The 229,298-nt window shown below is 70.6% G+C and carries 216 protein-coding genes, 8 tRNA genes, 1 other RNA gene and 1 pseudogene (1 of these 226 running past the window's edge); 117 read left to right on the forward strand and 109 right to left on the reverse strand.

Going from position 1 to position 229,298, the window contains the following annotated elements:
- The 3 genes from J7E22_RS10140 to J7E22_RS10150 form a co-directional block, all read left to right on the forward strand.
- Positions 1-871, forward strand: an 871-nt coding sequence (locus J7E22_RS10140; protein WP_214981622.1) for a M23 family metallopeptidase, incomplete at its 5' end; no start/stop codon positions are given.
- Between the two features lie 93 nt (positions 872-964).
- Positions 965-1,036: transfer RNA gene (locus J7E22_RS10145), tRNA-Thr, on the forward strand.
- Between the two features lie 32 nt (positions 1,037-1,068).
- Positions 1,069-1,142 (forward strand) — tRNA-Met (locus J7E22_RS10150).
- Between the two features lie 190 nt (positions 1,143-1,332).
- Here the strand turns inward: J7E22_RS10150 and J7E22_RS10155 are convergent.
- Entirely contained in the window at positions 1,333-1,722 is a 390-nt protein-coding gene (locus J7E22_RS10155; RefSeq protein WP_214981623.1) for a hypothetical protein, read from the reverse strand.
- 116 nt (positions 1,723-1,838) lie between these two features.
- Here J7E22_RS10155 and J7E22_RS10160 point away from each other — a divergent pair, with 116 nt between their 5' ends.
- Genes J7E22_RS10160 through J7E22_RS10170 form a run of 3 tightly spaced genes read left to right on the forward strand, consistent with a single transcriptional unit; the run spans position 1,839 to position 3,741 of the window.
- Positions 1,839-2,288 (forward strand): MaoC family dehydratase N-terminal domain-containing protein, encoded by a 450-nt coding sequence (locus J7E22_RS10160; protein WP_214981624.1) that lies wholly within the window; start codon positions 1,839-1,841, stop codon positions 2,286-2,288.
- Positions 2,285-2,710: a MaoC/PaaZ C-terminal domain-containing protein gene (locus J7E22_RS10165; RefSeq protein WP_214981625.1), complete on the forward strand. Its 426-nt coding sequence runs from the start codon at positions 2,285-2,287 to the stop codon at positions 2,708-2,710. Before J7E22_RS10160 ends, J7E22_RS10165 begins: the two co-directional genes overlap by 4 nt.
- The gene (locus J7E22_RS10170) at positions 2,707-3,741 is read left to right on the forward strand and encodes a UDP-N-acetylmuramate dehydrogenase (RefSeq protein WP_251008992.1); all 1,035 of its coding nucleotides are present in this window, start codon (positions 2,707-2,709) and stop codon (positions 3,739-3,741) included. The genes J7E22_RS10165 and J7E22_RS10170 overlap by 4 nt, the downstream gene beginning before the upstream one ends.
- Before the next feature lie 135 nt (positions 3,742-3,876).
- Here J7E22_RS10170 and J7E22_RS10175 read toward each other — a convergent pair whose 3' ends face one another.
- The gene (locus tag J7E22_RS10175; protein ID WP_214981852.1) at positions 3,877-5,058 is read right to left on the reverse strand and encodes a pyridoxal phosphate-dependent aminotransferase; all 1,182 of its coding nucleotides are present in this window, start codon (positions 5,056-5,058) and stop codon (positions 3,877-3,879) included.
- A gap of 197 nt (positions 5,059-5,255) precedes the next feature.
- Here J7E22_RS10175 and J7E22_RS10180 point away from each other — a divergent pair.
- From J7E22_RS10180 to J7E22_RS10205, 6 genes are all read left to right on the forward strand, one after another.
- A tRNA-Trp gene (locus J7E22_RS10180) sits at positions 5,256-5,328 on the forward strand.
- A 35-nt stretch (positions 5,329-5,363) separates the two neighbouring features.
- On the forward strand, positions 5,364-5,627 hold the full coding sequence (gene secE, locus J7E22_RS10185) for a preprotein translocase subunit SecE (protein ID WP_374193271.1): 264 nt from the start codon (positions 5,364-5,366) through the stop codon (positions 5,625-5,627).
- A gap of 119 nt (positions 5,628-5,746) precedes the next feature.
- Positions 5,747-6,835 (forward strand): transcription termination/antitermination protein NusG, encoded by a 1,089-nt coding sequence (gene nusG / locus J7E22_RS10190; RefSeq protein ID WP_214981628.1) that lies wholly within the window; start codon positions 5,747-5,749, stop codon positions 6,833-6,835.
- 153 nt (positions 6,836-6,988) lie between these two features.
- Positions 6,989-7,420 (forward strand): 50S ribosomal protein L11, encoded by a 432-nt coding sequence (gene rplK / locus J7E22_RS10195; protein WP_214981629.1) that lies wholly within the window; start codon positions 6,989-6,991, stop codon positions 7,418-7,420.
- 97 nt (positions 7,421-7,517) lie between these two features.
- On the forward strand, positions 7,518-8,207 hold the full coding sequence (gene rplA / locus J7E22_RS10200; RefSeq protein ID WP_214981630.1) for a 50S ribosomal protein L1: 690 nt from the start codon (positions 7,518-7,520) through the stop codon (positions 8,205-8,207).
- An 87-nt stretch (positions 8,208-8,294) separates the two neighbouring features.
- Positions 8,295-8,903 carry a Pr6Pr family membrane protein gene (locus J7E22_RS10205; RefSeq protein ID WP_214981631.1) on the forward strand — a complete coding sequence of 203 codons (609 nt, stop codon included), beginning with the start codon at positions 8,295-8,297 and terminating at the stop codon, positions 8,901-8,903.
- 18 nt (positions 8,904-8,921) lie between these two features.
- Here the strand turns inward: J7E22_RS10205 and J7E22_RS10210 are convergent, their stop codons facing one another.
- On the reverse strand, positions 8,922-9,638 hold the full coding sequence (locus J7E22_RS10210; RefSeq protein ID WP_308159219.1) for a YqaJ viral recombinase family protein: 717 nt from the start codon (positions 9,636-9,638) through the stop codon (positions 8,922-8,924).
- Between the two features lie 97 nt (positions 9,639-9,735).
- Complete coding sequence (locus tag J7E22_RS10215) at positions 9,736-10,947, reverse strand: ROK family transcriptional regulator (protein WP_214981632.1); 1,212 nt, start codon at positions 10,945-10,947, stop codon at positions 9,736-9,738.
- 145 nt (positions 10,948-11,092) lie between these two features.
- Here J7E22_RS10215 and J7E22_RS10220 point away from each other — a divergent pair, with 145 nt between their 5' ends.
- The 6 genes from J7E22_RS10220 (at position 11,093) to J7E22_RS10245 (ending at position 17,659) form a co-directional block, all read left to right on the forward strand.
- Positions 11,093-11,839, forward strand: coding sequence for a sugar phosphate isomerase/epimerase (locus tag J7E22_RS10220; protein ID WP_214981633.1), 747 nt, complete (start codon positions 11,093-11,095; stop codon positions 11,837-11,839).
- Positions 11,836-12,981 (forward strand): Gfo/Idh/MocA family protein, encoded by a 1,146-nt coding sequence (locus J7E22_RS10225; RefSeq protein WP_214981634.1) that lies wholly within the window; start codon positions 11,836-11,838, stop codon positions 12,979-12,981. Before J7E22_RS10220 ends, J7E22_RS10225 begins: the two co-directional genes overlap by 4 nt.
- Before the next feature lie 97 nt (positions 12,982-13,078).
- Positions 13,079-14,383, forward strand: coding sequence for a sugar ABC transporter substrate-binding protein (locus J7E22_RS10230; RefSeq protein ID WP_214981635.1), 1,305 nt, complete (start codon positions 13,079-13,081; stop codon positions 14,381-14,383).
- Between the two features lie 194 nt (positions 14,384-14,577).
- Positions 14,578-15,573 (forward strand): carbohydrate ABC transporter permease, encoded by a 996-nt coding sequence (locus tag J7E22_RS10235; RefSeq protein ID WP_214981636.1) that lies wholly within the window; start codon positions 14,578-14,580, stop codon positions 15,571-15,573.
- Positions 15,566-16,405, forward strand: coding sequence for a carbohydrate ABC transporter permease (locus tag J7E22_RS10240; protein WP_214981637.1), 840 nt, complete (start codon positions 15,566-15,568; stop codon positions 16,403-16,405). Before J7E22_RS10235 ends, J7E22_RS10240 begins: the two co-directional genes overlap by 8 nt.
- A 222-nt stretch (positions 16,406-16,627) precedes the next feature.
- Positions 16,628-17,659: a biopolymer transporter Tol gene (locus J7E22_RS10245; protein ID WP_214981638.1), complete on the forward strand. Its 1,032-nt coding sequence runs from the start codon at positions 16,628-16,630 to the stop codon at positions 17,657-17,659.
- Positions 17,660-17,871: 212 nt separating this feature from the next.
- Here J7E22_RS10245 and J7E22_RS10250 read toward each other — a convergent pair whose 3' ends face one another.
- Together J7E22_RS10250 and J7E22_RS10255 are read right to left on the reverse strand one after the other, a co-directional pair.
- Positions 17,872-18,546 (reverse strand): ABC transporter ATP-binding protein, encoded by a 675-nt coding sequence (locus J7E22_RS10250; RefSeq protein ID WP_214981854.1) that lies wholly within the window; start codon positions 18,544-18,546, stop codon positions 17,872-17,874.
- 98 nt (positions 18,547-18,644) lie between these two features.
- Complete coding sequence (locus J7E22_RS10255) at positions 18,645-20,159, reverse strand: ABC transporter permease (protein WP_214981639.1); 1,515 nt, start codon at positions 20,157-20,159, stop codon at positions 18,645-18,647.
- Positions 20,160-20,304: 145 nt separating this feature from the next.
- Between J7E22_RS10255 and J7E22_RS10260 the strand changes: the two genes are divergently transcribed.
- The 4 genes from J7E22_RS10260 (at position 20,305) to rplL (ending at position 23,981) form a co-directional block, all read left to right on the forward strand.
- Positions 20,305-21,093 carry a response regulator transcription factor gene (locus J7E22_RS10260; protein ID WP_285439893.1) on the forward strand — a complete coding sequence of 263 codons (789 nt, stop codon included), beginning with the start codon at positions 20,305-20,307 and terminating at the stop codon, positions 21,091-21,093.
- A 19-nt stretch (positions 21,094-21,112) separates the two neighbouring features.
- On the forward strand, positions 21,113-22,687 hold the full coding sequence (locus J7E22_RS10265) for a cell wall metabolism sensor histidine kinase WalK (RefSeq protein ID WP_214981640.1): 1,575 nt from the start codon (positions 21,113-21,115) through the stop codon (positions 22,685-22,687).
- A 340-nt stretch (positions 22,688-23,027) separates the two neighbouring features.
- Complete coding sequence (gene rplJ, locus J7E22_RS10270) at positions 23,028-23,543, forward strand: 50S ribosomal protein L10 (RefSeq protein WP_214981641.1); 516 nt, start codon at positions 23,028-23,030, stop codon at positions 23,541-23,543.
- 54 nt (positions 23,544-23,597) lie between these two features.
- Positions 23,598-23,981, forward strand: a complete 384-nt coding sequence (gene rplL, locus J7E22_RS10275; protein WP_214981642.1) for a 50S ribosomal protein L7/L12 — start codon at positions 23,598-23,600, stop codon at positions 23,979-23,981.
- 200 nt (positions 23,982-24,181) lie between these two features.
- Here the strand turns inward: rplL and J7E22_RS10280 are convergent, their stop codons facing one another.
- Entirely contained in the window at positions 24,182-25,606 is a 1,425-nt protein-coding gene (locus J7E22_RS10280; protein WP_214981643.1) for an APC family permease, read from the reverse strand.
- Positions 25,607-25,778: 172 nt separating this feature from the next.
- Here J7E22_RS10280 and J7E22_RS10285 point away from each other — a divergent pair, with 172 nt between their 5' ends.
- From J7E22_RS10285 to J7E22_RS10310, 6 genes are all read left to right on the forward strand, one after another.
- Positions 25,779-27,647: an ABC transporter ATP-binding protein gene (locus tag J7E22_RS10285; RefSeq protein ID WP_214981856.1), complete on the forward strand. Its 1,869-nt coding sequence runs from the start codon at positions 25,779-25,781 to the stop codon at positions 27,645-27,647.
- Between the two features lie 20 nt (positions 27,648-27,667).
- Entirely contained in the window at positions 27,668-29,032 is a 1,365-nt protein-coding gene (locus J7E22_RS10290) for a cystathionine beta-synthase (protein ID WP_214981644.1), read from the forward strand.
- 157 nt (positions 29,033-29,189) lie between these two features.
- Positions 29,190-30,335, forward strand: coding sequence for a cystathionine gamma-synthase (locus J7E22_RS10295; protein WP_214981645.1), 1,146 nt, complete (start codon positions 29,190-29,192; stop codon positions 30,333-30,335).
- A 131-nt stretch (positions 30,336-30,466) separates the two neighbouring features.
- Entirely contained in the window at positions 30,467-31,858 is a 1,392-nt protein-coding gene (locus J7E22_RS10300) for an MFS transporter (protein ID WP_214981646.1), read from the forward strand.
- A 105-nt stretch (positions 31,859-31,963) separates the two neighbouring features.
- On the forward strand, positions 31,964-32,533 hold the full coding sequence (locus J7E22_RS10305; RefSeq protein ID WP_214981647.1) for a substrate-binding domain-containing protein: 570 nt from the start codon (positions 31,964-31,966) through the stop codon (positions 32,531-32,533).
- 331 nt (positions 32,534-32,864) lie between these two features.
- On the forward strand, positions 32,865-34,877 hold the full coding sequence (locus tag J7E22_RS10310) for a S53 family peptidase (protein ID WP_308159220.1): 2,013 nt from the start codon (positions 32,865-32,867) through the stop codon (positions 34,875-34,877).
- Positions 34,878-35,263: 386 nt separating this feature from the next.
- On the opposite strand, the gene J7E22_RS10315 is transcribed toward J7E22_RS10310, so the two are convergent.
- A complete protein-coding gene (locus tag J7E22_RS10315; protein ID WP_214981648.1) occupies positions 35,264-35,845 on the reverse strand; it encodes a TetR/AcrR family transcriptional regulator in 582 nt (193 codons plus the stop codon).
- Between the two features lie 178 nt (positions 35,846-36,023).
- Here J7E22_RS10315 and J7E22_RS10320 point away from each other — a divergent pair, with 178 nt between their 5' ends.
- On the forward strand, positions 36,024-37,280 hold the full coding sequence (locus J7E22_RS10320) for a multidrug effflux MFS transporter (protein ID WP_214981649.1): 1,257 nt from the start codon (positions 36,024-36,026) through the stop codon (positions 37,278-37,280).
- Positions 37,281-37,324: 44 nt separating this feature from the next.
- Here J7E22_RS10320 and J7E22_RS10325 read toward each other — a convergent pair whose 3' ends face one another.
- Together J7E22_RS10325 and J7E22_RS10330 are read right to left on the reverse strand one after the other, a co-directional pair.
- The gene (locus J7E22_RS10325) at positions 37,325-37,969 is read right to left on the reverse strand and encodes a hypothetical protein (RefSeq protein WP_214981650.1); all 645 of its coding nucleotides are present in this window, start codon (positions 37,967-37,969) and stop codon (positions 37,325-37,327) included.
- 369 nt (positions 37,970-38,338) lie between these two features.
- Positions 38,339-38,426: transfer RNA gene (locus tag J7E22_RS10330), tRNA-Ser, on the reverse strand.
- Between the two features lie 122 nt (positions 38,427-38,548).
- Between J7E22_RS10330 and pta the strand changes: the two genes are divergently transcribed.
- Both pta and J7E22_RS10340 read left to right on the forward strand, forming a co-directional pair.
- The gene (gene pta, locus J7E22_RS10335; protein ID WP_214981651.1) at positions 38,549-40,657 is read left to right on the forward strand and encodes a phosphate acetyltransferase; all 2,109 of its coding nucleotides are present in this window, start codon (positions 38,549-38,551) and stop codon (positions 40,655-40,657) included.
- Positions 40,658-40,749: 92 nt separating this feature from the next.
- A complete protein-coding gene (locus J7E22_RS10340) occupies positions 40,750-41,946 on the forward strand; it encodes an acetate/propionate family kinase (protein WP_214981652.1) in 1,197 nt (398 codons plus the stop codon).
- A 135-nt stretch (positions 41,947-42,081) separates the two neighbouring features.
- Here J7E22_RS10340 and J7E22_RS10345 read toward each other — a convergent pair whose 3' ends face one another.
- Complete coding sequence (locus tag J7E22_RS10345) at positions 42,082-42,756, reverse strand: SDR family oxidoreductase (RefSeq protein WP_214981653.1); 675 nt, start codon at positions 42,754-42,756, stop codon at positions 42,082-42,084.
- 37 nt (positions 42,757-42,793) lie between these two features.
- Here J7E22_RS10345 and ffs point away from each other — a divergent pair.
- The 12 genes from ffs to J7E22_RS10405 all read left to right on the forward strand — a co-directional run bounded on the left by ffs (position 42,794) and on the right by J7E22_RS10405 (position 57,142).
- Positions 42,794-42,890, forward strand: an RNA gene (gene ffs / locus J7E22_RS10350) — signal recognition particle sRNA small type.
- A 115-nt stretch (positions 42,891-43,005) separates the two neighbouring features.
- Positions 43,006-45,969 (forward strand): DNA polymerase III subunit gamma and tau, encoded by a 2,964-nt coding sequence (locus J7E22_RS10355; RefSeq protein WP_214981654.1) that lies wholly within the window; start codon positions 43,006-43,008, stop codon positions 45,967-45,969.
- A complete protein-coding gene (gene recR, locus J7E22_RS10360) occupies positions 45,969-46,568 on the forward strand; it encodes a recombination mediator RecR (RefSeq protein WP_214981655.1) in 600 nt (199 codons plus the stop codon). The genes J7E22_RS10355 and recR overlap by 1 nt, the downstream gene beginning before the upstream one ends.
- 185 nt (positions 46,569-46,753) lie before the next feature.
- The gene (locus J7E22_RS10365) at positions 46,754-48,019 is read left to right on the forward strand and encodes an aspartate kinase (protein WP_214981656.1); all 1,266 of its coding nucleotides are present in this window, start codon (positions 46,754-46,756) and stop codon (positions 48,017-48,019) included.
- 10 nt (positions 48,020-48,029) lie between these two features.
- Positions 48,030-49,088 carry an aspartate-semialdehyde dehydrogenase gene (locus J7E22_RS10370; RefSeq protein WP_214981657.1) on the forward strand — a complete coding sequence of 353 codons (1,059 nt, stop codon included), beginning with the start codon at positions 48,030-48,032 and terminating at the stop codon, positions 49,086-49,088.
- Between the two features lie 49 nt (positions 49,089-49,137).
- Positions 49,138-50,625, forward strand: coding sequence for a malate:quinone oxidoreductase (locus tag J7E22_RS10375; RefSeq protein ID WP_214981658.1), 1,488 nt, complete (start codon positions 49,138-49,140; stop codon positions 50,623-50,625).
- 58 nt (positions 50,626-50,683) lie between these two features.
- Positions 50,684-51,793, forward strand: a complete 1,110-nt coding sequence (locus J7E22_RS10380; RefSeq protein ID WP_214981659.1) for an Rv2578c family radical SAM protein — start codon at positions 50,684-50,686, stop codon at positions 51,791-51,793.
- A gap of 172 nt (positions 51,794-51,965) precedes the next feature.
- On the forward strand, positions 51,966-53,336 hold the full coding sequence (locus J7E22_RS10385; RefSeq protein WP_214981660.1) for a sensor histidine kinase: 1,371 nt from the start codon (positions 51,966-51,968) through the stop codon (positions 53,334-53,336).
- Positions 53,333-54,547 (forward strand): hypothetical protein, encoded by a 1,215-nt coding sequence (locus J7E22_RS10390; RefSeq protein WP_214981661.1) that lies wholly within the window; start codon positions 53,333-53,335, stop codon positions 54,545-54,547. The genes J7E22_RS10385 and J7E22_RS10390 overlap by 4 nt, the downstream gene beginning before the upstream one ends.
- Positions 54,534-55,235 carry a response regulator transcription factor gene (locus tag J7E22_RS10395; protein ID WP_251008979.1) on the forward strand — a complete coding sequence of 234 codons (702 nt, stop codon included), beginning with the start codon at positions 54,534-54,536 and terminating at the stop codon, positions 55,233-55,235. Before J7E22_RS10390 ends, J7E22_RS10395 begins: the two co-directional genes overlap by 14 nt.
- Positions 55,235-55,861 (forward strand): thymidine kinase, encoded by a 627-nt coding sequence (locus tag J7E22_RS10400; protein ID WP_214981662.1) that lies wholly within the window; start codon positions 55,235-55,237, stop codon positions 55,859-55,861. Before J7E22_RS10395 ends, J7E22_RS10400 begins: the two co-directional genes overlap by 1 nt.
- A gap of 243 nt (positions 55,862-56,104) precedes the next feature.
- Positions 56,105-57,142, forward strand: a complete 1,038-nt coding sequence (locus tag J7E22_RS10405) for an LLM class flavin-dependent oxidoreductase (protein ID WP_214981663.1) — start codon at positions 56,105-56,107, stop codon at positions 57,140-57,142.
- A gap of 172 nt (positions 57,143-57,314) precedes the next feature.
- Here J7E22_RS10405 and J7E22_RS17960 read toward each other — a convergent pair whose 3' ends face one another.
- From J7E22_RS17960 to J7E22_RS10430, 5 genes are all read right to left on the reverse strand, one after another.
- Positions 57,315-57,938: a response regulator transcription factor gene (locus tag J7E22_RS17960; RefSeq protein WP_214981664.1), complete on the reverse strand. Its 624-nt coding sequence runs from the start codon at positions 57,936-57,938 to the stop codon at positions 57,315-57,317.
- Positions 57,935-58,960 (reverse strand): sensor histidine kinase, encoded by a 1,026-nt coding sequence (locus J7E22_RS10415; protein WP_214981665.1) that lies wholly within the window; start codon positions 58,958-58,960, stop codon positions 57,935-57,937. The genes J7E22_RS17960 and J7E22_RS10415 overlap by 4 nt, the downstream gene beginning before the upstream one ends.
- A 172-nt stretch (positions 58,961-59,132) precedes the next feature.
- Positions 59,133-59,206: transfer RNA gene (locus tag J7E22_RS10420), tRNA-Pro, on the reverse strand.
- 102 nt (positions 59,207-59,308) lie between these two features.
- A complete protein-coding gene (locus J7E22_RS10425) occupies positions 59,309-60,265 on the reverse strand; it encodes a metallophosphoesterase (RefSeq protein ID WP_214981666.1) in 957 nt (318 codons plus the stop codon).
- Positions 60,262-62,820 (reverse strand): transglycosylase domain-containing protein, encoded by a 2,559-nt coding sequence (locus J7E22_RS10430; protein WP_214981667.1) that lies wholly within the window; start codon positions 62,818-62,820, stop codon positions 60,262-60,264. Before J7E22_RS10430 ends, J7E22_RS10425 begins: the two co-directional genes overlap by 4 nt.
- Before the next feature lie 50 nt (positions 62,821-62,870).
- Between J7E22_RS10430 and J7E22_RS10435 the strand changes: the two genes are divergently transcribed.
- Both J7E22_RS10435 and J7E22_RS10440 read left to right on the forward strand, forming a co-directional pair.
- On the forward strand, positions 62,871-63,029 hold the full coding sequence (locus J7E22_RS10435) for a DUF4177 domain-containing protein (RefSeq protein ID WP_214981668.1): 159 nt from the start codon (positions 62,871-62,873) through the stop codon (positions 63,027-63,029).
- On the forward strand, positions 63,026-63,487 hold the full coding sequence (locus tag J7E22_RS10440; protein WP_214981669.1) for a RidA family protein: 462 nt from the start codon (positions 63,026-63,028) through the stop codon (positions 63,485-63,487). Before J7E22_RS10435 ends, J7E22_RS10440 begins: the two co-directional genes overlap by 4 nt.
- 85 nt (positions 63,488-63,572) lie before the next feature.
- Here J7E22_RS10440 and acs read toward each other — a convergent pair whose 3' ends face one another.
- A complete protein-coding gene (acs, locus tag J7E22_RS10445; protein WP_214981670.1) occupies positions 63,573-65,525 on the reverse strand; it encodes an acetate--CoA ligase in 1,953 nt (650 codons plus the stop codon).
- 550 nt (positions 65,526-66,075) lie between these two features.
- Here acs and J7E22_RS10450 point away from each other — a divergent pair.
- From J7E22_RS10450 to J7E22_RS10510, 13 genes are all read left to right on the forward strand, one after another.
- Positions 66,076-67,074 carry a CpaF family protein gene (locus J7E22_RS10450; RefSeq protein WP_214981671.1) on the forward strand — a complete coding sequence of 333 codons (999 nt, stop codon included), beginning with the start codon at positions 66,076-66,078 and terminating at the stop codon, positions 67,072-67,074.
- A 411-nt stretch (positions 67,075-67,485) separates the two neighbouring features.
- A complete protein-coding gene (locus tag J7E22_RS10455) occupies positions 67,486-68,229 on the forward strand; it encodes a type II secretion system F family protein (RefSeq protein ID WP_214981672.1) in 744 nt (247 codons plus the stop codon).
- Between the two features lie 98 nt (positions 68,230-68,327).
- Entirely contained in the window at positions 68,328-68,609 is a 282-nt protein-coding gene (locus J7E22_RS17625) for a DUF4244 domain-containing protein (protein WP_251008980.1), read from the forward strand.
- Between the two features lie 35 nt (positions 68,610-68,644).
- Entirely contained in the window at positions 68,645-68,947 is a 303-nt protein-coding gene (locus J7E22_RS10465; protein WP_214981673.1) for a TadE family type IV pilus minor pilin, read from the forward strand.
- A 536-nt stretch (positions 68,948-69,483) separates the two neighbouring features.
- Positions 69,484-72,342: a type I DNA topoisomerase gene (topA, locus tag J7E22_RS10470; RefSeq protein ID WP_214981859.1), complete on the forward strand. Its 2,859-nt coding sequence runs from the start codon at positions 69,484-69,486 to the stop codon at positions 72,340-72,342.
- Entirely contained in the window at positions 72,339-72,974 is a 636-nt protein-coding gene (gene tmk, locus J7E22_RS10475; protein WP_214981674.1) for a dTMP kinase, read from the forward strand. Before topA ends, tmk begins: the two co-directional genes overlap by 4 nt.
- A 25-nt stretch (positions 72,975-72,999) precedes the next feature.
- On the forward strand, positions 73,000-74,142 hold the full coding sequence (locus J7E22_RS10480; protein ID WP_214981675.1) for a DNA polymerase III subunit delta': 1,143 nt from the start codon (positions 73,000-73,002) through the stop codon (positions 74,140-74,142).
- Positions 74,143-74,206: 64 nt separating this feature from the next.
- A complete protein-coding gene (locus J7E22_RS10485; protein ID WP_214981676.1) occupies positions 74,207-74,851 on the forward strand; it encodes a TetR/AcrR family transcriptional regulator in 645 nt (214 codons plus the stop codon).
- 44 nt (positions 74,852-74,895) lie between these two features.
- Positions 74,896-74,968: transfer RNA gene (locus J7E22_RS10490), tRNA-Thr, on the forward strand.
- Positions 74,969-75,086: 118 nt separating this feature from the next.
- Positions 75,087-75,356 (forward strand): helix-turn-helix domain-containing protein, encoded by a 270-nt coding sequence (locus J7E22_RS18250; protein WP_308159221.1) that lies wholly within the window; start codon positions 75,087-75,089, stop codon positions 75,354-75,356.
- A gap of 74 nt (positions 75,357-75,430) precedes the next feature.
- Positions 75,431-75,625: a hypothetical protein gene (locus tag J7E22_RS10500; RefSeq protein WP_214981677.1), complete on the forward strand. Its 195-nt coding sequence runs from the start codon at positions 75,431-75,433 to the stop codon at positions 75,623-75,625.
- Positions 75,626-75,716: 91 nt separating this feature from the next.
- Positions 75,717-76,136, forward strand: a complete 420-nt coding sequence (locus J7E22_RS10505) for a hypothetical protein (RefSeq protein ID WP_214981678.1) — start codon at positions 75,717-75,719, stop codon at positions 76,134-76,136.
- A 345-nt stretch (positions 76,137-76,481) separates the two neighbouring features.
- On the forward strand, positions 76,482-76,868 hold the full coding sequence (locus J7E22_RS10510) for a hypothetical protein (protein WP_214981679.1): 387 nt from the start codon (positions 76,482-76,484) through the stop codon (positions 76,866-76,868).
- Positions 76,869-76,931: 63 nt separating this feature from the next.
- Here the strand turns inward: J7E22_RS10510 and J7E22_RS10515 are convergent, their stop codons facing one another.
- From J7E22_RS10515 to J7E22_RS10560, 10 genes are all read right to left on the reverse strand, one after another.
- Entirely contained in the window at positions 76,932-77,300 is a 369-nt protein-coding gene (locus J7E22_RS10515) for a hypothetical protein (RefSeq protein ID WP_214981680.1), read from the reverse strand.
- A 181-nt stretch (positions 77,301-77,481) separates the two neighbouring features.
- Positions 77,482-77,910: a hypothetical protein gene (locus J7E22_RS10520; RefSeq protein ID WP_214981681.1), complete on the reverse strand. Its 429-nt coding sequence runs from the start codon at positions 77,908-77,910 to the stop codon at positions 77,482-77,484.
- Positions 77,911-77,940: 30 nt separating this feature from the next.
- The gene (locus J7E22_RS10525; RefSeq protein ID WP_214981682.1) at positions 77,941-78,441 is read right to left on the reverse strand and encodes a hypothetical protein; all 501 of its coding nucleotides are present in this window, start codon (positions 78,439-78,441) and stop codon (positions 77,941-77,943) included.
- Positions 78,442-78,444: 3 nt separating this feature from the next.
- A complete protein-coding gene (locus J7E22_RS10530) occupies positions 78,445-79,224 on the reverse strand; it encodes a hypothetical protein (RefSeq protein ID WP_214981683.1) in 780 nt (259 codons plus the stop codon).
- 73 nt (positions 79,225-79,297) lie between these two features.
- Positions 79,298-79,543: a hypothetical protein gene (locus J7E22_RS10535; protein WP_214981684.1), complete on the reverse strand. Its 246-nt coding sequence runs from the start codon at positions 79,541-79,543 to the stop codon at positions 79,298-79,300.
- Between the two features lie 20 nt (positions 79,544-79,563).
- Positions 79,564-82,737 carry a hypothetical protein gene (locus tag J7E22_RS10540; RefSeq protein ID WP_214981685.1) on the reverse strand — a complete coding sequence of 1,058 codons (3,174 nt, stop codon included), beginning with the start codon at positions 82,735-82,737 and terminating at the stop codon, positions 79,564-79,566.
- Entirely contained in the window at positions 82,734-84,200 is a 1,467-nt protein-coding gene (locus J7E22_RS10545) for a hypothetical protein (protein WP_214981686.1), read from the reverse strand. Before J7E22_RS10545 ends, J7E22_RS10540 begins: the two co-directional genes overlap by 4 nt.
- A gap of 12 nt (positions 84,201-84,212) precedes the next feature.
- Positions 84,213-85,205, reverse strand: a complete 993-nt coding sequence (locus tag J7E22_RS10550; RefSeq protein ID WP_214981687.1) for a hypothetical protein — start codon at positions 85,203-85,205, stop codon at positions 84,213-84,215.
- Between the two features lie 13 nt (positions 85,206-85,218).
- Positions 85,219-86,079, reverse strand: coding sequence for a phage tail family protein (locus J7E22_RS10555; RefSeq protein WP_214981688.1), 861 nt, complete (start codon positions 86,077-86,079; stop codon positions 85,219-85,221).
- Complete coding sequence (locus tag J7E22_RS10560) at positions 86,079-88,859, reverse strand: phage tail tape measure protein (protein ID WP_214981689.1); 2,781 nt, start codon at positions 88,857-88,859, stop codon at positions 86,079-86,081. Before J7E22_RS10560 ends, J7E22_RS10555 begins: the two co-directional genes overlap by 1 nt.
- Positions 88,860-88,908: 49 nt before the next feature.
- Between J7E22_RS10560 and J7E22_RS10565 the strand changes: the two genes are divergently transcribed.
- Positions 88,909-89,106 (forward strand): hypothetical protein, encoded by a 198-nt coding sequence (locus J7E22_RS10565; protein ID WP_214981690.1) that lies wholly within the window; start codon positions 88,909-88,911, stop codon positions 89,104-89,106.
- On the opposite strand, the gene J7E22_RS10570 is transcribed toward J7E22_RS10565, so the two are convergent.
- From J7E22_RS10570 to J7E22_RS10740, 35 genes are all read right to left on the reverse strand, one after another.
- Positions 89,103-89,303, reverse strand: a complete 201-nt coding sequence (locus J7E22_RS10570) for a hypothetical protein (RefSeq protein WP_214981691.1) — start codon at positions 89,301-89,303, stop codon at positions 89,103-89,105. The two genes, J7E22_RS10565 and J7E22_RS10570, sit on opposite strands and share 4 nt — an antisense overlap.
- A 194-nt stretch (positions 89,304-89,497) precedes the next feature.
- A complete protein-coding gene (locus J7E22_RS10575; protein WP_214981692.1) occupies positions 89,498-89,962 on the reverse strand; it encodes a hypothetical protein in 465 nt (154 codons plus the stop codon).
- Between the two features lie 91 nt (positions 89,963-90,053).
- Complete coding sequence (locus J7E22_RS10580; RefSeq protein WP_214981693.1) at positions 90,054-90,554, reverse strand: hypothetical protein; 501 nt, start codon at positions 90,552-90,554, stop codon at positions 90,054-90,056.
- Between the two features lie 76 nt (positions 90,555-90,630).
- Positions 90,631-91,062, reverse strand: a complete 432-nt coding sequence (locus J7E22_RS10585; RefSeq protein WP_214981694.1) for a hypothetical protein — start codon at positions 91,060-91,062, stop codon at positions 90,631-90,633.
- The gene (locus tag J7E22_RS10590; RefSeq protein ID WP_214981695.1) at positions 91,059-91,517 is read right to left on the reverse strand and encodes a hypothetical protein; all 459 of its coding nucleotides are present in this window, start codon (positions 91,515-91,517) and stop codon (positions 91,059-91,061) included. Before J7E22_RS10590 ends, J7E22_RS10585 begins: the two co-directional genes overlap by 4 nt.
- Positions 91,517-91,903, reverse strand: coding sequence for a DUF6093 family protein (locus J7E22_RS10595; protein ID WP_308159228.1), 387 nt, complete (start codon positions 91,901-91,903; stop codon positions 91,517-91,519). The genes J7E22_RS10590 and J7E22_RS10595 overlap by 1 nt, the downstream gene beginning before the upstream one ends.
- A 21-nt stretch (positions 91,904-91,924) precedes the next feature.
- Positions 91,925-92,389 (reverse strand): hypothetical protein, encoded by a 465-nt coding sequence (locus J7E22_RS10600; protein ID WP_214981697.1) that lies wholly within the window; start codon positions 92,387-92,389, stop codon positions 91,925-91,927.
- Positions 92,389-93,273 carry a P22 phage major capsid protein family protein gene (locus J7E22_RS10605; RefSeq protein WP_214981698.1) on the reverse strand — a complete coding sequence of 295 codons (885 nt, stop codon included), beginning with the start codon at positions 93,271-93,273 and terminating at the stop codon, positions 92,389-92,391. Before J7E22_RS10605 ends, J7E22_RS10600 begins: the two co-directional genes overlap by 1 nt.
- A gap of 51 nt (positions 93,274-93,324) precedes the next feature.
- On the reverse strand, positions 93,325-93,933 hold the full coding sequence (locus tag J7E22_RS10610) for a hypothetical protein (RefSeq protein ID WP_214981699.1): 609 nt from the start codon (positions 93,931-93,933) through the stop codon (positions 93,325-93,327).
- A gap of 43 nt (positions 93,934-93,976) precedes the next feature.
- Complete coding sequence (locus tag J7E22_RS10615; protein ID WP_214981700.1) at positions 93,977-94,795, reverse strand: hypothetical protein; 819 nt, start codon at positions 94,793-94,795, stop codon at positions 93,977-93,979.
- On the reverse strand, positions 94,761-96,119 hold the full coding sequence (locus J7E22_RS10620) for a phage portal protein (protein ID WP_214981701.1): 1,359 nt from the start codon (positions 96,117-96,119) through the stop codon (positions 94,761-94,763). Before J7E22_RS10620 ends, J7E22_RS10615 begins: the two co-directional genes overlap by 35 nt.
- A complete protein-coding gene (locus tag J7E22_RS10625) occupies positions 96,119-97,897 on the reverse strand; it encodes a terminase (protein WP_251008982.1) in 1,779 nt (592 codons plus the stop codon). Before J7E22_RS10625 ends, J7E22_RS10620 begins: the two co-directional genes overlap by 1 nt.
- Positions 97,881-98,249, reverse strand: a complete 369-nt coding sequence (locus J7E22_RS10630) for a P27 family phage terminase small subunit (protein ID WP_214981702.1) — start codon at positions 98,247-98,249, stop codon at positions 97,881-97,883. The genes J7E22_RS10625 and J7E22_RS10630 overlap by 17 nt, the downstream gene beginning before the upstream one ends.
- A 41-nt stretch (positions 98,250-98,290) precedes the next feature.
- Positions 98,291-98,863, reverse strand: coding sequence for a hypothetical protein (locus J7E22_RS10635; RefSeq protein ID WP_214981703.1), 573 nt, complete (start codon positions 98,861-98,863; stop codon positions 98,291-98,293).
- 273 nt (positions 98,864-99,136) lie between these two features.
- Positions 99,137-99,343, reverse strand: coding sequence for a hypothetical protein (locus J7E22_RS10640; RefSeq protein WP_214981704.1), 207 nt, complete (start codon positions 99,341-99,343; stop codon positions 99,137-99,139).
- 977 nt (positions 99,344-100,320) lie between these two features.
- Positions 100,321-100,485 (reverse strand): hypothetical protein, encoded by a 165-nt coding sequence (locus tag J7E22_RS10645; RefSeq protein WP_214981705.1) that lies wholly within the window; start codon positions 100,483-100,485, stop codon positions 100,321-100,323.
- A 664-nt stretch (positions 100,486-101,149) separates the two neighbouring features.
- A tRNA-Arg gene (locus tag J7E22_RS10650) sits at positions 101,150-101,221 on the reverse strand.
- Between the two features lie 327 nt (positions 101,222-101,548).
- Positions 101,549-102,496 (reverse strand): hypothetical protein, encoded by a 948-nt coding sequence (locus tag J7E22_RS10655; protein ID WP_214981706.1) that lies wholly within the window; start codon positions 102,494-102,496, stop codon positions 101,549-101,551.
- A gap of 145 nt (positions 102,497-102,641) precedes the next feature.
- Positions 102,642-102,941, reverse strand: coding sequence for a hypothetical protein (locus J7E22_RS10660; protein ID WP_214981707.1), 300 nt, complete (start codon positions 102,939-102,941; stop codon positions 102,642-102,644).
- Complete coding sequence (locus J7E22_RS10665) at positions 102,938-103,312, reverse strand: hypothetical protein (protein WP_214981708.1); 375 nt, start codon at positions 103,310-103,312, stop codon at positions 102,938-102,940. The genes J7E22_RS10660 and J7E22_RS10665 overlap by 4 nt, the downstream gene beginning before the upstream one ends.
- Positions 103,293-103,613, reverse strand: a complete 321-nt coding sequence (locus J7E22_RS10670) for a hypothetical protein (RefSeq protein WP_214981709.1) — start codon at positions 103,611-103,613, stop codon at positions 103,293-103,295. The genes J7E22_RS10665 and J7E22_RS10670 overlap by 20 nt, the downstream gene beginning before the upstream one ends.
- Positions 103,613-104,017, reverse strand: a complete 405-nt coding sequence (locus tag J7E22_RS10675) for a hypothetical protein (protein WP_214981710.1) — start codon at positions 104,015-104,017, stop codon at positions 103,613-103,615. Before J7E22_RS10675 ends, J7E22_RS10670 begins: the two co-directional genes overlap by 1 nt.
- A 59-nt stretch (positions 104,018-104,076) precedes the next feature.
- Positions 104,077-105,606 (reverse strand): AAA family ATPase, encoded by a 1,530-nt coding sequence (locus J7E22_RS10680; RefSeq protein ID WP_214981711.1) that lies wholly within the window; start codon positions 105,604-105,606, stop codon positions 104,077-104,079.
- Positions 105,593-105,760, reverse strand: a complete 168-nt coding sequence (locus J7E22_RS10685) for a hypothetical protein (protein WP_214981712.1) — start codon at positions 105,758-105,760, stop codon at positions 105,593-105,595. Before J7E22_RS10685 ends, J7E22_RS10680 begins: the two co-directional genes overlap by 14 nt.
- On the reverse strand, positions 105,744-105,986 hold the full coding sequence (locus J7E22_RS10690) for a hypothetical protein (RefSeq protein WP_214981713.1): 243 nt from the start codon (positions 105,984-105,986) through the stop codon (positions 105,744-105,746). The genes J7E22_RS10685 and J7E22_RS10690 overlap by 17 nt, the downstream gene beginning before the upstream one ends.
- A 52-nt stretch (positions 105,987-106,038) precedes the next feature.
- Positions 106,039-106,905 carry a hypothetical protein gene (locus J7E22_RS10695; RefSeq protein WP_214981714.1) on the reverse strand — a complete coding sequence of 289 codons (867 nt, stop codon included), beginning with the start codon at positions 106,903-106,905 and terminating at the stop codon, positions 106,039-106,041.
- 207 nt (positions 106,906-107,112) lie between these two features.
- Positions 107,113-107,610: a hypothetical protein gene (locus tag J7E22_RS10700; protein ID WP_214981715.1), complete on the reverse strand. Its 498-nt coding sequence runs from the start codon at positions 107,608-107,610 to the stop codon at positions 107,113-107,115.
- Positions 107,607-108,023: a hypothetical protein gene (locus tag J7E22_RS10705; protein WP_214981716.1), complete on the reverse strand. Its 417-nt coding sequence runs from the start codon at positions 108,021-108,023 to the stop codon at positions 107,607-107,609. Before J7E22_RS10705 ends, J7E22_RS10700 begins: the two co-directional genes overlap by 4 nt.
- Positions 108,020-108,526, reverse strand: coding sequence for a hypothetical protein (locus J7E22_RS10710; RefSeq protein WP_214981717.1), 507 nt, complete (start codon positions 108,524-108,526; stop codon positions 108,020-108,022). The genes J7E22_RS10705 and J7E22_RS10710 overlap by 4 nt, the downstream gene beginning before the upstream one ends.
- Positions 108,526-109,005: a helix-turn-helix domain-containing protein gene (locus J7E22_RS10715; RefSeq protein WP_214981718.1), complete on the reverse strand. Its 480-nt coding sequence runs from the start codon at positions 109,003-109,005 to the stop codon at positions 108,526-108,528. Before J7E22_RS10715 ends, J7E22_RS10710 begins: the two co-directional genes overlap by 1 nt.
- Positions 109,002-109,388 carry a hypothetical protein gene (locus tag J7E22_RS10720; RefSeq protein ID WP_214981719.1) on the reverse strand — a complete coding sequence of 129 codons (387 nt, stop codon included), beginning with the start codon at positions 109,386-109,388 and terminating at the stop codon, positions 109,002-109,004. Before J7E22_RS10720 ends, J7E22_RS10715 begins: the two co-directional genes overlap by 4 nt.
- The gene (locus tag J7E22_RS10725) at positions 109,385-109,675 is read right to left on the reverse strand and encodes a hypothetical protein (protein WP_214981720.1); all 291 of its coding nucleotides are present in this window, start codon (positions 109,673-109,675) and stop codon (positions 109,385-109,387) included. Before J7E22_RS10725 ends, J7E22_RS10720 begins: the two co-directional genes overlap by 4 nt.
- Positions 109,676-109,832: 157 nt before the next feature.
- Complete coding sequence (locus J7E22_RS10730; protein ID WP_214981721.1) at positions 109,833-110,150, reverse strand: hypothetical protein; 318 nt, start codon at positions 110,148-110,150, stop codon at positions 109,833-109,835.
- A gap of 377 nt (positions 110,151-110,527) precedes the next feature.
- On the reverse strand, positions 110,528-110,734 hold the full coding sequence (locus J7E22_RS10735) for a hypothetical protein (RefSeq protein WP_214981722.1): 207 nt from the start codon (positions 110,732-110,734) through the stop codon (positions 110,528-110,530).
- A complete protein-coding gene (locus J7E22_RS10740) occupies positions 110,731-110,973 on the reverse strand; it encodes a helix-turn-helix domain-containing protein (RefSeq protein WP_214981723.1) in 243 nt (80 codons plus the stop codon). The genes J7E22_RS10735 and J7E22_RS10740 overlap by 4 nt, the downstream gene beginning before the upstream one ends.
- A 122-nt stretch (positions 110,974-111,095) precedes the next feature.
- On the opposite strand from J7E22_RS10740, the gene J7E22_RS10745 reads away from it, so the two are divergent.
- Both J7E22_RS10745 and J7E22_RS10750 read left to right on the forward strand, forming a co-directional pair.
- A complete protein-coding gene (locus tag J7E22_RS10745) occupies positions 111,096-111,809 on the forward strand; it encodes a helix-turn-helix transcriptional regulator (protein ID WP_285439895.1) in 714 nt (237 codons plus the stop codon).
- Between the two features lie 10 nt (positions 111,810-111,819).
- Positions 111,820-112,257: an ImmA/IrrE family metallo-endopeptidase gene (locus J7E22_RS10750; protein ID WP_214981725.1), complete on the forward strand. Its 438-nt coding sequence runs from the start codon at positions 111,820-111,822 to the stop codon at positions 112,255-112,257.
- A 48-nt stretch (positions 112,258-112,305) separates the two neighbouring features.
- Here J7E22_RS10750 and J7E22_RS10755 read toward each other — a convergent pair whose 3' ends face one another.
- Positions 112,306-113,580 (reverse strand): site-specific integrase, encoded by a 1,275-nt coding sequence (locus tag J7E22_RS10755; protein ID WP_214981726.1) that lies wholly within the window; start codon positions 113,578-113,580, stop codon positions 112,306-112,308.
- Positions 113,581-113,702: 122 nt separating this feature from the next.
- Between J7E22_RS10755 and J7E22_RS10760 the strand changes: the two genes are divergently transcribed.
- Positions 113,703-113,779 (forward strand) — tRNA-Thr (locus J7E22_RS10760).
- Positions 113,780-113,973: 194 nt separating this feature from the next.
- On the opposite strand, the gene J7E22_RS10765 is transcribed toward J7E22_RS10760, so the two are convergent.
- Both J7E22_RS10765 and J7E22_RS10770 read right to left on the reverse strand, forming a co-directional pair.
- Entirely contained in the window at positions 113,974-114,576 is a 603-nt protein-coding gene (locus J7E22_RS10765; RefSeq protein WP_214981727.1) for a glycoside hydrolase family 16 protein, read from the reverse strand.
- 118 nt (positions 114,577-114,694) lie between these two features.
- Entirely contained in the window at positions 114,695-114,865 is a 171-nt protein-coding gene (locus J7E22_RS10770) for a hypothetical protein (protein WP_214981728.1), read from the reverse strand.
- A 323-nt stretch (positions 114,866-115,188) separates the two neighbouring features.
- Here J7E22_RS10770 and J7E22_RS10775 point away from each other — a divergent pair, with 323 nt between their 5' ends.
- The 3 genes from J7E22_RS10775 (at position 115,189) to J7E22_RS10785 (ending at position 118,401) form a co-directional block, all read left to right on the forward strand.
- On the forward strand, positions 115,189-116,196 hold the full coding sequence (locus J7E22_RS10775) for a Gfo/Idh/MocA family protein (RefSeq protein ID WP_214981729.1): 1,008 nt from the start codon (positions 115,189-115,191) through the stop codon (positions 116,194-116,196).
- A 61-nt stretch (positions 116,197-116,257) separates the two neighbouring features.
- A complete protein-coding gene (gene dacB / locus J7E22_RS10780; RefSeq protein ID WP_214981730.1) occupies positions 116,258-117,760 on the forward strand; it encodes a D-alanyl-D-alanine carboxypeptidase/D-alanyl-D-alanine-endopeptidase in 1,503 nt (500 codons plus the stop codon).
- A 20-nt stretch (positions 117,761-117,780) separates the two neighbouring features.
- Positions 117,781-118,401, forward strand: coding sequence for an isochorismatase family protein (locus J7E22_RS10785; protein ID WP_214981731.1), 621 nt, complete (start codon positions 117,781-117,783; stop codon positions 118,399-118,401).
- Between the two features lie 31 nt (positions 118,402-118,432).
- Here J7E22_RS10785 and J7E22_RS10790 read toward each other — a convergent pair whose 3' ends face one another.
- The 8 genes and pseudogenes from J7E22_RS10790 to J7E22_RS10825 all read right to left on the reverse strand — a co-directional run bounded on the left by J7E22_RS10790 (position 118,433) and on the right by J7E22_RS10825 (position 126,708).
- Positions 118,433-120,301 (reverse strand): ABC transporter ATP-binding protein, encoded by a 1,869-nt coding sequence (locus J7E22_RS10790; RefSeq protein WP_214981732.1) that lies wholly within the window; start codon positions 120,299-120,301, stop codon positions 118,433-118,435.
- 7 nt (positions 120,302-120,308) lie between these two features.
- Positions 120,309-120,524, reverse strand: coding sequence for a helix-turn-helix domain-containing protein (locus J7E22_RS10795; protein WP_214981733.1), 216 nt, complete (start codon positions 120,522-120,524; stop codon positions 120,309-120,311).
- A gap of 321 nt (positions 120,525-120,845) precedes the next feature.
- Entirely contained in the window at positions 120,846-122,228 is a 1,383-nt protein-coding gene (locus J7E22_RS10800) for an MFS transporter (RefSeq protein ID WP_214981734.1), read from the reverse strand.
- A gap of 242 nt (positions 122,229-122,470) precedes the next feature.
- A pseudogene (ribA, locus tag J7E22_RS10805) lies at positions 122,471-123,094 on the reverse strand (GTP cyclohydrolase II); the annotation flags it as partial.
- A 29-nt stretch (positions 123,095-123,123) separates the two neighbouring features.
- Complete coding sequence (gene ribD, locus J7E22_RS10810; protein WP_214981862.1) at positions 123,124-124,155, reverse strand: bifunctional diaminohydroxyphosphoribosylaminopyrimidine deaminase/5-amino-6-(5-phosphoribosylamino)uracil reductase RibD; 1,032 nt, start codon at positions 124,153-124,155, stop codon at positions 123,124-123,126.
- Positions 124,156-124,212: 57 nt separating this feature from the next.
- Complete coding sequence (locus J7E22_RS10815) at positions 124,213-124,818, reverse strand: GNAT family N-acetyltransferase (protein WP_214981736.1); 606 nt, start codon at positions 124,816-124,818, stop codon at positions 124,213-124,215.
- 2 nt (positions 124,819-124,820) lie between these two features.
- Complete coding sequence (gene trpS, locus J7E22_RS10820) at positions 124,821-125,831, reverse strand: tryptophan--tRNA ligase (protein ID WP_214981737.1); 1,011 nt, start codon at positions 125,829-125,831, stop codon at positions 124,821-124,823.
- A 34-nt stretch (positions 125,832-125,865) separates the two neighbouring features.
- Positions 125,866-126,708, reverse strand: coding sequence for an exodeoxyribonuclease III (locus J7E22_RS10825; protein ID WP_214981738.1), 843 nt, complete (start codon positions 126,706-126,708; stop codon positions 125,866-125,868).
- A 100-nt stretch (positions 126,709-126,808) separates the two neighbouring features.
- Here J7E22_RS10825 and J7E22_RS10830 point away from each other — a divergent pair, with 100 nt between their 5' ends.
- Both J7E22_RS10830 and J7E22_RS10835 read left to right on the forward strand, forming a co-directional pair.
- A complete protein-coding gene (locus J7E22_RS10830) occupies positions 126,809-127,906 on the forward strand; it encodes a hypothetical protein (RefSeq protein WP_214981739.1) in 1,098 nt (365 codons plus the stop codon).
- A gap of 34 nt (positions 127,907-127,940) precedes the next feature.
- Positions 127,941-128,270 carry a hypothetical protein gene (locus J7E22_RS10835; RefSeq protein WP_214981740.1) on the forward strand — a complete coding sequence of 110 codons (330 nt, stop codon included), beginning with the start codon at positions 127,941-127,943 and terminating at the stop codon, positions 128,268-128,270.
- A gap of 80 nt (positions 128,271-128,350) precedes the next feature.
- On the opposite strand, the gene J7E22_RS10840 is transcribed toward J7E22_RS10835, so the two are convergent.
- Together J7E22_RS10840 and J7E22_RS10845 are read right to left on the reverse strand one after the other, a co-directional pair.
- Positions 128,351-128,623 (reverse strand): HPr family phosphocarrier protein, encoded by a 273-nt coding sequence (locus J7E22_RS10840; protein ID WP_214981741.1) that lies wholly within the window; start codon positions 128,621-128,623, stop codon positions 128,351-128,353.
- Between the two features lie 73 nt (positions 128,624-128,696).
- Positions 128,697-129,467: a DeoR/GlpR family DNA-binding transcription regulator gene (locus tag J7E22_RS10845; protein ID WP_214981742.1), complete on the reverse strand. Its 771-nt coding sequence runs from the start codon at positions 129,465-129,467 to the stop codon at positions 128,697-128,699.
- 244 nt (positions 129,468-129,711) lie between these two features.
- Between J7E22_RS10845 and ptsP the strand changes: the two genes are divergently transcribed.
- The 7 genes from ptsP to J7E22_RS17965 all read left to right on the forward strand — a co-directional run bounded on the left by ptsP (position 129,712) and on the right by J7E22_RS17965 (position 137,213).
- Positions 129,712-131,367, forward strand: a complete 1,656-nt coding sequence (gene ptsP / locus J7E22_RS10850) for a phosphoenolpyruvate--protein phosphotransferase (RefSeq protein ID WP_214981743.1) — start codon at positions 129,712-129,714, stop codon at positions 131,365-131,367.
- A 62-nt stretch (positions 131,368-131,429) separates the two neighbouring features.
- Positions 131,430-132,995: a PTS mannitol transporter subunit IICB gene (locus J7E22_RS10855; RefSeq protein WP_214981744.1), complete on the forward strand. Its 1,566-nt coding sequence runs from the start codon at positions 131,430-131,432 to the stop codon at positions 132,993-132,995.
- An 88-nt stretch (positions 132,996-133,083) separates the two neighbouring features.
- The gene (locus J7E22_RS10860) at positions 133,084-133,521 is read left to right on the forward strand and encodes a PTS sugar transporter subunit IIA (protein WP_214981745.1); all 438 of its coding nucleotides are present in this window, start codon (positions 133,084-133,086) and stop codon (positions 133,519-133,521) included.
- Complete coding sequence (locus J7E22_RS10865) at positions 133,518-134,681, forward strand: mannitol-1-phosphate 5-dehydrogenase (RefSeq protein WP_214981746.1); 1,164 nt, start codon at positions 133,518-133,520, stop codon at positions 134,679-134,681. Before J7E22_RS10860 ends, J7E22_RS10865 begins: the two co-directional genes overlap by 4 nt.
- A gap of 160 nt (positions 134,682-134,841) precedes the next feature.
- Complete coding sequence (locus J7E22_RS10870; protein ID WP_214981747.1) at positions 134,842-135,774, forward strand: NADP-dependent oxidoreductase; 933 nt, start codon at positions 134,842-134,844, stop codon at positions 135,772-135,774.
- A 102-nt stretch (positions 135,775-135,876) separates the two neighbouring features.
- Complete coding sequence (locus J7E22_RS10875; RefSeq protein WP_308159222.1) at positions 135,877-136,464, forward strand: DUF805 domain-containing protein; 588 nt, start codon at positions 135,877-135,879, stop codon at positions 136,462-136,464.
- Complete coding sequence (locus tag J7E22_RS17965) at positions 136,461-137,213, forward strand: DUF805 domain-containing protein (protein ID WP_214981749.1); 753 nt, start codon at positions 136,461-136,463, stop codon at positions 137,211-137,213. The genes J7E22_RS10875 and J7E22_RS17965 overlap by 4 nt, the downstream gene beginning before the upstream one ends.
- Before the next feature lie 81 nt (positions 137,214-137,294).
- Here the strand turns inward: J7E22_RS17965 and J7E22_RS10885 are convergent, their stop codons facing one another.
- The 6 genes from J7E22_RS10885 to J7E22_RS10910 all read right to left on the reverse strand — a co-directional run bounded on the left by J7E22_RS10885 (position 137,295) and on the right by J7E22_RS10910 (position 142,864).
- The gene (locus J7E22_RS10885) at positions 137,295-137,936 is read right to left on the reverse strand and encodes a TNT domain-containing protein (RefSeq protein WP_214981750.1); all 642 of its coding nucleotides are present in this window, start codon (positions 137,934-137,936) and stop codon (positions 137,295-137,297) included.
- Positions 137,937-137,988: 52 nt separating this feature from the next.
- Entirely contained in the window at positions 137,989-138,762 is a 774-nt protein-coding gene (locus J7E22_RS10890; RefSeq protein WP_214981751.1) for a succinate dehydrogenase iron-sulfur subunit, read from the reverse strand.
- Positions 138,762-140,555: a succinate dehydrogenase flavoprotein subunit gene (sdhA, locus tag J7E22_RS10895; protein ID WP_214981752.1), complete on the reverse strand. Its 1,794-nt coding sequence runs from the start codon at positions 140,553-140,555 to the stop codon at positions 138,762-138,764. Before sdhA ends, J7E22_RS10890 begins: the two co-directional genes overlap by 1 nt.
- 79 nt (positions 140,556-140,634) lie before the next feature.
- A complete protein-coding gene (gene sdhD, locus J7E22_RS10900; RefSeq protein WP_214981753.1) occupies positions 140,635-141,081 on the reverse strand; it encodes a succinate dehydrogenase, hydrophobic membrane anchor protein in 447 nt (148 codons plus the stop codon).
- An 18-nt stretch (positions 141,082-141,099) separates the two neighbouring features.
- Positions 141,100-141,549, reverse strand: a complete 450-nt coding sequence (gene sdhC, locus J7E22_RS10905) for a succinate dehydrogenase, cytochrome b556 subunit (RefSeq protein ID WP_214981863.1) — start codon at positions 141,547-141,549, stop codon at positions 141,100-141,102.
- Between the two features lie 76 nt (positions 141,550-141,625).
- A complete protein-coding gene (locus J7E22_RS10910; protein ID WP_251008984.1) occupies positions 141,626-142,864 on the reverse strand; it encodes a glycosyltransferase family 1 protein in 1,239 nt (412 codons plus the stop codon).
- 155 nt (positions 142,865-143,019) lie between these two features.
- Here J7E22_RS10910 and J7E22_RS10915 point away from each other — a divergent pair, with 155 nt between their 5' ends.
- From J7E22_RS10915 to J7E22_RS10975, 13 genes are all read left to right on the forward strand, one after another.
- Entirely contained in the window at positions 143,020-144,135 is a 1,116-nt protein-coding gene (locus J7E22_RS10915; RefSeq protein ID WP_214981755.1) for a mannose-1-phosphate guanylyltransferase, read from the forward strand.
- 206 nt (positions 144,136-144,341) lie between these two features.
- Entirely contained in the window at positions 144,342-145,415 is a 1,074-nt protein-coding gene (locus J7E22_RS10920) for a BMP family protein (RefSeq protein ID WP_214981756.1), read from the forward strand.
- Between the two features lie 94 nt (positions 145,416-145,509).
- The gene (locus J7E22_RS10925; protein ID WP_214981757.1) at positions 145,510-147,030 is read left to right on the forward strand and encodes an ABC transporter ATP-binding protein; all 1,521 of its coding nucleotides are present in this window, start codon (positions 145,510-145,512) and stop codon (positions 147,028-147,030) included.
- Positions 147,027-148,454 (forward strand): ABC transporter permease, encoded by a 1,428-nt coding sequence (locus J7E22_RS10930; RefSeq protein WP_374193269.1) that lies wholly within the window; start codon positions 147,027-147,029, stop codon positions 148,452-148,454. Before J7E22_RS10925 ends, J7E22_RS10930 begins: the two co-directional genes overlap by 4 nt.
- Before the next feature lie 5 nt (positions 148,455-148,459).
- Positions 148,460-149,740, forward strand: a complete 1,281-nt coding sequence (locus tag J7E22_RS10935; RefSeq protein WP_214981864.1) for an ABC transporter permease — start codon at positions 148,460-148,462, stop codon at positions 149,738-149,740.
- 16 nt (positions 149,741-149,756) lie between these two features.
- Positions 149,757-150,272: a cytidine deaminase gene (locus J7E22_RS10940; protein ID WP_308159223.1), complete on the forward strand. Its 516-nt coding sequence runs from the start codon at positions 149,757-149,759 to the stop codon at positions 150,270-150,272.
- A gap of 3 nt (positions 150,273-150,275) precedes the next feature.
- Positions 150,276-151,562 carry a thymidine phosphorylase gene (locus J7E22_RS10945; protein ID WP_214981758.1) on the forward strand — a complete coding sequence of 429 codons (1,287 nt, stop codon included), beginning with the start codon at positions 150,276-150,278 and terminating at the stop codon, positions 151,560-151,562.
- 73 nt (positions 151,563-151,635) lie between these two features.
- Entirely contained in the window at positions 151,636-152,748 is a 1,113-nt protein-coding gene (locus J7E22_RS10950) for an adenosine deaminase (RefSeq protein ID WP_214981759.1), read from the forward strand.
- A gap of 3 nt (positions 152,749-152,751) precedes the next feature.
- Complete coding sequence (locus J7E22_RS10955) at positions 152,752-153,198, forward strand: PTS sugar transporter subunit IIA (protein ID WP_214981760.1); 447 nt, start codon at positions 152,752-152,754, stop codon at positions 153,196-153,198.
- The gene (locus tag J7E22_RS10960) at positions 153,195-153,473 is read left to right on the forward strand and encodes a PTS sugar transporter subunit IIB (RefSeq protein WP_214981761.1); all 279 of its coding nucleotides are present in this window, start codon (positions 153,195-153,197) and stop codon (positions 153,471-153,473) included. The genes J7E22_RS10955 and J7E22_RS10960 overlap by 4 nt, the downstream gene beginning before the upstream one ends.
- 29 nt (positions 153,474-153,502) lie before the next feature.
- Complete coding sequence (locus J7E22_RS10965) at positions 153,503-154,330, forward strand: purine-nucleoside phosphorylase (protein ID WP_214981762.1); 828 nt, start codon at positions 153,503-153,505, stop codon at positions 154,328-154,330.
- 5 nt (positions 154,331-154,335) lie between these two features.
- On the forward strand, positions 154,336-156,000 hold the full coding sequence (locus J7E22_RS10970) for a phospho-sugar mutase (protein WP_214981763.1): 1,665 nt from the start codon (positions 154,336-154,338) through the stop codon (positions 155,998-156,000).
- 539 nt (positions 156,001-156,539) lie between these two features.
- Positions 156,540-157,112: a hypothetical protein gene (locus tag J7E22_RS10975; RefSeq protein WP_214981764.1), complete on the forward strand. Its 573-nt coding sequence runs from the start codon at positions 156,540-156,542 to the stop codon at positions 157,110-157,112.
- A gap of 71 nt (positions 157,113-157,183) precedes the next feature.
- Here the strand turns inward: J7E22_RS10975 and J7E22_RS10980 are convergent, their stop codons facing one another.
- The gene (locus J7E22_RS10980; RefSeq protein ID WP_214981765.1) at positions 157,184-158,962 is read right to left on the reverse strand and encodes a biotin carboxylase N-terminal domain-containing protein; all 1,779 of its coding nucleotides are present in this window, start codon (positions 158,960-158,962) and stop codon (positions 157,184-157,186) included.
- 79 nt (positions 158,963-159,041) lie between these two features.
- Entirely contained in the window at positions 159,042-159,815 is a 774-nt protein-coding gene (locus tag J7E22_RS10985; RefSeq protein ID WP_214981766.1) for a nucleoside triphosphate pyrophosphatase, read from the reverse strand.
- 14 nt (positions 159,816-159,829) lie between these two features.
- Here J7E22_RS10985 and J7E22_RS10990 point away from each other — a divergent pair, with 14 nt between their 5' ends.
- The 4 genes from J7E22_RS10990 to J7E22_RS11005 all read left to right on the forward strand — a co-directional run bounded on the left by J7E22_RS10990 (position 159,830) and on the right by J7E22_RS11005 (position 164,277).
- Entirely contained in the window at positions 159,830-161,089 is a 1,260-nt protein-coding gene (locus J7E22_RS10990; RefSeq protein WP_214981767.1) for a class I SAM-dependent RNA methyltransferase, read from the forward strand.
- Between the two features lie 166 nt (positions 161,090-161,255).
- Positions 161,256-161,972: a response regulator transcription factor gene (locus J7E22_RS10995; protein ID WP_214981768.1), complete on the forward strand. Its 717-nt coding sequence runs from the start codon at positions 161,256-161,258 to the stop codon at positions 161,970-161,972.
- A 5-nt stretch (positions 161,973-161,977) separates the two neighbouring features.
- Positions 161,978-163,231 (forward strand): sensor histidine kinase, encoded by a 1,254-nt coding sequence (locus J7E22_RS11000; RefSeq protein ID WP_214981769.1) that lies wholly within the window; start codon positions 161,978-161,980, stop codon positions 163,229-163,231.
- Complete coding sequence (locus J7E22_RS11005) at positions 163,228-164,277, forward strand: hypothetical protein (protein ID WP_214981770.1); 1,050 nt, start codon at positions 163,228-163,230, stop codon at positions 164,275-164,277. Before J7E22_RS11000 ends, J7E22_RS11005 begins: the two co-directional genes overlap by 4 nt.
- A gap of 885 nt (positions 164,278-165,162) precedes the next feature.
- On the opposite strand, the gene J7E22_RS11010 is transcribed toward J7E22_RS11005, so the two are convergent.
- Positions 165,163-165,474 carry an acyl-CoA carboxylase subunit epsilon gene (locus J7E22_RS11010; RefSeq protein ID WP_308159224.1) on the reverse strand — a complete coding sequence of 104 codons (312 nt, stop codon included), beginning with the start codon at positions 165,472-165,474 and terminating at the stop codon, positions 165,163-165,165.
- The gene (locus J7E22_RS11015) at positions 165,471-167,066 is read right to left on the reverse strand and encodes an acyl-CoA carboxylase subunit beta (protein WP_214981771.1); all 1,596 of its coding nucleotides are present in this window, start codon (positions 167,064-167,066) and stop codon (positions 165,471-165,473) included. The genes J7E22_RS11010 and J7E22_RS11015 overlap by 4 nt, the downstream gene beginning before the upstream one ends.
- A 74-nt stretch (positions 167,067-167,140) precedes the next feature.
- Between J7E22_RS11015 and J7E22_RS11020 the strand changes: the two genes are divergently transcribed.
- The 3 genes from J7E22_RS11020 (at position 167,141) to J7E22_RS11030 (ending at position 169,908) form a co-directional block, all read left to right on the forward strand.
- Positions 167,141-167,968, forward strand: a complete 828-nt coding sequence (locus tag J7E22_RS11020) for a biotin--[acetyl-CoA-carboxylase] ligase (protein WP_214981772.1) — start codon at positions 167,141-167,143, stop codon at positions 167,966-167,968.
- 4 nt (positions 167,969-167,972) lie between these two features.
- Complete coding sequence (locus J7E22_RS11025; RefSeq protein WP_214981773.1) at positions 167,973-168,521, forward strand: PH domain-containing protein; 549 nt, start codon at positions 167,973-167,975, stop codon at positions 168,519-168,521.
- 79 nt (positions 168,522-168,600) lie between these two features.
- Complete coding sequence (locus J7E22_RS11030; RefSeq protein WP_214981774.1) at positions 168,601-169,908, forward strand: UDP-glucose/GDP-mannose dehydrogenase family protein; 1,308 nt, start codon at positions 168,601-168,603, stop codon at positions 169,906-169,908.
- On the opposite strand, the gene J7E22_RS11035 is transcribed toward J7E22_RS11030, so the two are convergent.
- Positions 169,905-171,479: a DUF2142 domain-containing protein gene (locus tag J7E22_RS11035; RefSeq protein ID WP_214981775.1), complete on the reverse strand. Its 1,575-nt coding sequence runs from the start codon at positions 171,477-171,479 to the stop codon at positions 169,905-169,907. The genes J7E22_RS11030 and J7E22_RS11035 overlap by 4 nt on opposite strands.
- 107 nt (positions 171,480-171,586) lie before the next feature.
- Positions 171,587-172,087, reverse strand: coding sequence for a GtrA family protein (locus J7E22_RS11040; protein WP_214981776.1), 501 nt, complete (start codon positions 172,085-172,087; stop codon positions 171,587-171,589).
- Positions 172,088-172,231: 144 nt separating this feature from the next.
- On the opposite strand from J7E22_RS11040, the gene J7E22_RS11045 reads away from it, so the two are divergent.
- The 4 genes from J7E22_RS11045 to purE all read left to right on the forward strand — a co-directional run bounded on the left by J7E22_RS11045 (position 172,232) and on the right by purE (position 176,757).
- A complete protein-coding gene (locus tag J7E22_RS11045) occupies positions 172,232-173,368 on the forward strand; it encodes a 5-(carboxyamino)imidazole ribonucleotide synthase (RefSeq protein WP_214981777.1) in 1,137 nt (378 codons plus the stop codon).
- Between the two features lie 200 nt (positions 173,369-173,568).
- Positions 173,569-175,008, forward strand: coding sequence for a glycoside hydrolase family 6 protein (locus tag J7E22_RS11050; protein WP_214981778.1), 1,440 nt, complete (start codon positions 173,569-173,571; stop codon positions 175,006-175,008).
- 51 nt (positions 175,009-175,059) lie between these two features.
- Positions 175,060-176,235, forward strand: coding sequence for a glycosyltransferase (locus J7E22_RS11055; RefSeq protein ID WP_214981779.1), 1,176 nt, complete (start codon positions 175,060-175,062; stop codon positions 176,233-176,235).
- Between the two features lie 9 nt (positions 176,236-176,244).
- A complete protein-coding gene (purE, locus tag J7E22_RS11060) occupies positions 176,245-176,757 on the forward strand; it encodes a 5-(carboxyamino)imidazole ribonucleotide mutase (protein ID WP_308159225.1) in 513 nt (170 codons plus the stop codon).
- Positions 176,758-176,829: 72 nt separating this feature from the next.
- Here purE and J7E22_RS11065 read toward each other — a convergent pair whose 3' ends face one another.
- Positions 176,830-177,972, reverse strand: a complete 1,143-nt coding sequence (locus tag J7E22_RS11065; protein ID WP_214981780.1) for a glycosyltransferase family 1 protein — start codon at positions 177,970-177,972, stop codon at positions 176,830-176,832.
- Between the two features lie 122 nt (positions 177,973-178,094).
- Between J7E22_RS11065 and J7E22_RS11070 the strand changes: the two genes are divergently transcribed.
- A complete protein-coding gene (locus J7E22_RS11070) occupies positions 178,095-179,240 on the forward strand; it encodes a glycosyltransferase family 4 protein (RefSeq protein ID WP_214981781.1) in 1,146 nt (381 codons plus the stop codon).
- 77 nt (positions 179,241-179,317) lie between these two features.
- Here the strand turns inward: J7E22_RS11070 and J7E22_RS11075 are convergent, their stop codons facing one another.
- From J7E22_RS11075 to J7E22_RS11095, 5 genes are all read right to left on the reverse strand, one after another.
- Positions 179,318-180,280 (reverse strand): YbhN family protein, encoded by a 963-nt coding sequence (locus tag J7E22_RS11075; RefSeq protein ID WP_214981782.1) that lies wholly within the window; start codon positions 180,278-180,280, stop codon positions 179,318-179,320.
- On the reverse strand, positions 180,277-181,128 hold the full coding sequence (gene rfbD / locus J7E22_RS11080) for a dTDP-4-dehydrorhamnose reductase (RefSeq protein WP_214981783.1): 852 nt from the start codon (positions 181,126-181,128) through the stop codon (positions 180,277-180,279). The genes J7E22_RS11075 and rfbD overlap by 4 nt, the downstream gene beginning before the upstream one ends.
- 14 nt (positions 181,129-181,142) lie before the next feature.
- The gene (gene rfbB, locus J7E22_RS11085; protein WP_214981784.1) at positions 181,143-182,129 is read right to left on the reverse strand and encodes a dTDP-glucose 4,6-dehydratase; all 987 of its coding nucleotides are present in this window, start codon (positions 182,127-182,129) and stop codon (positions 181,143-181,145) included.
- A 100-nt stretch (positions 182,130-182,229) separates the two neighbouring features.
- Complete coding sequence (locus J7E22_RS11090; protein WP_214981785.1) at positions 182,230-185,127, reverse strand: YfhO family protein; 2,898 nt, start codon at positions 185,125-185,127, stop codon at positions 182,230-182,232.
- On the reverse strand, positions 185,117-186,058 hold the full coding sequence (locus J7E22_RS11095) for a glycosyltransferase family 2 protein (protein WP_214981786.1): 942 nt from the start codon (positions 186,056-186,058) through the stop codon (positions 185,117-185,119). Before J7E22_RS11095 ends, J7E22_RS11090 begins: the two co-directional genes overlap by 11 nt.
- 138 nt (positions 186,059-186,196) lie before the next feature.
- Between J7E22_RS11095 and J7E22_RS11100 the strand changes: the two genes are divergently transcribed.
- The 3 genes from J7E22_RS11100 to J7E22_RS11110 all read left to right on the forward strand — a co-directional run bounded on the left by J7E22_RS11100 (position 186,197) and on the right by J7E22_RS11110 (position 189,547).
- On the forward strand, positions 186,197-186,805 hold the full coding sequence (locus tag J7E22_RS11100) for a dTDP-4-dehydrorhamnose 3,5-epimerase family protein (RefSeq protein WP_214981787.1): 609 nt from the start codon (positions 186,197-186,199) through the stop codon (positions 186,803-186,805).
- A 15-nt stretch (positions 186,806-186,820) separates the two neighbouring features.
- Positions 186,821-187,684 carry a glucose-1-phosphate thymidylyltransferase RfbA gene (gene rfbA, locus J7E22_RS11105; RefSeq protein ID WP_214981788.1) on the forward strand — a complete coding sequence of 288 codons (864 nt, stop codon included), beginning with the start codon at positions 186,821-186,823 and terminating at the stop codon, positions 187,682-187,684.
- Between the two features lie 84 nt (positions 187,685-187,768).
- Entirely contained in the window at positions 187,769-189,547 is a 1,779-nt protein-coding gene (locus J7E22_RS11110; RefSeq protein ID WP_214981789.1) for a glycosyltransferase, read from the forward strand.
- A 41-nt stretch (positions 189,548-189,588) separates the two neighbouring features.
- Here J7E22_RS11110 and J7E22_RS11115 read toward each other — a convergent pair whose 3' ends face one another.
- From J7E22_RS11115 to J7E22_RS11135, 5 genes are read right to left on the reverse strand one after another with little or no spacing between them, the layout of a single operon-like run.
- On the reverse strand, positions 189,589-190,443 hold the full coding sequence (locus J7E22_RS11115) for a glycosyltransferase family 2 protein (RefSeq protein WP_214981790.1): 855 nt from the start codon (positions 190,441-190,443) through the stop codon (positions 189,589-189,591).
- Entirely contained in the window at positions 190,440-191,636 is a 1,197-nt protein-coding gene (locus J7E22_RS11120) for a glycosyltransferase family 1 protein (RefSeq protein WP_308159226.1), read from the reverse strand. Before J7E22_RS11120 ends, J7E22_RS11115 begins: the two co-directional genes overlap by 4 nt.
- Positions 191,637-191,695: 59 nt before the next feature.
- The gene (locus J7E22_RS11125; RefSeq protein ID WP_214981869.1) at positions 191,696-192,805 is read right to left on the reverse strand and encodes a glycosyltransferase family 2 protein; all 1,110 of its coding nucleotides are present in this window, start codon (positions 192,803-192,805) and stop codon (positions 191,696-191,698) included.
- Positions 192,802-194,031, reverse strand: coding sequence for an ABC transporter ATP-binding protein (locus tag J7E22_RS11130; protein WP_214981792.1), 1,230 nt, complete (start codon positions 194,029-194,031; stop codon positions 192,802-192,804). Before J7E22_RS11130 ends, J7E22_RS11125 begins: the two co-directional genes overlap by 4 nt.
- Before the next feature lie 3 nt (positions 194,032-194,034).
- Positions 194,035-194,937, reverse strand: a complete 903-nt coding sequence (locus J7E22_RS11135) for an ABC transporter permease (RefSeq protein ID WP_214981793.1) — start codon at positions 194,935-194,937, stop codon at positions 194,035-194,037.
- Positions 194,938-195,137: 200 nt separating this feature from the next.
- Here J7E22_RS11135 and J7E22_RS11140 point away from each other — a divergent pair, with 200 nt between their 5' ends.
- Complete coding sequence (locus J7E22_RS11140; protein ID WP_214981794.1) at positions 195,138-195,758, forward strand: hypothetical protein; 621 nt, start codon at positions 195,138-195,140, stop codon at positions 195,756-195,758.
- Positions 195,758-198,253, forward strand: coding sequence for a hypothetical protein (locus J7E22_RS11145; RefSeq protein WP_214981795.1), 2,496 nt, complete (start codon positions 195,758-195,760; stop codon positions 198,251-198,253). The genes J7E22_RS11140 and J7E22_RS11145 overlap by 1 nt, the downstream gene beginning before the upstream one ends.
- Before the next feature lie 99 nt (positions 198,254-198,352).
- On the opposite strand, the gene J7E22_RS11150 is transcribed toward J7E22_RS11145, so the two are convergent.
- Entirely contained in the window at positions 198,353-199,669 is a 1,317-nt protein-coding gene (locus tag J7E22_RS11150; RefSeq protein WP_214981796.1) for a glycosyltransferase, read from the reverse strand.
- A 281-nt stretch (positions 199,670-199,950) separates the two neighbouring features.
- Here J7E22_RS11150 and J7E22_RS11155 point away from each other — a divergent pair, with 281 nt between their 5' ends.
- The gene (locus J7E22_RS11155) at positions 199,951-202,440 is read left to right on the forward strand and encodes a glycosyltransferase (RefSeq protein WP_214981797.1); all 2,490 of its coding nucleotides are present in this window, start codon (positions 199,951-199,953) and stop codon (positions 202,438-202,440) included.
- Positions 202,437-203,180 carry a polyprenol monophosphomannose synthase gene (locus J7E22_RS11160; protein WP_214981798.1) on the forward strand — a complete coding sequence of 248 codons (744 nt, stop codon included), beginning with the start codon at positions 202,437-202,439 and terminating at the stop codon, positions 203,178-203,180. Before J7E22_RS11155 ends, J7E22_RS11160 begins: the two co-directional genes overlap by 4 nt.
- A 135-nt stretch (positions 203,181-203,315) precedes the next feature.
- Here the strand turns inward: J7E22_RS11160 and J7E22_RS18255 are convergent, their stop codons facing one another.
- Positions 203,316-204,617, reverse strand: coding sequence for an O-antigen ligase (locus J7E22_RS18255; RefSeq protein ID WP_214981799.1), 1,302 nt, complete (start codon positions 204,615-204,617; stop codon positions 203,316-203,318).
- 91 nt (positions 204,618-204,708) lie between these two features.
- On the opposite strand from J7E22_RS18255, the gene J7E22_RS11170 reads away from it, so the two are divergent.
- Positions 204,709-206,085 (forward strand): hypothetical protein, encoded by a 1,377-nt coding sequence (locus tag J7E22_RS11170; protein ID WP_214981800.1) that lies wholly within the window; start codon positions 204,709-204,711, stop codon positions 206,083-206,085.
- 65 nt (positions 206,086-206,150) lie between these two features.
- Here the strand turns inward: J7E22_RS11170 and J7E22_RS18260 are convergent, their stop codons facing one another.
- Together J7E22_RS18260 and J7E22_RS11180 are read right to left on the reverse strand one after the other, a co-directional pair.
- Positions 206,151-207,530 (reverse strand): O-antigen ligase, encoded by a 1,380-nt coding sequence (locus J7E22_RS18260; RefSeq protein WP_214981801.1) that lies wholly within the window; start codon positions 207,528-207,530, stop codon positions 206,151-206,153.
- A 28-nt stretch (positions 207,531-207,558) separates the two neighbouring features.
- Positions 207,559-209,715, reverse strand: coding sequence for an acyltransferase family protein (locus tag J7E22_RS11180; protein ID WP_214981802.1), 2,157 nt, complete (start codon positions 209,713-209,715; stop codon positions 207,559-207,561).
- A 39-nt stretch (positions 209,716-209,754) separates the two neighbouring features.
- On the opposite strand from J7E22_RS11180, the gene manA reads away from it, so the two are divergent.
- The 5 genes from manA (at position 209,755) to J7E22_RS11205 (ending at position 216,873) form a co-directional block, all read left to right on the forward strand.
- Positions 209,755-210,963: a mannose-6-phosphate isomerase, class I gene (manA, locus tag J7E22_RS11185; protein WP_214981803.1), complete on the forward strand. Its 1,209-nt coding sequence runs from the start codon at positions 209,755-209,757 to the stop codon at positions 210,961-210,963.
- 53 nt (positions 210,964-211,016) lie between these two features.
- Positions 211,017-211,979 (forward strand): UDP-glucose 4-epimerase GalE, encoded by a 963-nt coding sequence (gene galE, locus J7E22_RS11190; RefSeq protein WP_214981804.1) that lies wholly within the window; start codon positions 211,017-211,019, stop codon positions 211,977-211,979.
- 188 nt (positions 211,980-212,167) lie between these two features.
- A complete protein-coding gene (locus J7E22_RS17970) occupies positions 212,168-212,500 on the forward strand; it encodes a WhiB family transcriptional regulator (RefSeq protein WP_374193270.1) in 333 nt (110 codons plus the stop codon).
- Positions 212,501-212,635: 135 nt separating this feature from the next.
- On the forward strand, positions 212,636-215,476 hold the full coding sequence (locus J7E22_RS11200; RefSeq protein ID WP_214981805.1) for a glycosyltransferase family 2 protein: 2,841 nt from the start codon (positions 212,636-212,638) through the stop codon (positions 215,474-215,476).
- Positions 215,473-216,873 carry a DUF5719 family protein gene (locus J7E22_RS11205; RefSeq protein ID WP_214981806.1) on the forward strand — a complete coding sequence of 467 codons (1,401 nt, stop codon included), beginning with the start codon at positions 215,473-215,475 and terminating at the stop codon, positions 216,871-216,873. Before J7E22_RS11200 ends, J7E22_RS11205 begins: the two co-directional genes overlap by 4 nt.
- Positions 216,874-216,955: 82 nt before the next feature.
- On the opposite strand, the gene J7E22_RS11210 is transcribed toward J7E22_RS11205, so the two are convergent.
- Positions 216,956-217,396: a metallopeptidase family protein gene (locus J7E22_RS11210; protein ID WP_214981807.1), complete on the reverse strand. Its 441-nt coding sequence runs from the start codon at positions 217,394-217,396 to the stop codon at positions 216,956-216,958.
- Between the two features lie 58 nt (positions 217,397-217,454).
- Between J7E22_RS11210 and J7E22_RS11215 the strand changes: the two genes are divergently transcribed.
- Complete coding sequence (locus tag J7E22_RS11215) at positions 217,455-217,670, forward strand: DUF3499 family protein (RefSeq protein ID WP_214981808.1); 216 nt, start codon at positions 217,455-217,457, stop codon at positions 217,668-217,670.
- A gap of 301 nt (positions 217,671-217,971) precedes the next feature.
- Positions 217,972-219,450 carry an adenosylhomocysteinase gene (gene ahcY / locus J7E22_RS11220; RefSeq protein ID WP_214981809.1) on the forward strand — a complete coding sequence of 493 codons (1,479 nt, stop codon included), beginning with the start codon at positions 217,972-217,974 and terminating at the stop codon, positions 219,448-219,450.
- Positions 219,451-219,599: 149 nt separating this feature from the next.
- Here the strand turns inward: ahcY and J7E22_RS11225 are convergent, their stop codons facing one another.
- On the reverse strand, positions 219,600-220,469 hold the full coding sequence (locus tag J7E22_RS11225; protein ID WP_214981810.1) for an RDD family protein: 870 nt from the start codon (positions 220,467-220,469) through the stop codon (positions 219,600-219,602).
- A gap of 37 nt (positions 220,470-220,506) precedes the next feature.
- On the opposite strand from J7E22_RS11225, the gene J7E22_RS11230 reads away from it, so the two are divergent.
- Positions 220,507-221,502 carry a stage II sporulation protein M gene (locus tag J7E22_RS11230; RefSeq protein WP_214981811.1) on the forward strand — a complete coding sequence of 332 codons (996 nt, stop codon included), beginning with the start codon at positions 220,507-220,509 and terminating at the stop codon, positions 221,500-221,502.
- 30 nt (positions 221,503-221,532) lie between these two features.
- Here J7E22_RS11230 and J7E22_RS11235 read toward each other — a convergent pair whose 3' ends face one another.
- Genes J7E22_RS11235 through J7E22_RS11255 form a run of 5 tightly spaced genes read right to left on the reverse strand, consistent with a single transcriptional unit; the run spans position 221,533 to position 227,048 of the window.
- Positions 221,533-222,939 (reverse strand): DUF58 domain-containing protein, encoded by a 1,407-nt coding sequence (locus tag J7E22_RS11235; protein WP_214981812.1) that lies wholly within the window; start codon positions 222,937-222,939, stop codon positions 221,533-221,535.
- Entirely contained in the window at positions 222,939-223,985 is a 1,047-nt protein-coding gene (locus tag J7E22_RS11240) for a MoxR family ATPase (protein ID WP_214981813.1), read from the reverse strand. The genes J7E22_RS11235 and J7E22_RS11240 overlap by 1 nt, the downstream gene beginning before the upstream one ends.
- Positions 223,982-225,229 carry a DUF4350 domain-containing protein gene (locus J7E22_RS11245; protein WP_214981814.1) on the reverse strand — a complete coding sequence of 416 codons (1,248 nt, stop codon included), beginning with the start codon at positions 225,227-225,229 and terminating at the stop codon, positions 223,982-223,984. The genes J7E22_RS11240 and J7E22_RS11245 overlap by 4 nt, the downstream gene beginning before the upstream one ends.
- Complete coding sequence (locus tag J7E22_RS11250; RefSeq protein ID WP_214981815.1) at positions 225,226-225,873, reverse strand: DUF4129 domain-containing protein; 648 nt, start codon at positions 225,871-225,873, stop codon at positions 225,226-225,228. The genes J7E22_RS11245 and J7E22_RS11250 overlap by 4 nt, the downstream gene beginning before the upstream one ends.
- Positions 225,864-227,048 carry a glycerophosphoryl diester phosphodiesterase membrane domain-containing protein gene (locus tag J7E22_RS11255; protein WP_214981816.1) on the reverse strand — a complete coding sequence of 395 codons (1,185 nt, stop codon included), beginning with the start codon at positions 227,046-227,048 and terminating at the stop codon, positions 225,864-225,866. The genes J7E22_RS11250 and J7E22_RS11255 overlap by 10 nt, the downstream gene beginning before the upstream one ends.
- Before the next feature lie 317 nt (positions 227,049-227,365).
- Here J7E22_RS11255 and mtrA point away from each other — a divergent pair, with 317 nt between their 5' ends.
- Complete coding sequence (gene mtrA / locus J7E22_RS11260; RefSeq protein ID WP_214981817.1) at positions 227,366-228,040, forward strand: MtrAB system response regulator MtrA; 675 nt, start codon at positions 227,366-227,368, stop codon at positions 228,038-228,040.
- A 5-nt stretch (positions 228,041-228,045) separates the two neighbouring features.
- Positions 228,046-229,298: the 5' portion of an MtrAB system histidine kinase MtrB gene (mtrB, locus tag J7E22_RS11265; protein ID WP_251008989.1), read on the forward strand. It continues 394 nt past the right edge of the window; only the first 1,253 of its 1,647 coding nucleotides appear in the window; the start codon lies at positions 228,046-228,048; its stop codon lies off the right edge, out of view.

Below are 229,298 nucleotides of genomic sequence, written 5' to 3' on the forward strand. Positions count from 1 at the left end.
GCGGACAGCCGGCGCACCGGCCCCGCGCCGGACCGCAGGCTCCGCGGCTCCGCGCCGGTCGACTGCTCGCACGACGCCCGTACGTGCGACCGCGACGACCTCCCCGTACGCCGACCGTGCCACCCGCCACCTCGGCGCGCGGACCGTGACGGTGCAGCCCGCCGCACCGCGGCAGGGAGCGGCCCTCCGCCGGAACGCCTCCCGGGCCACCGCGGTCGGCGCGCTCCTCTTCGCCGCCGGTCTCGTGGTCTCCACCTCGCTGCCGGCGCAGGCGTTCTACACGCCGGAGCCCGGCTCCACCGCGGCCCGGACGACCGCGTCCGGCGCGACGCAGTCCCTCAGCGTGGGCGACGCCGACGGGGCCGCGATCACCCGCGACCAGTACACGGTGTCGTCGGCAGCGCAGTACAAGCCCGTCACCGGTTCGAACTTCTCGACCGACCCGACCGGGTCCATCCAGTGGCCGTTCCCGACCGCAGTGCCCATCACGTCCGGCTTCGGTGCGCGTGAGGTCGCGGGGTGCTCGTTCTGCTCCACGAACCACATGGGCGTCGACTTCGCTCCGGGGGCCGGTACCCCGATCCACGTGGTCGCGAGCGGCACGGTCATCAAGGTGCAGCCGAACGACGGCGGCTACGGCAACGACGTCTGGGTCCAGCACGACGTCGACGGCAAGCAGTTCGTCAGCGTCTACGGCCACATTCTCGACAACTCGTTCAAGGTCGTCAACGGGCAGCACGTCACGGTGGGCGACGAACTCGGGCTCGTCGGCAGCAGCGGCAACTCGACCGGGCCGCACCTGCACCTCGAGATCCACGTCAACGGGGTGCCCATCGACCCGCTCGCGTGGCTCCGCGCGAACGTGAACTAGCGGTGCTCCGGACGGCGCGCCCGGGCGTCCCGGCGGGTTCCTGAGCACTGTCCGGGTTCTGCTATCCTCGTGTGGTGCCGCTCGCGGTACAGCGCCCCGATAGCTCAGTGGTAGAGCACTTCCATGGTAAGGAAGGGGTCGTCAGTTCAATCCTGACTCGGGGCTCCGACCCGGTCCGTACGTCGGACCGGATCTCTGGCGGGGTAGCTCAGTTGGTTAGAGCACACGACTCATAATCGTGGGGTCGCGGGTTCAAGTCCCGCCCTCGCTACCGGAAGCCCGGCGCTGTTGCGCCGGGCTTCAGTCGTTCCCGGGCCGCGTCGCCGGGTGAGCGCCGCCGCGCCGTGCCGCCGGGCCGCTTCGCCTCGTGCGCGCTTGATCGCCCCGTGCGAGGTTCTTTCCGCGCACGGGGCGATCAACCTCGCACCGAGGGCTCGGGCCGCGGGCCGCGCGCGCTCGCGTCAGCGCGAACGGCGCTCCGTGCGCGACACCAGCACCCCGGCAGCCCGCAGTGCCCCCTCGAGGTTCGCGTTCACCGCGTGCCACGCCGCCCGCCGACGCTCCGCCCCGATGCCCCCGCCGGACACCGCGGTGCCGTGCCCGGACGGCCGGACGGTGATCGTCGTGGAGGCGCCGGTGACGGTGCTCGACAGCTCCCACCGCCGGAACTCCCGCTCGGGGTGCACGAGCGCGCCGAACAGGATCGTGAGCACCCGGTTGCCCGCGGTCGCGGTGAGCGTCCCCCCGGTCGACTCGACGTGGTGCCCGGACTGTCGGAGCGCAGCCCCGGCGACCTCCATGGCCGTGCGCCGGTCCCCGGTGTGCACCGCGTACTCGGTCGTGGTCTCCATCGTGTTTCCCCGTCCCCGGAATCGACCCGGCATCCCCCGACGCCGGCCCGGCCAGCATATCCGATGCAAACTCATCAAAGGCAAGGCCTCGGGTGGCCCTCGGTAGACTCCCCGACGTGTCTGTGAACCCCGAGCTCGTCGGCAGGACCTTCCCGCCGGCCCAGCCCTACCTGGTCGGTCGCGAGAAGGTGCGCGAGTTCTCCCGCGCGGTGTTCGCGACGAACCCGATCCACCTCGATCCCGAGGCCGCCCGCGCCGCCGGCTACGCCGACGTCGTCGCGCCGCCGACCTTCGCCGTCGTCGTGCAGGAGGCCACGCTCGCCCAGCTCCTTGCGGAGCCGGACGCCGGCATCGACTTCTCCCGCGTCGTGCACGGCGAGCAGGCCTTCGCGTACGACCGGCCGATCGTGGCGGGCGACGAACTGACCGCGACCCTCACGGTCACGAGCGTGAAGACCCTCGGCGGCAACGCGATGGTCACCGCCCGGTCGGCCGTCGTCGACGCGACCGGCGCCGACGTGGTCACCGCGACCTCCACCCTGGTCGTCCGAGGAGCAGACGCATGACCGCCGCACCCGTCCCCGCGCTCGAGGTCGGCACGGTCGTCGCAGAACGCGACGTCCACCTGACGCGCGACGCCCTGGTCCGCTACGCCGGCGCCTCGGGTGACTTCAACCCCATCCACTACCGCGACGACGTCGCCCGGTCGGTCGGGCTCCCCGGGGTCCTCGCACACGGGATGCTCACGATGGGCCTCGCCGTGCAGCCCGTGTCCGAGTGGCTCGGCGACCGAGGCTGGGTCGCCGGTTACAGCGTCCGCTTCACGCGCCCCGTCATCGTCGACCCCGAGCAGGGAGCGACCGTCGGGGTCGTCGCCAAGGTCGGCACCGTCGACGACGACGGCCGTCCGGTCCGCATCGACCTCACCGTGACCGCCGCCGGGCAGACCGTGCTCGGCAAGGCGCAGGTCACGGTGACGTTCCGCTGACCGTGTCGACCCCGGTGCTCGCGGACCTCACGACCTTCCGGGTGGGTGGTCCCGCCACGCGGCTCCTGACGGCCGAGACGACCGACGACCTGGTCGCGCACGCGTTCGCCGCGTGGGACGACGAGGACTGGCTCGTCGTCGGTGGTGGCAGCAACCTCCTGGCCGCCGATGCGGGCTTCGACGGCACGGTGGTCCTGGTCCGCACGCGCGGTGTCAGCGCCGTCGCCGACGCCGACGGCGTCACGGTCCGGGTCGCCGCCGGCGAACCCTGGGACGCGTTCGTCGCCGAGACCGTCGACAACGGGTGGACCGGTCTGGAGGCCCTCAGCGGCATCCCGGGCACGGTCGGTGCCGCCCCCGTGCAGAACATCGGCGCCTACGGGGTCGAACTGTCCGACGTGCTCACCGCCGTCGAGTTCCTGGACGCGGCGACGGGGGAGCGCGCGTGGCTCCCCGCGGCCGAGCTGGCGCTCGGCTACCGCACCTCGACGCTGAAGCACGGGCGGCGCGGCGTGGTGCTCACGGTCGAGTTCCGGTTGGGCCGTGCGGCGCAGACCGGCGTGCCGGTCCGGTACGCACAGCTCGCCGGGTCCCTCGACGTCGAGCTCGGCACCCTCGTCCCTCCGACGACGGTCCGCACCGAGGTCCTGCGGCTCCGCGCCTCGAAGGGCATGGTGCTGGACGCCGACGACCCCGACACGTGGAGCGCCGGGTCGTTCTTCACGAACCCGATCGTCTCCGCCGGGTTCGCCGAGACCCTGCCGCCCGAAGCGCCCCGGTGGGCCGCCGGGGACGGGGTGAAGCTGAGCGCCGCGTGGCTCATCGAGCACGCGGGCATCCATCGCGGGTACGCCGTTCCGGGTTCGCGCGCCGCGGTGTCCTCGAAGCACACCCTGGCGCTGACGAACCGCGGGGGAGCGACCGCGGCCCAGGTCGCCGAACTGGCCCGCTACGTCCAGGTGACGGTGCTGAACCGCTTCGGGGTGTCGCTCGTGCCGGAACCCGTCGTGGTCGGCGAGCTGCTGGACTGACCCGGCCACGCGCCTCCAGTCCCGTAGTGCCGGTGGACCGGACGGTGTCGCACCCCCGGAACGACATCGCGCCCCGCGGGAACGGGGCGCGATGTGCGGAGCGGGGTGCGGCCGGGTACCGGCCGCGCCGCCGACCTAGCTGAAGAACGCCGCCAGGCGCGCGACGCCCTCGGCGATGTCGTCGTCGCCCAGCGCGTACGACAGCCGGAGGTAGCCGGAGGGCCCGAACGCCTCGCCGGGGACCACCGCGACCTCGGCGTGTTCGAGGATCAGGTCCGCGAGCTCGAGGGACGTGGTCGGTGTGGTGCCGGCCCACTCGCGGCCGAGCAACCCGGTGACATCGGGGTAGACGTAGAAGGCGCCCTGCGGGGTCGGCGTGAGGACGCCGGGGATCGCGTTCAGACCGTCGACGATGGCCTTCCGGCGACGATCGAAGGCCTCGCGCATGGCGGTCACGGGCTCCTGCGGCCCGGTGAGTGCCGCGATCGCCGCACGCTGGGAGACGTTGGCGACGTTGGACGACAGGTGCGACTGCAGGTTCGACGCGGCCTTGACGGCGTCGGCCGGACCGATGAACCACCCGACACGCCACCCGGTCATCGCGTACGTCTTCGCGACGCCGTTCACCAGGATCGTCGTGTCCGCGAGCGCGGGGACGGCGTCGAGGATGCCCGTGAAGCGGACGCCGTCGTACACGAGGTCCTGGTAGATCTCGTCGCTGATGACCCAGATGCCGTGCTCGAGCGCCCACTCGCCGATGGCCCGGGTCTGCTCGGCGGTGTAGACGGCGCCGGTCGGGTTCGAGGGGGAGCAGAACAGGAGCGCCTTGGTCCGCGGGGTGCGCGCGGCCTCGAGCTGCTCGACCGTGACGAGGTACCCCTGGTCGCTGCCGGCGAAGACCTCGACCGGGACGCCGCCCGCCAACCGGATGGCCTCCGGGTAGGTGGTCCAGTACGGGGCCGGCAGCAGGACCTCGTCACCGTCGTCGACGATCGTCTGGAAGGCCTGGTAGACGGCCTGCTTGCCGCCGTTGGTGATGATGACCCGGGAGGGGTCGACCGTGATGCCGGACTCCCGCGCGGTCTTCTCCGCGACCGCCTGCTTCAGTTCCGGCAGGCCGGTGGCGGGCGTGTACCGGTGGTTCTTCGGGTCCTGCGCGGCCTGCACGGCGGCGTCGACCACGTGCTGGGGGGTGGCGAAGTCGGGCTCGCCCGCCGCGAAGGAGATGACGGGACGCCCGGCGGCCTTCAGGGCCTTGGCCTTGGCGTCGACCTTGAGCGTCGCGGACTCGGCGATCGCCGCGATGCGGGACGCGATGCGCGCTCGGTCGGTGTGCGCGCGGGCGGGGGTGCCGACGGGCGCGTTGGCGGTGGACTCGGGGCCGGGGGCTTCGGTGCTCACGGGTCCCAGCCTATCGGCGCGGCACGCCGGGGCCGCGGCCAAGTGGACACCGTGTGACGGTCTCCCGTAGACTCGTCCACCGGAACGCGGAACGGTGACGAACTGTGTTCTGAAGGGCGGTGGCTCAATTGGTAGAGCAGCGGTCTCCAAAACCGCAGGTTGCAGGTTCGAGTCCTGTCCGCCCTGCAGATCTGGAAGGGTAGAAGTTGGCGAGCAAAGACATGGAGACGACGGCGGACGACGTCGTCGCCCAGGCGAAGCACGACCGAGCGGCACGCCGCGGTCCCATCGCTGCCATCGCCCTGTTCATCCGTCAGGTCATCGCCGAACTCCGCAAGGTCGTCACGCCGACCCGCAAGGAACTCTTCAGCTACACGGGCGTCGTGCTGGTGTTCGTCGTCGTGATGATGGTGCTCGTGTCGATCCTGGACTTCGTCTTCGGCCTCGGCGTCGGGTACGTCTTCGGCAACGGGCCCACGGCCTGACCCGGACGTGCACCATCCTGGGCCGACCGGCGCAGGAGTACGGTCGCCGGAGACGGCTCCGGTCCTGATCCGGACCACCCGCCAACCCGACCAGCACCACCGAACGGAAAGAATCGACTGTGTCTGACTACTCCCGCGACGACATCGACCTCGCGACGGCTGCCGAGCAGTCCTCCGAGGTCGAGGAGAACCAGGAAGGCGACGTCGAGACCGCTGAGGGGCGTTCGGTCGAGTCCGCTGAAGAGCGTGCGATCTCGATCGAGGACGAAGACGACCCCTCGCTGGGCCTGAGCGACGAGCCGGACGACGGCACCGTCGACGTCGGTCTCGACGAGGCGCTCGACGCCCTGGCCGAGGCCCGCGACCCCGAAGCGGACGCCGTCGTCGACGACGCGCTCGAGATCGACACCGCTGACGAGGCCGAGGCCGCCGTCGAAGCGGTCGAGGACGAAGAAGAGCTCGAGCTCGAAGCGGAGACCGCAGCCGAGGCGAACGCCACGCTCGCCGCCGACGAAGCCCTCGACGCGGACACCGCCGACGCGGACACCGCCGACGCGGACGCCGAGGACGAGGACGAGGACGCCGAGCCCGCCGAGGTCGACCCGTACGAAGCCTTCAAGGCCGAGCTGCGGATGAAGCCCGGCAAGTGGTACGTCATCCACTCCTACGCGGGCTTCGAGCGCCGCGTGAAGTCGAACATCGAGAACCGCATGGTGTCGATGTCGATGGAGGACTACATCTACCAGGTCGAGGTCCCGATGGAGGACGTCGTCGAGATCAAGAACGGGCAGCGCAAGCTGGTCACCCGCGTCCGGATCCCCTCGTACGTGCTCGTCCGCATGGACCTCAACGAGGACTCGTGGTCGGTCGTCCGGCACACCCCGGGCGTCACCGGCTTCGTCGGCAACGCGCACAACCCGACGCCGCTCCGCTTCGACGAGGCGTTCGGCATGCTGAAGTCGCTGGTCCAGGTGGCCGAGGCCGCTCCGACCAAGGGCGGCAAGGGCGGCGGACTCCAGTCGCAGCCCGCGGCGGAGGTCGACTTCGAGGTCGGCGAGACGATCACCATCAAGGAAGGCTCGTTCGCGGGTCTGCCGGGGTCGATCTCGGAGATCAAGCCGGAGAGCGGCAAGCTCACGGTGCTCGTCTCGCTCTTCGAGCGCGAGACGCCGGTCGAGCTCAGCTTCGACCAGGTCACGAAGCTCTAGTCCGAACACCGCGTGCTCAGCGACATCCGCTAAGCTCATCAAGTTTGGTCCCGCGCGCTCGCGTGTGTGGGGCGTCACCGCGGTCCGGAACGGCCGGGCCAGCGGGAGAGTGCACGGGTCCCCGTGCGTTCGATTCCAGGAGGAAGACAAGTCATGGCACCGAAGAAGAAGGTCACGGGCCTGATCAAGCTGCAGATCAACGCGGGAGCCGCCAACCCGGCCCCCCCGATCGGTCCAGCGCTCGGTCAGCACGGCGTGAACATCATGGAGTTCTGCAAGGCGTACAACGCCGCGACCGAGTCGCAGCGCGGGAACGTCGTGCCGGTCGAGATCACCGTCTACGAGGACCGTTCGTTCACGTTCGTCCTCAAGACCCCGCCGGCCGCGGAGCTCATCAAGAAGGCAGCGGGTGTGCAGAAGGGGTCCTCGACCCCGCACACGGTCAAGGTCGCGACGATCTCGATGGACCAGGTCCGTCAGATCGCCGAGACCAAGCAGGCCGACCTGAACGCGAACGACATCGAGCAGGCCGCGAAGATCATCGCTGGCACCGCGCGCTCGATGGGCATCACGGTCGAGGCCTAGTCCGACCCCGGGGCACCTCGCCCCACACCCTCGCACGAACCCTTCCGTGGGAGAGCCTCGCCGGCTCGTCAACCACGTAGCTCCCAAGGAGATCACCATGGCGAAGAAGTCAAAGGCCTACCAGGCCGCGGCCGCGAAGATCGAGGCCGACAAGTTCTACACCCCGTCCGAGGCAGTCGCCCTGGCGAAGGAGACCGGTTCCTCCAAGACCGACTCCACCGTCGAGGTCGCCCTCAAGCTCGGTGTCGACCCGCGCAAGGCGGACCAGATGGTCCGTGGCACGGTCATCCTGCCGCACGGCACGGGCAAGACCGCCCGCGTCATCGTCTTCGCGACCGGCGCTGCGGCTGAGGCCGCCATCGCTGCCGGCGCTGACGAGGTCGGTGGCGACGAGCTCATCGCGAAGGTCGCCGAGGGCTACACGTCCTTCGACTCCGCCGTCGCGACGCCCGAACTCATGGGCAAGGTCGGTCGTCTCGGCAAGGTGCTCGGCCCGCGTGGCCTCATGCCCAACCCGAAGACCGGCACCGTGACGCCGAACGTGGCACAGGCCGTGAACGACATCAAGGGCGGCAAGATCGAGTTCCGCGTCGACAAGCACGCGAACGTGCACTTCGTCGTCGGCAAGGCCTCGTTCACGTCCGAGCAGCTCGACGAGAACATCTCGACCGCGCTCGAGGAGATCAACCGCCTCAAGCCGAGCTCCTCGAAGGGCCGCTACGTCATGAAGGGCGCCGTCTCGACGACCTTCGGGCCGGGCATCCCGCTGGACGTCAACAGCATCTGATCGACCTGATCACACAGAAGGGCCCGCACCGGGAACGGTGCGGGCCCTTCTCGTCGTGGACGGTCGTCGGCCCGGTACGGTTGCACCGTGCGGACCCTCGCGAACTCCCTCCGTCTCCTCGCCGTCATCGCCGTGGTCGCTGCGATCGTCACGCAGTGGCTGGTGAGCTCGCGGCTGCCGAGCTACTCGCCGTGGAACTTCTTCGGCTACTTCACGATCCAGTCGAACATCATGATCGCGCTGGCGTTCGCCCTGACGCTCGTTGCGGCGGCCCGCCGCAAGCGTGAGGGAACAGGCGCGTCGCTGTTCCGCGGGGCGGCGACGGTGTACATGGCGACGACGGGGATCGTCTACACGACGCTGCTGACCGGCGTCGACGTGTCCACGTCCGTGTGGTGGCCGAACGACGTGTTGCACAAGATCATGCCGGTGTACGCCGTGCTCGACTGGCTGCTCTTCTCGGACCGGTCACGGCTGCTCCTTCGGCAGGTGTGGTGGTTCCTGCTGTACCCGGCCGTGTGGCTCGTCGTCGTGCTCATCCGCGGCGCGACGGACGGATGGGTGCCGTACCCGTTCCTCAGCCCCGGGCTCGGGTACGGCGTCGTCGGGCTCTACTGCCTCGGCGTGGCCGTGTTCATCGCGCTGATGGGCGTGCTCGTGATCGGGATGAGCCGACTCCGGCTGGTCAAGGTCTAGTCGGACCGGAACGGCCCGCTAGTCGCGGAACCCGCGCAGCCGATCGAGCACCAGGTCGGCGAGTTGGATCAACCCGCGGATCTGGTCGTCGTCGCGGTCCACCCACCGGCACTCGGGTTCGTCGGCGACGGGCACGAACTCGTCGTGCCGCTCCCACACGAACAGGGTGCGGTCGGCTCCGAGGACGTACTGCTGCCACCAGATCTGCCGCAGGTAGTGCCGCGGGATGCTCCGCCAGCCCTTGCCGGTCGTCTTGATCTCGGCGAGCACCAGCCGCGACGAGGCATCGAGCCCGACGCCGTCCGGGGTGGCCAGGTGCGCGCGGTTGGTCGACGCGTGGAACAGGTGCGCCGACGGCTGGATCCCGTGCGTCGCTGCCACCCAGGCAGCGATCACGGGTTCGCGGTCCTTGCCGTGCTCCGTGTAGACGTTGCCCGAGAACCGGGAGCCCCAGCGCTTGTCCGCGACGACCGCCTCGACGGCTCGCAGCGAGGCGAGGCGTGCGACGTCGGTCGCCGTGATGCCGGCAGCACGAGCGCGCAACCACGCGACGCGGTCCGAGGAGTGCGCGACGATCCGTTCGGTGTGCCCCCGGAGGACGGTGAAGGTGTCGTGCACCGGTGGCGCGGCGCGGTCGGTCGGCCGCTCCTGGAACGTGACCGGCGCGGCGGACGCGGGGTGGTCCTCCCACCCGGGGTCCAGGTCGCCCCACAGGGTGGGCTGCACGATCGTCACCCGACGATTCTCCCCCCGCACGCCGACGGCGACGAATCCGACGCGCGGACTCGCGGCCCGAGGAGCCGGCCCGGTGCCCGAGCGGGCTCGGCCGGGCTCAGGAGACGAGCTGCGGGCCCTCGGCGAAGGCGACGAGCTCGTCGACGCCGGCGGGGGAGAGGGCGTACCCGATCGCGAGGGCCGCGGCCCCCTGCAGTGCGGCGACGGAACCGGCACGCGACTGCGCGATCACGAGGTGTTCGGTGGCCAGGGGCATCGAGCGGGAGTACACGACCTCGCGGACGCCGGCGAGCAGGTGCTCACCGGCCTGCGTGATCGAGCCGCCGAGCACGATCACCGACGGGTTCATGAGGGACACGCAGGTGGCGAGGACCTCGCCGATGTCCCGGCCGGCCTGTCGCACGGCGTAGATGGCGTCGAGGTCGGAGCGGTTGACGAGGTCGATCACGTCCGCGCTGGAGTGCACGTCGTGGCCCTTCGCCCGCAGGGACCGGGCGATGGCGGGACCGGACGCCACGGCCTCCAGGCACCCGGTGTTGCCGCAGTGACACGGCACGTCGCCGGCGCGGGACACCCGGACGTGGCCGATGTCGCCCGCGGTGCCCTGTGCGCCGCGCTGGAGCTGGCCGTCCGAGACGATGCCCGACCCGATGCCGGTGGCGACCTTCACGAAGAGCAGGTGGTCGACGGCGGGCCACCCGTGCTCCCGTTCGCCGAGCGCGGCGATGTTCACGTCGTTGTCGAGCAGGACGTGCGCCGCGATGTGCTGTCGGAGCCAGGCGGGCACGTCGAAGCCGTCCCAGCCCGGCATGATCGGCGGGTTCGCGGGTCGTCCGGTGGAGAACTCGACCGGGCCCGGGACACCGATGCCGATGGCGACGACGTCGTGGCGGGACCGGCCGATCTCGTCGAGGAGGGCGTCGATCGTCTCGACGAGCCAGGAGAGCGTGGGGACGGGGCCGGCCGCGATGTCGATCCGGGCCTCCCGCGTGGCGAGCGGTGCGGCCGCGAGGTCCGTCACTGCGACACGACCGTGCGAGGCACCGAGGTCCGCGGCGATCACCAGACGCGCCCGGGGCATGAGGGCGACCTGGGCCGGCGGACGCCCGCCGGTGGACGCAGCGGTGTCCACAGGACCGACGAGTCCGACGTCGATGAGGGCATCGAGGCGCACGCCGATCGTCGAGCGTGCGAGTCCTGTCAGCGCGGCGAGCTCGGCCCGGGTCCGCGGCACACCGTCGCGCAGGATCTGGAACAGCTCGCTCGTCCCGACCGGCGGCGACGCTGCCATCCGTGTCAAGTCGACCATGGGGCGAGTGAAGCACAGTTCCAACGCGCCACGCAACGAAGTGCGTCGACATTCGTGCAACTTCTGCTTGACCGCCGACAAAAGTGGTCATAGTGTGGCGAGCGGTCAGAGACGACCGCAACATCTCGACGAGGAGACATCCCTGGTGACACAACCGCTCTCGGTTCAGCTCTACACCGTCCGTGACGCGCTCTCGGCCGATCTGCCCGGCACGCTCAAGCGCATCGCCGGCATCGGCTACACGAACGTCGAGCTCTTCGGCTACGTCGATCGTGCCGACGAGTACGTGACGGCCCTCGCCGACGCCGGCCTGGTCGCCCCGAGCGGCCACGCGCGGCTGCTCGACGCCGGCGAGCAGGACCTCGAGCGCATCTTCCACGCGAGTGCCACCGTCGGACTCGGCACCCTGATCGACCCGCACATCGACGAGACCCGCTGGACCACCCGTGAGGACGTCGAGGCGATCGCCCGCGAACTCAGCGCCCTCGCACCCCGCGCCGCCGATCACGGCCTGACGCTCGGTTACCACAACCACGCGTTCGAGTTCTCGAACCGCATCGACGGCGTCAGCGCCTACGAGGTCTTCGCCGACGCGCTCTCCGACGACGTCGTGCTCGAGCTCGACACCTACTGGGTGACGGTCGGCGGCGACGACCCGGTCGCGATCATCGGCAAGTACGGCGACAAGGTCCAGTTCCTGCACGTCAAGGACGGCGACGGATCGCACGACGACAAGAAGCAGGTCGCGGTCGGCAACGGCATCATGCCCGTCCGCGACATCATCGGCGCCGCACCGGACGCCCAGTGGGTCGTCGAACTCGACGACCACGAGGGCGACGTGTTCCAGGCCGTCACCGACTCCTACACGTTCCTCGAAGGGGCCACCGCATGACCGACACCGCAGTGCACGACCAGCACTCCACCACCACGAAGACCGGCCCGGTCGGCGTCGGCGTCATCGGCGCCGGGGTCATCTCGGACCAGTACCTGTCGAACCTGACGGTCTTCCCGGACGTCACCGTCCGCTTCATCGCCGACATCGACCTCGAGCGTGCCGCGTCGCAGGCCGAGAAGTGGGGCGTTCCCGGCTCCGGTACCGTCGCCGAGCTCCTCGCCGACGACGACATCGAGATCGTCGTCAACCTGACCATCCCGGCCGCCCACGTCGAGGTCGCACTGCAGGCCCTCGCCGCCGGCAAGCACGTGTGGGGCGAGAAGCCCTACGCCCTCGACCGCGAGAGCGCCGCGCAGCTGCGCGACGCCGCCGCTGCCGCCGGCAAGACCGTCAGCGTCGCACCCGACACCTTCCTCGGTGCCGGACTGCAGACCGCGCTCCGCACCATCCGCGACGGCCGCATCGGCGCACCGCTCAACGGCCTGACGCTCTTCCAGAGCCCCGGCCCCGAGTCGTGGCACCCGAGCCCCGAGTTCCTCTTCGCCTACGGCGCGGGCCCCCTGTTCGACATCGGCCCGTACTACATCACGACCCTCGTGCAGGTGTTCGGCCCGGTGAAGAAGGTCACGGCGACCGCCTCGAAGTCGCGTGCGACCCGGACGATCGGATCCGGCCCGAAGGCCGGCACCGAGTTCCCGGTCGAGGTCCCCACGAACCACTCCGCACTCATCGAGTTCGAGAACGGCGGGAGCGCACAGAGCGTCTTCTCGTTCGAGTCGGACCGCGGGCGTACCGGGTTCGTCGAGATCGCGGGCGAGACCGGCACGGTCGTGTTCCCCGACCCGAACAACTTCGACGGCGACACCGAGCTGTACGCGCTCGGCGCCGACGAGCCCGAGGTCGTTCCGGCCGTCGGGTCCACCTACTCGCGCGGCACCGGCGTGGTCGACCTCGCCCGGTCCCTCCGCGCAGGTGAGGAGAACCGGGTCCCCGGTGCCCTCGCCTTCCACGCCCTCGACGTGATGGTCTCCATCGCCGAGTCGGCAGAGCGTGGCGAGGCGGTGCTCGTCGAGAGCACCGTCACGCCGTCCCAGATCCTCCCCGAGGGCTGGGATCCCGCGGAGCAGACCCTGGTCTGACCCGCACCGCCGGGCGGCACCGATGTCGTCCGGCAGCACACAGCAGCACCCGAAGATCCACCCTCAGCACCATCTCAACGACGAGAAAGAGAGAGTCATGCGCACTGTCATCCGCGCACTGGCCATCACCGCGGCCGCGGCACTCACCGTGACCGGCCTCGCAGCCTGTTCCTCCGGTTCGTCCGGATCCGGTTCCTCCGGCAGCAAGACGCTCACCTACTGGGCGTCCAACCAGGGCACGTCCCTCCAGAACGACAAGGAGGTGCTCACCCCCGTCCTCGCCAAGTTCACCAAGGAGACCGGGATCAAGGTCAACCTCCAGGTCATCGGCTGGAACGACCTGCAGACGAAGATCCAGACCGCCGTCACCTCGGGCCAGGGCCCGGACGTCGTCAACATCGGCAACACCTGGGCGACCTCGCTCCAGGCGACCGGTGCGTTCCAGGAGTTCGGCTCCTCCGAGATGAAGTCGATCGGCGGTGCCGACAAGTTCGGCAAGGTCGCGCTCTCCACCGGTGGCGCCCCCGGCAAGACCGTCACGAGCGTCCCGCTCTACGGCCTCGCCTACGGCCTGTACTACAACAAGGCCATGCTCCAGGCTGCCGGCATCACCCCGCCCACCACGTGGGAGGAGCTGACCGCTGACGCCAAGAAGCTCACCACCGGTGGCAAGTACGGCTTCAGCATCGCCGGTGGTTCGTACACCGAGAACGCGCACTTCGCGTTCATCAACGCCGCGCAGAACGGCGGCGAGTGGTTCGACAAGAGCGGCAAGCCGACCTTCACCTCGTCGGCGAACGTCAACGGCATCAAGCGGTACCTCGACCTGATGCAGAGCGACAAGGTCGCGAACCCGTCGAACGCGCAGTACGACAACGCGACGCAGTCGGTGACGGACTTCGCGAACAAGAAGGCCGCGTTCATCCTGAACCAGAACAACGCCAACGCGACGATCGAGTCCCTCGGGATGAAGTCGTCCGAGTACGGTGTGGTCGCCCTGCCCGCCCCCAAGGGTGGCCAGGACATCGCCAGCTTCCCGGCCGGCATCAACCTGTCGATCTTCAAGAACACGAAGAACAAGGACGGCGCGCTGAAGTTCGTCAAGTACATGACGAGCGAAAGCACGCAGGCCACGCTCGACAAGCCGTACTCGGCCCTGCCGGTGCTCGCCTCCGCTGTGAGCTCCGTCTCGGACCCGCAGACGAAGACGTTCCTCGACATCTACAACAACAAGGCGAAGCCGCTCCCGCTCGTGCCCGCCGAGGACCAGTTCGAGTCCACGGTCGGCAAGGCGATGAACGAGATGTTCGCCAAGATCGCAACCGGCGGCACGGTGTCCACCAGTGACATCAAGACCGCGCTGCAGACCGCCCAGGACCAGGTGTCCCAGGCGAACGGCTGATCCACACCCAGCCTGGAGGCCCGGGGCGCGTCCGCAGGACCGCCCCGGGCTTCCGCCCCCTCTCTCTTCGAGACCCGGCCACGCGCCGGACGTGAGCCGTCTCGGCCCACGCGCCCCGAGCCTCCCGGCCTCACCGCCACCACGGTGAGTGCTCGTGCACCCGAACTCCGTTCCGAAGCCGAAAGGCCTTGCACATGTCCACGACGGTCCTGCCTGAATCCGAGGCCATCGACCTGACCCACACGCATGCGCCGACGCTGTCGACGCCTCCGGGTGGGAAGAAGCGTCGACTCCAGTGGCTGCCGTACGCCCTGGTCGGTCCCGCGGTCCTCTTCGAGCTCCTGATCCACATCGTGCCGATGCTCGTCGGCATCTGGATCAGCTTCGTGCAGCTCACCAAGTACTTCATCGCGAACTGGGGCTCCGCGCCCTGGGCCGGGCTGCACAACTACTCGGTCGCCGTGGACTTCAACCAGGCGATCGGCAAGGGGCTGCTCAACTCGTTCCTGATCACGGCCGGCTTCACGGTGCTCGTGGTCGGGCTCTCCTGGGCCTTCGGCATGGCGGCTGCGGTCGCGCTGCAGAAGGAGTTCCGCGGTCGCGGGCTCTTCCGCACGCTGTTCCTGGTGCCGTACGCGCTGCCGATGTACGCCGGCGTGATCACCTGGAAGTTCATGTTCCAGCGTGACTCCGGTGCCATCAACCACCTGCTCGTGGACCAGCTGCACCTGTTCGCCGGGCACGCCCCGTTCTGGCTCATCGGCAACAACGCCTTCGTGGCCGTCGTGGTGGTCGCGATCTGGAAGACCTGGCCGTTCGCCTTCCTGATGCTGATGGCCGGCCTGCAGTCGGTCCCGGCCGACGTGTACGAGGCCGCCTCGGTCGACGGTGCGAAGCCGTTCCGCCAGTGGCGCTCGATCACCCTGCCGATGGTGCGACCGGTCAACGTGACGCTCGTGCTCGTGATGTTCCTCTGGACCTTCAACGACTTCAACACGCCGTTCGTGCTCTTCGGCTCGACCGCGCAGCCCCCGGCCGCGGACCTGCTCAGCTTCCACATCTACAACGCGTCGTTCATCACCTGGAACTTCGGTTCCGGGGCCGCGATGAGCGTCCTGCTCCTCATCTTCCTGCTCATCGTGACCGGCATCTACCTCGCCGTGACCAACCGGAGGTCCGTCCGTGCGTGAAACAGTCGGCGCCAAGTCCTTCAAGATCGTCGTCCTGACGCTCCTCACGATCTTCACGGTCGTCCCGCTCTACGTGATGATCACCACGGCCATGAAGCCGCTCGGTGACGTCCAGAACACCTTCACGTGGATCCCGACCCGGATCACCTTCCAGCCGTTCATCGACATGTGGTCGACGGTGCCACTGGGGCAGTACTTCATCAACTCGCTAGTGGTCTGCACGGTCGCGACGGTGTTCTCGCTCGTCATCGCCACGTTCGCCGCCTACGCGGTGTCGCGGTGGAACTTCAAGGGCAAGAGCGCCTTCACCACGACGGTGCTCTCGACCCAGATGTTCCCGGGCGTGCTGTTCCTGCTCCCGCTGTTCCTGATCTTCACGAACCTCGGGAACTCGCTCGGCATCCAGCTCGTCGGGTCCTGGACCGGCCTGATCATCACCTACCTGACGTTCACGCTGCCGTTCTCGATCTGGATGCTCGCGGGCTACTTCGAGACCATCCCGCGCGAGCTCGACGAGGCCGCGATGGTGGACGGCTCGGGCCCGATGGGTGCGTTGTTCCGGATCATCCTGCCGTCGGCCCGTCCGGGTCTGGTCGCAGTGGGCATCTACTCGTTCATGACGGCCTGGGGTGAGGTCCTGTTCGCCTCGGTCATGACGAACGGCAACGGGCAGACGCTCGCCGTCGGTCTGCAGCAGTACTCGACGCAGACGAACGTGTACTGGAACCAGATCATGGCGGCGTCGCTCGTCGTGTCGATCCCGGTCGTCATCGCGTTCCTCATCGTGCAGCGCCAGTTCGTGGCCGGCCTCACCGCCGGTGCGGTGAAGTAGCCGCAGGCACCACCCCGTCGGGAGGCGCGGTGCGGGTCCGACCCGCACCGCGCCTCCCGTCCGTGTGCGGCGGCAGCCGCGTGCCCCGAGTCTCGCGTTGGGCGACCGACCTCGCGCTGGGGGACCGATCTCGCGGCGTCCGGTCCGCGAACGGTCGCCGCACCCGAGACCCGCCCTCCGACGACCGAGCCCCGAGACCACCAGACACGACAGGATGACCCCATGACCGAGCCCCGAGGGCGGCAACTGCTGCCCGGACAGACCAGCCGCGTGCACGTGTACGACGTCGCGTCGCGGACGAGCCGCCTGGTGTTCGAGTCGCGTTCCGTGCTCGTCGAGGCACCGAACGTCCTGGACGACCAGACCCTCGTCCTGAACGGCAACGGTGACCTGTGGCTGTTGCCGCTGCCCGCGCGCGAGGTCGACGTCGTGCTCGACGAGACCGCGCTCGTGCCCGTGCCGATGGACGGCGTCGACGAGATCAACAACGACCACGTGCTCGACCCCTCGGGCACCTCGGTCGTGGTGAGTGCACGCAACGGGGAGCTCTACCGCGTGCCGTTGCCCGCGGGCGGAGCGGTCGAGCAGCTGACCGACACCGCGGCGGTGCTGCCGACCAAGCGGAAGTTCTACCTGCACGGCATCGCGCCGGACGGCTCGAGCCTGGCAGCGATCGTCGGGGACCTGTCCGTCGACGGCGTCTGGACCACCGACGTCGCGCTCGTCGACCCGGCATCGGGCGAGCCGACCTTCGTCACACGCGACGGGTTCCCGGACGACGGGTGTGCGTTCAGCCCGGACGGGGCGTTCCTGCTCTTCAACACCGAGCGATTCAGCCCGGGGACGGCGCAGCTCGCGACCGTCCGGATCGGAACGTCCGACGACGGTGTGCAGGACGCCGACGGTGCGCAGGACGGCGACGGTGCGCAGGACGGCGGCGGTGCGCAGGAGGGCGACCGGGCCTTCGCCGACCCGGTGCAGCTCACCGGCGACGAGCGCGTGAACTGGTTCCCGCACGTCTCACCGGACGGCGAGCACCTGCTGTACCTGTCGTACGAGCCCGGTGTGCAGGGACACCCGGCGGACCAGCGGGTGGAGCTCCGGCTGCTGCCGGGCGTCCTCGCACGCGGTGCGCGGATGGCCGTGGTGCCCGAGACGCTGGTGGCGCTCAACGGTGGGCAGGGGACGGTCAACGTGCCGCCGTGGGCACCGGACTCCGCCTGGTTCGCGTACTGCGACTACCCGATCTCGTAGCGGCGGGCCGGACGCCGGCTCCGGCCCCGCGTGCGTGCCGAGCGGCCGGGCGCCTGCCCACGTGCGTGGCGAGTGTCCGGGCGCGGGCCCGCTCGCCCCGTCGTGCGTGACGAGCGGGCGGAACCCGCACCGGCCGTCGAGGCCGAGCATCTGGTTCCGCCCGCTCGCGTGCCGGGCGCGGGACGTGCCTCCCGGATCGCTGGCCAGGGCCGCTACAGGTCGCGCACCTGGCCCTGCTTGATGTGCAACCGTCGCTCGGCCCGCTGCGCCACCCACGAGTCGTGCGTGACGATCACGACCGTCAGTCCGCGGTCGCGCCACTGCGTCTCGATCAGCCCCATGATCTCGTCGCGGGTGCCCTCGTCGAGGGCGCCGGTCGGCTCGTCCGCGAGCAGGACGCTCGGGTTCTTCACGAGCGCCCGCGCGATCGCCACGCGCTGCTGCTGCCCGCCCGACAGCTCGGCGGGCAGGTGGTCGAGTCGTTCGGCGAGCCCGACCTCCTGCAACGCGTCCGTCGCGCGCTGCCGCACCTCGGCGCGGGAGCGGTTCGCCAGGGAGCCGGCGAACGCCGTCTCGACGTTCTCCAGGGCGGAGAGCGTCGGGATGAGGTTGAAGCTCTGGAACACGAAGCCGATCTCGGTGGCCCGGAGGTCCGTCAGCGCGCGGTCGCCGAGCCTCGCGACGTCGCGATCCCCGAGCAGTACCGAGCCGGCCGTCGGGCGGTCGAGTGCGCCGAGCATCTGCAGCAGCGTCGACTTGCCGCCGCCGGTCGGGCCCTGGATCGCGACGAGCTGTCCCTGGGGGATCACCAGGTCGACGTTCGTGAGCGCCGTCACCACGCGGTTCTTCTGCTTGTACGTCTTGCTCACGTTCTGCAGGTGGTAGATCGGACGGGAGGCGCGGCTCGCCTCGCCCGCGGACGGTGCGGTCTCGGTGCTGGTCACGATGGCTCCTTCGGGTGCTGGGTGCTGTGGGTGGGCGGACATCAGGCGACGCTCCGCAGGGCCTCGGCCGGACGCAGGCGGCTCGCCCGCCATCCGCCGAGCGCTCCGGCGAGGAGGCCGCCGAGGATCGCGAGGCCGATCGCGAGCGCGATCACCTCGACGGTGACGGGCGCGTGCAACACGACGTCCGTGGTCGTGGCCGCCCGGGCCGCACCGCCGCCGAACCCCCCTGCGGGCACGCCGCCCGCGGAGCCGCCGCCGGCCGCGGCGGTCGCGGCACCGCCCGGGAACCCGCCCGTGCCGCCGCGGTTCGTCGTGGTCGAGGCGCTCGCCGAGATCGTCGGCGCGATGACGTTCACCACGAGGATCCCGATCAGGCCGACCGCCGCGCCGATCACGCCGCCGATCAGCCCCTGCACCAACGACTCACCGGCGACCTGCCGGGTGATGCGACCGTTCGACCAGCCGATGGCCTTCAGGGTGCCGAACTCGCGGGTGCGCCGGGTGACGCCGGAGATCGTGAAGAGGATCGCGATGAGGAACGCCGCCGCCAGGACGATGATCGACAGCCAGGTGCCGAGGTTCGAGACGAGGCTCGAGGCGGTGGCCAGCGAGCCGGACACGCTCGAGGCAAGGTCGGCCTCCGTGGAGACGGTCGCGCTCGTGAGCTCCTTCTGCAGCGCCGACTTGACCGATCCGACGTCGGACGAGGACGTCGCCGAGACGTAGATCGACGTGACCTTGCCACTGAGACTCGCCAGCGTCTGTGCGGTGTCGAGCGGGATGTAGGTGTTCGATCCGGTCGTGCTCGACGAGCCGGTGGGTGCCACGATCCCGATGACGGTGAAGGTCTTCCCGCCGATGGAGACGGTGCTGCCGACGGCCTTCGACTCGCTCTTCGCGTACGAGGAGTCGAGCACGACCACGTCCTTGCCGGCGTCCGACGACGTGAAGGTCCGACCCGTCGAGAGCTCGGTGCTCGTCAGCGGACCGACGGTGTCGCCGGAGACCGGGATCCCGGTCACGGTGAACGAGTCGACGGAGAACGAACCGCCGCCGAAGCCGCCGGGGCTGCGTTGCGCGCTGCCGGTGCCAGCGCCGCGGCCCGTGCCGCTTCCGGTTGCGCTGCCGCTCGTGCCGCTGTCGTTCTGCTGCACCTGCCCCGAGAACGTGGTGTCCTCGAGCGTGAGGACGCCGGTCGCGGTCTTCACACCGCTCGTCCCCGCCACCGTCGTCACGTCGGCGGTGCTGAGGGTGCTCGCGCCCCGGGCGACCGCGAGCCGTGACTGCGACAGGTTCGTCGACCCCGTCCCGCTCTGCTTGCCGAAGTCGAAGGCCGGACGCCCCGTACTCGACGGCGTCTCGGTCTTCGTGACGGTGATGTCGGTACCGACGCCGTAGACGGACTGCAGCACACTCGACTGGGCGGACTGCACCCCGCTCGCGATGGACGACACGATGACGACGAGGGCGATCGCGAGCGCCATGCCGACGGCGATGATCACCGTCTGCTTCGTGCGGTTCGTGAGTTCTCGCCTGAGGTAGGTCAGGAACATGGTTCTCCTCGGTGGTGGCCGGCGGGGGTCACCGGCCGTGCGGAGCGCACGGCGGGGCCGACGGGGGAGAACGTAGGGAGCCGACCCAAGCGTGGGCACGCGAGCAGCTATGAAGGGGCGATGGAGGACGATCCACAGTCGGCAGATGGCCGCCGCACAGAGCGCTCATAGGAATCTCTCGATACTCGAAGACGTGACCATCTCCCAGCCAGCAGCAGCCCCGCGCCTCACGCGTGCCGACGGAACCCCGTTGCGCATCCTCGTCGTCGACGACGAGGCCAGCCTCACCGACCTCCTGTCCATGGCACTGCGGTACGAGGGCTGGGACGTGAAGAGCGCCAACGGCGGTCAGGACGCCCTGAGTGCTGCACGCGAGTGGAAGCCGGACGCGATGGTGCTGGACGTCATGATGCCGGACCTCGACGGGCTGCAGGTGCTCAGCCGGCTGCGGCAGAACAACGACGACACCCCGGTGCTGTTCCTCACCGCGAAGGACAGTGTCGAGGACCGCGTCACCGGGCTCACCGCCGGTGGCGACGACTACGTCACGAAGCCGTTCTCCCTCGAGGAGGTCGTGGCGCGGCTCCGCGGGTTGATCCGCCGGTCGCAGATCTCCGTGTCCGAGGCGGGGGACTCCCGCATCATCGTGGGGGACCTGCTGCTCGACGAGGAGTCGTACGAGGTCTCCCGTGCCGGCCGGCCGATCGAGCTCACCGCCACCGAGTTCGAACTCCTCCGCTTCCTGATGCGCAACCCCCGCCGTGTCCTGAGCAAGGCGCAGATCCTCGACCGCGTCTGGTCCTACGACTTCGGTGGCAAGTCCAGCGTCGTGGAGATCTACATCTCGTACCTCCGCAAGAAGATCGACGCCGGCGAACAGCCGATGATCCACACCGTCCGTGGCGTCGGGTACGTCATCAAGCCCACCTCCTGAACGGACGCCGTCCCTCCCCATGACCCTCCGCCGTCGGCTCGTCCTGAGCATCGTCGCCCTCGTGGTCGCCGTCAGCGCGGTGATCGGCGCGGGCAGCATCCTCGCGCTCTCGGGCCTCCAGACCGCCGCGATCGACGCCCAGCTCTCGAAGGCCACCACCCGGGCGTCGACGAAGTTCGGTCAGGGACAGGGCGACGAGCCGCAGGGTGGGCAGCGCCCGAACGACGAGCTGCTGCAGCCGCTCGGCCAGGCGGCCGGCACGCTCACGGCGTACTACGTCTCCGGTGGCGGTGCGGGTGGCATCGTCCTGCAGGAGGACAGCTCGCGCGCCCAGCTGACCAGCACCCAGCTGCAGCGCCTCGGCAACGTCAAGGTCGGCGTGGCCCCGGCGACGATGGACCTCGGCGGCACCCTCGGGCGCTACCGGGTCGCCGCGGTGCAGGTGGACAACCCCGTGCTCGGCAACGCCGTCCTGGTGGTCGGACTCCCGATGGCCCCGGTCTACCAGAGCGTGTGGTCACTGCTCTGGGTCGTCATCGCCGTCGTCGCGGCCGCCCTGCTCGTGGCCTCCCTGGTCGCAGCCGTCGTCGTCCGACGGTCCCTCCGGCCGCTCGAACGTGTGGCCGAGACCGCGTCGACGGTCGCCAGGATGCCCCTCGACCGCAGTGACGCCCTCGACGACGTCCGCGTGCCGGACGCCGACCCCCGCACCGAGGTCGGTCGGGTCGGGGCGGCGTTCAACCGGATGCTCGGACACATCGGGAGCGCGATGCAGGCGCGGGAGCGGTCGGAACAGAAGGTCCGGCAGTTCGTCGCCGACGCCTCGCACGAGCTCCGCACGCCGCTGGCATCCGTGCGCGGGTACGCCGAGCTCACCCGGCGGATGGGCAGGGACCTGCCGCCGGACGTCGTCTACGCCATGAGTCGCATCGAGTCGGAGTCCATCCGGATGACGACGATGGTCGAGGACCTGCTGCTCCTCGCCCGGCTCGACGAGGGCCGCGAGATCCAGTTCGACGACGTCGACCTGACCGGGCTCGTGTTCGACGCGGTGAACGACGCCCACGCGGCCTCGCCCGAGCACCCCATCGAGGTCGACGTACCGGACGAGCCCGTCGTGGTCGTCGGGGACGCGGCCCGCCTGCACCAGGTCATCGTGAACCTCGTCACGAACGCCAGGACCCACACACCGGACGGCACCCGGATCACCGTCGGCATCACTCCGGTCGACGGGGGAGTGGACCTGACCGTGCGGGACACCGGGCAGGGCATCGACCCCGAGTTCCTCCCGAAGCTGTTCGAGCGCTTCGCCCGGGCGGACAGCTCACGCTCGCGCACCGCCGGCTCGACGGGCCTCGGGCTCGCGATCGTCGACGCTGTCGTGCAGGCGCACGGCGGGACGGTCACGGTCACGAGCGAGCCGGGCGACACCGTGTTCACGGTGCACCTGCCGGTGGACGGGCCGCGCGAGCGTCCAGCGGACCGCACGGAGGAACGTCCCGTCGCGTCGACGAGGGCGACCGAGACCGGCGCTCCAGTGCCGGAGGCGTCCGACTGGTCGGAGACGCCGGCGGTCGCCGACGCGACCCCCTGACGGGCTGGGCGCGCGCCGTCGGTCGCGGACCGACGCGTCTGCAGCCCGCTGGCCGTGCCGGTGACGGGAGGCGCGGAGCCGGCCCGCACCGTCCCTCCAGACCGTTTGGTGTCGGCCCTGGGTGTCTGCTACTGTTCTCGAAGCCAAAGACCGCCGGTTCTTGCTGCGCTCGCGCAGCAAGCGAAGGTCCTCTCTCATGAGGCAACCCGCGCAGGTGTTCAGAACCACTCCGGTTTCATCCGGAGCAGCTCCGAGCCTCTGCGCCGGAGCTTTTTTCATGTGCGCCTGTGTTCGTCACAGTCGGGACCTGGGGCTACCGGCAAGAACCCCAAGGAGAACCATGGCGAACAAGGAAGCTGCGGTCGCCGAGCTCACGGAGTCCTTCCGTAGCTCGAACGCCGTTCTGCTCACCGAGTACCGCGGTCTCACGGTCGCGCAGCTCAAGGAGCTCCGCAACTCGATCCGTGAGCACGCCACGTACGCCGTGGTGAAGAACACGCTGACCAAGATCGCGGCGAACAACGCCGGCATCTCCTCGTTCGACGAGGAACTCGCCGGTCCGTCCGCTCTCGCCTTCGTCCACGGTGACACCGTCGCCGTCGCGAAGTCGCTGCGTGCATTCGCCAAGGCGAACCCCCAGCTCGTGGTGAAGGGTGGTTACTTCGACGGTAACCCGCTCTCCGCGACCGAGGTGGACAAGCTCGCTGACCTCGAGTCCCGCGAAGTGTTGCTCGGCAAGCTCGCCGGCGCCTTCAAGGCCTCGCTGTTCGGTGCTGCGTACCTGTTCCAGGCACCCCTCTCGCAGGCCGTCCGCACCGTGGACGCTCTGCGCGAGAAGCAGGAGTCCGCAGCCTGACCAGGCCTGCGTTCCACAACCACCACACGTACTAGCTAGTAGTAGGAGAAAATCATGGCGAAGCTTTCGCAGGACGAGCTCATCGAGGCCTTCAAGGAGCTCACGCTCATCGAGCTCTCGGACTTCGTGAAGAAGTTCGAAGAGGTCTTCGAGGTCACCGCTGCTGCCCCCGTCGCGGTCGCCGCGGCCGGTGGCGCTGCTGCCCCCGCCGAGGAGGTCGAGGAGAAGACCGAGTTCGACGTCGTGCTCAAGTCGGCCGGTGACAAGAAGATCCAGGTCATCAAGGAGGTCCGTAGCCTCACGTCGCTCGGCCTCGGCGAGGCCAAGTCCCTCGTTGAGACCCCCGACGCCAAGGTGCTCGAGGGCGTCAACAAGGAGACGGCTGACAAGGCGAAGGAGGCCCTCGAGGCCGCCGGCGCCACGGTCGAGCTCGCGTAAGTACCCTTCGGTACTGACGAAGGCCGTCACCCCTCGGGGTGGCGGCCTTCGTCGTGCGCGGGGCGGCCGCGTGCGCGGGCGCGGCGCGGGGTGGCTCGGTGCGAGGTTGTTCGGCCGGTGCGGGGAAACGACCGCGCACCATGCGATCAACCTCGCACCGAGCGGCAGCGCGGCGCGCGGGGGCGCGGGGGCCGCGCGCGTCAGCGCAGCGTGCTGTGGCGGCGGCCGTAGGCCAGGTAGAGCACCGCGCCGACGACCATCCACAGGCCGAAGGCGATCCACGTGCCGGCGCCGAGGAACACCGCGAGCAGGACGCAGCACAGCGTGCCGAGGACCGGGACGACCGGGAAGAACGGCACACGGTAGGACCGTTCCAGCTCGGGCTGGGTGCGCCGGAGCACGATGACCGACACGTTGACGAGCGCGAACGCCACGAGCGTGCCGATGCTGGTGGCGTCCGCGAGCTCGCCGAGGGGCAGGAGCGCCGACACCACGGTGACGACGAGACCGACGATGAGGGTGTTCGCCACCGGGGTGCCCGTGCGGCGCGAGACCCGGCCGAAGACCTTCGGCACGAGGCCGTCCCGCGCCATCGTCAGGAGGATGCGCGTCTGTCCGTACAGCACGGTCAGGACGACGCTCGCGATCGCGATCACCGCGCCGACGGAGAACACGAGGGCGACGACCGGCTGACCGGTGACGTCGACGACGATGCGGACGAGCGAGGCCTCGTCGGACGAGAACGCTGTCCACGGGCGGGCTCCGATCGCGGCGATCGCGACGAGGATGTACAGCGCGGTGATGAGCGCGATGGAGCCGATGATCGCGCGGGGGAGGTCGCGGCGGGGGTCCTTGGCCTCCTCCCCGGCGGTGGAGGCGGCGTCGAACCCGATGTACGAGAAGAACAGCCGGGAGGCCGCGGCCGTCACACCAGCGGCACCCATCGGTGCGAGCGGTTCGAAGTGCTGGGTCTGGAACGCCGTGAACGCCACCGCGACGAAGAACACCAGCAGTGCGATCTTCACGAGCACCATCACCGTGTTCACCCAGGCGCTCTCCCGGGCCCCGGGCAGCAGGATCGCCGTCGCGAGCAGCACGAGCAGCGCGGCCGGCAGGTTGACCACCCCGCCGTCGCCGGGCGGAGCGGAGAGGGCCGTCGGCAGGTGCAGGCCGAACACGCGGAGGGTCTCGTCGACGTACTCGCTGGCACCGACCGCGACCGCCGCGACGGAGACCGCGTACTCGAGCACGAGACACCACCCGCAGACCCAGGCGATGCCCTCGCCCATCGTCGCGTACGTGTACGAGTAGCTCGACCCCGAGGTGGGGACGGCACCGGCCATCTCGGCGTACGACAGTGCGGACAGCAGCGCGGCGACCCCGGCGAGCACGAACGAGATCCAGACCGCGGGCCCGGCGAGCGGGACGGCCGTCCCGAGCACCACGAGGATGCCGGTCCCGAGGGTCGCACCGACGCTGATCATCGTCAGGTGCCACACCCCGAGGGAGCGACGGAGCGGTTCGCCGTCGACTCCCGCGGACGCCTCCGACTGGAGCTGCTCGATCGGCTTGCGGCGTGCGAGCTGGTGTCGGAGGGACGAGGGACGGGGTGGTGCGGACGTCATGGGACCTCGGTGGTGCGGGAACGGGGGACCGGCTGATGGTGGCATGCCCCCCGGACGGGGTCAAACCGTGCCTCCAGGGTCCGCGCCCACGATCAGGGAGATGTCCCCGGGCGGGTCTAGATTCGTTCCGGGTCGTCGGCTGCCGGCGCCCGGCAGGAGGATGCGCATGACGATGGGCGGGATGCACGGCGGTGGGCCGCGCGGTGGCGGACGGCTCTCCAGCGGGGACGTCGACGCCCAGAAGGCGGCGAACGCGGACGCCCCCGAGATCCCGCACCTGCTCCGCCGCACGGCCGCGCTCTTCGTGCCGCACCGCCGGTCGATCATCCTGACGATCGTCCTGGTGCTGATCGGTGCCGCGATCTCCGTCGTCCCGCCGCTGTTGACCCAGCAGGCGTTCGACCGCGGGCTGTTCCCACGGGCCGGCCGACCGGACCTGCCCGTCCTGGCCGGACTCGTCGGTGCGATGGTCGGCCTGTGGATCGCCAGCGCCGGTGTGGGCGTCTGGCAGACCTACCTCACCGCGACGGTCGGCAACAAGGTGATGGGCTCGCTGCGCATGCGCCTGTTCGGGCACCTGCAGCGCATGGAACTGGCGTTCTTCACGCGCACCAAGACCGGCGTGATCCAGTCCCGCCTCCAGAACGACGTCGGCGGTGTCGCCAGCGTGCTGAACAACACGATCTCGTCGGTGCTCGGCAACACCGTCACGGTCATCGCCGCGGTCGTGGCGATGCTCCTGCTCAGCTGGCAGATGACGATCGTCGCCGTGGTCCTCCTGCCGCTGCTCGTGATCGCCCAGCGTCGGGTCGGGCAGGTGCGGGCGCGGATCGCCGGGCAGACGCAGGAGTCACTGTCCGACATGACGGCGATCACCCAGGAGGCACTGAGCGTCTCCGGCATCCTGCTCGCCAAGAGCTTCAACCAGCAGCGCAGCGAGACCCAGCGCTACGGCGCCGAGAACCGGAACCAGATCCGCCTGCAGGTGCGCCAGCAGATGTCCGGACAGTGGTTCTTCGCCATCGTCCAGATCTTCCTGTCGATCATCCCGGCGATCATCTACCTGGTGGCGGCGTACCTGATCCTCGGCGGCATCCCGATCACCGCGGGCACCATCGTGGCGTTCACCACCGTGCAGTCGCGCCTGCTCTTCCCGACCGTGGGGCTCCTCCGGGTCGTGCTCGACCTGCAGACCTCCGGCGCGTTGTTCGCCCGCATCTTCGAGTACCTCGACCTGCGGCCCGCGATCACGGACTCGCCGACCGCGAAGCCGGTCGACGAACGACTCGTGGGCCAGGTGGCGTTCGAGGACGTGACCTTCACCTACCCGGACGGCGAGCCGGACAAGCCGACGCTCCGGGGGATCTCGTTCGACCTGCAGCCCGGGCAGTTCGCCGCCTTCGTCGGCCCGTCCGGCGCGGGGAAGACGACGGTCTCGTACCTCGTGCCGCGGCTCTACGAGGCGACGAGCGGGTCGGTCCGCTTCGCCGGGCAGGACGTCCGGGACCTCGAGCACGAGGACCTCATGCGGCACATCGGCATCGTGTCCCAGGAGACGTACCTGTTCCACGCCACGATCGGCGACAACCTGCGGTACGCGAAGCCCGACGCCACCGCCGAGGAACTCGAGCGTGCCGCCCGCGCCGCGAACATCCACGACACGATCGCGTCCTTCCCCGACGGCTACGACACCGTGGTGGGGGAGCGCGGGTACCGGCTGTCCGGCGGCGAGAAGCAGCGCATCGCGATCGCGCGCGTGCTGCTGAAGGACCCGCCCGTGCTCGTGCTCGACGAGGCCACGAGCGCGCTCGACTCGATCTCCGAGCGGGTCGTGCAGACGGCCCTCGACAACGCCGCGGCCGGGCGTACCACGATCTCGATCGCGCACCGGCTGTCCACGGTGCGCGACGCCGACGTCGTCTTCGTGCTCGACCACGGCCGCATCGTCGAGCAGGGCACGCACGAGGAACTGCTCGCCCTGGGCGGTACCTACGCGGAGCTGCACCGACAGCAGAACGCACCCGCCGACGCACTCGGATGAGCGCGCCCTAGAATCGGCCCGTGCGATACGCGAACTCCGTCCTCGACCTCGTCGGGAACACCCCGCTCGTCAAGCTCAACCGGGTCACCGAGGGGATCCGCGCGACCGTCCTGGTGAAGGTCGAGTACCTGAACCCCGGCGGATCGTCGAAGGACCGCATCGCGACCAGGATCATCGACGCCGCCGAGGCCTCGGGTGACCTGGGACCCGGCGGCACCATCGTCGAGCCGACCTCCGGCAACACCGGCGTCGGGCTCGCGCTCGTCGCCCAGCAGCGCGGGTACCGCTGCGTCTTCGTCCTGCCCGACAAGGTCGGCGAGGACAAGCGGAACGTCCTGACCGCCTACGGAGCCGAGATCGTCGTGACGCCGACCGCGGTCGCGCCGGACGACCCGGAGTCGTACTACTCGGTGTCCGACCGGCTCGTGCGGGAGATCCCGGGCGCCTACAAGCCGAACCAGTACGCGAACCCGAACGGGCCGCGCAGCCACTACGAGACCACCGGTCCGGAGATCTGGCGCGACACCGAGGAACGCATCACGCACTTCGTGGCGGGCGTCGGGACGGGCGGCACCATCTCGGGCACCGGCCGGTTCCTGAAGGAAGCGTCGGACGGGCGCGTCCGCATCATCGGCGCCGACCCCGAGGGCTCCGTCTACTCCGGCGGCACCGGGCGGCCCTACCTGGTGGAGGGCGTTGGCGAGGACTTCTGGCCGGCCGCCTACGACGCCGGCATCCCGGACGAGATCATCGCGGTCACCGACGCCGAGTCGTTCGCGATGACCCGTCGCCTGGCGCGCGAGGAGGGCCTGCTCGTCGGTGGCTCGAGCGGCATGGCGGTCGTCGCCGCACTGCGGGCCGCGGCGGACCTCACCGAGGACGACGTGGTCGTCGTGCTGCTGCCCGACGGCGGACGCGGCTACCTGGGCAAGATCTTCAACGACCGCTGGATGCGCTCGTACGGCTTCGCCGAGACGGACGAGGAGCGCACCGTCGGCTCGCTCATCGCGGGCAAGGACGGTCGACTGCCCGACCTCGTGCACGCCCACCCGTCGGACACCGTCCGCGACGTCGTCGACATCATGACGAAGTACGGGGTGTCCCAGATGCCCGTCCTGAGCGCCGAGCCACCCGTCGTCATCGGCGAGGTCGTCGGCGCCGTGGAGGAGAAGGCGTTGCTCGAGCAGGTCTTCACCGGCGCGGCCGCCATGGCCGACGCGCTCTCCCCGTTCGTCGGCGAGCCGCTGCCGCTCATCGGCGTGGGGGAGTCGGTGTCCGCCGCCCGGCGGGCGCTCGAGTCCGCCGACGCCCTCCTGGTCGTGGACGACGGCAAGCCCGCCACGGTGCTCACCCGTCACGACCTGCTCACCTACCTGTCGGAGTAGCGGGCTGCGTCCTGGAGGCACGGTGTGCGCCGGACGCGCACCGTGCCTCCCAGACCCGCACCTTCCAGACCCGCACCGCCTCCAGGATCCGCACCGCGTCGCGCGACGCGCGCCGCGCCTCCCGACCGACCAGAAGCGACCACCCGGAGAACCCACCATGACCGAGTTCAGCACCCGCGCCGTCCACGCCGGCCAGGAGCCCGACGGCCCCACCGGCGCCGTCATCCCACCGATCCACCTGACGTCGACCTACTTGCAGGACGGCATCGGCGGCATGCGGAACGGGTACGAGTACTCGCGCGCCGGCAACCCGACGCGCGATGCGCTGCAGACGATGCTCGCGGACCTCGACGGTGGCGTGGCCGCCTACTCGTTCGCGTCCGGGCTCGCTGCCGAGGACGCCCTGCTCCGGGCGTACCTGACGCCGGGATCGCGCGTGGTGATGGGGAACGACGTGTACGGCGGGACGCACCGGCTCGTCAGCCGCCTGCACGTCCCGTGGGGCGTCGAGCTCGTGGTCGTCGACATGAGCACCGTGGACGACGTCCGTGCCGCACTCGAGGGTGCGCCCGCCAAGACCGTCCTCTGGGTGGAGACGCCGACGAACCCGCTCATGAAGATCGCCGACATCGCCCTGCTCGCCGAGGTCGGCCACGCAGCCGGCGCGCTCGTCGTGGTGGACAACACCTTCGCGTCGCCGTACCTGCAGCAGCCGCTCGCGCTCGGCGCGGACGTCGTGTCGTACTCGACCACCAAGTACCTCGGCGGCCACTCCGACGTGGTCGGCGGGGCGATCGTCCTCGCCGACGAGGAGCTCGCCGCCCAGGTGCAGTTCCTGCAGTTCGGCGCCGGCGCGATCTCGTCGCCGTTCGACGCCTTCCTGACCACGCGCGGCATCAAGACCCTCGCCGTCCGGATGGAGCGGCACTCTGCCAACGCGCAGGCCGTGGCCGAGGCGCTCGTCGCGGAGCCCGGCATCGAGCGGGTCTACTACCCGGGCCTCGCCGACCACCCCGGCCACGAGGTCGCGGCGAAGCAGATGCGCGGGTTCGGCGGCATGCTGTCCGTGGCGCTCGCCGGGGGTGCGGACGCGGCTCGTCGCTTCGCGGAGTCGACGGAGCTGTTCGCGCTCGCCGAGTCGCTCGGCGGTGTCGAGTCCCTCATCGGGTACCCGAGCGAGATGACGCACGCCTCGGTCAAGGGCACGGAGCTGGCGGTGCCGGAGAACGTCGTGCGGCTGTCGGTCGGCATCGAGGACGCCGGGGACCTGGTCGCCGACCTGCGGGAGGCGCTCGCGCGCTGAGTCATGCCGGCCCGCGGTGCCGGTCGGTGCGCTGCGTCGTGCCGGCCCACGGTGGCTGGCGACGGCGAGTGCGCTGCGTGGCGCTGGTCCGCGCGCACTCGCGCGCCGAGTGACACCCCTACGATCGTGGGGTGGGCACGACGGCATCGCGGGTGAGCCTGTTCAGCGGGCGGTACGCGCTCGCGACGGTCGGCATGGTCGCCATCGTCGCGGTGGCCGCGTTCCAGAACCTGGCGATGACGACGATCATGCCGGAGATCAGCCGCGACCTGGACGGCGAGACCCTCTACGCGCTGGCGTTCGCCGCGCCCCTGGCGGCGGGGGTGCCGGGCATGGTGCTCGCCGGCAACTGGACCGACCGGGCCGGGGGACGGATCGTCGCGTGGGTGTCCGCGGCGCTGTTCGCGGTGGGCACGGCGGTGGTCATGCTCGCGCCGACGATGGAGGTCTTCCTGGCCGGGCGGCTCGTCGAGGGCTTCGGTGCGGGCGCCATCGACGTCGTGCTGTACGTCCTGGTCGCCCGGATCTTCCCGCCGGAGCTGCACGGCCCGGTGTTCGCCGGGTTCGCAGCCGCCTGGGTGGTCCCCGCGCTGGTCGGCCCTGCGATCGCCGGCGTGGTCACGGACGTGTGGAACTGGCACTGGGTGTTCGCGGGCGCCCTGGCGATTGCACTCGGTGCCTTCGCCCTGCTCGTCCCGACGCTCGGTCGTGTGCACGCGCCGGCGCTCGCACTGCGGCCGGCCTGGCAGGGTGCCCGCATCGGGTGGTCGTTCGGGGCGGCGATCGCGATCCTGCTGTTGAACGTCGCGCCGGACCTCGGTGCGTGGGCCCGGGTCGCCGCGGTGGTCGTCGGGCTGGTCGGGACCTGGGCCGCGCTCCGACCGCTGCTGCCGACGGGGACCTTCCGCGCGGCCCCCGGGCTGCCGTCGGTGATCCTGCTGCGTGGCCTGGTCGCCGCGTCGTTCTTCGGGAGCGAGGCGTACGTGCCGTACCTGCTGCAGGCGAAGCACGGTCTGTCGCCGTCTGCGGCAGGGCTGGCACTGACGGTGGCGGCGCTGAGCTGGGCGGCTTCGAGCTGGTTGCACGGTCGACTCGGAGAGGACCGACTCACGGCGACCCGTACGTTCGGCGCCGGTCTCGCGCTCGTGCTCGTGAGCCTGCTCACCGCGCTGACCGTCGCGACCTTCGGCCTGCCGTGGTGGGTGCTCGTGGTCGGTTGGTTCGTCGGCGGGGCCGGGATGGGCGCGATCTACCCGCGCACGTCGATGCTCACGCTGCGCTTCTCGGGCGAGGGCGATGACGGGTTCGCGAGCTCGGCCCTCACGATCGCCGATGCCTCGGGCAGCGTGATCGGCCTGGCGGTCACCGGACTGCTGTTCATCGGCACGGGCGGTGCGACGGGATCGGTGTCGTTCCCGCTGGTGTTCGCGGGGATGACGCTCATCGCCGTGCTCGCGATCGCCGCCGTGCGTCGGCTCGGGCCGGTCCCGGGTCCGGTGCCGCGTCCGGTGCCGACCGCGTGAGGCTGCGGTAGGCGGCACCACCGGCAGCCAGCCAGCGCGCCGGTTCCCGATGCGGTCGGCGCACGACGGGTACCGTGACACTCCCGATCGAGGGGGAGGACCATCGTGCCGCGCATCGCCGTCGCAGCCGTCGCGTTGACCGCGGCGCTCGCACTGACCGGGTGCCAGGGGGCGACCACCGCTGCGCCGACCCCGGTCTCGAGCAGCACGGGGACGCAGTCCGACGGCGGGTTCGCCCGCCACGCCGAGGTCGGCGTCGTGCTGCTGGCCGCGGCGGCCACACCGGGTCCGAGCTCGGGTGGTGTCGCGCTGCCCGACCGGTTCCGGAAGGACCTGACGTCGGCGGGGTTCCGCCCGGACGTCCGTGTCGCGAGCGCGAGCGACCCCGCTGCTGACCAGCGATCGGCCGTCCGGGCCCTCGTCCGCAGTGGAGCGAAGGTCCTGCTCGTCGAGGCGGCGGACCCGGCTGCCCTGACCGGAGCGCTGCAGACTGCGCGCGACGCGGGCGTGGTCGTGGTCGCGATCGGTGATCCCTTGCCGGGGTCCGGGTCGGGGGGCACCGGGGTCGGACCGGACTACCGGGTGCAGGGCACCGACTCCGACGCCGCACTGGTCGGGCGAGCGGTCGCGGTGGTCGCGTCGCTGCAGCGGGGCGAGCAGCCCGAGCGCGGCTGACGACCGCGCCAGTGCCAGCGCGGGCGCCAACGCCGCAGCCGGTTCCCGCACCGCCGCCCCGCGACGGACCGCGACACGGATTTCCCGGGTTCAGGGCCAGCACCCAGCCGATCCACCCGGAGTCCCGGAACCACGGCGATCGGTGGCTGTGCGCCCGAACAGGTTCGCCCCTCGAACGGGTGACACCGTTCGTCGGTGGAACGACCGACTGTCCGGCCGGTCGCCACGCTCACTACAGTCAGCTCACCGCAGCCCACGAAGCCGCTGGGAATCCAGGACCGTCACGGCGGTCCGCCTCCCGGTGGTGGGCGCCCCGTTGAGAGGACCCGAAGTGCATCGACGCCCACCGACTCCCCGCCGGACCACCCCGCCCACGACCACCACCCGCACCGCTGCCCTGGCGCTGACCGCCGCGGCCTGCACGATCGGCGCGGTGGTGTTCGCCGCCGGACCCGCCGACGCCGCGACCCGCCACGCACTGCCCGACTCCGTCCCGGCCTGGGCCACCGCGTCCAACGACACGGGCGCCGTCGCCGCGGACACCGACGTGGAGGGCGAGGTCTACCTCCCCCTCAAGAACCAGGCGGGTGCCGAGGCGCTCGCCACCGCCGTCTCGACGCCCGGCACGGCTCGCTACCGGAAGCCGCTCACCCCCGCCGCGTGGATCGCGAAGTTCGCGCCGACGAAGGCCGACGCCGACCAGGTGACCGGGTTCCTCCGGGCCCAGGGCCTGTCGATCACCGCCGTCCCCGCGAGCCACGAGTTCGTCGTGTTCCGCGGACCGGCCTCGGTCGTCAACTCGGTGCTCGGCACCTCGCTCCACACGTACCGGCACGCCCAGCGGACGCTGGTCGCCCCGTCAGCCGCACCGAGCCTCCCGGCCTCCATCGCGGGTCTCGTGAGCGGCGTCAGCGTCGACCAGGGTCGTCTCCTGACCCACCCGGAGCTCGTCCAGCAGGGCGAGCTGCCGGCGTCCTCGGTGCCGACCCACGGGCTGCGTCAGCAGGCCACGACCCCGACCGGCATCCAGGCGCAGTGCTCGAAGTACGACGGCGAGCACACCGCGACCGTGCCCGCGGCCTACGGGAAGACGAGCGTGCACACGTTCGCCTGTGGCTACGTGCCGTCCCAGATCCGCTCCGCGTACGGCGTCGACACGCTCGCGAAGCAGGGCGTGCGGGGCCAGGGACAGACCGTCGCGATCATCGACGCGTACGCGTCGCCGACGATCGTGCACGACACGAACACGTACTCCGCGCAGAACGGTGAACCGCAGCTCACGAGCGCGACGTTCGAACAGCGGATCCCGTCGCCGTCGGAGTTCACCGACCAGGTGCTCTGCCAGCAGCCGAGCGGATGGCAGGGCGAGGAGACGCTCGACGTGCAGTCCGTGCACGCCGTCGCCCCGTCCGCGAAGATCCTCTACGTCGGTGGCACGAACTGTGGTGGTGGCCTCGACGTCGCGATGTCGAAGATCCTCGACCAGGGCCTCGCGAACCTCATCAGCAACAGCTACGGCGACGTCGGCGAGAACGTCCCGCTCTCGAGCATCCGCGGGCAGGTCAACCTGCACATCCAGGCTGCCGGTGAGGGCATCGGCCTCTACTTCTCGAGCGGTGACAACGGCGACGAGTCCGCGTCCCTCGGGAGCGCTCAGCCCGACTTCCCCGCCTCGAGCCCGTGGGTGACCGCGGTCGGTGGGACCAGCCTGGGGATCGGCAAGACCGGCAAGAAGACCTTCGAGACCGGCTGGGGTGACGTCCTCGACCAGATCGTGGCGAGCCCGCGCGGCAACGTCTACTCGACCCCGCTCCCCGGTGGCATCGTCGCCGGTGGTGCCGGTGGCGGCCAGAGCACGCTGTTCGACCAGCCCGCCTACCAGAAGGGTGTCGTCCCGGCGTCCCTCGCGAACGGCAAGCGCGTCTCGCCGGACCTCGCGGCACTGGCCGACCCGTACACCGGCTTCGCGATCGGCATCCGCCCGATCACGGACGACACGACCCTGGCCACGGGTGACTTCCAGAACGAGACGTACGGCGGCACCTCGCTGGCGTCGCCGCTGACCGCAGCGCTGTCCGCGCTCGTGCAGGAGTCGACGCACACCCGGCTCGGGTTCGCGAACCCGACGCTGTACGCCACGTACCGTGCCGCGCCGAGTGCGTTCAACGACGTCCGTCCGCCGTCGTCGCCGATCGCCCTGGCGTACACCAGTGCGACATCGGGCAAGGACTACCTGGTCACGCTCGACCACGACACGTCGCTCACCACCGCCAAGGGGTACGACGACGTCACAGGGCTGGGCGCGGTGTCCTTCGCCGGCCTGACCCAGGTGGCGCGCCGGTAGGCGACGCGACCGTCTGACGGACTGGAGGCACGGTGCCGGTTGGCACCGTGCCTCCAGTCCGTTGCGGTGCGGGCGGGAGACGCGTCGTGGGACGCGCCTGTCGCTGATGGAGACGGGATGCTGTCTACAAGACGGGCCCGTGTCTACAAGACGGGCCCGTCTCCGCGAGACGGGCCCGTCTCCGCGAGACGGGCCCGTGTCTGCGAGACGGGCCCGTGTCCGCGAGACGGGCCCGTGTCTGCGAGACGGGCCCGTCCCCGCGGGACGCCGCGGGGTTGGCGAGACGCCGCGGATTCTGGCGGTGCTTCGTGACTTCGGCGGCGCCTCGAGGCGTCTGAGGCGTCTGAGGCGTCTGAGGCGTCTGCGGCGTCTGCGGCGTCTGCGGGTCAGTCCCACCACGCCGGGAACGACCGGGTGATCGTGTCCACGAGCGCCTTGCGGGAGCGACGGGGCCCGGCGAGCCACGCCTCGATCGCGCCGACGAACCCCTGGGCGACGAAGCCGGCCGCGACGTCGTCGAGCACCTCCGGACGCTGGTCGACCGGGAGCTCCTGGATGTGCAGGGCACTCGACACGGTGAAGTGCTCGACGAGCATCCGGTGCAGGCAGGCATCGTGCGGATCCGGCAGCGCGCGGACGTAGATCTCCCGGTGCGCGACGACGTGCTCGACCACCGCAGTGATGCCGTGCCGGGTGATCGCCGCGAGTTCGGCACTGTCGGCCCCGCGTGCAGCGGCGATCCGACGTGCGTCGGCGTCGTCCTCGCGGATGCGGTCGAGCTCGGGGGTCAGGACGTCGGCGAGCAGCGAGCCGGGGGAGACCGCGTGGGAGTAGAACGTGGCCCGGTTGATCCCGGCGGCGCGGGTGACGTCCGCGACGGTGACGGCGGAGACCGGTCGATCGGCGGCGAGCCGCAGGATCGCGTCACGCAGGGCCGCGGTCGTGTGCAGGATCCGGGCGTCCACCATGACTCCCACCCCCTTCCGGTTCGGCCCGGAGCCACCCGAGCACTCCGACGGTACCGCAGATCAGTTTCTCCACAGCTTTTTGTTAGGATGGTTCCGCGGACGAATCGATTCGACCGATCTGGTTCGACCAACGCCGCGATCACCATCTCCGACCCTGCACCGCCGAAGGAATCCGCTCGTGACCGCGCCCGCCACCACCGGTTCGCTCCGGGTCGTCCTGCACCGTGGAGACGCGCTCTCCCGACGTCAGCGACTCGTCTACGTCTTCGTCCTGGGCGCGCTCACCGCGCTCGGACCGTTCACCATCGACCTCTACCTGCCGGCGTTCCCGGCGCTGAAGCACCAGTTCGGCGTCACGGACGGTGTCGTCCAGCTGACGCTCACGGCGACCACGCTCGGGTTCGCCGCCGGGCAGCTCCTGGTGGGTCCGTGGAGCGACAAGGTCGGCCGCCGCCTGCCGCTCATCATCGCCACCTCGGTCCACGTCGCCGCCTCGATCGGGGCCGCGACCGCGCCGAACATCGAGGTGCTCGGCGTGTTCCGTGTCCTGCAGGGCATGGGGGCCGCGGCAGGCGGTGTCGTCGCGATGGCCACCGTGCGCGACCTGTTCGGCGGCAAGCCCCTCGTCCGGATGCTGTCCCGCCTGGCGATGGTGAACGGACTCGCGCCGATCCTCGCCCCGCTCATCGGCTCGCAGATGCTCCGGTTCACGAGCTGGCGTGGGATCTTCGTCTTCCTCGCCTGCTACGGGCTGGCCGTCGTCATCGCCTCGATCCTGCTCATCGTCGAGACGCTGCCTCCCGAGCGTCGCCAGGAGTCGGGCCACTCGACGATCGGCCAGCGCTACAAGGCGCTGTTCTCGGACCGCATCTTCGTCGGCGTCGCCCTCATCGGGGCGATGGTCTTCAGCGGGTTGTTCTCGTACCTCAGCGCGTCACCGTTCCTGTTCCAGCAGGTCTTCGGGCTCGACGCCCAGCAGTACGGCCTGCTCTTCGCGGTGAACTCCGTCGGGGTCGTCATCGGCGTGCAGGTGTCCTCGCGCATCGCACAGCGCGTGGGCCCGCAGTGGATCCTCGCCTGTTCGACGGCGATGCTGTTCCTGTCCTCGACGGCGATCATCGTGCTGGACATGCTCGGCGCCGGACTCGTCGGCGTCCTCATCCCGCTCTGGTTCTTCATCGCCGCGTGCGGGTTCTCGTTCCCGCTCGTGCAGGTCATCGGGCTCGCCTCCCACGGCAAGGAGGCGGGCACGGCGGCCTCGGTCCTCGGGGCGATGAACTTCGGGGTCGCGGGACTGGTCTCGCCCATCGTCGGGTGGCTCGGCATCACGCACGCGGCTCCGATGGCCGCGGTGATGGCGAGCACCTCGGCCGTGGCGATCGTGCTGCTGTGGGCGGTCGTCCGGCCGCGCACGGTGCCGGCGCTCACGCACTGACGGTCGGCGGCGGCGGCTGCGGCTGACCGCACGGACGTCGGGGCTCAGGACCCGGCGAGTCCTGCCGTCTCGACCGCCAGCAGTCCGACGACGACCAGGACGGCCACGCTGCCCACGACGAGGAACGCGCTCGTGTACTCGTACCAGGCTCGGCTCGTCGGGTAGCGCTTCGCGAACACCCGCCAGGCGATCGGTCGGGGTTCCTCGGTGACCTGCACACCGAGTGCTTCCGCCACCCGGTCGATGCCGGCGTCGCCCCAGACGTCGGCGCGCATCCGGAACAGGTGCGCGCCGTCGGCGTCGAAGGCCACGAGCTCCCGGGTGGTCCGGTCCGCGGAGTGCCCGAACGTCGTGGCGAGGACGAGGTGGTGCACCCGCTCCCGCGGGACCCGCTGGTTGGTGGTCACGACGCCGTGGATGACCACCCCACGCGAGTCGATGCCGATGTAGGCGGTGCCGAGCCGGACGAACGCGATGCCGACGACGACGGCGAGCGCGAGGACCACCGCTGCGACGAGGGCCCACAGCCGGAACGGGAACGAGACCCAGAGGAGCGCCACGGCGAGCGGGACGGCGGAGAAGACGATGCTGAGTGCGGTCGACCGGACGAGCGACCGACGAGGACGGATGAGCACGTCGAAGACGTCGGTGCGTGGCCTCGTGGCCGCTGCCGCTGTGGTGTCCCCCACGGCTGTCTCCTCGTCCCCTGGGATGCTCGGGGCAGTACGGAGTGCTGCCCTCGGGGACGGCGCCCCTGCCGTCTGATGCATCTCGGACCGCCCGTCCCGGGGCGCTCCGTCCCGACAGCATAGGCGACTCACGGGTATCGGGGACAGTGCGTTCCACCCCCGGTGTCGTTTCCCGCAGCCGCCGGCTCGAACGGGGTGCAGGCGGGTCCGCCGAGAGGGGGACGCTGCGCTCGACGGCGCCGCCCGGCGACGCCGGCCGGCGCCGTGCGGCAGGGCTGCCTGGAGGCTGTGGGGACGTCGCTGACGTCCGGTTGCGTCCGCGGGAACGACAGAAGGCACCCGGTCGGGACCGGATGCCTTCTGGTGACGTGGCGGAGAATGGGGGATTCGAACCCCCGAGGGCTTGCACCCAACACGCTTTCCAAGCGTGCGCCATAGGCCACTAGGCGAATTCTCCTGGCGCCGTCTCACGACGACGACACCCAATGGTACAGGTCCACGAGGGTGTGGATGACCACCGCTGTGCACAGGTCGAGGCGGCCCCCATGACCGGACAAGGGCGGCGGCTACCCTGGAGGTGTGTCGACCCGCATCTACATCACGTCAGCAGAGGGGCACGCCGGCAAGAGCACCGTCGCCCTCGGTGTCCTCGAGACGCTCGCCCGCACCGTCGGACGCGTGGGTGTGTTCCGTCCGGTCGCACGGTCCGTCGCCGAGCCCGACTACGTCCTCCAGCTCCTGCTCCAGCACACCGGCGTCGGCATCAGCTACGACGACGCGATCGGCGTGACGTACGACGACGTGCACGCCGACCCGGACGCCGCGCTCGCCACGATCGTGAACCGGTTCGCGCAGGTCGAGCGGCAGTGCGACGCCGTCGTCGTCCTCGGGTCGGACTACACGGACGTCGGCAGCCCGACGGAACTCTCGTTCAACGCGAAGGTGGCCGCGAACCTCGGCGCGCCGGTGCTCCTCGTCCTCGGCGGCCGCGACGCCGCCGATCGTGGCGCGCGGACGCCCGACGCGATGGCGCAGGTCGCCGACGTGACGACGAGCGAGCTCCGCGCGGCCCACGCGCAGCTCCTCGCGGTGATCGTGAACCGGGCGGCGCCGGACGCGCTCGACGCGATCGTGTCGAGCGTCGCCACCGCGGTCCGCGACGACCACCCGGGCGTCCCGGTCTGGGCGATCCCGGAGGACCCGGTGCTCGTCGCCCCGACCGTGCGCGCGCTCCTGGCCGCCACCGACGCGACGCTCGTGCGTGGCGACGACGCGCTGCTCGACCGCGAAGCCCTCGGCACGGTCGTCGCGGGCATGAGCATGGAGAACGTCCTGCCGCGTCTGATCGAGGGCGGGATCGTGGTCGTCCCGGGGGACCGGAGCGACGTCCTGATCGCCACGCTCCTCGCGAACCAGTCCGAGACGTTCCCCAGCCTGGCGGGCGTGATCCTGAACGGCGGGTTCGAGACCGCACCGCAGATCTCCCGCCTGCTCGAGGGGCTCTCGAGCTCGTTGCCGATCGCCCAGAACACCCTCGGCACGTACGACACCGCACTCCGGATCACCCAGACGCGGGGGCGGCTCGCGGCCGACTCACCGCGGAAGGCCGACCTGGCGCTGGCGCTCTTCGAGCAGCACGTCGACGCCGACGAACTGCGGGACCGTCTGCAGGTCACCCCGTCGGGTGTCGTGACACCGCTCATGTTCGAGCACGGTCTGCTCGACCGTGCCCGCGGGTACGGCAAGCACATCGTCCTGCCAGAGGGCGAGGACGACCGCATCCTCCGCGCGGCCTCGACGCTCCTGCAACGCCAGGTCTGCGAGCTGACGATCCTCGGCGACCCGGCGGCCATCCGCACCCGCGCGACCGAGCTCGGCCTGGACCTCGACGCCGCACACCTCGTCAGCCCGTTCGACCCGGAGCTCCGGGAGCGCTTCGCCGAGGAGTACGCCCGGCTCCGCGCCCACAAGGGCATGTCCGTGGAACTCGCCCGCGACACCGTGACCGACGTCTCCTACTTCGGCACGATGATGGTGCAGCTCGGCCTCGCCGACGGGATGGTGTCCGGGGCGAAGCACACCACCGCGCACACGATCCGCCCGTCGTTCGAGATCATCAAGACCCGTCCGGACACGTCGATCGTGTCGAGCGTGTTCCTGATGGCGCTCGCCGACCGGGTCCTCGTCTACGGGGACTGCGCGGTGATCCCGGACCCGACGAGCGAGCAGCTCGCCGACATCGCGATCTCGTCCGCCGAGACGGCCACGCAGTTCGGCATCGACCCCAGGGTCGCCATGCTCAGCTACTCGACCGGAGACAGCGGGTCCGGAGCCGACGTCGACAAGGTCCGCGCTGGGACCGCCTTCGTACGGGAGCGTCGCCCGGACCTGCTGGTCGAGGGCCCGATCCAGTACGACGCCGCGGCCGACCCCACGGTCGCCAGCGCAAAGATGCCGGACTCCCCGGTCGCCGGTCGAGCGACGGTCTTCATCTTCCCTGACCTGAACACGGGCAACAACACCTACAAGGCGGTGCAGCGGTCGGCGGGTGCGGTCGCGATCGGACCGGTCCTGCAGGGCCTCCGCAAGCCGATCAACGACCTGTCCCGCGGCGCGCTCGTCAGCGACATCGTCAACACCGTCGCCATCACGGCGATCCAGGCCGGCACGGCGACCAGCGCGAGCTGACCCGCCCGCGCACCCCGCGCCTCCCGTCAGCGACCATCGACGACCCGCACCACCCGCACCGCGGGCCGTGCCCACCACAGAGAGTGACCCCAGTGACCGCAGCCCTCGTCGTGAACTCCGGATCGAGTTCGTTCAAGTACCAGCTGATCGAGCTCGAGGGCGAACGCATGCTCGCGACCGGGCTCGTGGAGCGCATCGGCGAGCCCACCGGCTCGTGGAAGCACACCAACGCACTCACGGGGGAGTCGTCGTCGAACGACGCCGCGTCGGTCCCCGACCACGCGGCCGGGTTCCAGGCGATGATCGACGCGTTCGCCAAGGTCGGACCCTCGTTCGACGAGCACCCGCCGGCCGTCGTCGGACACCGCGTCGTGCACGGAGGGACCACGTTCGACCGCGCCACCGTCGTCACGCCCGAGGTCGAGCAGCAGATCGACGCCCTGAGCAGCCTCGCGCCGCTCCACAACCCCGCGAACCTCGAAGGGATCCGCGCGGCGCAGCAGGTGTTCGACACGGTGCCGCACGTCGCGGTCTTCGACACCGCCTTCCACCAGACGATGCCTCCGCAGGCCTACACGTACGCGATCCCGGCCGACCTGGCGGAGCGGTACGGCGTCCGTCGGTACGGCATGCACGGCACGAGCCACAAGTACGTCTCCGAGCAGGCCGCGGAGTTCCTCGGACGTCCGCTCGCCGAGCTCAAGACGATCGTGCTGCACCTCGGCAACGGGGCGTCGGCCGCAGCGATCGACGGCGGGCGCTCGATCGAGACCTCCATGGGCTTGACGCCGCTGGAGGGGCTCGTGATGGGGACCCGTTCCGGCGACCTCGACCCCGCCGTGCTCATCCACCTGCACCGCGAGGCCGGGATGTCCTTCGACGACCTCGACACGATGCTCAACAAGCAGTCGGGGTTGCTGGGGCTGACCGGCAACGGCGACATGCGGGACGTGCAGCAGGCGGCGCTCGACGGGGACGACGAGGCCGAAGCGGCGCTCGCCGTGTACCGGCACCGCATCCGCCGGTACGTGGGGGCGTACACGGCACAGCTCGGGGGGCTGGACGCCGTCGTGTTCACCGCGGGTGTGGGGGAGAACAACGCGCTGTTGCGTCGACGGGTGCTGGCGGGGCTCGAGCACCTCGGGATCGAGATCGACGCGGATCGAAACGAGCTGGCCAGCCGGGAGGCCCGACTCATCTCCACGGACACGTCACGTGTCGCGGTGCTCGTCATCCCGACGAACGAGGAGCTGGAGATCGCGCGGCAGTCGGCCGCGGTGGCGCTGTAGGGGGGCGCCGGCCTGAGCGAGACGCCGCGGATGTGGCGAGACGCCGCGGACGTACCGAGACGCCGCGGGATGGGGCGGCGTCTCGGCGGCCTGGCCGTGTCTCGACGGTGACGCCGCCGTCTCGGTTGGAACGGGTCAGCCCAGCGCGACCAAGGCGGCGGGGATCGGTGTGTTCCCGCTCGTGACCTCGAACTGCACGCCCACGGCGGTGTCGTCGAGCAGGGCGTGGAGCACGACGGCGGCCACGTCGGCGCGCGGGATGGAGCCGCGCGGCACGGTCACCCCGACGTCCACCGTGCCCTGCGGCGGCGTGTCCAGGAGCGCGCCGGGACGGACGATCGTCCACCGCAGGCTCCGGGCGCGGAGGTTCGCGTCGGCCTCCGCCTTCGCTCGGAGGTAGACCTGGAACACGGCCGCTTCGTCCGCTGCGGGGACGACCGCTCGTTCCGGATCGTACGTGTCGGCGCCCATCGCGGAGATCATCACGTAGCGGCGGATCCCGGCTCGCTCAGTGGCGTCGGCCAGCAGGATCGCCGCGTCGCGGTCAACGGTGAGCTTCCGCTCGGCACCGCTGTTCGGACCGGCTCCCGCGGCGAAGACGACCGCGTCCACACCGCGGAGGCGCAGCGCGAGGTCGTCGTCCTCCAGTTGCTCGAGGTCAGCGACCATCGCGCGGGCACCCTGTTGCTCGACGTCGGTGACGTGGGCCGGGTTGCGGACGATGGCGACGGCGTCGTGGCCGGCGTCGGTGATCTGGCGGGCGAGGAGCAGGGCGATCTGGCCGTGTCCTCCGGCGATGGCGATCTTCATGTGTCCGATCTTCCTCGCGCCGTCCGGTAGACTTCTCGGCGGCTCCTCACGTGACGCCATCCAGGCCAACTCCCCCAGGGCGGAAACGCAGCAAGGGTAACCGGGCTCTGGCGGGTGCGTGAGGAGTCTTTTCGTGTGCGCGCAGGGTGCGTGAGGAGTCTTTTCGTTCCCTGACCGACGTGGGTGCGTGGTCGCGCGGACCTGTGGACAGCGGCCCTCGGTGTCGGTCGCGCCGACTACCCTGGATCCGTGGTCACCGCCCTGTATCGCCGTTACCGGCCCGAGAACTTCGCCGAGCTGATCGGGCAGTCGCAGGTCACCGATCCGCTGCGCACGGCGCTCCGGACGAACCGCGTGAACCACGCTTACCTCTTCAGCGGCCCGCGGGGCTGCGGCAAGACCACGTCGGCACGGATCCTCGCGCGGTGCCTGAACTGCGCCGAAGGGCCGACGGACACTCCGTGTGGCGTCTGCCCCAGCTGCCTCGAACTCGCGCGTGGCGGCAGCGGGTCGCTCGACGTCATCGAGATCGACGCCGCGAGCCACAACGGTGTCGACGACGCCCGCGACCTCCGGGACCGTGCCGTGTTCGCGCCGGCCCGTGACCGCTACAAGATCTTCATCCTCGACGAAGCACACATGGTGACGCCCCAGGGCTTCAACGCCCTGCTCAAGCTGGTCGAGGAACCGCCCGAGCACGTCAAGTTCATCTTCGCGACGACCGAGCCGGAGAAGGTCATCGGGACCATCCGGTCCCGGACGCACCACTACCCGTTCCGGCTCGTCCCGCCGGCGGTCATGCTCGAGTACGTCGAGCAGCTCTGCCAGCAGGAATCCGTGACGGTCGCCCCCGGCGTGCTGCCCCTGGTGGTCCGCGCGGGCGGTGGCTCCGTCCGCGACACGCTCTCGCTGCTCGACCAGCTCATCGCGGGGAGCGAAGACGGCTCCATCCGGTACGAGCGGGCGGTCGCGCTGCTCGGCTACACGGACGCAGCGTTGCTCGACGACGTGGTGGACGCCCTCGCCGTGGCTGACCCCGCGTCCGCGTTCGCGGCGATCGACCGTGTCGTGCAGACCGGTCAGGACCCCCGGCGCTTCGTCGAGGACCTGCTCGAACGACTCCGTGACCTCATCGTCGTCGCCGCGACCAACGAGAGCGCTGCCGCCGTACTCCGGGGGATCTCGCCCGAAGAACTCGACACGATGAGCCGCCAGGCCGGTGTGTTCGGCCCGGTCGGACTGTCGCGCGCCGCCGACATCGCCAACCGCGCCCTCACCGACATGACCGGTGCGACCTCACCGCGCCTCCACCTCGAACTCATGACGGCACGCATGCTCGTGCCTGAGGCCGACGACACCCAGCGGGGCGCGCTCGCGCGCGTCGAGCGACTCGAGCGACGGGTCGGCGTCGGTGACGCCGGTGGACACCAGGCCCCCGTCGCGGTCATGCCCCCGGCCGGGTCGCGCCCCGCTCCCGGTGGGAACGGCTCGCACGACGCGCGTCCAGTCGCGTCCGCGACCCAGCCGACGGAGGCGCGACAGCAGCGCGCCGAGCCGTCGCGGAACGCCGCGCCGTCGCCCGGTACTGCACAGTCGGTGGCCTCCGCGACGCCGGCGGATGCCGGCCAGTCGCAGGCCTCCGCGGGCGGGACTCCTGCCCGAACGGACGCTCCTGCCGGCGCCTCGACGGCTCCCGCAGGTGGCGACGAGGCGGCGGGCGCCGTTGCCGGGTCAGCCGACGCGGACCCGAGCGCGGTCGTGCGGGATGCCGCGGCGTCCTGGGCCGCGGTGGCGCCGGAGACGGCTCCAGGTGACGTCGCTCCTCGGCAAGCGACGCCGGACGGCTCGGGGGTCCGGGACGCACCCCGACCGGTGACCGAGCCCGTGAGCCCCTCGTCGACCGGGCAGGGTACCTCCATCGGTGCGGAGCCGGCTGTCGAGGTCATCGGTGCCGTGGGCTTCCAACAGATGCGGGACGCCTGGCCGCAGATCGTGGAGCACGTCCAGCACGCGAAGCGTTCTGCGTGGTCCGTCGTCGTGACCGCGCAGGTCACGGCGCTCCGCGACGACGTCCTGACGCTGACGTTCCCCAGCCAGCAGGACGTCGTGTCCTTCAAGGAGATGTCCGACCCGTCGACGAGCGTCAGCGAACTGCTGCGAGCGGCGATCGTCGACGTCCTCGGCCTCCGGGTGAAGTTCGTGGCGCGTGGACCGGCTGGCGGCGGACAGCAGCGACCGGCGCAGCCAGCCGCCGCGCAGCCAGCCACCGAGAGGTCGTCCGCCACCCAACAGGCCACCGCCCAGGCAGCTGCCACCCAGGCAGCCGCCTCGCAGGCGAGCAGCCCGCAGCCGAGCCCCGACCGGTCGACCTCGGGCGAGCAGACCGATGCGCTCACGGGACCCTCGGTGCAGACACGGCAGCAAACGCCGGGACGCGCGCAGGAAGGGGCACCGGCACCGACCGCAGTCTCCACCCCGGCTCCGGCTCCGGCACCGTCGGCACCCGCGGAAGCGGCTGCGGCCACGACGTCCTCCTCGGCTGAGGCGCCGGCGCGGACCACATCGCCGACCGCCGCCCCCACCGGCAGTCCGGTGACCGAGTGGGCAGTCGCGACCATCCCCGCCTCGGACCCGGCAGCGGATGCGGTCCCCGAAGACGTCGAGCCCGCCTGGGCCGCGCCCTTCGGCAGCGCTCCGGCCGGGGCCGCCACGGCACCTGCGGAACGCACCGGTGACCGCCAGCAGCCGGCGGCGACCGCGGCGGTCGGCCGTCCGTCCGAACCGGCCACCGGCACACCGGCAGCAGCCCCGTCGGCCGCGGTCGCGCCTCCCGTCCCGGCCGGCGCGACCCCGGACGTCCCGGTCGACGACTACCCGCTCGACGACGACCCGTACGACGATGCTGCGCCCTTCCCCGATCCCGGCCACGGTCGTGGATCCCGGCCGCCTGCCGGCGGAGCGGGCGCTCGTCCCTCGACGACCGCCCGCCCCACGACCGCCCGTCCCACGACCGCTCCGGCCGCCGGTGCCGGTCCCGTCGGCGCTGGTCCCACCGGTGCCGCCGCTCCGACCCGGTCCACCCCGTCGCCGAGCACCCCGGGTCCCCAGGTCCACCGCGCCGCGGTCGCGGGCCGCTACGGCGAGGCCGTGGTCCGTGAGATCCTCGGCGCGCAGTTCATCGAAGAGACGTCCCTGCACGAGGAAGGCGCCTGATGTACGACGGCATCGTCCAGGACCTCATCGACGAGTTCGGCCGTCTGCCGGGCATCGGCCCGAAGTCGGCACAGCGCATCGCGTTCCACATCCTGCAGACCGAGTCGTTCGACCCGACCCGGTTGTCCGAACTCCTCGCGGACGTCAAGGAGCGCGTGCGGTTCTGCGAGGTCTGCGGCAACGTGACCGAGTCGGTCCGGTGCGGCATCTGCCGTGACCCGCGCCGCTCGCCCGCGACGATCTGCGTGGTGGAGGAAGCGAAGGACGTGGCGGCCATCGAACGCACGCGGGAGTTCCGCGGGCTGTACCACGTGCTCGGCGGTGCGATCAGCCCGATCGACGGCATCGGTCCGGACGACCTCCGCATCCAGCAGCTCCTGACCCGGCTCGCGGACGGCACCGTGGAAGAGGTGATCATCGCCACGGACCCGAACCTCGAGGGCGAGGCGACGGCGACGTACCTCAGCCGACTCCTCGTCCCGATGGGGATCCGGACGACCAGGCTCGCCTCGGGGCTGCCGGTCGGTGGCGACCTCGAGTACGCGGACGAGGTCACGCTCGGTCGTGCCTTCGAGGGCCGGCGAGTGGTCGGCGGCTGACAGCACGTCGAGTCCGGTCCGCCGTCCGCACAGCGTCCCGCCCGACCTTGGCGGCCGGTGCGAGCGGTGCTATCGCGCACGATCGTTGCGTGCACGGGCGCCCGACGCAACATCTCCGAAACACCGTCTAGCATTGTTCGAACCGCGTCACCGTCGCGGATCCGTCGTCCCGGGAGTACCAGCCAGTGGCCTTGATCGTGCAGAAGTTCGGTGGATCCTCCGTCGCGGACGCCGAGAGCATCAAGCGCGTGGCGAAGCGGATCGTCCAGACGAAGAAGGCCGGCAACGACGTCGTCGTGGCGGTCTCGGCGATGGGTGACACGACGGACGAGCTCCTCGACCTCGCCCACTCGGTGACTCCGATCCCGGCCGGCCGCGAGCTCGACATGCTCCTGACCGCGGGGGAGCGCATCTCGATGGCGCTCCTCGCGATGGCGATCAAGAGCCTCGGGGTCGAAGCCTCGTCGTACACCGGCAGCCAGGCCGGCATGCTCACCGACGCCCAGCACGGCAAGGCCCGCATCGTCGACGTCACGCCGAAGCGGGTGCGCGAGGCGCTCGACGCCGGGCACGTCGCGATCGTCGCCGGGTTCCAGGGCTTCAACCGGACGACCGGTGAGATCACCACGCTCGGCCGCGGCGGCTCGGACACGACGGCGGTCGCGCTCGCAGCAGCCCTCGACGCCGACGTGTGCGAGATCTACACCGACGTCGACGGCATCTTCACCGCCGACCCCCGCGTCGTGCCGAAGGCCCGCAAGATCGACCGCATCACCAGCGAGGAGATGCTCGAACTCGCCGCGTCCGGCGCGAAGGTCCTCTACATCCGTGCCGTCGAGTACGCCCGTCGGCACGGCGTCACCCTGCACGTCCGCTCGTCGTTCTCCAACGCCGAGGGCACCATCGTCTACAACCCTGCCGAAGGGGAAACCGTGGAAGAACCGATCATCACCGGCATCGCCGGAGACCTCTCCGAGGGCAAGATCACCGTCGTGGGGGTCCCGGACCAGCCGGGCAAGGCCGCCGAGATCTTCACGATCGTCGCGCGCGCCGGTGCGAACATCGACATGATCGTCCAGAACGTGTCCGAGGCGGTCTCCGGTCGGACGGACATCTCGTTCACCCTGCCGAAGGACCAAGGGCAGGGCGTGCTGACCGCGCTCGAGGTCGCGAAGGCCGACATCGGGTACGAGAGCATCCAGTACGACGACCAGATCGGCAAGCTCGCCCTGGTCGGTGCGGGCATGCGGACGAACGCCGGTGTCTCGGCGCAGCTGTTCCGCGCCCTGCACGAGGCATCGATCAACATCGAGATGATCTCGACCTCGGAGATCCGGATCTCGGTCGTCACCCGGGCGGACACCCTCAACGAGGCACTCCGTGTCGTGCACGAGGCCTTCGGGCTCGACGGCGACACCGAAGCCGTCGTCTACGCCGGCACCGGCCGTTAGGAGCACGCGCATGACCACCCCAGACCTCACCGTCGCCGTCGTCGGCGCCACCGGCCAGGTCGGCGCCGTGATGCGCCGCCTGCTCGAGGAGCGCGCCTTCCCGGCCACGAGCGTCCGGTTCTTCGCGAGCGCCCGTTCCGCCGGCACCACGCTGCCGTTCCGCGGCGAGCAGATCGTGGTCGAGGACTCCGAGGCCGCTGACGTGTCCGGCATCGACATCGCCCTCTTCTCGGCGGGTGCGACCGCGTCCCGCGCACTGGCACCGAAGTTTGCCGCAGCCGGCGCGATCGTCGTCGACAATTCCAGCGCCTGGCGCATGGACCCGGACGTGCCCCTCGTCGTCAGCGAGGTCAACCCGCACGCGATCGACCACGCCCCGAAGGGCATCATCGCGAACCCGAACTGCACGACGATGGCGATCATGCCCGTCCTCAAGGTGCTCGACACCGAAGCGGGTCTCCGTCGGCTGGTCGCGACGACGTACCAGGCGGTCTCCGGGTCCGGTCTCGCCGGCGTCGAGGAACTGCTCGGTCAGGCGCGCGCCGCGATCGAACAGGACCCGGCCGCGCTGACCCACGACGGCTCGGCGGTCACGTTCCCGGAGCCGGTGAAGTACGTCCGGCCGATCGCGTTCGACGTGATCCCGCTCGCGGGCAGCATCGTCGACGACGGACTCGGCGAGACCGACGAGGAGAAGAAGCTCCGCAACGAGAGTCGCAAGATCCTCGAGCTCCCGGACCTGCTCGTCGCGGGCACTTGCGTCCGCGTTCCGGTCTTCACCGGGCACTCCATCTCGGTCAACGCCGAGTTCGAGCGTGCGTTGTCTCCCGAGCGGGCGACCGAGCTGCTGGCGCACGCGCCGGGGGTCGAGCTCTCCGAGGTCCCGACGCCGCTGCAGGCCGCCGGGCAGGACCCGACCTTCGTCGGCCGCATCCGGCCGGACCAGTCCGCGCCCGAGGGGCACGGCCTCGCCCTGTTCGTGAGCAACGACAACCTGCGGAAGGGTGCCGCCCTGAACGCGGTGCAGATCGCCGAGACGATCGTCGCCCGACGCACGGTCGCCGCGTAGCGGAGCGCACCAGGCAGCGACCAGGGACGGCCGGGAGGAGGATCGTCTGGTGGCAACGAAGCAGGTGGAACCGATCGATGTCGTCCTCGTCGGCGGGGGGATCATGAGCGCGACGCTCGGCGCGATCATCCACCGACTCGAACCCTCGTGGCGCATCCGTGTGTACGAGCGTCTCGGGACCGTCGCGCAGGAATCCTCGAACCCGTGGAACAACGCCGGGACGGGCCACTCCGCGCTGTGCGAGCTCAACTACACGCCCGAGCTCCCCGACGGCCGCGTCGAGATCGCGAAGGCCGTCACCGTCAACGAACAGTTCCAGGTGTCCCGCCAGTTCTGGGCGCACCTGGTCGAGATCGGCACGCTCCCGGAGCCGTCGAACTTCATCAACCCGACGCCGCACATCTCCTTCGTCTGGGGTGCCGAGAACGTCGCGTACATGCGCGCCCGGTACGAAGCGATGAAGGACCACCCGCTGTTCGCCGGACTCGAGTACTCCGACGACGCCGAGCAGATCCGCAAGTGGGCGCCCGCCCTCATCCCCGGTCGCAAGAAGGACCAGCCGATCGCGGCGACGTACTCGGCCGCCGGTTCCGACGTCGACTTCGGGTCACTCACGCGCCAGCTCTTCGACCAGCTCGAGCTCGACGGGGTCGAGTTCGAGCCCTCGCACCAGGTGCGCAACCTCACCCGTTCGAAGGTCTCCGACGGGTGGGTGCTCGACGTCCGCAACGAGATCGGGCGGTCGACGGAGCGCATCGCCGCACGGTTCGTGTTCGTCGGGGCCGGCGGTGGGGCACTGCACCTGCTGCAGAAGTCCGGCATCCCGGAGATCCGCGGGTACGGCGGCTTCCCGGTGTCGGGCGAGTTCCTGCGCACCGACGATCCGGAGGTCGTGCAGAAGCACGCGGCGAAGGTCTACGGCAAGGCGAGCGTCGGGGCGCCGCCGATGTCGGTCCCGCACCTCGACACCCGCATCGTCGACGGCAGTTCGTCGCTGATGTTCGGCCCGTACGCGGGGTTCAGCCCGAAGTTCCTGAAGCAGGGTTCGGTGCTCGACCTGTTCCGGTCCATCCGCCCGCACAACCTGCGGCCGATGCTCAGCGTCGCGTTCTCGAACTTCGACCTGGTCCGGTACCTGGTCGGGCAGCTCCTCGCCTCGAAGCAGACCAAGTTCGAAGCCCTCCGCGACTTCATGCCCGCAGCCCAGCCGGAGAACTGGCACCGCATCACCGCGGGTCAGCGCGTGCAGGTGATCAAGCCGGACAAGGCCAAGGGCGGCGTCCTGCAGTTCGGGACCGAGGTCATCACCTCGGCCGACGGGTCGATCTCGGGTCTCCTCGGGGCGAGCCCGGGGGCGTCGACGGCGGTCCCGATCATGTTCGGCTTGCTGCGCCGGTGCTTCCCGGACCGCTGGGACCGCTGGGAACCCGTCGTCCGCGAGATGGTGCCGACCTACGGGCAGGACCTCGGCGACGACCCGGAGCTCGCGGACCAGACGCTCGTGCGCACCGCGAAGGTCCTCGGCCTGCACCACTGACCGACCCGCCGAGCGCCGTCGGCTTGCACGGTGTTCGAACGTGTGTTCGAATGAACGCATGCGATGGAGTGGACAGGCGATCGATGCCGAGCGGGATGACGCCCTGCCCGGGCTCGAGTCGAACAGTGGCCTCGTCCGGAGTGTGACGACGCCGGAGTTCGCGGGGGTGACCTTCCACGAGGTCCTCGCGAAGAGCGCCCTGAACCGGGTGCCCTCCGCGGACGGCAGCGGTGATGCCTACGGGTGGACGATCAACCCGTACCGCGGGTGCAGCCACGCGTGCGTGTACTGCTTCGCGCGCCCGACCCACACCTACCTGGAGTTCGACGGGGGAGCGGACTTCGACCAGCAGATCGTCGTGAAGACCAACGTCGCCGAGGTCCTCGCCCGCGAACTCGCCAAGCCCTCGTGGGACCGGCACCCGGTCGCACTCGGCACGAACACCGATCCGTACCAGCGTGCCGAGGGGCGCTACCGGTTGATGCCCGGCGTGATCGAGGCGCTGGCGGCGTCGGGCACACCGTTCAGCATCCTGACGAAGGGCACCCTGCTGCGGCGCGACCTGCCGCTGCTGGCCACGGCGGCGGAGCGGGTGCGCGTCGACCTCGCGATGTCGATCGCGGTGTACGACGACGACCTGCAGCAGACCGTCGAGCCCGGGACGCCGACGACGTCCGCTCGCCTCGCGACCGTGCGGGCGGTCCGCGACGCCGGGCTCGACTGCTCGGTGTTCCTCATGCCGGTGCTGCCGTACATCACCGACACCCGGGCGCACCTCGACGACGCCGTCGGCCGGGCGGCGGCGGCCGGCGCGACGAGTGTCACGTACTCGGCACTCCATCTGCGCCCCGGGGTGAAGCCGTGGTGGTTCGAATGGCTCGGCCGCACGCACCCGGACCTCGTGGCGCGGTACCGCTCGATGTACCTCGACAACACCTACGCCCCGAAGGACTACCGGCGGTGGCTCGCCGAGCGCATCCGTCCGATCCTGCGGTCCCACGGGGTCGGCCTCGGCCGGGTCGACCCCGCCACCGGTTCGATGGGGTTCTCGGACGGTCCGTCGCCCTTCGTCGAGCAGTCCGTACCGGCGACCTCGCCCCTGAAGCGAGCGGATCCGGGGTTCGACCGGCGGCTGCTCCGGCCGACCGGGACGGCGACGCTGTTCTGACGGTCCGGCCCGGCCGGGTACGGTCGACCGCGTTCGGGGGACAGTCACGATCAGATGCTGCCGGTATCATCGAGCACGTCGCCGAAGGCATCTCGTTTCGGGGTACACGATCGCTCCTCGTCCGGCGCGGTGGTGGTCGGCGGCACCGTCTCCCCGGAAGGACCATCGACCCGTGCTCGGCATCCCCACGCATCTCGCCCCGCGCGTGAATGCATGGTCGACCGTGCGGGCGTTCCACGCGGCGGCGATCGGGTCCCTGATCGCGGCCGGCCTGGCACTGGTCTGCTACCGGTTCGCGGACCCGCACGTCGCGGTGATCGGTGCTGTGCTCGCGCTGGTGCCGATGCTCGCGATGATCGGTGTGCACGTGCAGTTCGGGACCTGGCGGTCGGCCGTGGCGTTCCTGCTCATCGGCGGCGTCTGCGCATGGTGGTTCGGTCGGGTCGTGCAGTCGCAGGTCCCGGTGCCCTGGGTGTCGTCGTACCTGTTGTCCCTGGTGGTGATCCCGCTCATCCTCGTCGGCGGCGCCGGTGCCGTCCCGCGGCGCGTCGTGGCGTGGTCGTTCGCAGGGTTCGTGGTCGGCCGGGTCGCGACGACGCTGGCGGTCGTGCAGGCCGGTGGGCAGGCGCACCCCCTCGTGCTGGCGTGGGTGACGCTCGCCTTCGTGGTCGCCCTCGTCCTGATCACCAGCCGCAACACCCCGCGGTCCCAGCGCGTGCAGCCGGAGCTCCTCCGCTCGGCGCGCGAGGAGCACGTCTCGGCCTACCGCGCCGGCGTCGAGGCCGAGGCCTCCGCGATCCTGCACGACACCGTGCTGAACCACCTCAGTGCGATCGCGCTCGCACCCGCGGGCCCCATCGACGCCCACCTGGCGCGGACGATCGAGTCGGACGTCGCCATGCTCACCGGTCGCAAGTGGCTGGCGGCCGACGAACCACCGGTTCCCGAAGCAGCCGTCGCGGCGTTCGAGCGCGTGGTCGCGGACCACCGGGCCCTCGGGCTCGACGTCACGGTCACCGGGGAGCCGGCGTCGATCGCCCGGCTGGAACCCGCGTCGGTCGCCGCGCTCGTGCGAGCCGTCGGTGCGTGCCTGGCGAACGTCCAGAAGCACGCGGGGACGGACGCGGCCGAGGTCAGTGTCTTCCACGACCAGGCGGCGTGCACGGTGATGGTCGTCGACGACGGTCGCGGGTTCGACGAGCGGTCGACGGGTGCGGACCGGATGGGCCTCCGGGGCTCGGTGCGGGAGCGCATCGCCCGGGTCGGCGGTGACGTCCAGGTGTGGTCGTCGCCGGGGTCCGGCACGAGCGTGATGATGACCGTGCCGTACGGCACCCCGTCCGTGCCCGACGGACTCGACGAACCCCGGGACGTCGACGATCTCGATGAACTCGGTGGCGTCGACGAACTCGACGGGGCGGATGCCGCGCACCGACAGGCCGAACCGGTCGCGCCCGGCGCGGAGCAGTCGTACGGACACCTGGACGGTCCGGACTGTGCCGCTGCCCGGACCAGCGGCGACGAGCACGGGGCGGTCCGATGACCCGCTCGACGACACCCGGTGCCCGGCGCACGGGTTCGGAGTCCCGCGCGCGACGCCGTGGCGGCGAGACCGCCCGAGCCGGGGGCAGCCGTACGGCGCAGCAGTACGACCCGCTCGGGGCGATGGGCTCGCGGCCGATGGCGATCGGGCTCGGTGCCGCCGGCGTGTTGTGGGCGATCGTGGCGTCGGTGTTCGACCGCGACGTCACCGGCAGCCCGACGCTCAGCGCCCTGACCGTCCTGCTCGTCGCCGCGTCCGGCGCCGTCGTGGTGACCGCGTCCAGCCCGTTCCGCGCACCGTTCCCACGGTGGGCCTTCGTCGCGCACGTGGTGCTCCTGGGCCTGGCATCCGTCACGAGCACCGCCGCACAGTGGGGCCCGGACAGCAGCGCGATGAACGACTTCATGGCGCTGCTGACCGCCACCGGCATCGTGATGGTCGCGCCCTACCGACCCTGGGGCGACCTGGCGATCGGCGGGCTGGTGCTCGCGGTGGTCGATGCCGTCGCCGCAGGGGCGGTGAACGCGGTGTTCCCGCTCGAGGTGCCGGTCGTCGTGGCGGCGTTCCTCGCCGCCGCACCCACCCTGATCCTCACCGGTGCGTCGGTCGCCTTCGCGTGGACGTTCGCCGGCCTGGCCGAGCGCGTGCAGATCCGTGCGGGGTCCTACTCGGTGGCGCGAGCGGACCGCGACGGCATCGCGGAGAGCGTGCAGCGCGACCGCTCGACGATCCTGATCCGCGACGTCGCCCCGTTCTTCGCGGAGCTCCGCACCCGCGACGAGATCACCGACGCCGACCGGTCCCGGGCCAGCGCGATCGCGGACGGCATCCGTCGCGCGATGGTGGCGGACGCCGACCGCACGTGGTTCGAGTACGCGGTCGTCGCCGAGGGCGGATCAGCCGCCACCGTCGACGACCCGGACGGACTCATCGCGACCCTCGACGCCGACCAGCGCACCGTGGTCCGGACGTTCCTGCGGGCCGCGCTCCGCGCCTCCACGGTCGACCCCGCCGGGTTCCGGGTGCGGGTCCGCCGCGTGGAGGGTCGGCGGATCGGCATCGACCTCGACGTCGCCGTGGCCGACTCGGACGTCGGCATCCACCGCACGTTCGACCCCTACTTCGCGGTCCTCCGCGTGACGTTCCCCGACCTCGACGTCTCCGTCCGCCCATCCGCTCTCGCACTAAGGTTCTCCTATGACCAGCACTGACCCGAACAGGCTCACCGAGGGGTTCGGGGCCTTGCCGACTCCGGGGACCCGACGTGTCCGGCTGGCCATCCTCGACGACCACGAGGTCCTGCTCGACTCGCTGTCCAGCTGGATCGCGGTGAACGCCTTCGACTTCGACCTGGCCCTCACCGCGCACACCTGGCTCGAGATGGTCCACAGCGACAACTTCCCGACGGACCTGGTGTTCCTGGACTTCCAGCTCAAGGAGCCCGTCTCGATCGAGGCCCGGGTGCGCACGTGTCGCGCGGCCGGCGCGAAGGTCATCGTGCTCTCGAGCGTCGACAGCCGTGAGTCCCGCGACCGCGCGCTCGCCGCCGGGGCCGCGGCGTTCCTGTCGAAGTCGCTGCCGATGCGCGAGGTCATGGACGTCGCCCGCGAGATCATGGGCGTCTCCCGCGAGACCCCGCCGCAGCGGGACTGGCGACCGCTGCCCACAGGAGCGAGCGCGCACCAGCGCCCGAAGCTCAGCCACGGTGAGGAAGAAGCGCTCCGGCTGTACGTCTCCGGGTACTCCACGAACGAGGTCGCCGCGCAGATGAACGTGCAGTACGAGACCGCGAAGACGTACCTGCGTCGTGTCCGCGAGAAGTACAGCAAGGTCGGCCGGCCGGCGTCGAAGAAGTCGGACCTGATCCGCCGTGCGGCAGAGGACGGGTTCCTCGCGTAGTGGCGAAGCTCTACTTCCGCTACGGCGCGATGAACAGCGGCAAGAGCACCGGGCTGCTGCAGGCCGCGTTCAACTACGAAGAGCGTGGGCACCGGGTGCTGCTCGCGAAGCCGGCGGTGGACACGAAGGGTGATCGGGAGATCCTGTCGCGCCTCGGAGTCAGCCGAACGGTCGACCTGGTGTTCGCACCCGATGCCGACGTCCGTCGCGCCGTGACCGAAGCGGGCGCGACCGACCCGGTCTCGGATCGGCTCGACGGCATGGTCCGGCCGGTCAGTTGCGTGCTCGTCGACGAGGCGCAGTTCCTCACCCCCAGGCAGGTCGACGACCTGCTGCGGGTCGCGGTGCTCGACGAGATCCCGGTGATCGCGTACGGCATCCGCACCGACTTCCGGACCGAGGCGTTCCCCGGCAGCGCGCGGTTGCTCGAGGTCGCGCACTCCCTCGAGGAGCTCAAGACCATCTGTCGCTGCGGACGCAAGGCCGTGTTCAACGCCCGGAAGGTCGACGGCCGGTTCGTCTTCGACGGCTCGCAAGTCGCCATCGACGGCGTCGACGTCGAGTACGAGTCGCTCTGCGCCAACTGCTACCTGACGGAGTCCGGCGGTCGCCTGGACGGCGACTGACACCCCGGTGACTGACACCCCCGGTGACTGACGCCCCCGGTGACTGACAGCCGTGGCGACTGACCGCAGCGCCGGCCGGCGCGTGACCACCTGACGGACGGGAGGCGCGGTGCGGGCCCGCACCGCGCCTCCCGTCCGGCACAACCGCCATGCCGCTGGCGCGTCGCGCCGGAACCGGCGCCGGGCCCCACCGTCCGGTCCGCTGATCGGAATGCCCCGGCGCGACCGGACGTTGGTGTCCACATGAGCGACGCTTCTGTGCACCTGTCCGTCCTCGATCTGGCCACCCGTGAGTACGGCCAGTCCAACACCGAAGCCCTGCAGGGCTCCATCGACATGGCCGTGCACGCCGAGCATCTCGGGTACGAGCGGTTCTGGGTGGCGGAACACCACGGCATGCCCGGGATCACCTCGTCGGCGCCCGCGGTCCTGCTGAGCGCCGTCGGCGCCGCGACCAAGACGATCCGCATCGGTTCCGGTGGCGTGATGCTGCCGAACCACGCGCCGCTCGTCATCGCGGAGCAGTTCGGGACGCTCCGGGCGCTCTACGGCGACCGCGTCGACCTCGGTCTCGGCCGCGCACCCGGTACCGACGGTGCGACCGCGATGGCCCTCCGTCGCACCGACCGGCTCGACGTGGACGACTTCCCCGACCGGCTCGCGGACCTCATCGGGTTCTTCACCGGGATGGACCCCGAGAACCCGCTCGCGCGCATCCAGGCCGTGCCCGGCTACGGGGACGTCCCGGAGTTCTGGCTGCTCGGGTCGAGCGGGTACAGCGCACAGGTCGCGGGCGCGCTCGGCGTCTCGTTCGCCTTCGCCCACCACTTCGCCTCGGACAACACCGAAGCCGCGCTGGCCCTCTACCGCGATTCGTTCCGCCCGTCGCGCTTCCGGCAGACCCCGAACGCCCTGATCGGCGTGCAGGTCGTGACCGACGAGGACCCGCACGTGATCGACGAGCAGAGCGCTCCTGGCATGATCTCGTTCATCCGGATGCGGCAGGGCATGAAGCCCCAGCCGGTGTCGATGGACGAGGCCCGCGCGTACGAGTTCACCGACCTCGAACGGCGGTTCATCGCGGCGCGCACGGAACGGCAGGCGTACGGCAGCCGGGACGAGGTCGCGGCGAAGATCAACGCGCTCGTCGCGTCCACCGGGGCGGACGGCGTGATCGTCGCTCCGGGTGCTGCGCAGGCGCGGTACCGCCACCAGGCGCTCGACGTCGTGGCGGCGCTGCACGCCGAGGGCCGGTTGGTGCCGGCGGGCGCGACGGTCTAGCAGTCGGCCCGCACAGCCGGGCGAGCGGTCGGTCCGCGCGGTCTATCCGCGCGGTCTATCCGCGCGTCGGTCCGGGTGGTCGTGCTGCGCGTCGGTCCGGGTGGTCGTGCTGCGCGTCGGCTCGTCCGGCTGCTGGACCTGTGCCCTGCGGTGGAGCCCATCCGTCCGGACGCTACGCCAGCAGGCCGAGCCGGGTGGCCGCGGCGATGGCGGCCACCCGTGACCCGACGTCGAGCTTCCGGAAGACGTTGTAGACGTGCCGCTTCACCGTGCCGACGGCGAGCCCGAGGTCGGCGGCGATCTCGGCGTTCGATCGGGCTGCGGCGATGAGGCGGAGGACCTCGATCTCGCGGTCGCTGAGCGGCGTGCCGGCCCGGGCCTCGGTGACGAGGTCGATCGGGAACGTGACCGGCGCGGCATCGATCCTCGTCGCCCGGACGATGCGGTCGACGAGCTCGCGGCTGGGGGTGTCCTTCGTGACGAAGTCGACCGCACCCGCGTCCAGGAGCGCCCGGCGCAGGACGGCGTCGCGGTGCATGGTGAGCACGACGACGGCGATGTCCGGATGGTTCCGCCGGACGGTCGCGATCGTCGTGCGAGCGGGAGGCCCGTCGAGTTCGACGTCGAGCAGCAGGACGTCGATTGCCGCGGCTTCGGGGGAGTCGAGTACGTCCGACGGGTGCTCCCCGTGCGCGATGACGCGAATGGTCGGCACCGCGGCGAGGAGCGTCGCGAGCCCCTCGCGGAAGAGCCGGTGGTCGTCGACGATCGCCACGTGTGTGATCGGCGGGGTCACATCGCTCCCTTCGGGATGACGATCGTGACCGTGGTGCCTGCGCCCATCGTGCTGCTGACGTCGAGCCGGGCGTCGATGAGCGCGGCCCGCTCGTGCATCGACCGCTGCCCGAGCCGTCCCTCCGCCACCGTGGTCGTGTCGAACCCCGGGCCGTCGTCGTGCACGGTCACCGTCACGTGATCGGGCTGCCATTCGAACCGGACCCGCACCGCTGCGTCGCTGGCGTGTTTCGACCAGTTCATGAGTGCTTCGAGGATGATGGTGAGCGATTCCTCCGCTCGCCAGTTCGCGAGGGGGACCGGCGTTCCGACCGACTCGACCGCGACCCGGTCGCTGTTCGGGAACATGTCCCTGACGTGCCGGACGAGTGCAGCGTCCAGGACGTCGTCGCCGACCCGTGCGTGGAGCGCGACGGCGAGGTCCTGCACGTCACCGAGGGCACGGCGGAGTTGGGACGCGGCCGCGTCGAGCAACGCGACGCGCTCGGAGGACGGGGGGTCGGTGAGCAACGCGAGGTCGATGCGCTGCAGCCCGGCGAGGATGCCGTGCGCCACCCGGTCGTGCAGATCCCGCCCGACCTGCGCCCGCGATTCCAGGTTCGCCGTAGTGACGCGTTGTCGCAGAGCCTCGGTGTAGGCGACCGCTCCCGCGGGGAAGCGGCTCCAGATCCCGGCGTGGAGTGCCCGGGAGGCTCGCAGCAACTCCGCCGTCGTCGTGGCACCGACCTCGTCGACGAAGACGGGGAGGTACTCGTCGAACAGGACCTCGGCCGCGAGCATGGCGCCTGCCGGGTGTTGCATGCGTTCGGCGTGCAGGGCCCCCGTGGCCAGGTGTTCGTCCGCGAGCAACTGGTCGCTCGTGATCGAACGGTCCTCGCCCTGCGTGTACCGGCGGACCGCGTCGGCCAGCATCGATGACACGTTCTCCACCAGGCTCGCCGCCATCGTCGGGTCGTCGCGGAGTGCGGGGAACGCGGCGCCGATGCGTTCGAGGACGGGGGAGAGGCGCTCGGGGATCTGCATGTCGCAGTCAGGGTAACGGGACGGGCGGGGGCGTGCGGCCCAGCGGCGCCTGGTTGTGTCGTTCGGTGCATGCTCGCGGGCACTCGATCGCCCGGGCTGGTCCCCCGGGAAGAACGTCAGGCCCCGGTTCCGGAGAACCAGGGCCTGACGTGATCACTGTCTCAACACAGTGTCGGGGTGACAGGATTTGAACCTGCGACCTCCTCGTCCCGAACGAGGCGCGCTACCAAGCTGCGCCACACCCCGCGGTGTGGTCACTCCGTACCGGAGCAACCCAAGAAGTCTATCCGATGTTCGGCGTCCTGATGACCACCGAGAGAACTCCCGGGCGCGTCGAGCCGGGCCGGGTCAGCCCGCCCGTGCGGTCAGGGTGACGACGACGGCTTCGGGCCGGACGGCGAAGCGCACGGGGGCGTAGATCGACGTCCCGAGCCCGGCGGACACCTCGAGCCACGACCAGTGTCCGCGGTGCTGCCACTTGTGCAGGCCGCTGGCGTACCGACGCGGGAGGTCGCAATTCGTGACGAGCGCACCGACCCCGGGGACCGCGACCTGGCCGCCGTGCGTGTGGCCGGCGAAGACGATGTCGGCGCCCTGGGTGACGAACGCGTCGAGCACGCGGCGGTACGGGGCGTGCGTGATCCCGATGGCGACGGGGGAGGGGCCGTCCTCGTCCTCGGACCACGGGACGTCGCTGCGCATCTCGTCGACGTTGGTCGGGAGCAGGTCCAGCCGGTCCCAGCCCCGGTGGGCGTCCGACGTCCCGAAGAGTTCGAGTCGCGACCCGCGCAGCTCGATGGCGTGTGCGTGGTCGTTGACGTCGAGCCAGCCGAGCGATTCGAAGAACGCCGTCTGCCGGTCGATGTCGAGCTGGACCGGCCGGCTGTCCGACCGCATCCTGCTCGGGCCGGAGAAGTACTTCAGCGGGTTGCGGGGCGAGGGTCCGTAGAAGTCGTTCGACCCGTACGCGAACGCCCCGGGGACGCCCCGGAAGGGTTCGAGCGCGTACTCGACGGCGGCGTTCGCGGTGGGGTGACCGAGGTTGTCGCCGGTGTTCACCACGAAGTCGGGCTCGACCAGGCTGAGGTCGCGGAGCCACTGCTGCTTGTCCGCCTGCCACGGGGCCATGTGGATGTCGGAGAGGTGCAGGACCGTGATGTCGCGGGAACCGGGCGCCAGGATCGGGACGGTCTCCCATCGGACGCCGAACCGTCGGCGCTCGACGAGCGTGCCCCATGCCGCGGTGGCCGCGCCCACGGCCGCACCGGCTGCGATGACCCCGAGTCCGGCGCGACCGCGGCTCACTTGCAGCGCTCCGGTGCCTTGCCGTCCTTGTCGCCGAACAGCTTCAGGGTCACGGCGGTGTCCTTCGTCACGGTGGTGTTCACGCCGGGGTCGACCGCGGCGACACGGCACTCCTTGTTCCCGCCGCCCTTCTCGTACGTCGACGCGATCGCGACGTTCGTGAACCCGGCTTGGTTCAGCTCGGCACGGGCATCGTTCAGGGACTTGCCGGGGATCGCCGGCACGGCCACTTCTGACCCGTCGGACGAGTACACGGTGACGCTCGAGCCCTTCGACACGAACGATCCGGCCGCCGGAGAGGTGGACGACACCGTTCCCGCGGCGGCGCTCCCGGGCTGGGTGCCGCCGTCGACGAACGTCAGTCCCGACGAGGCGAGGATCGACTGCGCGTCGGCGGCCGACTTCCCGGCGAGGTTCGGGACCGGGAGGCTGTTGCCGCGGATCTCCGCGGGCGCCGGGTCGGTGAAGGCCCCGCCCGGGTACGCCGCGTTGATCGGTGTCTGGGCTTGGCGCCAGACGTCGGCGCGGGCGCCGGCGTAGGTGCCGCCGACCCCGTTCGCGTAGTGGCGCAGGTTGATCTTCTTGCCGTCGGTGTTGCCCTGCCAGTAGGCCGTGGCGACTCGCGTGTTCGCACCGACGAGCCAGATCTGCTCGGCCTCGTCGGTGGTTCCGGTCTTGGCGAACAGCTGCTGTCCGTCGTACGTCTGAGCACCGACGGCCGTGCCGCCCGTGATCGTGCGCTTCATGGCGTAGATCGCAGTCTGCGCCACCGAGGGGTCGACGGCCTGCTTGCAGTCCTTGCTCTGACCACCGAGCTTCTTGCCCGCCGCGTTGGTGATCTGATCGATCGCGATCGGCGTGCAGAAGATCCCGTTGTTCGCGATGCCCGCGTACGCCGCAGCCATGGTCAGCGGGGCGATCTCGTTCGTCCCGAGGATGAACGACGGGTTGTCGCGGATCTCGCCGCCCTTGGACAGGTGGACGCCGAAGTTCTGCGCCATCGTCTTGATGTCACAGAGATCGAGCTTCTGGGCCATCGACGCGAACGCGCCGTTGACGGACTTCGCGGTGGCACCGATGACGCTGTAGTTGCCGTCCTCGCCGGGGGAGTCGTTGTGAACCGGGAACGGCGTGTAGTCGGTCTGCCCGCACTTCGTCCACGGAGATACGGTGCGGGCGGTGCCGTTCACCGTCTCGTTCAGCCCGTGACCGGCCTTGATCCAGTCCATGAGCGTGAAGGCCTTGAACGTCGAGCCGGTCTGGAAACCGACCGACCCGCCGTACTTGAAGTCGACGCTGTAGTTCAGCGACGTCGCGGTCGGCGGAGACTGCACGGACTGGTCGAAGTCCTTGTTCTGCGCCATCGTCAGGACACGTCCGGTGCCGGCCTCGACCGAGTCGAGCGTCGCGCCGAGCTGCAGTGCGGTCTCCGCCTTGTTGTCGTACGTGTTCAGGAGCTGCTTCTGCTGCGCGTTCAGATCGATGTTCAGCGTCGTCTGGATCTTGTACCCACCGTTGCGCCAGGCCGTGTCGCGGTCCTTCTGGGTGGCACCGAGCTGGGACATCTCCTTCACGACCTTGACGGCGTAGTCGCAGAAGAACTGCGAGCCGTCGCCGACCGATGCGCGGCAGCCCTGCGTCGGGTTCGTGAGGTGCACGTACGACGCGGGCTTGGACGTGATGGCCTGGGTGAACTCGGCCTTCGTCAGGTGCTTCTGCGCGTACATCGACTTGAGGATGACGTCGCGGCGGGCCTGGTTCGCGTCGAAGTTCTTCGGCGTGGACAGGTTGCGTGTGTTCGGCGACTGCACGATCGCGAGGATCGAGGCGGCCTCGGCCGGGGTCAGGTTTGCTGCCGACTTGTTGAAGTAGTGCTGCGCGGCGGCCTGCACGCCGTACGTCTGGTCGCCGAAGTACGCGATGTTGAGGTACCCGGTGAGGATGTCCTTCTTCGAGTACTTCTTCGCGAGGCCGATCGCGAGCTTCATCTCCTCGAGCTTGCGGGGGATGGTCTGCTTGACCGCGTCGTTGTAGGCCTTGGTGCGGGCTTCCTGCGTGGGGAGCTCGAGCGCCTGCTGCATCTTGATGTTGCGGACGAGCTGCATCGTGAGCGTCGAGCCACCACCGGATTCGCCGAGGCCACCGGCCAGGCTGCCGACACCGGCGCGGACGATCGACGTCATGTCGACGCCACCATGGGTCCAGAACCGCTTGTCCTCGCCGTCGATGGCGGCGTTCTTCAGCTGCGGGCTGATCTGCGAGTAGTCGAGCTCTTCACGGTTCTGGTCGTAGACCGTCGCGAAGTGCACGGACTTGCCGCCCTGGTACGCGTAGAGCTCGTTGCGCTGCGGGAGGTCACCGATCTCGATGTACTCCGGCAGGGACTCGAACACGCCGATCGTCGACGTGGTGGTGACACCGGCGACCGCGATGGCCGGCGTCACCCCGATCGTCACGAGCAGGCCGGCGAGCACGCTGAACCCGACGAATCCGACGAAGGCCCCGACGGCAGAGGCGGGCTTGGTCCGCGAGGCAGACGTCTTCTGGGCAGACATAGGATGCAGCCTAAACGACACCGATGGCTGAAAGGCTGGCAAGGAACCGCATGATGCGCTGGGAATACCTCACGACGCCGTTGATCATCCACAACACCACGGCCATCCTCAACAACTTCGGTGACGAGGGGTGGGAACTGGTCCAGGTCGTGACCGGCCCCGAGGGCGGGCTCGTGGCCTACCTGAAGCGCCCGAAGGCCCAGGCATGAGCGTCGCCGAACGGCTCATCGAGCTCGGTCTGACCGTCCCCGCGGTCGCCGCTCCCGTCGCCGCCTACGTGCCCGCGGTCGTCACTGGTCGGTACGTCTACACGTCCGGCCAGTTGCCGTTCGTCGAGGGATCGCTCCCCGTGACGGGCAAGGTGGGCGGAGCGGTCGACGCCGAGACCGCCGCCGAGCAGGCACGCGTGGCGGCCCTCAACGCCCTCGCCGCTGTGCAGTCGGTCGCCGGGTCGCTCGACCGGGTCGCCCGGGTCGTCAAGCTGACGGTGTTCGTCGCCTCCGACCCGTCCTTCACCGGTCAGCCCGGTGTCGCGAACGGTGCTTCGATGCTCGTCGGCGACGTGTTCGGTGACGCCGGTGTCCACGCGCGGAGCGCGGTCGGCGTCGCGGTGCTGCCGCTCGATTCCCCCGTCGAGGTGGAGTTGGTCGTCGAGCTGACGGACTGAACCGACAGCGCGCGCGACGCGCGCAGAGCACGTGAGCAGGGCCTCCAGTCCAGACGGACGGGAGGCCCTGCTGCCGTTCCCGGGACTACATCAGTTCCGCGATGGTCGCCATGATCGTCGGGTCCGCCAGCGTGGTCGTGTCGCCGATGCGACGCCCCTCGGCCGCGTCGCGGAGGAGGCGACGCATGATCTTGCCGGACCGCGTCTTCGGCAACTCGGGGACGACCACGACCTGCCGGGGCTTCGCGATCGCGCCGATGCGCGTCCCGACCCAGGCACGCAGTTCGGCGGCTGCGGCGTCGCGGTCGACTCCTGCGGCCGCCTCGGTCGTGAGGATCACGAACGCGACGACCGCCTGCCCCGTGGTCTCGTCGGCGGCACCCACGACGGCTGCCTCGGCGACGCCCTCGTGGCCGACGAGCGCGGACTCGATCTCGGCCGTCGACAGTCGGTGGCCGGACACGTTCATGACGTCGTCGACGCGGCCCTGCACCCAGATGTCGCCCTGGCCGTCGAGGCGAGCGCCGTCACCGGCGAAGTACCGGCCGGGGAACCGCGACCAGTACGTCTCGACGAACCGGTCCGGGTCACCCCAGATGCCGCGGGCCATCGACGGCCACGGTTCGGTGATCGTGAGGTAGCCACTGGCACCGGGTTCGGTGCGGTTGCCCTCGTCGTCGACGATCTCGGCGACGATGCCGGGCAGGGGCGTCTGTGCTGCGCCCGGTTTGAGCTTCGTGACGCCGGGCAGTGCCGAGATCATGATGGCGCCCGTCTCGGTCTGCCACCAGGTGTCGACGATCGGGGTGCGGTCGTGGCCGATGACCTGCCGGTACCAGTGCCAGGCCTCGGGGTTGATCGGCTCGCCGACGCTGCCGAGCAGGCGGAGCGTCTCCAGGCTGCGCGCCTCCGGGATCGCGCGTCCGGCCTTCATCGCGGCGCGGACCGCGGTCGGGGCCGTGTAGAGGACCGTGACGCCGTACGCGTCCACGATGTCCCACCAGCGGCCGGGCTTCGGCTCGTCCGGCGTGCCCTCGTAGAGGACCTGGGTCACGCCGTTCGCCAGGGGGCCGTAGACGACGTAGGAGTGCCCGGTGACCCACCCGATGTCGGCCGTGCACCAGTACACGTCCTTCTCCGGGTGCATGTCGAACACGTTCCGGTGCGTGTACGCCGCCTGGGTCAGGTAGCCGCCCGACGTGTGGACGATGCCCTTCGGCTTCCCGGTCGTGCCCGACGTGTACAGGATGAACAGGGGGGTCTCGGCGGGGAAGGCCTCGGCGACGTGCTCGGGCGCGGCCTTCGCGAGTTCGTCGTGCCACCACAGGTCACGGTCGTGCCAGTCGACGTCGTTGCCGCCGCGCTTGACCACCAGGACGTGTTCTACGCTGTCGGTGCCCTCGCCCGCGAGCGCCTCGTCGACGGCGGGCTTCAGCGGGGAGACCGCGCCGCGGCGCCATCCGCCGTCGGCCGTCACGACGAGCTTCGCGCCCGCGTCCTCGATGCGTGCGCGCAGGCTCTCTGCGCTGAACCCGCCGAAGACGACGGAGTGGATCGCGCCGATGCGGGCGATCGCGAGCATGGTGACGACGGCCTCGGGGATCAGGGGCAGGTAGACGACGACCCGGTCGCCCTGCTCCACCCCGAGGTCGGTCAGCATGTTGGCCGCGCGTTGGACCTCGGCCGTCAGCTCGGCGTACGTGATGCGCCGGGTGTCGCCGGGGGCGCCCTCGAAGTGGATCGCAACCCGGTCACCGTTGCCCGCGCGGACGTGCCGGTCCAGGCAGTTCTCCGCGACGTTGAGCGTCCCGTCGTCGAACCACTTCGCGAACGGCGCGCCCGACCAGTCGAGCGTCCGCGTGAAGGGAGTCCGCCACTCCAGGAGGTCGCGGGACTGCTGCGCCCAGAACGCCTCGCGGTCGGCGGTGGCGGCTTCGTGCAGGTCCTCGTGGGCGACCGCGTCCGCGACGAACTCGGGCGTCGGCGGGAACGTCGGGCCGTCCTCGTGACGGGGTTCGGTCTGGGTCGGAGTGGACATCGGTGTCCTTTCGCGTCGTTGCGGCCGCTGGGTGCAGTCGGAGACTACCCCTCGTCCGGACAGCCGCATCGCGTGTCGGGGTTGCCCACCGGGGCGCTTCGTGGGGTACAGTAGATCTTGCTGGACTCGTTTCCGGCGGCATCGGATCGGATTCCCCCCAATCCCCCGTTGTCAAGGCGGCACCTGTTCCCCCCAACCGGTGCCGCCTCTTCTGTTTTCCCGGTCGAGATCCGTTACCACGGAGCCTCGCGCCGGTCAGGTCTGCCGCGCGATCCGCATGTTCTCGCCGAAGAGTGGACAGACCGGTCCATGTGGGCGCATGAAGTCGCTCGGTCGGACGGTCGGGTCCGCGCACCCGGTTCGATCTCCGCTCGTCGCGCCGGTCATCGTGGCCAGACCGTACGCGGGTGGTACGAATTCTGACGCGCTGTGGGGTACGCGTGATCACGATGGGGTACAAACGTGCCCGTTGGTGGGGATGCGGAGCGTTCTGCACAGCAGACTCCTGAGGGCGCGGCGACGCGTGCGGCCGTCAGTACGGTCGGCCGTCATGCACCGTCACCGCGCCACGCCGCCGTTCCTGCCGGGTACGAGATCACCCGCTCGCCCCCGCGACCTCGCAGCAGACGAGTTCGAGGAACTCGCCGTGCTCGTCGCGGACGGTGCGGTCACCGACGTCCTGGTCCTCGGGGGCGTCGGCACCTGGGTCGACCGCGGGGCGGGGCTGCAGGCGGTCGGGCCACGACTCTCGGAACAACGGGCGCGGGACCTGGCGACACGCCTGGTCGCCCGCGGCGGACGACACGTCGACGAGACCACGCCCTGCGCCGATGTGCGGCACGGTGACGGCATCCGGGTGCACGTGGTCCTCGCACCGGTCTCGGTGCACGGCACGGCCGTCTCGATCCGGCTGCCGCGTCCCGAGCGGCCGACCCTGGACGTCCTCGAGCGCGGCGGCGTCTTCGCTCGTGTGCCCCGATCGGTCGTCGACCGCGCCGTGCGGGAGCGGCGCAACGTGCTCGTGACCGGTGCGACCGCGAGCGGGAAGACGACGATGCTCGGCGCCATCTTGTCCGCCGTCCCGGCCGACGAGCGCATCGTGACCGTGGAGGACGTCGCCGAACTCCGCGTCGCCCACCCGCACGTCGTCGCGCTCGAGGCCCGGCAGGCCAACGCGGAGGGCGCCGGCGCGATCGGGCTCGACCGCCTGGTCCGCGAAGCCCTGCGGATGCGTCCCGACCGGCTCGTGGTGGGGGAGTGCCGCGGTGCCGAGGTCCGCGAGCTCATGTCCGCGCTCAACACCGGACACGACGGTGGGGCGGGGACCCTGCACGCGAACGGGATCGACGATGTCGGGGCACGGTTGGAGGCGCTCGGTGCGCTCGCCGGGCTGGACCCGACGGCGCTCGCTCGGCAGGCGGTCAGTGCGTTCGACCTGGTCCTGCACCTCGAGCGCCGGGGTGGTCGGCGACGGCTCACGCAGGTGGGGGAGTTGCGGACGCGCCCGGACGGGAGGCTCGACGTCCGTCGCGTCGACGGGTTGCGGTGATCGGGGGTGTCGCGCGGACGGGTGGAGGCGGGTGCTGGCGTTGGTCGTGGTGCTGGTGCTGGTGCTGGTGCTGGTGCTGGTGCTCGTGCTCGTGGTGCGCGTGCTGCTGGGTTGCTCGCTGGTCGGGTGACCGGGGCTGCCGGCGCGGGTTCGCGTGCTCGTCCCGCGGTGGACGGCGCATCGGGCGCGCGGATGCTCGACCGGGTCGCGACCCTGGTCGCGTCGGGAGTCCCGCCAGGCCGCGCGTGGGAGCTCGTCGGTGGTCTGCCGGCGGGGTTGTCGACCGGGCGCGTGCCACGGTCGGCTGCGGCCCGATCCGCAGGGTGGCCGCCGGCGGGCGGCGGGTCCGCAGCCAGGACACCTTCCCGGTCGTCGCGTCGCGCGCCCACCGGGGCTCCCGCGTGGGATGACGTGGCGGCGGTCCTCCGCGTGGCCGAGGTGACCGGCGCGCCGACGGCGAGTGCGCTCCGAGCGCTCGCCGGAGCGATGCGGCGGTCCGCGGCGTCCGATCGGGCGGTGCGCGTCGCCCTCGCCGGCCCGCGTGCGAGTGCCCGGGTGGTGCTCGCGTTGCCGCTCTTCGGGCTCGTGCTCGGGTCCTCGTGGGGCGCGGGAGCCGTCGAGGTCCTGCTGGGAACACCGGTCGGGTGGGCCTGTTCGGTCGCGGCGGCGGTGCTCGTCCTCGTCGCGCGCGGGTGGACCGCCCGCATGGTCCGGGCCGCGACGCCCGACGGGCGGATCCCGGGGGTCCTGCTGGACGCCTGGGCCATCGCGGTGTCCGGGGGTGGCTCGTGGTCGAGTGCGGCTGCTGCGGTCCGTGTCGGCTTCGGCGGCGCGGGTGCGGGCGGCGATGGTGGTGTGGCCGGGCGAACGGACGAGGACGGTCGGGCCCCTTCGACCAGTGACGTGGAGCGTGAACGGCTGCACGAGGCACTGTCCCTCGCGCAACGCGCCGGTGTGCCGGCGGCCGGACTGCTCCGGGCGGCCGCGGAGGACGTGCGTGACGACGCGGCTGCGGCCGGGCTCGCGGCGGCCGAGCAGCTCGCCGTGCGGCTCGTGGTGCCGCTCGGGGTCTGCGTGCTGCCCGCCTTCGTGCTGGTCGGGGTCGTCCCGGTCGTGGTCGGGGTCTTCTCCTCCACCGCGGGCGGTCTGCCGTGAACGCTCCACAGATGCTCGATCGGGCGAGGAGCGGGAGGTTCGCCAGCGCCACGCTGGGTTCCGACGCCGAAGGCACACCAAGAGAAAGGGACCAACCGATGAGCACGAGCACGAGCACGAGCACGAGCACTGACGTCCACCACGACCGGCACCGGACCGGGGGCGGAAGGACCACGGACGCGGGGGCACGTCCGCAGGCCGATGCGCGCGGAGACGGCCGTCGGGCCGGACTCGGCGACGACCGTGGTTCGGCTACCGCCGAGTACGCCGTGGTGATCCTGGCGGCGGTCGCGTTCGCCGGGGTCCTGGTCGCGGTGATGCGCTCGGGCGAGGTGCAGTCGATCCTCACCGACCTCGTCCGTGGCGCGCTGTCGTTGTGACCCCTGGCCACGACCGCTGCGGGGAGCGCGGTGCCGTGACAGTGGAGTTCGCGGTCGTGCTCCCCGCGGTCGTCCTGGTGCTCGTCGTGCTGCTCGGCGCCGTGGTGGTGGTCGACGGGCGGGGGCGACTGGAACTCGCTGCCGCCACCACGGCCAGAGCGCTCGGTCGGGGGGACGCGACCGCGGCAGAGGCGTTCGCCGCGATCGCGCCCGGCGCCACCCGGCGGACGTGGCACGCGGACGGCCTCGTGTGCGTCGAAGCCGAACGACACGCTGCCGGGCCGTTCGCCGGGTTGCGGGTCCGGGCCACCTCGTGCGCTGCCGAGGGTGGACGATGACACCGCTGCTGCAGGCAGACCCTCGGCGGCGGCCGGTGTCCGACGGGGACCCTCGGCGGCCGGTGTCCGACGCGGACCCTCGTTCCCGACGCCGGAGCGAGCGTGGGGCGGTGTCGGTCGTGATGGCCGTCGTGCTCGGGGCGGGGGTGCTCGTCGTGTCGGCCGCACTGACCGGCGCCGCGAACCGCTCGGCGATGGTGCGTGCCCAGGCCGCTGCGGATGCTGCGGCGATGGCGGCCGCCGCGGCGGCGATCGGGCTCGTTCCCGGCGACCCGTGTGCGACCGCGCGCCGCGTCGCGTCGGCTGACGGCGCCACCGTCCTGGCCTGCGAGCTCGGGGACGGGCGGGCGCGGGTCCGTGTGGTCGTCGGGGACGGGCCGTTCGCCGCGGGCGCACGCGCGGTGGCCGGTCCGTCGGACGGCCAGCCCGAACACTATGTGTATGGTGTGCCTGTCGGCCCCCGGTCATCGATGCCCCGGTCGATCCGGACGCGCTCGTGGTCCAGGGCCGACCAGCACCATCGATCAAGGAGACACGTGCCAGGCACGAAGAAGCTCGTGATCGTCGAGAGCCCCGCGAAGGCGAAGACGATCGCGCAATACCTCGGTGACGGATACGAAGTCCAGGCGTCCGTCGGACACATCCGTGACCTCATCGAGCCGAAGAACCTGCCGCCAGAGCTCAAGAAGGGCCCGCTCGGCAAGTTCTCGGTCGATGTCGACAACGGCTTCGAGCCCTACTACGTCGTGTCCGACGCGAAGAAGAAGACGGTGTCGGAGCTCAAGCGAGCCCTGAAGGACGCCGACGAGCTCTACCTCGCAACTGATGAGGACCGCGAAGGCGAAGCCATCGCGTGGCACCTGCTCCAGGTGCTGAAGCCGAAGGTGCCCGTCAAGCGCATGGTGTTCCACGAGATCACCAAGGAAGCGATCCAGCGCGCCCAGGAAGCGACCCGCGAGCTCGACACCGCGCTCGTCGACGCCCAGGAGACCCGCCGCATCCTCGACCGTCTCTACGGGTACGAGGTCTCGCCGGTGCTCTGGCGGAAGGTCGGCCCCGGTCTCTCTGCCGGTCGCGTGCAGTCGGCCGCCACCCGTCTCGTCGTCGACCGGGAGCGCGAGCGCCTGGCCTTCGTCTCGGCGAACTACTGGGACCTCGCCGCGCGGTTCGAGAAGGGCGACGAGGGCGCGTTCACCGCGAAGCTCGCACGGATCCAGGGCACCCGCGTCGCGTCCGGTCGGGACTTCGACGACCGCGGCGCCATCAGTGGTGACGTGGTCCGGCTCGACGAGGCGTCGGCCGCGGCGCTGACGACCGTGCTCGAGCACGCCGGCGATGCCGTCGTGCGCAGCGTCGACTCCAAGCCGTACACGCGCCGCCCGGCCGCCCCGTTCACGACCTCGACGCTGCAGCAGGAGGCCGCGCGCAAGCTCCGCTTCTCGGCGCGTCAGACGATGAGCGTCGCCCAGTCGCTCTACGAGAACGGCCACATCACCTACATGCGAACCGACTCCGCGTCGCTCTCGCAGCAGGCGGTCACGGCCGCCCGGAAGCAGGCCGCCGCGCTCTACGGCTCGGACACGATCCCGGACAAGCCGCGCACCTACGCCGGCAAGAGCAAGAACGCGCAGGAAGCGCACGAGGCCATCCGCCCCGCGGGTGACACCTTCCGCACGCCGTCCGAGATGAACGGTGTGCTCCGGGGCAACGACTGGAAGCTCTACGACCTCATCTGGAAGCGCACGGTCGCGTCGCAGATGGCGGACGCCAAGGGTTCGACGGCTTCCGTGGTGCTCGGGATCACCTCCGCCGATGCGGTGGAGGGCATCCCGTCGACCGCCGGTGGGACCGACGCCGAGTTCACGGCCTCCGGGACGGTCATCACCTTCCGCGGGTTCCTGAACGCGTACGAGGAAGGCCGCGACGAGGACCGCCACACCAGCGGCGACGGTTCGGCGGACGCCAAGCTCCCCCCGGTCACCGAGGGCGACCACCTCGGGGTCTCCGACGTCGAGGCGAAGGGGCACGACACCTCGGCGCCCCCGCGCTACACCGAGGCGAGCCTGGTCAAGACCCTCGAAGAGCTCGGCATCGGACGGCCCTCCACCTACGCCGCGATCATCTCGACGATCATGGATCGCGGGTACGTCACGCAGCGCGGGAGCGCACTCGTGCCGAACTGGATCGCGTTCAGCGTGGTCCGGCTGCTCGAGGACTACTTCGGCGACCTCGTGCAGTACGACTTCACGGCCAGCATGGAGAACGACCTCGACCGCATCGCGAACGGTGAAGAGGACCGTGTCGACTGGCTGAAGGACTTCTACTTCGGCGGTGGCGAGCAGCGCGGCCTGCGGACGGTCATCGACAACCTCGGTGAGATCGACGCCCGCGAGATCAACTCCGTCGAGCTCGCGCCCGGTCTGACCCTGCGCATCGGGCGGTACGGCCCCTACATCGAGACCCCGAGCGACGACCCGGAGAAGCCGCGCCGCGTCAACGTGCCCGAGGACCTGGCCCCGGACGAACTCACCACCGAGAAGGCGCGTGAACTCGTCGAGGCTCCGGTCGTCAGCGATCGCGTGGTGGGCGTGAACCCCGAGACGGGCAAAGAGGTCCTGGCGAAGGACGGCCGGTTCGGACCGTACGTCACCGAGCGCACCCCGGAACCCGAGCCCACCGTCGACCCCGCCACGGGTGAGGTCATCGATCCTGCCGCGAGCGACCCTGCTGCGGACACCGGTGTGGCCGACTCCGCCACCGGGACGGCCACGGGCACGACGGCTGCTGCCGCGAAGGCGACGAAGGCCGCCACGACGAAGGCCGCCACGACGAAGGCGGCTGCTGCGAAGGCCGCCCCGAAGAAGACGACGAAGAAGGCCGCGGCGCCGAAGGAGCGCACCGCGTCCCTGTTCAAGTCGATGGACCCGCAGTCGATCGACCTGGAGACCGCGCTCAAGCTGCTCGACCTGCCCCGCACGGTGGGACAGGACCCGGAGTCGGGCGAGGAGATCAGCGCCCAGAACGGCCGCTACGGTCCGTACCTGAAGAAGGGGACCGACACCAGGACCCTGCCGAGCGAGGACGCGATCTTCGACGTCGACCTCGCCGGGGCCCTCGCGTTGTTCGCCGAGCCGAAGTACGGAGCCCGCCGCGCCGCGAGCTCCGCGCTCAAGGAGTACGAAGCCGACCCGGTCTCCGGCAAGCCGATCAAGATGAAGGACGGCCGGTTCGGTCCGTACGTCACCGACGGGGAGACGAACGCCACGATCCCGCGTGGTGAGGACATCGAGACGGTCGACTTCGAGCGTGCCGTGCAGTTGCTCGCCGACAAGCGTGCCAAGGGGCCCGTGAAGAAGAAGGCCCCCGCACGACGGACCGCAGCGAAGAAGAAGTGACCGGACGCTTCATCACGCTCGAGGGCGGCGACGGCGTGGGCAAGACCACGCAGGCGGCGATGCTCGAGACCTGGCTCACGGAACACGGCCGAGCCGTGGTGCGGACGCGGGAGCCCGGGGGCACGGACCTCGGGCTCCGCATCCGTGAGATCGTCCTGCACGAACGCGGGCACGTGTCCCCGCGAGCCGAGGCGCTCCTCTACGCCGCGGATCGCGCACACCACGTCGAGACCGTCGTGCGACCCGCGGTCGCCCGCGGCGACGTCGTGCTGCAGGACCGCTACATCGATTCGTCCGTCGCGTACCAGGGGGTCGGTCGCAGCCTCGGGGCGGAGCAGATCCGCTCGGTGTCCGACTGGGCCGCCGACGACCTGACGCCGGACCTCACGATCCTGCTCGACCTCGACGTCACGGTCGGGCGGGCGCGTGTGGCGGCCGCTCGGGGATACACCTTCGACCGGCTCGAGTCCGAGGCGGCGGCCTTCCACGAGACCGTCCGTCAGGCGTTCCTCGAGATGGCCCGCGTCGAACCGGATCGGTTCCTGGTCGTCGACGCAGCTGCCCCCGCGGAGGACGTCCAGCGATCGATCCGCACGGCCGTCGCGCGACTCATCGGCATCGCGGCGGCATGACGGTGGCGACTGGCAGGATGACCTCGTGAGCGTGTGGGACGGACTGACCGGACAGGACGAAGCGGTCGCGTCGCTCCGGAACGCCGCAGAGTCCCCGGACGGCACGGGTCGGATGACGCACTCCTGGCTCATCACCGGCCCGCCGGGATCGGGCCGTTCGAACGTGGCGACCGCGTTCGCCGCAGCGCTCGTCGGTGACGGGCCGGACGACGACCACACCCTGCGACAGATCACGGCGAAGACGCACCCCGACGTGTCGGTCCTGACGACCCAGCGGGTCATCATCACCATCGACGAGATCCGGCAGCTCGTCACGTCCTCGTACTACTCGCCCTCGGTCGGCCGCTACCGCGTCGTCATCATCGAGGACGCCGACCGCATGACCGAGCGCACCTCGAACCTGCTGCTCAAGGCGCTCGAGGAACCACCCGAGCGCACCGTGTGGATCCTCTGCGCCCCGAGCGAAGCCGACCTCCTGCCGACGATCCGGTCGCGCGTGCGGTCGGTCCGGCTCCGGGTGCCCGGCATCGACTCGGTCGCCGACCTGATCGTCGCGCGCACCGGGGTCGACCGGGCACTCGCGACCGATGCCGCCCGACAGGCGCAGAGCCACATCGGGATGGCACAGCGACTCGCGACGAGCGCGGACGCCAGGGACCGACGACGCCGGACCCTCACGACGGTGCTCGGGGTGCGGACGGTCGGCGACGCGGTGATGGCGGCGGCGGACCTGCTCGCCGTCGCGGACGAGGACGCCAAGGCCATCACCGAACAGCGTGACTCGGAGGAACGCGACGCCGCCCTCCGGTCGCTCGGGATCGAGCCCGGCGGCACGATCCCACCCGCGCTCCGCTCGCAGCTCCGGGGTCTGGAAGAAGACCAGAAGCGCCGCGCGACCCGGAGCCTCCGCGACGGACTCGACCGGATCCTGGTCGACATCTCGTCCCTGTACCGGGACCTGTTGCTCCTCGGCCTCGGGGCACCGAGCGAGCCGGTGAACCTGGCGATCCAGGAGTCCCTCGAGCGGGCGCTGCCCTCGGTGCCCCCCGCAGCAGCGCTCGAGGTGCTCGACGCCGTTGCGCTGGCCCGGCAGCGGATCACCGCGAACGTCGCGGCGCTCCTCGCGCTCGAGGCCCTGCTCGTCACGGTCGCGCGCGCCGCGCGCTGACCGCATCGTGCCCGCGGACGCAACCAACAGCCTCCCGGTCATCCCGGCATGGGAGAATCGCGACATGTCCGACGCCGAACCCGGCCTGCGCGAGCGGAAGCGCCGCGCCACACGACTCGCCATCCAGCAGGCCGCGCTCCGCATCGCGACCGAGGGCGGTCTCGCTGCGGTCACCGTCGACGAGATCTCCCGGCGCGCGGACGTCTCACCGCGGACGTTCTTCAACTACTTCCCGAACAAGGAGCAGGCGATCCTCGGCGACGACCCCCGCCTGCCGGAGGACGGCGCCCTGACCGACTTCGTCGCCGGGTTGCCGTCCGGTGACCTGCTGCCCGACCTCGGCGTGCTGCTGGTGCACTCGACCCGTGAGCTCATCGAGGAACGTGCGCTCATCGAGGAGCGGCAGGTCGTCCTCCGCGCGAACCCCGAGCTGTTCAGTCGTCGCATGGAGTCGATGAAGGAGTTCCAGGCGGAGATCGAGCGGGCGGTGACCGAGCGGCTGCAGCGCGCCGATCCGGCGGGCTCGACTGGGCCGACGGACCCGGCTGGGCTCGCCCGCCGAGCGCGGCTCGCGTCCCTCGTCGCCCTCGCCACCCTGCGTCACGCGTGGTGGGAGTGGTCGGATGCCGAGGGCGCTCCGCACCTGGTGGACGAGCTCGAACGCTCCTTCGCCGAGCTCGGATCGCTCGTTTCGCGTTCGCTCGTCTGAACCTGTATAGTCGTGACCCGTGCCGCTCCGGGAACGGAGCGTCCGCCGCCTTAGCTCAGTCGGTAGAGCGATTCACTCGTAATGAATAGGTCATCAGTTCGATTCTGATAGGCGGCTCGATAGAAAAGCCCCGGTCAACCGCGATATCGCATCGCAGTTGACCGGGGCTTTTTCAGCCCTAGTACACACAGAAGTGCACACAACGGGTCAAGCAGTCCGAGCCGGAGGCGATGAGGTGCAGACACTCGATCAGGCGTTGCGAGCCCTGATCCGCGACGAGGTCCAGAAGGCACTGAGCGAGCACATGTGTTCGTGCGAACCGCCGGCCCCGGTGCTCGACCCCGGCGACATGGTGTCTTCCGCCGAAGCGGGCGCGCTGCTTGGTGTTTCCGTCAAGACTCTCGCGAACTGGCGGTCCTCTGGCTCCGGTCCGCGCTTCTCCAAACGCGGCCGAGTCGTCCGGTACCAGCGGGCCGAGCTTGAGCAGTGGCTGACGCGAGAGTGATTATGGATTCCTGCCGGATGTATTAGGCAAGAGCGGTCTTGACAAGGTTGGCAAGACTGCCCTAGACTGTCATCATGAAGCGAACGGAACTCCTCGACCAGATCAAGAGCATGGCTGCCGACCGTGGCCGCGACTGCCACCTGCACAGGCAGGGCAAGCATGAGATCTGGAAGGTCAACGAACAGTCCATCCCCATCCCGCGCCACCGGGAGGTGAACGACTACACCGCCAAAAAGATCTTGCAGCAGGTTGCGGAAGCCCTGGGGTAACGCCCCAGGGCCTCCGGCCCGCACCCCGACCCAGCAGTTCCGCTTCGCTAGTCCCCACCACATTGAAGAGACCGCACCACCCGGAGGCAACATGAAGTCCCGCAGCACGTACGACGTGCACGTCCATCGCGAAGGCAAGTTCTGGGCCATCGACGTTCCCGGAGTCGGATATAGCCAGGCGACCCGCCTCACCTCTGTCGAGGAAACAGCGCGCGACATGATCGCCGCCACCAAAGAGGTCGCCGAAGACTCGTTCGACGTCTCCGTCGACATCGTCATCCCCAGCACCGTCAAAGATCACATCAACCAGGCGCGTGAACTTCATGCGCAGGCCGCGCGCATCCAGGCGCAGGCCGCATTCGAATCAGCCCAGTCGGCCGCCGTACTCAAGCAGGACGGTCTCACCTACCGTGAGATCGGACTGGTCCTCGAGGTGTCGCACCAGCGAGCTCAGCAGCTCGCGACCGCAGCACTAAACGAGCCGTCCCATGATGGGGCGGCGCTGGTTTGACTCTCGCCCCCTCACTGCACCAACAGTGAGGGGGCGTCCTCGTATGCAGGCACCACCCGAACGGGGTGCGTGTTCTCCTGCCCAGACCTGACCTATCATCAACCTGTGAAGATTCTCGGCGCGACCCTCTGCGTGGTCGCATCCCTCGCGCTCGCAAGCTGTTCAGCTGCGGGGAGTGGCCCCGCCAAAGGCTCCCCTGCTCCGACCACCATCAGCGCGCCGAGCGCATCGCCAACGTCGACCCCCACCCCGACGCCAACTACCCCAGCGTCGGCACTCGGGACGAGAGGTAACCCGTTCCCTCAGGGTGCGCCAGGTAAGTACGACCCGGCGTCGGTGTGGAGCGTGACTTTCACGGGCACGAACGGCGATGCGTGGGCTGAGGTGCACCAGGTCAACCAGTTCAACACGGAGCCGAAGGCCGGCTACTCGGACGTGGTTGGCACCGCGAACGTGAGCCTCGCGAAGAGTGCGGACGCGGGTGGAGCCGATCCGGGTCAGTCGCTTACTGTGGCCTACGTCGGGTCGGACGGGAACAGCTATCCCACGATCAATCAGCCTTGCGGCGTGCTCGCAGACACATCGCTGCAGGAGGCGGGCACCATGTACGGCGGTGCGACCCACCCGGTATTGGTCTGTGCACAGGTCCCGGCTGCTGCTGTCGCCCATGGCACTTGGTCGGTCACGTACGTCGATGGAACCGGCCCAACGGCGTTCTTCGCAGGAGCATGAAGCCCCGCCGTCACAACGACGAAAACCGCCCACCCGCATGTACGCGGGTGGGCGGTTTTCATGTCAGCGCTCGTGTCGGCGCTTGCGCTTATCGATGGGCGGGACAGGGGTGTGGTCCTCGCGGCGCTCGCGGAGGATCGTCAGGAAGACAGCGACCCAGACCACGGCAGCGAACAGGTAGACGACGAACGCCGCGAGCCCGAAGCCGTCACCAGACGAGGACGGGCCGCCCGCGGCGATCGTCGATGCGACCCGGCGGAGTAGCACCAGCAGGAACACCGGGATCGTGCCGACGAACAGGCCGAGGAACACGACGCCGAGCAGTGACCTGTACCAGCCCGAGCCGATGCCGTACAGCAGCGCTGTCAGCAGCGCGAACACGCACGCTACGGTGGCGGGCACGGTGGCCCACGTGTTGAACCATGCGTCCATCAGTTCCCCCCTCGGATGATCGTTCGCATTTTGTCCGCGAAGTGGTTCTCTTCGCGCTTCTCACGCAGCTGCGCGAGTGGACCGCTCCGGATGCTCTCGAGAAGCATGTCGATGCGGTGTGACGCGGTCCGTGCTTCGTCGCGGGCGCGGCGTGCTTCGTCTCGTCCTGCGGTTTGCTCGTTCATGACGAACCCCCGGCGGCTTGCTCGATGGAGCCCAGCAGGTGGTTGGAGAGCTTCGCGTACTCGTCCGCGAACTCGCGCACGCCGTCCTCCGCCTTCTCGGCTCGGGTGCGTTGCTCGTTGTGCGCTTCACGCCAGTAGTTCCGTGACTCGCGCATCTCGTCGTACCGGGCATCCTTCGCTGCCGCGAGTGCCGTGGCGCTGTCGTCCTTCTCCTTGAGCAGCGCCCCGTAGTACTTCTCGAGGTCGGCGACGCGTGCCCGGTGGTCGGCGATCGTCAGGATCTTGCGGGTGGCGAAGAGCCCGACGATGAACGCCAAGCCGCTGCCGGAGATCACATCGGAGACGGACAGGGTGCCGCTGAGCCACCCCCAGAAGTCGGGGCTGAGGCTGGGGGCGGCACTCGCGAGGTACTGCAGTAGCGCCATGGGTGCCACCCCCGTCGGTGCGATCACGGATCAGTCGCCGGCACGAGCGAGATGCCGCGGCACGTCCGGCTCTGGGATGCTCGTGTTCCCCGGGTCCGACAGGCCGTCGCCCACCACGATCGCATCGCTGACCGGCATCGCGGCCGCGGGGAGGCTCGTGATGATCGCCGGGACACCAGGTGCAGCGGTGCGGGCGTCGAGCGTGTCGTCCTTGCGGATCGCGACGCCGAGGTGGGCGGCGGCGGCCTTCACGACGGCGACGGCGACGAGTGCCCAGTTGGCCCACGTGACCTCGCCCGTGATGGCGAGGGGCAGCACCGCGGCGACGCCCACACCGACCCACTCGGCGGTCTGCTTCCACGGCGATCGCAGCTGGAACGTGGTGGCCGTCGTGACGACGAGTGCGAGGAACTGCAGCACCGCGATGGGTGTCGGGTTCTTCGCGAGCACGTCGACGGCGGGGACGACGAGGACGAGCGCGGACAGGAGCGCCGGCGCGTACTTCTGCAGCAGGGTGTTGTCGATGTTCATGCGTCAGCCCTCCATCGATCGCAGGATCGCCCGGACGACGGCGTGCTGCGAGTCGTTCATGCCGCCCGCGTAGGAGTCCGCCGGGTTCGTGCGGGCCACGCGCTCGCAGAGCTTCACCTGCCCGAGCCAGTCGACGTCGTTCTTGTCGGGTGTCGTCTTGTCGATGACGGTGTGCTTCCCACCAGCGAGGATGAGAGCCTTCGTGTGCTTGTCGTTCCACTGCACCTGCATGTCGTCAGGGTCCCTTCGGATCGGTGCCGGCTTGGCCGGCGTCTTGTCGGTGAACAGGCGCGCTCCGGGACGGTTCACGCCTGTGATCGGCGCAACGCTGTACGCGTACCCGCCGTTGTGGTGCCACTGCTCCTGCGGGTTGAAGAGGCGACCGGTCCAGACGATCCCGCGGCGCTCGCCGCGTGCGTGGACCCATGCGGCCTCGTCAGGGGTCATCGCCCGATTGGTGCCGTCCTTCTGCGTGATGCCGAAGTCCAGCGCCGTGCCGATTTCCTCCCGGTGGGTGGAGTAGTAGAGCGCCGCTGCGAGTGCGGCCCAGGGGGTGCCGTTGCGCTGGTACTGCTCCCACGCGGCGCGGAGCATCCGCATGCGGGCCCGGGACCGGATGCCTTCGTTCACGGTCAGCCGGTCGCCGCGGGCTCGAGCGCCCGGGTACTGCGTGTCGAACTCGTACGCGAGCGACGACACCTGCTCGGCGACCATCGGCGTCGACACGAACTGCTCGACACCCGCGAGCTCGCCGAGCGACGAGTGTCCTACTGAGAACCCCATCGGTCCTCCCTTCATGAGAGAAGCCGCCCGGGTTAGGGGCGGCTCAGGGTGAGTGTTGGGGTGGTGCGGGGCGTCATGCCGATCCGGGTGCGGGGTCGGCGGGCAGCATTGGCTGGTCGCCGCCCATCGCGTCGATGGCCTCTTGGAGCCCAGCGGCGCGCGCCTCGTTGTCGCTCGCCAGCTGCAGGTAGCGAGCCGCAGCCTCTCGAGCGCTGGCGGCACTCCCCAGTGCTGAGTCGCGCTGCTGCATGAGCATCCCGACCGTCGTCCCGGGGTAGCTGGGGTTCTCGCCATCGCTGACGATTGCTGTTTCTGTCATTCGCTTGCCCTGCTCTCTTGTCAGCTACCTGTAGCGGTCCACCAGAACGTGATCGGCCCATTCGCCGTCGCGCCCGAGAAGTTGCCCGAGTCGATCCGGAACCCCGTAGCCGAGACGTTCGCCGCGGCGACGTTCAGACGCGAGTTGCCCGAGGTGATCTGCACGAACGGTGCCGTCGTGAACGTCCCAGACGGGAACGTGATGACGAGCCCCGTGCCGAACGAACCAGTACCGATCGACGCCGAGTGCGTGGCAGTGCCGCCGATCGTCTTCAGGTACCGCGCGTTGGTGCCCGAGTCGTAGAGGTGATCAACCCAGAGCTCGCCGAGGTAGGCGCTCGCCGTGTAGAACCCGGCAGTGCCAGCCACGGGCAGATCCTGAGGACCGATACGCACCGAATAGCCGGCGCTCGTGAACAGCATCTGCGATCGGGAACCGCCGTAGTTCGTCCCCTCAACCTGCCCCGAGGCCAGACCGTTGTCGTCGTAGAACTTGAGCACGTTCGAGCCGAGCACGACGCGCTTCCCGCTCGCGGCGGTCTGCAGGATCGTGCCCGTGAGCGTGACGCCGTTGAGGCTGTTGACGTCGATCATGTCGGCGGTGATCTTCTTCGCCTGCACGACGTTCACGAACAGGTAGTCGATAACGGCCTGCTGCATGGTCGCGCTGTCGGTGACGAACAGGTTCGCGACGTTCACGGTCTGGAACGTCGCGGTGCTCGCGGCGATCTTCTGCGCGACGACCTGCGCGATGGCTGCCGTCCCTGCCGTCAGCTTGCCGACGTCGAGGTTCGCGATCACATCGGAGGCGATCGGCCGTGCGGTCCACGTTGGCGATGCGACGGTGCCGGTCTGCTGCCAGTACCCGATCACGGACTGCGCGGTGTTGACCTGGAACCAGGTCGACCCCGTCGGTGCAGTGCCGGACGGCCCGCTGGTGGAGAACAGGATCAGCGGCTTCCCGTCCGCTGTCGCCTGCGCTGCGGTCGCCGCGTTCGCTGCGTTCTGAGCTGCCGTGTTCGCTGCTGCGGCGGCGGCAGCCGCGTCCGTCGCAGCCTTGTCGGTGACCGCGTTCCAGTTCGTGCCGTCGTAGGTGAAGGGCTTGTTGTCGCTCGAGCGAATCCAGAGGTTCGACGTCGCCGCGTTAGCGCCCGTCGGCGCAGTGGCCTGGTAGATCACCTTGCCCTTGCCGTTGGCGATCCCAGCCGCAGCAAGTGCCTGGCTGTTTGCCCCATCAGCAGTGCTCTGCGCCGTCGCCGCGTTGGTCTTCGCCGTGTCCGCCGTGGTCTGCGCAGTCGCAGCTGCGGTCTTCGCGGCGTCCGCCGTTGACTGGGCGGCGTCTGCCGCGGTCTTCGCCGTCGTTGCTGCGCTCTGCGCGGTGGCGGCTGCGGCTGCCGCGTCGACCGCCTTCTGGTCGGTGATGACCTCCCACTTCGACGTTGTCGGGTTCCAGCGGTTCGGGGTGTTCTTCGGCACTCCGGACGCGTTGTTGCTGACGTCGATCCACAGGTTCTCGGCTGCAGCGTTCGCACCAGTCGGGGCTGACACCTGCACGATGACCTTGCCCTTGGCGTTCGCGATCCCAGCAGCGTTCAGGGCTGCCGTGTTCGCGCCGTCCGCCGTGCTCTGGGCAGTCGCAGCGTTCGTCTTCGCCGTGTCCGCCGTCGACTGCGCTGTGGCCGCGGCGGTCTTCGCCGCGTCGGCCGTCGTCTGCGCCGTCGTCGCGGCCGTCTTCGCAGCGTCTGCGGTCGTCTGCGCGGTTTGAGCGTTCGTCTTCGCCGTGTCAGCCGTCTGCTGCGCAGTGCCGGCCGCGTCGAGTGCCTGCTTCGCGTCGGTGATGTTCTTCAGCTCGACGTCGTCAAGCCAGAGCGTGCCGACGGTGTGGTCCGCAGATGCTGTCAGCCCAAGCGCGGTGACGCCGGACGCCGGCACCGTGTAGACGATGTCGACGTAGGCCCATGCGCCCGTCACGTTCCACGATGCAGCGCCGATCGAGTTCCCCGACTGGTCTGCAAGGCGCAGCTTCCCGTTCGCCGCGGTCCCGTTGTAGTCGGACGACGTCAACCGCCACGCGCGAGCACGCCAGACCTGCCCGGGCTGCACGGAGACGAGCTTGCCGCGGAGCAAGTCGAGCGCTTGCTGCGCCGCGTTCGCCGTGACCTTCACTGACCGTGTGCCGGCGTGGATCTGGTCGGTGGCGAACGTGAAGCGGGATGGGAGCGTCCACAGGCTCGTGTCCTCGAATGACGGGTCCAGGATCACGTTCGTGGCCTGGGCAACGAGCGCGTCGGCACGAGCTCGAGCAGCGTCCGCGGCGGTCTGCGCGGTGGCCGCGTTCGTCTTAGCGGTGTCGGCTGTGGTCTGCGCGGACGCTGCGGCAGCCTTGGCGTTGTCGGCGGTCGTCTGAGCCGTACCGGCGGCAGTCAGCGCGTTGCCGGCAGCAGTCGATGCAGACGCTGCGAGGGTGTTCGCGGCAGCAGCGGTCGCTGCGGCATCGATCACCTTCTGGTCAGTGATCGGCTCCCACTTCGCCGTATCGGGGTTGTACCGGTTCGGCTGGTTCTTCGGGTTCCCGTTCGCGTCCGCCGTGGTGTTGATCCACAGGTTCGCCGGGCCCGCCCGGGTCCCAGTCGGAGCAGACGGCTGGACGATGACCTGCCCCTTCGAGGCAGCGAGGCCGGATGCCGCGAGAGCTGCAGCGTTCGCGTCCGATGCGGCGCTGTTCGCTGTGCCCGCGAGGGTGTTCGCCTGGTTCGCCAGGTCCCGCGCGTACTCGGCGGACTGCTGCGCCGTGCCGGCGGCAGTGATCGCCGTCGTGACATCGCCCGAGACACCGTCGATGCGCTGGTCGAACGCGTCGGAAAGCGCCTGCTGGGCCTCTGCGATGTCGTCCCGCGCGTCCGACAGATCCTGTGCGGCATCGTCGAAGAGGGCGTCCAGGAGCTCCTGGCTAGCCGCGAGCGTGGCCTGCAGGTCCGTGACGCCCTGGTTGCCGTCTGCGACGTCGTCCTGCAGGTCCGGGACCGCGTCGTTGGACACGACCGCGTCCAGGACGACGTCGTCGACCGCGGCGGCGGTGTCGACGTCGTCCCCGACGGTGGACGAGCTCAGCTGGGTTGCGCGCTCGAGGGCCTTCAGTCGACGTTCGTAGTCGACCAGGAGACTGGCGAGTGCTTCCGGGGGTACGGCCGTCATTCAGCAACTCCCTGTCCGTAGGTGAACGAGTCGGACCGCTTCAGGTCCAGCTCGGTGGAGCCGTCCTCGTTCTCTGCGATGCCGACGATGCGGTGCCAGAGCCCGAATGGGCCGTAGTGCGGGACTTGGCCCTGCACGTAGATGTCGTCGCCCAGCGAGTAGGACCCGCGTGGCGAGTTAAGGTGGTTCGAGACGACGATGCGAGACACCGCGAGCGTGTCCAGACGCGCTTCGAGCTCCGCGCGCAGCTTGGTGTCCATCGCCTGCGCCGTCTTGATGTCCTTGGACTGGAACGCGGCCACTCGGCGGAGCTTGCCGTTCCGCTTCGTGATGGACCGCCGGATCGCTCCGACGCCCTCTCCTGCGCCGACGCCGTACGCTGCGTTCGCGAAGTCCTCGCCGCTGGTCGACGGGTCGAGTGCGACCGTGATGTTGACGCCTTGCTGGAACAGCGGAGCCCCATCACCGGAGAGCCGCCGGCCGACGCGAGGGTGCGCAATGACGATCTGCGTCTGCGGGGTGTCACCCGCCCAGCTGTGCTTCTCGTACCAGTCGAACGGCGTGGAGTCAGCGAGCTCTTTGATCTTCGAGCCGCAGTCGGGTGCCTCCCACGGCAGGAGCTCGTACGCGCCGCCGTCGTCCTTCACGGCCTTGGACGCTGCGACCTTGAGCTTGTACGCCGCGTCCTTCGCTGCCTTCTTCGACGCCACGACCTTCGCCTGCGCATCGACCGACGCCGACTGCTGGTCAATGACGGTCTGCTGTGCCTTGGCGTTGTCGACAGACTGGTTGTACGTCGTCTGCGCGGCTGCGATCTTCGCGGCGTTCTTGGTCTTCTTCGCGGCGGTGAGCGCCTTCGAGGCGTTCGTCCGTGTGGTGACCAGGTCCGAGTACCGCTTGCGCGAGTTCGTGACGACGTCACGCAGCTTCTTCAGGTCGGAGTTCGCTGCGTTGTACGCCGCCACGGCCGCGTTGTAGGCGTTCAGCGTGTCCGTCTTGTTCTGCGTCGAGTAGGTCCCGATCCGGACACTCGTCTTGCCGGTCACCGTCACGTCCAGGTCGGAGTCGGCGAACGACTGCACGTGGTCCCAGAGCAGCCGGACGATGTCCGCCGGGTCGACCTTCGCGCCGTAGTAGACGGCACCCTCGTAGGGCAGGCCGAACGGGTAGGTGCCCATGGACGAAACGGTGATCTTCCAATCGGAGCCGTCGTAGTCCATGTCGGTGACGATTCCCCGGAACCGGATCTGTCCCTCATCGTCCAGGGTGACGAGCGTGCCCCACTCCTGGAAAACCGGAGCTCCGTCCGACGCCACAGCCGTTGCTGTTGCCGGGCCCACCGTAAGTTCGACGGTGCCCACCGCGGAGAGAGCCAGCTTGAGCGGTCCCCTCGAGACCCCCTTGAGGTCGTAGGACAGGACTTCCTTCGTGAGAGCATGCTGGATGACATATCGTTCCGCCACGGTTGCCCCCTGCTAGCTGATGCGCTCGGTGAACGTGATGTCCGCGAAGTAGTAATCCTCGGAGGACGAACCGATCACGCCGTTGCCGCCCGCATTGGCCGCGCGCGCCCGAAACGTGAGCTGTGCCGTGGTGCCCCGGAGAGATGCAGGGATCGGCCACAAGCCGTTCGAGGGCACGATGAACGGCTGTCGGTACTCGCCTGCGGCCGCCGTAGTGGCGTCAATCAGGGAGTCGGCGTACTGCGTGGTGCCGTCGTACTTTCCGGCCGGCCCCAGGAAGCCCTGGAAGTTCGCGTACGCGGACCCCGACACGAACCGGATTGTGGTGTCCATGCGGATCACAGCGTGCGTCGCCCAGGACGGGATCTGAATGCCGGTGATCGGGTTGATCGGCCAGGTGCTCCACGCGCCGCTCGAGAGCGTCACGCGGGTGCCATCGATCGTGCCGGTGACGATCTGCCGGTCCGACTGCGGCTTGGCGAGCGACCGCAGATCGGTGATGTTGGCGGCGGTCACCGTGCCCGTCGATGCCGGCAGGGTGATGCGGGCCAGATTGATCGCCGAGAGCCCTGCGTACTGCGGGATGTCCTGCACGCTCTTCGTGCCGGCGGGGACGCCTGCGATGACGTCGAACCGGTTGTAGGGCCCCTTCGCCGCATCGGCGGGAGCCTGGGCGTTGGAGTCGACGTAGGGGTTGTCGACTCGCAGGATGACCAGGTCCGTACGACCCGACCCTGAGCCGGTCTGTGCGATCTGCACCGACGTGTCGGTGACCGGGTTGCGGGCCGTGTAGGACTGCTGCGACGCCACCCGGTTGAGGATGGAAGCGCCGCCGGCAGCGATCTTCACCCCGCCGCCGGGGACATCGAGTGCCGTTACCTTCAGGTCGCCGGGACCCCCGACACCTTCCTTCCCGCCGGTGGCGAGGTACGCGAGCTGACGGGCGACATCGGGGCCGTGTTCGGCGTCGCCGCCGATGAACCATGGGACACCATCAAGAGCCATTGCGTGCACCCTCCTAAGGGGCGGTGTAGGCGGAACGCCAACTGATCTGAGCCGTGGGGGCACCAGTCGAGGACGAGCCGGAAAGGGTGAACGTGTGCGAGCCCGGGGCGATCGACGCTGCAGCGAGCAGCGACGAAGTACGCGTGAGCGACGCGATCTGCGAGCCGTTGCGGAGTACGGTCTGCCGGCCCGGGCGGGTGTCGATCGTCAGCCACTCGTCGTACTTCAGGGACGTCGCAGCGGTGAAGGTGAACGCCCCAGCGACCGCGACCGTCGGGTTGAGCACCGGCCCGCGGATCGTGATGACCGGCCAGGTAGCGGCATCCCCGTCGACCGTGAACGTGTTCTGCGCCGACGTGTAGCCCCGCGCGACGAGAGGGGACTTCAGCGGTGACACGAGGCCACCCGACTGGGTCATGGCGAACGGCACCTGCAGGGTGTCCGGTGCTCCCCACCAGATCTTGTCGACCTGCCGGAACGTCGCTTCGACCGTCATCATCCGGGCTTCCGGATTCACGGCTGACGGGGCGATCTTCCGGGGCCGTCCGAACGCGGAACGGCCCCGGTCGGAGATGAGCTCGGCGAGTGCGCCCGGGACGTTCCGGATGGAGTCCGCAGACCACCATTCGGAGAGCGCGCCGTACCGGTCCCACATCTCGTCTTCGGTCGATCCGCTGACGCCGAACGTGAGTCCGATCGTCCTGCCGCCGTGGAAGTCCTGCCCGACCTGCGATCCGTCTGCTCGAGCACTGTCCGTGTCGTCGGTGGCGATGTCGTAGTCAGCGACGTCGGGGGCCGCACGCAGGTACACCCCCGACGCGTCTGAGAACGCCGCGTCGGTCCCGGGGTACTGCAGTTTCCAAACGCCTGGCATCAGCGACCCCCTCGGAGCTTCGACTTGTAGAGGAACCACGCGTCGTCCAGGTCGCGTCGGGTGTCGCCGGACGCCGCGAACGTCGGGGCGAACACGGACGACGCGCCGGAGCCGGCGGCGGCCGGCGTCTGGGCGTAGACGATCTGTGGGGGAGTTGGCACGTAGGTCTGCTGCTGCACCTGGCCGCCGTTCGCGAACTGCCTCGTCCCGCGCTCGAGCGCCGCGCGGAAGGCGTACACGCCCGCTTGACCGCCCATCAGGGCGACGTCCCGGGCATCCAGGACGTGCTCGCCGTTCGACAGGCGCGCGTAGATCGAGTCCGACGTTGCCGTGCCGGGCCCGTGAACCGCGCCACCTTCCGCGTACGCGACGTGCCCGGTCGAGACGGCTGCCGCTCCCGGGCCGGTCACGTTCGCGATGATGTTCACCTGACGGCCCGACCACCGCATGTAGAGGGCGTTCAGTTTCGTGTCGGCATCGGCAGTGTTCGCAGTCACCGTCACCGTCTTGTACCCGAGCGCGTTCATTGCGCGCGTCACCCCGGCGATACCAGCGGACGCCGCAGCCGTGTCAGCGATCACCTTGATGTCCTTCTTGGAAGGCATCTGGAAGACGCGGTCCGCGAGCGCCTTGACTTGGTCGCTGTTGAAGCCCGCGGCAGTGGCGGACTCCATGAACTTCTGCCGCTGCTCAGCCAGGGTCTTCGAGTACTTGCTCGTCGCAGCGTCCGCCGACATCGTTGACTGGTCGACCGTGAAATTCTTCGCCGCGGCCTCCTGCGCCTTGGTCGCAATGTCAGAAAGCATGTCGGCATTTGCAGCACCGATAGCGGTGTTTTCATCAAGGGTCGTCGAGTATCCCTTTGTGCTGTCCCGTTGCTGCTTAACCTTGTCGGAAAGCCCGGCAAGCGCCTCCTGGTAAGCGGCATTGGCGCTAATCGCGGACTGGTTCGCGCCGTTTGCCGTGTTGAGCGAGTTGATCAGGTTGGAAAGCTCAGTCGAAAGATCCGACACCTTCGCCGCCTCTGCCTGGTACTGCTCGGCGGAGGTTTGAGCGACGGCACCGGAATCGGCGTTGGCAGCCTTCTGGTCATCGAACGCCTTCTTGCTGTCCTTGACGGAGTCGGCGACCTTCCCGATGTTGATCTCCGCGAAACCGGCCTCGTACGACGCACCGGTGAACATGCCGCCGAAGGTGTTCCGGCCGGAGACCTTCTTCTGAACCGCCTCGAGGGCAGACCCGCCCTTGATGACGGCGTCGGTCAGTTCGCGCTGGGATACGCCAGCCTTCTTGGCTGCTTCGTACTCGCCGCCGTCCGAGAGGCGCTTTGCGATGGCAGCTCGGGTGTACTTCGTCACCGCTCCGGTCTGCTTGTCAAGCGTCTCGGTGAGCTCTGCCGTCGCTGCGCTGGCCTCAGCTTGCATGGACACGAGTGCGCCGATGCCGAGCGATAGTCCGGCGAACGCCGCACCGGCTCCGATCGTGCGAACCGCTGCAGTCTTGAGGCTGATGCCCATCGAGCCGAGCTGCACCTTGAAAGCCGCGAACTTCGGTACGGCGACGAGAGCAGCACCACCGACCAGAGCAAACCCGCCGGCCAGTGTGGTCACTGCGACGCCCACTGCGAGCACCGGACCGGGCAGCGAACCGACCTTGTCGACCAGGAAAGTGGCGCTGTGCACGATGTTCCGCAGGGTGCCGTTCGCGGCTGATCCGGTCTGGATCAGGGCGGTGTCGAACGAGCCACCCAGCTTCTCGACGTCGCCCTTCAGGTTGTCGAGCTTGAGGCGAGCGGTCTCAGCCGCGTACCCGTTGTCGTTGACCTTGTTCGTCCAGTCGGAGATGCCCTTCGCGCCGTTCGAGTAGAGGACGTTCGCGGCTCGGACAGCGTCGTTGCCGAAGATCTGCGCCAGGGCGGCGTTCCGCTGCTCGTCGGTCAGGTCGCCGAGCTTGTCCTTGAGCTGGGCGGCGATCCCGCCGAAGGACAGCATCTTGCCCGACGAGTCGTAGACGTCGATGCCGTACTGCTGCATCGTCGCCGCGGCCTTGGTCGACGGGTTCTCGAGCGCGAGAATCGCGGTCTTGAGCGACGTGCCAGCATCCGAGCCAAGCAAGCCCGCGGCCGCGAACGACGCGAGGACGCCCGTCGTCTCTTCGATCTTGAACCCGGCCTGCGAGGCGACCAGGCCACCCTGGTTCAGCGCGGCCGCGAGGTCCGTGACGTCACCCTGCGCCTTGCCAGCGCCGGCAGCGAGCAGGTCGGCCACGTGGGGGACCTGCGAGCCCTTGAGGTTGAACTGCGTCATCGCCGTTGCAGCGATCTGCGCTGCGTCCGCGACCTTCAGCTGGCCCGCGGAGGCCAGGTTCAGTGAACCCGCGAGCCCACCACCCAGGATGTCACTGGTCTGGATACCCGCCTTCGACAGCTCTTCGATCGCGTTCGCCGCTTCGGTAGCGGTGAAGACGGTCTTAGCGCCGGCATCGATCGCGGCCTCTCGCAGCTTCCCCATCTCGGAGGCCGACGCGTGGGTAGCGGCCTGCACCGACGACATTGCCGCGTCGAACTCCGCGTACTTTGCGACAGCGAGCCCTACAGAAGCGGCGGCAACGGCACCGAACGCGAGGCTGGCGCGGCCAAGCCCCTCGAATGCCTCTCGCTTCTGACCGAGCTTTTCGGACTCTGACCCCAGTTCGCGGGTCTTTTGAGCCGCCGCGTCCATGCCGCTGATGTAGCCAGAGACTTCCGCGACCAGAGAGACCTTCGTTGTCCGGTTAGACATACGGACTAACCCCTTCCTTGCTGGTGCGGGAGCGCTTAGGGTGTGGCTCATGACGGATCAGGAACAGCGGTCGACGCGAGGCGCAGATGACCTCCGAGCGACGGGCCTCGTGGCGCTCGTGATCGGCGTGCTGCTGGTGCTCGTCGGCGGGGCGTACCCCGCACTCGGCGTCATCGGGTGGGTGCTGACGATCGGCGGCGTCGTGTGCCTGATCGCGTGGCTCGCAGTCCGTGCCGCGCGCAGCTAGTCCTCGACCCGGCGCACCGTCCACTGCTTCGCGGCCTTCTCGGCCTCGGTCATGCGGCTGCCGTACCGTTCGAAGTAGCGGTCCCTCGCCGTGCTGATGGCGAGCTGCGCGTAGTCCGTGACGCCGTTCTCCGTGGCCTCGTAGTGCCAGCCGCCGTCGACTGCCGGGTTCGCTCGCGCGTCTGTGGCTTCGGACATGGGCTGCCCGTGAGATCCGACGTCGTTGCGATGCCGGGCATGGGCGAGTAGGAGACTGACCTGCTGCTGGTCGAACTCCGGTTCGCGGTGCGTTGTCGTACCGACCAGGCGGCCGGTCCTGTCGTAGTGGTATTCGGCGAACTCGCGCGGTTCCCAACCCCAGAGGCGCTTCGGCGCAACTCCGAGCTCTGTTGCTAGTTGGAGGTATTCGCCGAGTCCGCGAGCGCTTTTCCCGCTGCCTCGATTTCCTGCTGCGGGAAGTATTCGTTGAGCGACCAGATGGCGTCGGTCACGCGCTGGAACTCGTGGCCGGAGATGGCCTTGAACACGTCCGCCCATTCATCGACGCGCTTCTGCGGCGGCATTCCGGGTGTTTCGGGGATGATCGGGTCGACACGCAGGGTGCGCTCTTCGTCGCCGTCCACGAGGACGCCGCAGCGGGGCGCTGCAGCGCGGATGAGGCTCCGCAGGTTGTAGCCGTACCGCGCGTCGACCAGGACGCCGGGACGGGCTGGGTGGCGGTCGGTCTCTGCCGCCCACTCGATGCCGTCCATGGCGCGGAATCGGAGCGTGTAGGGCTTGCTGTTGATGAGGACGAGGACGTCGATGTACCGGTCCTCTGGGGTCTGTGCTGCTGCGAGGTCGTCTTCGAATGCCATGGGTCGTACCGCCGTTCTTCCGCCGTGTGAGTGAGGGCCTGGCCGGGGCGACGGCGGAGAACACCCCGGCCAGGGATCGTGCAGCCAGACGTCAGACGACGAGCTTCTGGCGGTACTGGGTCGGGGCGGTGATGTACATGCCCTGCGTGGTGGTGTCGACTCCGTTCTCGGCCGGCGCGTCCGGCCGCTGCACACCAGCGATGACCGAGATGACGTCGACGAGCTGGTCCTTGGTCCAGTCGGTCGCGTTCGGGATGACCTTCCGTCGCACGAACCAGCCGGCCGTGTCCTTCGGGAAGGTCTGCGCCGCCGAGTTCGGGTCCTCGGAGTCGACGTACTTGACCTCGAGCGTCTCGGTCGTCTTGCCCGGGCGGGACAGATCCTGCTCACCCGTGTAGCGCTTGTCCTCCACGGTCGCCTGCGTGACTGCGTGGGCGAACCCGTCGGGGGTGAACGAGTACGTGACGTTCTTGGTGGTGTCGGCCTTCAGGGTGGCCACGGACAGCGGGTTGACGTCCGCCCCGTAGGGAACGAAGGCGATCTTGTGGCGACCGTCGGACTGGGACGACGCCGGGTACTGGTCGAGCGACATGCTCTCTCCTTGTTTTCGGGGAACCCTCGGGTGAGGGCAAGTGCCCGCGTCGCGGGCGGCATGAGGAAAGCCCCCGTCACATGACGAGGGCTTGCGGTGCTGGATCGGTCACGAGTTCCCAGGTGGCCGGTATCCAGTAGAGGGGTGGTGTCAGGTCCGAGTCGTATTGCAGCTCGTCCGATTCATTCGACGTCATGCGCCGGCACACGCGGTCCGGAACTTCTGGCGTCCAGTCGAAGAGCTGTTCGGTGACTGCGTCCGACAGGTCCCCGGCGTCGTCAGCGTCGATCGACGTTGCGTGGATCGTGAACCGGTAGCGCTCGGTGCTCTGCGAGCCCAGGAAGCGTCCGACGGTGCGGCGGGGTGAGCCGACGAACACGGTCACGTACCGAGTGCGGGGCTGGTTGTTGTCGTCGCGGTTCGCGACGCCCACGAACACGCGGTCTGTCAGATCCGGGTGTTCACGGAGGCGTGCGAGGACAGCGGCGACGTGGTCCCTGCGGCTCATAGGATCGTGTTCCTTCCGGCCAAGACGGAGCGAGTGACGCCGCCGAAGGTCAGCGCGCGTTCCGCCTTCTGCAGTGCTTCGTCAAGCAGCCGCTCGAACTGATCGGAGTGCGCTTCGAGCGCGTTGTCTCCGTAGTGGCGTGGGGCGAAGGTCGGGGACCCGTACTCGATGATCGCGCCGAACGAGCCCTGACGCTTGCCCTTGTCCGGGCCGATCTCGCACGAGAGGACCGTCGAGCCGAAGCCCTGGAACCCAGCGAAGTCGTAGCCGATCGAGCTCGGGTACGCCTCGAGCCCTCGGATGCCTGACGCTTGTTCCTGCCAGTCGTCGCGGAGGTCGATGGCGGTGGTTTCCATGGCGTCTCGGACGTAGAGCCCTGCGGATGAGGCGACCTCGCCGAGCGCGGCCGTGAGGTCGTGCAGCTGGCTGTCGTCGATCCTGAACCCGTCGGCCATCAGGACACCAACTCGACTGAGAGGCGGCGGGCGGTCGACATCGTCTGGAAGTGCCGACCCGTCACGCGGAGCACCGTTCCCACCTGCGACGGGTCCAGGCTTGCGGCGGTGATCGTGACCAGGTCGTTCGGGCGGATGGCCCCCGTCCCATCGATGGGCAGCGACAGGACCGCGGTCTGTGCGACGAGCAGCTGCGCCGCAGCGTCGACGTCGCTCGTGACGCCGGAGATGAACCGGAGGCGGCAGGGGGATTCGAGGATCGTGCGCATTGGAGTCGTGAGCTCGCCGGTCGGCCCCTTCACCGGAGGACCGGAGGCCCGCTGTACACGGCAGGCAGAGGTCATCAGCTGTTCGGCCATTCGTCGGCCGCGTCGTGTGATCTGCATTCCGCGCACAGCGGGCTCCAATCAGTACCAGGGGAAGAGGACTTCAGGCGTCGGGGTGGGCACCCAGCCTGTGCCGTCCGAGAGGCGAGCGATCCGCGTGGTGGACACAGTGCCCAGCCCGCGGAACGTGCTGCTGCCGCGGTAGTCGGCGAGCATCCGCTTCTCGGAGTTCGTCAGGTAGGCACCCGACTCGTCGACCTTCCAGCCCTCGCTGTAGTCGTCGACCCCGCCGGAGGTCTGCGCCTCGCGGTTGTCGTAGACGCGGCCGGCGCAGTAGAGCGTCACCAGCTGCACGTCGTCCGGCAGCGGGTCGACCAGATTGCCGTCGTCGTCGAGCCACGTCCTCCCTGTTTCCTTGCGGACCAGGGAGGACGCGAGCCGGAGGCAGAGCACAGCGCGCTTGCCTTCGGCAGAGGACTCGACGATCGTCTCGCTCAGCCAGTCGCCGAGGTCGGAAACCCCGGCGAGAGTCGCCGGGGTTCCCATCAGGACGCCAGCTTGACCGAGACGGCCCGGTTCGCGTCGAGCGTCTTGGCACCGTAGAAGGTGTCCACGACCGACTGGTCCTCGAGCTGGTTCGGGTTGTAGTGCTGGATCCAGCGCAGCGCGTAGCCGTCCTGTGCGACGGTCGCGGAGAACGCTGCACCCTGCGGCTGCTTCGACGGGCGGGTGACGTGCGCGAACGCGTCCTTGTGGTACGCCTCGCCGAAGCCGCTGGGCAGGCTCGGGTCGGCGACGATCGTGAAGCCGAAGAGCTGCCCGATCGTCGCGTTGCGGAGGACGTCGCCGGTGCCGGACTCGTTGACGCGCTGCAGGAGCTCGTCCTGCAGGGCGGCGGCCTCCATGCCGGAACCGACCGCGAAGGTGCGGTTGGCGGCGGGGACCTTGCGGTCGTTCAGCACCTCGCGGGCCTTGATGAGCGCGGTCCGGAAGTTCGACCCGTCGGGCGCGACCTCCGGGATGCCGGCGTCCGTGCCGATGGCGACCATCTCGGCCACGAGCGGCGTGGCGAGCTCGTCGACGACCGACTCGGCCTGCGGGATGAGCACCTGCGTGGTCAGGTCCTTCAGCGTGAAGGTCTCGAAGTCGTCCGGGAGCCGGACGGCGTTGTAGACCTGGTTCTCGAGCGTGACGGGCACCCAGGTCTGACCGAGGTCGTTGAACTGGATGGCATCCCGCGCCGCGCGGTTCGCCTTGGTGTAGACCTTCGCCTTGCCCGCGTTCACGGGACCGAGGACGTTGACCGTCTGGCCGACGCCCGCGACGAAGTCAGCGGAGAAGTCCTGCCGAACGGTGCGCGGCAGGAGGGACAGGTAGCGCAGGGACGCGAGCGTGGCGCGCGCAGCCTGCTGGGGGGTGTAGAGAGCCACGATGGCCCCTTTCTTGTGTGGATGAGTGCGCCACCGTGGTCAGGGGCGCAGTTATCGTCGGAAGACGTCTTCCGCGAACTTGTCGAGGTCGGCGGTGGGGTCGGCGATGTCGCCGCCGTTACCGCCGCCACGCAGCTGCTCGCGGGGAGCGCCCGAAGGCGGCTTGGTGCCGGGCTTGCCGAACATCGCCAGCAGTTCCTCAGCGTCCTGCAGCAGCTCTTCCTCGGTCGTGCCGGTGAGGCGCTTGACGAGGTTTTCGGGCAGGCCGTGCTTGACGGCCACGCGGAGCTTCAGGTTCTCGGCTTCCAGAGCCGTTGCCCGTTCGCCGCTGTCCTTGTTCGCTGCTGCCTCCTGCTCGGCCTTCTGCGCTCGATCGCGCAGGTTCTTGGCCTCGCTGTTGGCCTTCCGGATCTTCTCTCGAGCCTTCTCGGCGTCGAACTTGTCGTCGCCTTCACCAGCACCGGTCTCAGTGCCGCCAGCCCCCTCAGCGCCCTCCTGGGACCCCTCCGAGCCTGTCTCTTCGGTGCCGGTCTCGGTGCCGCCAGCACCTTCCTCGCCTTCGACGAGTCGGATGCCGCGCAGCTGGAACGGCGACAGCCCGATGCGGGCGGTGCCGTCGATGCTGCACGGGGCGTAGTTCGTGCCGAGCGTGCTCTTCATGTGCCCTCCTGGGGCGTATCGGGCTGCCACCGGGGCAGCGGTTCTACCCGTCCGACGTGGACTGGGTGGTCTTGTTCCGCACGGACGGCGAGTCTCGGAAGTCGCCGTTGGCGCGCATGCGAGGCAGCACGCTCTCCTGGGTGCGGGCGTAACCGGCTGCGTTCGCCTCGCGAGCGGCACGGTTGTAGGTGTCGATGTAGCCCTGCTCCTGCTCGCTCGGCTTCCATGAGCCGTAGACGAGCTCGGCGTGACAGCCGCAGTGGGGGTGGAACCTCATGCCCTCGCCGGCAACGGGGTCATCGCCGGCCTGGGCGCGCGAGCGGTACACGGGCCCACGGGAGCAGAGCATCGCGCAGAACGCGCAGGGATGGCCGTCTGAGACTCGACGCCAGCCGACGGCCTGTTCGTCCTGCGCTGCTGTCAGGTCGATCGTCTCGCGACCGCCCATCATCACCTGCCGACGGAGCATCCCCGCGTACCCGCCGCGGGCCGCGGCGAGCGCCTGGCTGCCGGTCATGCCGGAGCCGACGAGGTTCTTGACCCGGAACGGACCGGCGATGAGCAGGGTCTGCGCCGTTAGGGCCGCGTCGAAGCTCGGGCGGACGACTGGGCCGGTGTCTCCGACTCCCTCAGCGTTGCGGTAGCGGTCGATGTACGTCGCCGTTGTCGTTGCCGACTGCGTGTAGAAGTCAGACGCGAGCGCCGTGTTCGCCGCGAGCCAGCGGATCGCTGACCGGTCGATGTTGCGGGGGTCGAGCTCGCGCCAGAGGCTGAGCCCGATCCCCGCGGCCCGTGCTGCGAGCCGGATCTGCAGGAGGCCGTTCGCCTCAGTGAGCCGCTGTCCCTCCTGCGTTAGCGCCACTGGCCTGTCCCATCAGTGCGGACGCCAACTGTGCGTCGGCAGTCGGGTTCTCCTGCTTGTACTTGAGCCAGCTCGATGCGACGTCGGGCGTGACGCCGGGGATGCGGTCCCACAGCTTCTCGGCGGGGATGCCGAGCTGCGATGCGAGCTTCCCGAGCGCGTCGGCAGCCTGCGACATGGAGCGCGACTGGAAGTCGGTCCAGTCGATGACCACGGTGAAGTCCGCGGCGTCGTCCGGCCGACCTTCGACGTGGGCGGCGAGCCGCAGGGTCTGCGCGTGCGAGTCGCCGAAGCCGACCTTGCGTTCGCCGGCCTTCATGTCGAGCATGGCGCGGGCTTCGGTTATGGCGTCCGCGGACAGGTTGATCATGTTGCCGGTGAGCGAGTGGGACGGCGTCTGCGAGACGGCAGCGAGCGTGTTGACGTCGCGTTCCTCCGCTTGGATGAGGCCGCTCGGGGACGTCTCGGGGAGTGTCCCGAACTGGACGCCCTCGCCGCCGGTCAGGATGTCGCCCTGCTGCAGCAGCAGCTTGCGCTTGGCTGCCTCTTCGTCGTCCTTGGGTTCCTCGAGGCCGACCGCCGTCCGCACCTTCCACGAGCTGTAGTGCTGCACCGTGATCCGGTCGAACGTGGTCTTGTTGATGCGCTTCGCCATCGGGATGAACGGCTCAACCTCGCCGGGCGTGCGCCCTTCCAGGTCGATCTGGTTGGAGTACCGGATTGCCGGCGCGACCCCGATGCCGTGCACCTTGTACTCGATGAAGGCGAGGCGTCCGCCGTCCTCCCTACCGAGCGTGTAGACCGCTTCCTCATCGACGACGAGGAAGTGCGACCCGCGCTTCTGCAGGTAGTACATCGGGTACTCGTCCTCGACCGGGTCCTGGTAGACCGCGAACATGTCCCGCGGCGAGCGTCCTCGGATGACTGCGGCCTGCTGCGTCCCTGCCTCAGCATCGAGCACACCCGGCATGACCGTCGAGTACGCGTACCCGTAGGCCAGTGCCGCACGGTGGATCGCGCGCTGCCGAGACGGCATGCGGTTGTTCTGCCACGGGGTCCAGAAGGCACTGAGCTCGCGGCCACTCGTCGACCTGGCTGCCTCAGCGACCAGCTGCTGCGCCACCGTCGTCACCACGAGCGTCAACCAGGGCGTCTCGGAGATGTCGCGGAGCTGGCGGTGCTCCTGGTTCGCCTGCGCGGGCAGCCGCAGCTTCTCGGGTGACCACCGATACCAGCGGTCGATCAGGTCGAGACGCTGCCACTCGACCTGCGCACCCGGGATCAGGACGTTCTGAGCAAGCTCGACGACGCTAGCGGGAGACATCACCATACTTGGCCCTTGCCCTTCTTCTGAGTGAGGTTGTTGAGCAGCTGACGGCGCACCATGCGAGCACCGACCATGCAGATGGCGAGGTCGATCTTCTTCTTGGACTCGCGCCCTTCCTTCGCGATCGACACGTACCCCTGCACGGGGTAGCGGCGAGCGTTCAGGACGTGCCGGCGAAGACGTGCGTCAGCGTCATGGGTGAACGACGCAGACTTGATCTCTTCGAGCGTGAACGCGACCGCGGAGGCGAAGTCGCGGGCGTTGTCGCGGGCGGACATGTCGAACATGACCGAGTGACCGCGGCCGTTCTTGGTCCCCGATGCCCAGATGCGCAGCTGCGACCGGTAGTCGCGGTGCCACTTGTCGAACAGCGGGTCCCAGTAGCGGTCCATGGTCTCGTCGTCGCGGACGTGCGACGGGTCCCCGAAGAACCCCACGACGCGGTACAGATCGAACGCGGATGCCACCTTCGCGTCGACCTCTTCGCGGGGAGCCAACCAGCCGTCACCGCGCTTGCCCGGAGGCCGCTGCCACATGCCGATCGTGAACACGTGCCCGTCCGACATGCGGCAGCCAACGAGGGCGGTCGCGTCGTCGGACTTCGAGCAGTCCAGGAACAGGACGACCTCGTCACCACGGTCGACGACCACGTCCGGGTCTCCCAGCGGGTCGAACTCTGCGGGCTCGGTCCAGGCGTCCTCGGCAGCGGTGATCTGGTTGTACCACTTGCGCCGGGACTCGGAAGGCGGGTTGGCTGGGTTCAGGATCGACTTGAGGATGCGGCCTCGAGCGTCCAGCCAGACCGAGTCACCCCGGACGGACTCGACGACGTCGGGCGCAGCGTCCGCGGTGAGCGGTGCATCCGGGGGAGCCTCGAGCGAGTCGTACAGCAGACCGAAGTCCAACGCGGCTGCGTTGTCCCCCTGCGTCTGCTCCCAGCCCTCACGCTGCCGCTGGCCGACCGAGTCTTCGCCCGGGCGGTAGGAGTTGCAGATGTCGAGTACGCGCGCCGGAGCGCCCATCTCAGCCTTCGCCGCGTTGCCCTCCATCGCGCCGGCCATGTCGTGACCGCCGTTCGAGCTGTTCCAGTTCTGCGTCTCAGCCCGGATGATGAGCTTTGGACGTCCACCCTCGATCGAGAGCGGAGACGCGGTCACAGCTTCGATCTGCGCTTCGTCATGGCGAGCCCACACGTTCTGCTTGCCGATCTGGATGCCGAACTGCTTGCGCGTCTCGGCAGGGATGAGCGCCGGGAACAGCTTCATCGTGTTCTTGGTCTGGTCGAGTGACACGGCCGCGATCTGCACCCACGCCTCGGACACCTGCCGGCCGATGGGCTGGCCGTCGTCACCCCAGTGGTCGAACTCGATGTCGCCGCACAGCACCGTCACCGACAGGGCCGCCGCGAACGGGTCCTTACCCCAGCCCTTCAGCCGCTGCAGGACCGCCGAGACGTACTCAAGCTGCCCGTCTGGGGTGAGCGAGTAGAACCACAGCAGGAAGCGGGTCTGCTCCATCGTGTACTGCCACGGCTTGCCCTTGTGCGTCAGCCAGCGCCCCGCGAACGCGAGCGCTTCCCACCCCATCGACTTCGCCGGCAGCGACCATGCGCCACCCTCGAACTGCCAGGTGGGACCGATCTTCACCGGCTCCCAGGCCAGGTCCGTTCGGGGGTACGTGTCGGCGAGCTTCGCCGCGTACCAGCGCTTGATTTCGTCGTACTCGGCGTCGCGGTTGACGATGAGGGCAGGGCCGGCGTTACGCGCTACGGCCATGCGAGGCCGACCAACGCGACTGCGCTGCCGATCGCTGCTGATTCACGAGGCCGCTGGCCTCGCTGTCCGGCAGCCGGAGCGCCCTCAACAGCGTCGACATGGTCGCGCGGTGCTGGCGCAGTTCCTGCACGAGCGGGTGCGCGACGATCTGCCCCATGGACCCCTTCACCGTCAGCTCGGCAGTGTCCAGCTCGCCTTCCATGCGGACGATGAGGTCAAGTTCGGCGCACGCGGCGCGCAGCGTCTCGAGCTCGTCCTGACGGAGCACGTAGTTCGCCGTGGTCTCTTTCCACAGCTTGCGGCCCGCAGCCTTCAGGGAGCGCGGGACGGGGATCTGGGTGCTGTCGGTCATTGGTGCCCTCCGGGGACGCATGGTGCGCCACCAGGGCGCGGCTACAGCGCCGGCACGCTGATAGGTGCGAGGCGCAGGGGAGCGCTGCGGAAGCGCTGACCCGTGAGTGCGATGAAGCGGCCAACCGAGTAGACCTCGATCGCGCGCGTGCCATCGCGGAAATTGCGGCCTGGACCCTCATCGAGTCGGCCGAAGATGTGGAGCCCTTCACCGGAACGCGACACTTCGACGTAGGTGTTGGGGTTGCTGTCGAGAACAGCCTGCGCCCAGTCGGCGACCTTGCCGTCTCGGATGCAGTGGTCCAGGTCGATGCAGCCGACGCCGGCACCGAGGACGTAGCCGATGCCCTCGCCCTTGCTCGACGCTGCGGCATCGGCGTGCGTCGACCAGGTCTGATCGTTCGTGGACGATGCGGAACGGCCAGTGACGGTGATGGGTCGCTTCCTGCTGGTGAACCGGACGAAGCGGCGCTGCGCCTTCATCTCGGGAGGCAGTTGGTGCGCCCGTCGGGCCTTGCGGTGGGCCTTCAGACGGCAGTTAGGGCTGCAGAACCGAGCCCCAGCACGCATCAGGCGCAGTGAAGCACCGCACTCGTCGCACCCCAGCTGGTCCATGCCTCAATCCTACCCAGTGAAACGGATAAGTGGCGGAAACATGCGGAAGTAGCGGGATCACCGATGCGGCGAGAATGAGCCGGAAATGCCGAAAACCGGGCCGATTCGGCCTCTGACCAGGGCTTTTCGTGCCGGAAAAACCGGGAAGAACCGCATGCAGGACGAGAATTGCTATCCGGCGGTTTTCCACCACAGCCGAGGGGGAGTCCCCCGCACGGGGGGTGTGGTCAGCCCTGGCGAGGCGTCGGATGACCCTTCGATCGGATCATTCGGTCAGCTCTCGTCGCTGCTCTCTTCGTCCTGCTCGGCTGTGCTGGTGGTGCTGGCGGTGCGGGCTGCACGCTTGGGCTGCCCTGCCTTGCCGGCTACCTGCTCAGCATAGCCAGCTTCGACCAGGTAGGTGGCGGCATCGGGTGCGAGGTCGACGATGTCTCCGACCTTTCGGCCTCCGACTTCGGACAGGATCTTGATGTTGGTCACGGTGATGTCAGCCCTTCGCTCTTAGTCCTGGGTGTGGCTCGGTGGGGCGGCGCTTGAGCCGGGCGTTCGCTCGGTTGCGTGCGGCGTTCTCGGCTGCTGTCTTGTCGCGGTGGCATGGACCCGACAGCCACTGCAACGATTCGATGCGGTGGTCGTCACCGGGTGTGATGTGGTCAGCGTCAGTGCCGATGCCGTCGCAGTCTGGGTGGTGACGCTCGGCCTCGCAGCGTCCGTGTGCGCGGGCCCGCACTGCCTTGCGGATCTGCTGCCAGTTACTCGGCAGTCGCTGCCGACGATCCGAGGTTGACCAGGGCATCAGGCTGCGGCGAGGTCGAAGACCTTGTGGCAGCTGACGCACCGTGGCGAGTAGTGCTCGGGGTTGGTGCTGTAGCTTCCCTCGTCCGAGTGGCGCTCTGCTGGGTCAGCGTGGTCGTAGGACCAGTGACGTGCTGGGCCTGAGCAGTCCACGCACGAGTGCACGCTTGCTGGACCGCGGGTTGCTCGGACGCGTTCGTGTGCGCCTCTGTAGCTGACCCGATCACCCTTCCACTGCGGGTGCTGGTCCTGCGGTGTGGGCGTTGCTCTGAGGACCGTGGTCGGGTCGCCGTGCTGCGTCACTCGGTAGTGGTGCATCGCGCACCAACCGTGAGGCCCAGCGTCGAGACGGTCGCAGCCCTGCGCTTGGCAGGTGCCGCGCTGGCGCTTGATGGATTGCGGCACCCCAGCGTTGCCAGTTCGGCGTACGCGGTAGTAGTGCATCTCACAGTAGAGCGCAGACTTGCTTCGCTTCGCTCGGTCGCAGTCAGGGATGGTGCAGTTCATGAGTGCTCCATGTGGTTGTGCCGACCAGGCCACGGGCTACCATGCTGCCCCGGTGATGAGCAGCACGGCAGTGCCGAGCACGACGCCGCCGAGGACTGTGGCCGCGACGACGCCGCCGATCTGCCAGGCGAGTTCGTGCTGGCGTTGGCGCTTCATCAGCTCGAGCTCTCGACCGGCAGGTAATCCACGCGGCCATCGGTCAGTGTCACGTCGATGCCGGCGACCTTGCCGAACTCGTACTTGATGTGAACGCGGTCGAGGCTGACGTTCGTCTTGTAGCCCGCTGCCTTCAGGGCGTTGCGGATCTCGGTGAGGGTCACGTGCCGTCTCTCTCGATAGGGATTCCCCGTGCTCGACGCCGTGATGAGTTGCGCTTGCGGCGACGTGGGAACTCCACATGCGCGGCGTTGCTGGCGTTGTCGTCGGCGGGCCGGGGAAGTCGTGGGGTCGCGTTTCCTGCCCGCGCAGTCCTAGGTTCGTCGGCAGGATTCGTTCAGATGCTCCGGGGACGCGATGCTCCCGAACCTGGGAAGTGATGCACGTTGTTGTCGCGGTCGTGCGCCGCGGGTGCTTAGGTCACCATCCTGTGTCCCCGCTTGCATGTCTCGGTAATCGTTTCCGAGGCGGGGCTACTTGCGGTCCCGCGACGAGGCCCAACCCGAACGGGTCCCGGCGCGGAAGTAGTGGCTGTTGGTTTGCGGTTGCAGCCTCCGCGTCCGTGTGCCGGCGTTCTTGTCCCACGGCGAGACTCAATGAGCCGGTCCCTCAACCGGTGCGCCTCATCCGAGCATTGCGGCTCGGGTGTCCTCGTTTCCGAGGACGACTGAAGAGCGAGCAGGCAAGGGCAGAGCGGGCCGTGCTGACCATGGGTCAGCCTCCCGGGTGCATCCTCACCTGCTCGCTGGTTGGCCGACTATTCCTTGCCGTCTGCCATGGCTGGTGCCGCACCCAGCGAATGCCTGTTCCGCTGGGCGGTACTCCGCGCGCGCCCCGACAGATTCGAACTGCCGACCATGCGGGTAGAAGCCGCGTGCTCTTCCGCTGAGCTAGGGGCGCAGGCCGCAGGTGTTCGGAACTGAACACCTGCGAGGGACCTCGCACCTGTTGCAGCTGTAACAGGTGTGACAGGTGACACAGGTGACAACCCGGTTGTCACGTGTCCCGGCAAAGCAAATGCCCGCCGGGGTTTTCCTGGCGGGCATGCGATGTCACGGACATCATAGCGGTCGGGTGAACAGACGCACAAGTACAACGGTGCGCGTGTCGGTGGCCGGGGCCAAGAGCGCACCCATGTCATCACCCATGACGTTCAGGTGGTGCGCACCGCATCACCTGAACGTCACTTCGCGGGTGTCCACTCGGCGATGGGTCCGCTCGATCAGGTCATCCGGCGGTTGCTGTCTCCGGACCCCGGGCTGCGCCGACAGGTCGGCGCATCACGGTAGCCAGTCGCCGCACCTGCTTGGCACGCCAGAGCTCACGGACGTCGTCCGCCCGGACGTAGACGACACCGTCGGCAGTGTGCGTCGGCAGCCCCTCGTGCTGGATGTACCGGTTCAGCGTCTGCTGCGTCAGCCGCATCTCGGCGATTGCCTGCTTCTTGGTCCACCACTCGGCGGCTGGCGGGGCTTCCTCAACCCGGATGTCGGTGAGCAGCACCCGGATGTTCCGTTCCTTCATCAGCGCCTTGGCGTCGCCCTCGAACCGGCAGTAGCTGCAGACGATCGCGATGTCCGTGACCGACTCAGACCGGCGCTCGATGTTCATGGTCGATGACCCGCACACCGGGCACGGCCGTGGCACGACGGGGCGCGCTGGCCGGGCTTCCATCGGGAACCGTTCCCGGAGATGCCACAGCATGCTGTCGACGCTCGTGAGGTAGTCCGCCGATCCGGGCTGCCGACGGATCGAGTCGTGATGGATCAGCAACCACGTCGCCAGGTTGGCCGTGAGCCCGTACGCGCCCTGCGGTGTGACCGACGACCGGAAGCCCTGAGGTCCACCGTCCGTCGACCAGGCGTACTTCGCCGTCACGGGCGCGTCGATCTGCAGCTCTGCGGACCAGTACCGGACCCAGTTGAGCAGGTGGGCGTACACCCGGTCTGACGCCTCGAGGGGGTCCACGCGGATCGGGAACGACGGTTCCGTGCTCGATGAGTGGGGCTGCCCGTCTGACGGCTGCGCACCACCAGGGACCACCAGGCTGCGGACGTGCTCCACCTGGTCCGCTGCCTTGATGAGCAGGGAGCGGACGTGCGTCTCGGCCAGAGCGGCGACGACGTCCGGATCAATTGCGGGGGAGTCCTGTTCGTGCTGAACGTCGGTGCTCAATTGCGCTCCTTCGAGGTACTGCGGCGAGCGCTTCGGGTTCGGCGCGCTCGCCGTGGGGGCTGTGGTGTGTTGTTCGGGCACTGCTCCGGGTGGTCCTTGCAGATCGGTGAGCAGTGGTCGCCGGGCGGGTGGTGAGGCTCGAGCATCACGTGCCGAGGGCTGCGACCACGGCGTCCGTGACCTTCGCGCGTAACGGCCCGATGTCCTGCCCGATGATGTGCGGCACAGCCGCCCGCGGGTAGTTCGACGCGTTGAACAGCACCTCGCCCACTGCGGCGTTGACCTGCTCGCGTGTCGCCGGCTGTCCTGACGGTTCTGGCTGGGTGTCACGCACCGCGTCGAGGATGCGCAGCGTGCGCTCTGAGAACTGGTCCTGCCGCACCAGCTCTTCCTGCGCCTTCTCGACGCCGTCGCGCCAGCCTTGCGCGTACTGCTGGTCGCTCACGTCGTGGGCTCCTTCTGCTCGTAGATGACCTTCAGGGTGCGTCCGTCGTCCTGCAGGGCGACCAGGACACCGGCAAGCCCCAGCAGGCCGACGACACGGCCCGCTGGACCGTGCACCTCGAGGCGGGTGACCGTCGGGTACTCAGTGCTCGACGGGAGCGCCGAGTACGGCGTGAGGCTCTTCGGGCAGCTGCACGGCTCTCCGTAAGCGGCGGTCATGAACTCGCAGAACGTGGAGTGGGGGACCGCGGCGAGCGCCGCGTGCAGCAGGTCGAGTTCGTCAGCTGCAGCAGTGATGGCCTTCGCGGTGCCCGGGAACCCTGGGTCGATGATCCTTGCGCTGGCTCGTAGCTCAGCGGTGTTGACGGTCATTGGTCCTCCTTGCCTGGTCTCGGAGCCACCGCTTCCGGTCGGCTCGCCACTTACGGTCGACGCGCCTCATCCACCGCCGGTGCCGGGCGTCCTGCGTGCGGACCCGTTTCTCGGCGGACGTCTCGACCCTGGCGCGGAGGATGATCGGGGCGAGCATGAGCCCTGCGACGACGACGATGTAGGCCCACCAGGACCACCCCTCGCCGTGAGCCTTCTGCACGGAGTGGTAGATGCCTGTCGTGATGGCGATGTCGAGCGCGAGCAGCCAACGCTGCAGGGCTGTGATGACGGTGCGGCGCATCAGCCGGCGCTCGTCTGGGTCTCGATGTTCGGGATGATGGATTCCGGCTTGAAGATGACCTTGTAGCGGTACGGGTCGGCCTTCGCCGGTTCGGTCTGCAGGGACCAGACCATCGTGTTGTCGGAGAGCCCGAAGGTCTCCTTGACGTACTTGTCGGGGCCGATCTTGCAGGTGACGGTGCGCTGCTTCGAAGAGTCGTTGTTGCCGAGGGAGCAGAGGCCGTCGACCTCCGCGATGTACTTGTCCGTGATGCCGTTGTAGAAGACGATCTGCCGGTGGATCTTGAATGAGTCGGCATCGCGGGACAGGTTCTCGCTGACGGTGTCGGCCTGGCTGGTGCAGCCAGCGAGGGCGAGGACCGCAGTCGCGGCGATTGCGACGGTGGCGATGGTGCGCTTGTTCATGGGGTTCCGTTCTGGTTGGGGTGGTGCGCTCGTTCGAGCGCAGCTGTTGCGGATGTGGGTCATGCGGGCATCCAGGGCATTTCGCCCGTGACGCCGCGTCGGAGCCGGTGTGGCCAGTCGCGTGGGTCTCGGTCGCCGCGCCATCGGACGACGTGGACCATGGAGTCGTCGTCGTCGATCGTGCGGAGGCCAAGCCCGAACTCGGGCCAGCCGAGAAGTGCGGCCGATCCGCGGGGGCGCAGGTCGCGCTCGCCGCCGAGTGACTTGCCGTGGCCGGCGTGGGCTTCCATGACCATGGCGACGCCGCGTTCCCGGAAGCCGTCGAGTGCGACGATCAGCGGGGCCGCGTCGTCGTCGTTGTTGATCGCCTGGGGCACGAGCTTGTAGAGCGGCCCGATCAGCAGCATGTCGGGCTGGTGTCGGTCGATCAGGCGGTGGACCTGGTCGACGTCGGCCTGGCGGGTGAGGTCGAGCCGGACGCCTGCCGAGACGAGCACCTGCCGGCCGGGGTCTCGGACTCCGTACTGCCCGGCCAGCGAGGCGAGGTAGCGGGTGTTCCGTGACCACTGCAGGACGGTGTTCTCGGCGTCGATGGCGAGCACCCGGAGCGGCTTGATCTGGTAGCCGTTGAACGGGTGCACGCCGGCAGCTGCGGCGATGGCGAGCTGCCGGGTGAAGTAGCTCTTGCCGGACCCCTCACTGCCGGTCAGGACGAGACGGTCCCGTCGTTCGAGCAGATCCGGGATCAGCCAGTTGGGGGTGTCCGGGACTGCCAGGACTTCGTCCAGGTAGATGGGCTGCAGCTCGGCGGCTCCGATCGCTGACCGCCTACGTCGTACCTCGTCCTTCACCTCGAGGCGTTCGAGCTCGAAGGCCACGGCCCGTTCGAACTCTTCGTTGACGGGCTCTGGCTCGGCTTCCGGCTCGGGCAAGACGGCCGGGCGGAACTGCTCCCAGCCGTGGCCGGCGGCGACGTGGTCGGCTGCGTCCTTCCCGACGAGCGGTTCGAGGATGACGACCTGCGACTTGCCTTCGAGCAGGTCACGGACTTGCAGCGCGTGCTTCAGCCCGGTCTCGTCCATGTCGCGGACGACGAGCACCTTGCGGTTGTGGAGCGGCGAGAGGTCGAACATCGCCGCCTTGCCCGCGCCCATCGCCGTGCAGACGGCGACGCGGCCAAGCGCCTCGAGCGCGTGAACGTCCTTCTCGCCCTCCACCATCCAAACCGGGTCGGCGTCCCCGATGCGCTCGACGTGGTAGAGATCCTTGCCCTTCGTGTTCCCCGACTGCCGGAACTTCTTGTCGGGGGAACGATGTACAACGCGGCCGTCTCGGTAGCGGTACTCGACGCCCTTCTTCTCGTCGAAAAGATCCTGCATGGTCAGCCCGAGCTCGTAGAGGACGTCCTGCGTCGGGTCCGAGTGCGAGTGGACCAGCGTCTGACCTTCGACGGACTGCACTGACACCGACCGGTCCTTCGCCGAGTGCCCTGGTGCCTGCGCGTCCGCCGCCTCGTTGCCGCGCATCTGGACGTGCAGGCCCTTGTTCCGGAACGCGTCGAGAACGCGGTCGAAGCTAGCTCGTCCCATCCGGTGTTGCTCCGATCTGTTCGTACTCGGACGGGCTCAGGAAGCCGACGGTGGCGAAGTGCAGTTCGCTGATGCGCTGCAGTTCCCGTTCGGCTGTCTCGGCGCGTGTCAGGGCGTCGTCTCGCTGTCGGCGTAGCTCAGCTCGCGTCGTCAAAGGGGACCTCCTTCACTCCGCCAGGTGCGGCGTATGCCGCGTCGGTCTCGATCGCGTCCACTGCCCATCGCTGCCCGGACGGCGGGAGCGGGTGCGGGCCGCGCTGCTCACGGAGCCGGGCGACCCTGATCCGCTTCTGCTTCTGCAGATGCCCGGGCTCGAGGTACACACCTGGGTTGTCCCGGCGGTACTCGTTCATGAGGTCGGAAGCCTCGTCGTAGGACATGTCGGGGAGGGTGTCCGCCCAGACAGTCGCTGCGAGCTGGGTGACCTTGCGGTTATCGACTGCTGACGCCCGAGCTAAGAGCCGGAACGCTTCTTCCTGATTCATCCGAGCCTCCGTAGAGCTGCTGGTAATCGACCGCCGCTTGCTCGGCGTTGGTGAGGGACCGCTGCTGTGACTCGCGCCGCTTCTGCTTCTCGTTGACGGCGCGCGTCTTGAGCTGGTCGAACTGCTCCCGGAACTTCGGCATCGACAGCACGTTGGCCTGCCAGAACTCGTTGGCCTGCGTCCAGCGCATGACCCACTCGACCTGCTCGCGCGTGTACCCGTCGAGGCGCATCAGACGGTCCGCGGCGGACCACCACGTGACCCCGACCGTGCCGACCTTGTTGCCGTTCCCGCGGATCAGCGCTGCGAGCAGATCGCAGAGGTAGACCACGTCCTCAGAGAAGACTTTCGGGTCAGACGCGCCAGCGTCTGACGAAGAAGCTTCCTGATTGGCTTCTTCCAGATGGTGTTCTGGTAGATAGTCTTCTTTACCGCCGGATTCACCGACGACGGGTGAACCGCCGTCGGCTGAACCGACGTCGGAGAATCCACCGATGTCGGATTTCCCGTCAGCGGTCGGCGGCTCCACGAGCTCGTATTCGACCTCGTTGAAGCGGCCCCCGTCACCGCGTGATTGGACGCGTCGTAGGTAGCCGAACGCCGACAACTCGTTGACGACCGTGCGGATCGCGTCCCGCCCTTCCGGGCCTGTTCGCTGTAGCGCGGCGATCGTTATGTGCCACCCAACGCGGTGAGACATGAGCTCGACGAGCATGCCCTTTGCCCTCCGTGACAGGCGTTCGTCCCGCACCCAATCGTTCGGGATCTGGACGTAGCGCCCTTCGAAGCTGAGATGCGAGCGTCTAATGCCCATCGGTGTCCCTCTGCTCTCCGAATCGGACGGCGATGTCGCCATCCCCGCCCTCGAGCGCAATCGCCGTAGCTGTGCCCCAGCTCACGGCGGTCGCCGCTGCACCGGTCACGAAGTTCAGGACGTCGCACGACTTGTCTCGGTGCATCGTGATCGCTGCCTGCGCGGCGGAGATGTCTGCGTCCTCTCGCACACCCGTGGTGGGGTCGTTCATGCCACCACCGCCTCTTGTACGGCCCGAGCGAGCATCGTCGCGACCGCCGGCAATTGCGAGTTGATGTCGGCGTGCGAGAGCCGCCCCTGCTGCGCGTACGCGGCCAGGCGCAGGACGTTCTGCAGCTGCATGAGGATGGCGAAGGGAACGTGCAGGCCGTTGTCGGGGTCCGGGTCCTCCGGTGTGCGGATCGCGTCCGCGGCGGAGACAATGCGGTCGACTGCGGCGAGCGCTGGCACGAGCTCGTCGAGTGTGTCGGTGGGCAGCAGGGACGGCTCGTGCGGGACGACGTCGAACTGAAAGTCGCTACCGTCGATGTAGCCGTACCCGGCCGCGGCGAGTTCCGCTGCTGCAGCGTTGGCGTCCTCGAGCGTCCACGTCCCCGCGCTGGTGTCCAGCAGGTCGCTGATCCGGCATGGTGCGGACAGGTGGTCGGTGAGCGCTTCACGTGCGCCCGTGGAGAGCGCCGAGCTGATGACGATGTGGTGGGTCAATTGTCGATCCCCTCTGCTTCCATCCGCTGAGCAAGGTCTGCGGCGTGTGTGGACGTACGCAAGGCGTCCAGTTGCGTGTCGACGCGAGGCCAGATGTCGTAGACGACGTGGCCCCCGATTGACCGGGACACCTTCACGGGCTGGCCGTTGTCGTAGGTGTTCAGGAGCTGCTGTTGCTGGGCTGTCAGCAGGCCGTCGTCGGGCACGGTGACGCCGGGCACGTGTTCTGCGACGATCACTTTCAGTAGGTGGCTGAGCCGGTCGAGGATCGCCATGACCGCGTGGTCGTCGGGCAGGTCGCAGGTGCCGGCGAGGGTGTCAGTGACGGTGCTGATGTCGTCGATTGCTCGGAGCGTCGCCGTCTTGAGGGAATCGAGCGGCGTGTTCGGAGTGCGATCGATTGGGGTGCTCATGATGTCTTCCCGTTCTTGTCGGCGCAGTCGTGGCACTGCCAGTCGTTTAGGTCTGCGTGGACCGAGCCGACGGATCGGCGGGTGCCGTAGTCGTCGGCGAGGATCTGGACGATTTCGCGCACGCTGCGGCCCCCGTGAGCGAGGGTGTGCACTTCAGCGACGATTCGGGTGCGTTCGCTGCGGGGCATGGTGAAGCCTGGGTAGACCTTGCCGTCCATCCCGAGGACGTATCCGCGTGGAATCTCTGCGTGTTCAGGTGTGCCAGATGTGCTCACCTGAACGAGCGATGCAGCGTCATCCGGGGCCGTAGCGTCGGTGAGGATCTTCGCGACGTCGTAGTCGGTGAGGTCGAACACGGACAATCCGAACTGCGCCGCATACAGCGACAGAAGCTTGCCGTGGTTCTCGGATATCTCTCCTGCGGACTCGTCGCCCGCGAACTGCAGCCGAAGCGGGTAATGGTCTCGCGATGCTTCGCTGATCGCCGGGATGTGGGGTGCCATCAGATGACCGCCCCTCGTCCGTTGAGCACGGCGGCGTACGCCGATGCCTCCTGGTAGGCGGCGGTGAACGCCATGAAGTCCGCGGGTGCCAGCGCTCGGTCGTCTGACACTTCGGCGTAGACCAACCATTCGTGGTCCTGCTCGTCGAATCGCTCGACGGCGACGATCCAGCCATCACCACGCTTCTCGTCTGCGTGGTGGAGGACCGGGATTCCGGTGCGCCCGTCCATGCCGTCGATGTGCTTGGTGTTGTCGCACCCGAGCACCGGGCACGGCCGGGGCGGGTCCTGCATGAGCTTCACGATTGCCTCAGTGACCTTCGCGACGTAGCTGCGGGTGGGGTCGAACAGGCCGTCTTCGACCTTCGCGAGAAACGCGGTTGACGTGCCTGCCATGGCCGCGACGAGCGGCTGGGAAACGCCGCTGCTGGTTCGCAGCGCCTTCAGGTGGGTTCCGGTCCCACGGGTTGCGGTCTTCATGCGTTCACCTCGGTGCTGACGTCGAGCAGCATCTGCAGCTCGAGCTCGATGAATGGGTCTGGGGCGGGGACGTGGAGCCCGACCCGCCAGATGCGCTCTCCGGTGCGGAGGTGCCGGATCTCGTTCCAATCCGACGGGCTGTCGGAGGCAAGCCAGCGGGGGAGCAGGCGGCGGTGAGCGTCGCACGCGTCCCACTCGTCGGGCGTAGCTCCGATCCCGACGACGATCTCGATGCGCCGGGAGTCCGGGTAGATGTGGATTTCGCCCAGCTGCCTGAGCACGACGCCGTCGCGTACCTCTGCTCGGACGGTAGTGACGCGCGCTCGCCGTGTGGTGGTCGGGTAGTCGGCGGCGTGGCGGAGCGCCGCCGCGGTGACGCTCACTTCGAGGCCCCTCGGGTGCCGGCGAAGAGGTCATCGACGGTCATGCCGAGTGCGCGCTGCGCTCGGAACATGTCCGTGATCATCACGTGGACGCCGGTCCAGAGCCAGAACATGCGCCAGCGGGTGATGCCGGCAGTGCGGGCCAGGCTCAGCGGGTCAAGCCCACGGCTACGCGCCCGGCGGCGGATGTTCGCGGCGACCTCACGAGTCGCCTGGCTTGCGTCGCGGCGACGGGCGCGGGCCTCGGGGCTGTGGCTCCGGGTGAAGATGCTGGTTATGCTGTTCATGTTCGTTGTGGCCTTTCGTGCCGTGGCCCCCGAGACGTTGCAGCGTCAGGGGGCCTTCTTCGTTGGTGGGGTTAGAGCGCGGACGGGGCGAGCATCGCCAGGAGGCAGATGGCGACGAAGCCGAGCGCGCCGACCCAGTCGGGGATGCGGCGGTGGTTCACGAGGACGCCACCCATCGGCGGGACTTCCGGCCGCTGACTGTGCGCCCGTACTTGCCGGAGTGCCGGACCGCTCCTGCCCGGACGAGCTCCGAGCGGCGGGAGCGGAGCGACTGCGGCGTGGGGACCACCCAGCCCGCCGTCAGAGCGTCGGCCACGTACATCGGGTAGAGCTCGTCGTCCGTGATGCCGTCGCTGCCCGAGGGGGCAACGCGGCGGATGATCGACAGGAGACGTTTCTGCACCTCCGTGGGGTTGTGCGCCGATCGTGCGGCGGCATGGCTGGTGTCTGGATCTGTGGAGCGTGCTGCAGGCATTGCTGTTCCTTCCGATGAGGGGGAAGAGAGAGGTCGTGGGTGCCAGTGCCCGCCGTCGAGTGCCGATCCCGACGTGCCCCCGACGGCCGCTTGTGCGCCGAATCCTGGGGACGGGCTGTCTCGTCAGCGCGGGGGCCCCGGCGTGGGACCCGCTTACGTCGCTCCGTGGAGACGGAAAGTGCTTGGTACGAGACGACGGGTTGTCCAGCGACGGGTGCCGTGTACGTCTCGCCTTGCTTGTTGCCACGCTGTTGAGTTCTGAAGGTGCAAATGCGACGGGGGCGTGCCCCAGTGGGGCCGTGTCCGGGCGCGCCGATCAGCGCCACCGAGAGGCGCTACTGATCGGAAGATGTGGGGAAGCGCACGAGCCGGACGGCTCAGTCGCGCTCCGAAAGGTTTGCTACGTACCGGTCGAGGTCCTCTTTTCGGAACTTCACCCGCTTGGTGTCACCGACTGGGATCAATTCACCCTTGGCGCGCAGATCATCGATGTCACGAAGCGATCCGCTGATGTAGAACGCTGCAAGCTCCCTGGTGAAGAGCGCGGGAGCGAATTCAATCCGCACCGCGGTGACGGCTGTCACGCTGCGGCCCCGACTGGCGAGCCTTCGACCACCACCGGGAAGGAGATGGCCTCGAACGAGACGCCGAGTGCGTCAGCGAGTCGCCGCAGTACTGCCGGCGACGGCTGGCGTGACCCGTTCTCGAGCTTGGTGAGGTAGCCGGGGTCGAGTTCCGCACGCTTGGCGAACTGCCCGTGGCGGAGTCCCGACAGCTCCCGGATGGTCCGGAGGGCCGTCCCGTTGAGTCGTCGTGTCTGCATGCGTCCATAGTAGGCAAGATTCCTGCCGCCCGATGGATTGGCAACGAAGTTTTTCTGCGTGTCGCTTGCTAGCGCGGATGAGAGCGCTCACATGTTGCCAAGCGTTGCCTACGCGTGCTTAGATGGGCCGTGTGATCACAGGAGACTCCCTCCGCGCAGCGCGCGAGGCCGCAGCTATGACCCAGCAGGAACTGGCTGAGAAGGTCGGCTCATCGCTACGGACGATCGGTAATTGGGAGCGGAGCGGCGTCGTACCACGCAAGTGGTGGAGTGGCATCAAGTCAGCTCTGCCGGCCGCGGAGGTCGAGCTACCAATTCCCCCGCGCCAGGACCGGGGCACAGCGCACGAAGAGGACCGGAACGATCTTGCTGACGCCATGTCCGACGCGATCAATCGGTTCCGTCAGCGAGCGAGCGAGGGTGGCGCGGAACAAGCCGTGGAGCAACAGATTGAGATCTACGAGGGCGCTGTTGACACGCTGGACTGGGCAGAGATCGCGATCGCAGCAGGTGTCGACAGCGACCTGATTGGCCAGCTCACAGCGGCCGTCGTTTCAGTGTTCATCGATGCTGGGACGCTCGGGTTGATGCGCCGAGTACCAGAGCCGCTTAACCCCATGACCACGATCGTCTACAGAGCGGCAGCGATCGCAGAGCACGCCCGCCAGGTGAACCCTGCGCGCCCTCAAGCGCCGAGGCTGAGCATGCCCGCGAATGTCGCACCTGTCGTCGAGGATGACGAAGAGCACATCGAGTTCACGAATGATGTCCAGTCGGCGTACGACCGAGCTGCCCACCGCGGCCGCCGAAAGGCGGACATCCCGTACGCCGAGTGAAGGGGGAAGCATGAAGGACCTGATCGCGCTCGCCGCGTCCTACGGGGTCCGGATCGTCTACTGCCATATCGACGACGCGAACGGCTTCTACGACGTCGAGGACAGCGCAGTGAAGGTCGACATCAGCCTCACCCCCGATGAGAAGCGCAGCGTGATCGCTCACGAGCTAGGACACGTGCACCACGGGCACACGTGCGGCGGCGTGCACAACAGCCGCATCGAGCGCCAGGCGCGCGCCTACGCCGCCTACCTGCTCGTGCATCCGATCGATTACGCGGCCGCGGAACGCGTCAGTGCCGATGCGTTCCACATCGCGGAAGAGCTCGGCGTGACTGTGGAGCTCATCGATGACTACCGAGCGATGTGCATTCAGCGACTCGGCGAGCGCACCTACGGGCGCTCGCCTCGAGGCCACCTGACGAACGACCTCGCGCGAGCGCTGTCCTGAACAACGAAGAGCCCCACCGGCAATCGGTGGGGCTCTTGCACTGTGGCGTCAGGCGTCGAGAGCGAAGTGCGAGCCGAGCTTGTCCATCGCTTCACGTGCGGCCGCGGAGGACACGTGCTGGTAGCGGCGGGTCACGGCCTCGGACTGGTGCCCGACGATCTCACCGATGATCTTCGCGTCCACGCCGAGCTCCATCAGCACGGTCGCGGTCGTGTGCCGCGCCCAGTGCGTCGTCGGCACCGGCGAACCGGGCTTGCGGTCCTCGTCCGCGATGATGCCGGCTTCAAACAGCAGGTCGCGCCAGGTCTGCTCGTCCTCGCCCCACAGGTACGGTTCGCCGTTTGCCTTCCGCCAGATCAAGCCGTACGGGTTGGGCCGATCCGCGGTCACGATCAGGTAGCGGCGCAGTGCTGCGGCGAGCGACGGCATCAGCGGCACGTACCGGGGCTTGCCGGACTTCGGTCGGATGAGGCAGAGGCGTCCGTTGAGCTGCTGGTACTCGAAGCCGTCCGGAATGCGGAGTCGCCGGTTCGAGCAAGATCCGGCGCGCTTCTTGCCGCACCGCCAGGTGTCGTCGGCGAGGCGGCCACAGCCATGCTCGAAGGGCACCTCCGAGAGCGCCCATTCGACGCCGATGGTCGGTTGTTCGGAGTCGAGGTCTAGGGATTCGAGCCGGGCCCCGATCCGCTCGCCTTGGCGGAGCCCGCTCAGCAGGGCGACCCACCAGCGGGTGCCGTCATCGTGGTCGGCGGCGACTCTGAGGACAGCCAGCGCCGCTTCAGTGCTCAGTGCGCCCCGGTTCGACTCGCCCTGCACCGGCGCGTTGACGTCCTCGCAGACGTTCCGCGCAGCGATGCCTTCGACTCGCGCGGACTCGAGCATCAGCGACAGCACCTGGTACGCCTTCCGCGAGGTAGCAGAGGTGCGTCCAGCGTCGGCGACGGCCTTCGTCATGATGCGAACGTCGGACGGCTTGAGGTACGCGACCTTCTTCGTGCCGATCGTGGGGACGATCCAGTTGCGCGCCACCGACTCGTAGGACAGCAGGGTGTTCGGCTTGAGGTTCGGCTTCCCAACGGTCTCAAGCCAGTGTGTTGCCCATTGGTCGACAGTCGTCTTGGTGTCGAGGGCAGTGCCGTGCTGCTTGATCTGGTCCTTGAGAGCGTCGAGCTTGCGGCGAGCACCCTCCTTCGTCTTTGACGTGACGACCCGCTGCCGCCGGTGCCCGTCCGGGTAGTAGCCGTCGTTGATCACCGCCCGCCAGAGCTTGCCCTCGCGGATCGTGTAGAGCGCCCCGTCACCTGAATCACGCTTCCTCGGCACTGCGACCTCCCGGTACACACATAAGTACACACAGTTGACGGCAATCACATGGTTGCAGTTGCACTCTCCGATGCTAGCCCGATCCGCTTGTTTCCGGGCATTCATCGCTAGTTACGGCGCTCGCCGAGTACCCACAGTGTACCCTACCTATTCACTCGTAATGAATAGGTCGTCGGTTCGATTCCGACAGGCGGCTCCACGGAAATCCCCGGTCAGGCCAGGTCTTCGGACCGAGCGAGACCGGGGATTTCGTCTTCAGGTGCACACCGTGGTGCCCGCGCCACAGATCATCCGGACGCTCGCCGCCGGTCTGTGCAGCAGATGAAAGCGCTGACGGGGACTTCCATCGCAGGAGGTGCCGTTCGACCGTCGTCACCCTCTGCTGCATGGTGTTCACCGCGCATCCCAGACCGACACCCAGTCGACGTCGACGTGACCATCGGTGGTCTTCGGGACGGTGCCTTCACCGATGAACGTCTCGGCTTGCAGGGTGACCCGGAACGGCGTCGTCGGGACGGCTTTGGTGGTGGATGAGATGAGCTGCCCGTCCCAGTAGAACCGGATGATGCCCTTGTCCCACTCGGTCGTCGCGGTGTGCCAGCCGGTCGTGTCGGACGATGTGTACCGCTCCGCGGTGCGATCGACCGCCATGGAGCCCGTCGACGCGTTGTAGCTGCCGGGGATGTGGGAAACGGGCCGCACGGACTGTCCGAGGTCACCTTCGGGCCAGTCGATCTCACCTTCGTTCCAGACGTTCGACGAGGGCCACAGCATGCCGACGAACTTGTAGCCGTCCGTGTTGGTGGTCTTGTACCGGATCGACATCCGGGCGTACGTGTGGGGGGCGTACCCGTCTGGCATGACGGCGGCGACGAGGGGCTGACCGTCCTCGCTGTGCAGGTTGAAGTCCAGTGCGCCGTCCGCAACGCTGAGCACCTTGGACGGCGAGTAGAGACCCTGCCCACTGGTGTCCTTCTGGTTGTCGTAGTAGCCCATGTCCGGGTAGACCGACTGGACCTGGCCGAGGGCGGCCGGCGTGTTGAAGTCTTCGGCGTAGGTCTGGTGCCAGGTGGTGCCGTTGGATGTGATGTCGCCGGTGGGAAGCGCGGACGGGTCAGCTGATGGTGCTCCCGTCGGGGCCGGTGGCGGCGCCGGGGCCGGTGCGGGTGTCCGTGCCGGTGCCGGAGTCCGTGTCGGCGTCGGTGTCGGGTCGCCGGTCGGTGTGGAGCTCGGCGCGGGCCTTGTGGTCGACGTCGCGGTGGGGGTTGGCGTGGGGTGGTGCCATCCTCGAGCGTTCACTGTGGCAGCGGTACCGACAGTGAGCAACACTGCTGCGGACAGTGCGGTGATGGTTGCGCGTGAACGCTTGTTGAGCATGACGCCCTCCGGCATGGTGGCCCGTGGCAGGGGCACTGCCCACCCTAAAGGTGTTCCCCGTGCTCGGCGCCGTGCGGGTCCGGAGGCGCTGCGCCCTGTCAGACGGCTCCGCCGAGACCCCGGCCTTCCCGGAGTACGGGGGTCGTCGTCGTTCGGGGAGGTGTGCGTGGTCCACAGGCCGCCCGACGCGGTCCAGCGGCCACCCCGCAGCAGCCCTGGTAGACAGGCCGCATGACGATTCGCTGGGGAGTCATCGGGACCGGCGGCATCGCCCGTTCCCTCGTGCAGGACTGCGTGGCAGCCGGCGTCGACTTCGTGGCCGTCGGCAGCCGGACCCAGGACCGTGCCGCAGCGTTCGCGGCCGAGTTCGGCATCCCGCGCGCCCACGGGGACTACGCCGCGCTGGTGGCGGACGAGCAGGTCGACGCCGTGTACATCGCGACGCCGCACTCCCGGCACGCCGAGGACGCCCTGCTCGCGATCGCGGCGGGCAAGCACGTCCTCGTCGAGAAGGCCTTCACGATCACCGCGGCCGAGGCCCGTCGGGTGGTCGACGCCGCCCGCCGCGCCGACGTCGCCGTCATGGAGGCGATGTGGACCCGCTTCCTGCCGCAGATGGCGATGATCCGGGAGATGCTCGCCGAGGGCCGGATCGGGCGGCTCCGGCTCGTCGAGGCGACGCACCACCAGGCCCTCCCGACGGACCCGACGCACCGGCTGAACGACCCCGCCCTCGGCGGCGGCGCGATCCTCGATCTCGGCGTCTACCCGATCTCGTTCGCGGTCGACGTCCTCGGACCGCCGACATCGGTGCTCGCGGCGGGCACGGTGAGCGACCAGGGTGTCGACACGCAGATGGGGCTCGTGCTCACCCACGCCGGAGGCGCCCAGTCGATGCTGCACTTCGCGCTCGACGTCCGGAGTCCGAACACGGCCTCCGTCATCGGGGAGGACGGACGGATCGACCTCGACGCCACCTGGTACACGCCGACGACGTGGCGGGTGCGCGACCGCGACGGACGGGTGGTCGAGGAGTACGACGGCCGCGAGGAACTGACGGGCTACGCGCACGAGGTCCGCGCGGTCGAGGCGATGATCACGTCCGGCAACCACGAACGCGGGGCGATGGACCCGGAGGAGACCATCGCGGTGATGGCGGTCATGGACGAGGCACGCCGGCAGGTGGGCGTCCGCTACGCGGCCGACGAGCCGCCGAAGCGTTCCCGCCGGGCCCGCTGACCGACGACGTTCCGAGATCCGGCCTGGAGGCTCCTGCCGCAGTTCCGTAGGATCGGTCGGGATGTCCGAGCAGCAGCCCACCCCGTCCTCCGTCCGCGAGCGGCTCCGCCACGCGGTCGCCGCCGCACGAGCGTCCGCGGCGCGCCGACCCGTCCCGTGGATCGCCGGGGGCCTCGCGACGCTCCTGGTGCTCGGGTCCGGGGGAGCGGTGGCGGTCGCCGCGGCGACCGCGCCGACGGCGCGCGCGACCACGAGCGCGAGCAGGACGACGGATGCCAGCGCGACCCCGCAGCGGACCCCGAGCGCCGTACCGGAGCCGACCACGGCCTCCACGCCGACGGCTCGGACCGTGCCCACCGCTCCACCGGGGCCGACCGCGCTCCGGACCTGCTCGATCGCGACGGCTGCGTCCGCGGCCGGCCTCGGGTCCTTCGAGGGGTACGTCATGAACGCGCGGACGGGCCAGATGCTCTTCTCGCGGAACGGTGACAAGCCCGCGCAGACGGGGAGCGTGATGAAGACGCTCACGACGGCGACGGCCCTCTCGGTGCTCGGGGGCGGGCACCGCATCCCGACCACCGTGACCCGGGAAGCCGGCGGCACGATCGCCCTCGTCGGCCACGGCGACGCCACCCTGTCCGCCGGGGGTGCGACCGTCTACCCGGGGGCGCCGACCCTCGCCCAGCTCGCGCAGCAGGTGAAGGCGAAGCTCGGCTCGGCGCCGGTCACCACGATCGTGACGGACGACACCTACTGGAACGACGCGGACGCCTGGGACCCCACGTGGCCGGTGTCCGAGCGGACGATCGGCTACCAGCCCGAGGTCACCGCGCTCATGGTCGACGGTGACCGGGCGAACCCCGGCGCGGCGACCTCACCGCGGTCCACCGACCCCGTCGGTCGCGCCGGCGCGGCATTCCGGACGGCGCTCGTGAACGCCGGGGTCGTCGGAGCCGGGAGCGCGCCGATCGTCAAGCGCGCGACGACGAGCACGGACACGATCGCGCAGGTCTCCTCGCAGCCGGTGTCGACGCTCATCGGGCAGATGATCCCGAACTCGGACAACACCCTCGCCGAGATGCTCGCCCGGATCTCGTCGAAGGAGTCCGGCGCGAACGGCTCGGCGGCGTCGCTGACCGGCGTGTACCAGGCGGCCCTGCGCTCGTACGGCGTCGACCCAGCTGGCATCGTGATCAAGGACGGCTCGGGCGAGAGCGCGGCCAACGCCGTCTCGCCGAACTTCGTCGCCCACCTGATGGTGCAGGTCGCCGCCGGTGCGAAGGGGCTCGGGACGCTCGCCCAGGCGCTGCCGGTCGCCGGACAGTCCGGGACCCTGGCCGGCCGGTTCACCGGTGCGAACGCGGTCGCGCGGGGCAAGGTGCACGCCAAGACCGGGTGGATCGACAGCGCCAACACCCTCGGCGGCTACATCGACGCGGCCGACGGCACCCGCCTGACGTTCGCCTTCTACGCCATCGGGTCGTCCCGGGCGGCGGCGCTCCCCGCCCTCGACGCCGTGACCGCGGCTGCGTACTCGTGCGGTGGGCGGCTCACGAACTCCTGACCAGGGTGTTGGATGGACCCATGGCTCGGGCACTGCTGATCGTCGACGTCCAGAACGACTTCACCGAGGGCGGCGCGCTCGGGGTCATCGGGGGTGACGCCGTCGCGACGCGGATCACCGCGTTCCTCGGGCGGCACGCCGACGACTACGACCTGATCGTCGGGTCCCGCGACTGGCACCACGGCGACGACGACAACGGCGGCCACTTCGCGGGTCCCGAGGGCCCGGACTTCGTCTCGACGTGGCCGGTGCACTGCGTCGGTGGGACGGAGGGAGCGGCGTACCACCCGGCCCTCGACACCTCGTCCTTCGACGTGCACGTGTTCAAGGGGCAGGGCGCGCCGGCGTACTCCGCGTTCGAAGCCCGGACCGAGGACGGCATCCCGCTCGGCACGGTGCTCGCCGAGCGCGACGTCCACACGCTCGACATCATGGGGATCGCGACCGACCACTGCGTGCTGGCCTCGGCGCTGGACGGCCGCGTGGCGGGGCTCGACGTCGTGGTGTTCGAGGACATCGTCGCCGGTGTGGACCCGGAGCGGAGCCGTGCGGCGCTCGAGGAGATCCGGGCCGCGGGCGGGCACGTCGACCACAGCGACATGGACGAGGGGCTGGCGAACCCGGGCGGCGCGCAGATCTGAGCCGAGCGCGCTCGCCGGGCGCGCCCGCGGCTCAGACCAGCAGCTGGTGCTTCGCCAGGTCGCGGTACAGCGGCGTCGACTCGACGAGTTCCGAGTGCGTGCCGACCCCGACGACCCGACCGTGTTCGAGCACGACGATCACGTCGGAGTCCACCACGGTCGACAACCGGTGCGCGATGACCAGCAGCGTGCGGTCCTCGGCGACGGCGTCGATCGCGAGCCGCATCTTCTGCTCGTTCACGCCGTCGAGGGACGAGGTCGACTCGTCGAGCAGCAGGATCGGGGGAGCGGCGAGCAGGGCGCGGGCGATCGCCAGGCGCTGGCGTTCGCCGCCGGAGAGCATCACGCCGTCCTCGCCGACCTGCGCGTCGAGGCCCCGTGGGTCGCGGTGCAGGACCTCGCCGAGGTTCACCGCCTCGAGCACGCGGACGCAGTCTTGCTCGCTGGCGTCCGGCGACCCGAGCAGCAGGTTGGCGCGGATCGTGCCGGCGAGCACGGGGGCGTCCTGCTCCACGTACCCGATCTGGGCGCGGAGCTCGGCGCGGTCGAGCCCGCGGATGTCGACGCCGCCGAGGCGGATCACGCCCGAGGTCGGGTCGTAGAACCGTTCGATGAGGGCCAGGGTGGTGGACTTGCCGGCGCCGGACGGGCCCACGAGGGCGACCCGTGCGCCGCGCGGCACCCGGAAGGAGACGTCGGACAGGACCGTCTGGTCGGCGCTGGGGGCTTGCTCGACAGCATCCGGGCCTCCCGGCTGGTGCGACCCGGACACGTCGGGTCCGCCAGTACCGTCGGCCCCGTCCGGGCCGGCGGCGTCGGTCGCGCGCTCGTACCGGAACGAGACGTGCTCGAAGGTGATGGCGTCGTCGGTCGCGACGGCCGCTGCCGGGCGCACGGCCTGGTCGTCCTGGTCCTCGGTGGGCAGGTGCAGGATCTCCTCGATCCGACCGAGCGCGCCGAGTGCCTGCGCGACCGCGACGGCGGCACCGAGGGCCTGCCCGAGCGGCATCACCATCATGAAGAGCAGCAGGATGAACGTGATGAGGGTGGCGATCGTGATCGTGCCGGCGGCCACCTGCGCGCCCCCGACGCCGAGGACGGCGATGAACGCGACCTGCATGACGATGCTCGCGACGGGCACGACGAACGCGGACATGCGCGCGATGTCGAGGCCGCGACGGTAGGCCTCCGTGGCGTGGCCGTCGACCTCGCGGACCTCGCGCTCGGTGGCGCCCGCGGCGCGGATGGTGCGGACGGCGCCGATGCCGCGCTCGACCGCGGCGGTGAGGTCGCCGACCTTCTCCTGGGCACGCTTCGACGCGACGCGGATGCGCCGACTGAGGCCGCCGACGACGACGATCGCGACGGCGACGATGACGACCGTGATGGCGAGGAGGAGCGGGTCGAGGATCGCCATCGCGATGACCGCGCCGATGAACGTGAGGGCGCCGCCGATCGACTCGATCAGCCCCTGGGTGAGGACGGCGCGGAGGAGCGTCGTGTCGCTGCCGACGCGGGACACGAGGTCACCGGTGCGCCGCGCGTCGAACTCCGAGATCGGCAGGTTGAGGATCCGCGCGATGAGCTTCCGGCGGGTGGAGAGGACCACGCCCTCACCCGCGCGCTGGAGCAGGAAGTGCTGCACGCCGTTGAGCACGCCCGCGACCAGGACCAGCGCGACGAGCACCCAGACGAGCGTGCCGAGGGTCCCGCCGTGCTGCACGGCGGTGACGACCTGATTGACGAGCAGCGGCTGGGCGAGGGAAGCCGCCGCACCGAGGATGCTCAGCACGATGATGACGACCATCGCCGGCTTGTTCTCGAACAGGTAGCTGAGGAGCCGGCCGAAGCTGGCACGGGGGCCGTCGGTCTTCTTGGGGCGCGCGAAGGGGGAGCTCATCGTGTTCCTAGTTTCTGCCGTACTTCTTGTGCACTGCCTGGCGGCTGACGCCGAGGAGGGTCGCGATCTCCTGCCACGAGGCGCCGGCGTTGCGGGCCCGCCGGGCGGCGAGTTCCTCGGTCCGGTCGAGCTCGCGACGGAGCTCGCGCACGCACGCGAGGGCGGAGAACGGGTCGTCCCCCTCGGCCCCGGAGGCGAGGCTCGTGATCGTGGGGCGGTCCATGCGTGTCAACCTACATTGACACGTGCGGCCGCGTCAACCTGAGTTGACGTGCAGGGGGTGCTTCGCAGGAGCACGCGGGCGCATGCTCCGACGCGGCACGAGGTCATCGACAGGCGCTTTGTCGATCCGTGCACACGCATCTGATGAGTCCGCATGAGGCGACAATCCGCGAGTCGATCGCGAGGTGGGAGGTCGGACGATGCGTGGGTACGTTTCGACACCGGCGGGCAGCAGGCAGCGCCGTGGCGCGGCCGCCCACGGACGGACGGGAGGCGCGGTGCCAGCTGGCACCGCGCCTCCCGTCCGGCGTGTGGTCGCGACTCAGTCGCGCGTCGCCTCCGCCAGGTCGGCCCCCTTCGTCTCGCGCACGAACAACAGCGCGACGAGGGTCACCACCGCGGCGATCGTCAGGTAGAGGCCCACGAGGAAGATGTTCCCGTCCGCCTTCCACAGCGCGAGCGCGATCGTCGGCGCGAGCGACGCGCCGATGATCGACGCGACGTTGTACGCGATCGCCGAGCCGGTGTAGCGGACGTTCGTCGGGAAGAGCTCCGGCAGCAGGGCACCCATCGGCCCGAAGGTCAGCCCCATCAGCGACAGCCCCACGATGAGGAACGTGACGACGGTGATCGGGCCGTGCGACGCCGCGAACCAGAACTGGAACGTCAGGCCGAACAAGGCGATGCCGATCGTGGTCGGGATGAGGGTCCGACGACGGCCGAACCGGTCGGCGAGCATGCCGGCGATCGGGGTGAAGATCCCGAAGAAGACCACGCCGATCATGAGCAGCGTCAGGAACTCACCGCGCGAGTAGCCCAGGCCGATCTTCGGGACGAGCGGACCGGCCTGTGCACCGGTGGTGCCGTACGACAGCGTGAACGTCGTCATGAAGTAGAAGAGCACGTAGGTGGCGACCATGCTGAACGTGCCGATGATGAGCGCCCGCCACGAGGTCCGGAACACCCGGCCGAGCGGGACCTTCACGACCGCGCCGGACTCCTGCACACCGCGGAACACCGGCGACTCGACGAGCCGGAACCGCACGTACAGGCCGATGATCACGAGGACCGCCGAGAGCAGGAACGGGATCCGCCAGCCCCACGCCTGGAAGGCCGAGTTCGGGGTGCCGTCCGCGCCGGCCGGCATCGCCGCGTTGATGATGATGAAGAGGCCGTTCGCGAGCAGGAAGCCGATCGGGGCGCCGAGCTGCGGCATCGAACCGAAGATGCCGCGCTTGCCCGTGGGGGCGTTCTCGGTCGCGAGCAGTGCCGCGCCGGACCACTCCCCGCCGAGGCCGACACCCTGGGCGAACCGCATCACCGCGAGCAGCACCGGCGCCCAGATCCCGATCGACGAGAAGGTCGGCAGGCACCCGATCAGGAACGTCGCCGATCCCATCACGAGCAGGGACGCCACGAGGGTGGTCTTGCGGCCGATCCGGTCGCCGAAGTGGCCGAAGATCACCGACCCGACCGGTCGGGCGAAGAACGCGAGGGCGAAGGTGACGAACGAGGACAGCTGCGATGCCGTGGGGTCCTCGTTCGGGAAGAACAGCGTCGGGAAGACGAGGACCGCGGCGGTCGCGTAGACGTAGAAGTCGTAGAACTCGATCGACGTCCCGACGAGGCTCGCGATGACGACGCGGGAACGCGGGTTGCCGGCGGGGGCTGGGCTGGTGGTGCTGGTGGCCTGTGCGGCGGACATGCGGTGAGGACTCCGAGGGGCGCACCCGTGGACGGGGGCAGCGGTGTTCCGGACGGCGGACACCGATCGGTTCGCGCGGGGTGGCGCGGACACCGGTCGGGTGCGTTCGGTGGGTGGTGGACCGCTTGTGACGGAAGACAGCATCGTACGACAGATGTCGTGCAGCTGCGAATCCGCCCAGAGTGGGCTGTCCGTCTCGCGCCGGGTGGCCGGCGGGTTCTGGTCGGCCCGCGGGCGTGCCGTCAGTTCGTGGCGCCGGCTTCGAGGTGGGCGGGCAGCTGGTGCCCCATCCGGTCGCGCTTCGTGTCGAGGTACGCGGCGTTCTGCGCCGAGATCCCGACGACGAGCGGGACGAGCGCTTCGACCGAGATGCCGTGCTCCTCGAGCTGGCGGCGCTTCTCCGGGTTGTTCGACAGCAACCGGACGCGGGACAGACCGATGTCGGCGAGGATGCCCGCCGCGCCGCCGTACGCCCGCGAGTCGGCCGGGAAGCCGAGCGCCAGGTTCGCGTCGAGGGTGTCGAGACCGTCCTCTTGCAGGCGGTAGGCCTTGAGCTTGTTGATGAGCCCGATGCCACGCCCCTCTTGCCCGCGCAGGTAGACGACGACCCCGCCTTCGGTCGCGATCGTGTCGAGGGCGGCGTCGAGCTGCGGACCGCACTCGCACTTCAACGACCCGAACGCTTCACCGGTCAGGCACTCCGAGTGCACGCGGACGAGCGCTCCGTCGCTCGGCAGCGAGCCGTCGGGGTTGCGCCCGATGATCGCGACGTGCTCGGCGCCGGTCACGAGGTCACGGTAGGCCCGCATCTCGAACAGGCCGTGCGTGGTCGGCACGTTCGTGGAGACCTCGAACTGGACCGGGCTCCCCGGCGTGGGGGAGGTGAGTGCATCGGTCATGGCATGCTCCGGTCGTTCTGGGCCCCCTCGGCTCCGCGTGCCCGTGCTGGGCGGGCGCGGACCAGCAGGTCGGGGCCGAGGCTGGTGGTCGATGCTACGTCCAACCTCCGACGTTCGGAGATGCTTCCCACACCGAGGTCCCCGAGGGCGACACGGGGGCCGCCGATTAGGACCGGGGCGAGGTACAGGAGGTACTCGTCCACGAGACCGGCGGCGATGAACGCAGAGGCGATGGTGGGGCCGCCCTCGACGAGGACCGAGTGCACCCCGAGCTCCCGGAGGTGCCGCAGCGACCGGTCGAGGTCGTGCCCGGGCAGGACGACGACGCCCCGCGGGTGCCGGCGGAGCGCGGCGTCCTCGGGGACGACGCGGTCACCCAGGACGACGGGGAGCGGCTGCTCGGCGAGGAGCTCGCCGGCGTCCCCGCGGGCGGTGAGACTCGGGTCGTCGGCGAGCACGGTGCCGGTGCCGACCAGGATCGCGTCGTGTGCGGCGCGCTGCTCGTGGACGTGCTGCCGGGCCGCGGCGCCGGTGATCCACTTGCTCGTGCCGTCCGCGGCGGCGGCACGGCCGTCGAGGCTCGAGGCCCACTTCACGGTGATCCACGGGCGACCGAGCCGCACGGAGAGGAGCCATCGTTCGAGGAACTGCTCGGCCTGGTCGGCGAGGACCCCCGACACCACGTCGACCCCCGCGGCGCGGAGGCGGTCCGCACCGCCGTGTGCGTGCGCTCCCGGGTCGTCGATCGCGTACACCACGCGGGCGACCCCGGCCTCCATCAGGGCCACGGCGCACGGCCCGGTCCGCCCGGTGTGGTTGCACGGTTCGAGGGTCACCACGGCGGTGGCGCCGCGCAGGAGCTCGGGGGCCACGTGGGACATGGCGTCGACCTCGGCGTGCGCGGTACCGGCGCCGCGGTGCCAGCCCTCGCCGAGGACCTGGCCGTCCGGCGCGAGCACGACGGCCCCGACACGGGCGTGGTCGCCCACCACGGGGCCGAGAGCGGCGAGTTCCAGCGCTCGGTGCATCGCACGCACTTCCGCCGGAGTCGCCGACGGGAGGGGGGCGTTGCTCACGGACCGAGACTACCGACGAACCTGGGGTGACACGTCATCGAGCTGTCCCCCATCAGCGAACGTCACCGCGGGCCACGACAGCGTGGACGCAGGCGTGCCGTCGGCTCGGCGGACCGCATGCCACGCCGTGGTGGGCGCACCGCTCCGGTCCGGGATGCGCGCGGGGCCGGTGCCGGTGTACGAGAACCCGGTCGACGGGGCGACGGCGGCCGACGCGGTGTTGCCCTCGTAGCACTCCCAGGAGACGTCCGGAGCGCCCTGGTCGAAGGCCCAGGTGACGACGAGCTCGACGGCCTCCCGCACGAGTCCGGCGCCGCGAGCCGACGGTGCGAGCCAGAACCCGAGGTCACGGTGCTCCGTGCGGTAGCCGATGACGCCCTCGAGCCAGGTCGACCCCTGCCGCCGGATGGCCCACGTGTACTCACGGTCGGACGCCCAGCCGGGGCCGACCAGCGCGTCCACGAAGGTCCGGGCGTCCCGCGTGGAGTACGGCGTGGGCACGGTGGTCCACCGCACGATCGCCGGGTCCTGGCAGGCGTCGGTGATGGCGGCCGCGTCGTCGCGGGTCGGCAGGTCCAGCCGCACCCGCGCGGACTCGAGCGTGACGGGCAGCACGATCAGCCGCGACGACGCGGGACGAAGCCGATGCGGTCGTACACGCGGGCGAGCGTCTCGGTCGCGATGGACTCGGCGCGCTCGGCGCCGACGTCGAGCAGCCGGTCGAGTTCGGCCGGGTCGTCGAGGAGTTCGAGCGTGCGCGTCCGGACCGGTTCGAGCTCGGCCACGACGGCGTCGGCGACCGCACCCTTGAGGTCGCCGTACCCCTTGCCCGCGAACGAGGTCTCGAGGTCGGCGACGGAGGTGCGCGTGAAGGCGGACAGGATCGCGAGCAGGTTCGTCACACCGGGCTTCGCCTGGCGATCGGCCCGGATCTCGCGTTCGGCGTCGGTGACGGCGGAACGGATCTTCTTCGCCGTGCGCTTCGGGTCGTCGAGCAGCCGGATCAGGCCGCTGTCGGACGCCGCCGACTTGCTCATCTTGCTGGTCGGGTCCTGCAGGTCGTAGATGCGCGCGGTCTCGGTGCCGATCCGGGCCTCCGGCACGACGAACGTCTCCCCGAACCGCGAGTTGAAGCGGCCGGCGAGGTCGCGGGTCAGCTCCACGTGCTGCCGCTGGTCGTCGCCGACCGGCACGACCTTCGTGTCGTAGAGCAGGATGTCCGCCGCCATCAGCACCGGGTACGTGAAGAGCCCGACGGATGCGACCTCGGCGCCCTGGCGTGCTGACTTGTCCTTGAACTGGGTCATCCGGCTCGCCTCGCCGAAGCCGGTCAGCGTGTTGAGCACCCACGCGAGCTCGGCGTGCGCCGGGACGTGTGACTGCACGAACAGGGTCGAGCGCTCCGGGTCGATACCCGAGGCGATGTACTGGGCGGCCGTCGCCCGGGTGCTCGCCCGGAGCTCGGCCGGGTCCTGCGGCGCCGTGATCGCGTGCAGGTCGACCACGCAGTAGATGGCGTCGAAGTCGTCCTGCAGGTCGCGCCACTGCATGAGGGCGCCGATGTAGTTGCCGAGGTGGAGCGAGTCGGCGGAAGGCTGGATGCCGGAGAAGATGCGGGTCTTGGTCATCGTGGGTCCTGTTGCAGCTGGTGGAGCGAGCGGATCAGAGGTCGTAGTCGACGACCACGGGAGCGTGGTCGGACCATCGCTGGTCGTAGGCGGCGGCCCGGTCGACCGTGTAGGCCGTGACCTTCGCCGCCAGGTCGGGCGTCGCCATCTGGTAGTCGATGCGCCAGCCGGAGTCGTTGTCGAACGCCTGACCGCGCCAGGACCACCACGTGTACGGCCCGTCGACGTCGCCAGCCTGCGCACGACCGACGTCGACCCAGCCGAGGCCAGGACCGGTCGAGCCGTCGGCACCCTGGACCGTCTCACCGTCGGCGCCGAAGAACCGCGAGAAGTAGGCGCGCTCGCGGGGCAGGAAGCCGGCGCGCTTCACGTTGCCCTTCCAGTTCTTGATGTCGCGCTCGTCGTGCCCGACGTTCAGGTCACCGACGACGACCGCGAGCGGGTTGTGTGCACGGACCTCCGGCAGCCGCTCGGTCATGGCGTCCAGGAACTTCCACTTCTCGTCCTGCTTCGGGGTGTCGGCCTCGCCCGAGTGGACGTACGTCGAGACCACGGTCACGGTGGTGCCACCGATCTCGTAGTCCGCCTCGAGCCAGCGACCGGCGGAGTCGAACTCGGCCGGACCGAGCTCGACGCGGTGGATCTGCGCCGTGTGCCGGGACGCGATCGCGACGCCCGCGCGCCCCTTGGCGGTGGCGGGGTCGTGCACGATGTCCCACTCGTCGCCGAGCAGCGCGGCGAGGTCGTCGCTCGAGGCGCGGACCTCCTGCAGGGCCAGGACGTCGACGTCACGCGTCGCGAGCCAGTCGCCCATGCCCTTCCGGAACGCGGCACGGACGCCGTTCACGTTGACGGATGCGAGGCGCAGGCGTGTCATGCAACCAGCCTATCGGCGGGCGCGGACACCCCGGGCGCGGCACCGGAGGCCCCAGGGCGCGGGTCTTGTCCCGGACGCCTCGCCGCGCCACGATGGGCACGTGCCGGACGACGAGGCAGTGCCGCAGCGGCACGCGCAGGTGGACAGAGCGATGCTCGCCGCCGCGGAGCTCATGGGGTACGGCTGGCCCCGCGATGCCGTCGAACCGCTGTCCGGAGCGCTCGCCCTCCACGGCGACGATGCCGGGGTGCTCTGCCTCCTCGCGATCGCCTACTCCGCCGCCGGGGATGCCGACGCAGCCCGGATCGCTGTCCGCCGGGCGATCGCCACCGACCCCGAGGACGTCGACGCGTACGAACTGGCAGCGGCGCTCGCCGAGGCCGACGGCGACGTCGCGGAGGCGCGGGCGGCGCGCGCCGCGGCCGTCGAGCTACGCCCCACCGAGCCCGACGTCGCTGCCGAGCAGCTCCTCCTGGATCTCCGGGCGGGGACGATCGACGCGGCCACGTACGCTGCTGCCGTCCGTGCGGCCTCGACGCACCCACACCACAGCGCGGTGAACACCGCCCTCGCCTGGCTGGCCGAGCGCGAGGGCTACGACGGGACTGCCGAACGTGCGCTGGCGGCCGCGGTCGCGGCGTCCCCGGCCGACCCGTGGTCGCGGTGGCTCCTGGTGCGCGCGCAGGAGCGTCGCGGCGGCACGATCGGCGTCATCGCCCACGCTTCGCTCGTCCTCGCCGAGCACCCGGCAGCAGTCGGCCCGCTCGGCGCGTTCCGCCGCGGCACGGTCCGACTGGCGTCGTTCGGGAACGGGTTCCTGGCGCTCGGCGTCGTGGTCGCGCTGTTGGGCTCTGCGCTCGACGCGGCGACGTTCGACGTGGAGCCCGTCGCCCTGGGGTGGTGCGGGGTGGTGCTCCTCGGCGTCGTGGCCGCGCAGTTCGCGGTCGCGCGACGCCTGGCCCGCACCATGCACACCGGGTGGTCGCACTTCGTCCGGCTCGTCCGGGTCCACGCTCGTGCGGCCATGGTGCTGCCCGTCGTGCAGGCCGTGGCCGTCGTCGCCGCGGGCTGCCTGCTGGTGCTCCTCGCCGTCGGCGCACCGTCGCCGGCACTCCTGGCCGTCGGCATCACCGCGGCAGCGGGGTTCCTCGCTGCTCTGGCCGTGGCGGCGTTCCTCGACCGCTGGTACTGGTCCTGACCCCCCGCCCCCGATCCAGCCGGAGGCTCGCGTCGTGACCGTGGTGCTGACCGTCGCCGACGTGCTCGCCGCGTTCCGGCCCGTGGCCGAGGCGATGCTCAGCACGTCGGAGTTCCGTTCCGCGGACTTCTGGGTGCACGCCGACGGCCACGAACGCCTGCGACGCGTCGTCGAGACCGACCTCGTCGACGAAGGGATGCTCCTGGGCTGGTCGATCGCCGGGGACGACGGCGACTCGTGGCTCTGGATCCGTGAGGGGGAGCGGGAACTGCTCGTCAAGGCCGCCGACGACCTGCAGGACTTCATCGCCGAGAGCGCGTTCGCCTGGGGCGAGCTGCGCCCGATCCCGCCCATCGCGCGGTAGCGGCGACCGGACGACGGACGGGAGGCGCGGTGCCAGCTGGCACCGCGCCTCCAGGCCGTCGTGGCGCTGCGGCAGACCGTCTACGCGGCGTCGTGGTCCGTCTGCAGGAACTCGACCAGGCTGTCCGCCGTGGTCTCGGCGTCGTCGCCGGAGACGGTGAGGGCGACCTCGTCGCCGTTCTCGATGCCGAGCCCGAGCAGGGCGAGGATGCTGCCCGCGTTGCCGGACTTGTCACCCTTGGCGATCGTGACCTGGTGGCCCGAGGCGGTCACGGCCTGGACGAACAGGGAGGCGGGACGCGCGTGCAGGCCGGAGGCGCTGGCAACGGTGACGGTACGGGTGGCTTCGGACATCGATGGTCTCCTGTCGAGGGGGCGGTGCGCCCTCATGGTAGCGACGCACGTCTGAGCTGGTGGGGAGCGTCGGTCAGGAACGACCGGGCCAGAACACCTCGGTGCCGGCAGCCTCGACCTCGCGCACGAGGTCGAGGTTGACGGCGGGGTCGGTGATGATCGTGTCGATCGCGGCGAGCGGTGCGACACGGCCGAACTCCTCGCGACCGAACTTGGTGTGGTCGGCGAGCAGGATGCTGCGGCGGGCGGACTTGATCATGGCGCTCTTCACGGCGGCCTCGGCCACGTTGTGCGTCGTCAGCCCGCGCTCGGGGGTGATCCCGTTGATGCTGACGAAGGCCACGTCGACGCTGACCATCCCGATCAGCTGGTGCGTCCAGGTGCCGACGGCCGCCAGGGAGTCGCTCCGGATGTTGCCGCCGAGCAGGTGCAGGTCGATGCCGGGTCGGTTGGCGACGGCCATCGCGACGGGGAGCGAGTGCGTGACCACCGTCAGACCGCGGTCGGTCGGCAGCAGCTCCGCCAGGCAGATGGTCGAGGTCCCGGCGTCGATCATGACCGAGCCGTTCTCGGGGAGTTCCTCGAGCGCGGCCTCGGCGATGACCATCTTCTCGGTCTGGTTCATGCCGCCGCGGTCACCGACCCCGGGGTGCAGCGTGATGCGCTCGACCGGGATCGCGCCACCGTGCGCACGGCGGACGAGGCCGCGGCGCTCGAGGCTCGTCAGGTCACGGCGGATCGTCTCCGGCGTGACGGCGAGCAGCTCGGCCAGGTCCTTCACGTCGACCCGACCGTGCGCCCGCGCCTGCTCGACGATGCGCTGGTGGCGCTCTGGTGCGTACATGACCTCGTCGTCTCGATCGGAACGGAACGGACATGCTCGGGCACGATCGTGGCGGGACCATCCGAGGGCGATGCGCCGCCAGACGCAAACGGGCATCTGTTTCTGCATTTTTATCCCCGGATGTGTTTGTTTGTCAACCGGGATCGATGTATGGTCGTGCCAAGCCGCACGGGCGTGGTCGTTCGTGATGCACGTTCTGAACCGCACCCCCACCGCATCAGCGAGTGAGATGAAGGAGTCTCCAATGCCCGAACTGCTCGGAACCGGCGTCGGCCGTGGCGTCGCTCACGGACCGGTGCTCCGGATGGCGGACCCGCTCGGCGAGCCGTCCACTGCGCCGCTCGAGGGATCGGTCGACGACGCCAAGCAGTCCGTGCACGACGCGCTCGCCGCGGTCGCCGACGACCTGAACAAGCGCGGGGCCCTCGCCGGTGGCGACGCCCAGGCCGTGCTCGAGGCCCAGGCGCTCATGGCGCAGGACCCGACGCTCCTGGACGACGTGCACGCCCGCATCGCCGCCGGCACCAACCCCGAGCGCGCGGTGTACGAGGCGTTCGCGCAGTTCCGCGACCTGCTCGCCGGGATGGGTGGCTACATGGGGGAGCGCGCGGCGGACCTCGACGACGTCGCCCAGCGCATCGTCGCGAAGCTCCGCGGCGTCCCGGCCCCCGGGGTCCCGGAGTCGGACACCCCCTTCGTGCTCGTCGCCCGCGACCTGGCGCCCGCCGACACCGCGCTCCTGGACCTCGACAAGGTCCTCGCACTCGTGACCCGCGACGGCGGACCGACCTCGCACACCGCGATCCTCGCCCGCGCCAAGGGGATCACGGCGATCGTCGGGGTCTCCGGTGCCGAGGCGCTCGTCGACGGACAGCCGATCGTGGTCGACTCCGTCGCCGGGACCGTCGTCACCGAGCCGTCCGCCGAACTCGTCGCCGACGTCGAGCGTCGGATCGCCGAGCGACTCGCGGCCGCCGCGGCACCGCTCACCGCGGGCGCCCTCGCCGACGGGCACACCGTGCCGCTGCTCGCGAACCTCGGCAGCCCCGCCGACGCCGCGGGCGCCGTGTCTCTCGGTGCGGAGGGCGTGGGGCTCTTCCGCACCGAGTTCCTCTTCCTCGACGCGCCGACCGCCCCCACGGTCGAGCAGCAGACCGAGTCGTACCGGCAGCTCCTCGCCGCGTTCCCGGGCAAGAAGGTCGTCGTCCGGGCGCTCGACGCCGGTGCCGACAAGCCGCTGCCGTTCCTGACCGACAAGGACGAGGAGAACCCCGCGCTCGGCCGTCGTGGGCTCCGGGCGCTCCGGAACCACGAGCAGGTCCTCCGCGACCAGCTCACCGCGCTCGCCCAGGCCGACGCCGTGACCGAGGCCGACCTCTGGGTGATGGCACCCATGGTCGCCGACGCCGAGGAGACCGAGTACTTCGTCGGGCTCGCCCGCGAACTCGGGATCCGGACCGCCGGCGTGATGGCCGAGGTCCCCTCGCTCGCGCTGATGGCCGAGCAGGTCCTGCAGACCGCGGACTTCGTGTCCATCGGCACGAACGACCTGACCCAGTACACGATGGCCGCCGACCGGATGCTCGGCACCGTCGCGTCGTACCAGAACCCCTGGCACCCCGCCGTCCTGCGCCTCGTCGCGCAGCTCGGCGCGGCCGGCGCCGCCGCGGGCAAGCCCGTCGGCATCTGCGGCGAGGCGGCGGCGGACCCGCTGCTCGCGGTCGTCCTGGTCGGCCTCGGGGCCACCACCCTCTCCATGACTCCCGCGGCCCTGGCCGACGTGCGCGCCGAACTCGGTCTGCACACGCTCGAACAGGCTCGTGAGATGGCGACGGCGGCACTCGCCGCGAGCACGGCGGCGGCTGCGAAGTCCGCTGCGGCCGCGGTCCACGCCTCCTGACCCGCAAGCACCACATCCCCTCACCCCACGCAGCAGCTCCACCACACAGAAAGTCACCGCACATGACAACGTCGTCCGTTGCAGCGCCCGACGCTCCCGCGAAGTCGCGGGGCGGCGCACGCGTCGCCGTTCAGAAGTTCGGCACGTTCCTCTCCGGCATGGTCATGCCCAACATCGCGATCTTCATCGCGTGGGGCATCATCACCGCCTTCTTCATCCAGACCGGTTGGACACCGGTCGGGATCCTCGGCGGGTTCGGTACGACCGACGGTGTCGCGAACCTCGGCCTCGTCGGCCCGATCCTGACCTACCTCATCCCGCTCGCGATCGCCATCCAGGGCGGCCGCATGATCTACGACACCCGCGGCGCGGTCGTCGGGTCGATCATGACCATGGGCGTCATCGTCGGCGCGAACGGCACCACGATGATCCTCGGCGCGATGATCTGCGGGCCGCTCGGCGCGTGGCTCATCAAGCAGGTCGACAAGATCTGGGACGGCAAGATCCGGCCCGGGTTCGAGATGCTCGTGAACAACTACGCGGCTGGCATCCTCGGCTTCGTGCTCGCGATGATCGGGTTCTTCTGGCTCGCCCCGATCTTCAAGGCCATCGCGAACGCCCTCGGCACCGCGGTCGAGTTCCTCGTCAACCACTCGCTGCTGCCGCTCGCCAGCGTCATCATCGAGCCGGCGAAGGTGTTCTTCCTCAACAACGCGATCAACCACGGTGTGCTCGACCAGCTCGGTGCCGCCCAGGTGAAGGAGTCCGGCAAGAGCATCCTGTTCCTGCTCGAGGCGAACCCCGGCCCCGGCCTCGGCATCCTGCTCGCCTTCACCTTCTTCGGTGTCGGCATCGCCCGCTCGACCGCTCCCGGCGCGATCATCATCCAGTTCCTCGGCGGCATCCACGAGATCTACTTCCCGTACGTGCTGCAGAAGCCGGTCCTGTTCATCGCCGTCATCCTCGGTGGTGCCACGGGTGTCGCGACCAACGTCGCGTTCCACTCCGGTCTGGTCGCTCCGGCATCCCCGGGGTCGATCTTCGCGGTCCTCGGATCGACGTCGAAGGACAGCTTCCTCGGTGTGATCCTGTCGGTCGTCCTGTCCGCGGCGGTCTCGTTCGCAGTGGCGTCGTTCTTCCTCCTCGCCAGCCGCAAGCGCGACCTGGCGAACGGTGGCGGCGACATGACGGCCGCGATGGCGAAGCTCCAGGCCAACAAGGGCCGCGACGTCAACGCCGCGACCGCCGGTCTGCTCGGCACGAACGCACCGGCGAACCAGGAGGAGGCCGACGCCTCGCTCCCGACCGCCGGGGCCGGTACCGCCACGGCGACCCGCGTCCAGAACCTGGTGTTCGCCTGCGACGCCGGCATGGGCTCGAGCGCCATGGGCGCCAGCGTCCTGCGCAACAAGATCAAGAAGGCGGGCATCGAGGGCGTCACGGTCACCAACAAGGCGATCGCGAACCTCTCCGGTGACGAGGACCTGATCATCACGCAGGAAGAGCTGACCGCTCGCGCGCGCCAGAAGAACCCGAACGCGCAGCACGTGTCCGTCGGCAACTTCATGAACGCACCGCAGTACGACCAGGTCGTCGAGCAGTTGCAGAACCAGGCACGCAACCAGTAACGAAGTGCAGTATCGGAGGGGGCGGTGCGAGCCGCCCCCTCCACGCACGTCCCCTCCACGACCGTCCACGACACAAGGAGAACCCCCGATGCCCGTCCTGCAGGAGAGCCAGATCCGGATCCACACCGAGGACACCGCCCCCACCAAGTCGGAGGCGATGAAGGAGGCTGCCGAGATCCTCGAAGCTGCAGGCGCGGTCACGGCGGACTACTACCCGGCGATGCTCGAGCGCGAGAAGAGCGTGTCCACCTACATGGGCAACTTCCTCGCCATCCCGCACGGCACGAACGACGCGAAGGACGCCATCCGGTCCTCGGCACTGTCGTTCATCCGCTACGCCACCCCCATCGACTGGGACGGCAACGACGTGCGGTTCGTCGTCGGCATCGCCGGCGTGAACAACGAGCACCTCGACATCCTCTCGAAGATCGCGATCGTGTTCTCCGACGAGGACGAGGTCGCCAAGCTGACGAACGCCGCCGACCCCGCGGCGATCCTCGCGATCCTCGGTGAGGTAAACGAGTGACCGCCGACCACCGCACGGCCGTCCACTTCGGTGCCGGCAACATCGGCCGCGGCTTCGTCGGTCTGCTGCTCCACCAGGCCGGCTACGAGGTCGTCTTCGCCGACGTCGCAGCACCGCTCATCGACGCGCTGTCCGCCGCTGAGTCGTACACCGTGCACGAGGTCGGCGCAGGGGCCGAGGACCACGAGGTGACTGGCTTCCGCGCGGTGAACAGCGCCCAGGACGAGGCCGGCGTCATCGCGGAGGTCGCGGCCGCGGACGTCGTCACCTGCGCCGTCGGCCCCACCGTCCTGAAGTTCATCGCCCCCGTGATCGCCGCAGGGCTCGTCGCGCGGTCGGCGGACGCCGCGCCCGTCGCCGTGATGGCGTGCGAGAACGCCATCAACGCGACCGACCGCCTCCGTGAGTTCATCGTCGCTGCGCTGCCCGAGGCCGACCGTGACGCCGCCCTGGCGAAGGCCGTGTTCGCGAACACCGCGGTCGATCGGATCGTGCCCGCGCAGGCGGCCGGCGGCGGACTCGACGTCACCGTCGAGACGTACTACGAGTGGGCGATCGACCGGACACCGTTCCACGGGAACGCGCCGGAGATCCCGGGTGCGCACTACGTCGACGGGCTCGCGGCTTCGATCGAGCGCAAGCTCTTCACGGTGAACACCGGGCACGCGACCGTCGCGTACCACGGCTTCCTCGCGGGAGCGGACAAGATCTCCGACGCCATCGCGATCCCCGCGGTCCGCTCCGAGCTCGAGTCGGTCCTCGCCGAGACGAGCGACCTGCTCGTGCGTCGGCACGAGCTCGACCCGGACGTGCACCGCGCCTACGTCCAGGCGATCATCGGTCGGTTCGAGAACCCGCACCTGCCGGACACGGTGACGCGGGTCGGACGCCAGCCGCTCCGGAAGCTGTCACGCGACGAGCGCTTCGTCTCGCCGGCCGCGGCCCTCGCCGAGGACGGTACCGAACCCACCGCACTCCTCGACGCGATGGGCGCCGCACTCCGGTTCGACGTCGCCGACGACGAGCAGAGCGTGGAGCTGCAGGCACTGCTCCGCTCCGATCGCTCGGACGCCGACATCGCCACCGAGATCACGGGACTCGACGCGCAGCACCCGCTGCACGCCGCGTTCGCCGCCCGCGTCAAGGTCGCGCGCAACTGACGACGCGTCCGGCTCGGAACGAGACCGGGGAGACGACGGGAGGCGCGGTGCCAGCTGGCACCGCGCCTCCCGTTCTTCCGGAACCCGCCGGATCGCGACGGGGCGCTCCCGACGGTCACCACCTGTGACCCCGCCCGGCCACGGGCGTACCGTCCGGTGCATGACGAAGCACTGGGTAGCCCCGCGGTTCGGCGGCAGCGAAGTCCTCGAGTACGTCGACACCGACGTCCCGTCCCCGGGCCCCGGCGAGGTGACGATCGACGTGCGTGCCGCCGGCATGAACCCCGCGGACACGAAGCACACCCGACAGGGCGACCCGTCAGCCCTGCCGATCCCGATCGGGTACGAGGTCGCCGGCATCATCAGCGCCGTCGGCCCGGACACCACCATCGCCTCCGGTGGGGGAGCGGTCGGGGACGAGGTCATCGCGTTCCGCGTCGCCGGTGGGTGGACCGAACAGCTCACGGTCGCCGCCGCCGACGTGTTCGCGAAGCCGCCGACGCTCGGTTTCCCGGAAGCGGCGAACCTGCTGCTCGCCGGGAGCACCGCTGCCGACATGATCCGGGTCACCCGCGCCGAGGGGCGCGACACCGTCCTCGTGCACGGTGCGTCCGGAGCGGTGGGGGTCAGCCTCCTGCAGCAGCTCCGCCTGCTCGGGTCGCGGGTGATCGGGACCGCGTCGGAGCACAACGCCGACACGGTGCGTCGGTACGGTGCCGAATGGGTCGCCTACGGTGACGGCCTGGAGGCACGGGTGCGGGACCTCGCACCCTCCGGGATCACCGTGGCCATGGACTGCGTCGGAAGCGACGAAGCGGTCGACGTCTCGCTGGCGCTCGTCGCCGACCGCGATCGGATCGTCACCATCGCCGCGCAGCAGCGGGCTGCCGCCGACGGCTTCCCCGCGGTCGGTGGCGCCCAGCCGGAGAGCAAGGCCTTCCGGGACTCGGTCCGGCAGCGGCTGATCGACCTCGCCGGTGGGGGAGACCTCGAGGTGCCGGTCGCGCGCACGTTCCCGCTCGCCGAGGCGAAGGAGGCGGCCACCGTCCTGGAGTCGCAGCACCCCGGAGGGAAGCTCGCGCTGATCCCCTGAGCTCCGATGCACCCCTGACTCGGGGCAGACGACGGCGTCCGGTTCTGGTTTGATCAGTCCTGACAGCTGTCGATGCCGCCACACAACCCGCAGGGGGACCCCGTGAGTGACCAGTACCCGCCGCAGAACCCGCCCGGCCAGCAGCCGGGCGGCAACGACCCGCAGTACGGCCGGGCGCCGCAGTACGGTCAGGCGCCGCAGTACGGCCAAGCCCCGGCGGGCTCGAAGGGCGAACCGCCGCTGTGGGCTCCCTGGTACGGCATCTCATTCGGCGGCGCCTTCAAGCGGTTCTTCAAGAAGTACGCCACGTTCACCGGCCGTGCGAGCCGGAGTGAGTACTGGTGGTGGTACCTCTGGAGTGCGATCATCGGTGCGGTCGGATCGGTCGTCACGGGGATCCTCGTCGCAGCGACGGGCACGACCACGACAACGACCTCGTCGGGGCACGTCGGTTTCTCGACGATGTCGACCAATCCCCTCGCCGGCACGCCGTTCTGGATCATCGGGCTCGCCCTGATCATCCCCACCCTCGCTCTGATCGTTCGTCGCCTCCACGACGCGAATCTCTCGGGGCTGCTCGCGCTGCTCTTGCTCGTGCCCTTCTTCGGGGCGATCGCAGTCTTCATCATGATGTTCCTGCCGTCCCAGCCAGAGGGCGCGCGGTTCGACCACCCGGAGGGAAACCGATGAGCAACGACGGAACACCGGAGTGGGGGTCTCCCGGTGCGGACCGCCGCCAGGGCGATGCCCAGCAGCAGCCGCAGCACCCGGGCGGTCAACCGGGCCAGTACGAACCCTCTGGTCAGGACGGGCAGTCGCCGCAGTACGGGCAGTCGCCGCAGTACGGGCAGCCGCCGCAGTACGGCCAGGCCCCGCAGGCCGGTCAGCAGCCGTACGGCTACCCCGATCAGTACAACCAGCAGCCGTACGGGCAGCCGTACCCGCAGTACGGCCAACAGATCCCTGTCGGCCCGGACGGGAAGCCGCCGCTCTGGGCCCCCTGGTACGGCATCGGGTTCCTCGATGCGTTCATCCGCTTCTTCAAGAAGTACGCCCAGTTCGACGGGCGAGCAAGCCGGAGCGAGTACTGGTACTGGGTCCTCGCGAACGGGATCGTGACGACGGTGCTCATCGGGGGGTACTCCGCCACGATGATCTCGTGGGCCGTCTCGGCCGGCCGGACCGACGCGTACGGCAACGTCACCTCGGTCACCAGCGCCCCGCCGGCGATCGCCTTCGTCCTGCTGGGCCTCTGGTTCCTGTGGTGGCTCGCGACCATCGTGCCGACCCTGGCGCTCGGATGGCGGCGGCTGCACGACGCGAACCTGTCAGGGGCGCTCTGGTTGATATCGCTCGTCACGGGCATCGCGGGCATCGTGTTCGGGCTCCTGTCACCGAACCCTGCTGGCGCCCAGTACGACCGACCGGTCGCCCGCTGACCGGACCCATGACAGAACGGCCCCGACCGCGTCGTCGGGGCCGTTTTGTGCAGCGCGATCGTCGATGTGTGCGGTGGTGACTCAGACCACCCGGAGCCGGGCGAGGGACCCGTCGACCACCAGGTCGCGCACCGTGACGGACGGATCCGCCGTCTGGAAGCGGAGCGCGCCTCCTGGCTGGTCGAACCAGGGACGGACGAACGTGACCGTCACCAGGAACGGCCGCTCCACCAGGTACCGGTGCGTCTCCGGCGCCGCCACGACGTGCGGCGGCAGGGACCGTGCGGGCATCGGGGTGTCGAGCGGGTGGAGCAGGTAGCCGTCCGGGCCGCCGACACGGTCCACCGGGACGCCTGCGGGGATCTGGATGGTGAGGCCCTGCTCACCGGCCTGTGCGACCTGCTGCGCGAGCTGCGGGTAGGTCGAGCCGGCGCGGTCGCGGAGGCCGTCGAGCTCGTGCCGCGGGATGTCGCGCGGTGCCGGGAACGGCCGGTTCAGGAACCGACGCAGCATCTCGACGGCGTCGTCTTCGCCGCTGGCCAGGGCGAGACGACGAGCAGTGCCGTAGTCGACGACCTCGAGCGCGTAGTCGGACTTCTCGGCCTGCACGATGCGCAGCGCACCTTCGACGGGCGGCTCGTGCAGGGTCTCACCGGGGAGCTGCACGTACCGGATCGTGTAGCCGAGCTGGTCGAGGATGGGGCGGGTCTCCGCGAACGTCATGGCCGGGAGCCTATCGGTGCTCCCCATGACGACGCCGGGACCGCCCCGACCATCACGCGCGCCCGCGCATGATCGCCTGCTTGACCTCCGAGATCGCCTTGGTGACCTGGATCCCGCGGGGGCAGGCGTCCGTGCAGTTGAAGGTCGTGCGGCAGCGCCAGACGCCTTCCTTGTCGTTGAGGATGTCGAGCCGCACGTTCGCAGCCTCGTCACGGGAGTCGAAGATGAACCGGTGGGCGTTCACGATCGCGGCCGGACCGAAGTACTGACCGTCGGTCCAGAAGACCGGGCAGGACGACGTGCACGCGGCGCAGAGGATGCACTTCGTGGTGTCGTCGAAGCGTGCGCGGTCGGCGACCGACTGGACGCGCTCCTTGCCGGGCGTCGGGGCGACCGAGGTCTGCAGGAACGGCTGGACTTCGCGGTACGACTTGAAGAAGGGCTCCATGTCGACGACGAGGTCCTTCTCGAGCGGCAGACCCTTGATGGCCTCGACGTAGATCGGCTTCGAGACGTCGAGGTCCTTGATCAGGGTCTTGCACGCCAGACGGTTGCGACCGTTGATGCGCATGGCGTCGGAGCCGCACACGCCGTGCGCGCACGAGCGACGGAACGTCAGCGAGCCGTCCTGCTCCCACTTGATCTTGTGCAGCGCGTCGAGGATGCGGTCGGTCGGCAGCATCATGACGTCGAAGTCCTGCCAGCGCGGCTCGTCGTCGACGTCCGGGTCGAACCGTCGGACGATCACCGTGACGGGGAAGGACCCGGGAGGGGCGTCCTGCACCGTGTCCGTGCGGGGCGCGTCGGAGACCAGGGTGTCGGTCATCAGTACTTCCTCTCCATGGGCTGGTACCGCGTCACGACGACTGGCTTCCAGTCGAGGGTGATGTGGTCGTCGGCGAGTGACGAGTGCGGATCGCCCGTCAGGTACGCCATGGTGTGCTGCATGTAGTGCTCGTCGTCGCGCTTCGGGTAGTCGTCACGCATGTGGCCACCGCGGGACTCCTTGCGGTTCCGCGCGGAGTACACGACGACCTCGGCCAGGTCGAGCAGGAAGCCGAGCTCGACGGCTTCGAGCAGGTCCGTGTTGAACCGCTTGCCCTTGTCCTGCACGGACACCTGCGTGAACCGGTTGCGGAGCGTGTGGATCGTCTCGGTGACGCGGGCGAGGGACTCGTCGGTGCGGAACACCTGCGCGTTCTTGTCCATCTCGTCCTGCAGTTCCTTGCGGAGGACGGCGATGCGCTCGGTGCCGGTCGAGGCGCGGAGCTGCGCGAGCATGTCCCGGACGCCCGCTGCCGGGTCCTCGGGCAGGGGCAGGTACTCGGCGGTCTTGACCCACTCGGCCGCGTTGTTGCCGGACCGCTTGCCGAACACGTTGATGTCGAGCAGCGAGTTCGTGCCGAGACGGTTCGAGCCGTGCACGGACACGCAGGCGCACTCGCCGGCGGCGTACAGGCCCGGGACCACGGTCGTGTTGTCGTACAGGACCTGTGCGTCGGTGTTCGTCGGGATGCCACCCATCGCGTAGTGCGCGGTCGGCATCACGGGCACCGGCTCGACCACGGGGTCGACCCCGAGGTACGTGCGGGCGAACTCGGTGATGTCGGGCAGCTTGGTCTCGAGGACCTCAGCACCCAGGTGGGTGCAGTCGAGGAGCACGTAGTCCTTGTTCGGCCCGGCCCCCCGGCCCTCGGCGACCTCTTGCACCATGCAGCGGGCGACGATGTCACGCGGCGCGAGGTCCTTGATGGTGGGGGCGTACCGCTCCATGAAGCGCTCGCCCGAGGCGTTGCGGAGGATCGCGCCCTCACCGCGAGCGCCCTCGGTCAGCAGGATGCCGAGGCCTGCGAGTCCGGTCGGGTGGAACTGGAAGAACTCCATGTCCTCGAGCGGCAGACCCGTGCGCCAGACGATGCCGACGCCGTCACCGGTCAGGGTGTGCGCGTTCGACGTGGTCTTGTACATCTTGCCGAAGCCGCCGGTGGCGAAGATCATCGCCTTCGCGTGGAAGACGTGCAGGTCGCCGGTGGCGAGCTCGTACGCCACGACCCCCGCGGGCTGCTTCCGGGTGATCCCGTCCTCGCCCGTGACGTCGACCATGATGAGGTCGAGCGCGTAGAACTCGTTGAAGAAGTTCACGCCGAGCTTCACGCAGTTCTGGAACAGGGTCTGCAGGATCATGTGGCCCGTGCGGTCGGCGGCGTAGCACGCCCGGCGAACCGGTGCCTTGCCGTGGTCGCGCGTGTGACCGCCGAACCGTCGCTGGTCGATCTTGCCCTCGGGCGTGCGGTTGAACGGCAGGCCCATGTTCTCGAGGTCGATGACCGCGTCGATCGCTTCCTTCGCGAGGATCTCCGCGGCGTCCTGGTCGACCAGGTAGTCACCGCCCTTGATCGTGTCGAAGGTGTGCCACTCCCAGGAGTCCTCCTCGACGTTCGCCAGCGCCGCTGCCATGCCGCCCTGCGCCGCACCGGTGTGCGACCGGGTCGGGTAGAGCTTCGAGATGACGGCGGTCTTCGCCTTCGGTCCGGCCTCGATCGCGGCACGCATACCCGCGCCGCCCGCGCCGATGATGACGACTTCGAACTGGTGGTGGTGAACGGTGGTCTCGGTCACTGGGGCCTTTCAGGGGAGGAGGTGCTCGCCGGCAGGGGTGGTCGCGGCGTGCTGGTGCGAGTTCGGGTGCGGCGGGCGGTCAGCGAGCCGGGCAGAACGACGGCAGGTCAGCGGCGGTGGCGCCGGCGGGGCACGGGTCGAAGGTCCAGCAGACGAGCAGGCCGAGGACGACCAGGACGACGCAGGCGATCAGGACCGCGACGAGCAGGGTCTTCCGGATGCCGGGCTTCGCCACGTAGTCGTTGATGATCGTGCGCATGCCGTTCGACCCGTGGACGAGCGCGAGGACGAGCATGAGCGAGTCCCAGACCTGCCAGAACGGGCTGGCCCACTTGCCGGCGACGAAGGCGAAGTCGATCTGCTTCACGCCGCCGCCCGCGACCATGTTCACGAACAGGTGGCCGAAGATGAGCACGACGAGCAGGACGCCCGACGCGCGCATGTAGATCCAGCCCCACTTCTCCCAGTTGGTGGTGCGGCGGGCTGCTGCTGCCGAGCGGGGCGGCTCGATGGTCTGTGTGGTCATCGGTGTGGTCCCTTCGGCCTAGTGGAAGTCCGCGACGAGGTTCATGAGCTGGCGCGGCAGGAAGCCCGCGATGGCGATCGCCCAGAGGACGATCACGATCCAGAACATGGAGCGCTGGTACTTCGGGCCCTTGGACCAGAAGTCGACGAGGATGATGCGGAGGCCGTTGAAGGCGTGGAAGACGATCGCCATCACGAGGGCGATCTCACCGAGGTTCATGATCGGCGTCTTGTACGTCCCGATCACGGCGTTGTAGGCCTCGGGCGAGATCCGCACGAGCGCGGTGTCCAGGATGTGGACGAGCAGGAAGAAGTAGATCGCGACACCGGTGATCCGGTGCAGCACCCACGACCACATGCCGGTCGAACCCCGGTACAGGGTCCCTTGCCCGGTGCGAGAGGCACGCGGTGCCTCGATCGTCACCTGGGGGGCGGCGGTCGCCGTACTCCCTGCGGTCTGCTCGGCCATGAGCACGCCCTTCCGTAGGACGGGCTCGCCGATCGGCGAGCCCTTGCCGTTCGTGTTCGGGTGGAACACGACCATCCTATGCGCGCGCGCTGACGTTCTCGTTCCACCCGCTCCGAGCACCCCGCGACGGGGCCGGTGGTGCCCCGATCGTGCGCGCCGTGTCGTGGTGCTCGAGCAGCTCGTCGCCGACCGCCTCCCACGTCGTGCCCTCGACGCGCACGCGACCGGCGGACCCCATCCGCTCCGCGAGCGCCCGGTCCCGGTGCAGGCGCAGGACGGCGGAGCGCAGTGCGAGCACGCCGTCCGGGTCGTACAGGTCGCCGTCGAGCCCGGGCGCGACGAGGTCGAGCGGGCCTCCGGACGCGGGGGCGATGACGGGCAGCCCCGTGGCGTGCGCCTCCTGCAACGTCTGTCCGAAGGTCTCCGCCGGCCCCGTGTGCACGAACAGGTCGAGGGCCGCGTACGCGTCCGCGAGGGCGTCACCGCAGAGCGGGCCGGTGAAGGTCACGTCGAGGTGCCGCAGCCGTCGCTCGAGCAGCGCCCTGGAGGGACCGCCTCCTGCGACCACGAGCCGGATGCCCGGGATGCCGCCGAGTTCGGCGAGCCGCTCGACCTCCTTCTCCGGTGCCAGCCGCCCCACGTACCCGACGATGGTCTCGCCGCCCGGCGCGAGGCGCCGGCGCAGGGCGCGGACGTGCGACGACGTGCGCCGGGCGGGGTGGAACAGCTCCGTGTCCACACCGCGGCCCCAGCGCGCGACGCGGGGGACGCCGTCCTCCGCGAGCATCGCCGCGGTCGCGCTCGACGGTGCGAGCGTCAGCGACGCACCGGCGTGGATGCGGCCGAGGATCCGACGGACCAACGGGGCGGCCGCGGTCAGGCCGTTGCGGCGGGCGAACCCAGCCACGTCGGTCTGGAAGACGGCGACGGAGGGGATGCCGAGCCTCCCGGCCGCCGTGATGGCGCGCCCGCCCAGCAGGAAGGGACTGGCGGCGTGCAGCAGGTCGGCGCCGCTGGCGGCGAGGATCGTGTCGAGGACCGGGTGGGGGAGCGCCACCGGGAACTGCCGGTACGCGACCGCGGGGACGCGGTGGACGTCGAACCCGTTGTACCGCTCGATCTGGTTGCGACTGCGGAGGCCCGCGATGCCGGGGGCGTCCGGTGCGATCACGACCGCGCGGTGTCCGCGCCGCCGGAGGTGGTCCAGCACGGCGAGGACGCTCGTGGTGACGCCGTTGAGGGTGGGCAGGAAGCTCTCGGTCACGACGGCGACGGTCCGTGGGGACGTGCCGTGCTCCACGCTGCGTGCGCTCATGGTGCACCCCATGCTCCGCGCGGCGCGTGTCCCGCCGGGGCCGACCACGTGAACGCCGCCCGCGCACGCGGTGAACACGGTGTGCGGGAGGCCGCATGCGGGAATCGTGCGGGGCGCGCCCAGGCTGCCCGCAGACGGACCGGTACGGTGAGCGGGTGGTAGACGCCCTCGAAGACTTCTACGCGATCATCCCCGCCGGGGGCATCGGATCGCGCCTGTGGCCGTTGTCGCGTGCGGACGCGCCGAAGTTCCTGCACGACCTGACGGGCTCGGGGACCTCCCTGCTCCGCCAGACGTGGGACCGGCTCGCCCCCCTCGCGGGAGACCAGCGCATCATGGTGGTGACCGGCCGGGCGCACCGCCTGGCCGTCGAACAGCAGCTCCCCGGAGTCGAGGACCACAACGTGGTGCTCGAGAGCGAACCGAAGGACTCCACGGCCGCCATCGGGCTCGCTGCCGCGATCCTGGTCCGCCGTGAACCCGACGTGGTGGTCGGCTCGTTCGCCGCCGACCACGTCATCGGCGACGCCCGCGGGTTCCGCCGCTCCGTGCGCGAAGCCGTCGCCGCTGCCCGAGCCGGCTACGTCACGACCATCGGCATCACGCCGACCGAGCCCGCCATCGGGTTCGGGTACATCCACGCCGACGGGGACGCGCTCGGCATCGAGGGCGCCGTGACCGCCCACGCCGTGACGGGCTTCGTCGAGAAGCCCGACCTGGACACCGCGCGGTCCTACGTCGAGCAGGGCACCTACCTCTGGAACGCCGGCATGTTCATCGCCCGCGCGGACGTCCTGCTCGCCGAGATCGGCCGCACCAACCCGAAGCTCCTGGCCGAGATCGAGCAGCTCGCCGACGCGTGGGACACCTCCGCGCGGGGCGCCGTCGTCGACGCGGTGTGGCCGACGCTCGAGAAGATCGCGATCGACTACACCGTCGCCGAGCCCGCCGCGGCCGCCGGTCGCATGGCCGTCATCCCCGGCGACTTCGACTGGGACGACGTCGGCGACTTCGCGTCCCTCACGAAGCTCGTCTCCGGGGGCCGGACGAACAACCTCGCGGTGCTCGGGGACAACGCCCGCATCCTCGCGGACTCGTCGACCGGCATCGTCGTGTCGCACAGCCAGCGGCTCATCTCGCTCATCGGGGTCGAGGACATCGTGGTCGTGGACACCCCGGACGCGTTGCTCGTCACGACGAGTGCGAACGCGCAGCGGGTGAAGAGCGTGGTGGATGCACTGAAGATCAGCGGCCGGGACGACGTCCTGTAGCGCTCCATAACGAAATCCGGACGGGGACGGCGAGCCGCAGGTGCGCGATCGTCGCGGGTTACGGGCGCGTTACGGCGCGGTCGCGATCCCGTAACGCCTCCCCAGACGGCTCGGACGGGGTGCTGTACCGGCCAGGCGGTCGTGTACTGTCGCCACGATCGCCCGGTGCGCAGTGGCCGGGCACAGCCCCCCGGAGGAACCCACCCGTGACATCTCGTACCCGCCAGGTCGTCCTCACCGGACTCGCGCTCGCCGGCACCATGGCCGTCCTCGCGGGCTGCTCCGCAGCCCCGTCGACCACCACGTCCGCCAAGAAGTCCGACTTCCTGCCCTGCATGGTCTCCGACAACGGCGGATTCGACGACAAGTCGTTCAACCAGCTCGGTCTCGAGGGCATGCAGGACGCCGCCAAGGCGATCGGCTCCCAGTACAAGCAGGCCGAGTCGAAGGACGCCACCGTCTACACCTCGAACATCCAGCAGCTGCTGGGCCAGAAGTGCAAGCTGATCGTCACCGTCGGCTTCAACCTGGCCGACGCGACGAAGACCCAGGCCAAGGCGAACCCCGGCACGAACTTCGCGATCATCGACGACAACTCGATCACCGCGAAGAACGTCAAGCCGATCACGTTCGACACGTCGCAGGCGGCGTTCCTCGCCGGCTACGCGGCCGCGTCCTACTCGAAGTCCGGCGTCGTCGGCACCTTCGGCGGCATGCAGATCCCGACCGTCACGATCTTCATGGACGGCTTCGCGGACGGCGTGAAGTACTACAACCAGCAGAAGAGCAAGAACGTGAAGGTCGTCGGCTGGAACGTCGACAGCCAGAAGGGCTCCTTCACGGGTGGCTTCGCGGCCGGCACCCAGGCCAAGTCCGTCGCGCAGACGCTCCTCGACCAGAACGCCGACGTGATCCTGCCCGTCGGTGGTCCGATCTACCAGTCCGCTGCCGAGGCGATCAAGGACGCGAACAACGGTTCGGTCCTGATCGGTGCCGACAGCGACCTGTACGAGGCCGACCCGCGCTACAAGTCGATCGCGCTCACCTCGGTGGAGAAGGGCATGCGCCCCGCCACGAAGGACGTCGTCGAGCAGGCCGCGAAGGGCAACTACTCGAACACGCCGTACGTCGGCACGCTGAAGAACGAGGGCGTCGGCATCGCACCGTTCCACGACTACGCGTCGAAGGTCGACAAGGGCCTGTCGAAGGAGCTCGACACGATCAAGTCGGGCATCATCGACGGCTCGATCAAGGTCGAGACGAAGGCAACCGTCAAGTAACCGCAGCGAACGCGGGCGGGGGAGCGATCCCTCGCCCGCGTTCTCGCGCGCTGACCCTCCCTGGCGCGTCCGACACAGAAATAGAATCCCGAACATGAAGCTCGAACTCCGCGGCATCACCAAGCGGTTCGGCCCCCTGGTCGCGAACGACCACATCTCGCTCACCGTCGAGCCGGGTGAGGTCCACTGCCTCCTGGGCGAGAACGGTGCCGGCAAGTCGACCCTGATGAACGTCCTGTACGGCCTGTACCAGGCCGACGAAGGCGAGATCCTGCTCGACGACGTCGCCCAGGACTTCGACGGGCCCGGTGACGCGATGCGCGCCGGCATCGGCATGGTGCACCAGCACTTCATGCTCGTGCCGGTCTTCACCGTCGCCGAGAACGTGATGCTCGGGCAGGAGCAGACGACCTTCGCCGGTCGGCTCGACCTGGCCGGGGCCCGCAAGCGCGTCCGTGAGATCTCCGACCGCTTCGGGTTCGACGTCGACCCCGACGCCAAGGTCGAAGACCTGCCGGTCGGCGTGCAGCAGCGGGTCGAGATCATCAAGGCGCTGTCCCGCGACGCCTCCGTGCTGGTGTTCGACGAGCCGACGGCCGTCCTCACCCCGCAGGAGACCGACGAGCTGATGGGCATCATGCGCCAGCTCCGCGCGGCCGGCACCGCCATCGTGTTCATCACCCACAAGCTGCGCGAGGTCCGCGAGGTCGCCGACCGCATCACCGTGATCCGACTCGGCAAGGTCGTGGGCGAGGCCTCGCCCACCGCCACGAACAACGAGCTCGCGGCGCTCATGGTGGGCCGTTCCGTCTCGCTCGTCGTGGACAAGACCCCGGCGACAGAGGGCGAGGATGCCCTCGTGGTCGACCACCTCACCGTCACCGACCCGTCCGGCGTCGTGCTGGTCGACGACGTCTCGTTCACCGTCCGTCGTGGCGAGGTGCTGGCGATCGCCGGGGTGCAGGGCAACGGCCAGACCGAGCTCACCGAGGCGATCATCGGGCTCGAGGCCGCCCACGCCGGGCGCGTCACGCTCGACGGGCGGGAGCTCACCGGCCGGAGCGTCAAGCAGGTGCTCGACGCCGGGGTCGGCTTCGTGCCCGAGGACCGGCAGGAGGACGGGCTCGTCGGCGAGTTCACGATCGCCGAGAACCTCATGCTCGACCGTGCCGACCACGCCGAGTTCGTCCGCGCGGGCACCATCCGGGCCGCGGAACGGGACGCGTTCGCCGACGAGAAGATCGCCGAGTTCGACATCCGCACCCCGTCCCGAGCGACCGCTGCCGGTCGGCTCTCCGGTGGCAACCAGCAGAAGATCGTGCTGGCGCGCGAACTGAGCCGCGACCTCCGGTTGTTCGTCGCGGCCCAGCCGACCCGCGGCATCGACGTCGGGTCGATCGAGTTCGTGCACAAGCGGATCGTCGCGACCCGCGACTCCGGCGTGCCCGTCATCGTCGTGTCCACCGAGCTCGACGAGGTCGTCGCGCTCGCCGACCGGATCGCCGTGATGTACCGCGGCGGGATCGTCGGCATCGTCCCCGCGGACACCCCGCGTGACGTCCTCGGCCTGATGATGGCCGGGGAACTCCCAGAAGGAACGGAGCTGGCGGCGTGACCGCGCAGGACCCCCACAACACGACGCCCGAACCGCCCGACGCGACCGACCGGCCCGACGTGACCGACCGGCCCGACGCGACCGACGCGGAGACGCACACCGCGCCTCCCGTCACCACCGAACCCGCGCCGGTCGACGACCGCCTGCAGGACGTCGGCGGTGCCCCGCACCTGATGACCGACTCCGCAGCCGACGCCGAGCGCCGTGCCGGCGCCGGCGGCACCGACCGGTGGCAGGCCGCGATGCAGAGCATCGTGAACGGCTCCGTGCTCGTCACGGTCCTGGCCGTCGTGCTCGCCCTGGTCGCGTGCGGCATCCTGATCGCCGTCACGGACCAGAACGTCCGGAGCGCCGCCGGGTACTTCTTCGCCCGGCCGACGGACACCCTGCAGGCGATCGGCACCGCGGTCGGCGGCTCGTACGCGTCGCTGTTCCAGGGGTCGGTGATCAACTTCGGCGCGAGCTCGTTCGGGCAGGCCGTCGTGCCGCTCACGCGGTCGATCGACTACGCGGTCCCGCTCATCGCTGCCGGTCTCGGCATCGCGCTCTCGTTCCGCGCGGGCCTGTTCAACATCGGCGGCCAGGGGCAGATCCTGATCGGTGCCGCGGCTGCGGCATGGGTCGGCTTCGCGGTCCACCTGCCGGCTGCGATCCACATCCCCCTCGCCATCGTCGCCGGCATCGTCGGCGGCGCGGTCTGGGCCGGCATCGTCGGTCTGCTGAAGGCCCGGACGGGTGCGAACGAGGTCGTGCTGACGATCATGCTCAACTACGTCGCGCTCTACTTGGTCAGCTACCTGCTCCGCACCCCCGGACTCCTGCAGGCGCCGGGCAGCACGAACCCGATCTCACCCGCGACCGACCCCAGCGCGGTGCTCCCGTCGCTGTTCGGCCCCGGGTACGGCATCGACCTCGGGTTCATCGTCGCCCTGATCGCGGTCGTGGTCGTGTGGTGGCTCGTGAACAAGTCGTCGCTGGGGTTCCAGTTCCGGACCATCGGTGAGAACCCCCGGGCCGCACGGGTCGCGGGCATGAGCGTCCCCTCGCTGACGGTCTGGGTGCTCGTGATCTCCGGCGCCCTCGTCGGGATCGCCGGTGCCTACCAGGTGCAGGGTGCGGTCACGACGGGCTTCACCTCGAACATCGACGCCGGCATCGGCTTCGACGCGATCACCGTCGCGCTCCTCGGCCGGTCGAAGCCGTGGGGCGTGTTCTGGGCCGCGCTGCTGTTCGGCGTGCTGAAGAACGGCGGCTACGCGATGCAGGCCGCCAACGGCATCCCGATCGACATCGTCAGCGTGATCCAGGCCCTCATCGTCCTCTTCATCGCGGCACCCCCGCTCGTCCGCGCGATCTTCCGGATCAAGCAGCCGGGCGCTCGTCGCACCAAGCAGAACACCAAGCGCAAGGCGGTCGCAGCGTGAGCACCATGAGTCCCACGGCGGCGCACGCGGCCCCGCTCACCGACCGTCCGGTCGAGACCACCCGCAGCTGGAAGCTGCCGATCGGGTACGGCGTCTTCACGCTCGTCGCGCTCGTGCTGTTCGGCCTGCTGCACCGTCCCGGCTCGACGACGTTCCGCCTGGCGAACGCCGGGGACTTCTTCCAGCTGCCCGACGTCCCGCTGGCCGTCGGTGCGACCGGCACGATCGTCATCGTGCTGCTGGCCCTCGGGACCGCGTACGCCGTGTGGGTCGTGTCCCGCAACGGACGCGTGCCGCTCTGGGTGACGTCCGTCTTCGCGATCCTGTTCGTCGTCGGGTTCCTCACCTGGGCGGCCGCCGGGGCGACGATCCCGCTGCCCGGCCTGCTCGTCGGGGCCCTCGGTCTGAGCGTCCCGCTCGTCTTCGGCGCGCTGGGCGGCGTCATCTCGGAGCGGGTCGGTGTCGTGAACATCGCGATCGAGGGTCAGTTCCTCGGCGGCGCGTTCGTGTCCGCGATGATCGGCTCGCTCACCGGCTCCGCCTGGGTCGGTCTCGTCGGCGCGATCATCGCGGGTGTCCTGGTGTCGTTCGTCCTCGCGGCGTTCAGCATCAAGTACCTCGTCGACCAGGTGATCGTCGGTGTCGTCATCAACGCGTTCATCTCCGGCCTGACCGGGTTCCTGTACTCGCAGGTCCTGTCGCCCGCCGAACAGACGCTCAACGTCGGCATCCGCTTCCCGACGCTGCCGATCCCGCTGCTGCACCAGATCCCCGTCATCGGCCCGGTCTTCTTCGAGCAGAACGTCATCGTCTACCTGGCCTACATCGCCGTCGCGGTGGTCACGTTCGCGCTGTTCAAGACCCGCTGGGGCCTCCGCCTGCGTGCGGTGGGCGAGCACCCGCAGGCCGCGGACACGGTCGGCATCAACGTGTCGCGGACCCGCTTCTGGAACGTGTCGCTCGCCGGCGCGGTCGCCGGGCTCGGCGGTGCGTACTTCACGCTCGGCTCGGTCGGGCCGTTCGCGAAGGACATGACCGCGGGCGCCGGCTACATCGCCCTCGCCGCGGTGATCTTCGGTCGCTGGGACCCGATCCGGGCGACGCTGGCGGCGCTGCTCTTCGGCTTCGCGTCGAACCTGCAGAACGTCCTGGGATCGATCAACTCGCCGGTCCCGAGCGAGTTCCTGCTCATGCTGCCCTACGTCGTCACGATCTTCGCGGTGGCCGGCCTGGTCGGACAGTCGCGGGGTCCGGCGGCATCCGGCAAGCCCTACATCAAGAGTTAGCCGGGAGGCACGGCACATGACCGACACGAACGCTGCGGACGACGACGCCACGGCTTGGACCGACCCGGCCACCAGCCTGGCCGGCGGGGCGGACGCCACCCCGTTCCTCCCGGCCGACGCGGCAGACGACGCGATCGACTGGAGCGCGCTCCGTGAGGCGGCCACGGCCGCCATGCGGCGCGCCTACGCGCCCTACTCGTCCTTCCCGGTGGGCGCCGCTGCGCTCACCGACGACGGTCGGATCGTGTCCGGCTGCAACGTCGAGAACGCCTCGTACGGGGTCACCCTGTGCGCCGAGTGTTCCCTCGTGTCGCAGCTGCACATGACCGGCGGCGGCAGGCTCGTCGCCTTCACGTGCGTCGACGGCGACGGCGCGACGCTCATGCCGTGCGGCCGGTGCCGGCAGCTGCTGTTCGAGCACTCGGCCGAGGGCATGCTGCTCGAGACCGTCTCCGGCATCCGCACGATCGACCAGGTCCTCCCCGACGCGTTCGGGCCGCGCACCCTCGCCACCTACCAGCAGGAGCACTGAACCATGGCCGTCGAGCCGTTCGACACCGTCGACCTCATCCGCACCAAGCGCTCCGGAGCCGCCCTCGCGACGGCCGAGATCGACTGGCTCGTCGACGCGTACACGCGCGGGTACGTCGAGGACCCGCAGATGGCGGCGCTCGCGATGGCGATCTTCCTGAACGGGATGGAGCGGCGCGAGATCCGGGACCTCACGCTCGCGATGATCGCGTCGGGGGAGCGGATGTCGTTCAGCGGACTCGGCAAGACGACCGTGGACAAGCACTCCACCGGCGGGGTCGGGGACAAGATCACGCTGCCGCTCGCGCCGCTGGTCGCGTCCTTCGGGGTCGCCGTGCCGCAGCTGTCCGGCCGCGGGCTCGGACACACCGGGGGCACGCTCGACAAGCTCGAGTCGATCCCCGGGTGGCAGGCCGCGCTGTCGAACGCGCGTCTCGGCGAGGTGCTCGAGGACGTCGGCGCGGTCATCTGCGCCGCCGGGTCCGGCCTCGCCCCCGCGGACAAGCAGCTCTACGCCCTCCGGGACATCACGGGCACCGTCGAGAGCATCCCGCTCATCGCGTCGAGCATCATGTCGAAGAAGATCGCCGAGGGCACCGCGGCGCTCGTGCTCGACGTGAAGTTCGGGTCCGGTGCGTTCATGCCGACGTACGAGGCCTCGCGGGAACTCGCGCAGACGATGGTCGACCTCGGGAAGGACGCCGGCGTCGCCACCTCGGCGCTGCTCACCGACATGGAGGTCCCGCTCGGGCTCACGATCGGCAACGCGCTCGAGGTGCGGGAGTCCGTCGAGGTGCTCGCCGGTGGCGGACCGGCGGACGTGGTGTCGCTGACGCTCTCGCTCGCGTCCGAGATGCTCCGCCTGGCGGGTCTGCCGGACGCGGACCCGGCTGAGGCCCTGGCCGACGGGCGTGCGATGGACACGTGGCGTCGGATGATCTCCGCGCAGGGGGGCGACCCGGACGCGGCGCTGCCGGTCGCCCGCGAACAGCACGTCGTCACGGCGACGACGTCCGGCGTGCTCGCGACGCAGGAGGCCCTGCCGTTCGGTGTCGCGGCCTGGAGGCTCGGTGCCGGTCGCGCACGCGCCCAGGACCCGGTGCAGGCGGGCGCTGGCATCGAGCTCCACGTGAAGCCCGGGGACACGGTCACGGCGGGGCAGCCGCTGTGGACGCTGCACACGGACGAGCCGTCGCGGTTCGAGCGGGCCCTGGAGTCGCTCAAGGGGGCGTGGTCGATCGGGGAGTCGGCGGAGGCGCGGGGGCCGATCGTGCGGGAGCGGATCGTCTGAGGGTTGCGCACGTGCGCGTGCGCTTCCCGCACCCGCGGGCGGGTCGCCTGACGCCTCCGCTAGCCTGGGGGTCATGAGCGCCGACGCCACGACCTACCGCCTGCCCGACGCCGGAGCGGTCATCAACGACCTGCCGAAGGTCTCGTTGCACGACCACCTCGACGGCGGACTGCGTCCGGCGACGATCATCGAACTCGCGGCGGCCGAGGGCATCGACCTTCCCACCACCGACCCGGACGCACTCGGGCAGTGGTTCGCCGACCAGTCCAACTCCGGGTCGCTCGTCGAGTACCTCAAGACCTTCGACGTCACCACGGCCGTCATGCAGACCGAGGCCGGACTGCACCGGATCGCGAAGGAGTTCGTCGAGGACCTGGTCGCCGAAGGCGTCGTCTACGGCGAGGTCCGGTGGGCACCCGAGCAGCACCTCCGCGGTGGGCTGACGCTCGACCAGACCGTCGAAGCCGTGCAGGCCGGCATCGAGGAAGCCGTCGACGCCGCCGGCGGGTCCATCCGCGTCGGGCAGCTCGTCACCGCCATGCGGCACGCCGACCGCTCGCTCGAGATCGCCGAGCTCGCCGTCCGGCACCGTGACCACGGGGTCGTCGGGTTCGACATCGCCGGGGCCGAAGCCGGGTTCCCCGCGTCGAACCACCGCGCGGCGTTCGACTTCCTGGCCGCCGAGCTCTTCCCGGTCACCGTCCACGCGGGCGAAGCGGACGGCCTCGCCTCGATCCGTTCGGCGCTGGTCGACGGCCGGGCGCTGCGACTCGGCCACGGCGTCCGGATCTTCGAGGACATCACGCTCTCGGACGCCGGGGACGGCTCGACCCTGGCCTCGCTCGGTGAGGTCGCGTCGTGGGTCCGCGACCGGGAGATCCCGCTCGAGGTCGCGCCGTCGTCCAACCTGCAGACCGGCGCGATCGCGGCGTGGGGCGACGACCTCGCCGACCACCCGTTCGACGTGCTCTACCAGCTCGGCTTCCGCGTCACGGTCAACACCGACAACCGCCTGATGAGCGGCACCACCCTGTCGCGGGAGCTCGCGCTGCTCGCCGGCACGTTCGGTTACGACCTCGACGACCTCGCCGCGTTCCAGATCAACGCGGCGCTCGGCTCCTTCCTGCCGCTCGAGGACCGCGAGGAGATCATCGCGACCATCACCTCCGGGTACCAGGAGGCCTGACGCATGCCGCTGCCGCCGCTGCCGGACGACGCCGTCGTGCTCGGGGCCACCGCGTCCACGTGGCGCGAGGCGCTCCGGGTGGCGGGCGGCGCGCTCGTGTCCTCCGGTGCCGCAACGGACGCCTACACCGACGCCATGATCGACCTGGTGGACGAGCACGGGCCGTACATCGTGATCTCCCCGGGGCTGGCGTTCGCGCACGCGCGCCCGGGGGCTGCCGTCCTGCGGGACGGCCTCGCGGTCGTGACCCTCGCGTCACCCGTGTCGTTCGGGCACCCGCACAACGACCCGGTCCGGGTCGTGCTCGGTCTGGCGGTCGCGGGGATCGGCTCGCACCTCGAGTCGATCGGCGCGATCGCGAACCTGTTCAACGACGCCACGGTCACCGGCCGCCTGGCGGACGCGACGACCGCGGACGAGATCCGTTCGATCATGGGAGTACCGGCATGAAGATCGTCACCATCTGCGGAGCGGGGATCGGGTCGAGCGGGATCCTCAAGGTCAACGCGGAGAAGGCCCTCTCGTCGCTGGGGCTGGTGGCCGAGGTCATCGCAGCGGACGTCGCCTCCGTCCGCGACGTCTCGGCCGACGCCAACGTGATCCTCACGAGCCAGGAGTTCGTCGAGGCGATCGGCGACACCTACGCCGAGGTCATCGTCATCCGGAACCACTTCGACCAGGGCGAGATCACGGCCGCCGTCGACCGGGCGCTCGGCGAGCACTGACGCGGGAGTCGGCCCTCTAGCATGGGTGCATGAGCACGGAGAACCCGCTGAACGACCCCGCCGCCGACCCGTTCGAGATCGCTCGTGAGGCCGCCGCCGTCATCGCGTCGACCTCCGGGATCGAACGCCACGACATCGCCCTGACGCTCGGGTCCGGATGGGGCAAGGCCGCAGACCTCATCGGTGAGACCGTGTCCGAGATCCCCGCGTCCGACGTCCCCGGCTTCAGCGCCTCGGCCGTCCCCGGGCACTCCGGCACCGTCCGGTCGATCCGTCTCGCCGACGGCCGGCACGCCCTCGTGATCGGTGCGCGGACGCACTACTACGAGAACCACGGCGTGCGCCGTGTCGTGCACAGTGTCCGCACCGCGGCGGCGACCGGAGCCTCGATCATGGTGCTCACGAACGGTGCCGGCGGCATAAAGGAGACCTGGACGCCCGGCACGCCCGTGCTGATCAGCGACCACATCAACCTGACCGCGGACAGCCCGCTCGAGGGCGCGACGTTCGTCGACTTGACCGACCTGTACTCGGCACGGCTGCGGGCGGTCGCACGGACCGTCGACCCGACGCTCGACGAGGGCGTCTACACGCAGTTCCGCGGCCCGCACTACGAGACCCCGGCCGAGGTCCAGATGGCCAAGGCGATCGGCGGCCACATCGTCGGCATGTCCACCGCGCTCGAGGCCATCGCGGCCCGGCAGGCCGGCATGGAGATCCTCGGGTTCTCCCTCATCACGAACCTCGCCGCCGGCATCCAGAAGACGCCGCTCTCGCACACCGAGGTGCTCGAGGCCGGCAAGTCCGCCGAACCCGTCATCGCGGACCTGCTGGCCCGCGTCGTCGCAGCGCTGTGACCCCGGTGAAGATCGATCTGGAGGCCGTGCTCGCGACCGCGCGCGCGTGGCTGTCACAGGACCCCGACGCCCAGACGCACGACGAGCTGGCCGTCGCCATCGACGCGGCCGCCGACGGCTCGGGTGCTGCCGCCCGCGAGCTGGTAGAGCGGTTCGACGGCCGTCTCGCGTTCGGCACCGCGGGCCTCCGCGCGGAGCTCGGCTGGGGACCCCTCCGGATGAACCGCGTCGTGGTGACCCAGGCGGCTGCTGGTCTCGCCCGGTTCCTCATCGACACCGGGCGCCAGCGCAGCGTCGTCATCGGCTACGACGGCCGCGTCAACTCGGACGTCTTCGCACGCGACTCGGCGGAGGTGATGCGCGGCCTCGGGCTCGACGTCACGCTGCTGCCGTCCGCGCTGCCGACCCCCGTGCTGGCGTTCGCGGTCCGGCACCTCGACGTCGGTGCGGGCGTGATGGTCACGGCGAGCCACAACCCGCCGCGGGACAACGGCTACAAGGTGTACCTCGGCGGTGACGACGAGGGGTCGCAGATCGTGCCATCGGTCGACGCGACCATCGCTGCGGCGATCGACGTGGTCGCCGCAGGATCGATCGCAGACCTGCCACGCGCCTCCGACTACACGGTCGCGACCGCCGCGCTCGTCGATGCCTACGTCGCCGCGACCGCCGCAACGGTCCCGGCCGCTGCGCTTCCGGTCGATCAGCAGCCCAGCGTGGTCTACACGGCGATGCACGGCGTCGGTTGGGCGACCGCACGCGCGGTCTTCGCCGCTGCGGGCTTCGCGATCCCGACGACGGTCCCGGAGCAGATCGAGCCGGACGGCGCGTTCCCGACGGTGTCGTTCCCGAACCCCGAGGAACCGGGCGCGATGGACCTGGCGATCGCCCGCGGGGTCGAGGTCGGTGCGGACCTCGTCATCGCGAACGACCCCGACGCCGATCGATTGGCCCTGGCGATCCCCGACGGCTCGGGATCGTACCGACGGCTGTCCGGCAACGAGGTCGGGTGGCTGCTCGGGTGGCGAGCCGCGTCCCGGGCGTCGGCGGCCGGCGTCACCGGCACGCTCGCGGCGTCGATCGTGTCGTCTCCCGCGCTGTCGCGGGTCGCGGCCCGCCACGGCCTGGAGTACCGGGACACCCTGACCGGCTTCAAGTGGGTCTCGCGGGTCCCGGACCTGCTCTTCGGGTACGAGGAAGCCCTCGGCTACCTCGTCGACCCGCAGGTGGTGCGGGACAAGGACGGCATCTCCGCGGCGCTCGAGCTGCTGTCGCTGGCGTCGTCGCTCGCGGCCGAGGGATCGTCCATCGCCGGACAGCTCGGGGCCTTCGCTGCCGAGTTCGGCGCCTTCGCCTCCGGCCAGGTGGCGACCCGCGTGGACGACCTGTCGCGCATCGGGACGATCATGGCGGCACTGCGGTCGTCTCCGCCCGAGTCGCTCGGGGGTCTCGCGGTCGAGTCCGTGACGGACTACACCGACGGGGTGGAGGGCTTCCCGCCGTCCGACATCCTGCGCTACGACCTGTCCGGCGAGGCGCGGGTCATCGTGCGCCCGAGCGGCACCGAGCCCAAGGTGAAGGTCTACATCGACACCGTCGCCAAGTCACCCGCCGAGGCCCAGCGCCTCGTCGACGCCCTCGCCGCCGACATCCGCCCCCGCGTCTCGTAGGCGTCCCGCGCGCGCCGGAACCAGGTTCCGGACACAGCACCGCGTCGTTACGTGGTGCTGTGTCCGGACCACGGTGTCGCGCGCAGTCCACAAGTCAGGGCTCGGCGGGGGAGTTGTCCACAGCTGGTCGTGATGGTGAATTCGTGCGACTGGAGGTGCGCGATCCTCCACGGATGGAACAGCTTCCGTTGATGCCCTCGCCGATCGACCCTTCCGCCGCCCGGAGCCTCCGACGCGAGCGCCAGCAAGGCGCTCACGTCCGCGTGGGGCCCGGGATCTCGACCCCGGCATCCGCGTTTCGTGACGCATCGGAGCCGGTCCGCCACCGCGCCCGGATCGAAGCGGTCCTCGCGGCGTCGCACGACGGCCTCGTCGTTTCCCACGCATCCGCAGTCGTCCTCCACGGCCTGCCCTGGTTCGGCTCGCTACCCGACCGGGTCCTCCTGACGGACACCAGCCGAGACCGAGCACAGCGGTTGCGCTTCAGCGACAAGGTGCCGGCCCGAGGTCGATCCGTCGGCACCAGCGTCGTCGACGGGATGGTCGTCACAGATCTCTGCACCACGGCGGTCGATGTGGCTCTCCGTCATGATCAGGGCCACGCCATCGTCGTGCTGGACGCAGTGTTGCGGAGGGGCATCGACAAGGCCGCACTGGTGGCCGAGCTGGAGTCACGATCGACCCGCCGTGGGCGGGCGCGCGCACGGGCGCTGATCGAGCTCGCCGACGCCGAGATCGAGTCGCCCGGTGAGAGCATCGCGCATCTCGTGATGCGAGACCTCGGACTTCCCGAGCCGGAACTGCAGCACGAGTTCCACGGACCCGGCGGCTTCCTTGCGCGCGTCGACTTCTGGTTCCCCGACCACGGCGTCGTGGTCGAGTTCGACGGCGTGACGAAGTACCGCGACCGAGCCGTTCGGGGAGACCTGACCGCGGAGGACGTCGTGGTCGCCGAGAAGTTCCGCGAGGACCAACTCCGGCGGCTGGTGGAAGTCAACAGCGTGGCACGGTTGACGTGGCGGGACGTCATGCCAGGCGGGGAAGCCCCACCAGTGCTCCGTCGGGCTGGTCTCCCCGTGCCGCGCGCCATTCATCGCACGCCGGCCTGGTGAACCACGAATCGGACACAGCACCGCTGCGAATCGGGGTGCTGTGTCCGGAACCTGGTTCCGGCGGCGCCGCCCTACGCGAGCTCGAGCAGCACGTGGCCGGACGAGATCGTCTGGCCGACGGGGGCGTTCAGCCCCGTGACGACGCCGTCCTTGTGCGCCTGCACGGGCTGTTCCATCTTCATGGCCTCGAGCACGACGAGCAGGTCGCCCTTCACCACGTGGTCACCCTCGGCGACCGCGAGCTTCACCACGGTGGCCTGCATCGGCGACGCCACCGTCGAGCCCGACGCCACGCGCCCGCCCTTCACGGCGGACGACCGGCGCTTCGGGGGAGCCGAGGGACCAGCGGGACGACGGCCGGCAGCACCAGCGCCACCACCGACGATCGACGGCATGGTCACCTCGATGCGCTTGCCCTGCACCTCGACCACGACGCGCTCACGCTCGGCGGGCGCCGGGAGTTCCTCGGTCGCGCCGGACCACGCGGGGATCTCGTTGACGAAGTCCGTCTCGATCCACTGCGTGTAGATGCTGAACGGCGTCTCGTCGTCGGTGGCGAACGCGGGGTCGGACACGACGGCGCGGTGGAACGGCAGGACGGTGGGCAGACCGGTGACCTCGAACTCGGCCAGCGCACGACGGGACCGTTCGAGGGCCTCCGCCCGGGTGGCGCCGGTGACGATGAGCTTCGCGAGCATGGAGTCGAACGAGCCGGACACCACGTCGCCCGACACGACGCCGGAGTCGACGCGGACACCGGGGCCGGACGGCGCGTTGAAGGCGTGCACGGGGCCCGGCGCGGGGAAGAAGTTGCGACCCGGGTCCTCGCCGTTGATGCGGAACTCGAACGAGTGCCCCTTCGGTGCCGGGTCGTCGTAGTCGAGCACGCCACCCTCGGCGATGCGGAACTGCTCGCGGACGAGGTCGATGCCCGTGACCTCTTCCGAGACGCAGCGCTCGACCTGCAGGCGGGTGTTCACCTCGAGGAAGGAGACGGTGCCGTCGGCGCCGATCAGGAACTCGCAGGTGCCGGCGCCGACGTAGCCGACCTCGCGCAGGATCGCCTTCGATGCCGAGTACAGCGCGTCGTGCTGCTCCGGGGTGATGTACGGGGCCGGCGCTTCCTCGACGAGCTTCTGGTGGCGACGCTGCAACGAGCAGTCGCGGGTCGACACGACGACGACGTTGCCGTGCTCGTCGGCCAGGCACTGCGTCTCGACGTGCCGCGGCTTGTCGAGGTACTTCTCGACGAAGCACTCGCCCCGGCCGAAGGCGGCGATGGCCTCGCGCGTGGCGGACTCGAAGAGCTCCGGGATCGACTCGCGGGTGCGGGCGACCTTCAGGCCACGGCCGCCACCACCGAAGGCCGCCTTGATCGCGACGGGCAGTCCGACCTCGTCCGCGAAGTCCACGACCTCGGAGACGTCCTGCACGGGCTCGATGGTCCCGGGGGCGAGCGGTGCGCCGACCTTCTCGGCGACGTGCCGCGCGGAGACCTTGTCGCCCAGGCGCTCGATCGAGTCCGGCGACGGGCCGATCCAGATCAGGCCGGCGTCGATGACGGCGCGCGCGAAGTCGGCGTTCTCGGCGAGGAACCCGTACCCGGGGTGCACGGCGTCGGCGCCGGACCGTCGTGCGACGGAGATGATCTTGTCGATCACCAGGTACGTCTCGGCGCTCGTGGTGCCGTTCAGCGCGTAGGCCTCGTCGGCGAGGCGTGCGTGGAGGGCGTCACGGTCCTGGTCGGCGTACACGGCGACCGATGCCTTGCCTGCGTCGCGGGCCGCGCGGATGATGCGGACGGCGATCTCGCCGCGGTTCGCGATGAGGACCTTGCTGATACGGGGCATGGTAAGCCAGCGTATTCGTGCCCAGGCGGCCTGAATTGACTGGCACCCACAAAGAACCAGGGTGATCGAGTGTGGATGTCTACAGTGCCCAGAGGTCGTGCCAGGCCACGCCGAACCCCCGCAGCAGCATGGACCGCAACACGGGCAGCGAGAGTCCGACCACCGCGGAGGGGGCTCCGTCGATCCGGGTGATGTAGGCCGCGGCGCGTCCGTCGATCGTGAAGGCACCCGCGACCTCGAGGGGCTCGCCGGTTGCCACGTACGCGTCGATCTCCGCCGCGGACACGTCGTCGGCGAACGTGAGGACGGCGCTGTCGACGGCCACGACGCGGTCGCCGTCGGCGACCATCGCGGACCCGCCCGGCGCGACCTCCGTGATCAGGCCGTCCCCGGCCGTCGACGGCGGGAGGGGGCGGACGGGAGGCACGGTGCGGGCCGGTACCGCTCCTCCCGGCCCCATGGTGGTCGCGTCGTGACGGCGGTCGAGGACGCAGTGCCCGCTCCACAGGGTGCCGCCACCGGCGGCGAGCATCTGCCGCCAGCGCTCACGGGCGACCTCCGGGTCGTGCGGCTTGCCGTAGAGGCGTCCGTCGACCTCGAACGCGGAGTCACCGCCGAACACGAAACCGTCCACCGGGAGGCCGTCGACGGGGCCGTCCGCCACGGCGGAGGCCTTCGCGACCGCGAGGAGGGACACCAGCTCCGGCCCGGTGAGCTCACGGCCGAGCGTCTGCCGGGCGGCGTCGGCGGCTGCGTCCTCGTCGACGCCGGGGGCGACGAGGACCGGCTCGATCCCGGTCTGCGCGAGGAGCGCACGGCGGGCGGGGGAGGTACTCGCGAGGTACAGACGCATGGGAACATCGAACCATGGGTGAATCGGTCGGAACACTGCTCGAACTCGACGTCACCGGGATCGCCCACGGCGGCATCTCGGTGGCACGGCACGACGGTCGGGTGGTCTTCGTCTCCGACGCGATCCCCGGCGAGAAGGTCGTGGCACGCGTGACCGAGGACCGGAAGAAGTCGTTCTGGCGTGCCGACACGGTCGAGGTCCTCGAGCCGAGCGAGCACCGCGTCGCCCACGTCTGGCCGGAGGCCGCGCTCGAGCGCGACCCCGCCGAACGCCCCGGCGGTGCCGAGTTCGGCCACATCGCCCTCGCCCACCAGCGCACGCTCAAGCGCGACGTCCTGCTCGACTCGTTCGCCCGGTTCGCGCACACCGACCTGGTCGAGACGCTCGGACACGACGTGATCGTCGAGGCCGCGCCCGGTGACGACGAGGCGAACGGCCTCGGCTGGCGGACGCGCGTGCGGCTGCACGTCGACGAGGACGGGACCGCCGGCCCGTTCGCGGCGCGCTCCCACACCGTCGTGCCCGTGACCGGGTTGCCGCTCGCGACCGCCGTCGTGGAGCAGGGCGCTCCGCTCGGCCGCGGGGGGCTGCCCGGTGCGTCGGTCGTCGACGTGCTCGCGCCCGCCGGTGCCGAGGGCGCCCGGCTCGTCATCGACGAGCAGCGCCCGACCGTGGTCACGGAGACCGTCGGGGACCGCTCCTTCGCGGTCGACGACAACGGTTTCTGGCAGGTCCACCGCGCGGCGCCCGCCGTGCTGACCGCCGCGGTGCAGGACCTGGTCGACCGGGAGCGCCTCGACGCAGAGGGGCAGCACCTCGACCTGTACGGCGGCGTCGGGCTGCTCGCTGCGGCACTCGGGGACCTCATCGGCCCGAAGGCCCGCGTGACGAGCGTCGAGAGCGCCCCGCGGGCGACCGAGCACGCGCAGGCGAACCTGGCGGAGTGGCTCGGGGCGCGCGCCGAGACCGGTCGAGTCGACCGCTGGCTCGCGCGGACCGTCGCATCGCTCACGGCCGCCGAACGCACGCGCTTCCGCACCGGCACGATCGTCCTCGACCCGCCGCGCTCCGGTGCGGGCCGCGAGACCGTCGTGCAGATCGCGGCGCTCCAGCCCGCGCAGGTCGTCTACGTCGCGTGCGATCCGGTCGCGCTGGCACGTGACGTCGCGACGTTCGCGGACCTCGGCTACCGCCTGGAGGCGCTGCGGGCCGTCGACCTGTTCCCGCACACCCACCACATGGAGGCCGTGGCGCGGTTGGTGCCGGTCGCGTGACCACGGTCGGTGCCGGGTCCCGACCGCCGCAGGTTCCGAGGCGCTGACCACTATCCGCGTGGCGCGGGGCTGAGAAATCCGAACCTGGGTCCGACCTGGGTATCCTGGGTTGCTGATGGCAACCCGGTTTCAGGGGCCGGTACGCACATCGGAACGAGAGGCCATCGTGGCAACAGCAGCGACAACCACCACCGGGACGACCGGCGATGCGACCCACCCGGTCCGCGTCGCGATCGTCGACGACCACGAGTCCGTGCGACTCGGCATCCAGGCCGCGTGTCAGAACGAGGGCTTCGAGGTCGTCCTCACCGCGGCGAGCGTGCCGGAGTACGTCCAGAACCTCCAGGGGCGCGAGGTCGACGTGGTCGTCCTCGACCTGTCCCTCGGCGACGGGTCGACCGTGACCGAGAACGTCAAGGGCGTGCAGGGCACCGGCTCGGCCGTGCTCGTGCACTCGATCGCGGACCGCGTCGCGAGCGTCCGGGAAGCCCTCGCCGCCGGCGCGGCCGGGGTCATCCCGAAGTCGTCCGCGACGAAGACCGTGATGGCAGCCGTCGCGACGGTGGCGCGCGGTGACGTGCTGAACAACCTCGAATGGGCGAGCGCGATCGACGCGGACCGCGACTTCGCGAAGGCCCAGCTCGGGCGCCGCGAGCGCGAGATCCTGCACCTGTACGCCTCCGGGCTGCCGCTCAAGCTGGCCGCCCAGCAGCTCGGGATCGGGTACTCGACCGCTCGGGAGTACCTCGACCGGATCCGGGTGAAGTACGTCGAGGTCGGCCGTCCCGCCCCGACGAAGGTGGACCTCCTCCGACGCGCGGTCGAAGACGGCATCCTGCCCGGACTGGACTCCGGGATCGATCCCGACGGCGAGGGTCGCTGACGCAGATGACGACCGCGGGGAGGGCGACACCGGTGATCGTCGAGCCGGCGCCCTTCGGCGTGGACCCGTCGCGGAGCGTCCGCGCGTCGTTCACCCAGGCGTCGGTGGAGCGGGTGTTCGCGATCCTCATCGCGGTCGCGGCGCTCGGCTTCGGCGCCACCACCGTCCCCGCGGTCCTCGCGCAGTTGCCGTACCTCGACCCCGTGTGGGGTGTGGCCGCGGCGTCGGCGGTCGCGGCGTCGTTCGTGTTCGTCGGGGTGTCGGCGTTCGTGCAGCGCTGGGCGCAGTTCGCGCAGATCCTGTGCGCGCTCCTGTTCCTGGTGGCCCTCGTCACCTGGCCGCTGACGGTCCAGCACCCGATCCCGAAGGACCAGGTGCCGTGGCCCTGGTGGCTCTGCACCGTCGGTTCCACGGCGGCGGCGATGGGGTTCGCGTCGTGGCGTGCGACCGTCTACACGGCGCTCGTGCCGACGGTCTACGTCCTGATCCGGCTGACTCCGACCGGTGGTGACGCCGGGTTCCTCCGAGCGTTCCTGGACGGCGCGTACACGGCGATCCTCAGCGGGGCCGTCCTCGTGATCGCGGTGGTGCTCCGACGGGCTGCCACCGCCGTCGACGTCGCCCAGGCCACGGCGGTCCGGCGCTACTCGCACGCGATCCGGGAGCACGCGACGGAGGTCGAGCGCGTGCAGGTCGACGCCATCGTGCACGACAGCGTGCTCACGACCCTCCTGTCGGCCGCGAGAGCGGACACCCCGGAGGCGAAGGCCCTCGCCGCGCGGATGGCCCGGAACGCGATCGACCACCTCGAAGCCGCCGCGACGGACGCCCCCGGCGAGGGCACGCCCGTCTCGCTGGCTGAGCTCCGCACCCGGATCGCCACCGCCGTGTCCGCCCTGGCCGCGCCCGTCGACGTGCGTCAGCGCCGGATCGGCGACCTGTCGGTGCCCGCTGTCGTCGCGGAGGCCGTGGCCTCCGCCGCCGTGCAGGCGGTCGTGAACAGCGTGCAGCATGCCGGTGGCACCGACGTCGAGCGGTGGGTCGTGGTCGAGCAGCGCGGGGCCGGTGTCCACGTGGAGGTCGGCGACGAGGGCGCGGGCTTCGACCTCGCCGCGATCCCGGCCGAACGGCTCGGTGTCCGGCGGTCGATCATCGAGCGCGTCGTCGCCGTCGACGGCACCGCGGAGATCCTGACCGCACCGGGGGAGGGCGCCCGCGTGCTGCTCGACTGGTCCCCGGGATCGGCGGTCCGGTCGTGAGGGTCTCGATCCCGGCGGGCGTCGCGATCGGCCTCGCCGCACTGTTCTCGCTCTACCACCTGCTGCTCGCTGCGACGACGCTGTCGCACGTCCTGCACGTCGGCCCGGTCGTCACGTGCATGGTCCTCTACGCCGCCGCCACCGCGATGGCGCTGTTCGTCCCCGGTCGGACGCTGCCGATGTGGACCGCCTGCTTCTCGCTCGCGACGGCGGTGGTGATGCCGATCATCGCCGCGCCCGCCGTGGAGCTGCGCTCGGGTCCCGGGTACGCCACCTGGTGGATCGCCGCGGTCGGGACGCTCATGGTGGTGCTCGTGGTCCGCGGACGGGGCCCCTTCGCCTGGGTCGGCGTCGGTTTCGTCGCCGTGCACACCGTCGCGTGGGCGGGACTCGGCGCGCTCGGGTCGCTCGGGGTGCTCGGCAGCGTCGCGTGGGTCGCGATCGCCACCGGGTTCTCGGTGGCGATGAACCGTGCGACCCGGGTCACCCGGGACTTCATGCGGGCCGAGCAGGAGACGGTCGACTGGCAGGCCGCGCAGGACGCGCACGTGTTCGAGCGGCAGTTCCGGCTGCGGCAGACCACCCGCATGGCGCTGCCGATGCTCGAGCGGATCATCGCGACGCGGGGCGAGCTCGACGAGGCCGACCGTCGGGAGTCGCTGCACCTCGAGCAGGCCATCCGCGACGAGATCCGCGGTCGGTCCCTGCTGTCCGACGACGTCCGCGAGGAGGTCATGCGCCTCCGTCGTCGTGGCGCCACCGTCCAGCTGCACGACGACGGCGGCCTCGACGAGCTGGAGATCGACGAGCTCCGGCGGATCCACCTCCGCGTCGCAGAGGCCCTGCGGCAGGTCCGTGACGCCGACAACGTGATCGTCCGCACCGTCTCCGAGGGCTCGGACGTCGCCGTCACGGTGGTGGGGTTGCGGCTCGACACGGCGGCCAGCGAGTCCGCGGCACTCGGCGCGGGACTCGACGACGACGATGGTGACGAGGACGACTCGGTCGCCCTCTGGCTCGAGATCCCGCGGCACGCCGACGCCTGAGCGGGGTGGGGGTCGTGGCGACGCGCCCGTCGGCGTGGCGGCTCCGAACCGCGCCTCGCGTCGGACGGACGGCTCGTCGCACTTGAGTGCGTGTGCATGTTCCGACGATCCACCTGTCGAACTCGTCGTGTCTCGTCGCCGGATGCACACGCAGCTGTTGCGTGCGCATGGTTCGACGGTCCACGCGTCGATCGACGGGTGGATCGTCGTCGCATCCGCGTGCATGGTGCGCGCCGGCTGCCGGGCCCGAGCGACTTCGCGGCTGTCGTGCGACGGCCGCGGTGTCGTTCGGCAACCGCAGAGGGCCGCGGCTCCGACCGGCTCGCGACAGCCCGGAGAAACAGCCCGGAAATGGGGAACGGGCCGGTCGGAATCCGACCGGCCCGTTCACGACCCGGATCTGAGCGATAACCCGAATACCGCCCTGACCCGTAGCGGGCGGTGGCTTCGTACCCTAGTCGGCCACCGTCCTGCGATGTTCTTCGTTGAAGGACACCGAACACCAGTAATACTGCCCTGTGCGAACCCTGTTGTCAGTCGTCATTATGGGGGACAAAATCCGCGTTTCGTGTCGCATATTGCACCGTGTTGTCCCCCGAGCGAGGGGAGACCGACCGGGAAGTGCGATCTGCAACGTCGATACCCGCCGGTACGTCAGGGGTACATGCTCGCGGTACGGGACCGGACGCGCAAGACCCGAGGCGCACCACCCGGCGCGCAAGACCCGACGTGCCCGACCCGACCCGCTCGACCTGACGCGGCTGACCCGACTCGCGTGACTGCGGTGCCGACGGTCTGACTTGCAGGTCCGCGCCGCAGCGCCGGCACGCAGCGGACCCCGGGCCGGGTCCGGTCGGGGTCCTGTGCAGCACGGAGCGTGGGGCGTCAGCGCAGCGAACGCTCCCAGGCGCCGTGCCCGTGCTCGAGCGGTCGGCGGAGCCCCCGTGCCGAGACGTCCCAGCCGGACCGGGGCGACTCGGTAACCGGTGCGCGTCCGTTCGCCGCCGCTTCGTCGGCCTGCCGCTGGAGCACGGCGATGACGGCCGCGAGCTCCTCCGGGGACGGCTGACCCGACACCACCTGCACGTCGGCGACACCCCCGGGCGCGACCTCCGACCCCGCGTCGGTGCCGGGGCCGGGTGCAGCGGCGGCGTCAGCCCCGGCAGCGGGGTCCGGCAGCGCGTGGCGGCCGCTCACAGCGGGATGTTCCCGTGCTTCTTCGGCGGCACCGACGCCCGCTTGCCCCGCAGCGCCCGGAGCGCCTTGACGACGGCCACGCGGGTGGCGTGCGGCTGGATGATGCCGTCGAGCTCCCCACGCTCCGCAGCGAGGTACGGGGACGCGACGTTGTACGTGTACTCGTTCGCCAGTCGGGTGCGGACGGCGGCGACGTCCTCACCGGACTCCTCGGCACGCTTGATCTCGGCGCGGTACAGGATGTTCACCGCACCCTGGCCACCCATGACGGCGATCTCGGCGGTCGGCCACGCCAGGTTGATGTCGGCACCGAGCTGCTTCGACCCCATCACGATGTACGCGCCGCCGTACGCCTTGCGGGTGATGACGGTGACGAGCGGCACGGTGGCCTCGGCGTAGGCGTACAGCAGCTTCGCGCCACGGCGGATGACGCCGGTCCACTCCTGGTCGGTGCCGGGCAGGTAGCCGGGCACGTCGACGAGCGTGAGGATCGGGATCCCGAACGCGTCGCAGAACCGCACGAAGCGGGCCGCCTTCTCGCCGGCGTCGATGTTGAGCGTGCCGGCCATCGCCTGGGGCTGGTTCGCGATGATGCCGACGGTCCGGCCCTCGATCCGGCCGAAGCCGATCAGGATGTTCGGCGCGAAGAGCGGCTGGACCTCGAGGAACTCGCCGTCGTCCACCAGGTGCTCGATGATCGTCGTGACGTCGTACGGCTGGTTGGCCGAGTCCGGGATGACGACGTCGAGCTCGCGGTCGGCGTCGGTGGTCTCGAGTTCCGGCACCAGGTCGTACGCGGGAGCGTCGGACATGTTGTTGTCCGGCAGGAACCCGATGAGCGACCGCGCGTAGTCGAGCGCGTCGGTCTCGTCCTCGGCGAGGTAGTGGGCGACACCCGACACCGCGTTGTGGGTGTGGGCGCCGCCGAGTTCCTCGAAGCCGACGTCCTCGCCCGTGACCGTCTTGATGACGTCGGGGCCGGTGACGAACATGTGGCTGGTCTTGTCGACCATGATCACGAAGTCGGTGAGCGCGGGGGAGTACACGGCACCGCCGGCCGCCGGGCCCATCACGATCGAGATCTGCGGGATGACCCCGGACGCCTGCGTGTTGAGCCGGAAGATCTCGCCGTACTTGCCGAGCGCGACCACGCCTTCCTGGATCCGGGCGCCGCCGGAGTCGAGGATCCCGATGATCGGCACGCCGGTCTTCAGCGCGTGCTGCATCACCTTGATGATCTTCTCGCCGGCGACCTCGCCCAGGGAGCCGCCGAAGACGGTGAAGTCCTGCGCGTAGACCGCGACGTTCCGGCCGTGGATCGTCCCGACGCCGGTGACGACCGCGTCACCGTAGGGGCGCTTGTTCTCCATGCCGAACGCGTGGGTGCGGTGCCGCACGAACTCGTCGAACTCCACGAAGGAGTTGTCGTCGAGCAGTTGCTCGATGCGTTCGCGGGCCGTGCCCTTGCCCTTGGCGTGCTGCTTCGCGATGGCGGCTTCGCCCGCGGCGGTCACGGCTTCGTGGTACCGGTCGCGGAGGTCGGCGAGGCGGCCAGCCGTCGTCGAGAGATCGGGGGTGTCACCTTGAGTCACCCGCTCACCATACCGGCGGGTGTGACCCGGTCGGTTGGAGGACCCCCACGGTTCCTGCCCGTACATTTGCGTGCATGTCCACATCCGCGTCGCCGTCCTTCCCCGCCACCCGCGCCGCGGTCGAGGCCGACGGCGCCGTGCTGCGGACGCCCGAGCGCACCGGCTCCACGAACACCGACCTGCTCGCGGCAGCGTCGGACCTGCCGCACGGCAGCGTGATCGCGACGCTCGACCAGACGGCGGGCCGTGGTCGCCTGGACCGGACCTGGGTCGCACCCGCCGGGCAGACGCTCGCCGCGAGCCTGCTGGTCCGAGCCGACCTCGCGCCCCGCGACCGCGGATGGCTGCCCCTGGTGGCCGGAGCGGCGATGCGGGACGCGATCGCGACGGTGGTGCCGGCCGGGGCGGACGCGGGGCGCGCCTCCCGGCCGACGCACGTCGCGGTGAAGTGGCCGAACGACGTGCTCGTCGACGGGCGGAAGGCCAGCGGCATCCTGTGCCAGGTCGCTGCCGACGGCAGCGTCGTGGTGGGCGCGGGCGTGAACCTCACGATCCCCGCCGACCAGCTGCCGACGCCGACGTCGACCTCGCTGGTCGTCGCGGGCGCCGTCGACGACGCGCCGGGTCTCGCGGACGCGGTCCTGTCCGCGTTCCGGACCGCCGTCCTGGAGGCCGTGGCCGCCTTGGTCGCGGGCGCTGCGGGCGCCGAGACGGTCCGGTCCCACGTCCGCGCCGTCTGCGGCACCATCGGCCAGCGGATCCGTCTCGAGCTGCCCGACGGCACGGTCGAGGAGGGCGACGCGATCGGCGTCGACGACGACGGCCGCATCACGATCCGGGACCGACAGGGCACCGTCAGGGGCGTCGCAGTGGGGGACATCACCCACCTGCGGTATGCATGACGGCATGAGCGCCGAGCCCCCGCCCGAACGCGTCGTCGCACGACTGCGACCGCACGCGCGGAGCCTGGTGCGCCCGGCGGTGTTCGTCCTGCTCGTGATGGCGGCCGGGGGCTTCGGGTTCGGGGTGTTCCAGGCGCAGCTCGCGTGGCTGAACGTCGTCGTCGCGGTGCTCGTGCTGCTGCTGCTGGTCGTCGGGGGTGCGATCCCGCTCGTCCGGTGGATGTCCCAGCGGTACGTCGTCACCACCCGACGGCTCGTCGTCGTGCACGGCCTCGGCACGCGCACCCGGCAGGAACTCCTGCACTCACGGGGGTACGACGTGACCGTCCGTCGGCGTGGGCTGCAGGGGCTGTTCCGCTCCGGTGACGTCCTGGTGTTCCCCGGTGATGACCCGGCCGTGGTGCTCCGTGACGTCCCGCACGCCGACCTGGTCGTCGCGGTGCTGCACGACATGGTGGAGGCGTACGAGGCCAGGCGCCGGCACCGCGAACCCGACTGGGACGAGATCGTGGGCGGCGCCGAGCGCCCGGGCTGGGGTGACGTCCGGCCCTGACGGACCGTCGGGGCGTCGACGGCTCGCGTCCGCACGGCGCTCGGTGGAAGTTCGCCGCGGACCCTGTAGCGTCTTCGCCGTGCGTATCTCTGTCATCGGCTGCGGGTACCTCGGTGCCGTGCACGCCGCCTCCATGGCCAAGCTCGGACACGAGGTCGTCGCGGTGGACGTCGACCCCGTCAAGATCGAACGGCTCGCCTCGGGCGAAGCGCCGTTCTTCGAGCCCGGTCTGCCCGAGATCCTCGGCGAGGCCCTCGCGTCCGGCCGGATCCGGTTCACGACCGACATGTCCGAGGTCGCGGGTGCCCAGGTGCACTTCCTCGCCGTCGGGACGCCGCAGGGCCCGACCGGTGCCGCGGACCTGACCTACGTGAACGCGGCCGTCGCGTCCCTCATCCCGCACCTGTCGCCGGACGACTTCGTGGTCGGCAAGTCCACCGTGCCCGTGGGCACCGCGGCGCGCCTCGCCGCCGAGGTCAGCGCCGTCGTCCCCGGCGCGACGCTCGTGTGGAACCCGGAGTTCCTCCGCGAGGGCTTCGCGGTCCAGGACACCATCGCGCCCGACCGCTTCGTCTACGGCGTGCCGGAGGGCGACGCCGGGCAGCGCGCGGTCGCCGCGCTCGACGAGATCTACGCGACGGCGCTCGCCGAGGGCACGCCCCGCCTGGTGGTCGACCTCGCCACGGCCGAGCTCGTGAAGATCAGCGCGAACGCCTTCCTGGCGACCAAGATCTCGTTCATCAACGCCATGGCCGAGATCGCCGAGGTCGCCGGTGCCGACGTCACCGCCCTCGCGGACGCCATCGGCCACGACGCCCGGATCGGCCGGAAGTTCCTGAACGCCGGGCTCGGCTTCGGCGGTGGCTGCCTGCCAAAGGACATCCGCGCGTTCCAGGCGCGGGCGGACGAACTCGGCGTGGGCGAGTCCCTGGCGTTCCTGGCCGACGTCGACGCCATCAACCTCCGCCGCCGCGACCACGTCGTCGAGCTGGCGCAGGAGGTCCTGGGCGGGGTCGTCGCCGGCAAGCGGATCGCTGCACTCGGACTGGCGTTCAAGCCGAACTCCGACGACGTCCGCGACTCCCCGGCACTCGACATCGCGAGCCGCCTGCAGGCCCTCGGCGCGACGGTCGCCGCCTACGACCCGGAGGCCGTGGTCACCGCCCGCCGGATCCACCCCGAGCTCGAGTACGTCGAGAGCGCTGCCGAGGCGCTCGGGGGCGCCGACCTCGTGCTGGTGCTGACGGAGTGGCAGGAGTTCCGCGAGCTGGACCCGACCGCGGCCGCCACCCTCGTGGCGAACCCGGTCGTGATCGACGGACGGAACTGCCTGGACCGCGACGCCTGGACCGCCGCCGGGTTCACCCTGCGGGGCATGGGCCGCTAGGACCCGGGCTCGACCCGCACCGGCTCGCGGGAGGTCTCGGCCTCCGGTCGGCCGGACGGGATCCGTCCGATCCGGACGACGGCTGCGACCAGGACCACGGCGACCACGGAGAGCAGTGCGCCGACGACCCAGACCGGCACCGGGCCTCCCGTCGCGAAGCGGGCGAGCCCCTCGGCCGTCACCGGGCCGCGCGCACCGTTCCAGAACCAGGCGCTCACCACGCCGAGCCCGTACCCGCCGATCACGACGGACCCCACCGCGATCGTCGTCGCGAGCGACCGGCGGCCGCCCGGGGTGCGCGGGATGCGGCGCCACGCGACGGCGCTGATGGCGATCAGGCAGACGATCGCGGGGAAGTAGTAGCGCCCTTGCGTCGCCGCGACGAACGTGGTCGAGAGGTACGACGTCGCGCTCGTCCACGTCTGCCCCGCGATCAGGAGCGCCGGGAACACCGCCAGGCACACCACGGCCCGACGCTCCGGTCCGCGGCGGAAGCCCCAGACCAGGACCACGCCGAGGGCGACCACCGTCAGGACCGCGGTCAGCACCCCGCCGATGGAGACCTGGGCACCACCACCCGCGCTGCCCCAGAACGTCCGTGTGATCGTGCCCCAACTCACGTTCAGGAAGTGGAGCAGGCTCGGCCCCTGCCCGGGCGGGAACGGCATCGGCGGTCGGTACTGCTCGTAGCCGTTCGGCTGGAGGTGGTGGTAGGCGACCAGGTTGTGCAGCCACCACCACGCGCCGATCAGGGCGGCGACACCGAGGGCCACGAGGGTCCGCAGGACGCGTGCGGTCATCGGGAGGCGCCCGGCACCCGCCACGAGGCCGACGACCGCGACGAACGGGATCGCCGGGAGCCCCGTGCCCTTGCACCAGATCAGCACGCCGAGCGCGACCCCGAGCCCCAGCAGGGTGCGCCGTCGCAGGTCGCCGGTGAGCAGGCGCGTCGCGAGCCAGGCGACGACACCGCCGAAGAGCATCACGGGGGCGTCGTTCGACACCGACGAGGCGATCGACGCCAGCTGGGGCGTGGCGAACAGCGCCACCGCGCCGACGAGCGCGGCTCGCGGCGACCGGGTCAGCCGGCGGACCGACGCCCAGACGAGCAACGGCAGGGCGGCGACCCAGGCGACGTCCACCAGACGCAGGACCAGCACGGCGCGGTCCCACCGGAGGTCGCCGTAGTGCGCGAGCCGCAGCGCGGCCGCGCCGACCAGGTACGCGGTCGGTGGGTGCTGGGTCATCTGGTCGACGGTCGCGGAGGTCCCGGGGACGTCCTGGAGGAGCTGGGTCACCGTGGACCGCGTCGCTGCGGGCTGCAGGGCCTCACGCTGCTGCGCCGCCATCACCGCGTTCAGGATGCGGAGGTCTCCGGGAGCCGCCCACGGGTGGCCGAGCGCGACCTGCACCGTCGCGTCGACGTGCGCGCGCTCGTCCGGGGCCTGGAACGGCGGGACGACGAGCGCCCAGACGACGAGCCAGAGCGTGAACGCCAGGGTGACGGCCGCGACGGTGACGCGCTCCCAGGTCGCGATCCGCGGGTGGTCGGCAACGGGCTCGGCCGGCATGCGGGACTCCTGGGGATCGGGACGTGACTCGCGACAGCCTAGGGGGAGTGGCGTGACGACCCGGAACCGCGGGGGCCGGAACCGCGGGGGCGCGTGTGGGCGAACGGTCAGACGCCGGTGCTGACCCGGCGCTCGCCGGAGTCGGATCCGTTCCCCGGCGTGGCCTCCGGAGCGCGACGCCCTCCGCGATCGGGGTGGTACACCCACACCTTGTACAGCCAGAACCGGAACACCGTCCCGAGCACAAGGCCGATGACGTTGCCGGAGATGTTGTCCGCGAGCGCTGAGGTGAACCCGAGCACGTAGTGCGAGATCGCGAGGCAGCCGAGGGAGATCACCATGCCGCCGAGCGACACGATCACGAACTCCACGCCCTCACGAGCGGCGACCGCACGGCGCTGGTCGCGGAAGGTCCAGTACCGGTTGCCGATCCAGTTCACCATGATGGCCACCGAGGTCGACACGACCTTCGCCCAGAACGGGCCGGAGTGGATCTCGTGGGGGGAGAACACGGTCGCGCGCAGGACGTTGAAGACCGCGGTGTCGACGACGAAGCCGATGGCGCCGACGACGCCGAAGCGGGCAAGCTGCGCGATGAGTCGCCGCACGTGGTCTCCCGGGTCCGTAGAGTGTCGTTGTCCGGCCCGGGCTCGTCGCCTGGTCCGGACCTGCCCGCACACGAGCGGGCCAACGGGCAATGGTAGACGGTGACCCCTCGCCGTCTGGTGGGAACGTCGGAAGGAACGGACAGGATGTCGTTGCGTGTCGGAGTGATCGGTGGCGGACAGCTCGCGCGGATGATGGTCCCGCCCGCGGTCGAACTCGGTGTCGACATCCGGGTGCTCGCCGAGCAGGACGGCATGTCCGCCGGCATCGCGGCGACCGCCACGGGGGACTACCACGACGCCGAGACCGTCCTGGCGTTCGCGCGCGAGGTCGACGTCGTCACGTTCGACCACGAGCACGTCCCGCAGGACGTCCTGCGCGCGCTCGTCGACGCCGGCGTCGCGGTGCACCCCGGCCCGGACGCCCTCGCGGTGGCACAGGACAAGCTCGTGATGCGCCGGAGGCTGACGGACCTGGGCCTGCCGGTCCCGGACTGGGCAGCGGTGCACGACGCCGCCGAACTCGGCGCGTTCCTCGACGCGCACGGCGGTCGCGCGGTCGTGAAGACGGCCAGGGGTGGCTACGACGGCAAGGGAGTCCGGGTCGTCACCGACGCCTCCGGTGCCGACGACTGGTTCATCGCGCTCGCCGAGGTGGGCGCGGGCGAGGCCCTGCTCGCCGAGGAACTCGTCCCCTTCACCCGCGAGCTCGCGCAGTCCGTCGCCCGACGCCCCTCCGGTCAGGTCGTGGCCTGGCCGCTCGTGCAGACCGAGCAGCGCGACGGGGTGTGCGCGGAGGTCATCGCGCCCGCACCGGACAGCGCCGGTCGGCTCGCCGACGCCGCCGAGTCCCTCGCGGTCCGGGTCGCCGAGGAGCTCGGGGTGACGGGTGTCCTCGCCGTCGAGCTGTTCCAGACAGCTGATGAACGCATCCTCATCAACGAGCTCGCGATGCGGCCCCACAACACCGGCCACTGGTCCATCGACGGTGCGACGACGAGCCAGTTCGAGCAGCACCTGCGGGCCGTCCTCGACCTGCCGCTCGGGGCCACCGGTGCGCACGCCCCCGCCGCCGTCATGGTGAACGTGCTCGGCGGTCCCGCCGACGGTGACCTGGCCGGCCGGTACCCGGACGCGCTCGCCGCGTTCCCCGAGGCGAAGTTCCACTTCTACGGCAAGGCCCCGCGTCCGGGGCGGAAGGTCGGGCACGTCACGGTCATCGGCGACGACCTGGACGACGTCGTGTACCGCGCTCGGGCAGCTGCCGCGCACTTCGACGACTGACGCCCGGCGAGTGCCCTGACGCCCGGCGGGTCCCCTGACGCCGGGCGACTGCCGCGGAGGGCGGCGAGTCCCTGACGGACTGCCGCGCGGCGGGTCCCCTGAAGGACGGACACCCGCTCGGGTGCCACCCGCACTGGCGCTGGCACCCGAGCGCACCCGGTGGTGCGATGGGACCTCGCCGTCCGAACAGGGAGTCCGCCATGCGCCGCCGTCGATTGGCCGTCCTCGTCTGCGGCGCCGCCGCTCTCGCCGTCGCCCTGACCGTCAGCGTCGCCGCGGCCCCCTCGACCGCGGCGACGGCGACGGGTCCGGCCGCGACGGGTGCGGCCGCGACGGGTCCGGCCACGTCGTCGCCGGCGTCGGTGGTCCGGCAGGCGACCGCGGCGACAGTCTGGGGGAAGGGCCCGTACCGGAGCCCCACGAGCGAGGCAGCGAAGGCCGCGACCGCGCTGACCCCGAGCGACCCGGCCGGCGCTGCCGCCGCAGCGACGATCGCCCGCTACCCGGTCGCGAGCTGGCTCGGCGAGTGGACGCAGGGGACGGCGCTGACGCGGACCATCGACCAGGCCGTCGCCGGTGCCCAGCAAGCCGGCACGACGCCCGTCTTCGTCACGTACGCGATCCCGGACCGGGACTGCGGCGGCTACTCCGCGGGCGGGTTCGACGAGACCTCCTACGACGCCTGGGTCGACACCATCGCAGCACGTCTGTCCGGGCACCGGGCGGTGGTCGTCGTCGAACCGGACGCGCTGTCGATGCTCGGCGGCAGCCGGTGTGACGCCGGACTCGAGGCGCAGCGCTACCGCATCCTGCACCGCGAGGTCCGTGCCCTCGGGGCCGTGGGCGTCGCCGCGTACCTGGACGGCGGGAACTCGAACTGGGTCCCGGTGGCCGAAGCCGCACGGCGCCTCACCGCAGCCGGTGTGCAGGACGCCCGCGGGTTCTTCACGAACGTCGCGAACGACTACCCGACCTCGGCCGAGGTGGCGTACGCCGACCAGGTGTCGGCGGCGACCGCGGGGTCGCACTACGTGATCGACACCTCGCGGAACGGGCAGGGGTGGCGTGGGACGTGGTGCAACGGTCCCGGAGCCGGACTCGGCGACGCACCGTCCGTCGCGCCGCCCGGGACCGCGCTCGACGCACTGCTCTGGGTGAAGACCCCCGGGGCGAGCGACGGGACCTGCAACGGGGGCCCGGCGGCCGGGACGTGGTGGTCGGCAGCCGCGCGGTCCCTCGTCGCGAACGCGCGCACGGCCGGCGTCACGGCGACCGGAGCCGCCACCGCAGCCCCGTCCGCTGCAGCCCCGTCCACCGGGACCGCTGCCCCCACCGGGCACCGGGACGCGGTCCTCTCGGACGGTGTCCGACGCGTCTCCGTCCGCGGGTGGGCGTTCGACCGCGACGCACCGGGGACGGCGCTGCAGGTCCGCGTCTCGGTCGACGGCACGGTCGTCCAGACCCTGACCGCTGCCGATGCGCGCGCCGACGTCGACCGCACGTTCGGGGTCGGCGCCGACCACGGCTTCGCCGGCACGGTCAGCGCCGCGAGCGGACGGCGGACGATCTGCCTCGTCGCGGTCGGGATCGGCCGCGGAGGCGACACCGGCCTCGGCTGCGCCGCGCTGACCGTGCGCTGACCTGCCACCATCGCGGTCGTGGACACGCCGGGATCCGGGGACAATGGAGCCATGCCAGCCGATCTCCTGCGCCGTGCCGTCCGCCGACTCGGTCGGACGCTGCGACCGGCGCCGGGGGCGTCACCCGCCCACCCGGCCGACCCCGTGCCTCCCGTCCCCGTCGTCGGGTACGTCGTGGCGGGCGGCGGCGGCGCGCACCCCGCGTCGGCACACGTCCGTGTGGTGCGGCGGATCGAGCACCTCGCGGCCTCCGGGGCGGCGACCGTGCAGCAGGTCGAACCGGACGCGTTCGTGTCCGGAACCGACACGACCGAGTACGCGGTGCTCCTCGTGCAGCGCGACATCCTGCCGATCGGCGTCGTCGGACCGTTCCTCGACGCGGCACGCGCACGTGCGATCCGCGTCGTGGCCGAGGTGGACGACGACTTCTTCACCGAGGCGGGTCGGGCCCGACTCGCGCGCGCCGAGTACGACCCCGACCGGTTGGCCTCGATCGACGCGGTCGTGCGGGGCGCGGACGTCGTCATCGTCAGCACGGAAGAGCTCGCCGTCGTCGTCCGGCCCATCGCGCGCGACGTCGTCGTCGTCCCGAACGCGCTGGACCCGACGCTCTGGACCGCTGGAACGTCCGCCGGGACCACCCCGGACCCGGCCGCCGAGGCCACGGTCGCACCCCCCGACGACGAACACCGCGTGCTCTACATGGGCACGATGACGCACGCGGCGGACCTCGAACTGCTCGAACCGGTGTTCTCGGATCTCCGCGCGGTCGACGGATCGCCCGTCCGGCTCGAGGTGATCGGGATCACGGAGGACTCCGACGCCCGCTGGTACCGACGGATCGAGGTCCCGGACGGCCACTACCCGGCGTTCGCCCGCTGGCTGGTGGCGAACCGATCGCGGTGGAGCGCGGGGGTGGCTCCGCTCCGCGACGAGGAGTTCAACCGGTCGAAGAGCGACCTGAAGTTCCTGGAGTACACGGCACTCGGCCTGCCGGCCGTCGTCTCCGACCGCCCCGCCTACGCCGAGGCCGCTCGCCACGGTGCCGTCGTCGTGCCGGACGACGTCGCCGTCTGGCGGTCCGCGGTGGTCGCCGCGGTCGCCGCCGGCGGACCGGCTCCCGACACGCTCGCGTTCCTCCGTCGGCGCACGTTGGGTGGAGACGGCTCGGCCTGGCAGGACGTGTTGCTCCAGGGGCGGCCGGGAGGCGCGGCCCGGTCCCGTTAGGCTCGTCGCGTGACCGACACCACCGCTGCCGACCAGCCCCTCGTCTCGATCATCATGGGGTCCGACTCCGACTGGCCGACGATGCGGCCGGCCGCTGAGACCCTCGACGAACTCGGCATCCCCTACGAGGTCGACGTCGTGTCAGCGCACCGGACACCCGACAAGATGATGCGGTTCGCGCGGGCAGCCGCCGGGCGCGGACTCCGCGTCGTCATCGCCGGCGCCGGGGGAGCCGCACACCTGCCGGGCATGGTCGCATCGATGACCACGCTGCCCGTGATCGGTGTCCCCGTGCAGCTGGCGCGGCTCGACGGCCTCGACTCCCTGCTGTCCATCGTCCAGATGCCAGCGGGGATCCCCGTCGCCACCGTCGCCATCAACGGTGCCGCGAACGCCGGGCTGCTCGCGGCGCGGATCATCGGGTCCTCGGAACCCGCCGTCGCCGAGCGTCTGGCCGCGCACGCGGTGGCGCTGGAAGCCGTGGTCGAGGAGAAGGCGACGCGCCTGCGCGAATCGCGCTGAGCCTCCAGGTCGACCCGTCGACGACGTGACGGGTCCCCGGGACCCGGCCCAGCCGCCTGCCGCCGCTCGCCGCTAGAGGTCGGCGTGCAGCTGCCAGGTCTCGGTGGCGGAGTCGCGCCAGTCGAACATCCGGGCGCGGTCCGGGCCGGCGATCGACAGGCGTTCGGCGAGCACCCGGTCGTTGACGACCTGGTACACCGCCTGCGCGAGCCGTTCCGGGTAGGACGCTCGAGGGTTCCGGGCGACCGTCACGCCGGCGTCGGACGCGACCTCGCGCACGGCCTCGTCGTCGGAGTGGACGACCGGCGTGCCGAAGTGCATCGCCTCGATCACGGGGAGGCCGAACCCCTCGGCGAGGCTCGGGAACACGAAGACCGTCGCACGGTCGTAGACCACGGCGAGGTCGGCGTCGTCGACCCGGCCGAGCACCTTCACGCGGTCGCGGGCGAGTCCGGCGCGCTCGGCGATGCCGTAGACGTCAACGTCGCCCCAGCCGTCCGGGCCGGCGATCACGAGGGGGATGTCGGTCGGGGCCTCGGGGTGGGCCATGCCCTCGATGAGGTGTACCAGGCCCTTGCGGGGCTCGAGGGTGCCGACGGCGAGGACGTACCGCTCGGGGAGCCCGAGGCGTTCGGCGCGGAGATCGGCGTCGACGGGGATGCGGAGCCGCGCGCTCGGCGCACCGCCGATGACGCGCAGTCGGCCGTCGAAGTGGTGGATCTCGTTGAGGGCTCCCGCGACGGCGTGGGTGGGCACGACCACGGCGTCCGCGTACTTCCACGCCCGCCGGATCATGGCCTTGTGGAACTGCACACCCCGCGGGGTGAGGGTCTCGGGGTGGGTCCACGGCACGGTGTCGTGCACGGTCACGACCGTCTGGCGGCCGGGGTCGGTCTCACGGTTGTGCTTCACGAGGGGCGCGAGCACGCTGGGTGCGTGCACGAGGCCGTGCGCAGCCGATCCGACGAGGCCCGCCTGCCACGCGAGCGAGAGCTCGCGCCGGGGGAGCGGCAACCGCTGCAGGCCGGACAGGCCCGGCAGCAGCGTGCGGAGCCGCTGCATGTCGGCGGGCGGTGCCGCGGACACGAGCGCTTCGACGTCGCAACCCGCCGGAGCGGTCTCGATGAGGTGGCGGGTGAGTTCTTCCGCGTAGCGGCCGATGCCGCCGGGAACCGGTGCGATCACCTGGTCCACGATCACGCGGAGCGTCGTCATGCCGGGTCGGTCCTTCCGTCGAGCGCGGACGACCTGGGGGTCCGCGGGCGCCCCGACACTATCAGCGCGGTCCCGTGAGCCCGCCGCGCGGACGGGCCTCCGGCGGTCGTTATGCTCGTCGGATGCCGCGTCCTCTCCGCATCGCGATCGTCGGTCCGACCCACCCGTTCTCGGGCGGCATCGCGACCCACACCACCTCGCTGGCGCACCGGTTGCAGGCCGCCGGACACGACGTGCGCCTGTTGTCCTGGAAGGCGCAGTACCCGTCGTTCCTGCGCAGCGGGACGACCCGCGTGCCCGAGGACGAGCCGGAGGTGACGCCGTTCGCCGCCTCGTCGGCCCGGCTGACCTGGTACAACCCGCTCACGTGGCTCCGGGCCGGCGTGGGGATGCGCCGCGCCGACCTGGTGCTCGTGACGGGCGTGACGCCGTACCACGCCGTGCCCTACGCGGTGATGCGCTTCGCCGCCGGTCGACGACCGACCGGGGTGGTGCTCGCGCACAACGTGCTGCCGCACGAACACGGCCGACTCGACGAGCGGCTCGTCCGGGCGATGTACCGCCAGTACGGTGCCGTGCTGGTGCACAGCGACGAGCAGGCGGCGCTCGCGCGGTCGATCGTGGGTGCGGACGCGGGGGTGGACGTCCGCGTGACGCGGTTGCCGTTGGCGGACCTGCTCTTCGACGGTGCGGGCGGGGGTGCGGCCGGTGACGCTGCTGCTGCTGCTGCCGGTTCCGGGGCGTCGCCCGTCACGGTCGGGTTCTTCGGCATGGTCCGGCACTACAAGGGGGTCGACCAGTTGCTCGAGGCCGCCGCGCGCGTGCCCGGCATCCGGGTCGTCGTGCGCGGCGAGTTCTGGCAGCCCGTGGACGAGTACCGGGCCCAGGTGAGCGCGCTCGGCATCGAGGACCGGGTCGAGATCGTCGACGGCTACGTGGCGATGGCGGACATGCCCGCCCTCATCCGGTCGTTCGACGTCGTCGCGCTGCCGTACCGCACCGGGTCGTCCACGATCAACGTTGCGCTCGCCCACCGCTTCGGGACGCCGGTGCTCGCGACCGACGCCGGCACGATGGCGCTCGACATCCGCGACGGCGAGGACGGCCTGGTCGTGCCGGCCGACGACGTGGACGCCCTGGCGGCGGCGCTCGAGCGGCTCACCCGCCCCGGTGCGCTGGACCGACTGCGCGCTGGCGTCGATGCCGGAGGCTCGGACCGGATGTGGGCGGCGTACACCGACACGGTCGCGGGTTTCGTCGCCGGCTGACCGGCGGACGCGCGGCGTGCTTCCGGCGTTGCTGCGGCGCTGCTGCGTGACGTGTGTGGCGCGCGGACCGCGTGTGGTCAGCGGCTGTCGGCGGCGCGGCGCCCTATCCAGGCTGCCACCCCCGCCGTGGCGAAGTCCGCGACGGCGTAGAGCAACCGGGACAGGATGGCCGCCGTCACCGCGACGCCCGGACCCGTGACCGAGGCGAGCACCACCGTGATGACGAACTCACGGACGCCCAGGCCGGCGGGGAACGGGATGAGCAGCACCCCGAGCGCGAAGGCCAGCGCGAACCCGGCGACGGCCGGCACGAAGCTCCGTGCCGGATCGACACCGAGGCCGATCAGCACGAGCCACAGCTGCGCGCCGCCGAACAGCCAGTTGCCGACCTGCAGCCCCGAGCTCGTCGAGGCCACGCGCCACCCGTAGGCGAAGGGGGCGTCCGGCCGGCGCAGGATCCGGAGCGCGAGCCGCACGCCAATCCGCATGATCGGCGGGGTCAGGCAGACCAGGAAGGCGACGCCCACGATCGGCAGCCACCAGTAGGACTGCAACAGGTGGAGGTCGATGAAGGGGAGCAGTACCGCCCCGACGCCGAGGCCCGTCGCGATCGAGACCAGCATCGCGATGAGCGACAGGACGATCGACGATGACTTCGCCAGGCCGACCTCGCCGGCCATCTGCGCCTGCGCGGCGATCGGCCACACCGACCCCGGCAGGTACTTCCCGAGCTGGCTCACGAAGAACACGCGTGCGCCGCGGAGGAGCGGCAACCGGATGCCGAACGCGGGCCACACCACGATCCACGACAGCATCGACAGCACGAGGGCGACGACGACCGCCAGGAACGCCAGGACGAGCCACACCGGGTTCATCGAGCGGACGGCCTCGGAGACCTCGCCCCACTTGCCGACCACGTAGAGCGCGCCGGCGGCGACGACCGCCACCATGAACGCGATCTTCACGGCGTTCAAGCCCCAGCGGCGCCATCCGCGGGGCGTCGGCGTGGGTGCGACTGCGATGTCCTCGCGACCGGTCACGCGGTGAGCGCTCCCGCGGCGACCGCGGCGGACAGTGCCGAGCGCCAGTCACGCATCGGGGTGAACCCGCCCCGGGCCCACCCGTCGTGCCCCAGCACGCTGTAGGCCGGCCGGGCGGCCGGCCGGACGAACGAGGCGCTGTCGGTCGGCAGGACGCGCTCCGGGTCGAGTCCGAGCTCGGAGTAGATGGCGCGGGTGAAGTCGAACCAGGACGCCTGTCCGGAGTTCGTGCCGTGGTAGATGCCCGCCGGGGCGTCGGACTCCGCGAGCTCGACGATCCGGGTGGCGAGGTCGCCGGTCCACGTCGGCTGTCCGACCTGGTCCGTGACGACGCTGACGGTGTCGTGCGAGGCAGCGAGCCGCAGCATGGTCGCGGCGAAGTTCGGCCCGTGCGCACCGTAGATCCACGCCGTGCGCACGATGTACGACGAGTCCGGGGCGATCGACCGTACGAGCGCTTCACCGGCGGCCTTCGTCCGCCCGTAGGCGTTGATCGGGTCGACCGGGGCGTCCTCCGGGTAGGGGGACGTGCCGTGTCCGTCGAACACGTAGTCCGTCGAGACGGTCACGAGCCGGGCACCGTGCCGGACGGCCGCGCGGGCCAGGAACTCCGGACCGGTCGCGTTGACGGCGAGGGCGTCGGCCTCGTGCGTCTCGGCGTCGTCGACCTTCGTGTACGCCGCGGCGTTGATCACGACGTCGTGTCCGGCGACGGCGTCCTGCACGGCATCGGCGTCGGTGATGTCCAGGTCAGCGCGACCGAGCGCGGTGACGGAGGCGCCCTGCAGCGCGTGCTGGAGGTCCTGGCCGAGCATGCCGCTCGCGCCGGTGATGAGGTACCGCGTCATGGTGTCCGGGCTCCTCAGGCGAGGGCCGCACGTTCCTTGAGGGGCTCCCACCAGGAGCGGTTGTCTCGGTACCACTGCACGACGTCGGCGAGGCCCTGCTCGAACGGCACCTGCGGCTCGTAGCCCAGTTCGGCCTGGATCTTCGAGATGTCGACCGAGTAGCGGAGGTCGTGGCCGAGACGGTCGGCGACGCGGTCGACGTACGACCAGTCCTTCCCGGTGGCCTCGAGGAGCATCTCGGTGAGCTCCTTGTTCGTGAGCTCCGTGCCGCCACCGATGTTGTAGATCTCGCCCGCGCGACCGCGCGTGAGCACCATCGCGATCCCGCGGGTGTGGTCGTCGACGTGCAACCAGTCGCGGATGTTGTTGCCCTCGCCGTAGAGCGGCACGTGCAGGTCGTCGATCAGGTTCGTGACGAACAGCGGGATGACCTTCTCGGGGAAGTGGTAGGGCCCGTAGTTGTTCGAGCACCGGGTGATCGAGAGGTTCAGCCCGTGGGTGCGGTGGTAGCTGCGCGCCAGGAGGTCGCTGCCGGCCTTCGACGCCGAGTACGGCGAGTTCGGCTCGAGCGGGCGGTCCTCGGCCCACGAACCCTCGCTGATCGAGCCGTAGACCTCGTCCGTCGAGACGTGCACGAAGCGCTCGGTGCCGTGGCGGAGCGCCGCGTCCAGCAGGCGCTGCGTCCCGACGACGTTCGTCTCGACGAAGATGCCGGAGTCGCGCACGGAGCGGTCCACGTGGGACTCGGCCGCGAAGTGCACGATGGCGTCCACGGTCGGCACGACCTCGTCGAGCTTCGCAGCGTCCCGGATGTCGCCCTGCACGAACGAGTAGCGGGGCGAGTCGGCGACGGGCGCCAGGTTCTCCAGGTTGCCGGAGTAGGTGAGCGCGTCGTACACGACGACCTCGGCGCCCTCGAGCCCCGGATAGGCGTCCTGCAGGGTCCGGCGGACGAAGTTCGAGCCGATGAAACCGGCTCCTCCGGTGACGAGGATCTTCACGAGGTCTTCCTTTTCGGAGTCGTTTGACGGAACGAGAGACGATTCTAGGGGACGATGGCCCGGTCGACCGGCGGTCCCACCAGTCGACCGGGTGGGTGGGTCAACCGCGATCAGGTGCCTGGCGGCGACGCCGACGGCGCACGAGCAGGACGCCGGTGCAGACCGCCGCCGACACCAGCACGGTCGCTGCGGTCAGCGCGATGCCCGTTCCGAGGCCCGGGGTGCGGTACTGCAGGCGGACCGTGTGGGTCCCCGCGGGGACCCAGACGGCGGCGCCGACGCTGTCCGCGCGGACCATGTCGGTCGTCCTGCCGTCGACGGTCGCCGTCCATCCCTTGCGCTGCAGCGAGTCCGCCACGACGACCCATCCGCCGCCGGTGGCGTCGACGTGGGCCACGGTCGAGTCGACGTCGCTCGGCTGCAGCGCGATCGTGGCAGTGCTCGCCGGGTCGGCCCGGTGGGACGGCGTCTTGTCCATCACGACCGTGTCGTCGGGCAGCGAACGGTCCTCGAGACGCTCGATGGTGCCGTCGGTGGTCGTCTCGACGACGTCCTTCGATGCCCACCGCACGCGCGGGAGTGCGGCCGAGCGCTCGTAGATCGTCGCGTCGCCCGTGTGCACGACCGAGACGCCGTCGCGGCTGACCGGGCGGGTGATGCCGACGACGGCCTTGCCTGCGGCGTCGGTCCCGATCGGGACCACGGACACCTGGCCGGTCACGCGGATCCGGAGGTGCCACGACGTGCTCTCCGGGATGTGCGACCCCTGCAGCGCGACGTTCCGCGGGCCGCCGAGCCCCGGGACCCAGCTCGCCGTGGACGCGAGCGTCTTGCCCGACCCGTCGGCGATCACGGACACCGTCAGGTGCATGCCGTGGGGGGCCGTGGTCGTGGCAGGCGGTCCGGTGAAGGTGATGCCGTTCAGCGGCCCGGTGTTCGACGCCGAGTCGACGCTGTGGCGCTGCTCGGTGAGGTCGGTCCACGTCGTCCGGGTCGGGGCGGGCGTGGCCACGCCCGCGAGTGGCGCCGACGGGTCGGCGATCATGTACTTCGTCGCCAGGCGGTCGAGGATCGAGGACTCGGCGAGTTCCGGCATCAGGTTCGGTTCGAGCGTCAGGTACGTCGGCGTCGGGTAGGTGTCCGGGTCGACGGCCTTCATGAGCTGCTTCCACTGGGCCGTCTGGAACGTGTGCCCCGTGATGGACCGGATCCGGAAGTACGAGGCCGCTCCGAGGAGCGTCGCGTTGCCGGTCGTCGTGTAGCGGTCCTGGTCGGAGACGTGATCGCGCAGGTAGTCGATCGCCGGAGCGTCCGGGTAGAACGTCGAGGTCGAGGCGAGCGGCCACCAGGGCTTCGTGGCGACGATGGCCGGGACCGCCACGATCGCAGCGACGACGCCCGCGGCGACGAACACGACGATGCGGGACCGGAAGAGCCAGACGACCAGCACGGCGACCACCGTGACGGCTCCCAGGATCCCGACGTGCATGAGTTCGAGCTTCGTCTGGTGCACGTACTGCTTCGGGACCACGTGCAGGGCGTTCTTCGTGAAGACCGCTGCGCCCGCGGCGACGAACAGGACCACGGCGATGGCGGCCAGGCGGCCCGTGCGCCGGAGCGGCGAGGCTGCTCGGAAGCGCGTGATCTCGTGACGCAGGTTCTCGGCCTCGACGAGGCGGCCGAACCCGACGCCGGCCAGGGCCGCCGCGATGAAGAGGACGACGCTCCGCGCGCGCCCGATCGGGTTGCTGTTGAACACCGGGAGTTCCCGGATGACGGTCAGGACCGGGCCGCCCAGGTACACCACGACCACGCTGAAGGCGAGGAGCGCCGCGACGATCGCGACGACGCCGACCGTCCGGCGCGAGCGATTCCGGTCCGCGGTGTCGCCGGTGCCCACGCGGAACGCGGGTCGGATGAGGACGGCGGCGGCGATGAGGACCAGCGACGCGACGCCGATGTACGAGTACTCCTCCACCGGGTTGCGCGTGCCCCAGGAGGCGCCCGAGGCCTGCGCGAACGAGATGTCCGGCACCCAGGACGTCACGAGCGGGAACGCGCCGAGGCCGTTCGGTCCGTGCTGCGACCGTCCCGAGAAGTCGACGACGCTCGCCGCGTTGATGGCGAAGGGCACGAGCTGCCAGGCGGCGAGCAGGACACCGACCACGATGCCGCCGACGGCGATGCCGGCGCTCCGGAGCACCGGTCGCCAGCTCCGGTGGGCGACGATCGTCCGTGCCAGGAAGAACACGCCGCCGAAGAAGAGCGCGTACCCGACCACCGCGGGGAAGCCCCCGAGCAGCATCGCGGCGACCGTGCCGCCCACGCTGAGGAGGTCGCGTTTCCGGAGTTCGACCGCGGCCCGGTCGATCGACCAGAACAGCAACGGGATGATCGCCGCGACGCGGGTCTGGGGCCAGTTCGACCACGCGACCATGAACCCGGACGACGCGTAGACGAGGGACGCGATCGCCCATCCGGCCCGGGGGACGCCCCAGCGGCGCAGCAGCAGGGACATGCCGACGGTGATCGCCACGATCTCGAGGAACTTCACGGCGCCCGGTGCGTACGACAGCGGCAGGATCCACCACGGCAGCGACAGCGGGGACCACTGGCCGGAGTCGGGGACGCCGCCGAGGGCCGTGCCGCCGGCGACGTACGGGTCCCAGGCGCCGAAGACGCCCGCGTGGGCCAACCGCACGAGCAGCGAGGTCTGCGGGGCGTTCGAGTCGATGGGGTCGCTCGTGTACAGGTTCGTGGAGTCCACGGACCCTCCGAACGTCTCCGCCCAGGGGGTGTACCGGCTCAGGAGGCCCGTGTTGAGGAACGTGGCGTGTCCGATGAGGGCCGGTCCGAGCGTCCAGACGACGAAGGCGACCAGGCCGGCCCACGCGAGGATCTCGATCCAGGCGCCCGGACGGCGGATCCACGTCGAGAACCGCATGGCGAGCCGCTCGCGGCGCGTCTCCACGGGCCCGAGGTCGCGATCAGTCGCCATAGCGCTGGAGCTTCTGCAGGTCGAGCTGTTCCTCGGCCAGGGTGCGGTTCAGGCGGGTGAGGTCTGCCACGACACCGATCACGATCGAGAGCACGGCGGTGATCAGCAGGACGACGCCGAGGATGATCGACTGCAGGTGGTTGCCGCCGGTCCCGGCCAGGAGCAGCACCATGTAGCGGATGAGCGGCCAGAGCCCGAGCACGGCGAGCACCGCACTGACCCAGGCGAACAGGGCCATCGGCCGGTACATCAGGTAGACCCGGGCGATCGCGGACCCGGACTGGAACATGTGCTGCCAGATGTTGCTGAACAACCGGGACTCGCGGGTCTTCGGGTTGGTCGTGATCGGCACGCTCGCGATGGCCAGGCGCTTGTAGCCGGCCTGCACGATGGTCTCCATGCAGTAGCTGAAGCGCGTCACGATGTTGAGGCGGATGAGCGAGTACTTCGAGTACGCACGGAAGCCGCTCGCCGCGTCCGGCAGGTCCAGGCCCGCGGCGCGCGACGCCACCCAGGAGCCGAAGCGCTGCATGAGCTTCTTGAAGCCGGAGAAGTGCTCGATCGTGCGGGTCTGGCGGTCGCCGATCACGATCTCGGCTTCACGCCGGAGGATCGGCTGGACCAGTTCCGCGATCTGCGCCTGCGGGTACTGGTTGTCACCGTCGGTGTTCACGACGATGTCGGCGCCGTGCAGGAGGGCGTAGTCGACGCCGTCCCGGAACGAGCGGGCCAGCCCCATGTTCGTCGTGTGGTGCACGAAGTGCGTGACACCGTGTTCCTTCGCGACCTCGACCGTGCGGTCGGTACTGCCGTCGTTGATGACCAGGATCTCGATTTCGTCGATGCCGTCGATCTGCGTGGGGATCGAGTCGATGACGCTGGCGAGCGTGTTCTCCTCGTTGAGGCAGGGGATCTGGACGAATAGCTTCACGGGTTCGCGTGTCTCGTTTCGGGAGTCGGCGTGGCGCAGAACCATGACAGCCTATGCGAACGCGCAGGCACCGGGCGTGCACGCCGCCGTGTCGGGTCGTGATGGGTGGTGTATCGGCTCGGTTGCTAGGCTGCTCCGGTGCAGATCCGCGAACTGAAGATCCCCGGCGCGTGGGAGTTCACGCCCGTCCAGCACGGCGACGCACGAGGAGCATTCCTCGAGGCGTACCGGGCCGACGTCCTCGAGCAGACGGTCGGGCACCCGCTCGACCTCCGCCAGGTGAACATGTCGATCTCCTCCGCCGGTGTCGCGCGGGGGATCCACTACGCCCTCGTGCCGCCGAGCCAGGCGAAGTACGTCACCGCGGTGCGCGGCGCGTTCATCGACTACATCGTCGACATCCGCGTCGGGTCCCCGACGTTCGGCCAGTGGGACTCCGTCCGGATCGACGACGTCGACCGCCGTGCCGTCTACCTGTCCGAGGGACTCGGCCACGCGATCGTGGCGCTCGAGGACCAGTCGACCGTGAACTACCTGGTCAGCGCCCACTACGACCCGGAGCGCGAGAAGGGCATCACGATCCTCGACCCGACGGTCGGGCTCGAACTGCCGAGCGGCATCGCCGAACCCGTCCTGTCCGAGAAGGACACCAAGGCACCCACACTCGAGGAAGCGGCGGCCCAGGGACTCCTGCCGACGTACGACGAGTGCGTCGCGTACACCGAGTCCCTCCGCACGACGAAGTAAGGAAGCACCCCGTTCATGAAGGGCATCATCCTCGCCGGCGGTTCCGGCACGCGCCTCTGGCCCATCACCAAGGGCATCTCGAAGCAGCTCATGCCGATCTACGACAAGCCGATGGTGTACTACCCGCTGTCGACGCTGATGATGGCCGGCATCCGCGAGGTCCTCGTCATCACGACCCCGGAGTACAACGAGCAGTTCCGCGCGCTGCTCGGCGACGGTTCGGCACTCGGCATGGACATCCAGTACGCCGTCCAGCCGAGCCCCGACGGCTTGGCGCAGGCGTTCGTCATCGGTGAGGACTTCATCGGCGACGACAGCGTCGCGCTCGTCCTCGGCGACAACATCTTCCACGGCACGGGCCTCGGCACGAACCTCCGGAAGAACACCGAGGTCGACGGTGCGACGATCTTCGCTTACCACGTCGCCGACCCGAAGGCGTACGGCGTCGTGGAGTTCGACGACGACTTCCAGGCCGTCTCCATCGAGGAGAAGCCCGCCGAGCCGAAGTCGAACTACGCCGTCCCCGGACTGTACTTCTACGACAACAAGGTCATCGAGATCGCGAAGACCATCGAGCCGAGCGCCCGTGGCGAACTCGAGATCTCGACCGTCAACGAGCGGTACCTCGACGCCGGCGAGCTCGGCGTCCAGGTGCTCGACCGCGGCACGGCCTGGCTCGACACCGGGACGTTCGAGTCGATGATGCAGGCGTCCGAGTACGTCAAGGTGATCGAGGACCGGCAGGGCTTCAAGATCGGCTGCATCGAGGAGATCGCCTGGCGCAACGGCTGGATCGACGACGCACAGCTCGCCGAACTCGCCGCGCCGCTCGTGAAGGGCGGCTACGGGGTCTACCTGCAGCGCCTGCTCCACTCCTGACCCGTCGTGGGTCTCTTCGGACGCCGCCGCCCGGACGCACCGCAGCCTGGTCCCGTTGACGGACTGGAGGCGCGGCACGCGTCCGTGACGGCGGCGTCCGTCGTCCGGGTGGCCGGCTTCGGCGGCGACCTCCGGGTCCGCCCGACCGGGGTGACGGTCCTGCTCGTCAGCCGCTCTGACCGGCACGACCGGCTCCCGGCGATGGTGACGGCGGCCCACACCGCCTTCGGGTCGGACGTCGACGTCCGTGCGGTCGCGTACGTGGCGGACGCCTCGCCCCTCGGCCCGGTACCCGACGGGGTGCCGTGGGTTCGGCCGGACCCCGTGGACGGCATCGGCTCCGCCGTCAACGCCGGACTGGTGGGCGGCGTCGGCGCGGTCCTCGTGGTCGTCGACTCGACCGTCGGGGTGACCGACCAGGACCTCCAGGTGCTCGCCGACGCCGGGGCGCACGGTGTCGCCCAGGCGCGCGTGTGGCTCCCCGACGGTTCGGCACGGCACGGTGCCCGATTGCTGCGCCCCGGCGCGCTCCCGTGGACCGACGACACCGGCTCGGTGTCGCCCGCGCCGGACGGCCTGCGTCCGGTCGTGGTCGGAGCGCGGAGCGCTGGGCCGGCGTCCGTGTTCGCGGCGGACCAACCCGTGCTGTCGATGCCGGGACGTGCGCTCGTGCCGGCACCGTGCCTCCCGGACGAACGCATGACGCTGTCCGCCTGGAGCCGCGCCGTCGCGGACCGGGCCGGCGGCGACGTAGTGCTCGTGTGGGCGCTCGAGCGCTCCGCTGAGGCCGGACGCACGGTCGACGCGGCGACCGTGGACGCCTTCGCGGCGTGGCGCGGCCGGATCGCCGACGGCCCCGGGACGGTCGTCGCCGGGGCGCCGCTGCCGCCGTGGGGTGCGCGACCGGTGGCACCGGCGCCGCGGCACTCCGGGTCGTCCGAGCACCTGACCTGGTCGATCAAGATCGCAGCACCGGCCGGTCCGGAGGGCGACGGTTGGGGTGACGTGCACTTCGCGGCGGAGCTCGCGGGAGCGTTGGAGCGGCTCGGGCAGTCGGTGCGGATCGACCGGCGCGACGCCCACGTGCGCGCCGGTGACGGGGCCGACGACGTCACCCTCGTGATCCGCGGGCTCGACCGGGTGCCGCCGAACCCGGCGTCGGTGAACCTGCTCTGGGTGATCAGCCACCCGGACGACGTCGCCGACACCGAGCTGCGCTCGTTCGACGCGGTCTTCGCGGCCGGACCGGCGTGGGCGGCGGCCACCGCGTCGCGCGCCGGTGTCCCGGTGCGCCCGCTGCTGCAGGCGACGGACCCCTCGCTGTTCCGACCCGACGCCGCTTCGGCGACGAGTGAGGACGCCGGTCGGGTCGTGTTCGTCGGGTCGACCCGCGGGGTGTCCCGGCCGATCGTCGCCGACGCGGTGGCGCTCGGCGCGGACCTGCGCGTGCACGGACCGGGATGGGACGGTGTGGTCCCGGACGGGGCGATCGGGGGAGCATCGCGCTCCCGGACGGAGGTCGCGACGGCGTACGCCTCGGCGCGGGTCGTCCTGAACGACCACTGGCCCGACATGGCCGCCGGGGGGTTCGTGTCGAACCGGGTGTTCGACGTGCTGGCGTCCGGAGGGGTCGTGGTCACCGACGCCGTCGTCGGGCTGTCGGACGAGCTCGACGTGCCGACGCTCCGGGTCGCGGCGGATCGGGACGCGCTCGCGCCCCTGCTCGATCCGGCGTTCCCGTGGCCGTCAGCGGCGGAGCGCGCGGCGGTCGTGGCACGGGTCGCTGCCGAGCACTCGTTCGACGCCCGGGCGCGTGTGCTGCTCGACGCCGCACGCGCCGAGCGGACGCGGCTCCGCCGCTGACGCGATCCGCGCCAGCGCGTGCCGCGCCGCGGCCGGCCGCGCTACTTGCGCGTGACCCAGCGCGCCCGGGCCGCGAGCCCCGCACGCAGCACGACCCGCAGTGGCCAGAGCCACCACGCCGAGTACTTCCGGGACAGGAACCGGTAGGCGCTCCGGTGGTGCTCGATCTCCATGCGCCGCCGGTTCGACGACGTCGAGTGCGCCCCGGTGTGCGTCACCACCGACGACGGCACGTACACGTTCGCGTGCCCCGCGCGTCCGATGCGCTGCCCGAGGTCGACGTCCTCGAAGTACATGAAGTAGGACTCGTCGAAGCCGCCGAGCTCGCGGAAGAGCTCTGTGCGGATGAGGAAGCACGCGCCGGACAACCACCCGGCTTCGCGCTCCTCGACGAGCGTCGTGGACCAGTACCGCTGGCTCCACGGGTTGGCGGGCCAGAAGCGCGAGAACGCCGCGTGTCCGAGCCCGGTCCGGAGTGACGGCAACCGGCGGGCCGACGGGTAGGTCGCCCCCTCGCTGTCCAGGATCTGCGGTCCGAAGGCCCCGCCGTGCGGCAGGCGCTCGGCTGCGGCGACGAGTTCGTCGATCGACCCCGGTCCGAGCACGACGTCGGGGTTCGTGACCAGCAGGAACTCCGGACGGACGTCGGGCAGCACGTCGTCGAGTGCGGCGAGTGCGGCGTCGATGCCGCCGCCGTACCCGCGGTTGCCACCGGACGACACCACCACGGCGCCGTACGACTCGCCGATCGCCCGGAGTGCGTCGACGCCGTCGGACCCGTTGTCCGCGATGACGACCGCGACCGGTTCGGTGGATGCCGCGGCGACGCTCGCGAGGAACGGCCGGATGGTCTCACCGGTGTTGTAGGTGACCGTCAGCACCGCGACCCGCGTCACCGTGCGCCTCCGGTCCGAGTGATCGCACCGGAGTGAGCGACCGTGCGGTAGGCGTCGGCGTGGATCCGGGCCGTGGCGTCCCACGTGAAGTCGTCCGCGCGACGGAGTGCTGCGAGCCGGTGGTCGGCCACGCGCGACGGGTCGTCGAGCAACGCGGCGATCGTGGCCGCGAGGTCCTCGGCGTCCGGTTCGGCGTAGACGGCGGCGTCGCCCCCGACCTCCGGCAGCGACAGCCGCCGCGTGGTGACGACGCACGCACCGGTCGCCATCGCCTCGACCACGGGGAGGCCGAAGCCCTCGCCGAGCGACGGGTAGACGACCAGATCGGCACCGCCGAGGAACCCGGAGAGGTCCTCGATGGGCAGGTAGCCCGCCTCGACGACGAGGTCGGCGTCCTGGAGCGCGTCGAGACGTTCGATCGCCTGCTCGTCCCAACCGCGGGCCCCGGAGAGCACGAGCCAGGGTGTCGGGGAGCCGGTGGCGTCCCGCGCCGCACGGACGGCTCCGTAGGCGTCGAGCAACGCGGTGACGTTCTTCCGGGGCTCGATCGTGCCGAGGAACGCGATCCACCGTGCGTCGTCGGGCAGCCCGGCGGCGATCCGGGCGTCTTCGACCTCGGCGACGGTCGGTTCGTGGAACCGGGCGCGGTCGACGCCGAGGTGCGCGACCCGCACGTCCGCGCGGACGCCCCGCACGACACGGGCGGCCTCGGTCGCGGTGGCGGCACTCGGCACGATCACGACCGGGCGCGACCGCAACGAGCGACGGCTCCACCAGGTGAAGAACGTGCGCTTCAACCGGGAGTGCCACTCCGGGTTCGAGAAGAACGTGGCGTCGTGCAGTGTCACGACGGAGCCGCCGCGCCAGGCGAGCGGGAACGTGTAGTGCGGCGAGTGCAGCACCCGTGCCCCGAGGCGGCGAGCGAGGACCGGCAGGCCGACCTGTTCCCAGACGAGTCGGAGCGGCACCGAGTCGGTCCACGCCGGCGCTCGGTGCACCGTCACGGGCGACGGCAGGGCAGCGGAGGTGATCGCGCGGAAGTGCGCGACGTGGTCGGGCCGGACGACCACGTGCACGTCCAGGTCGTCGTCGACGGCAGCCAGGTGCGAGACGACGCCTTCGAGGTACCGCCCGACGCCGCCGAGGTTGCGTGGTACCGCGGTCCCGTCGATCAGGACGGTGAGCTGCGGCACGCGTGCTTCCTTTCGGCCGGGACCGTCGAGGGGGGAGTGACCAGGATAGCCGGACGCGCTCATGCGCCCGGGTCCACGCTGCGGCGCGGGACGGATGCCCGGTGTGCCTCGTGGGCACGGCGGACGAGGTGCCGGGGGAGGTGCCCCGCAACGTCCGCGAACGCTGCCAGGACGAGCCGTGCCTCCCGGCGGGTGCCCGGCGACACCAGTCCGCGCAGGCCGCGGACGCCGGTGCGGGCAGCTGCCCGCAGGACGGTCGGCCACCCGGCGTGCCAGAGCGCGACGACGAGCCGGTTGCGCGCGTTCCGGAAGACGAACAGGTCGCTCGCGACACCGGAGGAGGCCGAGTGGTCGTGTTCGACCACTGCGTCGGCCGCGTGCTCGACGCGCCACCCGCGACGCCGGAGCCGCCAGGCGAGTTCTGTGTCCTCGTAGTACATGAACAGGGACTCGTCGAGCAGGCCCACGTCGTCGAGCGCGGTCCGGCGGAGCGCGGAGGCGCCACCGGAGAACCCGAACACCTCGACGTCGGCGGCACGGTCGGACGGTGCGAGCCAGTCGCGGTCCATCCCGTTCCCGACGCGGTCCACGCGCACCCCCGTCGAGTTGAGGCGGGTGTCACCGCCGTCGGACGGCGTCCACCGGATGCCGTCGTGGTCGCGCAGTTCGCGTCGGTCCGGATCCGCGGGGGCGTCGGCCGGGAGGCGCGCCCAGCGTCCGGCGAGCACGATGCGGCCCGTCACGGCCGCGACGTCCGCACCCGCGCGTCCGAGGTGCTGGCGGAGCGCGGACACGAACCCCGGTGCGGGCACGGCGTCGTTGTTGAGGAGGACGACGACGTCGGCGTCCGCATGCCGGATCCCGGCGTTCGCACCGGCGGCGAACCCGCCGTTCGTGGTGCGTTCGACGATCGTGACTCCGGGGAGTTCCCGGCGGAGCACCGCGGCCGAGTCGTCGGACGACCCGTTGTCCACGACGACGACCTGGTCGGCGCCGCCGCCGGCGAGCACCGCGCGGGCGGCGCGGACCGTCAGGTCGGCACGGTTCCAGTTGACGATGACGACCGCCGTCCGGCCGGGGTCCGCGGTCGTCGTGTCCGCAGTCGTGCCCCCGGTGTCTGCGACCGCACCGTCGGGTGTGCCGCCGGCCGTGCCGCCGACCGGGTTCAGTCGAGCTCCTCGATCGTCGGCTTGGCGTAGACGGTGCCGACCGCGTCACCGAACGAGGGGACCTCGAACGAGTCGCACTCCGGCAGGTCGTGCAGGTGTCGCCCGGCCGAGTCCATCATCGAGACGTTGATGAAGTACTTGCCGGTGCCGAACGCCGCGTCGGCGATCCGGAGCCGGAGCTTCCGACGACCGTGCAGCGGGTCGAGGTGGATGCCCATGATGCCGGTGGTCGTGCCGAACACGACCTGACCACTCGCGTTGTTGATCTGGACGGCGGCTTCCCAGTCCTCGACTCGGTCGAGGTGCTCGAACTCCATGTCCACGATCAGGTCGTCACCCGGGCGGACCGGGTCCTTCGGGCCCTTGCCGTCGGCGTGCACGGTGGCACCGAGGACGGTGCCGCGGCCGACCGCCACGTCCACGCTGACCTCGCCCTGCCGGCGCTCTTCGAGCACGTCACGGAACATGCTCACGGCCTCGGCGGCGTTGCCGTCGTGCAGGACCTTGCCCTTGTTGAGCAGGACCACTCGGTCGCACATGTCCTGCACCTGGCCGAGGGAGTGCGTGACGATGATGATCGTCTTGCCCTGTTCCTGGAACGATCGGATGCGGTCGAGGCACTTGCGCTGGAACGCCTCGTCGCCGACGGCCAGGACCTCGTCCACCAGCAGCACGTCGGGGTCGGTGTGCACGGCGACCGCGAACGCGAGTCGCACGTACATGCCGGATGAGTAGAACTTCACCTGGGTGTCGATGAAGTCGCCGATGCCCGAGAACGCGAGGATGTCGTCGAAGCGCTCCTCGGTCTCCTTGCGGGTGAGGCCGAGCAGGCTCGCGTTGAGGTACACGTTCTCGCGGCCGGACAGGTCCGGGTGGAAGCCCGCGCCGAGCTCGAGGAGCGCGGCGAGCCGACCGCGGCGGGAGACCGTGCCGGACGTCGGCTGGATGATGCCGCCGATCGCCTTGAGCAGCGTGGACTTGCCGGAACCGTTCTGCCCGATCAGGCCGACGGTGGTGCCCGCCTGGATGGACACGGTGACGTCGTCGAGTGCCCAGAAGTCCTGACGGTGCTTCCGGCCGGCGCGGCCGAGGGTGACGATCCGCTCACGGATGGTGTTGTCCTTGCGGACGACGAACCGCTTCCGGACGTGGTCGATGACGATGACGTCGGGGCGTTCGCCCGTGGGGATCGTGGTCGACGGGGCGACGGGGGTGCTGATGGCCATGGTCTAGAGCTCCTGCGCGAAGTTGCCCTGCAGGCGGGAGAAGACCCGCTGTGCGCCGAGGAGCAGGAAGAGCCCGATCACGAACGCGATGAGGAGGCGGAGCATCAGGTGGTCGGGGTAGACGATCGGGTTCTCGCTGTTGTGGATCCACACCGCGTTCTGCAGGCCGAGCACCGACAGGGTCAACGGGTTGTTCGTGTAGATCGACAGGAGCACGCCGTGCAGGCGGTCCTGGACCATCGTGTACGAGTAGACGATCGGCGAGGCCCAGAGCAGGACCATCAGGCCGACGTCGATGACGAACTGGACGTCGCGGAGGTACACGTTGAGCGCCGACAGCACGAGCCCGATGGCGGAGCCGTAGACCAGGATCACGAGGAGCGACGGGATCAGGTACACCAGTCCGGCGTGCAGCGGGAACGCTCCGAGCACGAGCGTGGCGACCAGGAGGATCCCGAACTGGATCGAGAAGTTCACCAGGGCTGCACCGACGCTCGCGAGCGGGAAGACCTCACGCGGCACGTAGACCTTCTTGATCAGGCCGCTGTTGCCGACGATCGAGCCGGTCGAGCCGGCGACGATCTCACTGAACAGCGTGTACGCGGTCAGGCCGGTGAAGACGTAGATCGCGAAGTTGTCGATGCCCCGTGCTGCGTTGAGGATCTGACCCATCACGAAGTAGTAGATGAGCAACTGCGTCAGCGGCCGGACGAGCGTCCACACGAACCCCAGCGCGGAGTCCTTGTAGCGGGCCTTGAGGTCGCGGCGGATGAGCATGCCGAGCATCTCGCGCTGACGGAAGACGTCACGCAGCTCTCGCCAGGTTCCTCGGAAAGCGCTCGTCGGAGCGCCGATCACGACGAGGGGCTCGTTCGCGAGCGCCGTCATGCGGGCTTGATCGACCATTCGTCTCTTCGTTCGTGGGGGCAGGACCGGAACAGCATACTCACCGGGCCTGGCGGCAGCCCTCGGAGCCGCGGTCCACGACACTCGTCGTGCACCCCGAGCGGGGGTCAATGTTCGCAGATACAACCCTCAACCTCCAGTTTCGGGTTACCGTGTTCGAACCCGACCCCTTGTTCCACAACCACAGGACGGCCCGCAGCATGCAGTCAGCAGCACGGCCGATCGCTGCGCTCGCGGTGGTCGGCGTCCTCGGTCTCCTCGCGGCGGGTTGCTCCGCCGGCGGGACGACACCCGCACCGTCCCCGTCGCGGTCGGCTTCCACGCTGCCCAGCGCGTCGGCCTCCGACACGGCGTCGGCGCTCCCGACGACCGGTTCCGGCACCGGTGGCACCGCCGCCGGGTCGCCGACGGGTGCGTCCACCACCGGAACCTCGGGTGGGTCCGCCAGCGGCGCGGGCGGCGTCCCGAGCGCCTTCCCCGGCACCGGGCAGACCACCCAGCCCGAAAAGGACCCAGCGGGCTTCCCGGCGACGGCCGTCGTGACCTTCGCTGGGTGGGACACCGCCAGCAAGACCCTGCAGGCAGGTGGTCTCGTGTCCGGCACCGTCGACACCGCGGGCACCTGCCGGTTCACCGCGAAGAAGGCCGGCGTCGTCCGCACCCTCACGAGCACCGCCGCGGCCAGCGCATCGTCGGTCAGCTGCGCGCAGGTCGCGTTCCCCGCCACCCAGGTGTCCACCGGCACCTGGTCCATCACCCTGCAGTACGCGGTCGGCGCGAAGTCGACCACGTCCGACCCGATGACGGCGGAGGTGCCGTGATGCGATCCATCCCCACCGAGCCCGGGCGACGACGCCCACTGCGCTCGACCCTCGCCCTCGTCGCGGCCCTCGCGGTCGCCGTGAGCGGCCTGACGTTCGGCACGATCGTCGCCGAGCAGGCCACGACCCAGACCGCGTCTGCGGCCACCGCCGCTGCCTTCGACCCGGGCAACATCATCAGCGACGCCAACTTCTACGACGGCTCGGCGATGAGCGGCTCGGACGTCCAGTCGTTCCTGAACAGCGTCGCACCGAACTGTCGGGCCGCGTCCGGGGGACCGGCGTGCCTGAAGGACTTCGTGCAGAACATGAGCGGGATCGCAGCCGTCTCCGGTCGGTGCGCCGCGATCGCGGGCGGGTCGAAGTCCGCCGCGACGATGATCGCGCAGGTCGGTGCCGCGTGCGGCATCAGCCAGAAGGTGCTGCTCGTCCTGCTGCAGAAGGAGCAGGCGATCGTCGCGACGAACAGTCCGACGAGCTACATGTACCTGCACGCCACCGGGTTCGCGTGCCCCGACACGGCGCCGTGCGACCCGAAGTACTTCGGCTTCGGCCAGCAGGTCTACGCGGCGGCGCTGCAGTTCAAGCGGTACCAGGCGTCGCCGACCTCGTGGGCCTACCAGGCCGGTCGGAACAACTCGATCCTGTACAACCCGAACTCGGCCTGCGGGCGGAAGACGGTCTACATCCAGAACCAGGCGACGGCGAGCCTGTACATCTACACGCCGTACACGCCGAACGCGGCCGCCATGGCGAACCTCTACGGTTCCGGCGACAGCTGCTCGGCCTACGGCAACCGCAACTTCTGGCGCATGTACACCGACTGGTTCGGGTCCCCGACGGGCGGCTCGTCCCCGGTCGGGCACCTCGACGGCACCTCGGGCACGTTCGGCTCGGTGTCGGTGCGCGGCTGGACGGCCGACCCGGACACCACCGACCCGATCCAGGCGCACGTGTACATCGACGGCACCGGACGGGCCAACGTCACGGCGAACGTCGACCGTCCGGACCTCGCTGCGGCCCTCGGCACCGGCAACACCGACCACGGGTTCCAGACGACGGTCACGGGCGTCAGCCCCGGTGCTCACGACGTGTGCGTCTACGGCATCAACTCCGGAGCCGGCGCGAACGTCCTGCTCGACTGCCAGACGGTCACCGTCCCGACGGCGAAGCCGGTCGGCCGGCTCGACACGGTCACCGGGGGCGTCGCGTCGATCGCGGTCGCCGGGTGGGCGCTCGACCAGGACTCCTCGGCGCCCACGGCGTACAAGGTGCAGGTCGACGGCGTCGGGGCCGTCTCCGACACCGCCGACGTGACCCGCCAGGACATCGCCGCCCAGTACCCGGGGGCGGGATCGACGATCGGGTTCGCGGCGACGATCCCGAACGTCGCTGCCGGGACCCGCACGGTGTCCCTGTGGACGCAGGACCAACCGGCCGGGAACTGGGTCAAGGTCGCCGAGACGACGGCCACGGTCGCCGCGTCGACGGGCACCACGGGCGCGGTCCGCGGTGCGTTCGACTCCGCGTCCGGCGGCGTCGGGACGATCGCCCTCAGCGGGTGGGCCGTCGACCCCGACACCTACGCGTCGGTCAAGTACAAGATCCACCTGGACGGGGTGGGGGCGGCCGCCGGGGTCGCGTCCTCCGCACGGGCCGACGTCGCGAAGCTCTACCCGAAGTGGGGTGCCGACGTCGGGCTCTCGACGAAGCTCACCGCCGTGCCGGCCGGGAAGCACACGGTCACCGTCTGGTGGCAGGACCTGCCGAGCGGGACCTACGTCAACGCCGGGTCGAAGACCGTCACCGTCGCGAACCCGCCCACCACGGGTGCCACCGGCACGACCGGTCCGGTCACCGGCTCCTTCGAGCAGGCGACCGGCGGGGCGGGGACGATCGCGGTCACCGGCTGGGCGATCGACCCCGACCGGTACGACCCGGTGAAGGTGAAGATCCACCTCGACGGCGTGGGCGCGGCCGCGGCGACCGCGAACGTGACGCGGACCGACATCCAGGCGTCGCACCCGGGTCGGAGCGCCGCCGCCGGTCTCGCCGTGACGCTCACCGGGGTGACCCCGGGGACGCACCAGGTGAACGTCTGGTACCAGGACCTCCCGTCCGGGACGTACGTGAGCTTCGGCACCAAGACGGTGACGGTCGCGGGCACCGGCAAGACGGGGGCCGTGTACGGCGCCTACGACTCCGCGACGGGTGGCAAGGGGACCGTCTCGGTGCGCGGGTGGGCGATCGACCCCGACACCTTCAACCCGGTGCAGTACAAGATCCACATCGACGGTGTCGGCGCGGGTGCCGGGAGCGCCTCCGCGAACCGGACCGACGTCGCCCAGGTGCACCCGGGGTGGGGTGCGGACGTGGGTCTCGACCGGACGCTGACCGGCATCCCGGCGGGCAAGCACACGGTCACCGTCTGGTACCAGGACCTGCCCGGCGGGAACTACGTGAGCTGGGGCTCGAAGACCGTCACCGTCTCCTAGGAGGCGACCCCAGTCCGGACGGGAGGCGCAGTGCCAGCTGGCACCGCGCCTCCCGTCCGTCTGTCCGTGGGTCGTCGGGGCGGCTGCGCGACGTCGTCGTCAGCGTCGGCGCAGGACGCGCGCCATCCCGCCGAACCGCTCGAGGGTCCGGAACTCGGCCGAGTGCGTCAGGACCTCGTAGCGCTCCGCGATGGCGTCACGCTCGGCCTCCGCGCGCTTCCGCGCCTCGTCGATGACGGCCACCGCCTCTTCGCTCACGATGAGCCGGCGGTTGATCTCCTCGACCCCGGAGCGGTGCACGTCGCGCTCCTGGGCGGTCGTGCGCAGTTCCTCGCGGAGGAGCGTCGTCCAGCGGAGCAACGGCTCCCTCGTGCCCGTCCGTGCGGTGGCCCGGGCGACCGCGGCGTCGAGCGACGGGCCGACCGCCGCGGCGCGGGTCGTGTACGAGTGACGGTCCACCACGACGGCACGGAGTCGAGCGACGAGGGCCGCTCGCTCCTCCGCCGGCATCGCGATCGCCTGCTCCAGGGAGGCGGCATCGGTGAACACGGGGACGTCGGCGAGACCGAGTTCGTCCAGGCCGAGCGCGCAGTCCGTCACCGGCAGCGCGCCGCAGGCGAGCGATTCGTACAGGCGGGAGTTCAGGGTGCCGTACTCGGCCGCGGGGGCGATGACGTCGTCGACGACGAACGCGGCGGCGCGGTACACCTCGGGCAGGGCGAAGTACGGCACAGCGGGACGGAGCTCGACACCGGGGGCGGGTTCGACGTGCTCGACGTTCGCGGCGAACCAGACGATCGGCTCGGGCGGCGTGACGTCCTGCAGGACGTCCTGCACGCGACGGCGCGCGCCCCAGAAGTTCACGGTGGTGACGGTCCGGGTGCGCTCCGCGTCGGGCACCGCGCGGTCGCTCGTGCCGTCGGTCGAGCCGTCGGTCGTGAAGAGGTCGAGGTCGACGCCGATCGGCACGACCTCGACCGGGACGTCCACCGCGGGTGCCAGCGCATCGCGCGCGATCGACGACGACGCCCAGACCGCGTCGAACTCGGCGAGGTACGGCGAGGCGGCCCACTGCGCCGTCCAGTTCCGCACCCAGGCGATCGTCGCGGTCCTGGCGGGCACGAGTCCCGGGACGAACGACTCGATCATGCTGACCAGGACGGTGGTGTCGGCCGGCACGTCCTCGGCCCAGTGGGAGGTCGGCCACATCGCGACGCCCCAGCCGGCCGCACGGAGCGCCCGCGCCAGGCCGAGTGCGACGAAGAGGTCGCCCTTGCCCTCGGCGGGGTCGTCGGTCGACACCGCGAACCGGATCGTGCCGGCGGTCCCGGTCGCGTGGTCGCCGCGGGCGATGGCGCGGTACTCCTCGGCGAGCGGTGACGATGCGGGGAACATCGGGATCGGGGACTTCGGCACGGGGACTCCGGTCTGGGCGGGACGTCGCGGTCGGGTGGTCGCGGCGTTCGGGGAGGTGCGGCCGCTTCCGGCCGCTGCCATTGTGCCCGAAGCGCGTGCGGACAGCGGGAACGCCGTGCCGCGTCCTGGGTGCGCTCCGGGCGGGACCCGGCGTCCGGTGTCGGGCGGCGTCCTGCGGGGAGGACCGTGCTCGGCCTTGTAGGGTGATGGGGCCGACGGGCATCCTCGTCGGCGACGCACCGAACCTGCCGCTCGTGCGGCAGCCGATGGAGGAATCCACCGTGACAGAGCGCAAGCCGGGAGTCGTGTCCGTCGTCCTCGTGAACTACAAGGGCACGGACGACACCCTGACGAGCATCGCGGAGCTCCGCAAGCAGGACTGGCCGCAGGACCGGCTCGAGGTCATCGTGGTGGACAACGGCTCCGGCCCGGAGCACGTCGGCCGGCTGAAGGCCTCCGACCTCGACTTCACCTTCGTCGACTCGGGCGCGAACCTCGGGTTCACCGGCGGCTGCAACCTCGGCGTCGAGCACTCCTCCGGTGAGATCGTCGCCTTCCTCAACAACGACGCACGCCCGGACACCGGGTGGGTCCGCGAGGCGATGGCCACGTTCGCCTCCGGTGCCGACATCGGCGCCGTCGCCTCGAAGGTCCTCGACTGGGAAGGCGTCAACGTCGACTTCACCGAGGCTGCGATGACCTGGTACGGCATGGGCTACAAGCCCTTCGCCGGCTCGCCCGACACCGGCCGGTGGGAGTCCGAGACCGACGTGCTCTTCGGGACCGGCGCGGCGATGTTCATCCGCGCGGAGCTCTTCGAGCAGCTCGGTGGGTTCGACGACCGCTACTTCATGTTCTACGAGGACGTCGACCTCGGATGGCGGCTCAACCTGCTCGGGTGGCGCTTCCGGTACCAGCCGAAGTCGGTCGCGTTCCACAAGCACCACGCGTCGATGAACAAGTTCGGCGACTTCCGCGAGACGTACCTGCTCGAGCGCAACGCCCTGTTCACGCTGTACAAGAACCTCGGTGACGAGCAGCTGGCGGCAGCGCTGCCCGGTTCCCTCGCCCTCGCCGTCCGCCGTGCCGTGGGTCGTGGCGAGCTCGACTCGACGGAGCTCGACCTCCGCAACCCGGGTGACGACAGCGTCCCGACCATCCCGGTCCCGAAGACCTCGATGGCGGGGATCTACGGCGTCGACCAGTTCGTCGAGCAGCTGCCGTCGATGACCGAGTCGCGCCGCGAGATCCAGGCCACCCGTGTGCGGAGCGACCGCGAGCTCCTCCGCCTGTTCGGCAACCGCGACGAGCCCGCGTACCCGATCGAGAACTACCTGGCCGGGTACGACAAGATCGTGCACTCGCTCGGCGTGCTCGAGGTCGGTACCCGTCGCCGCATCCTCATCATCACCGGTGACTCGATCGGCGAGAAGATGGCCGGTCCCGCGATCCGTGCGACGCAGATGGCCAAGCAGCTCGCGAACGAGCACGACGTCCGCGTCATCAGCCTCACGCGCTCCTCGCCGATCGACCCCTCGTACGAGGTCGTGACGGTGCCGCACCGCCACCCCCGCCAGATGGTCGAGCACGAGGCCTGGGCCGACGTCATCATCGTGCAGGGCCACGCGCTCCGCCTGTTCCCGGTCCTCGAGTCGACGCGGAAGATCCTCGTGGTCGACGTGTACGACCCGCTGCACCTCGAGCAGCTGGAACAGGGCCGCAGCGACGACGTCGACCAGTGGAACCGGCAGATCCTCGACGCCTCGGACACGCTGAACCACCAGCTCGAACTCGGCGACTACTTCATCTGCGCCTCCGAGCGGCAGCGCATGTTCTGGCTCGGGCAGCTCGCCGGGTCCGGCCGCGTGAACGCGCGGACGTACTCGCGTGACCCCGACCTCCGGTCGCTCATCGGCGTCGTGCCGTTCGGGCTGTCCTCGACCCCGCCGGTGCACGACCAGGACCGCGTCAAGGGCGTCATCCCGGGCATCGGAAAGAACGACAAGCTCGTCGTCTGGGGCGGCGGCATCTACGACTGGTTCGACCCGATCACGCTCGTGCGCTCCATCGGACAGCTCGCCGAGCGCCGGTCGAACGTCAAGCTCCTCTTCATGGGCGTCCAGCACCCCAACCCGGACGTGCCCGAGATGGACATCGTCGCGAAGGTCCGCGCCGAGGCCGACGCGCTCGGGCTCACCGGCAAGCACGTGTTCTTCAACGAGTCGTGGATCCCGTACGAGGACCGCGGCGCGTACCTGCTCGAGGCCGACGCCGGTGTCTCGACGCACTACGAGCACCTCGAGACCACGTTCTCGTTCCGCACCCGCATCCTCGACTACCTGTGGGCGCGTCTGCCGATCGTGACGACGGCCGGGGACTCCTTCGGTGACCTGGTCGCGGCGGAGCACCTCGGGATCGCCGTGCACGAGCAGGACGTCGACGGCCTGGCCACGGCGCTCGAGACGGCGCTCTTCGACAAGAAGGCCCGCACCGAGTTCATCCGGAACGTCGACCGTGTCCGCGAGCAGTTCACGTGGGAGAACGTCCTCGCCCCGCTCGTCGAGTTCTGCCGGAACCCCGTCCGCGCTGCCGACAAGACGGTGCGCGAGACCGACGCCCAGATCGAGGCGCACCAGATGCGGGTGCGCGTGCCGGACCGCAAGAAGCTCTACGGCGTGCGGCACGACGTCGGCCGTGCCGTGCACTACCTGCGCACGGAGGGCCCGCGAAGCGTGGCGGGCAAGATCAAGCGCCGCCTGCAGAGCCGGTGAACCCGAGCGAGGCCGCAGCGCTCGTCATCGTCCCGACGTACGACGAGGCCGAGAACATCCGCACCATCGTCGCGGCGATCCTCGCCGAGGTACCCGCTGCCCACCTGCTCGTCGTCGACGACGGCAGCCCGGACGGCACGGCGGCGATCGTCCGGTCGCTCGCCGCGGACGACGCCCGGGTGCACCTGCTCGAGCGCACCGGCAAGCTGGGGCTCGGGACGGCCTACGTCGCCGGGTTCCGGTGGGGTCTCGAGCGCGGGTACCCCCTGCTGGTCGAGATGGACGCCGACGGGTCGCACCCCGCCGACCGCCTCCCGGCCCTGATCGACGCAGTGGCCGGTGCGCCGGACGTCGCACTCGCGATCGGGTCCCGCTGGGTGCCCGGCGGGTCGGTCGTCGACTGGCCGCTCCGGCGCGAGGTCCTCAGCCGCGGCGCGAACACCTACGCCCGGATCATGCTCGGCCTGGACGTCCGCGACATCACCGCGGGCTTCCGGGTGTACCGGGCGGACACGATCGCCCGCATGGACCTCGACGCTGTGGACTCGAAGGGGTACTGCTTCCAGGTGGACATGACGCTGCGCGTGGACGACCTCGGCGGCCGCATCGTCGAGGTGCCCATCCGGTTCCGGGACCGCGTGCACGGGGTGTCGAAGATGAGCCAGTCGATCGTGGTCGAGGCGATGCTGCGGGTCACGCAGTGGGGGCTGCAGCGGCGCTTCGGTCGCCGGAAGCGCTGACGCGCGGCAGCTCGACAGTACGGCTCGCTGCCGTGACGCAACGCATCACCGCGCCGTCGCGCAGCCACCGCTCCAGCGCTCAAAACAGCACCGTCGCGCACCCACCGCGCCGTCGCGCGGCCCCCGCTCCGACGCTCAGGGGCGCGGCAGGTGCCGCCGCCAGGAGCGCCGCCTCGCCGCGATCACGAGCACCGCGACGAACACCATGAGCCCCGCGCCGTGCAGCAGGTAGCTCTCCGCCGCGCTCGTCACGGCCAGCAGGACGAGGACCGCGGCCGGCCACACGTACGCGACCCCCGGGTACGTGGTCGCGGTCACCCAGGCCCGAGCGAACGCCAGCAACGCGGTGATCCCGAGCAGGATCGTGCCCGCCAGCCCGATCTGCAGCCAGGCGTCGATGAAGGCGTTCAGGCCGGACGTGAACCGCTGCCCGGTCGGGTCGAGGAACGTGACGTAGGGCACGACGGCCTCGTGCGGCCACGTCCCGACCCAGCCCCAGCCCTGGATCGGGAACTGGCCGATGAGCACCCGGATCTGGGACCACAGGTCGATGCGGGTGGCGGTCCCACCGGCCGCTCCGATCTCGGCGAGCACCCGGTGTCGGGCGAGGATGCCGAGCACGAGCATGAGGAGCACCACGGCGCCGAGCACTGCGTTGACCACGGGTCGGGTGGCTGGCCGTGCGTGCCGGAGCGACCAGAGCGCCAGCGCCGTGATGGCCAGGGCGATCATGGCGAGCCCGGTGATGGGTGACTGCACGAGCATGAGCGCGATCACGGCGATCGAGGTCGAGGCGATCGCGCGCCACGTCGCCACCGATCGCGTGAGGAACTCGACCACGAACGTCACGAGCGCCATCGCCGCGATGAAGCCCATGAAGTTGCGCGTCCCGCCGATGCCCTGGATCGGGCCGCCGTAGGCGATGTCGCCGCGGATCCCGAAGGCCGGGAACGGCACGTCGAGCACGAGTCCGGACAGCACCTCGAGCCCGAGCGCCACGACGAGCAGGATGCGGAAGGCGTCTCCGGAGGCGCGGATCACCTGGACGAGATCGCGCCCGAGCGCCAGGTACAGGCCGAGTCCGATGAAGCACACGGTCGCGACGAACCCGCGGAGCGCCACCCACGAGTACTCGCTCCAGAGCACGCTGAGCGCGCAGTACCCGACGAACGCGAGCAGGGACAGCGGCAGGACACCGTGCCACTCGATCCGGTAGCGCTGTCCGAGGAGGCTCAGCCCGGCGAGCACGACCAGGGTGACGAGCACGGCCCACGTGCCGGCGGTCCCGACGAGGGCGTGCACGGTCGGTTGCCCGAACGCGAACAGCACGATGACGGTCGCGAGCGCCTGGCTGAACCGCCCTCCGGCGGAGAAGCCGATCCAGGCGGACAGGTAGCGGCGCGCGAGCGCGTGCCTCGTCACCCGTCCGTCCGTCACGGGTCCATCTTGGCGTACGCGCCCCCGGCCCCGCCGATAGCGGTGCGTCGATATCGAAGATCCGCGATGAACCGGCTAGCGTCGTCGGACGATGGAGCCCTCGCGCAGCACGGTCGTCCGCCGGGCGGTCCGGTCGGTCCTGCTCGCGCTCCTGGTCGGGGCCGGCAGCGCCGCGCTCACCTGGTACCGGCTGGGTGCCGTGACCCGGGCCACCGTCTGGGCGGAGGACGGCGGCGTCTTCATGCGGGAGCGGATCGCGCTCGGGCCGGTCGCGTCGCTGCTGCACCCGTACGCCGGGTACCTCCACCTGCTGCCGCGCCTGATCGTCGACCTGGCGTGGGCCCTGCCGGTCGTTGACTACGCGCGTGTGGTGACCACCGCCTCCTGTCTGGTCGTCGGCGTCGTCAGCGGTGCGGTGTTCCTGCTCGCACGCGACGTCGTCCCGTCCCCGCCGATCCGGGTCGTGCTCGCGGCGATCCCCGCCGTCCTGCCGCTGATGCCGTACGAGATCGGTGGGAACACCGCGAACCTGCACTGGTTCATGCTCTTCACGGCCCCCTGGCTGTTCGCGTACCGGGCCAGGACCTGGTGGGGCGCGGCGGCGGTCGCGGTCCTCGCCCTGTTCGTGGTCCTCACCGAGCTGCAGGCGCTCTTCTTCCTCCCGCTGCTGCTCCTGGCCTGGTTCCCGCTCCGTGACCGTTCCGGTCGGCGTGCCTGGACACGGGCCCTCCCGGTCACGGCGGTCGCGCTCGTCGGGCTCGCCGCGCAGGTCGTCGCCGCGGTCACCGACCACCGCATCTCGAAGCCCGGCAGTCCGGCGTTCGGCGACGTGCTCGCCGGCTGGGTGCTGCAGCCGCTCGCCGGTGCGTGGGACCCGGACGTGGGCGCGGTGCTCGCGACGGTGGTCGCCCACGGCTGGGCCGTCGTCCTCGTGCCTGCCGTGGCCGTGGTCGTCGTGGTGCTCGTCGCGGTCCTGGTCGCGCCCTTGCGGGCCCGCTGGCTGATCCTCGCGCTCGCCGTCGTGTCCGGCGGGGTCTGGTGGGCCGCGTTGCTCGCGAACGGGGGAGCGGCCCAGCCCTGGTCGCAGCCGACGGCCGCCATGGTGGCCGTACCACCCCAGCGCTACGCGGCCGCTGCGGGGATGCTCCTCGTCGCGGCCGTGGTGGTCGCGGCCGGCGTCCTGGTCGACGCCCGGAACTGGTCCGTCGCGGTGCGACGGCGGACCCGGCCGGGAGGCGCGACCCGCCTCGTCGGCGCGGTGGCCGGATGGTGCCTGGTCGCCGCGGTGGTCACCAGCGCGGTCCTGAGCGTCGGCCCCGGCGTGACCCGTCGGAGCCACGGGCCGGTGTGGGCCGGCCAGATCCCCGCAGCGGTCGCCATGTGCCGTGCCCATCCGTCCGCGGTCGCCCAGGTGAAGACGGCACCGTGGGCCGCGCAGGTCCCGTGCGGCGAGGTCCTCGGGCACTGAGTCGCGGTGCGGCGCGGCGCGGCGCGGCGCGGTGCGCGGCGTCCGCGCCGAACGTCCGGGCCCGGTCAGCGCGACGCGGACCAGCGGAACTCGCGCCGCGCCGGCGGTGTGCGGGGGCCGTCGCCGACGCTCGGGGGCTCTTCACCGACGAGCACGATGCGCGACTTGATCGCGAGGAGCGCGAACAGCACCCAGTTGCCCTGGTACAGCAGACGCGACTCCGCGATCGACTGGACGAGCAGGGCCACGACCACGAGCAGCGGCAGGAGCGACACCGGGTCGAAGGGCCGCGGCTCGAGTCGGGTGTCGTACCCGATCCGGGTGGCGCACGACCATGACCGGCTCAGCGTGGAGACGACGTAGACGGCGAACAGCACCAGGCCGATGATCCCGGTCTGCATCCACACGTCGAGGAACGCGTCGTGTGCCTGCAGGTAGGTGACGCCCTTCCGGTGCGCCACGTCCGCGAGGGTGGGGATGCTCGGCCACCAGTAGCCGATCCACCCCCACCCGACGACGGGGTGGTGGTGGATGAGACCGAGCACGCGCTCCCAGATGTCACCGCGGCCGGTCGCGTCCGTGCCCTTGCCGAGGAGCTCGGAGAGAGCGCCGCGGGCCAGGAACGCCACGGCGGCGACGACCACCGCGGCCCCGGCGACGGCGGCGTAGCGCGGCGTGCGGTCCTCGGTGGGGACCCGCCGGATCCAGAGCGCGACGACGAGGGCGACGGCGACGACGACGCCCGCGACGAGCACCGTCGACGAGCGTGTGAGGAGCAGCACGAGCACCGCCACCGCGAGCCAGCCGATCGCCCGGTTGCGACGGATCCGACCCTCGGCGAACTGCAGGGCGACCGCGATCACGGCGAGCAGGGCCACCATGGCCAGCAGGTTCGCGTTGCCCGGGAGCCCCTGGATGCGACCCCCGGTCAGGAGTTCCGCCCGCGAGAAGTAGAAGGCGTCCGGGATCTTCCGGTTGCCGTAGTGCGTCCAGATCGGGGCGATCGGGTGGCGCACCAGCACGGCGACCACGGCCTCGAACACGAGCGAGAGCATGAGCACCCACCGCATGGCCAGGCTGATCGCGTCGAGGATCCGTCGCCAGGTCAGTGTCGAGGCCACCGCGAACGCCACGGCGGCGCAGATCACCTGTGCGGTGATGCTCGCCAGCGTCGCTGCCCGCCAGTGCGACCACAGCACCGACACCAGGCACCAGGCGAGGAAGAACCAGAGCGACCGGGGTGTGCGGGCGATCGACGGACGTGCCCGGACCAGGACGGTGATGCCCCACGCGGCGACGGCCGCCCAGAGCACCGCAGCGCCGTACCAGGTGAGCGTGTTGGGCACGGCGTCGCCGGCGAAGAGGACGAACAGGAGCGTCGCGCCGAGGGCGAACGCCTCGCGCTCGGGGACGGTGCCGCGCGACAGCGGCCAGGTGTTCGACACGACGCCAGAGTACCGGCTGGTCCTCGTGTCACTTCCGGAGTGCGGTGAGCGCGCCCGCGATCGCGGTCCCGAGGTACGGCGCGAGCGTGACCGCGAACGTGTTCGTCAGGTGTGTCTGGTCACGGTGGACGAGCACGCCCCCGATGACCGCCGGGCAGGTCGTCGCGGTGCAGTAGTACGGGGTGAGGTCGATCAGCCGGGCCCGGCCCGGCGTCCGGGCGACGGCCTGCGCGCTGCCGTCGAAGGGCTGGAGGGCGGTGGAACGGGGCGAGTCGCAGGTGCCCGTGGTCGGACCGCTCATCTGCCCGACGCACGCGACCACGTCCTTCCGGGCGGTCGGGTTGTCGCGCAGCGCTATCACCGGGATGCCGACGTCCGTCGCCGCCCGCCAGGCCGCCACGAGGCCGTCCACCACGGTCTCGTCAGCGGACCGCCCCCCGGCCGCGGCCACGGGCCCGTTCCCGGTGGAGTGCGTCACGAGGACCGCGTCGAGGTCCGGGTGCGCCCGCAGGTACGACATCGCGTTCCGCTTCCACCCGGTGCAGTCGTCCACCTGCTGTTGCGATCCCGCGGCCTGCTGGGCTGTGGTGAGGTAGCAGCTCTGGTGACCCGCGACGTCGATCCGCCAGTCGTGTTGCCGGGCGATGCGCTCGTACGTGTCCACCAGGACGTTGTTGTGCGAGTCCCCGATCGCGATGAGGTGCTTCGTGTACCCGGACCGGGGACCGAGCTGGCAGACGTGGAAGGCGCTCGAGTCGTTGGACCAGCACGGGGTCCGGTTCGAGTCGTCCGCCACCGCGTTCGCCGCTGCCGGTACCCGGACGTCGGCCAGCCGGGGGTTGACGCACGGGGTCGCCGACGAGATCAGCGCGGCGGCACCGAAGCACGCGACGTGTCCGGTCCGGAGCTCGCGGGCGAACTCGGCGTCCTGCACCTGCTGGACGTGCAGGGCGGTCAGGGACGCCGCACCGAGCGCCACCACGAGCACCGTGCTCACGACGCCGTACAGTGCGACCCGACGCGGTCTGAGCGCCCGGACCCACGGCGAGAAGCGGAGGGGTTCCTCGACGCAGAGCGTCGTGACCGACCCGACGACGACCGCGCCCACCAGGATCGCGAGCCGGTCCTCGGTGGTCAGGTCGTGTCGGAGCGCGAGCGGCAGGATGACGACCGCGGGCCAGTGCCAGAGGTACACGGCGTACGAGATCCGGCCGAGGAACGCGATCGGGGCGAACCGCCCGACGGCCTGGAGCGCCGAGCCGCCGCCGAACAGCACCACGAGCGTCGCGGCGACCGCGGGGAGCGCGGCGGCGATGCCGGGGAACGGGGTCGATCCGGTGATGACGAACAGGGACACGACGAGCCCGACGACGCCGAGCCACGCCGCACCGGACCGGGCCCACCGCGTCGTGGTCGATCGGGCGGCGGCGAGCGGGACGGTCGCGGCGAGCCCACCGAGCGCGAACTCCCACGCGCGGGTGGCGGTGGAGAAGTAGGCCACGCCGGGGGCGGTCTCGGTCTGCACGATGCTCCACGCCAGGGAGAGCACGACGACCGCACCGAGCACGAGCCGTGCGACCAGGGTCGGCGATGCCGTCGACCGGCGCAGGCGGCGGCCCACCCAGAGGGCGACGAGCAGGAGCAGAGGGAGTGCGATGTAGAACTGCTCCTCGACCGACAGCGACCAGAAGTGCTGAAACGGGGACGCCTGGTTCCCCTGGGCGAGGTAGTCGACGGAGTCCGCCGCGAGCTGCCAGTTCTGCAGGTACACCGTCGACGCGATCAGCTCGCGGGAGTACTGCCCCCACAGGGCACTCGGCACCCAGACCAGCACGGCGGTGCCCGTCGCGGCGATCGCCAGGAACGCCCCGGGCAGCAGCCGCTTGGCGCGCCGGGACCAGAACCCGGCGAGTCCGATGCGACCGGTGGCGACGAGTTCGCGGAGCAGGTGTCCGGTGATCAGGAACCCGGAGATGACGAAGAAGACGTCGACGCCGACGAAGCCGCCGGGCAGCGCGTGCGGCCACAGGTGGTAGCAGACCACGGCGAGGACGGCGAAGGCGCGGAGTCCCTGGATGTCCCAGCGGGTCGCGTCGGTGGTCCGCGCGTCCCCCCGTCGGGGCGGCCGTCGGGTCGACCGTCGGGTCGACCGTCGGGTCGGTGCCTCCGCCGTTCGCGCCTCCACCCGCAAGAGTTTAGGCGGAGCGCAGATAGGCTCTGGCCCATGTTCCTCGGCATCACGAACACGCCCCGCGACTACGCCTGGGGCTCCGTCACCGCGATCCCGGAGCTCCTCGGTCGCACCGTCACGGGGGCCCCGCAGGCGGAGCTCTGGCTCGGCGCGCACCCGGGCAGCCCGAGCGTGGTCGTGAACCCCGCGACCGTCGGCGGCGCGGACACCCTGCTCGACTGGATCGGGGCCGAGCCCGAGACCGCGCTCGGCGCGGGTCGGACCGGCCTGCCGTTCCTCCTCAAGGTCCTCGCGGCGGCGGCGCCCCTGTCCCTGCAGGCGCACCCCACGCCGGAGCAGGCGCGGGAGGGCTACGAGCGCGAGGACGCCGCGGGGATCGCGCTGGACGACCCGGCCCGCAACTACAAGGACCCGTTCCCGAAGCCGGAGCTCGTCGTCGCGCTGAGCGACCGGTTCGAAGCGCTCAGCGGCTTCCGGCCGGTGGCCGAGACCCTCGCCGACGTCGACGTGCTCGACCAGGACACCGGCCGACTCGGCGCGCTCATGGTGCACCTGCAGCACGGCCTGGAGGACACGGTGCGGTGGCTCGAGACCGCGGACCCGTCGGCGCTCGCCATCGTGCAGGCGGCCGGGGACCTCGCCGCGACCCTCGACGACGCCCTCGCGACCCCGAACACGGCGACCGTGCGGGACCTCGCCCGGAGCTACCCCGGCGACCCGGGGGTCGTGGTCTCGCTCCTCATGCACCGGGTGACCCTCTCCGCCGGCCAGGCGATGTACCTGCCCGCCGGCAACATCCACGCCTACCTCGACGGGCTCGGGATCGAGCTCATGGCGCCGTCCGACAACGTGCTCCGCGGCGGCCTGACCCCGAAGCACGTCGACGTGCCCGAACTGCTGCGCGTGCTCGACTTCACCGCCTACCCGGCGCCGCTCCTCGAGCCGGAGCACCTCGCGCCCGGCGTCGACCGGTTCGCGCCGGCGGACGTCGGCTACGCCCTGATCCGGGTGACCGGTGGCGGCCGACCGACGGGACCCGCTGCCGGCGGGGTGGCGCCGCTCGTCGGCCCGTCCATCGCGGTGTGCACCGAGGGCGCCGTCACCCTGGTCGGGGCGACGTCCGCGACGCTCCTCCGTCGGGGCGAGGCCTGCTTCATCACGCCGGACGAGGGCGACGTCACGGTCGAGGCCGACGGCTCCCCGGACCTGACCTCGGCGGTGTTCATCGCGACGGGTGCGTGAACACGCACGGTACAGCCGCGTCCGGCTCCCTGCCGTCCGATAGCGTGTCGAGCATGAGTTGGCTGGTCACCGGCGGTGCCGGGTACATCGGGTCCCATGTCGTCCGAGCGCTGCGAACGGCGGGCATCGACACCGTCGCACTGGACGACCTGTCCAGCGGGTTCCGTGCCTTCGTGCCCGACGACGTCGCGTTCGTCGAGGGCTCGATCCTCGACGGCGACCTGGTGTCGCGGACCCTGCGCGACCACGCCGTCACGGGCGTCGTGCACGTCGCGGGCTTCAAGTACGCCGGGGTGTCGGTGGAGCGTCCGCTGCACACCTACGAGCAGAACGTGACGGGCACGGCGACGCTCCTGCGCGCGATGGCCGACAACGACGTCACGAAGGTCGTGTTCTCGTCGAGTGCCGCGGTCTACGGCACCCCGGACGTCGACGTCGTGGTCGAGGACACCCCGAAGGCCCCGGAGTCGCCGTACGGCGAGTCGAAGCTGATCGGGGAGTGGCTCCTCCGCGACATGGAGGTCGCCCGCGGCTTCACGACGACGTCCCTGCGCTACTTCAACGTGGTCGGGTCGGGCGAACGCGACCTGTACGACGCGAGCCCCCACAACCTCTTCCCGCTCGTGTTCGACGCCCTGCTGGCCGGCCGCACACCCCGCATCAACGGCGACGACTACGCGACACCGGACGGCACCTGCGTGCGCGACTACATCCACGTCGCGGACCTGGCGCACTCGCACGCGGTGGCGGCGCAGAAGCTCGAGGCGGGCGAGCCGCTCGACCGCGCGTACAACCTCGGCAGCGGCGACGGTGTCAGCGTGCGGCAGATCATGGACGCGATGGCAGCGGGCACCGGCATCGCGTTCGAGCCGGAGGTCGCGCCCCGCCGTCCGGGAGACCCGGCGCGCATCGTGGCCACGGGCGAGGCAGCAGCGCGCGACCTGGACTGGGCGATGCGCCACACCCTCGACGACATGGTCACGAGCGCGTGGGAAGCACGGCGGAGCGCTTCCTGAGCCGATCCGGGCGGTGATCCGGTCCCCCGGAACCCGGACAGAACGGGGGCGACACGCCCAGACGGGGGACATGACACGCCGAAGTGGGTCGGGTCTCTTATGATCCGCGACTTGACTCTGACGAATGACACGGCTGTAATTACAGGCAACGGCATCGTCGGCATGGTCCCGTTATCGAGACGTCAGGGGTGATCAGGGTGAACGGTTCCGACTTCCACGCGGGGGTTCCGGAGGACTGGCACGTCGACCCCGTGGCGCTCGGCGTCCCGGGTGTGCGGCGGCCGGAGGCGGACGACGGGGACAACCCGCTCGCCTGGCAGGTCGACTCGCTGTGTGCGCAGACCGACCCGGAGGCGTTCTTCCCCGAGAAGGGCGGCTCCACGCGCGAGGCGAAGAAGATCTGCACGTCGTGCGAGGTCCGGGCGCAGTGCCTCGAGTACGCGCTCGAGAACGACGAGCGCTTCGGCATCTGGGGCGGCCTGTCCGAGCGCGAGCGCCGGAAGCTGCGCAAGAGGGCGTAAGCACGAGCGCAGGCACGGCCTGGAGGCGCGTCCCGGCTCCGTCAGGAGCCGCGCGGTGATCGTCCCCACAGGTTCACGCCGCGCCGCCGTCGCCGACCGGCACCGTGCCTCCCGGCCCGTAGAGTGACGCCCGTCATGCAGCCCAGAGTCACCGCGATCCTCGTCGCCGCCAACGGTGCGGACCACCTCGACCGGACCCTGGACGCCCTCGCGGCCCAGACCCGGCACCCCGACGACCTCGTGGTCGTGGACGTCGGCACGACCGACGGATCGACCGCCGAGCTCTCGTTCGGCGGATCCGCGCAGCTCGTCCGCCTGCCCGGTGGTCGGTCGTTCGGGGACGCGGTGCTCCAGGGGGAGCGGAGCACCCAGCCCGCCGACCCCGACGTGCCCGCCGACGAGTGGCTCTGGATCCTCGGTCACGACAACGCGCCGGCGCCGACCGCCCTCGAGGCGATGCTCGCCGCCGTCGAGATCGCGCCGTCGGTCGCGGTGGCGGGTCCGAAGCTCGTCGACCCCGACGAGCCCAGCCGCCTCCGCGCGTTCGGCGAGAGCATGACGCGCGCGGGTCGGTCCATCGCGCTCGTGCAGGACGAACTCGACCAGGGGCAGCACGACCGGCACACGGACGTCCTCGGCGTCGCGGCCGGCGGCATGCTCGTGCGACGCTCGGTGTGGGTGGAGCTCGGCGGCTTCGACCCGGCGCTGCCGGACGTCGACGCGGCACTCGACTTCTGCGTCCGGGTCCGGTTGGCGGGGCACCGCGTCGCCGTCGTGCCCGAGGCGCGCGTGACGAGTGCCGGGCCGATCGAGGAGTTCGGCCGCAAGCGCGTGTCCGAGGGGCGCCGCGTGCGCATGCACCGGCAGGCGCAGCTCCACCGCCGCCTGACGTACGCCTCCGCCGGCACCCTCTGGTTCCACTGGCTCATGCTCGTGCCGCTCGCCGTGCTCCGCGCGATCGGGCACCTCGTCGCGAAGCACCCGGCCGCGGTGACCGGCGAGCTCGCGGCCGCGTTCGCCGTCGCGTTCGGCGGTGGTGTCCGTCGCGCGCGGGCCACGCTGGCGCGGAACCGCTCGCTCGGCTGGGCGGCCGTCGAACCGCTGCGGGTGAGCTGGCGACGGGTCCACGAGCACCGCACGACCACGCGGGACGTCGAGCTCGCCCGGGTCGAGGACGCCCCGATCGCCCGCGCCTCGTTCCTGAGCAACGGCGGCGTCTGGGTCGTGCTCGGAGCCGCGGTCCTCAGCGTCGTCAGCCTGTTCCCGCTGTTGGGCTCGCCCGCGCTCACCGGTGGCGGACTCCTGCCGCTCAGCACGGACGTCGGGCGGCTCTGGCAGAACGTCGGGTACGGCTGGCACTCCCTCGGGACCGGGTTCACCGGACCCTCCGACCCGTTCGCCGCGGTCGTCGCCGTCCTCGGCTCGATCACCTTCTGGTCGCCGTCGACCTCGGTGGTCCTCGTCATGCTCCTGGCGTTCCCCCTGTCCGCCACGGGCGCCTGGTTCGCGGTCCGGAAGGTGACCACGCGCACCTGGGTGCCGGTCATCGGCGCGGTGCTCTACACGGTCGCACCCGCGCTCGTCGGCGCCGTCACGACCGGGCACCTCGGTGCCGTGATCGCACACGTCCTGCTGCCGTGGCTGTTCCTGGCCGTCCTGGACGCCCACCGGTCGTGGGCCTGGGCATCCGGAGCCTCGATCCTGTTCGCCGTCGTCGCGGCCGCGGCGCCGTCGCTGATCCCGGTCCTGCTCGTCGCCTGGCTAGTCGCACTCGTCGTCGGCTGGCGTCGGGCGCACCGTCGGGTGTTCATCCCGGTACCTGCCGCCGTGCTGTTCCTGCCGCTCGTCCTGGCCCAGGTGGCCAGGGGCAACGTGCTCGCGGTGTTCGCCGACCCCGGGGTGCCGAGCGCGACCCGTGCGCCGTCGGCACTGCAGCTCGCGATGGGGCAGCCCCTGCCCGACTGGAGCGGCTGGCTGCCGGCGATATCGACGCTCGCGGTCGTCGTGACCGTGCTCCCCGTCCTGATGGCGGTGCTCGCGCTGCCGGTCGCCGCCGCCGCGATCGGCGCGATGCTCGGGCACCGATGGGCCGTCGCGGGCGCGGTGCTCGTCCTCGCGCTCCTCGGGTACGCCACTGCGTTCGCCGCCACGCACCTCACCGTCACCGGGGTCGGTTCGACGACGACGATCGTCTGGCCCGGGAGCGCGCTGAGCGTGTACTGGCTCGCGGTCGTCGCCGCAGCGTGCATCGGGCTCGACGTCCTGCCGAAGGCCGCCCCCGTCGCCGGTCTCGTCGCGACGGTCCTCGCGGCCGTCGCCGTCGCACCGGCCTTCGCCGCGTTCTACCTGCACACGGCGGTCATCCAACCGACGAGCGGGCGGGTGCTCAGCGCGTACGTGAACGCCGAAGCGCAGGCCAACCCGGACGTCGGCACGCTGGTCGTCGACCCGCAGGACGACGGGTCGCTCGCGGTGTCCCTCGAGCGCGGCCAGGGCTCGACGCTGGACGACCAGTCCACGCTGGACGCCACCGCGCTGACGCTCAGCCGGTCCGGCGCCCGCCTGGCCACCCTCGCCGGCAACCTGGCGAGCCGGAGCGGGTACGACCCTCGACCGGCGCTGCGGGAGCTCGGCATCAGCTTCATCCTGCTCGACGACGCCGATGGCCGGAACGGTGACGCGCAGGCGGTGCACGACCGCGCGGCCGGAGCGATCGGCCAGAACGCCCTGTTCACGAGCATCGGTGAGACGACCAACGGTCAGCTGTTCCACTACGACGGCACGGTCGACCGCACCACGACCGGCTCGGCCGCGGCCACGGCCACGCACGTCCTGTACCTCGTCGTCCTCGGCATCGTGTTCGGCGCGGCGGCCCTGCTCGCCGTGCCGACCGCACCGCGACGGCGCCGCGCCACCTCGAACGTCCTCGAGGCCGAGGAACCCGCCACCACCTTCGACGAGGAGCGCGACGAATGAGCACGCCTGGGTCCGTCCGCCGCTGGCTCGTCCGCGGGACCGCGACCGCCGTCGCCGTCGTCGTCGCCGCCGGCACCATCACCGCGGCGCACGCGATCGGCACCACGAGCGAACCGGGCCGTCCCGCCGGTCGCACCGTCACGCCCGTGGCCGCCGACGCCGAGCGGGTCTGCGCGGGCAGCGCCCTGCGGCTCTCCGACGACGCGGGCAACGACGCCACGAAGGCGAGCGCGGTCGGCAGCCCGACGGTCGCCACCGCGACCACCGGGTCCACGGTCGAACGGACCTCGCTTGACCCGTCGAGCACCGGCGGGAGCAACCCGCGCCTCCTGACCGCACCGGCCGGCCGGACGACCCCGCAGGTCGCCGGCAGCAGCTACCAGAGCGTCTCGAGCGGTGACCTGGTCGGTGCGGGCGCGGCCTCGTGCGACGACCCGTCCCAGTCCACGTGGCTGGTCGGCGGCTCGACGGAGACCGGCCGCACGAGCCTCATCACGCTGTCGAACCCGACCGACGTGAACGCCACCGTCGACCTGTCCGTGTACGACGCGAACGGCATCGTGAGCGCCCCGGGGACGGCCGGCATCGTCGTGGCCCCGAACACGCAGAAGGTCGTCCCCCTGTCGGGCTTCGTCTCGAACCAGGGCTCCACGGTCGTGCACGTCGTGTCCTCCGGCGGCCAGATCGTCGCGCACATGCAGGAGACCGTCGTCCGCACGCTGACGCCCGGCGGGTTCGACATCGTGTCCGGGAGCGCTGCTCCGTCGCGGACGCAGATCGTCCCCGGCGTCGTGCTGCAGGGCGCGGAGCAGACGCAGCGGGGCGGCGACACCGCCGACGCCGTGCCGATCGTCCGGCTCTTCGTGCCGGGCGCGACGGCGGCCCGGGTCACGCTCGGCATCACCACCTCGGACGGCGGCGGGTCCACCGTGAACGCCACGGCGGAGGCCGGTGTGGTCACGGACGTCGCGCTCGACGACTTCCCGGACGGCCGCTACTCGTTCACGGTGACCTCGACCCAGCCGATCGTCGCCGGGGTGCGCACCACGGCACCCACCGATGCCGGGCAGAGCGACCTCGGCTGGTTCGCGTCGGCCGAACCGCTCGGCCGCAGCGCGATCACGGCGCTCGCGCCGGGAGAGAACCAGCGCCTGACGCTCGTGAACCCGACCCGGTCGGACGCGCAGGTCACGATCCGTTCGGGCGACGAGCAGCAGCGGGTGTCCGTGGTCTCGGGCGGGACGAACACGCTCATCGTGCCGACGGCGAAGCAGCTCGTGCTGACCGGGACCGACGGCCTGGTCGCCGGGGTCACCTACATGGGCGGCGACGGGATCGCCGGGTTCCCAGTGCGAGCCGCGACCGAGGTCTCGACACCGGTGCGCGTCTACCCCTGAGCGCCGCCGCGCCCCGCGTCCGGGCTACGAGCCAGGAACCCGATGTCGCCCGCGTGGCGCGGGTCAGTCTGATCGGTTCGGGTCACCAGTGCCGGTAGCGGTCCGGTGCGAGGTCCCAGGGGTCCTTGTCGATGAGCTCCCCGACGGCCCGGAACACCGCGGTCTCGATGATGATCCGACGGTCGGCGTCGTCCTTCTCCGGGCTCCGGTTCACGCGCTCGACCGGGATCCGGAAGAGGGTCACGCGACGGCCCTCGTGGTCGACGCGCCACCGCGGCAGTTCGTCCGGCTGGGAGGCGTCCGTCGGCATGTCCGCGACCTGGAAGACCACACCGTGGAGCTCCTCCGGCCAGAGCTGCAGCAGGTAGTGCGCGGTGTCGCCGACGGTCCGGTCGAAGGCCTCGGCCCGGGTGATCACGGGGGCGAGGTCCGGTCCGGTGACGCTCGACCGGCCACCCCGGCCGTGCCGGGACCGACCCCGACCGCGGTCGACGGGCGTGACGAGTCGGGGCTTGCGGCGCATCCCCACATCGTACGCGCGCGGGCCCTGCCGCACGGCGGCCGGTAGGGTCGACAGCGGTATGGACGTACGGATCTGCAGCAAGGTCGCGTGTGGCGCGAGCGCTGGGGCGACCCTGACGTACGACTACGCCGACTCGATGGTCGTGATCGGACCGCTGTCGACCCGCGTCGAGCCGCACGGGTACGACCTCTGTGGTCGGCACGCGGCCTCCCTGCGGGTGCCCCGCGGGTGGCAGATCGTCCGGCGGGAGCGCCTGCCGCGCGACGCGTCCTGACGGACGAGCGCCTGCGGCGTGCGGCCGGGAGGCGCGACCCGCGTGAGCAGGTCGACCTGCGTCCTCCGTGCGGTCGGCTTCGTCCGACCGTGCTCGCCTGGTGCGCGCCCTGGCCCGCCGCCTGGCCCGCCGCCTGGTCGGCTCGCCTGGTCTTGCCGGCACGCGTCACCCGGACGACCGTCCTGCCGACGCGACGGACCCCGCTGAGGTGATCCGTGCCTCCAGGCCGGTCGCCCCGAGCGGTGCGGTACCGCGCCATCGCGCACAGGGCCCAGCGGTGTGCGCGTGGGAGACTGGGTGCATGCCCAGCGAAACCCAGACCGCCGTCCCGTTCCGCGTCGCCGACCTCTCCCTGGCCGAGGCCGGTCGCCACCAGATCCGCCTCGCCGAGAACGAGATGCCGGGTCTGATGTCCCTGCGCGAGGAGTTCGGCGCCTCGCAGCCGCTCGCCGGTGCCCGCATCGCCGGCTCGCTCCACATGACGGTGCAGACCGCCGTCCTGATCGAGACGCTCGTCGCGCTCGGCGCGCAGGTGCGCTGGGCGAGCTGCAACATCTTCTCGACGCAGGACGAAGCCGCCGCCGCCGTCGCCGTCGGCCCGACCGGCACCCCGGACGCCCCCGCCGGTGTCCCGGTGTTCGCGTGGAAGGGCGAGACGCTCGAGGAGTACTGGTGGTGCACGAGCCGCATCTTCGACTGGAGCGCCGAAGCCGCCGAGGCCGGAGCCGACTGGGCGGGCCCGAACCTCATCCTGGACGACGGCGGTGACGCCACGATGCTCGTGCACACCGGCGCCGACGCCGAGGCCGCCGGGGTCGCTCCGGTCGCCGACGCCGACGCGAGCGCCGAGTGGAAGATCGTGCTGGCGACCGTCGCCGCCTCGCTCGAGGAGTCCACGGACCGCTGGACCCGCATCGCCGCGGAGATCCAGGGCGTGACGGAGGAGACCACGACCGGTGTCCACCGCCTGTACGAGCTGGCGCGGAACGGCGAGCTGAAGTTCCCCGCGATCAACGTCAACGACTCCGTCACGAAGTCGAAGTTCGACAACAAGTACGGCATCCGGCACTCGCTGCCCGACGGACTGAACCGTGCGACCGACGTCCTGATCGGCGGCAAGGTCGCGTTCGTCGTCGGGTACGGCGACGTCGGCAAGGGCGCCGCCGAGGCGCTCCGCGGGCAGGGTGCGCGCGTCATCGTGTCCGAGGTCGACCCGATCTGCGCGCTGCAGGCCGCGATGGACGGCTACCAGGTCGCGCGGCTGGCGGACGTCGCGGGCATCGTCGACATCGTGGTCACCTGCACGGGCAACCTCGGGGTCGTGGGCGTCGACGAGATGCTCGCCCTGAAGCACCTGGCGATCGTCGCGAACGTCGGCCACTTCGACAACGAGATCGACATGGCCGGGCTGGAGGCCCTGCCGGGCGTCGAGAAGGTCGAGATCAAGCCGCAGGTGCACGAGTGGCGGCTCCCGACCGGGCGCTCGATCCTGGTGCTGTCCGAGGGCCGACTGATGAACCTCGGCAACGCCACCGGGCACCCGTCGTTCGTGATGAGCAACTCGTTCACGAACCAGGTGCTCGCGCAGATCGAGCTCCACACCCGCCGCGAGGAGTACCCGACGGGCGTGTACGTGCTCCCCAAGCACCTCGATGAGAAGGTGGCGCGGCTGCACCTCGACGCGTTGGGCGTGCAGTTGACGGCGCTCCGGCCGGAGCAGGCCGCCTACATCGGTGTCGCGGTCGAGGGGCCGTACAAGCCCGAGCACTACCGGTACTGAGCGGCGCGGGCCGCGGCCGCGGCGGCGCGCCGGGCGCCGGGCGCCGCATCGAACCGCGATTCCGACATCGAACCAGGCGTGAACGCCGGTTCGATGTCGGAAACGTGGTTCGAACCGTGTCAGCGAACCGCGCCCGCGCGTCGCCAGCGTCAGCGGGGGAAGCCCGGAGGCCGCGCCGTCGCCGTGCGCGCGGCCGCGCCGAGCGTGTCGGCTCGGCTGCGCAGCGCCCGCAGGTCCCGCTCGCGCCGGAGGACGGCGACCCCGGCCAGGAACACCTCGGGCGGCACCGGCGGCACCGGGTGCGCGTACTCCGCGACGGCCGCCGCGAGGGACCGGGCCGCGCCCTCCCGGAGCTCGGGGCGCAGGTCGGCGGCTCCGCGGAAGAACGCCCCGAGTCGGTTCTCGAGGCGCTGGGGCAGGCGTGAGACGTCCGCGACCCCGGCCCACGCGGTGAGCTCCGGTGGCAGGTGGACCTCGGGCTCCCGACGCTTGGGCAGCCGCTCGTGCTGCACGAACGTCCCGGCGAGCAGGTCCCCGAGGCGCCGTGGTCGCGACCCGAACAGCGCGACGAGCAACGCGATCGAGCCGAGTGACCCCCAGAGCTCGAGCATCCCGACGAGTGCCCGGGCGAACGCGTGCCGGAACGTGATCGAGCCGCCGTCGAGCCGCACGACCCGGGTCCCGGTGGCGTAGCGGCCCACGCTCTTGCCCCGCGTCACCGTCTCGACCGCGGCGGGAACCAGCACGAGGACGCCGACGAGCATCGCGATGCTCGCCACCGCGGTCCACGCCGCGTCGCCGGCGTCGGGCAGGAGCCGTGCCGTCCCGATGAGCAGCATCAGGTACAGGGCGATCAGGCACACCCCGTCCAGGAGCGCCGCGGTCAGCCGGAGTGCGATGCCGGCCGGTTGGACGTCGAGGGCGACGGCCTCACCGACGACGAGCTCGTCGTCGGTGTCGTCGAGCGCGCGGACGAACCGGGCATCGGCGAGGTCGCGCGGCACGCGGGTCTTCGGCATGGGACCATTCTGTCGGACGCGACGACGGGGGAGACGAATGGATCTGGACGCCTACGCCGAGGTGCACCGTGACCGGTGGCAGGAACTCGACCGCCTCGCGCGGGCACGCCACACCAGCGGCGCCGACGTGGACCGGCTCCTCGCCGGGTACCAGGAGGCCGCGACCGACCTCGCGCGCATCCGCGGTGCGGCGGCCCGGACGACGACGGGGGACCGCCTCTCGCTCACCCTGTTCCGCGCGCGGTTGCGCTTCACGGGGACACCCGTCGATCCGCTCACCGCCGTGGCGACGTTCTTCACGCTCCAGCTGCCGGCCGCGCTCTACCGGATCCGCTGGCTCACGATCTGGGTCGCCGCCGCGACGGCGGTCGTCGCGGTCGTCGTGGGGGTGTGGATCGCCTCGACCCCGGGTGCGGTCGAGACGTTCGGCACGCCCGCGGCGCTCCGGCGGTACGCGACGCAGGACTTCGTCGGCTACTACTCGGCCCACGGGCTCGGAGCGTTCACGGCGCAGGTGTGGACGAACAACGCGTACATCGCGGCGAGCATGGTGGCGTTCGGGATCACCGGGCTGTTCGTCCCGTACTCGATCGCACAGAACGCCATCGGGCTCGGGGTCTCCGCGGCGATCATGCACTCGCAGGGTCGACTGGGGGACTTCTTCCTCTACATCGCCCCGCACGGCCAGCTCGAGCTGTACTCGGTCTTCCTCGCCGGCGCGGCCGGGCTGATGATCTTCTGGTCCTGGGTCGCCCCGGGGTCGCGGACCCGCGCGCAGGCACTCGCGGAGGACGGCCGCGCGCTCATCACCATCGCGATCGGCCTGACGCTCACCCTGCTGCTGTCCGGGTTGGTCGAGGGCGTCGTGACGCGGCAATCCTGGCCGTGGCCGGTCAAGATCGCGATCGGGACCGTGGCGCTCGCGTCGGTGCTCGCCTACCAGTGGGTGCTCGGCGGGCGGGCGCACCGGGCGGGGGAGCGCGGCGACCTGGAGGAGTTCGACCGGGGCGCCACCGCGCTGGTCGCCGACTGACGGCCAGCGCTGGCCGCCCGGGCAGGGGCGTCAGAGCCTCCCGGTGGCCTTGGCCCGGATGTAGGCGTCGGCGACGAGTGGCGGGACCTGCTCCGGCCGCCCCCGGACGACCTCCGCGCCGACACGACGGGCTGCGTCGGCGACGCCGTCGGCGTCCAGCAGCGTGCGTGCCGCTGCCGCCCGACGGTAGACGTCGCGCTGCGCGCCGGACGGGAGGAACGGAGCACGGCCGCCCCGTCGGCCACGGCCGCGGATGGTCACCGCCGGTGCGCCGGTCTCGCCCGGCGCGCGGGTCGCCGACGGTTCGTGGGTCGGACGGAGGGCGCCGCCCGCCATCCGCTCGACCGCGGGGTCCTCGACGCTCGTCACGACGACTGCGTGGCGTCGGGTCAGGCGGGGGAGGACCGCCAGCAGGTCGCCGGATGCCCCGACGGAGTCGAGACTCGACGCGAGCACGACGAGCGACCGCGATGTCGTGATGCGGTCGACGATCGCGGGGACCGAACCCCAGTCGGTCGCGGCGAGTCCGGGCTCTGCGAGCGCCAGCACCTCGCCGAACCGCTGCACCACGTCGTTCCGGGTCGCGCCGTGCACCCGGTCGCGGACGGCGTCGTCCAGCACGACGAGGTCCACGCGGTCACCGGCGGCCGCTGCCAGCGCGCCGAGGAGCAGGGCCGACTCGATGAACGTGTCCAACCGCGGCTCGTCCTCGACCCGACCGGCACCGGCGCGACCGGCGTCGACCACGATCACCACGCGGCGGTCGCGTTCGGGCCGCCACGTCCGGACGACGAGGTCCTGTCGCCGTGCGGTGGCGCGCCAGTCGATGGAGCGGACGTCGTCGCCCCGGACGTAGTCGCGCAACGAGTCGAACTCCGTGCCGTGCCCGCGGAGCTGCAGGGTGGTCTCGCCGTCCAGCTCGCGGAGCCGGGCCAGCCGCGACGGCAGGTGCCGTCGCGAGCGGAAGGGTGGGGTGACGACGAGTTCCCCGGGGGTCTCGACGACCCGCTGGCGCGCGGCGAGCCCGAGCGGGCCGAACGCACGGACCGCGACGCCGGCACTCCGCCGTCGGCCGCGTCGGAACGGTGCGAACCGTTGCCGGGCGGTCCGGCGTTCACCGGCGGGGACGTCCATCCGGACGCGACGCGGTACTCGGCCCGCGGACGGTTCCCACATGTCCCGGACGACGCCGCGCAGCGTGCGCGACCCGTCGTTCGCGAGCACGAGCGTGCCCTCGGCGGTGCTGTCGCGGCGTGCCAGCCGGGGCATCCGGCGTTCGACCCGCACCCGCCCGAGGTCGGCGGCGAGGAGCAGGTCGACGCCGGCGGCGGCGAGCACCACGGCCACCCACGCGATCCCCGCCCACCCGCTGCCGAACAGCACCGTCGGCAGGACGGCGACCGCGAGGAACGCGACGAAGCGGCCCGACACGGCCACTAGATCGGCACCCGGACCTGCTCGAGCACCTGCTGCAGGACGCCGTCCGCGCCGACGCCCTCGAGCTCGGCGTCAGCCCCGACCCGGAGGCGGTGCCGCCACACCGGGAGCGCCATCGCCTGCACGTGGTCCGGCGTGATGGCGTCGTACCCGGTGAGCCAGGCCCACGCCTTCGCGGCCGCGAGCAGCGCGGTCGCACCACGCGGACTGACGCCGACCCGGACCGACGGCGCCTGCCGCGTGGCCCGCGCCAGGTCGACGATGTAGGCGAGCACGTCGTCCCGCGCGCCGACGGCCCGGACCGCCCGCTGCGCCCGGAGGACCTGGTCGACGCCCACGACCGGCTCGATCCCGGCGGACCGGACGTCCCGCGGCACGAACCCGTCGGCGTGCCGGCGGAGGATCTGCCACTCGACGTCACGCGGGGGGACGTCGAGCGTCAGCTTCACCAGGAAGCGGTCGAGCTGCGCTTCGGGCAGCGTGTAGGTGCCCTCGAACTCGATGGGGTTCATCGTCGCGGCGACGAAGAACGGTTCCGGGAGGGCCCGGGCGGCGCCGTCGACGCTGACCTGGCGTTCCTCCATGGCCTCGAGCAACGCGGACTGGGTCTTCGGGGGTGTGCGGTTCACCTCGTCGGCGAGGAGCACGTTCGTGAACACCGGTCCGGGTCGGAACGGGAACGACCCGGTCGAGGCGTCGAAGACGAGGGAGCCCGTGACGTCGCCCGGCATCAGGTCCGGCGTGAACTGGATCCGCTTGGTGTCGAGGTCGAGCGCGGCCGCGAGGCTCCGGACCAGGAGCGTCTTCGCGACGCCCGGGACGCCCTCGAGCAGGACGTGGCCCTGCGCGAGCAGGCCGACGATCATCCCGGACACCGCGCCCTCCTGCCCGACGACGGCCTTGGCGACCTCGGTCCGGACGCGACCGAACGCCTCCCGGAGTGGATCGGTCGCGGTCGCGGTCGCGGTCGCGGTCGTACCGGCGCCTGGTGCCGGCGCTCCGTCGCTGGCGGCGTGATGCGGTGCGGACGGGGGGAGATCGGTCACGGTCGTGCTCCTGGTCGGTCTCGGTCGTGGTCGGAGGAGGCGACGGGGTCGCCGGAGGTCGATCGCCGGACGGCGCGTTCGAGGTCGTCGAGTGCCGCGGCACCCCGGACGAGGGCAGGGTCGTCCTGGACCGGGCCGCCCACCAGGACGGCACCGACACGGGCGTCCGGGATGCCGGTCGCACGGGCCGCAGCGCGGACGACCTCGTCGACGTGTGCCGACCGCGGGAGGCCGAGCGCGCGTCCGATGCGTCGGATCGCCGCGACCCGCAGCGTGTCGAGGGCGTGTGTGCGGTCGCGCGTCCTGGCGTAGAGCCGGGCACGCCCCTCGGTCGTCTCGGCGGCACGGACGACGACGGGCAGTCGTTCGACGACGAGGGGGCCGAGTCGACGGCCTCGCCAGACGGCCGCGGCGACGGCGGTGAGCCCGAGGAATGCCAGGACGCTCGGCACCCACGGCGGTGCGAGGTCCCCGAGGACGGGCGCCGCGTCGGCGCCGCCCGGAACCGGCGTGTACCAGGTCAGCTGGTCGTCGCTCCCGAGCAGGCCGAGCGCGAGCGCCGCGTTGCCGGCCGTGGTGATGGTGTCGTTCCGGAGCGCCGCGGTCGTTCCGAGCACCGTGACGTCGCCGCCGGGGGTCGTCGCACGCACGAGCCCCCACGCACGCTGGTCGCCGGAGCCGCTGGGCGCGCACACCTCCACGTCGCCGTCGCTCCGTGCCCGGTCGGTGACGCGGTACGAGGCACCCGCGGCGGAGACCGACCCGGCGGCGGCCGCAGCGGGGATCGTGCAGGAGGCCGTCGAGACCGTGGCGCGTCCGCGGACGTCGGCGGAGGGCTCGGCGCCCACACCGAAGGCGTCGAGGGTCGTGGCGTCGGACGTGATGAGCACGACGTGGTCGGCCTGGCGTGCGATGCGCCGTGCGACGGCGGGGTCGAGCACGCCGCGAGGGTCGTCGACGAGCACGGTGCGGCCGTCGACCGCGTCCGCCCGGGACGTGACGTCGACCCGGGTGCCGCGCTGCTCGAGCACGCGGACGAGTGCCCGGGAACCGCTGGCGGTCGCGGAGTCCGGGTCGAGCGCGGTCGGGTCCGCGCGGTCGTGGCCCTGCACGGCGGCGGTGAGCGCGGCGAACACGACGACGAGCACGGCGATGAGGACCCAGGGGCCGAACCGGTGCCGTCGTCCCGCTCGGTCGGGCGCGCCGGGCTGCGGTGCGGTCGGCCGCACGGCGGTGACGCTCACGCGGGCACCGCCGGCTCGTCGGCGCGGGCGGGTCGCGCGGCGCGGATCGCCCGCTCGGTCTCGAGGACCCTGCTGGCCGCCGTCTGGTCAGCGGGGGAGCCGAGGTACCGGACCGCGTCGAACGTGGCCGCGGCGTGCTCGAGGCGCCCGGCCGCCGTCGGGAAGGGACGGGAGGCGCGGTCGGCGATGGCGCGCGCCGTCGCGCCCGGCAGGTCGGGGACCAGATCCCGTTCACCGAGACCGCGCGCCAACGCGCGGAACCCGTCGAGCACGGCGCCGTCCCAGTCGCCGGCTCGGTAGGCGGCAGCGGCCGCCACACCGAGGTCGCGTGCCGAGCGGAGGTCGTCCGGGTCGAACACACCCCGGTCGTCGGAGGCCGCCGACCGGGCCCGCCGGCGGGGCAACCCCCGTGCGACCACCACGAGCACCACGACGGCGACGAGGACGATGCCGGCGATCCAGAGCAGGGTGTTGCCGACGGCCGGGGATCCGAGGCCGTCGAGTCGGATCGAGCTGAGCCAGTCGAAGAACCCCTGCGACGCCCGGTCCCACCAGGTGACGTGTGCGCCGGCGTACTCGGACCGCTGGAGCTCGTGTTCGAGCAGTCGGCGGGCCTCGTCGGGTGAGACCGCGGTCAGCGCCACTGCTGCGGTCCAGGTCCAGGTCCAGGTCCAGGTCCGGGTCCGGGGCCGGGGCCGGTGCCGGTGCCGGGCCATTGCTGCGCCGGCCACTGTTGCCCGGGCCACTGCTGGGCGGGCCACTGCTGCGTCGGGCCCTGCGCTCCGTTCCACGGCGCCCGCACGACCGGTTCAGCCGGCGCGAACGGGTCCGCCGGCTGCCCCGTGTCCAGGTGCGACGCGATGCGCTGGTCGAGCGCTTCGGTCCGGATGCGCCGGTCGATCGCCAGGAACGTGGTGACCGACGCGCTCAGGACGTCCGTGATCGACTGCACCGCGATCACCAGCACACTGCCGATCACGATCGCGACCACCGAGCCGACGCTCGGCGCGCCCGGTGTCCCCGTGCCCCTGCCGGTCTGGTTCAGCGGGTCGAACACGCCGGATGCGAGCGCGGAACCGATGCTCAGCGGGAGCGCCGCGATCGACGCGGCGAACCCGAACATCGCCTGGACCAGCAGCAGGATCCCGAACGTCCGCCAGAACGCGCCCCGGGTGAGTCGCCACGACTGCGCCGCCGCCGAGAAGACCCCGCGGCCCTCCAGCGCGATCGTCGGCACGGTGAAGGCGAAGCGCGTGCCGAGCCAGGCGAGGAGGACCCCGAACCCGAGGAACACCCCGAGGATCAGGAGCACGAAGCCCCCGACCCCGGAGCGTCCGGCGGCGAGCGCCGCGATGAACCCGATGAACACCACCACCACGATCCCGCCGATCACCGCACCGGCCGCGACCTGCAGCAGCATCCACGCGACCACGGACCAGCGCCGTCCGGCGAGCAGGGCCCAGATGCCGCGGAACATCGCGCGGCGGCCGAGCACCCGTTGTCCGGTGTCCGTCGCGACCGGAGCGACCAGGAAGCCACGACCGAGGTACGTGAGGAAGGGCAGCACCACGGCGAGCACGAGCCCGAGCGTGGCCGTCCCGGCGACGACCGGGCTGGGGTCCCCGGACTGCGCGTCGAACGCCGAGGCGAGCCGTGCCTGCAGCGCGGACTGCGTGAACGCGTTGGCCAGGGTCGAGAGCAACCCGAGCACCCCGCTGAGCAGCACGCTCCAGAGCAGCAGGACCCGGGCGTTGCGCCGGAAGACCGTGAACGCGCCGGCGAGGACATCGCCGAACCCGAGGGGCCGGAGGGGGATCACCGGGCGGGAACCGACGGGCGGACGACCGGGCGGGAAGCCCTGGCCGGGGAACGGCCCGGGCAGTGGGCCCGGCCCCGAGGCGGGCGGTGGCGGCGTGGCGGGGCCCTGTGGGCCTCCTGTCCGTGGCGTCGGCGCGTCCTGCGCGCCCCCTGGCACCTGCCAACCGGACATGACCCGCCCCCTCACGTCGAGATCGCGTAGCGGACACGCGAACGGTCCCATCCTGGCGGAAAACGTCTCCCGATGGGGCCTCGGCTATCGTGAGCAGGGATGCCGTACCCGGCACCACCTTGCCCGCACCACGGAGTCCACATCACATGACACCGCGCATCCTCGTCGTCGACGACGACCAGGCCCTCGCCGAGATGATCGGCATCGTCCTCCGCTCGGAGGGGTACGAGCCCGAGTTCAGCGCCGACGGCAACGACGCCATCGAGGCGTTCCACAGCACGAAGCCGGACCTGGTGCTCCTCGACGTGATGCTGCCGGGCATCGACGGCATCGAGGTGTGCAAGCGCCTCCGGGCCGAGAGCGGGACGCCGATCATCATGCTCACGGCGAAGGGCGACACCGCGGACGTCGTCGCCGGCCTCGAGAACGGCGCCGACGACTACATCGTCAAGCCCTTCAACCCGAAGGAGCTCGTCGCCCGCATCCGCACCCGGTTGCGGCCCACTGCCTCGGACGCCAGCGTGCTGCACGCCGGCGACCTCACCGTCGACGTCCCCGGGCACGAGGTGCGTCGGGGTGACGCCGTCATCGCGCTGACGCCGCTCGAGTTCGACCTGCTCCGCGCGCTCGCCGAGAAGCCGAGCCAGGTGTTCACGCGCGAGATGCTCCTCGAGCAGGTGTGGGGCTACCACTACAAGGCCGACACCCGTCTGGTGAACGTGCACGTGCAGCGGCTCCGCGCGAAGATCGAGCACGACCCCGACAACCCGAAGATCGTCACGACGGTCCGCGGCGTCGGGTACCGGGCCGGAGGGGCCTGAGCACCATGGCCGCCGTCGGTCGGATGCGGCGGCGTCTGCGTCGGTGGGCGCGCCGGGGATGGCGCGCGCTCGCGTACCTCTGGCGACGCTCCCTGATGGTGCGCTCGGTGGCGATCACGGTCATGACGACCGGACTCGCGATCGGGATCATCGGGACCGCGGTGATGATCAGCATCTCGAACAACGTCTACGCGCAGCGCCGCGACCAGATCGAGGCGGAGTCCGCGCGGGCGACCATCGTGGCGCAGGGCATCTTCGACGCCGCGACCGCCGCCGAGGACAACAACCAGACCGAGCTCGAGACGCTGCAGAACGACGCGCAGCAGGCGATCCTGTCGAACACGACGAGCCCCGGCGGCACGAGCATCGCGATCGAGCGGACCCCGGGGCAGTCGACGCCGCAGATCCTGCAGACCATCGTGACGCCGGGGTTCCCGGACGAGGTGATCACCGACGACCTGCGGAAGGCCGTCGGGAAGGACACCGGGCGGCTCAGCCTGCAACCCGTGCAGCTCCGCGACGCGCACGGCCGCCAACCCGGTCTGGCGGTCGGGTCGACCCTGCAGATCCCGAGCGCCGGCCAGTACGAGCTCTACCTGGTGTACGACCTCTCCGACGCCCAGCAGACCCTGGACTTCGTGTCCCAGACGCTCTCCATCGGCGGGGTGGCGCTGATGGTGCTCATCGCCCTGGTCACCTCGCTCGTGGTGCGACTCGTGGTCGTGCCGATCCGGGGTGCGGCCGAGACGAGCCGGAAGATCGCCTCCGGACGACTCGACGAGCGCATCCCCGTGAAGGGCCAGGACGACATCGCCACCCTCGCCCGGAGCTTCAACGGCATGGCGGACGCCGTCAGTCGGCAGATCACGCAGCTCGCGGAGCTCTCCCGGGTGCAGCAGCGCTTCGTGTCCGACGTCTCGCACGAGCTCCGCACACCGCTGACCACGATCCGGCTCGCAGGTGACGTGCTGTACGACGCCCGGCACGCGTTCGAGCCCGCGATCGGACGCACCGCCGAGCTCCTGCACACCCAGGTGGAGCGGTTCGAGATGCTCCTGGCCGACCTGCTCGAGATCTCCCGGTTCGACGCGCAGGCGGTCCAGCTCGACACCGAGCCCGTCGTCCCGGCAGCGCTCGCGACGGACATCGTCGACGAGTTCCGGCCCCTCGCCGACCGCGCGGGCATCGAGCTGCAGCTCGTGACCCCCGGTGGCCACACCACCATGCAGCTCGACGCCAAACGGGTGCGGCGCATCGT

Origin of the sequence: Curtobacterium sp. ISL-83 (assembly GCF_018613895.1) — a bacterium.
GTDB lineage: Bacteria > Actinomycetota > Actinomycetes > Actinomycetales > Microbacteriaceae > Curtobacterium.

Bases quoted from the DNA above. Each gene is read 5' to 3' on its own strand.
- J7E22_RS10370 (WP_214981657.1), top strand. From the start codon at position 48,030: ATGACCACCCCAGACCTCACCGTCGCCGTCGTCGGCGCCACCGGCCAG.
- rfbA (WP_214981788.1), top strand. From the start codon at position 186,821: ATGAAGGGCATCATCCTCGCCGGCGGTTCCGGCACGCGCCTCTGGCCC.
- J7E22_RS10860 (WP_214981745.1), top strand. From the start codon at position 133,084: ATGCCCGTCCTGCAGGAGAGCCAGATCCGGATCCACACCGAGGACACC.
- J7E22_RS10825 (WP_214981738.1), bottom strand. From the start codon at position 126,708: ATGACACGCCTGCGCCTCGCATCCGTCAACGTGAACGGCGTCCGTGCC.
- J7E22_RS10965 (WP_214981762.1), top strand. From the start codon at position 153,503: ATGAGCACGGAGAACCCGCTGAACGACCCCGCCGCCGACCCGTTCGAG.
- J7E22_RS10535 (WP_214981684.1), bottom strand. From the start codon at position 79,543: ATGACAGAAACAGCAATCGTCAGCGATGGCGAGAACCCCAGCTACCCC.
- J7E22_RS10415 (WP_214981665.1), bottom strand. From the start codon at position 58,960: ATGCAGATCCCCGAGCGCCTCTCCCCCGTCCTCGAACGCATCGGCGCC.
- recR (WP_214981655.1), top strand. From the start codon at position 45,969: ATGTACGACGGCATCGTCCAGGACCTCATCGACGAGTTCGGCCGTCTG.
- J7E22_RS10690 (WP_214981713.1), bottom strand. From the start codon at position 105,986: ATGTCCTACGACGAGGCTTCCGACCTCATGAACGAGTACCGCCGGGAC.
- rplA (WP_214981630.1), top strand. From the start codon at position 7,518: ATGGCGAAGAAGTCAAAGGCCTACCAGGCCGCGGCCGCGAAGATCGAG.
- J7E22_RS10235 (WP_214981636.1), top strand. From the start codon at position 14,578: ATGTCCACGACGGTCCTGCCTGAATCCGAGGCCATCGACCTGACCCAC.
- J7E22_RS10255 (WP_214981639.1), bottom strand. From the start codon at position 20,159: ATGTTCCTGACCTACCTCAGGCGAGAACTCACGAACCGCACGAAGCAG.
- J7E22_RS10800 (WP_214981734.1), bottom strand. From the start codon at position 122,228: ATGTCCGCCGCACAGGCCACCAGCACCACCAGCCCAGCCCCCGCCGGC.
- rplL (WP_214981642.1), top strand. From the start codon at position 23,598: ATGGCGAAGCTTTCGCAGGACGAGCTCATCGAGGCCTTCAAGGAGCTC.
- J7E22_RS10295 (WP_214981645.1), top strand. From the start codon at position 29,190: ATGACCGAGTTCAGCACCCGCGCCGTCCACGCCGGCCAGGAGCCCGAC.
- J7E22_RS10635 (WP_214981703.1), bottom strand. From the start codon at position 98,863: ATGGACCAGCTGGGGTGCGACGAGTGCGGTGCTTCACTGCGCCTGATG.
- J7E22_RS10750 (WP_214981725.1), top strand. From the start codon at position 111,820: ATGAAGGACCTGATCGCGCTCGCCGCGTCCTACGGGGTCCGGATCGTC.
- J7E22_RS10925 (WP_214981757.1), top strand. From the start codon at position 145,510: ATGAAGCTCGAACTCCGCGGCATCACCAAGCGGTTCGGCCCCCTGGTC.
- rfbD (WP_214981783.1), bottom strand. From the start codon at position 181,128: ATGACGCGGTACCTCATCACCGGCGCGAGCGGCATGCTCGGCCAGGAC.
- J7E22_RS10555 (WP_214981688.1), bottom strand. From the start codon at position 86,079: ATGCCAGGCGTTTGGAAACTGCAGTACCCCGGGACCGACGCGGCGTTC.
- J7E22_RS10500 (WP_214981677.1), top strand. From the start codon at position 75,431: ATGAAGCGAACGGAACTCCTCGACCAGATCAAGAGCATGGCTGCCGAC.
- J7E22_RS10730 (WP_214981721.1), bottom strand. From the start codon at position 110,150: ATGCCTGCAGCACGCTCCACAGATCCAGACACCAGCCATGCCGCCGCA.
- J7E22_RS10950 (WP_214981759.1), top strand. From the start codon at position 151,636: ATGAGCGCCGACGCCACGACCTACCGCCTGCCCGACGCCGGAGCGGTC.
- J7E22_RS11225 (WP_214981810.1), bottom strand. From the start codon at position 220,469: ATGCCGAAGACCCGCGTGCCGCGCGACCTCGCCGATGCCCGGTTCGTC.
- ahcY (WP_214981809.1), top strand. From the start codon at position 217,972: ATGCCCAGCGAAACCCAGACCGCCGTCCCGTTCCGCGTCGCCGACCTC.
- J7E22_RS11130 (WP_214981792.1), bottom strand. From the start codon at position 194,031: ATGGCCATCAGCACCCCCGTCGCCCCGTCGACCACGATCCCCACGGGC.
- J7E22_RS10960 (WP_214981761.1), top strand. From the start codon at position 153,195: ATGAAGATCGTCACCATCTGCGGAGCGGGGATCGGGTCGAGCGGGATC.
- rplJ (WP_214981641.1), top strand. From the start codon at position 23,028: ATGGCGAACAAGGAAGCTGCGGTCGCCGAGCTCACGGAGTCCTTCCGT.
- J7E22_RS10345 (WP_214981653.1), bottom strand. From the start codon at position 42,756: ATGAAGATCGCCATCGCCGGAGGACACGGCCAGATCGCCCTGCTCCTC.
- J7E22_RS10745 (WP_285439895.1), top strand. From the start codon at position 111,096: ATGGGCCGTGTGATCACAGGAGACTCCCTCCGCGCAGCGCGCGAGGCC.
- J7E22_RS10440 (WP_214981669.1), top strand. From the start codon at position 63,026: ATGAGCGTCGCCGAACGGCTCATCGAGCTCGGTCTGACCGTCCCCGCG.
- J7E22_RS10230 (WP_214981635.1), top strand. From the start codon at position 13,079: ATGCGCACTGTCATCCGCGCACTGGCCATCACCGCGGCCGCGGCACTC.
- J7E22_RS11020 (WP_214981772.1), top strand. From the start codon at position 167,141: ATGTCCACATCCGCGTCGCCGTCCTTCCCCGCCACCCGCGCCGCGGTC.
- J7E22_RS10665 (WP_214981708.1), bottom strand. From the start codon at position 103,312: ATGACCGTCAACACCGCTGAGCTACGAGCCAGCGCAAGGATCATCGAC.
- J7E22_RS11200 (WP_214981805.1), top strand. From the start codon at position 212,636: ATGCAGCCCAGAGTCACCGCGATCCTCGTCGCCGCCAACGGTGCGGAC.
- J7E22_RS10215 (WP_214981632.1), bottom strand. From the start codon at position 10,947: ATGGTCGACTTGACACGGATGGCAGCGTCGCCGCCGGTCGGGACGAGC.
- J7E22_RS10580 (WP_214981693.1), bottom strand. From the start codon at position 90,554: ATGTCGCTCGACCAGTACCCGGCGTCGTCCCAGTCCGACGGTCGCCAC.
- J7E22_RS10990 (WP_214981767.1), top strand. From the start codon at position 159,830: ATGGGTGAATCGGTCGGAACACTGCTCGAACTCGACGTCACCGGGATC.
- ribD (WP_214981862.1), bottom strand. From the start codon at position 124,155: ATGCACCGAGCGCTGGAACTCGCCGCTCTCGGCCCCGTGGTGGGCGAC.
- J7E22_RS10945 (WP_214981758.1), top strand. From the start codon at position 150,276: ATGGCCGTCGAGCCGTTCGACACCGTCGACCTCATCCGCACCAAGCGC.
- J7E22_RS10675 (WP_214981710.1), bottom strand. From the start codon at position 104,017: ATGAACAAGCGCACCATCGCCACCGTCGCAATCGCCGCGACTGCGGTC.
- J7E22_RS11050 (WP_214981778.1), top strand. From the start codon at position 173,569: ATGCGCCGCCGTCGATTGGCCGTCCTCGTCTGCGGCGCCGCCGCTCTC.
- J7E22_RS10885 (WP_214981750.1), bottom strand. From the start codon at position 137,936: ATGACGTTCGCGGAGACCCGCCCCATCCTCGACCAGCTCGGCTACACG.
- J7E22_RS10710 (WP_214981717.1), bottom strand. From the start codon at position 108,526: ATGGCACCCCACATCCCGGCGATCAGCGAAGCATCGCGAGACCATTAC.
- J7E22_RS11070 (WP_214981781.1), top strand. From the start codon at position 178,095: ATGCCGCGTCCTCTCCGCATCGCGATCGTCGGTCCGACCCACCCGTTC.
- J7E22_RS10890 (WP_214981751.1), bottom strand. From the start codon at position 138,762: ATGACCGACACCCTGGTCTCCGACGCGCCCCGCACGGACACGGTGCAG.
- J7E22_RS11205 (WP_214981806.1), top strand. From the start codon at position 215,473: ATGAGCACGCCTGGGTCCGTCCGCCGCTGGCTCGTCCGCGGGACCGCG.
- J7E22_RS10530 (WP_214981683.1), bottom strand. From the start codon at position 79,224: ATGGGGTTCTCAGTAGGACACTCGTCGCTCGGCGAGCTCGCGGGTGTC.
- J7E22_RS10405 (WP_214981663.1), top strand. From the start codon at position 56,105: ATGAGCGACGCTTCTGTGCACCTGTCCGTCCTCGATCTGGCCACCCGT.
- J7E22_RS10610 (WP_214981699.1), bottom strand. From the start codon at position 93,933: ATGAAGAGCACGCTCGGCACGAACTACGCCCCGTGCAGCATCGACGGC.
- J7E22_RS11090 (WP_214981785.1), bottom strand. From the start codon at position 185,127: ATGGCGACTGATCGCGACCTCGGGCCCGTGGAGACGCGCCGCGAGCGG.
- J7E22_RS10450 (WP_214981671.1), top strand. From the start codon at position 66,076: ATGCACCGTCACCGCGCCACGCCGCCGTTCCTGCCGGGTACGAGATCA.
- J7E22_RS10265 (WP_214981640.1), top strand. From the start codon at position 21,113: ATGACCCTCCGCCGTCGGCTCGTCCTGAGCATCGTCGCCCTCGTGGTC.
- J7E22_RS10260 (WP_285439893.1), top strand. From the start codon at position 20,305: ATGGCCGCCGCACAGAGCGCTCATAGGAATCTCTCGATACTCGAAGAC.
- J7E22_RS10770 (WP_214981728.1), bottom strand. From the start codon at position 114,865: ATGGCACCACCCCACGCCAACCCCCACCGCGACGTCGACCACAAGGCC.
- J7E22_RS10515 (WP_214981680.1), bottom strand. From the start codon at position 77,300: ATGGACGCATGGTTCAACACGTGGGCCACCGTGCCCGCCACCGTAGCG.
- J7E22_RS10725 (WP_214981720.1), bottom strand. From the start codon at position 109,675: ATGAACAGCATAACCAGCATCTTCACCCGGAGCCACAGCCCCGAGGCC.
- J7E22_RS10595 (WP_308159228.1), bottom strand. From the start codon at position 91,903: ATGCAGATCACACGACGCGGCCGACGAATGGCCGAACAGCTGATGACC.
- J7E22_RS10225 (WP_214981634.1), top strand. From the start codon at position 11,836: ATGACCGACACCGCAGTGCACGACCAGCACTCCACCACCACGAAGACC.
- J7E22_RS10315 (WP_214981648.1), bottom strand. From the start codon at position 35,845: ATGGTGGACGCCCGGATCCTGCACACGACCGCGGCCCTGCGTGACGCG.
- J7E22_RS10630 (WP_214981702.1), bottom strand. From the start codon at position 98,249: ATGACCGACAGCACCCAGATCCCCGTCCCGCGCTCCCTGAAGGCTGCG.
- J7E22_RS11135 (WP_214981793.1), bottom strand. From the start codon at position 194,937: ATGGTCGATCAAGCCCGCATGACGGCGCTCGCGAACGAGCCCCTCGTC.
- J7E22_RS10600 (WP_214981697.1), bottom strand. From the start codon at position 92,389: ATGGGAACCCCGGCGACTCTCGCCGGGGTTTCCGACCTCGGCGACTGG.
- J7E22_RS11215 (WP_214981808.1), top strand. From the start codon at position 217,455: ATGGACGTACGGATCTGCAGCAAGGTCGCGTGTGGCGCGAGCGCTGGG.
- J7E22_RS10935 (WP_214981864.1), top strand. From the start codon at position 148,460: ATGAGTCCCACGGCGGCGCACGCGGCCCCGCTCACCGACCGTCCGGTC.
- galE (WP_214981804.1), top strand. From the start codon at position 211,017: ATGAGTTGGCTGGTCACCGGCGGTGCCGGGTACATCGGGTCCCATGTC.
- J7E22_RS11045 (WP_214981777.1), top strand. From the start codon at position 172,232: ATGTCGTTGCGTGTCGGAGTGATCGGTGGCGGACAGCTCGCGCGGATG.
- J7E22_RS10620 (WP_214981701.1), bottom strand. From the start codon at position 96,119: ATGTCTCCCGCTAGCGTCGTCGAGCTTGCTCAGAACGTCCTGATCCCG.
- J7E22_RS10245 (WP_214981638.1), top strand. From the start codon at position 16,628: ATGACCGAGCCCCGAGGGCGGCAACTGCTGCCCGGACAGACCAGCCGC.
- J7E22_RS10975 (WP_214981764.1), top strand. From the start codon at position 156,540: ATGGTCGTCACAGATCTCTGCACCACGGCGGTCGATGTGGCTCTCCGT.
- J7E22_RS17625 (WP_251008980.1), top strand. From the start codon at position 68,328: ATGAGCACGAGCACGAGCACGAGCACGAGCACTGACGTCCACCACGAC.
- mtrA (WP_214981817.1), top strand. From the start codon at position 227,366: ATGACACCGCGCATCCTCGTCGTCGACGACGACCAGGCCCTCGCCGAG.
- J7E22_RS10980 (WP_214981765.1), bottom strand. From the start codon at position 158,962: ATGCCCCGTATCAGCAAGGTCCTCATCGCGAACCGCGGCGAGATCGCC.
- J7E22_RS10985 (WP_214981766.1), bottom strand. From the start codon at position 159,815: ATGCGTCTGTACCTCGCGAGTACCTCCCCCGCCCGCCGTGCGCTCCTC.
- J7E22_RS11140 (WP_214981794.1), top strand. From the start codon at position 195,138: ATGCAGTCAGCAGCACGGCCGATCGCTGCGCTCGCGGTGGTCGGCGTC.
- J7E22_RS10855 (WP_214981744.1), top strand. From the start codon at position 131,430: ATGACAACGTCGTCCGTTGCAGCGCCCGACGCTCCCGCGAAGTCGCGG.
- J7E22_RS10625 (WP_251008982.1), bottom strand. From the start codon at position 97,897: ATGGCCGTAGCGCGTAACGCCGGCCCTGCCCTCATCGTCAACCGCGAC.
- J7E22_RS10550 (WP_214981687.1), bottom strand. From the start codon at position 85,205: ATGGCTCTTGATGGTGTCCCATGGTTCATCGGCGGCGACGCCGAACAC.
- J7E22_RS11230 (WP_214981811.1), top strand. From the start codon at position 220,507: ATGGATCTGGACGCCTACGCCGAGGTGCACCGTGACCGGTGGCAGGAA.
- rplK (WP_214981629.1), top strand. From the start codon at position 6,989: ATGGCACCGAAGAAGAAGGTCACGGGCCTGATCAAGCTGCAGATCAAC.
- J7E22_RS10430 (WP_214981667.1), bottom strand. From the start codon at position 62,820: ATGTCTGCCCAGAAGACGTCTGCCTCGCGGACCAAGCCCGCCTCTGCC.
- J7E22_RS10940 (WP_308159223.1), top strand. From the start codon at position 149,757: ATGACCGACACGAACGCTGCGGACGACGACGCCACGGCTTGGACCGAC.
- J7E22_RS10785 (WP_214981731.1), top strand. From the start codon at position 117,781: ATGGCTCGGGCACTGCTGATCGTCGACGTCCAGAACGACTTCACCGAG.
- ptsP (WP_214981743.1), top strand. From the start codon at position 129,712: ATGCCCGAACTGCTCGGAACCGGCGTCGGCCGTGGCGTCGCTCACGGA.
- J7E22_RS11025 (WP_214981773.1), top strand. From the start codon at position 167,973: ATGAGCGCCGAGCCCCCGCCCGAACGCGTCGTCGCACGACTGCGACCG.
- J7E22_RS10575 (WP_214981692.1), bottom strand. From the start codon at position 89,962: ATGGCATTCGAAGACGACCTCGCAGCAGCACAGACCCCAGAGGACCGG.
- J7E22_RS11145 (WP_214981795.1), top strand. From the start codon at position 195,758: ATGCGATCCATCCCCACCGAGCCCGGGCGACGACGCCCACTGCGCTCG.
- J7E22_RS10380 (WP_214981659.1), top strand. From the start codon at position 50,684: ATGCGATGGAGTGGACAGGCGATCGATGCCGAGCGGGATGACGCCCTG.
- J7E22_RS10870 (WP_214981747.1), top strand. From the start codon at position 134,842: ATGACGAAGCACTGGGTAGCCCCGCGGTTCGGCGGCAGCGAAGTCCTC.
- J7E22_RS10765 (WP_214981727.1), bottom strand. From the start codon at position 114,576: ATGGGCTACTACGACAACCAGAAGGACACCAGTGGGCAGGGTCTCTAC.
- J7E22_RS10540 (WP_214981685.1), bottom strand. From the start codon at position 82,737: ATGACGGCCGTACCCCCGGAAGCACTCGCCAGTCTCCTGGTCGACTAC.
- J7E22_RS11170 (WP_214981800.1), top strand. From the start codon at position 204,709: ATGGAGCCCTCGCGCAGCACGGTCGTCCGCCGGGCGGTCCGGTCGGTC.
- J7E22_RS10845 (WP_214981742.1), bottom strand. From the start codon at position 129,467: ATGTACGCACCAGAGCGCCACCAGCGCATCGTCGAGCAGGCGCGGGCG.
- J7E22_RS10570 (WP_214981691.1), bottom strand. From the start codon at position 89,303: ATGTCCGAAGCCACAGACGCGCGAGCGAACCCGGCAGTCGACGGCGGC.
- J7E22_RS10955 (WP_214981760.1), top strand. From the start codon at position 152,752: ATGCCGCTGCCGCCGCTGCCGGACGACGCCGTCGTGCTCGGGGCCACC.
- J7E22_RS10280 (WP_214981643.1), bottom strand. From the start codon at position 25,606: ATGACGTCCGCACCACCCCGTCCCTCGTCCCTCCGACACCAGCTCGCA.
- sdhC (WP_214981863.1), bottom strand. From the start codon at position 141,549: ATGGCCGAGCAGACCGCAGGGAGTACGGCGACCGCCGCCCCCCAGGTG.
- J7E22_RS11035 (WP_214981775.1), bottom strand. From the start codon at position 171,479: ATGCCGGCCGAGCCCGTTGCCGACCACCCGCGGATCGCGACCTGGGAG.
- J7E22_RS10585 (WP_214981694.1), bottom strand. From the start codon at position 91,062: ATGAGCCGCAGGGACCACGTCGCCGCTGTCCTCGCACGCCTCCGTGAA.
- J7E22_RS17965 (WP_214981749.1), top strand. From the start codon at position 136,461: ATGAGCAACGACGGAACACCGGAGTGGGGGTCTCCCGGTGCGGACCGC.
- J7E22_RS10840 (WP_214981741.1), bottom strand. From the start codon at position 128,623: ATGTCCGAAGCCACCCGTACCGTCACCGTTGCCAGCGCCTCCGGCCTG.
- J7E22_RS10590 (WP_214981695.1), bottom strand. From the start codon at position 91,517: ATGGCCGACGGGTTCAGGATCGACGACAGCCAGCTGCACGACCTCACG.
- J7E22_RS10715 (WP_214981718.1), bottom strand. From the start codon at position 109,005: ATGAAGACCGCAACCCGTGGGACCGGAACCCACCTGAAGGCGCTGCGA.
- J7E22_RS10390 (WP_214981661.1), top strand. From the start codon at position 53,333: ATGACCCGCTCGACGACACCCGGTGCCCGGCGCACGGGTTCGGAGTCC.
- J7E22_RS10740 (WP_214981723.1), bottom strand. From the start codon at position 110,973: ATGCAGACACGACGACTCAACGGGACGGCCCTCCGGACCATCCGGGAG.
- dacB (WP_214981730.1), top strand. From the start codon at position 116,258: ATGTCCGAGCAGCAGCCCACCCCGTCCTCCGTCCGCGAGCGGCTCCGC.
- secE (WP_374193271.1), top strand. From the start codon at position 5,364: ATGGAGACGACGGCGGACGACGTCGTCGCCCAGGCGAAGCACGACCGA.
- J7E22_RS10775 (WP_214981729.1), top strand. From the start codon at position 115,189: ATGACGATTCGCTGGGGAGTCATCGGGACCGGCGGCATCGCCCGTTCC.
- J7E22_RS10695 (WP_214981714.1), bottom strand. From the start codon at position 106,905: ATGGGCATTAGACGCTCGCATCTCAGCTTCGAAGGGCGCTACGTCCAG.
- J7E22_RS11210 (WP_214981807.1), bottom strand. From the start codon at position 217,396: ATGCGCCGCAAGCCCCGACTCGTCACGCCCGTCGACCGCGGTCGGGGT.
- manA (WP_214981803.1), top strand. From the start codon at position 209,755: ATGTTCCTCGGCATCACGAACACGCCCCGCGACTACGCCTGGGGCTCC.
- J7E22_RS10505 (WP_214981678.1), top strand. From the start codon at position 75,717: ATGAAGTCCCGCAGCACGTACGACGTGCACGTCCATCGCGAAGGCAAG.
- J7E22_RS11065 (WP_214981780.1), bottom strand. From the start codon at position 177,972: ATGACGACGCTCCGCGTGATCGTGGACCAGGTGATCGCACCGGTTCCC.
- J7E22_RS10435 (WP_214981668.1), top strand. From the start codon at position 62,871: ATGATGCGCTGGGAATACCTCACGACGCCGTTGATCATCCACAACACC.
- J7E22_RS10155 (WP_214981623.1), bottom strand. From the start codon at position 1,722: ATGGAGACCACGACCGAGTACGCGGTGCACACCGGGGACCGGCGCACG.
- trpS (WP_214981737.1), bottom strand. From the start codon at position 125,831: ATGACCAAGACCCGCATCTTCTCCGGCATCCAGCCTTCCGCCGACTCG.
- J7E22_RS10285 (WP_214981856.1), top strand. From the start codon at position 25,779: ATGGGCGGGATGCACGGCGGTGGGCCGCGCGGTGGCGGACGGCTCTCC.
- J7E22_RS10165 (WP_214981625.1), top strand. From the start codon at position 2,285: ATGACCGCCGCACCCGTCCCCGCGCTCGAGGTCGGCACGGTCGTCGCA.
- J7E22_RS10485 (WP_214981676.1), top strand. From the start codon at position 74,207: ATGTCCGACGCCGAACCCGGCCTGCGCGAGCGGAAGCGCCGCGCCACA.
- J7E22_RS10790 (WP_214981732.1), bottom strand. From the start codon at position 120,301: ATGAGCTCCCCCTTCGCGCGCCCCAAGAAGACCGACGGCCCCCGTGCC.
- J7E22_RS10910 (WP_251008984.1), bottom strand. From the start codon at position 142,864: ATGAGCGCACGCAGCGTGGAGCACGGCACGTCCCCACGGACCGTCGCC.
- J7E22_RS10560 (WP_214981689.1), bottom strand. From the start codon at position 88,859: ATGTCTAACCGGACAACGAAGGTCTCTCTGGTCGCGGAAGTCTCTGGC.
- J7E22_RS11000 (WP_214981769.1), top strand. From the start codon at position 161,978: ATGACGACCGCGGGGAGGGCGACACCGGTGATCGTCGAGCCGGCGCCC.
- J7E22_RS11055 (WP_214981779.1), top strand. From the start codon at position 175,060: ATGCCAGCCGATCTCCTGCGCCGTGCCGTCCGCCGACTCGGTCGGACG.
- J7E22_RS10705 (WP_214981716.1), bottom strand. From the start codon at position 108,023: ATGAGCACCCCAATCGATCGCACTCCGAACACGCCGCTCGATTCCCTC.
- J7E22_RS10670 (WP_214981709.1), bottom strand. From the start codon at position 103,613: ATGCGCCGCACCGTCATCACAGCCCTGCAGCGTTGGCTGCTCGCGCTC.
- J7E22_RS10680 (WP_214981711.1), bottom strand. From the start codon at position 105,606: ATGGGACGAGCTAGCTTCGACCGCGTTCTCGACGCGTTCCGGAACAAG.
- J7E22_RS10520 (WP_214981681.1), bottom strand. From the start codon at position 77,910: ATGGCGCTACTGCAGTACCTCGCGAGTGCCGCCCCCAGCCTCAGCCCC.
- J7E22_RS10795 (WP_214981733.1), bottom strand. From the start codon at position 120,524: ATGGACCGCCCCACGATCACGAGCCTCGCCTCCGGGGCCGAGGGGGAC.
- sdhD (WP_214981753.1), bottom strand. From the start codon at position 141,081: ATGACCACACAGACCATCGAGCCGCCCCGCTCGGCAGCAGCAGCCCGC.
- J7E22_RS10565 (WP_214981690.1), top strand. From the start codon at position 88,909: ATGACGGATCAGGAACAGCGGTCGACGCGAGGCGCAGATGACCTCCGA.
- J7E22_RS10525 (WP_214981682.1), bottom strand. From the start codon at position 78,441: ATGAACATCGACAACACCCTGCTGCAGAAGTACGCGCCGGCGCTCCTG.
- acs (WP_214981670.1), bottom strand. From the start codon at position 65,525: ATGTCCACTCCGACCCAGACCGAACCCCGTCACGAGGACGGCCCGACG.
- J7E22_RS10395 (WP_251008979.1), top strand. From the start codon at position 54,534: ATGACCAGCACTGACCCGAACAGGCTCACCGAGGGGTTCGGGGCCTTG.